General features: G+C 39.7%; 215 protein-coding genes, 1 tRNA gene and 3 pseudogenes (2 of these 219 only partly in view). 90 read left to right on the plus strand and 129 right to left on the minus strand.

What is annotated here, in order from left to right:
- Positions 1-803, minus strand: partial view of an MFS transporter gene (locus tag I3B46_RS11105; protein ID WP_014658358.1) — the 5' portion only. 382 nt of this gene lie to the left of the window's left edge; the window shows 803 of its 1185 coding nt (coding positions 1-803); it begins with the start codon at positions 801-803; the stop codon falls past the left edge of the window.
- 123 nt (positions 804-926) lie between these two features.
- Here I3B46_RS11105 and I3B46_RS11110 point away from each other — a divergent pair, with 123 nt between their 5' ends.
- On the plus strand, positions 927-1826 hold the full coding sequence (locus I3B46_RS11110) for a LysR family transcriptional regulator (protein ID WP_169342271.1): 900 nt from the start codon (positions 927-929) through the stop codon (positions 1824-1826).
- Here the strand turns inward: I3B46_RS11110 and I3B46_RS11115 are convergent, their stop codons facing one another.
- Positions 1827-2615 (minus strand): helix-turn-helix domain-containing protein, encoded by a 789-nt coding sequence (locus I3B46_RS11115; RefSeq protein WP_230085216.1) that lies wholly within the window; start codon positions 2613-2615, stop codon positions 1827-1829.
- Between the two features lie 195 nt (positions 2616-2810).
- On the opposite strand from I3B46_RS11115, the gene I3B46_RS11120 reads away from it, so the two are divergent.
- The 6 genes from I3B46_RS11120 (at position 2811) to I3B46_RS11145 (ending at position 7996) form a co-directional block, all read left to right on the plus strand.
- Positions 2811-3353 (plus strand): GNAT family N-acetyltransferase, encoded by a 543-nt coding sequence (locus I3B46_RS11120; protein ID WP_004919796.1) that lies wholly within the window; start codon positions 2811-2813, stop codon positions 3351-3353.
- A gap of 218 nt (positions 3354-3571) precedes the next feature.
- Entirely contained in the window at positions 3572-4999 is a 1428-nt protein-coding gene (locus I3B46_RS11125) for a Na+/H+ antiporter NhaC family protein (RefSeq protein ID WP_004919795.1), read from the plus strand.
- Between the two features lie 17 nt (positions 5000-5016).
- Positions 5017-6009, plus strand: coding sequence for a D-cysteine desulfhydrase (locus tag I3B46_RS11130; RefSeq protein ID WP_004919792.1), 993 nt, complete (start codon positions 5017-5019; stop codon positions 6007-6009).
- A 304-nt stretch (positions 6010-6313) separates the two neighbouring features.
- Positions 6314-6751, plus strand: a complete 438-nt coding sequence (locus I3B46_RS11135; protein ID WP_004919790.1) for a GNAT family N-acetyltransferase — start codon at positions 6314-6316, stop codon at positions 6749-6751.
- A gap of 28 nt (positions 6752-6779) precedes the next feature.
- Entirely contained in the window at positions 6780-7292 is a 513-nt protein-coding gene (locus I3B46_RS11140; protein ID WP_004919788.1) for a GNAT family N-acetyltransferase, read from the plus strand.
- A gap of 152 nt (positions 7293-7444) precedes the next feature.
- On the plus strand, positions 7445-7996 hold the full coding sequence (locus I3B46_RS11145; RefSeq protein ID WP_053110205.1) for a hypothetical protein: 552 nt from the start codon (positions 7445-7447) through the stop codon (positions 7994-7996).
- A gap of 118 nt (positions 7997-8114) precedes the next feature.
- Here I3B46_RS11145 and yqfB read toward each other — a convergent pair whose 3' ends face one another.
- Genes yqfB through frmR form a run of 4 tightly spaced genes read right to left on the minus strand, consistent with a single transcriptional unit; the run spans position 8115 to position 10784 of the window.
- Complete coding sequence (yqfB, locus tag I3B46_RS11150; protein WP_036940233.1) at positions 8115-8435, minus strand: N(4)-acetylcytidine aminohydrolase; 321 nt, start codon at positions 8433-8435, stop codon at positions 8115-8117.
- 59 nt (positions 8436-8494) lie between these two features.
- Entirely contained in the window at positions 8495-9325 is an 831-nt protein-coding gene (gene fghA / locus I3B46_RS11155; RefSeq protein ID WP_104873480.1) for an S-formylglutathione hydrolase, read from the minus strand.
- Positions 9326-9383: 58 nt separating this feature from the next.
- Positions 9384-10496: an S-(hydroxymethyl)glutathione dehydrogenase/class III alcohol dehydrogenase gene (locus tag I3B46_RS11160; protein WP_004919779.1), complete on the minus strand. Its 1113-nt coding sequence runs from the start codon at positions 10494-10496 to the stop codon at positions 9384-9386.
- 15 nt (positions 10497-10511) lie between these two features.
- Positions 10512-10784, minus strand: coding sequence for a formaldehyde-responsive transcriptional repressor FrmR (gene frmR, locus I3B46_RS11165; protein ID WP_004919776.1), 273 nt, complete (start codon positions 10782-10784; stop codon positions 10512-10514).
- Between the two features lie 173 nt (positions 10785-10957).
- On the opposite strand from frmR, the gene I3B46_RS11170 reads away from it, so the two are divergent.
- Complete coding sequence (locus tag I3B46_RS11170; RefSeq protein WP_104873479.1) at positions 10958-11731, plus strand: GNAT family N-acetyltransferase; 774 nt, start codon at positions 10958-10960, stop codon at positions 11729-11731.
- 247 nt (positions 11732-11978) lie between these two features.
- Here I3B46_RS11170 and I3B46_RS11175 read toward each other — a convergent pair whose 3' ends face one another.
- The gene (locus I3B46_RS11175) at positions 11979-12896 is read right to left on the minus strand and encodes an acyl-CoA thioester hydrolase/BAAT C-terminal domain-containing protein (protein ID WP_014658348.1); all 918 of its coding nucleotides are present in this window, start codon (positions 12894-12896) and stop codon (positions 11979-11981) included.
- Between the two features lie 742 nt (positions 12897-13638).
- On the opposite strand from I3B46_RS11175, the gene I3B46_RS11180 reads away from it, so the two are divergent.
- From I3B46_RS11180 to I3B46_RS11195, 4 genes are all read left to right on the plus strand, one after another.
- On the plus strand, positions 13639-14802 hold the full coding sequence (locus I3B46_RS11180) for an MFS transporter (RefSeq protein WP_104873478.1): 1164 nt from the start codon (positions 13639-13641) through the stop codon (positions 14800-14802).
- 266 nt (positions 14803-15068) lie between these two features.
- Positions 15069-15257: an FAD-binding oxidoreductase gene (locus tag I3B46_RS22415; RefSeq protein WP_014658347.1), complete on the plus strand. Its 189-nt coding sequence runs from the start codon at positions 15069-15071 to the stop codon at positions 15255-15257.
- Between the two features lie 3 nt (positions 15258-15260).
- Positions 15261-16034 (plus strand): GNAT family N-acetyltransferase, encoded by a 774-nt coding sequence (locus tag I3B46_RS22420; protein ID WP_060561007.1) that lies wholly within the window; start codon positions 15261-15263, stop codon positions 16032-16034.
- A 328-nt stretch (positions 16035-16362) separates the two neighbouring features.
- Positions 16363-16923, plus strand: a complete 561-nt coding sequence (locus I3B46_RS11195; RefSeq protein WP_053110207.1) for an adenylate kinase — start codon at positions 16363-16365, stop codon at positions 16921-16923.
- A gap of 68 nt (positions 16924-16991) precedes the next feature.
- Here the strand turns inward: I3B46_RS11195 and ddlA are convergent, their stop codons facing one another.
- The gene (gene ddlA, locus I3B46_RS11200; RefSeq protein WP_004919748.1) at positions 16992-18095 is read right to left on the minus strand and encodes a D-alanine--D-alanine ligase; all 1104 of its coding nucleotides are present in this window, start codon (positions 18093-18095) and stop codon (positions 16992-16994) included.
- Positions 18096-18233: 138 nt separating this feature from the next.
- Entirely contained in the window at positions 18234-19118 is an 885-nt protein-coding gene (locus tag I3B46_RS11205) for a LysR substrate-binding domain-containing protein (RefSeq protein WP_014658345.1), read from the minus strand.
- 149 nt (positions 19119-19267) lie between these two features.
- Here I3B46_RS11205 and I3B46_RS11210 point away from each other — a divergent pair, with 149 nt between their 5' ends.
- Positions 19268-19882 (plus strand): LysE family translocator, encoded by a 615-nt coding sequence (locus I3B46_RS11210; RefSeq protein WP_061064046.1) that lies wholly within the window; start codon positions 19268-19270, stop codon positions 19880-19882.
- A 3-nt stretch (positions 19883-19885) separates the two neighbouring features.
- Here I3B46_RS11210 and I3B46_RS11215 read toward each other — a convergent pair whose 3' ends face one another.
- From I3B46_RS11215 to leuE, 3 genes are all read right to left on the minus strand, one after another.
- Positions 19886-20356, minus strand: coding sequence for an NUDIX hydrolase (locus I3B46_RS11215; protein ID WP_014658343.1), 471 nt, complete (start codon positions 20354-20356; stop codon positions 19886-19888).
- Position 20357: 1 nt separating this feature from the next.
- Positions 20358-20750 carry a cytidine deaminase family protein gene (locus I3B46_RS11220; RefSeq protein ID WP_014658342.1) on the minus strand — a complete coding sequence of 131 codons (393 nt, stop codon included), beginning with the start codon at positions 20748-20750 and terminating at the stop codon, positions 20358-20360.
- A gap of 268 nt (positions 20751-21018) precedes the next feature.
- Positions 21019-21660 carry a leucine efflux protein LeuE gene (gene leuE, locus I3B46_RS11225; RefSeq protein ID WP_036940216.1) on the minus strand — a complete coding sequence of 214 codons (642 nt, stop codon included), beginning with the start codon at positions 21658-21660 and terminating at the stop codon, positions 21019-21021.
- Positions 21661-22072: 412 nt separating this feature from the next.
- Between leuE and I3B46_RS11230 the strand changes: the two genes are divergently transcribed.
- From I3B46_RS11230 to I3B46_RS11245, 4 genes are all read left to right on the plus strand, one after another.
- The gene (locus I3B46_RS11230) at positions 22073-22912 is read left to right on the plus strand and encodes an AraC family transcriptional regulator (RefSeq protein WP_004919737.1); all 840 of its coding nucleotides are present in this window, start codon (positions 22073-22075) and stop codon (positions 22910-22912) included.
- A 225-nt stretch (positions 22913-23137) separates the two neighbouring features.
- The gene (locus I3B46_RS11235; RefSeq protein ID WP_004919733.1) at positions 23138-23839 is read left to right on the plus strand and encodes an AzlC family ABC transporter permease; all 702 of its coding nucleotides are present in this window, start codon (positions 23138-23140) and stop codon (positions 23837-23839) included.
- On the plus strand, positions 23836-24150 hold the full coding sequence (locus I3B46_RS11240; protein WP_004919731.1) for an AzlD domain-containing protein: 315 nt from the start codon (positions 23836-23838) through the stop codon (positions 24148-24150). Before I3B46_RS11235 ends, I3B46_RS11240 begins: the two co-directional genes overlap by 4 nt.
- Positions 24151-24338: 188 nt before the next feature.
- Entirely contained in the window at positions 24339-24809 is a 471-nt protein-coding gene (locus tag I3B46_RS11245; RefSeq protein ID WP_014658339.1) for a DUF1456 family protein, read from the plus strand.
- 13 nt (positions 24810-24822) lie between these two features.
- Here I3B46_RS11245 and I3B46_RS11250 read toward each other — a convergent pair whose 3' ends face one another.
- The 7 genes from I3B46_RS11250 to I3B46_RS11280 form a co-directional block, all read right to left on the minus strand.
- On the minus strand, positions 24823-25725 hold the full coding sequence (locus tag I3B46_RS11250; RefSeq protein ID WP_104873477.1) for a LysR family transcriptional regulator: 903 nt from the start codon (positions 25723-25725) through the stop codon (positions 24823-24825).
- A 42-nt stretch (positions 25726-25767) separates the two neighbouring features.
- The gene (locus I3B46_RS11255) at positions 25768-26460 is read right to left on the minus strand and encodes a phosphohydrolase (RefSeq protein WP_036940207.1); all 693 of its coding nucleotides are present in this window, start codon (positions 26458-26460) and stop codon (positions 25768-25770) included.
- Positions 26461-26503: 43 nt separating this feature from the next.
- Positions 26504-27463: an acetyl-CoA carboxylase carboxyl transferase subunit alpha gene (gene accA / locus I3B46_RS11260; RefSeq protein ID WP_036940204.1), complete on the minus strand. Its 960-nt coding sequence runs from the start codon at positions 27461-27463 to the stop codon at positions 26504-26506.
- 130 nt (positions 27464-27593) lie between these two features.
- Complete coding sequence (locus tag I3B46_RS11265) at positions 27594-28010, minus strand: helix-turn-helix domain-containing protein (protein ID WP_004919718.1); 417 nt, start codon at positions 28008-28010, stop codon at positions 27594-27596.
- Between the two features lie 87 nt (positions 28011-28097).
- The gene (locus I3B46_RS11270; RefSeq protein WP_004919716.1) at positions 28098-29564 is read right to left on the minus strand and encodes an AMP nucleosidase; all 1467 of its coding nucleotides are present in this window, start codon (positions 29562-29564) and stop codon (positions 28098-28100) included.
- Positions 29565-29627: 63 nt separating this feature from the next.
- On the minus strand, positions 29628-29936 hold the full coding sequence (locus tag I3B46_RS11275; RefSeq protein WP_036940200.1) for a hypothetical protein: 309 nt from the start codon (positions 29934-29936) through the stop codon (positions 29628-29630).
- 183 nt (positions 29937-30119) lie between these two features.
- Complete coding sequence (locus tag I3B46_RS11280) at positions 30120-31028, minus strand: AEC family transporter (protein ID WP_196992983.1); 909 nt, start codon at positions 31026-31028, stop codon at positions 30120-30122.
- A gap of 286 nt (positions 31029-31314) precedes the next feature.
- On the opposite strand from I3B46_RS11280, the gene I3B46_RS11285 reads away from it, so the two are divergent.
- Complete coding sequence (locus tag I3B46_RS11285) at positions 31315-31854, plus strand: NADAR family protein (RefSeq protein WP_004919711.1); 540 nt, start codon at positions 31315-31317, stop codon at positions 31852-31854.
- A gap of 149 nt (positions 31855-32003) precedes the next feature.
- On the opposite strand, the gene I3B46_RS11290 is transcribed toward I3B46_RS11285, so the two are convergent.
- The 3 genes from I3B46_RS11290 to I3B46_RS11300 form a co-directional block, all read right to left on the minus strand.
- A complete protein-coding gene (locus tag I3B46_RS11290; protein WP_014658333.1) occupies positions 32004-32585 on the minus strand; it encodes a helix-turn-helix transcriptional regulator in 582 nt (193 codons plus the stop codon).
- 146 nt (positions 32586-32731) lie between these two features.
- The gene (locus I3B46_RS11295) at positions 32732-32968 is read right to left on the minus strand and encodes a hypothetical protein (RefSeq protein WP_004919708.1); all 237 of its coding nucleotides are present in this window, start codon (positions 32966-32968) and stop codon (positions 32732-32734) included.
- Between the two features lie 304 nt (positions 32969-33272).
- Positions 33273-33731, minus strand: coding sequence for a GNAT family N-acetyltransferase (locus I3B46_RS11300; RefSeq protein ID WP_004919706.1), 459 nt, complete (start codon positions 33729-33731; stop codon positions 33273-33275).
- Between the two features lie 106 nt (positions 33732-33837).
- Between I3B46_RS11300 and pdxR the strand changes: the two genes are divergently transcribed.
- Together pdxR and I3B46_RS11310 are read left to right on the plus strand one after the other, a co-directional pair.
- Entirely contained in the window at positions 33838-35319 is a 1482-nt protein-coding gene (pdxR, locus tag I3B46_RS11305) for a MocR-like pyridoxine biosynthesis transcription factor PdxR (RefSeq protein ID WP_163762043.1), read from the plus strand.
- A 148-nt stretch (positions 35320-35467) separates the two neighbouring features.
- Positions 35468-36049 (plus strand): YebB family permuted papain-like enzyme, encoded by a 582-nt coding sequence (locus I3B46_RS11310; protein ID WP_004919702.1) that lies wholly within the window; start codon positions 35468-35470, stop codon positions 36047-36049.
- Positions 36050-36326: 277 nt separating this feature from the next.
- Here the strand turns inward: I3B46_RS11310 and I3B46_RS11315 are convergent.
- The 7 genes and pseudogenes from I3B46_RS11315 to I3B46_RS11345 form a co-directional block, all read right to left on the minus strand.
- Positions 36327-36833, minus strand: a pseudogene (locus tag I3B46_RS11315) (phage late control D family protein); the annotation flags it as partial.
- 297 nt (positions 36834-37130) lie between these two features.
- On the minus strand, positions 37131-38699 hold the full coding sequence (gene ahpF / locus I3B46_RS11320; RefSeq protein ID WP_104873473.1) for an alkyl hydroperoxide reductase subunit F: 1569 nt from the start codon (positions 38697-38699) through the stop codon (positions 37131-37133).
- A gap of 87 nt (positions 38700-38786) precedes the next feature.
- Positions 38787-39350, minus strand: a complete 564-nt coding sequence (ahpC, locus tag I3B46_RS11325) for an alkyl hydroperoxide reductase subunit C (RefSeq protein WP_004919611.1) — start codon at positions 39348-39350, stop codon at positions 38787-38789.
- Positions 39351-39533: 183 nt separating this feature from the next.
- Positions 39534-40658, minus strand: a complete 1125-nt coding sequence (locus I3B46_RS11330; RefSeq protein ID WP_169342274.1) for an ABC transporter permease — start codon at positions 40656-40658, stop codon at positions 39534-39536.
- A 6-nt stretch (positions 40659-40664) separates the two neighbouring features.
- A complete protein-coding gene (gene rbbA, locus I3B46_RS11335; RefSeq protein WP_014658323.1) occupies positions 40665-43421 on the minus strand; it encodes a ribosome-associated ATPase/putative transporter RbbA in 2757 nt (918 codons plus the stop codon).
- Entirely contained in the window at positions 43418-44488 is a 1071-nt protein-coding gene (locus I3B46_RS11340) for an HlyD family secretion protein (protein ID WP_004919603.1), read from the minus strand. Before I3B46_RS11340 ends, rbbA begins: the two co-directional genes overlap by 4 nt.
- 385 nt (positions 44489-44873) lie before the next feature.
- On the minus strand, positions 44874-45350 hold the full coding sequence (locus I3B46_RS11345; protein ID WP_036940170.1) for a GNAT family N-acetyltransferase: 477 nt from the start codon (positions 45348-45350) through the stop codon (positions 44874-44876).
- 392 nt (positions 45351-45742) lie between these two features.
- Here I3B46_RS11345 and I3B46_RS11350 point away from each other — a divergent pair, with 392 nt between their 5' ends.
- On the plus strand, positions 45743-47488 hold the full coding sequence (locus tag I3B46_RS11350; protein ID WP_104873471.1) for an ABC-F family ATP-binding cassette domain-containing protein: 1746 nt from the start codon (positions 45743-45745) through the stop codon (positions 47486-47488).
- A gap of 217 nt (positions 47489-47705) precedes the next feature.
- On the opposite strand, the gene I3B46_RS11355 is transcribed toward I3B46_RS11350, so the two are convergent.
- The 5 genes from I3B46_RS11355 to I3B46_RS11375 all read right to left on the minus strand — a co-directional run bounded on the left by I3B46_RS11355 (position 47706) and on the right by I3B46_RS11375 (position 53286).
- Entirely contained in the window at positions 47706-47915 is a 210-nt protein-coding gene (locus I3B46_RS11355) for a hypothetical protein (RefSeq protein ID WP_004919597.1), read from the minus strand.
- A complete protein-coding gene (locus I3B46_RS11360) occupies positions 47908-48459 on the minus strand; it encodes a PadR family transcriptional regulator (RefSeq protein WP_004919595.1) in 552 nt (183 codons plus the stop codon). Before I3B46_RS11360 ends, I3B46_RS11355 begins: the two co-directional genes overlap by 8 nt.
- A gap of 242 nt (positions 48460-48701) precedes the next feature.
- Entirely contained in the window at positions 48702-49850 is a 1149-nt protein-coding gene (gene tyrP, locus I3B46_RS11365) for a tyrosine transporter TyrP (protein ID WP_306463368.1), read from the minus strand.
- 82 nt (positions 49851-49932) lie between these two features.
- Positions 49933-51873: a pyridoxal phosphate-dependent decarboxylase family protein gene (locus tag I3B46_RS11370; protein WP_014658320.1), complete on the minus strand. Its 1941-nt coding sequence runs from the start codon at positions 51871-51873 to the stop codon at positions 49933-49935.
- 402 nt (positions 51874-52275) lie between these two features.
- The gene (locus I3B46_RS11375; protein WP_104873469.1) at positions 52276-53286 is read right to left on the minus strand and encodes an NAD(P)H-quinone oxidoreductase; all 1011 of its coding nucleotides are present in this window, start codon (positions 53284-53286) and stop codon (positions 52276-52278) included.
- 346 nt (positions 53287-53632) lie between these two features.
- Between I3B46_RS11375 and I3B46_RS11380 the strand changes: the two genes are divergently transcribed.
- The gene (locus I3B46_RS11380) at positions 53633-54391 is read left to right on the plus strand and encodes an FNR family transcription factor (RefSeq protein WP_004919586.1); all 759 of its coding nucleotides are present in this window, start codon (positions 53633-53635) and stop codon (positions 54389-54391) included.
- Between the two features lie 122 nt (positions 54392-54513).
- A complete protein-coding gene (uspE, locus tag I3B46_RS11385) occupies positions 54514-55458 on the plus strand; it encodes a universal stress protein UspE (protein ID WP_014658318.1) in 945 nt (314 codons plus the stop codon).
- A 571-nt stretch (positions 55459-56029) separates the two neighbouring features.
- Here the strand turns inward: uspE and pntB are convergent.
- Entirely contained in the window at positions 56030-57418 is a 1389-nt protein-coding gene (gene pntB, locus I3B46_RS11390) for a Re/Si-specific NAD(P)(+) transhydrogenase subunit beta (protein WP_014658317.1), read from the minus strand.
- Between the two features lie 13 nt (positions 57419-57431).
- On the minus strand, positions 57432-58964 hold the full coding sequence (pntA, locus tag I3B46_RS11395; protein ID WP_004919579.1) for a Re/Si-specific NAD(P)(+) transhydrogenase subunit alpha: 1533 nt from the start codon (positions 58962-58964) through the stop codon (positions 57432-57434).
- A 384-nt stretch (positions 58965-59348) separates the two neighbouring features.
- On the opposite strand from pntA, the gene ydgH reads away from it, so the two are divergent.
- The 6 genes from ydgH (at position 59349) to I3B46_RS11425 (ending at position 67558) form a co-directional block, all read left to right on the plus strand.
- Positions 59349-60299: a DUF1471 family protein YdgH gene (gene ydgH, locus I3B46_RS11400; protein WP_004919577.1), complete on the plus strand. Its 951-nt coding sequence runs from the start codon at positions 59349-59351 to the stop codon at positions 60297-60299.
- Positions 60300-60576: 277 nt separating this feature from the next.
- Positions 60577-61965: an amino acid permease gene (locus tag I3B46_RS11405; RefSeq protein ID WP_088499315.1), complete on the plus strand. Its 1389-nt coding sequence runs from the start codon at positions 60577-60579 to the stop codon at positions 61963-61965.
- Between the two features lie 911 nt (positions 61966-62876).
- Complete coding sequence (locus tag I3B46_RS11410; protein WP_004919568.1) at positions 62877-63404, plus strand: fimbrial protein; 528 nt, start codon at positions 62877-62879, stop codon at positions 63402-63404.
- Positions 63405-63412: 8 nt separating this feature from the next.
- Positions 63413-64126 carry a fimbrial biogenesis chaperone gene (locus I3B46_RS11415; protein ID WP_081368619.1) on the plus strand — a complete coding sequence of 238 codons (714 nt, stop codon included), beginning with the start codon at positions 63413-63415 and terminating at the stop codon, positions 64124-64126.
- Positions 64107-66593, plus strand: coding sequence for a fimbria/pilus outer membrane usher protein (locus I3B46_RS11420; protein WP_104873468.1), 2487 nt, complete (start codon positions 64107-64109; stop codon positions 66591-66593). Before I3B46_RS11415 ends, I3B46_RS11420 begins: the two co-directional genes overlap by 20 nt.
- Positions 66590-67558, plus strand: a complete 969-nt coding sequence (locus I3B46_RS11425) for a fimbrial protein (protein ID WP_158660883.1) — start codon at positions 66590-66592, stop codon at positions 67556-67558. The genes I3B46_RS11420 and I3B46_RS11425 overlap by 4 nt, the downstream gene beginning before the upstream one ends.
- A 72-nt stretch (positions 67559-67630) precedes the next feature.
- Here I3B46_RS11425 and hrpA read toward each other — a convergent pair whose 3' ends face one another.
- Complete coding sequence (hrpA, locus tag I3B46_RS11430; RefSeq protein WP_169342267.1) at positions 67631-71524, minus strand: ATP-dependent RNA helicase HrpA; 3894 nt, start codon at positions 71522-71524, stop codon at positions 67631-67633.
- Positions 71525-71741: 217 nt separating this feature from the next.
- On the opposite strand from hrpA, the gene I3B46_RS11435 reads away from it, so the two are divergent.
- A complete protein-coding gene (locus I3B46_RS11435; protein ID WP_004919558.1) occupies positions 71742-72341 on the plus strand; it encodes an FMN-dependent NADH-azoreductase in 600 nt (199 codons plus the stop codon).
- Positions 72342-72389: 48 nt separating this feature from the next.
- On the opposite strand, the gene I3B46_RS11440 is transcribed toward I3B46_RS11435, so the two are convergent.
- The 3 genes from I3B46_RS11440 to I3B46_RS11450 are packed head-to-tail and all read right to left on the minus strand — an operon-like array spanning position 72390 to position 75528.
- Complete coding sequence (locus tag I3B46_RS11440) at positions 72390-72716, minus strand: YdbL family protein (RefSeq protein WP_004919556.1); 327 nt, start codon at positions 72714-72716, stop codon at positions 72390-72392.
- The gene (locus I3B46_RS11445) at positions 72713-72886 is read right to left on the minus strand and encodes a YnbE family lipoprotein (protein WP_004919554.1); all 174 of its coding nucleotides are present in this window, start codon (positions 72884-72886) and stop codon (positions 72713-72715) included. The genes I3B46_RS11440 and I3B46_RS11445 overlap by 4 nt, the downstream gene beginning before the upstream one ends.
- A 50-nt stretch (positions 72887-72936) precedes the next feature.
- Positions 72937-75528 carry a YdbH family protein gene (locus tag I3B46_RS11450; protein WP_163762044.1) on the minus strand — a complete coding sequence of 864 codons (2592 nt, stop codon included), beginning with the start codon at positions 75526-75528 and terminating at the stop codon, positions 72937-72939.
- A 232-nt stretch (positions 75529-75760) separates the two neighbouring features.
- Here I3B46_RS11450 and I3B46_RS11455 point away from each other — a divergent pair, with 232 nt between their 5' ends.
- Positions 75761-76759: a 2-hydroxyacid dehydrogenase gene (locus tag I3B46_RS11455; protein WP_004919549.1), complete on the plus strand. Its 999-nt coding sequence runs from the start codon at positions 75761-75763 to the stop codon at positions 76757-76759.
- 16 nt (positions 76760-76775) lie between these two features.
- The gene (locus I3B46_RS11460) at positions 76776-77213 is read left to right on the plus strand and encodes an META domain-containing protein (protein WP_014658307.1); all 438 of its coding nucleotides are present in this window, start codon (positions 76776-76778) and stop codon (positions 77211-77213) included.
- A 101-nt stretch (positions 77214-77314) separates the two neighbouring features.
- Here I3B46_RS11460 and grxB read toward each other — a convergent pair whose 3' ends face one another.
- Positions 77315-77953, minus strand: a complete 639-nt coding sequence (gene grxB, locus I3B46_RS11465) for a glutaredoxin 2 (RefSeq protein WP_036940140.1) — start codon at positions 77951-77953, stop codon at positions 77315-77317.
- A gap of 1292 nt (positions 77954-79245) precedes the next feature.
- On the opposite strand from grxB, the gene I3B46_RS11470 reads away from it, so the two are divergent.
- The gene (locus I3B46_RS11470) at positions 79246-79560 is read left to right on the plus strand and encodes a helix-turn-helix domain-containing protein (RefSeq protein ID WP_004919544.1); all 315 of its coding nucleotides are present in this window, start codon (positions 79246-79248) and stop codon (positions 79558-79560) included.
- A gap of 139 nt (positions 79561-79699) precedes the next feature.
- Here the strand turns inward: I3B46_RS11470 and I3B46_RS11475 are convergent, their stop codons facing one another.
- The 6 genes from I3B46_RS11475 to I3B46_RS11500 all read right to left on the minus strand — a co-directional run bounded on the left by I3B46_RS11475 (position 79700) and on the right by I3B46_RS11500 (position 86900).
- Positions 79700-80317 (minus strand): fimbrial protein, encoded by a 618-nt coding sequence (locus I3B46_RS11475; protein WP_004919541.1) that lies wholly within the window; start codon positions 80315-80317, stop codon positions 79700-79702.
- A gap of 12 nt (positions 80318-80329) precedes the next feature.
- A complete protein-coding gene (locus tag I3B46_RS11480) occupies positions 80330-81337 on the minus strand; it encodes a fimbrial protein (protein ID WP_004919539.1) in 1008 nt (335 codons plus the stop codon).
- Positions 81328-83817, minus strand: a complete 2490-nt coding sequence (locus I3B46_RS11485; protein WP_040133104.1) for a fimbria/pilus outer membrane usher protein — start codon at positions 83815-83817, stop codon at positions 81328-81330. Before I3B46_RS11485 ends, I3B46_RS11480 begins: the two co-directional genes overlap by 10 nt.
- A 9-nt stretch (positions 83818-83826) precedes the next feature.
- Positions 83827-84528, minus strand: a complete 702-nt coding sequence (locus I3B46_RS11490; protein WP_072502244.1) for a fimbrial biogenesis chaperone — start codon at positions 84526-84528, stop codon at positions 83827-83829.
- Positions 84529-84598: 70 nt separating this feature from the next.
- Positions 84599-85183, minus strand: coding sequence for a fimbrial protein (locus I3B46_RS11495; RefSeq protein WP_004919533.1), 585 nt, complete (start codon positions 85181-85183; stop codon positions 84599-84601).
- A 1549-nt stretch (positions 85184-86732) separates the two neighbouring features.
- Positions 86733-86900, minus strand: a complete 168-nt coding sequence (locus I3B46_RS11500) for a hypothetical protein (RefSeq protein WP_004919531.1) — start codon at positions 86898-86900, stop codon at positions 86733-86735.
- Between the two features lie 290 nt (positions 86901-87190).
- Here I3B46_RS11500 and I3B46_RS11505 point away from each other — a divergent pair, with 290 nt between their 5' ends.
- Together I3B46_RS11505 and I3B46_RS11510 are read left to right on the plus strand one after the other, a co-directional pair.
- Positions 87191-88138, plus strand: a complete 948-nt coding sequence (locus tag I3B46_RS11505; RefSeq protein ID WP_004919529.1) for an FUSC family protein — start codon at positions 87191-87193, stop codon at positions 88136-88138.
- A gap of 53 nt (positions 88139-88191) precedes the next feature.
- Positions 88192-89025, plus strand: a complete 834-nt coding sequence (locus tag I3B46_RS11510; protein WP_163762045.1) for an aldo/keto reductase — start codon at positions 88192-88194, stop codon at positions 89023-89025.
- A gap of 85 nt (positions 89026-89110) precedes the next feature.
- Here the strand turns inward: I3B46_RS11510 and I3B46_RS11515 are convergent, their stop codons facing one another.
- The 4 genes from I3B46_RS11515 to I3B46_RS11530 are packed head-to-tail and all read right to left on the minus strand — an operon-like array spanning position 89111 to position 91658.
- Positions 89111-89563, minus strand: coding sequence for a YcgN family cysteine cluster protein (locus I3B46_RS11515; RefSeq protein ID WP_088499444.1), 453 nt, complete (start codon positions 89561-89563; stop codon positions 89111-89113).
- A gap of 19 nt (positions 89564-89582) precedes the next feature.
- On the minus strand, positions 89583-90239 hold the full coding sequence (locus I3B46_RS11520; protein ID WP_163762046.1) for a fumarylacetoacetate hydrolase family protein: 657 nt from the start codon (positions 90237-90239) through the stop codon (positions 89583-89585).
- Positions 90240-90259: 20 nt separating this feature from the next.
- Positions 90260-91342 (minus strand): lytic murein transglycosylase, encoded by a 1083-nt coding sequence (locus I3B46_RS11525; RefSeq protein WP_442959176.1) that lies wholly within the window; start codon positions 91340-91342, stop codon positions 90260-90262.
- A 43-nt stretch (positions 91343-91385) separates the two neighbouring features.
- Positions 91386-91658: a YcgL domain-containing protein gene (locus tag I3B46_RS11530; protein WP_004919520.1), complete on the minus strand. Its 273-nt coding sequence runs from the start codon at positions 91656-91658 to the stop codon at positions 91386-91388.
- Between the two features lie 129 nt (positions 91659-91787).
- On the opposite strand from I3B46_RS11530, the gene minC reads away from it, so the two are divergent.
- Genes minC through minE form a run of 3 tightly spaced genes read left to right on the plus strand, consistent with a single transcriptional unit; the run spans position 91788 to position 93628 of the window.
- Positions 91788-92507, plus strand: coding sequence for a septum site-determining protein MinC (gene minC / locus I3B46_RS11535; RefSeq protein WP_004919519.1), 720 nt, complete (start codon positions 91788-91790; stop codon positions 92505-92507).
- 23 nt (positions 92508-92530) lie between these two features.
- Entirely contained in the window at positions 92531-93346 is an 816-nt protein-coding gene (gene minD, locus I3B46_RS11540; protein WP_004919516.1) for a septum site-determining protein MinD, read from the plus strand.
- A gap of 3 nt (positions 93347-93349) precedes the next feature.
- Positions 93350-93628, plus strand: coding sequence for a cell division topological specificity factor MinE (minE, locus tag I3B46_RS11545; RefSeq protein ID WP_004919515.1), 279 nt, complete (start codon positions 93350-93352; stop codon positions 93626-93628).
- 325 nt (positions 93629-93953) lie between these two features.
- On the opposite strand, the gene rnd is transcribed toward minE, so the two are convergent.
- From rnd to I3B46_RS11570, 5 genes are all read right to left on the minus strand, one after another.
- Positions 93954-95078 carry a ribonuclease D gene (gene rnd / locus I3B46_RS11550; protein ID WP_004919510.1) on the minus strand — a complete coding sequence of 375 codons (1125 nt, stop codon included), beginning with the start codon at positions 95076-95078 and terminating at the stop codon, positions 93954-93956.
- An 86-nt stretch (positions 95079-95164) separates the two neighbouring features.
- Positions 95165-96853: a long-chain-fatty-acid--CoA ligase FadD gene (gene fadD / locus I3B46_RS11555; RefSeq protein WP_163762047.1), complete on the minus strand. Its 1689-nt coding sequence runs from the start codon at positions 96851-96853 to the stop codon at positions 95165-95167.
- Positions 96854-97180: 327 nt separating this feature from the next.
- Positions 97181-97789 (minus strand): Slp family lipoprotein, encoded by a 609-nt coding sequence (locus I3B46_RS11560; RefSeq protein ID WP_060560585.1) that lies wholly within the window; start codon positions 97787-97789, stop codon positions 97181-97183.
- Positions 97790-98075: 286 nt separating this feature from the next.
- Positions 98076-98774, minus strand: coding sequence for a tRNA (adenosine(37)-N6)-threonylcarbamoyltransferase complex dimerization subunit type 1 TsaB (tsaB, locus tag I3B46_RS11565; protein ID WP_104873463.1), 699 nt, complete (start codon positions 98772-98774; stop codon positions 98076-98078).
- 122 nt (positions 98775-98896) lie between these two features.
- A complete protein-coding gene (locus I3B46_RS11570; RefSeq protein WP_036940136.1) occupies positions 98897-100822 on the minus strand; it encodes an ATP-dependent DNA helicase in 1926 nt (641 codons plus the stop codon).
- Positions 100823-100984: 162 nt separating this feature from the next.
- Here I3B46_RS11570 and I3B46_RS11575 point away from each other — a divergent pair, with 162 nt between their 5' ends.
- Positions 100985-101332: a RidA family protein gene (locus I3B46_RS11575; protein ID WP_014658300.1), complete on the plus strand. Its 348-nt coding sequence runs from the start codon at positions 100985-100987 to the stop codon at positions 101330-101332.
- Positions 101333-101397: 65 nt separating this feature from the next.
- Here I3B46_RS11575 and mdtI read toward each other — a convergent pair whose 3' ends face one another.
- Positions 101398-101730: a multidrug/spermidine efflux SMR transporter subunit MdtI gene (gene mdtI / locus I3B46_RS11580; RefSeq protein WP_004919498.1), complete on the minus strand. Its 333-nt coding sequence runs from the start codon at positions 101728-101730 to the stop codon at positions 101398-101400.
- A 2-nt stretch (positions 101731-101732) separates the two neighbouring features.
- Complete coding sequence (gene mdtJ / locus I3B46_RS11585; protein WP_036940133.1) at positions 101733-102161, minus strand: multidrug/spermidine efflux SMR transporter subunit MdtJ; 429 nt, start codon at positions 102159-102161, stop codon at positions 101733-101735.
- A 633-nt stretch (positions 102162-102794) separates the two neighbouring features.
- Here mdtJ and pdxK point away from each other — a divergent pair.
- Positions 102795-103643, plus strand: coding sequence for a pyridoxine/pyridoxal/pyridoxamine kinase (gene pdxK, locus I3B46_RS11590; protein ID WP_004919494.1), 849 nt, complete (start codon positions 102795-102797; stop codon positions 103641-103643).
- Between the two features lie 79 nt (positions 103644-103722).
- Here pdxK and zwf read toward each other — a convergent pair whose 3' ends face one another.
- On the minus strand, positions 103723-105198 hold the full coding sequence (zwf, locus tag I3B46_RS11595) for a glucose-6-phosphate dehydrogenase (protein ID WP_004919491.1): 1476 nt from the start codon (positions 105196-105198) through the stop codon (positions 103723-103725).
- Between the two features lie 407 nt (positions 105199-105605).
- Here zwf and I3B46_RS11600 point away from each other — a divergent pair, with 407 nt between their 5' ends.
- Both I3B46_RS11600 and pyk read left to right on the plus strand, forming a co-directional pair.
- Complete coding sequence (locus I3B46_RS11600) at positions 105606-106451, plus strand: MurR/RpiR family transcriptional regulator (RefSeq protein ID WP_004919490.1); 846 nt, start codon at positions 105606-105608, stop codon at positions 106449-106451.
- Between the two features lie 263 nt (positions 106452-106714).
- On the plus strand, positions 106715-108157 hold the full coding sequence (gene pyk / locus I3B46_RS11605; RefSeq protein WP_004919488.1) for a pyruvate kinase: 1443 nt from the start codon (positions 106715-106717) through the stop codon (positions 108155-108157).
- A gap of 64 nt (positions 108158-108221) precedes the next feature.
- Here the strand turns inward: pyk and I3B46_RS11610 are convergent, their stop codons facing one another.
- From I3B46_RS11610 to znuA, 9 genes are all read right to left on the minus strand, one after another.
- Positions 108222-108452: a DUF7832 domain-containing protein gene (locus I3B46_RS11610; RefSeq protein WP_036943896.1), complete on the minus strand. Its 231-nt coding sequence runs from the start codon at positions 108450-108452 to the stop codon at positions 108222-108224.
- Positions 108453-108550: 98 nt separating this feature from the next.
- A complete protein-coding gene (locus I3B46_RS11615) occupies positions 108551-109570 on the minus strand; it encodes a fimbrial protein (RefSeq protein WP_014658298.1) in 1020 nt (339 codons plus the stop codon).
- 8 nt (positions 109571-109578) lie between these two features.
- On the minus strand, positions 109579-112068 hold the full coding sequence (locus tag I3B46_RS11620; RefSeq protein ID WP_040133097.1) for a fimbria/pilus outer membrane usher protein: 2490 nt from the start codon (positions 112066-112068) through the stop codon (positions 109579-109581).
- A gap of 11 nt (positions 112069-112079) precedes the next feature.
- On the minus strand, positions 112080-112742 hold the full coding sequence (locus I3B46_RS11625) for a fimbrial biogenesis chaperone (RefSeq protein ID WP_004919478.1): 663 nt from the start codon (positions 112740-112742) through the stop codon (positions 112080-112082).
- Between the two features lie 184 nt (positions 112743-112926).
- On the minus strand, positions 112927-113457 hold the full coding sequence (locus tag I3B46_RS11630) for a fimbrial protein (RefSeq protein WP_014658296.1): 531 nt from the start codon (positions 113455-113457) through the stop codon (positions 112927-112929).
- A 189-nt stretch (positions 113458-113646) separates the two neighbouring features.
- Positions 113647-114510, minus strand: coding sequence for a LysR family transcriptional regulator (locus I3B46_RS11635; RefSeq protein WP_040133096.1), 864 nt, complete (start codon positions 114508-114510; stop codon positions 113647-113649).
- Between the two features lie 1305 nt (positions 114511-115815).
- Positions 115816-116790 (minus strand): lauroyl-Kdo(2)-lipid IV(A) myristoyltransferase, encoded by a 975-nt coding sequence (lpxM, locus tag I3B46_RS11640; RefSeq protein ID WP_004919471.1) that lies wholly within the window; start codon positions 116788-116790, stop codon positions 115816-115818.
- Positions 116791-116898: 108 nt separating this feature from the next.
- Complete coding sequence (mepM, locus tag I3B46_RS11645; protein ID WP_154598745.1) at positions 116899-118221, minus strand: murein DD-endopeptidase MepM; 1323 nt, start codon at positions 118219-118221, stop codon at positions 116899-116901.
- Between the two features lie 27 nt (positions 118222-118248).
- Positions 118249-119208 carry a zinc ABC transporter substrate-binding protein ZnuA gene (znuA, locus tag I3B46_RS11650; RefSeq protein WP_004919466.1) on the minus strand — a complete coding sequence of 320 codons (960 nt, stop codon included), beginning with the start codon at positions 119206-119208 and terminating at the stop codon, positions 118249-118251.
- Between the two features lie 76 nt (positions 119209-119284).
- Here znuA and znuC point away from each other — a divergent pair, with 76 nt between their 5' ends.
- From znuC to I3B46_RS11665, 3 genes are all read left to right on the plus strand, one after another.
- Complete coding sequence (gene znuC, locus I3B46_RS11655; RefSeq protein WP_004919464.1) at positions 119285-120052, plus strand: zinc ABC transporter ATP-binding protein ZnuC; 768 nt, start codon at positions 119285-119287, stop codon at positions 120050-120052.
- Positions 120045-120830 (plus strand): zinc ABC transporter permease subunit ZnuB, encoded by a 786-nt coding sequence (gene znuB / locus I3B46_RS11660; protein WP_014658292.1) that lies wholly within the window; start codon positions 120045-120047, stop codon positions 120828-120830. Before znuC ends, znuB begins: the two co-directional genes overlap by 8 nt.
- A gap of 167 nt (positions 120831-120997) precedes the next feature.
- Positions 120998-121471, plus strand: a complete 474-nt coding sequence (locus tag I3B46_RS11665; RefSeq protein WP_004919459.1) for a hypothetical protein — start codon at positions 120998-121000, stop codon at positions 121469-121471.
- Positions 121472-121543: 72 nt separating this feature from the next.
- Here the strand turns inward: I3B46_RS11665 and ruvB are convergent, their stop codons facing one another.
- The 6 genes from ruvB to aspS form a co-directional block, all read right to left on the minus strand.
- On the minus strand, positions 121544-122554 hold the full coding sequence (ruvB, locus tag I3B46_RS11670) for a Holliday junction branch migration DNA helicase RuvB (RefSeq protein WP_004919456.1): 1011 nt from the start codon (positions 122552-122554) through the stop codon (positions 121544-121546).
- Between the two features lie 16 nt (positions 122555-122570).
- Positions 122571-123188: a Holliday junction branch migration protein RuvA gene (gene ruvA, locus I3B46_RS11675; RefSeq protein ID WP_004919453.1), complete on the minus strand. Its 618-nt coding sequence runs from the start codon at positions 123186-123188 to the stop codon at positions 122571-122573.
- Between the two features lie 72 nt (positions 123189-123260).
- Positions 123261-123782, minus strand: a complete 522-nt coding sequence (ruvC, locus tag I3B46_RS11680; RefSeq protein ID WP_004919450.1) for a crossover junction endodeoxyribonuclease RuvC — start codon at positions 123780-123782, stop codon at positions 123261-123263.
- 331 nt (positions 123783-124113) lie between these two features.
- A complete protein-coding gene (locus I3B46_RS11685; RefSeq protein WP_004919448.1) occupies positions 124114-124857 on the minus strand; it encodes a YebC/PmpR family DNA-binding transcriptional regulator in 744 nt (247 codons plus the stop codon).
- Between the two features lie 30 nt (positions 124858-124887).
- On the minus strand, positions 124888-125319 hold the full coding sequence (gene nudB, locus I3B46_RS11690; RefSeq protein ID WP_169342169.1) for a dihydroneopterin triphosphate diphosphatase: 432 nt from the start codon (positions 125317-125319) through the stop codon (positions 124888-124890).
- A 10-nt stretch (positions 125320-125329) separates the two neighbouring features.
- On the minus strand, positions 125330-127102 hold the full coding sequence (aspS, locus tag I3B46_RS11695) for an aspartate--tRNA ligase (protein WP_053110887.1): 1773 nt from the start codon (positions 127100-127102) through the stop codon (positions 125330-125332).
- A 573-nt stretch (positions 127103-127675) separates the two neighbouring features.
- Here aspS and I3B46_RS11700 point away from each other — a divergent pair.
- The 6 genes from I3B46_RS11700 (at position 127676) to I3B46_RS11725 (ending at position 131979) form a co-directional block, all read left to right on the plus strand.
- Positions 127676-127996, plus strand: a complete 321-nt coding sequence (locus I3B46_RS11700; protein WP_036940116.1) for a DUF4377 domain-containing protein — start codon at positions 127676-127678, stop codon at positions 127994-127996.
- A gap of 152 nt (positions 127997-128148) precedes the next feature.
- Positions 128149-128553, plus strand: a complete 405-nt coding sequence (locus I3B46_RS11705) for an NUDIX hydrolase (protein ID WP_004919442.1) — start codon at positions 128149-128151, stop codon at positions 128551-128553.
- Positions 128554-128708: 155 nt separating this feature from the next.
- Positions 128709-129107, plus strand: a complete 399-nt coding sequence (locus I3B46_RS11710) for an MAPEG family protein (RefSeq protein WP_004919441.1) — start codon at positions 128709-128711, stop codon at positions 129105-129107.
- Positions 129108-129239: 132 nt separating this feature from the next.
- Positions 129240-129995 (plus strand): carboxy-S-adenosyl-L-methionine synthase CmoA, encoded by a 756-nt coding sequence (gene cmoA, locus I3B46_RS11715; RefSeq protein ID WP_004919440.1) that lies wholly within the window; start codon positions 129240-129242, stop codon positions 129993-129995.
- Positions 129992-130963, plus strand: a complete 972-nt coding sequence (gene cmoB / locus I3B46_RS11720) for a tRNA 5-methoxyuridine(34)/uridine 5-oxyacetic acid(34) synthase CmoB (protein WP_004919439.1) — start codon at positions 129992-129994, stop codon at positions 130961-130963. Before cmoA ends, cmoB begins: the two co-directional genes overlap by 4 nt.
- Positions 130964-131172: 209 nt before the next feature.
- Positions 131173-131979, plus strand: coding sequence for a hypothetical protein (locus I3B46_RS11725; RefSeq protein WP_104873459.1), 807 nt, complete (start codon positions 131173-131175; stop codon positions 131977-131979).
- A 376-nt stretch (positions 131980-132355) separates the two neighbouring features.
- On the opposite strand, the gene cutC is transcribed toward I3B46_RS11725, so the two are convergent.
- Together cutC and I3B46_RS11735 are read right to left on the minus strand one after the other, a co-directional pair.
- Positions 132356-133117, minus strand: a complete 762-nt coding sequence (gene cutC / locus I3B46_RS11730) for a copper homeostasis protein CutC (protein ID WP_014658287.1) — start codon at positions 133115-133117, stop codon at positions 132356-132358.
- 178 nt (positions 133118-133295) lie between these two features.
- The gene (locus I3B46_RS11735) at positions 133296-133850 is read right to left on the minus strand and encodes a VOC family protein (protein WP_004919436.1); all 555 of its coding nucleotides are present in this window, start codon (positions 133848-133850) and stop codon (positions 133296-133298) included.
- A gap of 244 nt (positions 133851-134094) precedes the next feature.
- On the opposite strand from I3B46_RS11735, the gene argS reads away from it, so the two are divergent.
- On the plus strand, positions 134095-135825 hold the full coding sequence (gene argS / locus I3B46_RS11740) for an arginine--tRNA ligase (protein ID WP_014658286.1): 1731 nt from the start codon (positions 134095-134097) through the stop codon (positions 135823-135825).
- Between the two features lie 820 nt (positions 135826-136645).
- On the opposite strand, the gene murJ is transcribed toward argS, so the two are convergent.
- Positions 136646-138181, minus strand: coding sequence for a murein biosynthesis integral membrane protein MurJ (gene murJ, locus I3B46_RS11745; protein WP_004919431.1), 1536 nt, complete (start codon positions 138179-138181; stop codon positions 136646-136648).
- Positions 138182-138341: 160 nt separating this feature from the next.
- Positions 138342-138929, minus strand: coding sequence for a ribosomal protein S5-alanine N-acetyltransferase (gene rimJ / locus I3B46_RS11750; RefSeq protein ID WP_004919428.1), 588 nt, complete (start codon positions 138927-138929; stop codon positions 138342-138344).
- A 177-nt stretch (positions 138930-139106) separates the two neighbouring features.
- Between rimJ and mdtH the strand changes: the two genes are divergently transcribed.
- Together mdtH and I3B46_RS11760 are read left to right on the plus strand one after the other, a co-directional pair.
- A complete protein-coding gene (gene mdtH / locus I3B46_RS11755) occupies positions 139107-140309 on the plus strand; it encodes a multidrug efflux MFS transporter MdtH (RefSeq protein ID WP_004919425.1) in 1203 nt (400 codons plus the stop codon).
- A 124-nt stretch (positions 140310-140433) separates the two neighbouring features.
- Positions 140434-140994, plus strand: coding sequence for a lipoprotein (locus I3B46_RS11760; RefSeq protein ID WP_004919424.1), 561 nt, complete (start codon positions 140434-140436; stop codon positions 140992-140994).
- Between the two features lie 219 nt (positions 140995-141213).
- Here I3B46_RS11760 and I3B46_RS11765 read toward each other — a convergent pair whose 3' ends face one another.
- Positions 141214-141759 (minus strand): TorD/DmsD family molecular chaperone, encoded by a 546-nt coding sequence (locus I3B46_RS11765; protein ID WP_104873457.1) that lies wholly within the window; start codon positions 141757-141759, stop codon positions 141214-141216.
- A 148-nt stretch (positions 141760-141907) separates the two neighbouring features.
- The gene (ghrA, locus tag I3B46_RS11770) at positions 141908-142849 is read right to left on the minus strand and encodes a glyoxylate/hydroxypyruvate reductase GhrA (RefSeq protein ID WP_014658283.1); all 942 of its coding nucleotides are present in this window, start codon (positions 142847-142849) and stop codon (positions 141908-141910) included.
- 318 nt (positions 142850-143167) lie between these two features.
- Between ghrA and I3B46_RS11775 the strand changes: the two genes are divergently transcribed.
- Positions 143168-143255 (plus strand) — tRNA-Ser (locus tag I3B46_RS11775).
- Positions 143256-143283: 28 nt separating this feature from the next.
- On the opposite strand, the gene I3B46_RS11780 is transcribed toward I3B46_RS11775, so the two are convergent.
- From I3B46_RS11780 to I3B46_RS11800, 5 genes are all read right to left on the minus strand, one after another.
- Entirely contained in the window at positions 143284-144786 is a 1503-nt protein-coding gene (locus I3B46_RS11780) for an alanine/glycine:cation symporter family protein (protein ID WP_004919417.1), read from the minus strand.
- 82 nt (positions 144787-144868) lie between these two features.
- On the minus strand, positions 144869-146353 hold the full coding sequence (locus I3B46_RS11785) for an aldehyde dehydrogenase (RefSeq protein WP_053110884.1): 1485 nt from the start codon (positions 146351-146353) through the stop codon (positions 144869-144871).
- An 11-nt stretch (positions 146354-146364) separates the two neighbouring features.
- Positions 146365-147228 carry a 4-hydroxy-tetrahydrodipicolinate synthase gene (dapA, locus tag I3B46_RS11790; protein ID WP_004919411.1) on the minus strand — a complete coding sequence of 288 codons (864 nt, stop codon included), beginning with the start codon at positions 147226-147228 and terminating at the stop codon, positions 146365-146367.
- An 18-nt stretch (positions 147229-147246) separates the two neighbouring features.
- The gene (locus I3B46_RS11795) at positions 147247-148494 is read right to left on the minus strand and encodes an NAD(P)/FAD-dependent oxidoreductase (RefSeq protein WP_004919408.1); all 1248 of its coding nucleotides are present in this window, start codon (positions 148492-148494) and stop codon (positions 147247-147249) included.
- Between the two features lie 9 nt (positions 148495-148503).
- Positions 148504-149454: a 4-hydroxyproline epimerase gene (locus I3B46_RS11800; protein ID WP_088499327.1), complete on the minus strand. Its 951-nt coding sequence runs from the start codon at positions 149452-149454 to the stop codon at positions 148504-148506.
- 151 nt (positions 149455-149605) lie between these two features.
- On the opposite strand from I3B46_RS11800, the gene I3B46_RS11805 reads away from it, so the two are divergent.
- From I3B46_RS11805 to dauA, 6 genes are all read left to right on the plus strand, one after another.
- The gene (locus I3B46_RS11805; RefSeq protein ID WP_014658279.1) at positions 149606-150421 is read left to right on the plus strand and encodes a helix-turn-helix domain-containing protein; all 816 of its coding nucleotides are present in this window, start codon (positions 149606-149608) and stop codon (positions 150419-150421) included.
- A gap of 463 nt (positions 150422-150884) precedes the next feature.
- Positions 150885-151520 (plus strand): CDP-alcohol phosphatidyltransferase family protein, encoded by a 636-nt coding sequence (locus I3B46_RS11810; protein ID WP_104873456.1) that lies wholly within the window; start codon positions 150885-150887, stop codon positions 151518-151520.
- On the plus strand, positions 151517-153283 hold the full coding sequence (locus I3B46_RS11815) for a bifunctional alpha/beta hydrolase/class I SAM-dependent methyltransferase (RefSeq protein ID WP_053110883.1): 1767 nt from the start codon (positions 151517-151519) through the stop codon (positions 153281-153283). Before I3B46_RS11810 ends, I3B46_RS11815 begins: the two co-directional genes overlap by 4 nt.
- A 186-nt stretch (positions 153284-153469) precedes the next feature.
- Positions 153470-154810: a phosphatase PAP2/dual specificity phosphatase family protein gene (locus tag I3B46_RS11820; protein ID WP_036940096.1), complete on the plus strand. Its 1341-nt coding sequence runs from the start codon at positions 153470-153472 to the stop codon at positions 154808-154810.
- Positions 154807-155211, plus strand: a complete 405-nt coding sequence (locus I3B46_RS22425; protein WP_004919398.1) for a hypothetical protein — start codon at positions 154807-154809, stop codon at positions 155209-155211. Before I3B46_RS11820 ends, I3B46_RS22425 begins: the two co-directional genes overlap by 4 nt.
- Before the next feature lie 240 nt (positions 155212-155451).
- Positions 155452-157140, plus strand: a complete 1689-nt coding sequence (gene dauA, locus I3B46_RS11830) for a C4-dicarboxylic acid transporter DauA (protein ID WP_004919397.1) — start codon at positions 155452-155454, stop codon at positions 157138-157140.
- Between the two features lie 221 nt (positions 157141-157361).
- Here the strand turns inward: dauA and I3B46_RS11835 are convergent, their stop codons facing one another.
- From I3B46_RS11835 to hemA, 6 genes are read right to left on the minus strand one after another with little or no spacing between them, the layout of a single operon-like run.
- Positions 157362-158264, minus strand: coding sequence for a TIGR01212 family radical SAM protein (locus I3B46_RS11835; protein ID WP_040133088.1), 903 nt, complete (start codon positions 158262-158264; stop codon positions 157362-157364).
- A 12-nt stretch (positions 158265-158276) separates the two neighbouring features.
- Complete coding sequence (gene kdsA / locus I3B46_RS11840; RefSeq protein WP_014658273.1) at positions 158277-159131, minus strand: 3-deoxy-8-phosphooctulonate synthase; 855 nt, start codon at positions 159129-159131, stop codon at positions 158277-158279.
- A gap of 44 nt (positions 159132-159175) precedes the next feature.
- On the minus strand, positions 159176-159985 hold the full coding sequence (sirB1, locus tag I3B46_RS11845) for an invasion regulator SirB1 (protein ID WP_004919394.1): 810 nt from the start codon (positions 159983-159985) through the stop codon (positions 159176-159178).
- Complete coding sequence (prmC, locus tag I3B46_RS11850) at positions 159985-160830, minus strand: peptide chain release factor N(5)-glutamine methyltransferase (protein ID WP_036940091.1); 846 nt, start codon at positions 160828-160830, stop codon at positions 159985-159987. Before prmC ends, sirB1 begins: the two co-directional genes overlap by 1 nt.
- Positions 160830-161912, minus strand: a complete 1083-nt coding sequence (gene prfA / locus I3B46_RS11855; protein ID WP_004919392.1) for a peptide chain release factor 1 — start codon at positions 161910-161912, stop codon at positions 160830-160832. Before prfA ends, prmC begins: the two co-directional genes overlap by 1 nt.
- A 31-nt stretch (positions 161913-161943) precedes the next feature.
- Positions 161944-163206: a glutamyl-tRNA reductase gene (gene hemA / locus I3B46_RS11860; RefSeq protein ID WP_004919391.1), complete on the minus strand. Its 1263-nt coding sequence runs from the start codon at positions 163204-163206 to the stop codon at positions 161944-161946.
- A gap of 529 nt (positions 163207-163735) precedes the next feature.
- On the opposite strand from hemA, the gene lolB reads away from it, so the two are divergent.
- From lolB to prs, 3 genes are all read left to right on the plus strand, one after another.
- Complete coding sequence (gene lolB / locus I3B46_RS11865; RefSeq protein WP_042116548.1) at positions 163736-164401, plus strand: lipoprotein insertase outer membrane protein LolB; 666 nt, start codon at positions 163736-163738, stop codon at positions 164399-164401.
- Positions 164398-165273: a 4-(cytidine 5'-diphospho)-2-C-methyl-D-erythritol kinase gene (ispE, locus tag I3B46_RS11870; RefSeq protein ID WP_004919385.1), complete on the plus strand. Its 876-nt coding sequence runs from the start codon at positions 164398-164400 to the stop codon at positions 165271-165273. Before lolB ends, ispE begins: the two co-directional genes overlap by 4 nt.
- Positions 165274-165337: 64 nt before the next feature.
- Complete coding sequence (gene prs, locus I3B46_RS11875) at positions 165338-166285, plus strand: ribose-phosphate diphosphokinase (RefSeq protein ID WP_006661866.1); 948 nt, start codon at positions 165338-165340, stop codon at positions 166283-166285.
- Positions 166286-166609: 324 nt separating this feature from the next.
- Here prs and ychH read toward each other — a convergent pair whose 3' ends face one another.
- Positions 166610-166882: a stress-induced protein YchH gene (gene ychH / locus I3B46_RS11880; RefSeq protein WP_004919381.1), complete on the minus strand. Its 273-nt coding sequence runs from the start codon at positions 166880-166882 to the stop codon at positions 166610-166612.
- Between the two features lie 298 nt (positions 166883-167180).
- Here ychH and pth point away from each other — a divergent pair, with 298 nt between their 5' ends.
- Positions 167181-167771 (plus strand): aminoacyl-tRNA hydrolase, encoded by a 591-nt coding sequence (gene pth, locus I3B46_RS11885; protein ID WP_004919378.1) that lies wholly within the window; start codon positions 167181-167183, stop codon positions 167769-167771.
- Between the two features lie 122 nt (positions 167772-167893).
- The gene (gene ychF, locus I3B46_RS11890; protein WP_004919376.1) at positions 167894-168985 is read left to right on the plus strand and encodes a redox-regulated ATPase YchF; all 1092 of its coding nucleotides are present in this window, start codon (positions 167894-167896) and stop codon (positions 168983-168985) included.
- A 254-nt stretch (positions 168986-169239) separates the two neighbouring features.
- Here the strand turns inward: ychF and I3B46_RS11895 are convergent, their stop codons facing one another.
- The 5 genes and pseudogenes from I3B46_RS11895 to I3B46_RS11915 form a co-directional block, all read right to left on the minus strand.
- Positions 169240-170016: a hypothetical protein gene (locus I3B46_RS11895; protein ID WP_104873433.1), complete on the minus strand. Its 777-nt coding sequence runs from the start codon at positions 170014-170016 to the stop codon at positions 169240-169242.
- Complete coding sequence (locus tag I3B46_RS11900; protein WP_061064090.1) at positions 169997-170230, minus strand: hypothetical protein; 234 nt, start codon at positions 170228-170230, stop codon at positions 169997-169999. Before I3B46_RS11900 ends, I3B46_RS11895 begins: the two co-directional genes overlap by 20 nt.
- A gap of 257 nt (positions 170231-170487) precedes the next feature.
- A pseudogene (locus I3B46_RS11905) lies at positions 170488-171407 on the minus strand (IS256 family transposase); the annotation flags it as partial.
- Positions 171408-171493: 86 nt separating this feature from the next.
- Entirely contained in the window at positions 171494-172495 is a 1002-nt protein-coding gene (locus I3B46_RS11910; RefSeq protein ID WP_061064091.1) for a hypothetical protein, read from the minus strand.
- Between the two features lie 105 nt (positions 172496-172600).
- A complete protein-coding gene (locus I3B46_RS11915; RefSeq protein ID WP_231405849.1) occupies positions 172601-173116 on the minus strand; it encodes a hypothetical protein in 516 nt (171 codons plus the stop codon).
- A gap of 358 nt (positions 173117-173474) precedes the next feature.
- Here I3B46_RS11915 and I3B46_RS22430 point away from each other — a divergent pair, with 358 nt between their 5' ends.
- Positions 173475-173672 carry a hypothetical protein gene (locus I3B46_RS22430; protein WP_061064093.1) on the plus strand — a complete coding sequence of 66 codons (198 nt, stop codon included), beginning with the start codon at positions 173475-173477 and terminating at the stop codon, positions 173670-173672.
- Entirely contained in the window at positions 173663-173956 is a 294-nt protein-coding gene (locus I3B46_RS11925) for a hypothetical protein (RefSeq protein WP_061064094.1), read from the plus strand. The genes I3B46_RS22430 and I3B46_RS11925 overlap by 10 nt, the downstream gene beginning before the upstream one ends.
- A gap of 766 nt (positions 173957-174722) precedes the next feature.
- Here the strand turns inward: I3B46_RS11925 and I3B46_RS22680 are convergent.
- The 7 genes and pseudogenes from I3B46_RS22680 to I3B46_RS11955 form a co-directional block, all read right to left on the minus strand.
- Positions 174723-174884 (minus strand): annotated as a pseudogene (locus I3B46_RS22680) (integrase core domain-containing protein); the annotation flags it as partial.
- Between the two features lie 271 nt (positions 174885-175155).
- The gene (locus I3B46_RS11930; RefSeq protein WP_196992984.1) at positions 175156-176418 is read right to left on the minus strand and encodes an ATP-grasp domain-containing protein; all 1263 of its coding nucleotides are present in this window, start codon (positions 176416-176418) and stop codon (positions 175156-175158) included.
- Entirely contained in the window at positions 176351-177310 is a 960-nt protein-coding gene (locus I3B46_RS11935) for a TauD/TfdA dioxygenase family protein (RefSeq protein WP_040133085.1), read from the minus strand. The genes I3B46_RS11930 and I3B46_RS11935 overlap by 68 nt, the downstream gene beginning before the upstream one ends.
- Positions 177279-178361, minus strand: a complete 1083-nt coding sequence (locus tag I3B46_RS11940) for a hypothetical protein (RefSeq protein WP_163762048.1) — start codon at positions 178359-178361, stop codon at positions 177279-177281. Before I3B46_RS11940 ends, I3B46_RS11935 begins: the two co-directional genes overlap by 32 nt.
- Positions 178362-178371: 10 nt before the next feature.
- Positions 178372-179490, minus strand: a complete 1119-nt coding sequence (locus I3B46_RS11945; RefSeq protein WP_104873429.1) for a pyridoxal phosphate-dependent aminotransferase — start codon at positions 179488-179490, stop codon at positions 178372-178374.
- Positions 179491-179589: 99 nt separating this feature from the next.
- Positions 179590-180318 carry an iron-containing redox enzyme family protein gene (locus tag I3B46_RS11950; RefSeq protein WP_196992985.1) on the minus strand — a complete coding sequence of 243 codons (729 nt, stop codon included), beginning with the start codon at positions 180316-180318 and terminating at the stop codon, positions 179590-179592.
- Between the two features lie 42 nt (positions 180319-180360).
- Positions 180361-181308, minus strand: a complete 948-nt coding sequence (locus I3B46_RS11955) for an EamA family transporter (protein WP_104873428.1) — start codon at positions 181306-181308, stop codon at positions 180361-180363.
- 761 nt (positions 181309-182069) lie between these two features.
- Here I3B46_RS11955 and I3B46_RS22685 point away from each other — a divergent pair.
- Entirely contained in the window at positions 182070-182255 is a 186-nt protein-coding gene (locus tag I3B46_RS22685; protein ID WP_404935919.1) for a hypothetical protein, read from the plus strand.
- A 528-nt stretch (positions 182256-182783) separates the two neighbouring features.
- On the opposite strand, the gene I3B46_RS11960 is transcribed toward I3B46_RS22685, so the two are convergent.
- Positions 182784-183671 (minus strand): LysR family transcriptional regulator, encoded by an 888-nt coding sequence (locus I3B46_RS11960; RefSeq protein WP_004919341.1) that lies wholly within the window; start codon positions 183669-183671, stop codon positions 182784-182786.
- A gap of 125 nt (positions 183672-183796) precedes the next feature.
- On the opposite strand from I3B46_RS11960, the gene I3B46_RS11965 reads away from it, so the two are divergent.
- Positions 183797-185446 carry an alpha-keto acid decarboxylase family protein gene (locus tag I3B46_RS11965; RefSeq protein WP_163762049.1) on the plus strand — a complete coding sequence of 550 codons (1650 nt, stop codon included), beginning with the start codon at positions 183797-183799 and terminating at the stop codon, positions 185444-185446.
- 68 nt (positions 185447-185514) lie between these two features.
- Here I3B46_RS11965 and dbpA read toward each other — a convergent pair whose 3' ends face one another.
- Positions 185515-186888, minus strand: coding sequence for an ATP-dependent RNA helicase DbpA (dbpA, locus tag I3B46_RS11970; protein WP_014658258.1), 1374 nt, complete (start codon positions 186886-186888; stop codon positions 185515-185517).
- A gap of 1247 nt (positions 186889-188135) precedes the next feature.
- On the opposite strand from dbpA, the gene I3B46_RS11975 reads away from it, so the two are divergent.
- The 4 genes from I3B46_RS11975 to I3B46_RS11990 all read left to right on the plus strand — a co-directional run bounded on the left by I3B46_RS11975 (position 188136) and on the right by I3B46_RS11990 (position 191450).
- The gene (locus I3B46_RS11975) at positions 188136-188693 is read left to right on the plus strand and encodes a hypothetical protein (RefSeq protein ID WP_004919334.1); all 558 of its coding nucleotides are present in this window, start codon (positions 188136-188138) and stop codon (positions 188691-188693) included.
- 269 nt (positions 188694-188962) lie between these two features.
- On the plus strand, positions 188963-189379 hold the full coding sequence (locus tag I3B46_RS11980) for a structural protein (protein WP_060561293.1): 417 nt from the start codon (positions 188963-188965) through the stop codon (positions 189377-189379).
- A gap of 511 nt (positions 189380-189890) precedes the next feature.
- Entirely contained in the window at positions 189891-190454 is a 564-nt protein-coding gene (locus I3B46_RS11985; RefSeq protein WP_050979655.1) for a lytic polysaccharide monooxygenase, read from the plus strand.
- 384 nt (positions 190455-190838) lie between these two features.
- The gene (locus tag I3B46_RS11990) at positions 190839-191450 is read left to right on the plus strand and encodes a LysE family translocator (protein WP_053110870.1); all 612 of its coding nucleotides are present in this window, start codon (positions 190839-190841) and stop codon (positions 191448-191450) included.
- Here the strand turns inward: I3B46_RS11990 and I3B46_RS11995 are convergent.
- Together I3B46_RS11995 and I3B46_RS12000 are read right to left on the minus strand one after the other, a co-directional pair.
- Entirely contained in the window at positions 191447-192013 is a 567-nt protein-coding gene (locus tag I3B46_RS11995) for a HutD/Ves family protein (protein WP_004919326.1), read from the minus strand. The two genes, I3B46_RS11990 and I3B46_RS11995, sit on opposite strands and share 4 nt — an antisense overlap.
- 90 nt (positions 192014-192103) lie before the next feature.
- Positions 192104-193528, minus strand: a complete 1425-nt coding sequence (locus I3B46_RS12000) for an aminotransferase-like domain-containing protein (RefSeq protein ID WP_004919324.1) — start codon at positions 193526-193528, stop codon at positions 192104-192106.
- 252 nt (positions 193529-193780) lie between these two features.
- Here I3B46_RS12000 and I3B46_RS12005 point away from each other — a divergent pair, with 252 nt between their 5' ends.
- The 6 genes from I3B46_RS12005 (at position 193781) to zinT (ending at position 198464) form a co-directional block, all read left to right on the plus strand.
- Positions 193781-195118: a cytochrome ubiquinol oxidase subunit I gene (locus tag I3B46_RS12005; RefSeq protein ID WP_004919322.1), complete on the plus strand. Its 1338-nt coding sequence runs from the start codon at positions 193781-193783 to the stop codon at positions 195116-195118.
- Entirely contained in the window at positions 195108-196118 is a 1011-nt protein-coding gene (gene cydB / locus I3B46_RS12010; RefSeq protein ID WP_004919319.1) for a cytochrome d ubiquinol oxidase subunit II, read from the plus strand. Before I3B46_RS12005 ends, cydB begins: the two co-directional genes overlap by 11 nt.
- Positions 196075-196254, plus strand: coding sequence for a DUF2474 domain-containing protein (locus I3B46_RS12015; RefSeq protein WP_072197222.1), 180 nt, complete (start codon positions 196075-196077; stop codon positions 196252-196254). Before cydB ends, I3B46_RS12015 begins: the two co-directional genes overlap by 44 nt.
- Positions 196255-196420: 166 nt before the next feature.
- Positions 196421-197260: a siderophore-interacting protein gene (locus I3B46_RS12020; RefSeq protein ID WP_004919311.1), complete on the plus strand. Its 840-nt coding sequence runs from the start codon at positions 196421-196423 to the stop codon at positions 197258-197260.
- Positions 197261-197466: 206 nt separating this feature from the next.
- Positions 197467-197646 carry a hypothetical protein gene (locus I3B46_RS12025; protein ID WP_004919309.1) on the plus strand — a complete coding sequence of 60 codons (180 nt, stop codon included), beginning with the start codon at positions 197467-197469 and terminating at the stop codon, positions 197644-197646.
- 173 nt (positions 197647-197819) lie between these two features.
- Positions 197820-198464, plus strand: a complete 645-nt coding sequence (gene zinT, locus I3B46_RS12030; protein ID WP_004919308.1) for a metal-binding protein ZinT — start codon at positions 197820-197822, stop codon at positions 198462-198464.
- A gap of 62 nt (positions 198465-198526) precedes the next feature.
- Here zinT and phoH read toward each other — a convergent pair whose 3' ends face one another.
- Positions 198527-199312 carry a phosphate starvation-inducible protein PhoH gene (gene phoH / locus I3B46_RS12035; RefSeq protein ID WP_036940049.1) on the minus strand — a complete coding sequence of 262 codons (786 nt, stop codon included), beginning with the start codon at positions 199310-199312 and terminating at the stop codon, positions 198527-198529.
- Positions 199313-199820: 508 nt separating this feature from the next.
- Here phoH and I3B46_RS12040 point away from each other — a divergent pair.
- Entirely contained in the window at positions 199821-200366 is a 546-nt protein-coding gene (locus I3B46_RS12040; protein WP_004919304.1) for a toxin-antitoxin system YwqK family antitoxin, read from the plus strand.
- 88 nt (positions 200367-200454) lie between these two features.
- Here the strand turns inward: I3B46_RS12040 and I3B46_RS12045 are convergent, their stop codons facing one another.
- The 3 genes from I3B46_RS12045 to I3B46_RS12055 form a co-directional block, all read right to left on the minus strand.
- On the minus strand, positions 200455-201513 hold the full coding sequence (locus I3B46_RS12045; RefSeq protein WP_104873427.1) for an endonuclease: 1059 nt from the start codon (positions 201511-201513) through the stop codon (positions 200455-200457).
- 298 nt (positions 201514-201811) lie between these two features.
- Positions 201812-202276, minus strand: a complete 465-nt coding sequence (locus I3B46_RS12050) for a threonine/serine exporter (protein ID WP_004919301.1) — start codon at positions 202274-202276, stop codon at positions 201812-201814.
- Positions 202273-203082 carry a threonine/serine ThrE exporter family protein gene (locus I3B46_RS12055; protein WP_052038362.1) on the minus strand — a complete coding sequence of 270 codons (810 nt, stop codon included), beginning with the start codon at positions 203080-203082 and terminating at the stop codon, positions 202273-202275. Before I3B46_RS12055 ends, I3B46_RS12050 begins: the two co-directional genes overlap by 4 nt.
- Positions 203083-203269: 187 nt before the next feature.
- Between I3B46_RS12055 and I3B46_RS12060 the strand changes: the two genes are divergently transcribed.
- Positions 203270-203902 carry a TetR/AcrR family transcriptional regulator gene (locus I3B46_RS12060; protein WP_036940046.1) on the plus strand — a complete coding sequence of 211 codons (633 nt, stop codon included), beginning with the start codon at positions 203270-203272 and terminating at the stop codon, positions 203900-203902.
- Positions 203903-203914: 12 nt separating this feature from the next.
- On the opposite strand, the gene I3B46_RS12065 is transcribed toward I3B46_RS12060, so the two are convergent.
- Positions 203915-204319 (minus strand): hypothetical protein, encoded by a 405-nt coding sequence (locus I3B46_RS12065; protein ID WP_014658252.1) that lies wholly within the window; start codon positions 204317-204319, stop codon positions 203915-203917.
- Positions 204320-204559: 240 nt separating this feature from the next.
- Between I3B46_RS12065 and I3B46_RS12070 the strand changes: the two genes are divergently transcribed.
- Positions 204560-204853 (plus strand): DUF5339 family protein, encoded by a 294-nt coding sequence (locus I3B46_RS12070; RefSeq protein ID WP_104873426.1) that lies wholly within the window; start codon positions 204560-204562, stop codon positions 204851-204853.
- 161 nt (positions 204854-205014) lie between these two features.
- Here the strand turns inward: I3B46_RS12070 and I3B46_RS12075 are convergent, their stop codons facing one another.
- The 10 genes from I3B46_RS12075 to I3B46_RS12120 all read right to left on the minus strand — a co-directional run bounded on the left by I3B46_RS12075 (position 205015) and on the right by I3B46_RS12120 (position 213669).
- Entirely contained in the window at positions 205015-205452 is a 438-nt protein-coding gene (locus I3B46_RS12075; RefSeq protein ID WP_004919296.1) for a universal stress protein, read from the minus strand.
- 187 nt (positions 205453-205639) lie between these two features.
- On the minus strand, positions 205640-205978 hold the full coding sequence (locus tag I3B46_RS12080) for a hypothetical protein (protein WP_004919295.1): 339 nt from the start codon (positions 205976-205978) through the stop codon (positions 205640-205642).
- Positions 205979-206165: 187 nt separating this feature from the next.
- Entirely contained in the window at positions 206166-206594 is a 429-nt protein-coding gene (locus I3B46_RS12085) for a universal stress protein (protein ID WP_004919294.1), read from the minus strand.
- Positions 206595-206709: 115 nt separating this feature from the next.
- Positions 206710-207147 (minus strand): glyoxalase/bleomycin resistance/dioxygenase family protein, encoded by a 438-nt coding sequence (locus tag I3B46_RS12090; RefSeq protein ID WP_060561299.1) that lies wholly within the window; start codon positions 207145-207147, stop codon positions 206710-206712.
- A gap of 60 nt (positions 207148-207207) precedes the next feature.
- Positions 207208-208122: a Gfo/Idh/MocA family protein gene (locus I3B46_RS12095; RefSeq protein WP_053110867.1), complete on the minus strand. Its 915-nt coding sequence runs from the start codon at positions 208120-208122 to the stop codon at positions 207208-207210.
- A 375-nt stretch (positions 208123-208497) separates the two neighbouring features.
- Positions 208498-209280 (minus strand): YaeF family permuted papain-like enzyme, encoded by a 783-nt coding sequence (locus I3B46_RS12100; RefSeq protein ID WP_014658248.1) that lies wholly within the window; start codon positions 209278-209280, stop codon positions 208498-208500.
- 258 nt (positions 209281-209538) lie between these two features.
- On the minus strand, positions 209539-209763 hold the full coding sequence (gene sra / locus I3B46_RS12105; RefSeq protein WP_004919289.1) for a stationary-phase-induced ribosome-associated protein: 225 nt from the start codon (positions 209761-209763) through the stop codon (positions 209539-209541).
- A gap of 339 nt (positions 209764-210102) precedes the next feature.
- On the minus strand, positions 210103-211122 hold the full coding sequence (locus I3B46_RS12110) for an ABC transporter permease (protein ID WP_004919287.1): 1020 nt from the start codon (positions 211120-211122) through the stop codon (positions 210103-210105).
- 9 nt (positions 211123-211131) lie between these two features.
- A complete protein-coding gene (locus I3B46_RS12115; protein WP_004919284.1) occupies positions 211132-212688 on the minus strand; it encodes a sugar ABC transporter ATP-binding protein in 1557 nt (518 codons plus the stop codon).
- Between the two features lie 57 nt (positions 212689-212745).
- The gene (locus I3B46_RS12120) at positions 212746-213669 is read right to left on the minus strand and encodes a substrate-binding domain-containing protein (protein ID WP_014658246.1); all 924 of its coding nucleotides are present in this window, start codon (positions 213667-213669) and stop codon (positions 212746-212748) included.
- A gap of 514 nt (positions 213670-214183) precedes the next feature.
- Between I3B46_RS12120 and I3B46_RS22435 the strand changes: the two genes are divergently transcribed.
- The 3 genes from I3B46_RS22435 (at position 214184) to I3B46_RS12135 (ending at position 218267) form a co-directional block, all read left to right on the plus strand.
- A complete protein-coding gene (locus tag I3B46_RS22435) occupies positions 214184-214411 on the plus strand; it encodes a hypothetical protein (RefSeq protein ID WP_163762050.1) in 228 nt (75 codons plus the stop codon).
- Positions 214408-217485, plus strand: coding sequence for a M66 family metalloprotease (locus tag I3B46_RS12130; RefSeq protein WP_163762051.1), 3078 nt, complete (start codon positions 214408-214410; stop codon positions 217483-217485). Before I3B46_RS22435 ends, I3B46_RS12130 begins: the two co-directional genes overlap by 4 nt.
- Positions 217486-217640: 155 nt before the next feature.
- The gene (locus I3B46_RS12135; protein WP_104873424.1) at positions 217641-218267 is read left to right on the plus strand and encodes a glutathione S-transferase family protein; all 627 of its coding nucleotides are present in this window, start codon (positions 217641-217643) and stop codon (positions 218265-218267) included.
- Positions 218268-218327: 60 nt separating this feature from the next.
- Here the strand turns inward: I3B46_RS12135 and I3B46_RS12140 are convergent, their stop codons facing one another.
- Positions 218328-218660, minus strand: a complete 333-nt coding sequence (locus tag I3B46_RS12140; RefSeq protein WP_004919278.1) for an MliC family protein — start codon at positions 218658-218660, stop codon at positions 218328-218330.
- Between the two features lie 238 nt (positions 218661-218898).
- Between I3B46_RS12140 and I3B46_RS12145 the strand changes: the two genes are divergently transcribed.
- The 3 genes from I3B46_RS12145 (at position 218899) to ttcA (ending at position 222639) form a co-directional block, all read left to right on the plus strand.
- Positions 218899-219594, plus strand: a complete 696-nt coding sequence (locus tag I3B46_RS12145; RefSeq protein WP_104873423.1) for an aspartate/glutamate racemase family protein — start codon at positions 218899-218901, stop codon at positions 219592-219594.
- A 443-nt stretch (positions 219595-220037) separates the two neighbouring features.
- Entirely contained in the window at positions 220038-220286 is a 249-nt protein-coding gene (locus I3B46_RS12150; protein ID WP_004919272.1) for a helix-turn-helix domain-containing protein, read from the plus strand.
- 1438 nt (positions 220287-221724) lie between these two features.
- Positions 221725-222639 carry a tRNA 2-thiocytidine(32) synthetase TtcA gene (gene ttcA, locus I3B46_RS12155; protein WP_060561302.1) on the plus strand — a complete coding sequence of 305 codons (915 nt, stop codon included), beginning with the start codon at positions 221725-221727 and terminating at the stop codon, positions 222637-222639.
- 344 nt (positions 222640-222983) lie between these two features.
- On the opposite strand, the gene zntB is transcribed toward ttcA, so the two are convergent.
- Together zntB and I3B46_RS12165 are read right to left on the minus strand one after the other, a co-directional pair.
- A complete protein-coding gene (gene zntB, locus I3B46_RS12160; RefSeq protein WP_004919264.1) occupies positions 222984-223967 on the minus strand; it encodes a zinc transporter ZntB in 984 nt (327 codons plus the stop codon).
- Between the two features lie 710 nt (positions 223968-224677).
- The gene (locus I3B46_RS12165; RefSeq protein ID WP_004919261.1) at positions 224678-226300 is read right to left on the minus strand and encodes a peptide ABC transporter substrate-binding protein; all 1623 of its coding nucleotides are present in this window, start codon (positions 226298-226300) and stop codon (positions 224678-224680) included.
- A 445-nt stretch (positions 226301-226745) separates the two neighbouring features.
- On the opposite strand from I3B46_RS12165, the gene tpx reads away from it, so the two are divergent.
- Positions 226746-227249, plus strand: coding sequence for a thiol peroxidase (gene tpx, locus I3B46_RS12170; protein ID WP_014658239.1), 504 nt, complete (start codon positions 226746-226748; stop codon positions 227247-227249).
- A 46-nt stretch (positions 227250-227295) separates the two neighbouring features.
- Here tpx and I3B46_RS12175 read toward each other — a convergent pair whose 3' ends face one another.
- The 3 genes from I3B46_RS12175 to I3B46_RS12185 all read right to left on the minus strand — a co-directional run.
- Positions 227296-227670: a hypothetical protein gene (locus tag I3B46_RS12175; protein WP_014658238.1), complete on the minus strand. Its 375-nt coding sequence runs from the start codon at positions 227668-227670 to the stop codon at positions 227296-227298.
- A gap of 177 nt (positions 227671-227847) precedes the next feature.
- Complete coding sequence (gene tyrR / locus I3B46_RS12180; RefSeq protein ID WP_014658237.1) at positions 227848-229407, minus strand: transcriptional regulator TyrR; 1560 nt, start codon at positions 229405-229407, stop codon at positions 227848-227850.
- Positions 229408-229643: 236 nt separating this feature from the next.
- Positions 229644-230686, minus strand: partial view of a YcjF family protein gene (locus I3B46_RS12185; protein ID WP_004919253.1) — the 3' portion only. 13 nt of this gene lie beyond the right edge of the window; 1043 of the gene's 1056 nt are visible here — the last part of the coding sequence; the start codon falls outside the window, past its right edge; it ends in the stop codon at positions 229644-229646.

Consider the following 230686-nt stretch of genomic DNA (forward strand, 5'->3'; position numbering starts at 1 on the left):
GTTCCATATAAAGTGCGATCCGCAAATCGCCCACCAAGATAGTTACCGATAGAAAAACCGACACCGATAATCACCAGCATTAGTGTGATCATTGAGTCAGAAGCATCAATAAATTGCATTAACATCGGTGCGACATAAGTATACAAGGTAAACATCGCACTAGCTCCTAACACCGTACTTAACATGCCTAACATCACTTGGGGTTTTCGTAAAATACGCAATTCAGCCCGAACGTTGACAACTTGACCCTTTAAATGGCGAGGTAACGCCAAGACTAAACTAATGAGTGTGATAACGCCTAACCCTGAAATGACCAAAAAAGCCTGTCGCCACCCTATGACTTGGGTCAGTTTTGTCATCAAAGGTACTCCACCTATATTGGCGATCGTTAACCCCATAAACATCGCAGCGATTGCACTAGCTTGCTTACCAGGAGGAACAACACTCGCGGCAACCATTGCCCCTAACCCGAAAAATGCACCATGATTTAAGCTAGTCACCAATCGAGAAAGTGACAGCGTCACTAAATCAGGTGACATCGCAGATAATAAATTACCTATGGTAAATATAGACATAAGTAAGATCAGTGCGTATTTAGGGCGATATTTAACTAATACCAATGTCATTATAGGAGCACCAATCATGACACCTAACGCGTAAATAATCACAATTGATCCGACAGAAGGAATAGCCACATCCAAATTGCTGGCAATATAAGGCAACATCCCCATCGGGGAAAATTCAGTTACGCCGATAGCGAATGCACCTATCGATAATGCAAAAAGTGCGACATTGATTCTCATAAATAGACCTTGCTAATAAATACTTATTTTTTATTGAGTACACTAAAGTGGCGTGATCTTTTCATATTGATGTGTCATGAAAAAGCCGTTAAGGTGAGAAAAACTTTTGCCGGAATTGCAAAAATGAAAATGACCTTTGAAGAGTTGCAAGTATTTATTAGCGTGGTTGACTGCGGCTCTATTACCGCAGCGGCAGAACAGTTGAATATGACAATATCAACAGTTAGTCGTACCCTTCTTAGGCTTGAAGAAAAAATACAAACAACCCTGATTTATCGCACAACACGTAAAATTAAACTCAGTGATGAAGGGGGAGCATTTTTGCAAAAGGCGCGAGAGATAGTCCAGCTTGCTCAAGAAGCCGAAGAGATGTTATCAGCACGTCAAACCATTCCATCTGGGAAGTTGCGTATTGATGCGTCGACGCCTTTTTTAACCCGTGTAATAGCACCTTTGCTCCCATTATTTAGTGAGCAGTACCCACAAATTGAGTTAGAAATTACTAATTTTGAAGGGTTTACTAACCTATTAGAGAAAAAAACAGATGTCGCCTTTCGGATCGGCTCTCTAAAAGATTCATCATTAAATGCAACATTAATTGGTTATAGTCAAAAACGGCTACTTGCTAGCCCTGCTTATCTCAAAAAATATGGTGTTCCCAGCTGCGTTGATGATTTAATTCACCATCGTTTGCTAGGTTTTACTGCTCCGGAAACATTAAATATTTGGCCGATAAAAATGGCAGATGGCACACCACTTAAAATAACGCCAGATATTGCCGCAGCCAGCGGTGAAGTGTTATTCCACTTAGCGGTTCAAGGCTGTGGGATCTTACTTTCTTCTGATTTCGTTAGCTATGAGGCACTCGCAAATGGCCAATTAGTGCAGGTTCTAACTGAACAGACCGATGAGGTAAAACAACCTATTCATGCTGTTTACTATCGCAACCAAGCGGTTTCACCTAGGTTACGCTGTTTTATTGATTTTGTGAAAAAGCATGGCACGCAGATTGAGACAAGCTGATTAGTCAGTAACATCACGACGATGACCTTTTTTAAAATTAGATAAGGTTAGCCCTGTATGCCGTTTAAAATATCGACAGAGATAAGAGGTGTCCTCAAAGTTGAGTTGCGCCGCCACTTCTTTGATTGATTTATCTCCACCACCTAACAACGCTTTGATTTCGAGCACAACTTGCCTATCAATCAACGCCTTTGGGGTATCATTAAAAAAATCGCTGGTGATTTGAGACAAATAAAATGGTGTGACGGCTAATTTCCGTGCATAAAATTGGACGTCTCGATGCTCTTTACAATACTGTGTGATCATATCCCAAAAACGCCAGCACAACTGTTCTTTACGGCTTTGTTGTGCTTTTTGTTTAAGGGGTGTTGGTGGCATTTTATTGGCTATCAATAGAAAGAAATTTTGCACATGATGGCATAACATGGTCGTTACGTATTCGCCCTGTTGTTGAATAATAAAATCGAATAACGCTTGCCATTGCTGTAACGCAGCCAAATCAGCTTGCTCCACAGATAGCACCGGTGACGCATTAAAAAATGCAAACAGTGGATTTGGTAACTGAAAAGCGACATCAACTGCAAAATCCTTTTCAAGTAAAAAATAATCAAACAGAGAAGCCCCTGAACACTGTTGCACCATGACAAACGTATCGTCATACAACACAATGATGTCATTTGCTTTTACGACATATTTTTTAAAATTAATATTAAAAACGGCTCTTCCTCTTTTACAAATCAATACGGCGACATAGGTTGGTACAAGTGGCGTTAACTGTGATCTTACCAACGTTGTCTCCCCCTTGCTTATAACATGAGGTACACAATATCGGTGATTAAATGAGTTCAGCATGCAGGCCCTCTGTGAGCGTCAATATGGATAATGTGTTGGCAAAAGTACCTAAAGTAACGAGGTTTTGCGCTTATTTCTATCACAAAAATACCTAAAATAGGCAGTATCTAGAAAACAATAAGGAAAATCTCGATGAAACTTTATACTGAAAGGCTAATTTTGCGCCCTTGGCAAGAAAGCGATGCTAACGACTTGTATGAATACGCGAAAGATGAACGTGTTGGACCTATCGCGGGTTGGCCCCCTCATAAAAGTGTTGAAGAAAGCCGCTCCATCATCAAAACGATGTTTATGCGTGACGAAGTTTATGCTGTCGCTTTAAAAGAAGATAACCGTGCTATTGGTTTAATTGGTCTATCCATGCAGGCTGATAGCCAATTACCTATCGGAAAAAACGATGCTGAAATCAGTTATTGGATAGGAGTGCCATTCTGGGGGCGAGGCTTAATCCCTGAAGCGGTTCGCGAGATCATTCGCCACGGATTTGCCGATTTAAAATTAGAGAACTTATGGAGTGGTTATTTTCAAGGCAATCTGCAATCTAAAGCCGTTCAAGAAAAATGCGGATTAACCCATTACGGCACCCTTGAACCCAAATACATGGAATTAATAGGTGAAACGAAAATTGAAGAAATAAGTCGGATCACTTATCAAGAATGGAAAAACCGCACATAATTTCTTTGTTCATAAACAACAGTAAAAGAGCTATTGCCTAATGGCTCTTTTGCCTATAACTATCATTTTTATACACTTCCGGTCGATTCATGCCGACTTTTTTGTTACAAAACGCTGCGAATAAACAGTTATCTATTCATTAATCTTACCTATCAGTGCTATGATTTTTCGATAATTATAATTTTAAAATAAAAAATTCATTGCAAATAGGTAACCACATGCAAGATTATGGTATTTGGACAGTTATTACTCCCATCGTCACTATTCTGTTGGCGATCCTCACCCGCCAAGTCATGCTTTCGCTCATGCTAGGGATCTTGGTCGGCTTTACCGTTATTCATGACCACAATATATTGCTTGGGATCAAAGGAACTGTCGATGGCGTTATTGATACCTTCGCATCACCGGGAAATACACGCACGATAGTCTTTATGGTGATGATTGGTGGAATTATGCGCTTAGTTGTAGTCACGGGAGGCGTTCGCGCATTAGTCCAACTACTTTCCAATCGGACACAGCTAGTCAAAAACCGAGTCACCACTCAACTTTTGGCTATTTTGATCACCTCATTAATTTTCATAGAAAGCTCCATTAATCAGCTAGTCGCAGGCGCTTCGACTAAAAACCTCGCACGCAAATACGCCGTCGCACCGGAAAAAATGTCTTATATCATCCAAACCGCTTGTGTTTCTGTTTGCTCTTCCGCGGTTATCAACGGTTGGGGGGCAGTGATTATGGGATTAATTGGCGTCCAGATCTCACAAGGGCTTATCACTGGTGAACCTTTTGATATTTTGATTAAATCAATCGGTTATAATTTGATGGCTTGGTTGTCGCTTGCCACTATTTTATTCTACGTATTCACGAATATATCTTGGGGCCCAATGAAAAAGGCTGAGATGCGATATCAGGCTAATCATACCGTGGAAGCCGATTCTCAGCAGCATGACGCAGATGACGAAACGGATATTATTGATCATCCCAATGCTCACTCCGTTTTGAACTTTTTCATTCCTATCCTTTCAACTGTATTAATGGTTCCCGTTGCCTTGTATATCACTGGTGATGGTGATTTTAGTAAAGGAAGTGGCTCAACGTCCGTTTATTGGGGAGTCATGTTTGGTACAGCTGTCTCTTTTTGCTGGTTTATTGGGCGTCGATTGCTCAATATTGAGCATTTCTTTCAAGAATTATTCATTGGCTATGCCAATATGCTAAAAATCAGCTCAATTATGATCTTAGCCTTTTTAATGGGGAATGTTTCAGCGGAGCTAAATACAGGGACTTATATTGCCAGCGTCACACAAGGGGTGATGGCTCCCGGCTTCTCTATTGGCTTTGTTTTTATCATTAGCGCCATTATGTCGTTGGCAACAGGAACTTCATGGGGCACCTTTGCCATTATGATCCCTATTGGCGTGCAGCTAGGGATATCCGTCGGTATGCCTATTGAATATATGATAGGTGCCGCCATTTCTGGATCAATCTTTGGTGATATGACCTCACCCATTTCCGCTGATGCGATCGTCGCGTCAATGGCGACAGATTGTGATCATATTGAGCATATTCGAACACAAATGCCCTATGCATTAGTCACTGCAAGTATGGTACTCGCTATTTATCTATACTTAGGTTTTTCACATTAGTTTCCGAGGAAGTTGACATGTCACTACAACAAAAACTAGCCCAATTTACCAAGTTGAGTTTGAACAAAAGCTCGACTCCCCTTGAACGACTTGAAAACTTATCTCGTGTATATGGTCGTGAGATCTTTATTAAACGTGATGACATTTCGCCTCTCGCGATGGGAGGAAACAAACTACGAAAATTAGAGTTTCTTATTGCTGACGCATTAGAGAAAAAGGCAAAAGTGATTGTTACCGCAGGTGCAATTCAATCTAATCATGTGCGCCAAACGGCGGCAGTTGCGGCTATGTATGGGCTAAGATGTATTGCTTTACTGGAGAACCCTATACAAAGTGACGACCCTAATTTTTTGCATAACGGCAATAAATTGCTGACCAATCTATTTGGGGCTGAATCTGTCATGTGTGAGGCTTTAACCGACCCTCAAGCTCAAATGGAAGAACTCATTCAAACATTAGCATTAGAAGATGCTTATATTGTTCCTGTCGGTGGCTCTAATGCCCTTGGCGCTCTTGGCTATGTTCAATGTGCCATCGAAATTGCTCAACAAAAGCCTTTAGAAGTGGAGTTTGATAAAGTCATTGTGGCTTCGGGCAGCGCGGGCACCCATGCAGGTCTGGCTATCGGCCTACAAGAGCTGTTACCTCACTCTCAAGTTATAGGCGTGACAGTGTCACGCTTTAAGCAAGATCAGGCACCAAAAGTTGAAAAAATACAGCGGGAATTAGCTGAACTACTCGCTATTTTAAAAACGCCAGAAATAGCGCTCTGGGATGGATTCTTTGAACCTATGTATGGCATGCCAAATCAAGCAGGCCTAAACGCTATCACCCTACTGGCTCGCAGTGAGGGAATTTTGTTAGATCCTGTTTATACAGGCAAAGCAATGGCTGGTTTAATCGATTATTTAGAAAACTCAAATGAAAAAACGCCGGTTCTGTTTGTGCATACAGGGGGCGCACCAGCCCTATTTGCTTATCCCGAAATCAACAAAATAGTTAATCAATAATTAAAAACGGCTCATGCTATTGTGAGCCGTCTTCTCATTTACCGCGATTGACTTAGGCTGATAATCCCCTTCATATCCCCTATGCAAAACAACGTTCCCAACATCAATTGATCTATAAATCAGCGGTATTCACCTAGATTTACGCTTCTTAAACAAATAAGAAGCGCCATGGTTAAACACCGTCAATCAGCCAACCTGTTCATCTCCTCACTCTTTTTTCGCGCCAAAAATGCGCTATACGGACGTTTCTGTAGGCATTGAATAATGAGTTGTATAGACTAATTATTCGATATGGGAGGCAAAGATGAATCTTCAATTACGTACAATAACCAAAGAAAATTACGAAGCAATATCATTACTTGAGGTGTTTGAAGAACAAGAAGATTTTGTTGCTTCAAATACATGGTCTCTGCTTGAAGCAGCATATAATAAGGAGTATGTCACTAGAGGCATTTATCTGGGTGATACCCCCGTAGGCTTTTTTATGTGGGTACCGAAATCAGATAACACCGTTGCTATTTGGCGCTTTATGATTGATAAGTCACATCAAAATCATGGTATTGGCCGTCAAGCAATGGCGTTAGCCCTAGCAGAAATTAAGCAAGATAATTCATTGCAAGCCATTGAAATTTGCTATAACCCTAAAAATAGCGTCGCAAAATCATTTTACTCATCATTTGGTTTTCAAGAGATTGGGTTAGATGAAGATGATGAAGAAATGCTTGCTATGATGTACTTATAATATTAACAATCTGAAAAATAATATATTTATGAAAATCATACTCCGAAAAGCGACAGAACAAGACGCACAATTACTCTATAAGATAGGCATGGAAAGCTACCTCTATCACTTTGCAAAGCGATGGAAAAATGCAGATGAGCTAGCCAGCTATGTTTATCATGAATACTCTCCCTTTAAAATTATAAGTGACATGCAGCAATCGAATATTGAGTGGTTTGTGATTGAGAATTCCCAACCTATCGGGTTAGTCAAATTAACTTACCATTCCACTATCCCTGATGAAACAATTCAGGGAACCCAACTCAATAAGCTCTACTTTTTACCTAGCCAAACGGGGCAAGGCAATGGCTCCCTCGTATTTAAGCAGATTGAAGCTCTGACTAAGCAGCATGGTGATACCCTATTATGGTTAGATGTTCTCGCTGATAACCACTCGGCGCTCAGTTTTTATCAAGCAAATGGCATGCATAAACTCAAAGAGGTTATATTTACCCGCCATACTCAACAAAGCCTTGAGTTTATTATGGGGAAAGTAATCTAGTTTGCTTAGTGGACGATAATGAAAACCACATTTTCACTCAAGTAAAAGGGAGCTTATTGCGACGATGGGTCATTCGGAACTTGCCTACATGATTTCTGTTTTTTATATAATAAAATTTGCGCGACAAATCATAGAGAAAGGAGTAGCTTGTCATGACGCCAGAACAATTTCATGAGCAAATTTGGAAGGCATTAAAGCCCATCAATAAAGAAGAATTTCACGCCGTTGCCTCAGTTCCACCAACGGCAGAAGCTGTCTCTTTTATTGAGACATCAACGGGGATTAAAATTCCTGAAGAATTCGCCACATTCTCAATGAAAACCAATGGGCTATGCATTATGGCCAAAGAGTCTGTATGGCCTGAAGCAAAATTATTTGATGTGGCTCCTGCATGGACATTCCATTGTGGTGTAGTGATCCTTGGTATAGATACCGATGATCTCCCTGAATGGGCAAGTATTTTAGAAGCTTATAAACAGCTTGTTGAGCGTTTTGAAATCACAGATGTTCTCCCTTTACTCACAATCTATGGTGACGGTAATCATGTATGGGGTGTTCGCAAAGATGGTGCCTTTGTCGAAGTCTATGATGATGAAATCACTGTACTCGATAAAGAGTTTACTGACGTTTATTCTGAAGAAATCGAAGCCTTGATGCAGCGACTCAATGATATGAAAAAACGCGTCGCCGCACGCCAAAAATAATTTTTAACCACGGTATGAGGGGCTTTTTCCTTAAATAGCCTCTCCTCAATACCATTTAATTGCCCTCCAAACATGTGCTTAAAAATAAAGCTATCTCAATCTTTTCGTTCAATTAATCCTATTCCACTAAACGGTAATGGATAACAAACAGTGATTGCTCTGTTGGATAAATTTCACGAATAAGGCTTTTTAAATTATCCAGCGTCATCGCCTCCTGTGTTGCGTGATACTCCGAAATATCATCGTAATCGATCGGTTCAACAGAGAGGATTTCTATATCCGTATAGTACTTCCCCGTTTCAAGAGCAAACACCTTAACAACTGAGTGCGGTACGTAATGGCTTTCATGTTGATCACGAATAGTAATGACTTTTTTACCTGAGATAACCAAAGGTAGCAGCCGCTCATAAAACGTGATTGTGTCTGGCACTGTATTCACATCAAATCCCTGTATAAAAAATAGGGGTTGGTGATGACAATTTCATCACCAACCGATAATTACGACTTAAGATAACGTGCATGAAATGCAATATGATCACCAATAAAGCTAGCAATAAAATAATAGCTGTGGTCATAGCCTTCACGTAAATTCAATGTGAAATTATGGCGTTTACGATTGCACACTTCATCAAATAATTCAGGTTGTAATTGTTCTTGGTAAAAAGGATCTGCCGTTCCCACATCAACCAACATCGGTGGTGTCGATTGCGCCTCATTCAATAAATTGATGGTATCATAGCGAGACCAAAGCGATTTATCCTCACCTAGATAAGCAGAAAATGCCTTTTGCCCCCATGGTACTTGTGTGGGAGCAACGATTGGCGCAAAAGCCGATAAACTACAGTAACGGTCTGAGTTACGTAGGCCAATCATCAATGCACCATGTCCCCCCATAGAATGCCCACAAATGGCACGTTTACCATTGGCGGGTAAGTTCGCTTCGACCAATGCGGGCAGTTCGGAGACAATATAGTCATACATTTTATAATGGCTAACCCAGGGTTCTCTTATTGCATTTAAATAGAACCCTGCACCTTGCCCTAAATCATATGCCTCATCATCAGCAACCTGTTCACCTCGAGGGCTGGTATCAGGTGCGATCAAAATAACACCATGCTCTGCTGCAAACTGCTGTGCGCCAGCTTTTGTAATAAAGTTTTGTTCATTACAAGTTAAACCCGATAACCAGTAAATAACCGGGTATTGTTTGTTCGCTGCCTCAGAAGGTAAAAAAGCCGCAAACCTCATATCGCAATTCAATACGGTAGAATGGTGCTGATAGACATCTTGCCAGCCGCCAAAACAGGCGTGACGTTCAATCCTTTCCATACAATCTCCTTATCAATTTGAATGTAAGATAAGCCCGACATCTCGGGCTTGCGGACAATTAATCGTAATGGATCACTGTACGAATGGATTTACCTTCATGCATTAAGTCAAAGGCTTCATTAATCTTTTCCAGAGGCAGTGTATGAGTCACGAAAGGCGCTAACTCAATATCCCCTTTCATGGCATCTTCGACCATTCCTGGAAGTTGGCTGCGACCTTTTACACCGCCAAATGCCGTTCCTCGCCATGAACGCCCTGTTACCAGTTGGAACGGACGCGTCGAGATTTCTTGTCCTGCACCTGCAACACCAATGATAATGGATTGACCCCAACCACGATGCGCACTCTCTAGCGCAGCTCTCATCACATTAACATTACCAATACATTCAAAGGTATGATCAACACCCCATTCTGTCATTTCAATAAGGACTTGCTGAATCGGCTTATCAAAATCGTTAGGGTTCAAACAATCTGTCGCACCAAATTGGCGCGCTAACTCAAATTTTGCAGGATTAGTATCAATTGCAATAATACGCCCTGCTTTTGCTTGCCTTGCTCCTTGGATAACGGCAAGGCCAATACCCCCTAGGCCAAACACTGCAACAGAATCGCCTTCTTGAACTTTAGCTGTATTATGTACCGCGCCGATCCCCGTTGTGACTCCGCAACCCAATAGACATACCTCTTGGTGATTGGCTTCTGGATTAATTTTCGCTAATGACACCTCTGCAACCACGGTATATTCACTGAAAGTAGAGCATCCCATATAATGGTAGAGCGGTTGGCCATTATAAGAAAAGCGGGTTGTACCATCTGGCATAACACCTTTACCTTGTGTTGCGCGAACGGATACACACAAGTTTGTTTTACCTGATTGACAAAATACACATTCGCCACACTCTGCCGTATATAAAGGGATCACGTGATCACCTGGTTTTACACTTGTGACACCTTCCCCGACCTCAACCACGACACCTGCCCCTTCATGGCCTAACACAACAGGAAATAAGCCTTCAGGATCATCCCCTGATAAGGTAAATGCGTCAGTATGACAAACACCGGTATGACTAATTTTTACTAATACTTCTCCCGCCTTAGGTGGCATCACATCAATTTCAACAATTTTCAGTGGTTCCCCAGGCCCAAATGCGACCGCTGCACGTGATTTCATATTGATTCCTTATTTTTAACGCAGGTATGTTCGAATAAGAGAAATAGCGTCATCAACTGACTCTTTTTGGCTCTGCGTAGTTGCAGACTCCTGTAATCCTTCTCGTAGATGGCTCTCTAAAACCCCCGCCATCAACCCATTGACCGCTCCTCTAATTGCCGCAATTTGCTGCAACACAGCACTGCACTCCACTTCATCTTCTAGAGCCGATTCCAGTGCCAGCAGTTGTCCTTTTAATTTCCTGACCCGAGTCAGAACCGCTTTTTTTTCTTTTGGTGAATGTGGCATCGTTAGTCATCCATCATATACATAGGGGGAGTATAGTATTTTTCAGATCCACTGTACAGAATAGCAAAATTATAGGTCTAAAAATGCGCTATTGGTGAGGCACGCTATTAAGGAAAATCCGCTTCTTGTAGACTGGCTTTTAGGATAATAAGACTGATAAATGAGATAATTGAATGAAAAATAATGAGCTGTGTTTTTATCAACAAGAGCGTCATTTCTGGTCAGGAATTTGCAAAAATACCGTAAGCATCAGTGATACAGCTATCGCATATTTCTCTGAACTTCCTATTCCCGCCTTTAGTTTTATCTACTTACACTCCGGCGCATCAATCGCTGATTTTAAAGCAGGCAGTGCACTGTTTTTTGAACAAAAAAAACCTTATGTCCTTGTCGTACATGAAAAAGTGTTGCCACAGCTCGCGCCAATTATGACTAAGAACCAGTATGAAAGTGATGGGGAAACAACGGCAATGGTACTAACCTCATCAAAGATGGTGGATCATACTGACTGTTTACTGCCTGAAGGCTATAGGATTGCCTTAAGTAATGAACAGCTGACTGAATGGGCACAGCCATTAATTACCGCGTTTGCAGCCCCTGACAGTGAGGATGATCCAACAGTCATCAACGAATATATCCGTTATCACCAAAGAGCCTTACAGCGAAAGGGGCAACTTCTACACTATGTATTATTTCATGGCAATACCCCTGTCAGTGCGTTAACTCTAACCTTAAACGGTAGCATGGCTCGCCTAGACGATATCGGTACAGATACACAATATCAGCGTCAAGGGTTGGCAACCTTATTGATTAAACATGCTTTAAAAACCTGCACGCAAAATGGGGTCGAACGTTGTTTTCTTGAGGCATCAAGCGATGGGTTATCTATCTACAAAAAATTAGGGTTTACCCCCCTTTTTCGTTACCACAGCTTTATTGTTGAATAGTGGATTGATGGCTACTCATTCCTACATCAACCATTTTTAATCATTATTTAAAACAAGGTTTCTATGTTTTTTATCTGTAAAAAGAGCAACTGCCATGGTTTCAATGCCACTAAAAAATAAAAATAGTGAAAACTGTATTAGATTGGCGGTGTTTATTTTGCAAACGCCTAACAGACTATCTTGATTAGCGTATTGATAATGAACCTCCTCCCCGGAAGGTTTTTTGGAGGAGGCGTTAAAACAGTAGTTAGTTTATGGTTTGATACCACTCGTTAATATCTTTCACAATCAATTCTGTTTGTGACTTTCCTTCTTGATCGAGGAAAAAGTGATCTAACCCCTGATATGTTTTAAACGATACCTGTGGATTATTAATTTTCCCCATCATTCGCACAACACTATGGGGATCTACATTGATATCATCCATTGTTTGAATCACTAAGTGAGGTGTTTTTATCGATTGAAGCAGTTTTTGGTTATTCACTGTTAGCATTTCACGCCACCACTTTTCCCCATGTTCACTCGGAAATTGGTTATCATCTAATTTATTTTGTATTACAGATTTAGCGAATTGTTTAAAACCTTCAATAGATTGCGCGACTTCTTCATTAGGCAATGTTTTTTCAATATTATAAATAACATCGTTAATAAAAAACTGACCGCCACCATTCAATGAGATGGAGGCTTGGATCATATCCGTGTTAGAAACAATTAAATTTGTCACTACCGCCCCTTCACTTCCTCCAAGCAAAATAATATGTTGATAATGGTTTTTTAAATGCCCAATTAAAAATAAATAATTCTCTGCTCTTTCTAATGGAGAATCATTTTTCATATAATCAACAGGACAATTTTCGACTAATGCTCCATCCTCATTTTTTCCAACTTGGCTATCTAATCCCGTTTTTTCAACCAGTAAAATATCATTATTAGGAAATGCCGCGCCAAAATTTTTTATCATCTTAGTGTTATTAATAACACTTTTGCAATCAGAGCCTTGGATCAACACTAATACGTTTTTTGCTGTTTTATCGCTTTGCTTTATTATGTAGTAATGTATCTCTTTCCCTTGTTTATCCTGAATTTTTTGTAACTCAGGACCCTTTTCTGCATGAGCCGTGAGTGTAAAAGCCACTAATAATAAAATAACAGAGCCTATTTTCATTTTTTACCGTATTTATAATCATAAAATATAACGACATGATTATAGACATCAGAGTGCGCTAAACATGGACTAAAAATGCTGTCTTCTGAATAAAGTTCAACTAAATAAAATTAGGTAAAAGCATAATGAAATTTAATATTTCATTATGCTGAGAAAACGCTAATGTATAAAGGTATGCTGAATATTGCATACTCGTTATCATATATTATTATTTTATTTTGTTGACTAAATTCTGTTGTCAGCACTTGGGACTTTTGCATTCTGATATTCTATTGTGAAACAATTTTCGTGGCACGGCTGCAAGTGGTCGTGACCTATTTTTTCTAAAAACACGCCTTAACGCTGAATGATCAACTTGTATTGTATCTAACAGTAATCGAACACATTAATTGATTAATCTTGTTTAACTAGGCGCTATTAATACCTAATATACTTCCCTAAGTCATAAATTTAATACATATAACCACAATGCCATACTGATTATCTCTATCTCATTCGAGATACCGTGCTATTTTTCAAAATCAATATAGCTAAGTATAGATAATATTTTTTTGGTTTCGCATGAGAACCCTATCATATTGATCCTTTAACCTTTATTATTATATAGACTGACAAATGGGCCATCGCACTGATAAGAAGAAATGGACAGAAAAGGGAAATACGCCACCCGATATTAGATGATCCACTTTTAGATACTCTTCATCATAGATAATTTAATAACTAAACTAAATATATTGATAAAATGACTCTATCTCCTGAATTATTAGAAACAACACCGACTACGCCACCAGCCAAAAAAGAGCAAGTGGCAACACGGATTATCTTTTTTATTGCAGGTTTTGCGACCGCTTCATGGGCAGCAATTGTCCCTTTTGTCAAAGCCAATACGGGCGCAAATGACGCCACACTTGGATTATTACTTCTCTGCTTTGGTGTCGGTGCGCTGGTCGCGATGCCTTTAACCGGGGCTATTGCTGCAAAATTTGGCTGTCGTAAACTAATGGTGGCCTCGACCATCGCCTTTTGCTTGCTACTCCCTTTACTCCCTGCAATATCACATATCGGTATATTGATTGTTGGCTTATTGCTTTTTGGTGTCGGTATTGGGCTAACAGATTGTGCCATGAACATACAAGCAGTGATTGTAGACAAAGCTTCTGAGAAGCCCATCATATCGGGTTTTCATGGTTACTATAGTGTAGGTGGAATTGTAGGGGCTGGTGCTATGAGTGCCATTTTATTAATGGGTACACCACCAATTGCTGCTGCAATTATTATTTCATTGGTTTCGTTACTGTTGCTGTCTATCAGCTTCAAAGGTTTTTTAAGTTATGCCAATGCACCAACCGGCCCTCTTATCGCGATACCCAAAGGTATTGTTCTGGTCATTGGTATTATTTGCTTTGCTATTTTCCTCGCGGAAGGTACGGTACTAGATTGGAGTGCCGTATTTTTAATCGAGCACCACGGTCTAGAAGAATCCCTTGGTGGATTGGGCTTTGCAGCCTTCGCCACAACAATGACAATTGGCCGTTTAACTGGAGATAAAATAGTAATGCGTGTCGGCTCTGCGCGGGTGGTGTTCTGGGGCGCTCTTTTAGCCTGTATAGGCTTTATGATCGCGGTATTATCACCTTACTTATCCATCGCAATTATAGGTTATGCGCTGGTTGGTGCTGGCTGTTCTAATATTGTACCTGTGATGTTTTCATCGATAGGTAAGCAAAATACGATGCCTGAAGCGTTAGCTGTTCCTGCTGTATCCACACTGGGTTATCTTGGTATTTTAGCAGGCCCCGCCGCCATTGGTTTTGTTGCCTTTCAGTTTACATTAGCGACCGCTCTACTCACGATCGCCGCATTATTAGTCATTATTGCGTTTGTCTCTAAATTGGTGAGAGTCTAAAGCTGACAATTAAATAAGATTTTCACCTTAAAACGCCCTGACTAACCCAATAATTAAACATGCACCTTAATCTCTATTAAGGTGCTTATACAAAATCATTCTATCCGATGATTTCAATCTAATTATGTTGTACCGAGGATTACATCGATGAGCGCCCCGAGCATAGTGCAGTGAATATCGCACAAAATGCGCTATCCGTTATTCAAAATTCATTTATAGGTACAAATAGATTACGCTTAGAAAATGCTTTCATAGGAATGCGACCTATGCCACAGGATGAGATGCCAATTGTCGGTAAAGTTGCTGATTTCAGTGGTTTATATATTATTAGTATGCACGCTGCTATCACACTTGCACCATTAATTTGCCATTTGGCACAAGATGAAATAATACATGGCATAGAGCAGACAGCACTTAGCCCCTATCGATTAACACGCTTTGCGTCAGGTAACTGAAACATGAATATTCCGCTCTACTACTTAAGGCATTATCAGTCCATCGAAAAAACATTTTGGACATCGATTTGTGAGCACAGTATCCAGATCGAACAACATACTATATGTTACCTTACCCCTCTAAACTCGCCTGTATTTAACTTTATTTATCTTCAACCTGAATCATCGATTCAAGCATTTAAGCAGGCTCATCACCTTTTTGTTGCACAAAAGAAAAATCATACACTGGTTGTTCCTGAAGAAATGCAGCAAGATATTGTCAATGAGGCACTCGCCTTAGGCTACAAACGTGACAGCGTCACAACAGCAATGGCATTATCACTTGATAAACAACTCCCTGTAGAACTGCCTGAAAATCAAGTGGATATTGTGTTTGCGAACCATGACCTTTCATTGTGGGCTAAGCCTTTAGTCTCTGCGTTTTATATTTCGGATGAACACGATAAGGTTGTCAATGAATATGTCCGCTATCATGAAGATGCTTTATTGCAAGGTGCGCCACAATTTCATCTTGTCCTCTTAGTCGCTGGAGAGCCAGCAACATCGATGACCGTCACTATTGAAGGTAGCCTTGCACGTTTTGATGATATTGGTACGGAGCCAACACACCAAGGGAAAGGCTACGCGACACAATTAATCGCTTATGCGTTAGCATTTTGTCATCAACAAGGTGTTGAACACTGCTTCCTTGATGCCTCAGAAGCCGGTTTCGACCTATACAAAAAGTTCGGATTTGAACCTTTATTCCGTTATATTAACTATGTCTGGTGCAAGTAATTTATTAGGCTGGCAATTAGCCCCTACGGCAGCAAAAGTACTAGTAACATCACGCATAGTTTGATCTCTTATCGCAATAAACAAGGTGTGGGTGTCGTTATCACCATGCACCTTGTGAGTCTCTTACGTTAAAACCAATGCCGCTTTTCTTGAACCATAAGTTGGTACTGCTTATGTTTTGCCTGAATAGTGACATCAAGACATTGAGCATTTTTTGTTTGATCAAATAGAATAATTCACTGATAAGCTTCGTTTTCCAGAACGCTTTTGTGCAACTTTACCCTTCAGTAAACCTGAACGGCATATCTACCATAAAATGATTTAACTCATGAAAATTAATGTTATTGGCTGTAGTGGCAGTGGTAAAAGCACCTTTGCCCGGCAATTAGCGTCACTTTACGCTGTTCCATATATAGAAATGGATGCTCTTCATTGGCAAAAAAATTGGCAACCCGCAACCGATGAGCAATTGTATAAGAAATTATCGCAAGCCCTGCAAAATGCACCAAACGGCTGGGTACTTGATGGTAACTATACCCGGACACAACCCATTAAATGGAAAGAGGTTGAGCTGGTGATTTGGCTTGATTACTCATTCTTACGGACGCTTTATCAATCGGTGCGTCGAGTGTTCTCACGGATCAGAAGCAAACAAGAGCTTTGGCCGGATACAGGGAATTATGAGTCGTGGAAAAATGTCTTTTTTAGTCGTGATTCCATCCTAATATGGATGATAACGACCTATCACAAAAGTAAATGGCCTAGGATAGCCAGTATGGCGGATAAACAGTATCAACATATACGTTTTATTCGATTAACGACGCCAAAAGAAACCCAGTTATTCTTAACGCACCTGCAAAAAAATGTTGCGCAGCATCACCGAGATTAAGGCATAAACTAACCGATGTTTTATTAGCGTGACATCGCACGCTAATAAAATACCGCGATATTAGTCAATTAATTAACATCACACGCTGTTTTTAAAGCAATGGTTTGTTGATATTTTTCAATGCCTAGTTCAATAAGGCGGCTGATCAACGCTTGATATGTCATTCCGCCCTGTTGCCACAATTTAGGGTACATACTGATATTCGTAAACCCTGGTAGTGTATTAATTTCATTGATAATAACGTGATTATCTTCGGTCAAGAAAACATCAACGCGAGACATACCACTGCAATTGAGTGCACGATAAGCCTGTAATGCAATTTCCCGTATTTTATCACTCACTTCAACATCTAAATCCGCTGGTGCTACCACAGACGCACCATTTTCATCGATATATTTGGTGTGATAAGCGTAGAAACTATCATGTAGAACAATTTCGCCACATGGACTTGCCAATGGCTGTTCGTTCCCTAATACCGCACATTCTATCTCACGGCCTTTCACTGCACTTTCGATCAAGACTTTCATATCGAACAAGAAAGCGAAATCCAATGCTGCCTTAAACTCAGACTCATTAGTCACTTTACTGATCCCAACAGAAGAGCCTTGGTTAGCCGGTTTAATAAATAATGGGAGGCCTAATTGTTTAACAACCGCTTCATAGTTGGCTTCAGTGCGATCCGACGCTGTCAGCGTAATAAAAGGTGCAACATGTAGCCCCGCATCGCGTAGTAATCGCTTAGTGATATCTTTATCCATACAGGCTGAAGAGCCTAAAACACCTGGGCCAACAAAAGGTAAATTAGCCATACGCAATAACCCTTGCAAAGAGCCGTCTTCACCCAAATTACCGTGCACAATGGGGAAAATAACATCAATTTGAGGGAGTGGCTGAGCATCTTCAAGGGAAATAAATTGCTGGGTTGTTTTACCAGGGATAATAGCGATACTGCGTTTTGGCGTACTTAGTGCAATACGAGCGGGATCATTTGCATGGATTAAAAAATCAGCTTCATCATATTCATGCCAATGCCCCTGTTTGTTAATGCCGATTAAGCATACATCAAATCTATCGCGATCAAGACCATTAATGATGTTCTTCGCTGACTGCAATGACACTTCATGCTCTGTTGATTTACCACCAAAAATGACACCTACCCGTAATTTACTCATTACTCACTCCACTTAATAAACCGACAAACCCAAGTCTGGAAATATAACACGCTATAAAATAGTTATGTGACAAAATCTTTATTTATTACATGGTTTTGCTGAAAGAATAAACAATTCGAGCGTAAAGTAAAATCTGTGCTACTCCTTTTGGGTTAGTGTATAGCTTTCTTGAAGGCAATCTTTTAGCCACTCAATAAATAGGTGCAAAGCACTTCCGACAACAGGTGGCTTGGGCGCCAACAAATAATAAGCTGAACCATCTTCGATAAAACCATAAGGCGCGGTTAATTGACCTGATTGCAACTCATCTTCAACCATTAAAAATGAAGCAATCGCAACCCCTTGACCAGAAATGGCCGCCTGAATGCAAAGGTAAAAATGTTCATATGAAACCTGTCGATTACCTTGCTGACTATTGCCCATCTGCTGTTGCCATTGCTCCCAAACAGAGGGACGAGAAGCTGGATACAGTAACGCAATGTCGCTGGAGCCATCGTGCCAATGTAAATCGGGCCGCTGCACTAACCCCATCCTTTCACGACACACTTCTTCAGCATAAATATGGCTATTCCACTTAAAATCATTACGCCTAAAAGCAAGATCAACACCTGCTTTAGTGAAATCAATAGGCCCTCCTGCCGCAATCAAATGCACCGTAATATGAGGAAATTGCTGATAAAATTGCGTTAATCGAGGAATAAGCCATTTCATAGCGATAGTGGGTTCACAAGAAATACTCACCACATTACTATCAACGACACTGCCAAGCTCTGCTAATGTCTTATCCAATTGAGCAAAGATTTCACTCGTTGTTTGATATAGCTTTTTGCCTGCCAACGTTAAAAAAACCGCTCGGTTACGCCGCTCAAATAATGCAATACCAATCTGTTCTTCAAGCAAACGTATTTGGCGACTGATAGCACTATGCGTGACATGGAGTTCATCCGCCGCTTTAACAAAGCTGCCATGACGCGCGGCGGCATCAAAGAAACGTAATGAGGATAATGGTGGTAATTTCATCATATAGGTAACAAAAACTGACAGATTTACGTCAGCATAAATCGCTTTTTAACTAAATACAATCTATTGATAATACAGTTAATTAATAAACAAGATGATTTATATCAGCAATTTTTAATATCAGTTTTTATTACCTATTAAGGACAGTTAACATGAATGAACTTATTGCTATGGCAGCCATGACTATTTTAGCGGTAATTAGTCCAGGTCCCGACTTTGCCATGGTGACACGTAGTAGTTATGCTTATGGCACAAAAATTGGGTTGCTTGCAGCATTAGGTATAGCCTTTGGGGTGCAGGTTCATGTTTTTTATACTGTATTCGGTGTAACACTGCTTATCATGAACTCACCGACGCTTTTTACTATTGTGAAATTATTTGGTGTGGGATATTTAATTTATATTGGATTTAGCTCATTTACCAATAAACAAAAAATCAATACAGAAACCGGTGAAACACCTAAACCTACAAGATTTGCTGCCTTTAAAATGGGCTTTTTAACTAATGCATTAAATCCCAAAACCATGCTATTTGTCGTTTCTGTATATACGCAAGTGCTCCAAAATTCTCACTCATTAATGCTTAATTTGAGTTATGGGTTTTTTATCTCTTTTGTTCATTGGCTATGGTTCAGTTTGATCGCGTTATTCTTCGCAGCGCCCGTCATACGCAACCAAGTTCTCAATTACCAATTCGTGGTGGATAAAATAATTGGTCTGTTATTAATGGTGCTCGGTGTTTCATTGTTGTTTTTAAATATAAAATAAATTTTATTTCAACAAGTTAGTTTCATTTACCATGCTTGCCAATTGCAGTAGATCATGTGGGATATTGAGATTGGCTAGCTCTTCAAAAGGCACCCAACAAAATGCAGGATCAGGCGTTTTATCTGGCGATACAAGCTCACATAAATACACCATATCAATATGCCAATGATCCCCTTTTTCTTTATCAGTTATAAACTCTTTTAAGATGGCTAAAGGCATGGGCAAAGCAGTGACTTTTTCACAACCCGTTACCTTGGTTGCTGTTGGATAGGCGCAATCAATCACGCGGCAATCTAACCCTGTTTCTTCCCGTACTTCACGCATTACCGCATCTTGAGGCTCTTCATTATCTTCTAAATGCCCTCCCGGTGGGAGCCAACACCCTAATTTGCGATGCTTATGTAATAAAAACTCCCCTTTTTGATTACGCAACAATGCCGTTGCCGTGAAATGTTTATCCTCTTGCGTCATCATTCTATTGTTCTCTATTTTGTGTGGCTTTCCAATCATAAGGCATCAATTGCTCTAAGGTGACTTGAGTTTCATTATCGACCCCAACGAGCGTCTGCTTATTTTTATTGGATAATTGACTAACTAATTCTCGACAACGCCCACAAGGCGGTACAACATTTCCAGCGGAATCAACGGCAACCATCGACTTAATGACCGACTTTCCTGCTTTGAGTAATTCAGCAACAGCGCCATGCTCTGCACAAAAACCCAGAGAGCACGCCGTATCAATGCTAATACCTGTATAAATTTCACCATCTTCCGCTTCTAGCGCGGCAGCAACATAACCACATTCAATATAATCATTGATAATAGATGGCTTTGCATAACGGCTGGCAATTTTGACTAAATGCTTCATCAGGTATACATCCTTTTCTCACAGAATAATTTTAATTTTATTATGTCGTTTATCTATGTTGGAAGCCAAACGTGCTCTTTCACCGTTCCATTAGCCAGACTATTTCTGAACACATTTGTACCGCAATAATTCCACTCCAAATCACATGATACTGAAATTCAGAGCACAATTTTGGACGACGGGTTGTATTAGAGACTTGAGAATTGTTTCGAGATTACAGTGATAAAAAAGCCGGCTCATGGCCGGCATCATCATATACCCCTAAAAACTAGGCGGCTAACGCTAATTTAGCCCCAAACATTAAGAAGATAGCACCAATGCAGCTATTAGATAATTTAGACAGTTTTTTGTTATGTTTTACCATGTTAGTAACAGCAACAGCACCAAAAATCAGCATTGATAGATAAATCATACTGCATGCTTCAAGAATGCTGCCTAAAATAAAAAACGGTATGCCTGCATTAGGATAAGCAGGATCAATAAACTGAATAAAAAATGACACATAAAAAATGATCATTTTAGGATTAAGCAAACTTAAAAACACCGCTTTTTGGTATGTTCCTTTCGCTGCTAATACTATTGCATCCACATCCCCAACCGGCTCTTTTTTATGAAAGACGCTATACAGCGTTTTTATTCCTAAATAAACTAAATAGGTAGCGCCAACATACTTAATTACACTAAAAAAGATAGGTGATGTTTTAACCAGTGAAGCAACCCCTAAAAACGATAAAAAAATCAGTATCGCGTCACCCGTAAATACGCCTAGCGCGGCTTTATAACCATTTTTAATGCCATACTTTGCACTACTCGTTAACACAAACAAAGAATTTGGGCCTGGCACCAATGTAATAAAAATTACACCGATTAAATACGTCCATAAATTTGTGATACCAAGATTTTCAAGCATAAGGAACCCGCTAACTTAATAAAAGTTATAACAAAAAATAAACATATTCAGTTAATATTGACTATGATACACGGGGTTATCTTACTATAAAAGATATCACTACGCGCAAATAAAAATATGGGCAAATATGCCATGCATAGACCAAAAACTAGGTTGAATAATCTAAAAATATTGAATTTCATGAACCAATAATTCACAAAATAAACTAAAAATAGAATCGTATTGACACTAACATTTGTCTTGGGTTTTTATTCCGTAATATTAAGAATCATTGAAATAATAACCCAAAATAGGTCATTGGGTAGTGATAGTGAAAATAATTAAGATTAAGGGTATAAATAGCATACGTTTAATGCAATATAACTGTGTGTTTATATTCCGTTTTTATCATGGGTAAAGAGTAGGTATTGGGATGGAAAGTGCCAATTATTTTCATTTGCGAGAACTGGGTGGCTTAGAAATGATAGAAGCCCAGTACCATCAACAAAAATTTTCCCGCCATAGCCATGAAGGCTTTTGTATTGGTGTGATTGAAGATGGTGCTCAGCAATTTTTTCGTACTGGTGAAAACCATTATGCACCTAAAGGCGACATTATTGTGGTGAATGCGGATGAAATCCATACAGGCTCTTCTGCTGTAGCTGGCGGCTGGGCCTATAAAGCTATTTATCCTACCCCTGAAATGTTTCAACGCTTAACCTTAGATTTAAAAACGGATAACTACGGAGTGATCCCTTGGTTCCCTAACGCAGTGATCCAAGATCCCGGTTTAGCAGCTCAGTTAAATTTACTATTTAATTTATTATTACAACCCAATAACACCTTATTCAAAGAGACCTTATTACTCTCATCAATGAGCTGGCTTATTTTGAAATACAACAAAAGCCGAGTACAACCCAATGATATTCCCCCTGCAAAACAACGTATGCAGGATATTTGTGACCTAATCATGAGCACCGCAGAGCAGGATCATTCCCTAAGTGAGTTAGCAGCAATTGCTGGGGTAAGTCAGTGGCATTTTCTACGTCAGTTTAAATTACATACAGGCACAACCCCCCATACATTTTTGATCCAAGCAAGATTATACAAAGCTAAAAAATTGCTATTACAAGGGGAGAAACCTGCTGATGTTTCAAACCAGTGTGGTTTTTCTGATCAGAGCCATTTCACACGGCATTTTAAGAAATCCATTGGGGTCACACCTAGCCAATATACGCGGCATATTACCAGTGGCGGCATTCATTTATGCTAGCCCTTATTTCCGTTATCGGCTGAATAACCGCTTTTATTATTGCTTAAAAGATAGCTGGGGATATTGCGTGCAAATTGTCCACATTGTGTAAATTAAAGGCTAGTTATTTACTTTTATGCCATGGCATTGGTGATAATACACTCATATCAAGAGCAATTTTATTCTATCAGCCATCTCAACTCGACAGTATGATAAAAATAACGAAGCAAAAAAGGTATTAAATCAATGTATTCACAACAACGTAGCCAATGGCAACGTGCTTTTACTCATGGGGCTCTGCACATGACTCCATTGAATTTAGCAGTGATCCCATGGGGTGTTTTAGCAGGTTCAATGGCTGTTGAAGCCGGACTTTCATTTTGGCAAAGTATTTCTATGTCAGCGATGATATTTGCTGGCGCAGCACAACTTGTTACTTTAGGTTTACTTAATTCTGGGGCGGGTTATATCACTATTATTATATCTGTCTTCTTTATTACTTCACAGCATTTGCTATACGGCCTAACAATGCGGCCTCATGTTAAGGATTTTACTGCCACTCAACGTTTAAGCATTGGCTTTTTATTAACAGACGAACTATTTGCTATTAGTGCTGCTAAACGGCAGCCACTCAGTTTTCCTTATTTATTTGGTGCTGGATTCAGTTTTTATATTGTTTGGTTAATCACCAGCCTTCTTGGCATTATGATGGCCAATTTCATTACTGACCTAAGCCGCTTACATTTAGACTTTTCTGTGGTTGCGACACTATTAGCGATTGTTGTTCCACTGACAAAGAAAATAAGCACAATTTGTGGCGTGATATTTTCATTAGTTGTGGCCGTTACCCTCTCACTATATTCAATAAGTAGTGCGATTGTCATCGCGGGTGTTGGGGGGATGTGTGTTTCAGTTATGGTTTCTCGATTACTTAAGGAAGAAAAATGATTTGGGTATTGATCCTGACACTGACGGTTATTGTTTTCTCTTTACGCTACGTTTTTCTGATCCCACAGCTTCCTGTTAGGTTGCCACTGTTTATTAAACAGGCTCTCGGTTATTCAGCGCCTTGCTTATTAACCGCAATTTGTGCTCCGGTGATCCTGTTAGATAATCATGCGTTGCGGGATTTCCCTGATAACCCCTATTTATGGGGAGCTTTATTTTGCGTCGTTGCCGCGGCGTTACTGAAAAATATGCTATTAACTGTTGGGTTAACCTTAGTCTTTTTTTATAGTCTCATCTATTTTATCGGCTAATTCAACGTCAGACACAATATGCGTAAGGTAGTCTAAAATCGTCTATTTTACGCATTCTTATATTGATAAAAACAAAATTACTCTCTAGTATGCCTTTCTTAAAACGCCTCAATATTTTTGAATCTCAACATTGATAACTATCATTAGTGATTGATTTAGAAAACTTAATTTATGGAAAATCAATAGCCATGCTTAATAATTATGTTTTACGTCGTATTCGCTACATACTAGACCTTAGTGATAACCAGATGGTGGAAATTATGCAGCTCTCTGGTTTAACGGTGACCAAAGCAGAAATAGTAAGTTGGCTAAAGAAAGATGATTCCCCCGAATATAGGGAGTGTAATGATAAAACCTTGGTTCACTTCCTTAACGGTTTAGTCTATTTTCGTCGAGGTAAAAGCGATAACCACCCTGCTCCGACAGTTGAAACACATATCAACAATAATATTATCCTTAAAAAACTCCGTATCGCTTTTGCATTAAAAGATACCGATATGATAGAAATCTACCAAAAAGCCGATTTTCGAGTATCTAAACCCGAAATTAACGCCCTATTTCGTCACCCCGAACATAAAAACTACCGTGAATGTGGTGACCAATTACTGCGCTATTTTCTAAAAGGACTCACCCTGAAATTACGCCATACTTCAGCATGATTGAGTCTGGCAATTACACCTTCTTATTGGCAAATAATGGGATTAAATATTGCAAAAAAGCATCAATCTTCGGTGATAATGAACGTCGACTCGCATAAACTGCACGTAATTCAATCGGAGCGGGTCGCTCATCAAACTCAATAACTTCAAGTAAACCTTGCTCAATATCTGGTTGGCAAGATTCCATCGCTAAAATGGCATAGCCAATCCCTTTTAATGCAGCAACTTTAGCTAAAATACCGCTATTAACTCGGTATCGACTATTAATATTGAGTTTTTGAGGGCGTTTTTGTTGATCGATAAATATCCATGGCTGACCGGCTATTGCACTTAAACTTGAAATACAAGGCATATTAGCTAGCTCCGTGAGGTTTTTCGGCTTGCCCGTTTGTTCAATAAGATGAGGAGCCGCCACAACAACGCTCGGCCAAGCTTTTATTAATTTCGAATGATAGCTGCTATCGCCTAACTCACCCCGATGGAACGTTAATAATAAATCGATATCATCATTAATCACATCTAAAGGCATAAGCTGAGTATCACAATGAAGCGTTAATTGTGGATGCAACAGAGCAAAATCGGTGATTATGTCGGCTAATAGTAGGCTTCCCGTCTCACTAGGAATAGTGAGCCGTAATGTTCCTGTTAATCTCTCACGATGGCTTATTTGGCTCAATATATCATCAAGCTCTGCATAGAGATTTTGACTATGCTTCCATAATATTTCACCTTGCTCTGTCAGCCTCATATTCCGCGTTGTTCTCTCAATTAACCGACAATTGAGCTGAGTTTCTAATTGCTTAATACTCCGGCTAACATTCGATGTTGGCATAGACAGTTGTTGTGCGGCACGAGCAAAATTGCCCTGAGACGCCACAGAAACAAAAACTCTTAATAAATTCAGATCAACCGACATTTATCGCCTATCCCTATTGAATACATCAAGCCACTACCTTAATTAGAGCCAAAACTGTTCGATGATATGATCATCAAACTGGACACTATTCCCCTTTAATTCAGCACTTAATTTCGCCATAAACTGTACTAAATAATTCGCATTTTGAGTGGCGAGCAATCTTCCCATTGAAGTTTGCATAGTACTCGGTAATTTAAGTAATTTTTGCTGAAAGTGATCTAAAGCCCATTGAGTATCATCCAGTGGCCTATTTTGTGCAAAAGGATCATTTGCATCAAATAATGCCCTATTCAATTGGCCACTAACGGCAAAAACACGCGCTAAGCCAATTGCGCCAAGTGCTTCTAACCTATCCGCATCTTGAACAATTTTCGCTTCAATCGTTTTTGGTTCGAGCTGAGCACTAAAACTATGGGTGATAATACAGTGAGCAATCGGTTCATAGTAATGTTCAGGTAGGCTTGGAAAATGAGACTGAAAAACACTCACCGCTTTATCAGCACTTAAAGAAGATGCTTGGTGTCTTTGGGGGTGATTTTTCGGCAATGAGACAAAATCGTGAAAATAACAGGCAGCCAATACAACCAAAGGATTAACTTGTTCTATTGGCTCCATAATTTTTTGTGCCGTACGCCAAACTCGCCTAAGATGAAAAATATCATGGGCATTATCATCATTAACCCAGTTTTTTAGCAGGTAATTATCAAACTCATTCGCCCATTGCTCTATATTCATTTCTATCACCAAACGACTTCAGATAAAAATGACTATATCATGCTTAACAGTAACCAAACGCCATAATTTTCTGATATCTTTCGGCCAATAATAGATCAACATCCCGTTTTTTGAGGGCCTCTAAATCAATAAGCAACTGCCGTTTTAAATTTTCACTCGCTAATACATAATCGCGATGTGCGCCACCGAGCGGTTCAGGGATAATAGTGTCAATAATACCTAGCTCCTTGAGCCTTTTGGCTGTCATTCCCATTGTTTCCGCAGCAACTTGCGCTTTTTGTGCATCTTTCCAAAGGATTGAAGCACAACCTTCCGGAGATATTGCCGCATATGTGCTGTACTCCAACATATTAATACGGTCGCCAACCCCTATTGCCAGTGCACCACCAGAGCAACCTTCCCCTGTTATCACGCAAATGATAGGTGTTTTTAGGCAAGACATCTCCATAATATTTCGTGCTATCGCTTCAGCTTGCCCTCTCTCTTCTGCACCAATACCGGGATATGCCCCCGCAGAATCAATGAATATCACTACAGGTAAATGAAAACGCTCAGCCATCTTCATTAACCTTAATGCCTTACGGTAACCTTCCGGGGAAGGCATACCGAAATTTCTCATCACTTTTTCTTTTGTGGTACGCCCTTTCTGTTGACCTATAACCATAACAGGTTGCCCGTCAAGGCGTGCTAGACCACCAACAAGCGCCTTATCATCCGCAAATGCCCTATCTCCAGCCAACTCCTGAAATTCCGTAAAAATCAGCGAAATATAATCTAGGGTATAGGGCCTCAATGGATGCCTTGCAAGTTGAACTATTTCCCAAGCACCAAGCTGAGAAAAAATTTTCTTTGTCAGTGTTAAACATTTTTTCTCCAGCAACTTGATCTCTTCATCGAAATCAATATCAGGCTGTTGGCTATTTTGTTTAAAAGCCACTAAGGCGTCGATTCTTTCATTAAGTTCGACGATAGGTTTTTCAAATGCTAAGAAGTGAGTAGACATAGGACCCTTTAAATCAGTGTAGCAATACCTAAAGTGTAGTTAAGATCTAAAAGGCTTTCTATGAAGGAAAATGGGATAAATTGTTATCAAAAGTGGGATAATCACGCGGTTATACCCACTAGATTATGCCTTATTGGCTGAATTTTCGGCTATTTCGTAGGCCTATCGACATTATTTTTTGAAATTTAGGGCAGGCTAAATGATTTTCTTCAGGGCAATTGACGATATGCAAAATACCTTTTTTTAACGCCGACAAATCATCAATGACTTTTTGAATTTCCTCTGCTTTTGTTATTAAATAGCCACGATCAATCGTTGGTCCATTTCTTTGATTCAACATGGTGCTTATTTCATCAAGTGAAAATTTTGCTTCTCTCCCTAAAGCAATAAGTGATAAGCGAGTCATCACATCTTTACCATGATAAACACGCTTCAAACCTTTACGACCAATCGGGGTAATTAACCCCTTTTCTTCGTAATAGCGCAACGTCGATGGCGGTAAGCCCGATAGCTCACTCACCTCAGAAATATCTAGTTCATCAACCATGGCGTTAATAACTCGCTTAATTCACCCATACCTCATTTTTTCATTTGCCACTGCAAATGTCATTGATTCGGTATCTATACTTTTTTATTACCTAAAAGGAGGCTCATCAAAGGTTCTTAATTTTCTTGAATGCAGTTTATCGCCTTCTTGTCGCAAAAGATCAATCGCTCGAATACCAATCTGCAAATGTTCTGAAATTGCCCCTTCATAAAAGCTATTTGCTTGCCCTGGTAATTTGATTTCACCATGTAATGGTTTATCAGAAACGCATAATAGCGTCCCATATGGCACCCTAAAACGATAACCTTGAGCCGCAATAGTCGCACTTTCCATATCTACAGCAACAGCACGGCTTAAGCTGAAACGGCGGGCCGTTGCAAAAAAGCGTAATTCCCAGTTACGATCATCCGTTGTTACCACCGTACCTGTTCTTAGCCGTTGCTTAACTAATTCACCTGGCATATTACTGACTTGTTTCGTTGCATCGTACAGTGCCCTTTGTACCTCTGCGATACTTGGGATGGGAATATCAGGGGGTAAAACATCATCTAAAATATGATCATCACGTAAGTAGGCATGAGCTAATACATAGTCACCAATTTTTTGACTTTCACGTAAGCCGCCGCAATGGCCTATCATTAACCATGCGTGTGGCCGTAATACCGCCAAGTGATCACAAATATTTTTTGCATTCGATGGACCAACACCAATATTAACTAATGTTATTCCTACACCCTCTTTCGCGATCAGATGATACGCTGGCATTTGGAATTTTTTCCATGTGAGATCAGACGTGGCAATTTGTGGGTCAGCGTTTTCAGCCGTTAAATAATTGTGCCCTACACAGGATAATGCAACATAACGACTATTCGGATCCCTAACTTGCTCGCAAGCCCAGCTTACAAACTCATCGACATAACGATTGTAATTTGTAAACAAAATATAAGGTTGCACATGTTCTGGCGGCGTTCCCGTATAATGTTTCAGTCTCGCTAAGGAAAAATCGACACGCAAAGCATCAAAGTGAGAAAGGGGCATCTCCTCTGCGGATTGAAATAAACCGTCGGTAATATCATCACTAATATCTGCAAGATCTGTAATAGGAAAATGAGCCGCTAGACTGCTACTCATACTTCTATCTAAAGCTAAATCAGAACCATCAATCACAAACGGGTATGGCACTTCAGTTTGTGAGGGGTAAACAGAAAAAGTGACATCATAATCTTGCTGTAAAATGCTCAGTTGCTCGGTTAAATATTGACGAAATAGATCCGGCTGGGTCACCGTAATACGATACTGTCCGGGCTTAACAAAACGTGCATATGCCCTCGTTTTTACGCAATGATCAATTTGACCATGCCACTCAACACATAGTTCAGGATAGGCAAATAATCCCTTTTTGCGGGCATCCGCATCAGGTAATTGCCCATCAGTCACATAAGCTGCAATGGCACTTCTTAAAGAATCAATGGCATTTGTGTACAGCAATGAAAGTTTATCTAATACCTCATCAATAGATAGATTTTCATTATTTTGACATTTTTCTAAAGACACACATGACCCCTTATCATCAAATGATGTTATTACCTTATCAAGCAGCAGTGTATGTCTTTAATATTATTCAAACAAGCCTTTATACATTTGCGTTGGGGATAAAAAATTCGTCTTTTCAGGTTGTAAACGCCTTACAACCTTGGTTTCAAAAAGCCATTGAAATTCAGCTTTGCTGAGGCTTAATGGCTGCCCAGTATTACTTTCAACGACAAATAGCGTATTATTTTTAATACCTTTAATTTTTATCCCCATCAACTCAGATTCTTTGGTTGTGAGCTTCTCGGGTGAACTAAAAATAGCCTCTATCGCGCGTGAACTGGGAATGGAGAGTGTTTGGTTTATTTGGGGTTGTTGATTAATACAAAATGGCATTAGCGTTCTCAATAAACAGAATTTTGAATGTAGATATAGCCATTAGACATATTTTATCTAAAACTGTCATAATGCGTTATTCCTACAACCATTTTATCCCCAAAATTAACCCCATATTTTAACAAAGCGATTCTCTTCAAACCCATTATCTCACTTAAGCTAAATAACGATAGCAGCAATGAGTTAATGTATTATCTGGGTAAGAATGAATGGTAATGTCACGACAGCAATTACGGTCTGCAAAGTGATGATGCCTGCCATAAGCTGACTATCACCATTTAGTTGACGAGTTAAAATATAAGCCGTCGGCGCCGTCGGTATTGCAAAGAAAATCACAAATAACGCGGTTTCAAACTCCGGTAATGAGAATAATTTTGCTGTTAAAAGCGCTAATACTGGCATCGCTAATAAACGTAACAGCGTAGAGGTCATTAGCGGCTTAAATTCTTTCCTGAGCGTCGATGTTTGCAATGCCGCGCCAATACAAATTAACCCTAATGGTAAACTCGCTGCCGCAAGTAGCTTTAATAGTTGTCCTGAACCAAAAGGTAATCCTATTTGAGATAAGTTCAGCAAAATACCAATAATACAAGAGAGGATTAACGGGTTTTTAATGATCGGTAAAAATAACTGTTTGATAGAAACTTTAGAGCCAGTGGTTAATGCTAAGACCGCAATAACATTACAACTTGGCACCAGTATCGCCATAATGACGGCAGCAATCGCTATGCCATCAGTACCAAATAAATCGGCTATAATTGCAAGCCCTAAATAAGTATTAAAGCGGGTAATACCTTGAATATGAGCACCAAACCGTGGTATTGGCATTTTAAAAAGTAATTTAAAAATTAGAACTAATACACTGCTAATAATAAGCACAAAAAATATCGCACCCGCGAGATAAGGCAGTTTAGGGCTATCAAGTGGGGCACTCGCTAAACTGTTAATCAATAAAGCAGGAAACAAAATAAAATAGTTCAGTTTTTCAGCGCTAGGCCAAAAATCAACCGAAAACAGCGATGAACGACGTAATATAAAACCCATTGCTATCAGTGCAAATAAAGGCCATAAAACTAACAATATTTGTTCCATATTTTTATACTTTACTTTCGTTAATAACCTTACCCAATAAGAGGGCTTACTGTATCGTTAACAAAATGTAATAGTTAGGTAAAAATGGCTCTATTCACGCGTGAAAATGCGACTTTTTATATCATTTATAAAAAATGTCTGATGCCTCACGTTTTATTTAATTTTCAACACTTGCCAGTTACTTTTTAATCAATCTATTTAAGCTATAACTACAGGTCTTTCTTATGGTATTTCGAAGAATTTATCGATACGCTACCCCAATAGAAATTTATTAGAACAATTTATTATGGATATCCAAACCCTTTGCAAACAATACCGAACAGGTAAAAAATTGAAATACCTCTTTTTCTGGGGTCATCAATCAAAACAAAAACAAGTTACCAAGAGTTGCCTGAGCCAATGGTATCCAGCTACTTTTATGGTTGAAGGCAATCGCTTTGCCAGTGCTGAACATTTTATGATGGCAGAAAAAGCACGATTATTTGATGACAATGAAAGTTTCGAGAAAATTATCCATGCCCCAAATCCTGGCGCTGCAAAAGCATTCGGTAGAGAGGTACGAGGCTTTCAACAGAGCATATGGGATGAGCATAGATTTAATATTGTTGTCGCAGCAAATCTTGCTAAGTTTTCACAAAATGAAGAGTTAAAAACATTTTTATTAAATACCAATGAAAGAATATTAGTGGAGGCAAGCCCTGTTGATAAAATATGGGGGATCGGCCTTGCTGAAGATAGTGAAAATATCGAGAACCCTCTCACTTGGAAAGGGCTCAATTTATTAGGTTTTGCGCTTATGGAAGTACGTAAACAACTAGCAACTTAAAACATTCCTTACTCACTCTAACATTGAACCAAGAAAATTGGCTTCCCTGCTACCACAAGCATTGAGTATTCGAGTTGTAGCTGGCGGCTTAGATATCATGAGCATTAAAGTTACCCCCTTATGTCAATAAGGGAGTATTTTAAGATTGGTTATTTAACATTCGTTTTATCGGCGTATGCTGCTCTTTTTTGCCTATTATCGACGATTTTTTTCGTTATCGCTTCAACTTCAAGCAAATCATCACATACACTTGATCGTAATGCCAAGTTCCATTTACTTAATGCCTTCGCATTCGTCACTAATTCAGGATGGTGATTTAACCTGCCATTAATTTGTAACCAATTAGCAACCTCAGCCCAATCCCATAAAGGGGATTGGCCTTTAATACGCTGTATTGGGTTTGGAAAATCCCCTGCACCCCGCTTACCATCTTTCAGCATTGCAACCGCTTGCCTTGATAGATGTGTTAAATCAGCAATATCACTCAAGCCGACGAGCACTGAATCAACCGATTCTACTCTTGCCCCTAACCCAGATGTTTCAACATGATGGATAGCTGACTCAATTGCATCATCTAATGATTTAGCCTCTCTATCAAATTCTAGATAGACCGATTTACCATAAAAACAGATTAGCGCATCACCGCAACCACTTTCATACAGCGCATCTTCGAGTCCTGGGGTATCAGCATTAACACCTGAAAGCACCAACGTGAAATTGTATAGTGACACTGTCTTCTCCTTGATACTCGCCATACATTAATGGATTCGTTAATAGATACCTTTAACTGAGACCATTTTATTATCTATACCGTTCTAGGTGACCTTTCTCATCCCCTAGATTATTCGCTTGAAACAGGCGGCAATGCCGCCTTAAATTAATTTCCAGACCGATAACAACTATCAACTTTCCGTTTGATCTGTTTAGCATGATCCTCAGGACGGCTTGGTGTGGACCACACGCTCATTTGATGGTTTTGATGTGCATCATTCGCGTCACCACAGCGTAAACGGCAAAAGGCATGCGAACTATGACCCGCTGATACCAAAACCCAGCCTTTAGAGACAGCATATTCAATCGCTGATTGAATGTGTTTGTTTGGATGTCTCTTCATTTCCCTCCTGTATCCGTACTGTAGTTACTTCGTTGACGGGTGTCAACAAGGTGTTTTCCTTTGAATATCACATGTAGTGATTGTTTACTGTTATTTTTCAATAACAGTCGGATATAACTTAACAAAAAGCTACTTTGAACTTTGTCTGAAATTAAAACAATGAGCATAGCAAAGGAGATAAAAGCCCCACCGCTCGCAAAAACAGTGGGGATGGCAGAAATCGCCAAGAGATCACAAGTAGGATAAAAAATCTTCGGATGATGAGTGGGTATGTAACCTATCTCATGAATAAATCACTAAAAGATTACAACGGCATTCTATATTCAATCACACCTGGTTTTTCAGCAACCCAATCATATAAGCGCTGCCCTCGTAAATTGGTTTCCTGCGTATGCCAATACAGACGTCCACAAGCTTGTTTTTTTGCTTGTTCATGCACGAATTCAATCAGATGTTTTCCTACCTGACGCCCCCTTACGTCTGGCGAAACAAATAAATCTTCCAAATAGCAGAAATTATTTTCCGCCCATGTGGAGCGATGGTAGAGGTAATTGACAAAACCAACCACTTTTTCACCTTCAAGTGCAACGGCGCAATACATAGGCTCATTTTCATCGAAAAAACGCTCCCATGTTTTTAATGTGATTTCTTCGCTTAAATCCACTTTATAAAATTCTTGATACTGCAACCAATAAACTAGCCATTGCGGATAATGCTCGGGTGACACAAACTCAACAGTAACAGGTAACATATTGTTATTCATGATATATCCTTTAACGATTCGACATATAAAACAATGGCGTTATATTACATATCAATCTGGTACTAAATAAGATACACTTTTGCTATTTATTTAGGATCCACTTCTAATGAAACGTAAACCGCAAGCTCTCTTCCCTCATTTACTCTTAGAAGCAGGTTGTATTAAAGAAAATGTTTATCACACCATCAGAAATGCCATTCTTGATGGGCGATTATCTGCGGGGATCAAACTGCCCTCGAGTCGTGCTTTTGCTGAAATGATGTCGATATCTCGCAATTCAGTCATTGCAGGTTTTGAACGATTAATCGACGAGGGTTATTTAGTTACTCGTCAAGGCTCTGGCACCTATGTTTCTACAACCATACCTGATGAGCTGGTTAAATTAACATCCAAGACAGATCCTCTCGATAAACAGCAATATTCTGCACCTAATCTCAATCCCGTGATGAGTCATTTAACGACATTATGGAAAACGTCTCGGCCTAATACGAATAAAAAACAGATGTTCAATATCGGCATTGGTTGCGTTGATCAGTTTCCCCATGATTTATGGGGAAGATTACTAGGAAGGATTTGGAGAAGATCAAAACAAGAAATTCCTCACTACAATCATCCGGCAGGTTATCCGCCACTAAAAAGAATATTAGTCGATTATGTGCACTCAACGCGTGGGGTTAATTGCAGCGAAGAGCAAATTATTATTGTAAATGGTACTCAGCAGGCAATTAATTTAACCGCAAGCGTATTATTACAACAAGGTAGCTCAGTCTGGTTAGATGATTCTGGATATGATAGTGCGCGAGCTATTTTAACTGCTCGTGGAGCCAATATTTGCCCAATTCCTTCTGAGAGTGATGGAATGAATATTACGATGGCCGCACAAACTTACCCTGACGCTTGCTTAGTTTACACCGCCCCTTCCCATCAATTTCCTCTTGGTACGACTTTGAGTTTAACAAAACGATTAGCGCTATTAGAGTGGGCAAACAAGAATCAAGCATGGATTTTTGAAGATGACTACAACAGTGAATTTCGCTATTTATCTAAACCTATTCAAGCACTTCAAGGGCTTGATGCGCATCAACGTGTTATTTATGCCGGCACCTTTTCTAAAATGATGTATCCGGGTTTTCGTTTAGGATTTTTAATTGTGCCAAAAATTCTGATCGAGCCTTTTACTATGATGAAATATTACAGTGATAGCCATTCAGGTTACTTAGAACAAGCCGCTTTAGCACAGTTTATTCAAGAGGGGCATTATGCACGCCATGTGCGTAAAGTTCGAAAAGTTTGCTATTCACGCCAAAATGCATTAATTAGTGCAATTAACACCTATTTGCCCCATGTATTTAACGTTGAGCAAACAGATTCAGGGATCCATGCTGTTTGTTGGTTAAAGCCGGGAATTAGTTTGCCGTTTATACTCTCTACCTGCCATCAGTTAGGTTTTGGTGTACAGCCACTGTCTCGTTATTGTATGAATAGTCATGAAAACAACGCTATTTTATTCGGTTATGCTGCACATACTGAAACTGAGATTACGCGTAGTATTATCGCATTGAGCCATGCCCTACAAACAATAAAATAAATTGAGTTGCATAACCTATAATCAATATAACCTAAACGAAAACGTATTATTTAATTTAATACGCGATTTTAATCCGTATTCTCATTGCTGTTACTCTTTATCAGGGATTACTATCAAACAGAGTTAAAATTATTGAGAGGTATGAATAATGACAAATAATACTCCCCCTAAAAACCTCGAGGTCGGCGATATTATCTTTACAAGTATTGGCACTACGTTATTTCGCCAAATAGCGTCAGCCTCTTTATGTTGGAGCAATCATGTTGGCTTGATAATTGGTCATAACGGGCAAGATTATTTAGTAGCAGAAAGCCGAGTACCGCTATCAACTGTCACGACTTTGACTCGCTTTATTCAACGTTCGGCTGGGCAAAGATATGGTGTTCGCCGACTTACTCACCACCTAACGGATGAACAAAAAGCAGCTTTAGTTGCAGAAGTTCCTTCAAGACTTAATAAATTTTATCATACTGGCTTTGATTATCACTCTTCCCGCCAGTTCTGCTCGAAATTTGTATTTGATATTTACCAGTCAGCACTTTCAATTAACGTAGGTGAAATTGAAACTTTTAAAGATTTATTAAGTAAAAACCCCGAAGCCAAACTTAACTTTTGGAAATTGTGGTTTATCGGTCATATTCCTTGGGAGCGTGCGACAGTGACCCCCGCCAGTTTATGGAGTCATCCGCAATTAGAGTTAATTTACCGCAGTCACGAGGATATTCATTAGTTCGGATTGCGATAATTCTTTGGCTTGTTGGGATGTTGCTTTGAGAATAAGCTATTTTGCATGATAATTTCGTACAAAAGACACTCGCAATCGAGTGTCTTTTGATACAAATTTGATAAAAGGCCCCATCTTTTCGAGTTAAGCTTTAAAATACTCAATTCCAATAATAATGAAAGTAACAGCGAAAAATCAAATTTAACAAATAAATCTAGATGTTTCCTTGCTAAATCAGAAGATATCATTTTCATTTAAAATTTGGATAGCTTAGTAAAATAAACTATCCAATTATTTCTATTCCTTTTAGCGATATTTCCAGTTCTAAATGGGCAATAAACCCGTTCCCATCAATGGTGTGTGTCACTCGGCTAATCACCCCACTGGTGACAATCAATGGTCGGTTTAAAGCCAGTTACCGTGACGGGTATTTCAGGGTAAAGGTTGGCTCGCCCCTCAGCCAACGTAATATTAAATTCTGCCGCACCCTCGATGTAATCGCCCTCTTTTTTGGGTTTTTGCTTGCGTTTAAGATTGGTTTTCTTTTGTTGAGCGTAGTTCAAATCTAACCAGTAAGCTTGTACGCAGGTGTACGCTTGCCGGTCAGCCAATCAAAAATAATGCCTATCCCCACTTTCCCACATGATTGTTATCACCTGTAAGAGCTTGCCGCTTTGCGTGCCCCCTAATTAGACAGGATAAATAACAGACTGCCGTTTTTAATGGTGGTTATCACGCCGAGCATTTCAGCCATGCACGTTAAAAAGCTAATATCGCTTTCGTTGGTTTGTATACATAAAGTAATTAAGATCACCGCACCGATCGCAATAACATAACCAAGGCCATCAAACATAATAATTCCATTTATCATTAACGAATATCAGTGCATAGTCTCAACCTTAAATTTACCTTAAGTACATGGAATGAATCTCACTCGCATACATTCCTTTATCTTTGCTGACTGATTTAGTTTAAATATCACTCACTAAGGCGGTTAAAATAATCTCGGCACGACTTAATCATATGCACAAAAAAAGGCACTCGCCCCCGAGTGCCTTTGGGTACAACCTACTGAATTAACAATTATTCAGTAGGTTGTACTGGTGCGGATTAGGTAGTCAAATGCGCTAAGTGCGGCTTTTGCACCTTCACCGGCTGAAATAATGATCTGTTTATAAGGTACAGTAGTACAGTCACCCGCAGCGAACACACCTTTCACATTTGTTTCGCCACGTGCATCCACCTCAATTTCGCCTATACGGTTACGTGCAACGGTATCACCTAACCAATTGGTATTTGGCAACAGGCCAATTTGTACAAATGCGCCTGCAACTTCTAATAAATGTACACTATCATCAGTACGGTCTTTATATTCAAGACCCGTCATCTTGCTACCATCGCCCTTCACTTCCAATGTTTGAGCATTAACGATAATGTCAACATTTTTCAGGCTACGTGCTTTATCTTGTAGTACTGAATCCGCCTTCAATTCAGGCGCGAATTCCAATACTGTCACATGTTCAACAATACCCGCTAAGTCAATAGCCGCTTCAATACCTGAGTTACCTCCACCAATCACAGCAACGCGTTTGCCTTTAAACAACGGACCATCACAGTGTGGGCAGAATGTAACGCCTTTCGTGCGATACTCTTGCTCCCCAGGTACTCCCATGTTACGCCAACGGGCACCTGTCGCAATAATGATACTCCGTGACTTCATTACTCCGCCGGAAGCTGTTTCGATTTGGTGGTAACCACCTTCTTCTGTTGCTGGAATTAACTTAGTCACTGACTGACCATCAATCACATCAACATTGTAGTCATCAACGTGGTTCTTCAGTGCTCCCGCAAATATCGCCCCTTCTGTTTTGAGTACAGAAATGTAGTTTTCGATATCAACGGTATCCATAACTTGGCCACCAAAACGCTCACCGATCACACCAGTGCGAATACCTTTACGTGCAGTATAAACCGCTGCGGATGCCCCAGCAGGTCCACTACCGATGATGAGTACTTCAAATGGTTCACGTTCCGTTAATGCTTTAGCGGCACGCGCGTCAGCATTCGTGTCAACCTTATTAATGATCTCACTTAATGTCATGCGCCCTTGGCCGAACTCTTTTCCATTTAAGAAAACAGCGGGAACCCCCATCACATTACGTTCTTCAATTTCATTTTGAAACAGCGCACCATCAATCGCTGTATGTGTGACATTTGGATTTAATACTGCCATTAAATTCAGTGCTTGCACAACATCTGGGCAGTTATGGCACGATAATGAATAATAGGTTTCAAAATGGAATTCCCCTTCAAGGGCCTTCACTTGATCTAATAACTCTTGTGCTTCTTTAGATGGGTGACCACCAATTTGCAACAATGCAAGCACAAGCGATGTAAATTCATGGCCTAGTGGTGAACCTGCAAAACGCAATCCACTATCAACACCAGGGTTAGTAATTAAAAATGATGGTACTCTTTGAGTATTATCTTGTACTTCACGAACAGTAATCTTGTCTGAAAGCGCAGCAATTTGGTTTAGAAGCTGTTTTATTTCATTTGATTTATTACTGCTATCTAAATTAGCGACTAACTCAACAGGTTTAGTCAATTTTTCTAAATACGCTTTCAATTGCGCTTGCATATTGTTATCGAGCATATGATCCCCTTGGTCATAAAATCGGGTGCATAGCACCCGATAACATCAGTATGTTTTTACTTTCTACTTTCGAAATAAAGTTTTCGATTAGATTTTGCCAACCAAATCTAAAGATGGAGACAGAGTTGCTTCACCTTCTTTCCATTTAGCAGGGCATACTTCGCCTGGGTGGCTAGCAACATACTGTGCAGCTTTAACTTTACGTAGCAGATCAGAAGCATCACGGCCAATGCCTTCTGCTGTGATTTCGATAGCTTGGATGATACCTTGTGGGTCAACAACGAAAGTACCACGGTCAGCCAAACCTTCTGCTTCACGCATATTTTCGAAATTACGAGTCAGTTCACCTGTTGGGTCACCGATCATGGTGTATTTGATTTTACCGATAGTTTCTGAACTTTCGTGCCATGCTTTGTGAGTAAAGTGGGTATCAGTTGAAACTGAATAGATTTCAACGCCCATTTTTTGGAATTCTTCGTAATGGTCAGCGACGTCACCAAGTTCAGTTGGGCAAACGAAAGTAAAGTCTGCTGGATAGAAGAAGAATACACTCCATTTTCCAGCCACATCTTTTTCGGTGACTTCGATAAACTTACCGTCTTTAAAAGCTTGATTTTTAAATGGTTTGATTTGAGTATTAATTAAAGACATTTTACGTTCTCCTGTTTGGTTGATTATTAAGTTACTGGTTTACAGCCTTTTTTTCCAATCAGTTAATACTATCGATTTGATAGGTACAGCCTTGCAATAATTTTTGAATTGATAGGCACTACATTACAACGCTTACTGAACAATTCAGCAAGCGTTTTTTGACATAATTGCAACAGCAAGGTGTTATGCCATGGTTGCAATGGTTTTACGAAACCGCATTAATGCGAATGAAAAGAAGACGATACCGATAATTAATAAGACAATAAACTGAGGCCAAACGATCTGGAATCCTGCTCCTCGATATAGAATCGCTTGTGCAAGGCTCACAAAATGTGTTGTCGGCATCGTCAGCATAATGTCTTGAACTAACTGAGGCATACTTTCACGTGCGGTCATACCTCCTGAAAGCATATTTAACGGTAATAGAACAAGGATCATCAATAGCCCAAACTGAGGCATTGAACGAGCTAGCGTACCCATAAAGATACCAATTGATGTGGTCGCAAATAAGCTTAATGCCACACCACACATAAATAGCAGTATAGACCCCTCGATCGGCACTTGTAGCAAGGTTTTAACCACCAGCAGAAGCGATACTGCCGAGGCAACCAAAACCACTAATCCCATTGACCAAATCTTAGATAGCATGATTTCAAATGGAGTTAGTGGCATCACCATTAAATGCTCAACCGTACCGTGTTCTCGTTCGCGAATTAGCGCAGCGCCCGTTAACACTATCGAAAGCATAGTAATGTTATTAATGATTGCCATTACCGACCCAAACCATGATTGCGTTAAGTTGGGGTTAAAACGCATACGAACTTCAAGATCTACAGGTAAACTCGCATCACTACGGTACTTAGCAAGAAACTCATTCACTTCACCTAAAGTGATATTTTGAATGTAGCTATTACCTAAAAACGCTTGGCTCATACGTGTTGCATCAATATTCACTTGGATTTCTGGATGGCGACCGGCCAGTACATCCTTCTGAAAATTAGGTGGAATATCTAAAGCAAAAGTATAAGTACCTCGGTCAAGAAGGCCATCAATCTGTTCGGGAGTTACATCCGCCGGCGTCTTAAAATAAGGTGCATAAAAACTATTGATAATACGGTTCGATAACTGTGATTTATCCTGATCAGCAACCGCAATCGGTGCGTGATGCAAAGAGCCTGGCGTCACTGTTGCCGATGAATAAATCGACACCGTAAAAGCAAAAACAATAAGCGCCATCATCGCCTTATCACGCCCTAAACTACGCAGCTCTTTGACACCTAAATGAAATATGTTTTGTAACTTACGTATCATCAGTTAGGACTCCTGTTTTTTCAGGAAAATAACACTGAGGCCTATCACGATAGGGATAGTAATCAATAGCGGAATAAATGACGCTTGCAAATCAAACAAGTTCAGTCCTTTAGAGAAAGTACCGCGTGTTATTGTCAAAAAGTGCGATGTTGGATAAACCATACCAACCCAACGACCAATCCCTTCAAGTGAAGAGACAGGGTCAATCATGCCTGAAAATTGAGTAGCCGGGATCAGTGTAATAATTGCGGTACCAAAAATAGCGGCGATTTGACTCTTCATAAAGCAAGAGATCAGCAAGCCCATTCCTGTTGCGATAGTAATATAGAGAAAAGCTGCAAGTGTTAAGGTCAGAAAACTCCCTTTAAAGCTAACGCCAAAAACAAATACACTCAACGCGCAGAGCATCACAAAGTTAAACATGCCTAATAAAATATAAGGAAGCTGTTTACCTAATAAAAACTCCAATTTGGTGATCGGGGTTACATAAAGGTTAATCATTGATCCTAGCTCTTTTTCGCGAACCACACTGAGTGCACTTAACATCGCTGGGATCATCATCAGCAACAGAGGAATCACTGCGGGAACAATCGCAGGTAAACTTTTTACATCGGGGTTATAGCGATAACGGGTTTGAATGTCGATGACAGGCATTCCCGCCACACCAACAGGTTGCTTAGCAGCCATGGTGCTTAACCAAGCGAGATGCATCGCTTGTACATAACCACGAACAGTTTCAGCACGATTAGGCATTGCGCCATCAACCCATACGCCAATTTTCACCGCATGCCCTTTTGCTACATCACGCGCAAAATTAGGGGGAATTTCAATGGCGACAGATACTTTACCGCTACGCAGCGCGGTTTCCAGTTCATCATAATCCTTAATGGGAGGCTGCTCGATAAAATAGCGAGAGCCTGCCAAATTTAGGGTATAACCTTGGCTTAAACCTGTCTGGTCACGGTCAAGTACTGCAAAACGTAAATTTTCCACATCCATACTGATCCCATAGCCCATGATAAACATGAGGATCACCGTACCCAGTAGTGCGAGTGTCGAACGTACTGGGTCGCGCCGTAACTCCATCCCTTCCCGAATACTATAACTAAATAATCGACGGAAACTGAAACGGCTTTTCAGCGCTTCATCCGTCTGTTTTTTAAGCTCAGGGTCAACATGAAATTCAGGGGCTGTATCCTTGGTCGCTCCGGCTTCTCCCACAGCATCTTGTAGATAGGCGATAAAAGTAGCTTCCAGCGTGTCTAATCCGCGCTTTTTGATCAGATTATCAGGAGTATCACAATCAAGTACCTTCCCTGCATGCATCAAGGAAATACGGTCACAGCGCTCCGCTTCATTCATAAAGTGGGTAGAAATAAAAATAGTGACACCGTCACGCCTTGAAAGGTCAACCATTAAATTCCAGAACATGTCTCGCGCCACAGGGTCTACCCCTGATGTAGGCTCATCAAGGATCAACATTTCGGGGCGATGAATAACGGCAACGGCTAGCGATAAGCGTTGACGAATACCTAACGGTAAATCATCGGGCATCGTATCTCGCACATCATCTAAATCAAAACGCTGGCACATCTCATCAATGCGCTGCTTAATTTGATCTTCCGCGATATGAAATAGCTTAGCGTGCAAAACTAAGTTTTGTTCGACACTCAATTCGCTATAGAGGGAAAATGCTTGTGACATATAACCAACGCGTTTGCGCGTTTCAATATCTTTTGGGTCAATTTCTTGCCCAAATAACCATGCTTGCCCTTCGCTCGCTTGCAATAGCCCAGTCAACATCTTCATCGTTGTGGACTTACCGCATCCGTTAGATCCCAAAAAGCCAAATATTTCACCTTTCGGTATTTTAAAATTAACATGGTCGACCGCCACAAATTGACCAAAACGCATGGTTAGATCTTGCGCTTCAATCGCTATCACATCATCGTCTGAGGTATCACGAGGCGGGATAACCACTTTTTTATGACCGCTACGCTTCTCTTCTGGCAGTAACGCAATAAATGCAGCTTCAAGATCATCGCACTGTGTTTGTGCTTTCAGTTCAGAGGCATGTCCTGTTGCCATGACCTTGCCATCATCCATCGCAACCAGCCAATCAAAACGCTCCGCTTCTTCCATATAAGCAGTGGCCACCAACACACTCATATTGGTTTGTCGTTCGCGAATACGTTCGATCAAATCCCAAAATTGTGCCCGTGACAATGGGTCAACCCCTGTGGTTGGTTCATCAAGGATCAGTAAATCAGGGTCATGAATTAGCGCACAACAAAGCCCCAGTTTCTGTTTCATCCCCCCTGAAAGCTTCCCTGCGGGCCTATCTTTGAATGGAGCCAACCCCGTGCTTTCGAGTAAATCGTCGATACGATACTGGCGCTCTTCTTTGGATTGCCCAAATAGACGCCCAAAGAAATCGACGTTTTCATAGACTGAAAGCGTGTGGTATAAGTTTTTCCCTAATCCTTGGGGCATATAAGCAATTTTAGGGCAGACTTCTCGGCGATGTTCTTTATCTGCCATATCACCGCCAAGAACGATAACTTTCCCTTGCTGGATCTCTCTTGCACCGGCAATCAATGAAATTAGGCTTGATTTCCCCACACCATCAGGGCCAATTAAACCAACCATTTTCCTTGCTGGAATTGATAAAGTAATGTCATCCAACGCACAATTATCACCGTAATGTTGGCTGACATGGCTTAAATCTACTATCACATCATCCATCAAATTATGGGTCATTGTGGTAATCTCACCTCAAGGTCAGTTGGCCATTGGGCATTAGGATCTAAACGAACATAAGCTTTGCCAGGTAAACCAGTTTTGACATATTCGAGGTTCTTTTCCAGTAGCTCTGGTGAAATTCGTGCGCGAACACGGAACATTAATTTCAAACGTTCGTTTTGCGTTTCAACGGTTTTTGGTGTGAATTGTGCAACACTGGCAACGAAAGTCGCTTTCGCAGGTATCACAATATTAGGGGCTGCATCTAAGACAATATGCACATCACTGCCTAATGCCACTTTTCCAGCATCTTCTGTAGGTAAAAAGAAGGTCATATAAACATCGCTGAGGTCAACCATATTTAATACTCGACCACCGGCCCCTAATACTTCACCAGGTTCAGCAACACGGTATTGAATACGACCGTTACGCGGCGCTTTAAGCACACTATCATCTAAATCAGCAATAATACGTCTTTCAGTTGCAGTCGCTGCATCAACGCGCGTTTTTGCTTGAACAACGCCCGCTTTTGCAGAATCAATTGCCGCAAGAGAGGCTGCAACCTGAGCTTTAGCCGCTTGCAGCGCGGCTTTTGCGCCTTGTACCTGTGCGGTGTCATCATCAACCTGTTGTTGAGAAACCGCTTTGGTTCTTACTAATGCACGAGAACGGTTAAGTCGTTTCTGTGCCGCATCAAGTTCTGCTTCACGTTGACGAACAACCGCTTGTGCGGCTAACTTTTCACTTTCACGTTGCACTAAACCTGATTCTGCTGTTGATACATTACTAATTGCTTGACGTAATTGAGCTTGTACTTCGTGAAGCTGTTCTTGCAGTGCTCTGGTATCCATTTTGGCAAGAACCTGACCTTCCTTGACAAAATCACCTTCTCTCACCGTAATAGTATCGATCCGCCCTGCCGTTTTGGTTGCAATATCAATTTCGGTTGCTTCTATACGACCATTACTTTGAGCGAAACCTGCGGGTAAACTGCTAGAATTCATACTCCAATAATAAAAACCACCTGCTGCAATAATTAAAATAATAGCGACATAAAAAATGATCTTTCGTTTATTTATTTTCATACCATCCCTTCTCTTTTCTTTATGTGAAAGAAAATAGCTAATTTTTAATTCAATTGTTTAGTATTGCCCATCTTATTTAGTCACACTAAAAAATAATAAAACCAAGAAAATAAAAACTGACTAACGCACATTTTCAACTTAACATCTCAATACAATATTCCTTTTTAGATTAAGTTACTTGCCTGTTCTCTATCCCTTTAATTTAATTCTATTTTATCCCTTTTAACCTTAAGTAAAATAGCACATATATCACAAAATACCATATTCAAAAGTTAAAAAGAGTTTATTGGCACTTATTGCTTAAGATTTATTAAAAAACAAAAAAATAATGCTAACAAAAAAGTTTGTTAGCATTATTTTGTTATAAAATTAACTTATTAGGTATTTAACTTATAAATTCAGCAATTGTTTGTTCATCCATACGGTAACGAACCCATTCATCTTGGGGTTTAGCACCAATACTTTTATAAAAATCAATTGCAGGTTGATTCCAGTCTAAAACACTCCATTCCAAACGCTGGCATTTCCTTTCACTGGCAATCATTGCAATATGCTTTAATAATTTTTTACCCGCACCCGCTCCTCGATAATCAGGGGAAACATATAAATCTTCCAAGTAGATCCCATTATTACCTAACCAAGTCGAGTAACTAGAAAAAAAGACCGCATAACCAGCAGGTTTACCGTCCACATAGCAAATTAAAGCCTCTGTATTTGAATTTTCACCAAATAATGAGTTTTCTATATCGGTGACAGATGCTTTAACTTCATGACGTGCTTTTTCATATTCCGCTAATTCGATGATCATATCTAAAATCAAAGCGGCATCTTTAATTGTGGCTGGTTTTATTTCTACATTCATTTTGGCGTTTCCTATATGTTTACATCTTGATTTTACTCCAAAATTATTACTCACCACAGCCACTAGCAGTTTTATTCATGACACTTTTAATGCCATTAGAATCATTTATAACAATACCTAAACACAATACATCATTGCGATTGATAGAAAGTTGCTAGGTTTGTTATGATAGCGATATTGTTCAACACTAGAAAAAAGGAGGCTTATTATGATGTTGTGTGATCTTATTGACTATTCACACTTCTTTGGTAATCGCCAAAGCTCAGGCTTTCACAGTTATATACTGCGATAACCCTGCCTGAGCGAAGCTCCCAAAAGATACCTTCCTCAGCTTACTGGGTTGTCGTCCTGACTATACCCTGGCATTGTCATGCCTAAAAATTGAGTAAGCTATGAGCACTTTATTATCTGTAAAATCATTAAATTATGATACTTCTACAACCTCTTTATTGAGTGATATTACCTTCACGCTACAAAGTGGCGGTCGTATTGGTCTGATTGGACATAACGGAAGTGGCAAAAGTACATTATTGAAGCTTTTGACTGGTCAGTTATCACCTAACAGTGGCAGTATTACTTATGCAAATCAGTGTGTAACCGCTTATATTGAACAGCACCTACCCGAAGAGGTAGCGCATTTGAGTTTAATTGATGCAGTTATGCAGCAACTCCCTGCTCAAGAGCGTCTTTCTGAGCGTTGGCGAGCGGAAGTTTTACTGACTGATTTAGGGTTCACTGAGAAACAATGGGCACAAAAAGCCAATCAAATTAGTGGCGGGCAGCATACCCGATTACTTTTAGGTAGAGCATTAATTCAACAACCCGATCTGATGCTATTGGATGAGCCAAGTAACCATCTTGACCTTCCCACATTGATTTGGTTAGGTAACTTTTTGCAAAACTGGAAAGGCAGCTTCGTTTTAGTTTCTCACGATCAAAATCTGCTTGATAAAGTGACTAACTGCACATGGATATTGCGAGATAAAACGCTACATTTCTTCCGGCTCCCATGCTCATCTGCACGTCATGCACTGAGCCAAAAAGATGTCGCTGATGAAAAACGCCATCAAGCGGAGCAAAAGGAGATTGATCGCATTGCGGTAAGTGCCAAACGTTTAGCTATATGGGGTCAAGTTTATGATAACGAAGACCTTTCTCGTAAAGCAAAACAGATGGAAAAACATATCGATAGACTCAAGGAGGCGCAAACTGAGCTGACTGAAGGCTATCAATGGAAATTAGCGCTAAATGGCAAATCGATCCCCGCAGATAGAGTCCTTGAATTAGATCATGCCAACATTAAGACTCCCGATGAGAAATTGCTTTTCACAACAGGTTTTCATCAAGTCAAAAGTGGTGATCGTATTGCCATTATTGGTGCCAATGGCTGCGGTAAATCCACTTTATTACGTTTATTGTGGCAACGTTTTAAAGCAGATGAACGATACAGTGAGCAATTAAAGTTTCATCCATCGATTAATGCGGGTTATTACGACCAGCAACTTGAGCAACTCAATGATAATGACAGTTTATCTGATGCTTTACGGCCTTTTGCTAATTTAGTCGATGAACAACGCAAAATGGCATTGATTGGTGCAGGTTTTCCTTATACTCGCCACCAACAAAAAGTGGCAACACTCAGTGGCGGCGAACGAGCACGGTTGTTATTTATTGGCTTGAGCTTGGCGCAATATGAGCTAGTGATGCTAGATGAACCCACCAACCACCTTGATCTTGAAGGTAAAGAAGCACTGAGTGAGCAAATATCACAATTTGCAGGCGCTTTGCTGGTGGTTAGCCATGATAAATGGTTAATTGAAACGAGTTGCCAGCGTTTTTGGTATATCAATAATAATCGATTAGAGGAGTATCTTGACGTCGAGGAGGTTTACCAACAAATCGAGCAACAATCGCATATTCAAAATAACAGCGTAATTAACGAAAAAGTAGCTTCACCCCATATAGACGAAGCCGCTTCTCAATCGACTGTTTATGAAGATGAATTGTTGGAAAAGTTATTGTTACTTGAAGATAAATTACACGCAGATAGGCAACGTAAATTAGCTCATCAAAAACCACTGCTTCAACAACAGTGGATCGATGAAATAGAAAAAATACAGGCGCTACTCAACCTGTAATTAAATCAATCCCCTAATAGCCAAGGTTATTAGGGGATTACATGATAATTATGTAATCCATAAACAGCGTTTTACTATGACCGTTCATTAAGAACAGAAAAATGTTTTGGTAAAATAGGTCTATTTTTTATTTTCATGGCCTTTTTCCACTAAAATAGCGAATTAAAGTGCAAAAAGTTTTACCATGAATAATAAATCAGCAAAATAACCTATTTTATTATTTAGTACGCTGGCGTTTAGCTCGTTTAAAATAAGATGTCGGTACTTTTGGGCAAACAACCTCTTTAAATTTTTTATCTAATGCAGCCTCTGGTTTTACCTCGGCCGATTCCGTACTTTCGTTAGATGGTATATTAGGTGATGTCTTTACGTTATCTTTCATATATGAAGACTCTTTTGCCTGAATAATATCATTGGTTTTAGCCATGTTCGTGCCCTTCTACTGTCAATACCGAGTTGACTTGTTCAATACGTTCAACAGCACTGTTGATAATTTCAACAACTCGCATTGATTGTTCCTTAGTCAATTCCTGCAAAACAATGTTGTGTCGCAGCAATGATTTAAATCTATCAACAGCAAGCTCTATTTCTTTGGCAAATTGGTTGCCAGCCGTAAGCTCTTGTGCATAACTGAGTTTTAGCTGAACTTCCGCTAAAATATCAGCTTTCAATAATAGAAAACATTTTCCTTCAGGTGTCAGCGAATAACACTTACGCCCTTTTCCTTGTTCCTTATACGCGGTGATCAGCCCCAACTCTTCTAGTAATGTTAATGTTGGATAAATCACACCAGGGCTTGGGCAGTAAAAACCCGCCGTTTCCTGCCCTATCTTTTTTATCAATTCATAACCATAGTTTGACCCATCAGCCAAGAGATGCAGAATGTAGACACGCAACTGTTTTGGGTTAAACATACGGCTTAAGCTTTTACCATCACAAAGGCACGGTTCCGCTTGTTGTTCATTATTCATTAATACTCTCAGAACCCCTTTAGGTCTTAAAAACCGATATATCTAATATAATAGTGGATTTTTTGAAGATTACCAGTTTAGATATATCTGTTTTTTGCATAAAATGCTAATGATAATTATTCTTATTGAGGTACTAATAAAATGCCATCGATAAAAAAGCATTAGCAATGATCGACGTGAAATAAAAAAAGCCAATCCGTTGAGTCCGTGATTGGCTTTATTGATTTGAATGAAAAGGTCAATTACCCTACGTTTGGCAGTATTTTGAAGGCAATTGCCAATTGAACACCGATCACCACAATACCACACAAGAACACGATAAATAGTGCAGGTGTGCCACCGGTAACTTGATATTTACGCTTATTACACAATCTTGATTTAAATGCCATCGCGCTAGGTAACAATAGTGCAAGAATAGATAATGCAATCGCCGCAAAACCTAATGCCATGACAAATCCTTTCGGATAAAACAGCGCAAAGACTAATGGTGGCAAGAAAGTTAATAATCCTGTTTGCAGGCGGCCCTCCATATTATCTTGGCGCTTAAATAAATCCGCTAAGAAATCAAATAGCCCTAAAGCAACACCGAGAAACGAGGTGGCGAGCGCTAAACTCATAAACATCTGAGCAATAAACTGGGTTCTTTCCGACATCACAACATTGCGGATAGCATCCAGTAAGCCATTTAATCCTGAATTTTCTGCAAGAATGCCGACAAAGGTTGTAGGGTTAATGCTACCTAACGTAGCAATCTGCCATAAAATATAGGCAACTAATGGGATAGCACTACCGATAATAAATATTATCCGTAATTTTTTCACATCACCGCCCATATATTTCACAACACTTGGCACACTGCCATGGAAACCAAATGAGGTAAAAAACACAGGAATAGCCGAGAGGATCAAGACTTTCTCTGTTGGTGCAGACAATAAATTTTGCTGCTCAACATGTGGCATCATTAATACTAAGATAATGACTAGAAAAACAATTTTTGCTGCGAATAAAATACGGTTAATAAAATCAACGGATGATGTTCCAAAGCACACAACACCACCACCAATCACCGTAAAAATAACAATCCCCATCCAATCAGCCATCTCAATAGCAAAACTGCTTTTTAAGTTGGAGGTAATAATTTCCCCTGCACCACTAACATAAGCCGCCGTTAGTGCGTACATCAGGAACATCATACTAAAACCGGTAATAAATTTACCGCCTGAGCCTAAGTAGCGCTGAGCAACAGAGCCGATACCCGTTTCTGAGGACTCATGTTGATAGACTTCGACAAGTAATAATGCGGTGTAACACATCAATGCCCAAAGCACGAACAACATTGCTAAACTTATCGTGGAGCCATTACCTGCTGCCGCTATCGGCATTGCAAGCATACCAGCACCAATCGTAGTGCCAGCAACAATAAAAATACTGCCAAGTGTGCGATTTTTCATATTGAGATCCTAGCCAAGAAGTTTATAGCGTTATTTTTTGTTTTGAATGATTTAATTTATTTTCTTCATCTATAAGCTGTTGCAACTTGCCTTCAAAGATATTTTTCAACTCTTGCCAAAAATCGGTGAAATGCTGCTTATCCCGTAAGCAATGTGTCATGATCGCGGCTCTTAATACATATAATGACTGAGTCTTATCCCACTCTTGATCACTAAAGCCAGCCTCACGACAGAAATTTCGTGGATTATCACCGTACTCTTCCGAGGTTAAGGATGTTGAGGAAGTTAAAAAGTCATTCGTATAAGAGCGGCCTGCGGCATATGAGCACAACTCATAAAGGCGCTTATTCAGTTGATTCTGCTTTTCTAATGATTGATTACCGACTTCCTTAAACATGAAGTTGACCATGTGGAAATCAGGCGATGGCAGCGCAATAATTTCGAATTTTCTATCTTCGATTTCAAATGCCTCACAGGTATTGATACTTTCAATGATCCAATTCGCTGTGGTTATTCCTGCTGCTATCACTTTTCCGTAACCGAGAATATTTAGCGGAACTAACCGATGGGCCGCCCAGACCGCCGCCGCCGTGGCTCCAGCTTTTGACCCTTCCATGATTGAAGAGCCTAATAATACGTTTTGTTGCTTTTCTGCTTTACGCCCTTTTTCTGCAACTTCTTCAAACACATAAGCGGCATGATAAGAAATGAGATCAACAATACGTTTATCCTTCATGCAGATTGCTCCTGCCGCATAAGGAATAAAGCCCACTTTATGAGGATCAACCGTAATAGAGTCCGCTTCTTGTAATGCCTTGAAGCTTTGATAAACCTCTGGCTTTGGCCAAACAACATCGGAGGGGAAAATACCTTCCTGATGGTAACGTTTAATCAAAACATCATAATCAAGGAATTGATTATTCTCATCACGGAACATGGCACAGGCATAGCCTGCATAAGCGGCATCGATATGAATATAAAACGAGACACCAAAACGCGCTTCGCACTCTCTGCGCAATTCAATCAGTTTTGCGACATTATCAATCGCGCCCGTTTCCGTTGTTCCTACAACAGCTACTACGGCTAAAATAGGCTCACCTTGTTCAATCAATGAAAACACAATTTGTCTCATTTGCTCAGTATCAGTGCGATAACTGGCATCGACGGGGAGCTGTACGATATTTTGTTGTCCTAACCCCAAAATATCCATCGCTTTCATCCAAGAGTAATGTTTAGATTGCGGGACTAATAGCTTACCTAATTTCCCTTGTTCTACCCCTTCACCACGACAAGTCATTTCTCTGACTTCTTCAAATAATCCTTGTTTCTTTAAATCATCGATAAGATCTAAAACAGCAGAGGTCGGCATATTCAGCAACGCTTTCTCACTATCCTCTTTTAGTAATTGTCGAGCCTGAGGATGCTTAGCTATTGCCAAAGGTAACGTTTTAATATTTCGAGCAACCCACAACCCCTCATAATTAGCGACAGTGCCGCCTGAAGTAATATGCCCCCATGACTGATTAGTGTCATAACCAAACATTGCACACAGGTCTAACCCTGCTTCTAGCTCGAGTACTGTTGTGGTGGGGGAAGACTCTTGGGCACAGTTATTTGGGTTGTACATCATTGCCATAACGTACGCGAGATTCGATATCATTAAGGTATCCGCGTTCATGTGGCCCATATAACGAGGAGAAAACCATGGGATTGATGTTGTTTTTAACTTAGAAGAGAGTTGATTTAAAATACCTTCTGTTCGATATAAAGTATCCCTATATTCCGGTGCATAACGATCGACCGTTGTCACATATTCAGGGTCTTCTGGGTGGTAGCCTGAACGCCAATGCATATGTTCCGTTACCGCATATTCCATCATCTCTCTGAAAAATACTGCATTTTCAGATTTCGGTCCTAGAAATAAAGCATCTACATTCATTTTTGAGTTATTAAAATTTGTCATTATCACTACACCTTTAAATCATGCCCATGCTTTTAATGGCATATTTGATTTAAGTAACTACTATCATTGGAAAGTGATATAACGGATGCATATCTTTAAAAGACAACAATATATTAATGATCTTGTTATCTTTATTATCTTTGGGTTATTTATTGATAGGCAAGCCGTTAATGTGCCAACTTAGCTATAGGTATAATCCATAATTGTTAAAATATTAATAAACTCGTATTTATTTCAATCGGATTTGTGCGCAGGAACAAAATTTCGAAAATTAGTCTGCTGTAAAGAGATATTTACGCTAAAACCACTTGAAAATGTAAACAATTTGTTATAAATGAGCAAGCCAATGGGTCATGAAAAAATTAAATCTTCATGACTCAATAAATCTCAATAGGAAAATAATTATTTGTTAATTAACACTATTTTTCCGTAAAGATCGCCAGATTCCATATGGCGATGAGCATCAGCCACTTGGTCTAACGGATAGGTTTTGTTAATAAAAGGTTTTAATTCACCTTTTTGCAACATCCCCCAAACGTGCTGCTTTAACTCTGCGGCGATGCTGGATTTTTCGGCAACGGTACGTGAACGCATGGTTGACCCTGTGTGAATCAAACGTTTAATCATTAAAGGCATTAAATTGAGGCTCTTAGGGTTACCTTTCATCATTCCTATTTGAATGATCCGCCCGAATTTTGCAGCGACTTGATAATTTTTATCCACATAATCACCACCAACAATATCAACAACCATATCAACCCCTTGAGAACGCGTGTAATAAAGAGTGTGTTGAACAAAATCATCGTTTCGGTAATTAATTATACAGTCCGCCCCTAATGATTTTGCGACTTCTACCTTTTCTGCTGAGCCGACTGTTGTGATCACCGTGGCACCAAATGCTTTTGCTAACATGATAGCAACGGATCCAATACCGGATGTTCCACCATGAATGAGCACTGTTTCACCCTTTTTCAATTTACCAATCTGAAAAACATTCGCCCAAACAGTAAAAAAGTTTTCAGGTATAGCCGCTCCCTCAACAAATGATAAGTGACCTAATGGTAATGCAATATCTTGATGTACCAGACAATATTCGGCGTAACCACCTCCAGCAACTAACGCACAAATATTATCTCCAATCTGCCATTGTTGAACATCGTCTGCTTTTGCAACAATGGTTCCTGCGACTTCAAGCCCTAAAATAGGTGAGGCATCTGGAGGTGGCGGATAAGCCCCCATACGTTGAAGAACATCAGGGCGATTAACACCAGCAGCCTCAACTTTAACCAATAAATAACCCTCTGATAGTACGGGCAATGGTTGTTCAATTATTTGCAGTTTTTCTGCTCCACCGTGCTCCGCGATATTTATTACTTTCATCGTATTGGGAATATTTAATGGATTATTTACCATTTGATGCTCCTCTGAAGTTTTCATTTTTAAGTCGAATATTGCATTATTGTTTAAATATTATAACTAATGTTAATTTTTAAATTTATCAAAATATATCTTTTAAATAGATATTTAATAGATAACCCCTTTTATCTATTAAAGAATTTTTTACTTAACTTAATGGTTATTTAAGTTAAATAAGGAATATCATGATGTTATAATGAACTATGTAATTTGATTAACTACTTTGTTTTTATACGCTTTTCTATTTGAGATACTTCTGTTTTATATTTCTACTTATCAGTTGCATTATCTTATGTTAAAATTGACTCATATCAATAATTTTAACTTGTATTGAGCATTTAATATGATCCCAGAAAAAAGAGTTGTTCGTCGCATCCAGTCTGGTGGTTGTGCTATTCATTGTCAGGACTGCAGTATTAGCCAACTGTGCATTCCCTTCACACTGAATGAACATGAACTGGATCAACTTGATAATATCATTGAACGTAAAAAACCGATTCAAAAGGGTCAGGCGCTGTTTAAAGCCGGCGATGAATTACGTTCTTTGTATGCCATTCGCTCAGGAACAATCAAAAGTTACACCATCACTGAAGAAGGTGACGAGCAAATTACAGGCTTCCATCTTGCTGGTGACCTGGTTGGTTTTGATGCAATTATACATACACAGCACCCAAGTTTTGCACAAGCTCTTGAAACATCAATGGTTTGTGAAATCCCATTCGAAACTCTCGATGATTTGTCAGGTAAGATGCCTAATCTACGCCAACAAATCATGCGTTTGATGAGCGGCGAAATAAAAGGCGATCAAGAAATGATCCTTTTATTGTCTAAGAAAAATGCGGAAGAACGTTTAGCTGCATTTATTCTTAACCTGTCTCATCGCTTTGCAGAGCGCGGCTTCTCTCCAAGAGAATTCCGCTTAACGATGACTCGTGGTGATATTGGTAACTATTTAGGCCTTACCGTTGAAACGATTAGTCGACTTTTAGGACGTTTCCAAAAAAGCGGCATGTTAAGTGTTAAAGGCAAATATATCACTATTGAAGATATGGAAAAACTGACTGATATTGCAGGTAAAGTCTCCACTGTCTCTTGTTCATAATTCTCGGTGGGTCACTATTTTGTGACCCATCATTATTATTTTTCATCAAATCTTGCCTATTTTTCCTCAATACCTTAGTTTATCTTTAGTAGGGAATGTCCAGCCGTTATGAGGATTTTAATATGGCAAACTATAGAAATCTCCTAGTTGCAATTGACCCAAATCAGGATGATCAACCAGCATTACGACGTGCTGTCTACATAGTGCAACGTAATGGTGGACGGATTAAAGCATTCTTACCTATCTATGATCTCTCTTATGATATGACCACGTTGCTATCACCTGAAGAGCGTGATGCAATGCGTAAGGGTGTCATTAATCAAAAGGCTGCTTGGATTAAACAACAAGCGCATTTCTATCTGGAAGCAGGTATTGAGATAGAAATTAAAGTGATTTGGCATAATAAACCTTACGAAGCCATCATTCAGGAAGTGATTAGTGGTGAACACGACCTGCTTCTGAAAATGGCTCATCAAACAGATAACTTTGAGTCGATTATTTTTACGCCGCTGGACTGGCACCTTTTAAGAAAATGCCCTTCTCCTGTATGGATGGTTAAAGATAAAGTCTGGCCAGATCATGGTTCGGTTGTTGTGGCCGTCAATTTATCAAATGAAGAATCCTATCATGATGACCTCAATATTAAGTTGGTTGAGAAAACGAAGGATTTAGCAACACGTATTGTGAAAGATCAGGAAATTCATTTGGTCAGCGCATACCCTATTGCGCCAATGAATATTGCAATAGAACTACCTGATTTCGACCCAAGCCTTTATAACAATGCACTACGTGGGCAACATCTCATTGCCATGAAGGAATTACGCCAGAAATTTTCGATTGATGAAAAATACACTCACGTCCGTGAAGGGTTACCTGAGAAAATCATCCCTGAAATCTGTGAGGAGTTACATGCCGGCGTCGTTGTCCTAGGTATATTAGGCAGAACTGGGATTTCCGCAGCTTTTCTTGGGAATACAGCAGAACATGTTATCGACAAATTGAAATGTGACCTATTAGCGATTAAGCCTGATGGTTTCGTTTGCCCAATCACAGTTGATGATGATTAATTTTATCGCTCAACCTTAAGTAGATTTATTTTAAAGTGGCAAAAGCGCTGTAGGTAACTCAGCGCTTTTGCGATAAATGAATACACATTCAGTGCTTCAATGCGCAAAAATTAGTATCCCCACTATTTTTGCCAGCAGTATTACTCATAAAATTTGTATATTGGGTAATATAAAAACTATCTAATTGAAAATATCTCTAATTTACCTTCAGCAGAGATATTAACGGCTCCCCCCTCGTCGACTCACTGTAATACGTTATTTAATTCCCAATGCTAACCCATTATCAATGTCCAATCCTGAAACAAATCCATTGGTAATCGTGAGGAAGCCTTATTTACACAGTTGAGAGCCATAATATTGGCCTCCTCGTTATGATTAAAGTGAATAAAATAGCATCATGTGGACGATAAAATGACGGCTATTTTCTATTCTCCGGTTTTAAAATTAAAATGAAACTAATGCACAACATAATGAGATAGACTGAATTTTTAATAAGATAGTTTCTTATACAACCCATTTTTACCCATAAAAAAGCCCTGTAGTTGCCTACAGAGCTTTTGAGGTTAGTATATTAAAGTGCTTTTAAAATCGCATCAACGCTGGCTTTTGCATCACCAAATAACATCTGCGTGTTTTCTTTGAAAAACAATGGATTTTGTACACCTGCATAGCCGGTATTCATTGAACGCTTAAATACAATCACATTGTTTGCTTTCCAAACCTCCAACACTGGCATGCCGGCAATTGGACTATTTGGATCCTCTTGTGCCGCAGGGTTAACAGTATCGTTCGCACCAATAACCAATACTGTATCGGTATCAGAGAAATCATCATTAATTTCATCCATTTCCAGTACTATGTCATAAGGTACTTTTGCTTCAGCTAATAAGACGTTCATGTGCCCAGGTAAGCGCCCTGCTACAGGGTGGATACCGAAACGCACATTGATGCCTCTCTCACGCAACTTAGCCGTAATATCGTGAACAGGATATTGTGCTTGAGCAACCGCCAATCCATAACCTGGAGTAATAATGACAGAGGTTGAATTTTTCAATAATTCTGCCACTTCTTCCGCCGTTGTTTCACGGTATTCGCCCATCTCCTCTTCATTACCCGTTGAGGAGCCATCTGTACCAAAGCCTCCAGCAATAACACTGATAAAGGAGCGGTTCATAGCTTTACACATAATATAAGAGAGGATAGCACCCGACGAACCGACCAGTGCTCCTGTCACGATGAGCAAGTCATTACTCAACATAAAACCTGCCGCAGCGGCTGCCCAACCTGAATATGAGTTCAGCATTGACACAACAACTGGCATATCTGCACCACCAATCGAAGCAACTAAGTGCCAGCCAAATGCCAAAGCAATAACCGTCATGATCAGCATGGCAAAGACTTGTAAACCAACACTATTTGTTTTAACAAAGATCAGCAATAACACAAATGAGACAACAAGCGCCGCTAAGTTTAGTTTGTGGCGATTAGGTAGCATCATCGGTTTCGATGAGATCTTACCGGACAATTTCCCATAAGCCACCACAGATCCTGTGAAGGTGACCGCACCAATAAATATGCCTAAGAACACTTCCGTCAGATGGATATTTTCCATCACCGCGTCTGCATGACCTTCACTGGCAATAAAACTATTAAAACCAACCAAAACAGCCGCTAGACCAACAAAGCTATGTAAAATAGCGACCAATTCTGGCATTTCGGTCATTTCAACTTTTTTGGCCAGACGAATACCAATCACTGCACCAATGACCATCGCAACAATCATCCAGCCAATATTGGCACTATCTGGGCCAAAGATGGTAGCCAGTAAAGCAATCGCCATACCTGCAATACCATAAGTATTACCACGCTGAGAGCTTTCATGGCGTGATAACCCTGCTAGGCTGAATATAAATAGGATAGCAGCAACAATATAAGCTGCCGTTACAATTCCACTCGACAACATACGTTACCCCTTATCCTTTACGAAACATTTTTAACATACGCTGGGTAACAGTAAACCCACCGAATATATTGATACTTGCAATCAATATGGCAATGAAAGATAAGAAACTAACCCATCCTCCCGAGCCTATTTGCAATACTGCACCGACAACAATAATGCCTGAAATTGCATTGGTGACAGACATCAATGGTGTATGCAACGCATGTGTTACGTTCCACACAACGTAATAACCGACAACGCAAGCGAGAGCAAATACCGTAAAGTGTGATAAGAACTCTTTTGGCGCTGAGTTTGCAAACCAACCGAATAGAATGATCGCTAATGCCATTAAGCCATACTTAACTACAGGCGACATTTTCTTCTTCTCAGGCGCTTTTTCTTTTTCCGCCACTTGAGGCTTCGCCTGCGGCTGAGCAGATACTTGAATGGGGGGAGCAGGCCACGTGATTTCACCTTGTTTAATAACGGTAACACCGCGGATCACAACGTCATCAAAATCAATATTGATTTCGCCATTCTTCTCTTTGCACAGTAACTTCATCAAGTTAACAAGGTTTGTGCCATACAATTGCGATGATTGAGTCGGTAGACGGCTTGGTAAATCGGTATAACCAATAATTTTGACACCATTATCAGTCACAACCAATTTATCCGCTTGGGTTAACTCACAGTTCCCCCCTGTTTGCGCCGCTAAGTCAACAATCACACTACCGGGTTTCATTGACTCAACCATCTCTTTGGTAATTAATTTAGGTGCTGGACGCCCAGGAATAAGTGCGGTAGTGACGATAATGTCGACTTCTTTAGCTTGTGCAGCAAATAAAGCCATTTCCGCCTTAATAAACGCTTCGGACATGACTTTCGCATAGCCATCGCCGCTGCCTGCTTCCTCTTTGAAATCTAACTCAAGGAATTCGGCCCCCATACTTTGCACTTGCTCTTTAACTTCTGGACGCGTATCAAATGCACGTACAACCGCTCCCAAGCTACCAGCAGCACCGATTGCCGCCAGCCCAGCAACCCCAGCACCAATGACCATCACTTTCGCTGGCGGTACCTTACCGGCTGCTGTAATTTGACCAGTAAAAAAACGACCAAATTCATGAGCAGCTTCGACAATTGCACGATAACCTGCGATATTTGCCATTGAACTTAAGGCATCTAATGATTGCGCACGGGAAATCCGCGGCACTGCATCCATAGCGAATACATTGATGTTTCTTGCTTTTAAGGCATCCATCAATTCAGCATTTTGCGCTGGCCAGATAAAACTCACCAGCGTTGCACCTTCTTTCAGTAATCCAATTTCATCGTCTAGTGGTGCATTGACTTTAAAAACAATATCGGCTGAATAAGCGGTGTCACGATCAACAATCTCAGCCCCCGACTGCTCATAAGCCGCATCCTCAAAACTCGCTAAATGTCCTGCTTCACTTTCGATACAGACACTGAAACCTAACTTAATCAGTTGAGTCACCGTCGAGGGTGTAGCAGCAACACGAGCTTCATTGGCAAGTCGTTCTCTAGGTATACCAATACGCATAATGTTCCCTTTTCAAAGCCAAAGTAATTTTGTATTTGTTAAATTTGCTAAAAATTAACCATCTTAGATAGAAAAGTCCTATTTTTAGCCGAAAACAGTTCTATGGAGTTCTAATAACCTACTGAAAATAACCTTCTTGATCCATAATTGATCTCGATTCTTAAACAGTAAATGGAATTCGCAGTGAAAATCTTAGTTTTAGGTCAATAAAATACTGGATAGCTAAAAAAATCTGGTAATTATGACTAGTCAATGAATATTTATTTCTTATAAAAAATAAAATTATGAGACAACTTGATTGGTTACGTGTAATAATCATAGCCATGTGATACAACTAAAGTTCAGCACTTTTAAAATAAATTGCGCAAGTCGGAAGGATTTTGTATGAAGCTGAAAACTACGGCCATCGCAGCCGCGGTGTTATCATTAACCAGTATTACTGCTGTACAGGCAGCTGTTGAACTGACGCCCAAACAGGCTGAAGAGTTAAAACCTTATGAGCGCATAACAGTGACTGGGCGCTTTAATGCTATTTATGAAGCATCCGATGCCGTCTCACGCCGGGCTGATAAATTAGGCGCTTACGCTTTCTATATCCAGAGCCTTGATGATGTGGGTGATAGCGGTAACATGCGCGTTGTTGCAGATCTTTACCAAAAAGATGCAAAATCTGTGGAAGAAAGCAAACGTCGCGTATTTGGTGGCGTTGAAGAGATGTCAAAAGCAGACGCAACACAGTATGAACCATTTGATGCTGTTACCGTCAGTGGTTTCTACCCTTCTCAGCCTGATCTTTATGAAGCTATTGCGAAGAAAGCAAAAGAAAAAGGCGCAGCATCATTCTATGTTGTTCGTAACATCGCTGTAAATGATGGTGGAAATACCCTAGCTACCGCTTATGTCTATAAAAAAGATGCGCCTAAGCGCCAAGTTCAGCTAGAGGAAGCTGTCGTACCAGCAGATTCAGAAGCGGGTCAAGCATTATTAGCGGAAGGTGGTGAAGCCGCCAAAAAAGTACGTATTCCTGGCGTTGCTTCATCTGAAGAACCAACTACTGCCGTTGGTCGTTTCTTTGAAACATCAAGCAGTGCACCAGGCAAAACCAGCGTAACATTGCCAAGTGGCTATGTTATCGAAGAAGTTAATAAAACCGCTGCTGCACAAATGGTTCCATTTGATTCGATCACTTTCTCGGGTTATTACACCAATACACCAGAAGTGCGTTATCAAATTGCCAAACGTGCTGAAGCTAAAGGTGCCAAATACTTCCATATCACACGTGAGTGGCAGTCAAATGGCGGTAGCGTAACCATCAGCGCTGACCTCTTTAAGTAATAAGTATACTAACTAACCAAGCCAGCTCCATTTTCGAGCTGGCTTTTTTATTTCTGAAAAAAACGTTTGACTGCTGATTTTCCCACTGAATAAAAATCTTATCAAACTGAATAGTTTTCCATTGCATAACCGTCGTTTCATTCGTAGAATCCCCCTCACTTTATCAGTACGACAGATAAACAATCTATAATTTAAAATTGTTCCAGCTTAAATACATTATAAAATTGTAGATTTAACGTTATTTTAACTTTTGATTGTAGAATAACCAGGACATACATTGAAACATACACTCAGTCTTACAGCACTCACCGCATTAGTTCTCAGCTCAATGGTGGGTGCAGGTGTCTTTAGCCTTCCACAAAATATGGCTGAAGTTGCCAGCCCTTTGGCACTTATCATTGGCTGGTCAATTACAGGCATTGGCATTTTATTTTTAGCTTTCTCTCTACTGCTACTTTCTCGTATACGCCCAGATCTTGATGGGGGCATTTTTACTTATGCAAAAGAAGGTTTCGGTGAACTGATTGGTTTTTGTTCCGCATGGGGTTATTGGCTATGTGCGGTTATCGCTAATGTCTCTTACTTAGTTATCGTTTTTGCGGCCATCAGCTTTTTTACTGATACACCCGATAGGATTATTTTTGGCGATGGTAACACTTGGCAAGCCTTAGTTGGTGAATCCATCTTATTATGGATTGTGCACTATTTAGTGTTGCGTGGTGTTCAAACGGCGGCGGGAATTAATAAGCTAGCCACTATGGCAAAATTAATCCCATTAGGGCTATTTATTATCCTAGCATTTGTCGCTTTCAAACTTGGTGTGTTCGATGCAGATTTTAGTGGGATTTCCCTCGGAGTGCCTGTTTGGCAGCAAGTTAAAGACACTATGTTGATCACGTTGTGGGTGTTTATTGGTATCGAAGGAGCTGTCGTTGTCTCTGCTCGCGCCAAAAACCGCCGTGATGTTGGCTTAGCCACTGTTTTCGCCGTTAGTTCTGCATTAATCATCTATATCCTAGTGACACTTCTCTCGTTAGGCCTTATGCCAAGGGCTGAGCTTGCTGAAATAAAAAATCCATCAATGGCCAATTTAATGGTAGGTTTAATTGGTTCAAGTGGTGAGATCATTATCGCAGCGGGGCTTATTATCTCTGTGTGTGGAGCATACCTGAGTTGGACAATTATGGCTGCCGAAGTGCCTTATATCGCAGCGCAATATCAATCATTCCCTAAAATATTCAATAAACTGAATAAGAATGATGCTCCATCCTCCTCCCTGTGGTTAACAAATGGTGCCGTACAGCTTTCTCTAGTCTTAATTTGGCTAAGTGGGAGTAATTACAATACGCTCCTAACAATCGCTTCTGAGATGATTTTGGTTCCTTACTTTTTAGTGGGTGCTTTTCTCATAAAAGTCGCTTTTGAACGCCATAATAAGCTGCTACTGATGGTTGGAATGGTGGCCAGCCTCTATGGTCTTTGGCTGCTTTATGCTTCTGGACTGATCAACCTTATGCTGTCTGTCGTTTTATATGCGCCTGGTATACTTGTTTTTTGGTATGCGCGAACTCAGCAATCCCAACAAGCTCCACTTAATATGGCTGAAAAGATTATCGCTCTGGCTATTATCGCGGGGGCAGTGCCCGCAACCTACTATCTATTCTAGCTTCAACTACAATCACTACACTGAAAAGGCTCTAGTATTCAGTGTAGTGATCTCATCGATACTTCTTCCTTCATTAGTTCTAGCAGCGCTTTTTTAAATCATTTGTAAGTGAATCATATATTATCTAATGATTGCATTCAGGAGGTAACATGCACTTAATATTACGTAATGAACATTCATATACCATAACCAAAAATGAGAGAATTCAATCATCACAAGACATTGGTTTTAGCGCTAAAGTTAAAAAAATCAATAAGCTTCATTTTTCGAATAGTGCCTGTGCCAGAAAAATTAGATGTCGCCAGAAGTTAAATGAGAAAGGCTCAAAGGAGTTACACCCATTCTCTTTAAACGCCGTAAAAACCAATGGCTCGCCCTATTTGCATAGCGTAACAAGTAAAACACTGTAGTGTTTTGCTCATTTCCCATACAGACAGTTTGTGTTTTTACTCTCTCTGCTAAAACTAGCAAAGGGAGTAAATAGAGACTCTGATTTACCATTTCCCCCCTATTCACCCTACCTTGGATTGATTTCCCATTTAATTCTTAGTTAGCCTAGTCACGTTATTTTTTGTATTGGCACTGTTGTTTCATTAGGTACTCTTCAAACAACTAGCATGTTGTAACTAAAGTAGTATGTTTTGATGCTATAATCGTTAAAAATTTAACGGTTATACCCTACTCTTAATTTTTAAGAACAATAAACGGAGTATCATGCTGAAAATCATTTTCATAATGCAAATGTTAAAAACAAAATTTTAGGATGAAAAAGAAAGTCGATATCAAATCATTTGGTTTTGTGCACGCCAATTTACCCCTTTTTAACATAAAAAATAGACTTATTATATTGCGCTCAATCAGCAACATATACTGATAGAAATCACACAGCAAATAATTTACAAGGTCATACAATGAACAGTTTATTAAAATATATATTACTTATTTTATTTTTTAATCATTCTATTTCTTTTTCAGCAGATGGTGAAATAAAGTTCGTTGGCAGTATAATTCCAACGGCGTGCTCTGTTGATACTAATTCTGTACATAAAGTGGTAAATATGGGGAAGGTTTCTGTAGCCGCTTTTACTAATAAAAATAGTGCTGCCGCAGCAACACCATTTAGAATAACATTATCTAATTGCCCTACCGATTATAAGAAAATTCAATTTAAGTTTGATGGTAAAAGTGATAGTGCTAACCCTTCTTTATTAGGATTATCACCAAATGCAACCTCACCTGCTGCAACAGGTATTGCAATAGGCCTTTATGAAGAAAATAGTGTTCGCCGTATACCACTAAATGGGGGAAGCCAGTTTAAAGAAATAACCCCAAGTAAAACGGTAGAAATGAATTTTGTGGCTAAATATATTGCAACCAGTGATCAAATCATTCCCGGCTCAGCAGATGCATTAGCGCATTTCAGCATTATTTATCAATAAAAGAGGAGATGAGAGAGAGGTTTTCTTCTCTCTCATTAATTATCATGAAAATAACAGTCACCTTTTTATTATTGCTTCCTTTTCTCTCTTATGCCGGAATTATTATTAATGGCACACGGTTTGTTTATCCTGAAAACGATAGGGAAATATCATTATCTATTGAGAACCCTGAGGAGCAAACGACTTACCTTATTCAATCATGGGTTGAAAAAGATAATCAACGGTCTAATGATTTTATTATTACACCACCACTATTTAAGCTAAAACCTGCCTCATTAAATAAATTAAGAGTGATAAAAGTGGCGCCATTAAACCAAACTGATCAAGAAACTCTCTACTGGTTACATATCAAGTCTCTTCCTGCCATTCATGAAAATACAGAAAATAATTTACATATTGTTGTGAAATCCAGTTTCAAGCTATTTTATCGGCCTGAATCTTTAAATAGCAGTGCCGAATCTGCATTTAAAGAGGTCACATTTAGCTATAATAACCAAAAAGTAACGGCAACAAATCCTACTGGGCACTATATTACGCTGCGAGAACTATACCTTAATGGTAAAGAGATTGCAGAGCCTGGCATGATAGCCCCCTTTGGGCAATTATCTTGGAAAATAGTATTGCCTCAATTGAATTCTGTTTCTTGGAGCGCATTAAATGATTATGGCGGTAAAACACAATTAATTTCTCAACAACTCTTTAATGATGATGAAAAAAAATAATATCACTTTATTAATGCTGTTTTTAATCACGACTCCACTTTTGGCATATGCTGAATATTTTAATCTTGAGGCACTTGATAACATTGAAAATATTAATGACATTGAAAATATTATATTAAATCTAGATAATCAACCCGAAGGGATTTATGCCGTTGATGTTATTGTCAACAATGTTAGACTATTTACTGAAAATGTAAGTTTTCAATATATAGATCAACAGTTAGTACCAATATTCAGTCGAAATCAATTATTAAAAATTGGCCTGCATGAAAAAACATTAAATACAATGGCGTTTGATAAAAATGACAACCTAGCTAGCCACCTTTCAACAATTATCGAGGGTTATTCTCATCATTTTGACTTTAATCACTTAACGTTGGATATCAATATCCCTCATCATTACTTAAATAGTGACACTAATGAGAATAACCTTCAATCACAATGGGATGATGGCGTAACGTCAGCTTATATTGATTATAACCTATCCGGAAGTTATAACTCGAATAAGTACATTAATGACAATAATAGCTTTAACCTGGCATTGCAAAATGGTATTAACTATCTAGGATGGCGCCTAAGAAATAATTTAGTCTATTCAAACTCACACCAACAATGGGAGAGTTATAATACAACTTTATCCTACCCGATTAGGTCCTTAAAAAGTCAATTTATCTTAGGCGAGTATTACCTTGCCTCCTCATTTTTTATACCATACTCTTTTAAAGGGATCTCACTCTCTAATGATGAATTAATGTTTCCGGATTATGATGCATATTATTCCCCCATATTACAAGGCATTAATCATAGTCCGGCTCAGGTGACTGTAAGGCAAAATAATATTATCATTTATAATGATTATTTACCTGCAGGGCCATTTACACTAAATCAATTAAAACCATTAGCCCATAAAGGCGTCTTAGAAATGACGATCACTGAGTCTAGTGGTCGAGTTCGTCAATACCAATACCCTTTTTCTTCTTCGCCACTGATGATCAAAAAAGGCCAATTTCGCTATGCCTTAAACAGTGGAATGGTCTCTAACCGCTCACGCTCTGCACCACCTTATTTTTTTCATAGCGAAATAAAATATGGTATTAACAATAATATCACTGCGTATACTGGTTCTATTTTCTCATCACCTTTTAAATCACTGATATTAGGCAGTTCATTTTCAGCCAATGAAATTGGCGATTTGACTATTGATTGGACACAATCCTACAGTCAGAAAAATAAATCAAATAGTTATCAGTTTGAATATTCAAAGTTAATCACGCCCACCGCAACTGAGTTTACATTTAATGTTCAATGGACCGATAACCCTAAGTTACGGCAGTTCACTGATGTATTGGATAAAATAAACTTATCTAACACCGCCTACCCTCAACAGATCATTAAGCTACATTTATCACAAGGGTTAGGTTATTTTGGAAATATATCATTATCAGCATCGCAACAGAGGTTTAGAGAGCAAAGAGGATATCAGTGGGCCTATAATCTCAATTATTCAGGCAATATAAACGAATACCATTTTAGCCTTAACTGCCAGTCAAATTATTCTATCATTGAGCAAAAACCAGAGTATATCTTTTCTGCTTCCATAATTATTCCGGTGAACGCTTGGTTGCCTAATACGCATTTTAGTTACCAATCACAATATGCGCCAAATAACTATCAAAGCCAGCAAGCAACATTAACGGGAGCCATCCTAGAAGATAATTTTATTTCTTATACTCTACAGCATAACTCTCTAAATAACCGCTGTTGTATGAGGCCGAAAAATGAATCAGACACACGATTTTATACTCAGTATCATCATAATAAATTTATTTTAAATGCGGGTTATGGCTACAAACAAGAGCATCAATTGCACTATGGATTTCGAAGTTCAGTGGTGGCTCATCCGTATGGCATCACGCTAACACCGAGTCGTGGGGAAACTTCCGCTTTATTGGTTGTACCTGATACACAAGACGTCCGTTTGGATGCTCAACTCAATACCAATACCGATAGCAAAGGCCATGCGATTATCAATCAGCTACAACCTTATCGGCGTAATAACTTTGTTATTGATACACAGACCTTACCTGTAGATACTGAAATTGAAACGAGTTTTCAATCTATTTTACCAACGAAAGGGGCATTGGTACTGGTTCACTTCCCCGTCAAACGGGGCAAACGCTCTTTCTTTACTATTCAGCTTGCGGATGGGAAATTGGCCCCTTTTGGTGCGCTTGCCAGCCTCGTAACAGAAAAAGGAGAACTAACAAGCAATGATATTAATGTAGGGATTATTAACGATATGGGCCAAGTCTATTTAAGTGGGCTTGAGCCATCAGGCACAATAAAATTGAAATGGGGAGCAAAACAATCGCAGCAATGTGAATTTCAATACCAACTATTAGAAACAGATCTGAATCAAGGGTTTTACCATGTTCCGGTGATTTGTCAGCGCAAGGAAGCTTTATGATGACTTTAATTTCTCGTTTATGGCCTTGCTGTATATTCGTTACACATAACGCTTATGCTTCTCAATGCCAATATGTGCCAAATTTCACGCCACATCATACTGTGTTATCCCTCGGTACGGTAACTGTACCTCATCGATTAGCGGTAGGGTCGGTGATCCAAGAGGTGACCTTAAACGGTCTTAGTGACAATCCAATCATGGTAGATTGTCGCTCACCCGTTCAAGCAAAATGGGAAAATGGCCAGTTCCCATTACTATCAAATGGTTATAACTCAATTTATCAAACAAATATTGACGGCATTGGCCTTCGCTTTATCCCACAGGGAGCGGCATTTAGCCGAGATAAGTTACCTTTTGTTAATGACTCACCCAATGCTTGCCACATTACCTCTCATCGTTATAGCTATTGTGGTAATGCATTAAATGGGATCCGAGTACAATTGGTGAAAACAAAAAACATCACAGGTTCAGGGATACTTAGCTCTCATCGGCTGATTGAAGCATCAATTGGCCATTTACCTGTTCAAAGTTATCGTTTCCTAAATACAAAGATTGTTACGCCTAGCTGTGAACTGCTCGAAAAACATAAACGAGTAAAAATGAAGAAAGTCAAACAGAGCCAGTTTAGGGGGATTGGTAGCCATTCCGCCCCCGTCTCTTTTTATCTTACGCTAAATTGTAGTGGAGAAACCCCTGTGGGCATTATCCTTAGTGGGCGAGCCAGTCACAGTGCAGATCATTCTGTGATTGCACTAGATAAAAGACCTGATAGCGCCCAAGGGATTGGTTTACAACTGCGTTTTCAAGGTGAGCCAATCCCTCTAAATAAAGTCTTTAATTTGGGAACTAGCTTTGACCGCTCCCCCTATGCCATTTATTTCGAAGCTCAATATGTGCAAATCCACCCCTCTGTTAGTGCGGGGAAAGCCAATGCAACTGCGACATTACAAATTGTTTATCCATAACCGATAACGATAAAAAAACCCCATCTTTAGCATCATGATGGGGTTTTGAAGGTTATCATCTAACTCTGTGTTTTATACAAGTGACTGACTTAAATTTTCCATTGATTGAATAATCCGTTTATCCGAAATCGGATACGGCGTACCAAGCTGCTGTGCAAATAGGCTTATACGCAACTCTTCGATCATCCAACGGATCTCTTGTACTTCCGGTAATTGTTGTTGTACTGGTGTCAGTTTCGCCTTCCATTGCTGCCACATTTGTGTCACATGCTCCACTTTACTCATTTGGGCACGGTCTCTATTAGGATCAATCGCCAGTTTTTCTAATCGGCGCTCAATACCATTCAAATAACGGAACACGTCAGGAAGCCGTTTCCAACCATGTTCAGTGACAAAGCCTTTAAAGACTAAGTTAGACATCTGCCCTTTTATATCCGAAAGTGCCATTGCCATCGCAAAGTCAACGCGTCCTTTTAAGCGTTTATTGATTGCAAATACCGCAGTGAGTATTTGCTCAACTTGTTTCGCGATTTGTACAACTGCATCATTGAGTTCAGCCCGCACAAACTCTTGTAACTTGCCAAACCCATCTTCCGTCCACACAGGGCCACCATAAGTCGCAATGAGTTGATCAACACCACAGGCGATACAATCATCGATTAACTCTAAAACTTTTCCATACGGATTAAAATATAATCCCAGTTTAGATTTGTTCGGGAGTTTTTCATGTAAGTATTTAATTGGCGATGGAATATTCAGTAACAGTAACCTACGTACACCACCCCACATCGCTTGTTGTTGTTCAAATTCGGTTTCGAAAACGCGGATCCCAACACTGTTTCTTTCATCCACTAAGGCCGGATAAGCCTTAACAGAATACCCTCCTCGTTTCTGTTCGTAACGTTGAGGTAACTCACCAAAGCTCCAGATATGTAAGCCGCTTTGTTCAATGCCATCATCAACCACTTCGGAAAGGGTTTCTTGTACCTTTTCTTTGAGCCGATTTTTCAATTCATCCAGATCTTGACCTTCAGCGATGGTTTTATTTTTTTCACCCACTACGCGGAATGTCATTTTCAAATGGCTAGGTAGTTGGTCTAATTGCCAAGCATCACGTTCAACAGTCACCCCTGTCATGCGACGTAATTCACGCTCAAGCTTATCAAGTAGGCTACCATCTGGTGTCGGTACTCTTTCAAGAAATGCCGCGGCATAATTAGGTGCAGGCACAAAATTCCGACGTACAGGCTTAGGTAATGATTTAATCAACGCAATAATCAGTTCTTGACGTAACCCCGGAACTTGCCAATCAAAACCAACATTGTGTACTTGGTTTAAAATGGCTAATGGGATATGCACTGTCACCCCATCTGCCTCCGTTCCTGGCTCAAATTGATAACTTAAGCGGAATTTCAGCTCACCTTGATGCCAAAAGTTTGGATAATCTAGCAATGAAACGTGCGCCGCATCCTCTTTGATCAACATATTTTTTTCAAAGTTCAGGAGATCGGGCTGCTGTTTTGAAGCAACCTTCCACCACTTATCAAAATGGCGAGTAGAGATCACATCATTAGGGATACGCTGGTCATAAAACGCAAACAAGGTTTCATCATCAACCAAAATATCACGACGACGAGACTTGTGTTCTAAATCTTCAACTTCCGCCAATAGCTTACGATTTTCCCTGAAAAATGCGTGACGAGTAACCCAATCCCCTTCGACCAGTGCATGACGAATGAAAAGCTCGCGACACAATAAGGGGTCGATTTTCCCGTAATTCACTTGGCGCGCGGCGACGATCGGTAATCCATACAAAGTGACCTTTTCAGAGGCCATCACAGCACCTTGCGATTTAGACCAATGAGGTTCGCTGTAATGATGCTTAACAAGGTGCTCCGCTAACGGCTCTATCCATTCAGGCTCAATAGTTGCAGCCACCCGCCCCCATAATTTTGACGTTTCTACTAACTCGGCGACCATTGCCCATTTTGGGGGCTTTTTAAATAAACCTGAGCCGGGGAAGATAGTGAATCTTGCATTCCTAGCGCCTGTAAATTCTGGTTTTTCCACATCTTTTTGACCGATATGAGATAGCAGCCCAGCAAGTAATGATGTATGAATACACCGGTAATCTGCCGCTGCACTATTAATTGGAAAACCTTGCTCTTTAACAACTTGCCTCAATTGAGTATAGAGATCTTGCCACTCTCGAATGCGTAAATAGTTCAAAAAATCTTGGCGGCACATTTTTCTAAATTGCGCATTTGATAAAGCGGTTTGCTGCTCTTTTAAGTAATCCCACAGATTAAGGAATGCTAAGAAATCAGATTGTTTATCGTGGAAGCGGCGATGCTTTTCATCTGCCGCTTGTTGTTTATCTAATGGGCGCTCCCTTGGGTCTTGAATCGATAATGCCGCCACAATCACCATGGTTTCCCTGACTGCCCCTAGCTTTCTCGCTTCTATCACCATTCGAGCGAGACGTGGGTCAACCGGTAGTTGCGCCAATTGACGACCAATATCCGTCAATATATAACCGCGTTCACTCTGTTGATGCGCCTGAATAGCCCCAAGCTCTTCTAATAACTTCACGCCATCTTGAATATTACGTTTATCCGGAGCTTCGACAAATGGAAATGCGCTAATATCTCCTAAGCCAATTGAGGTCATTTGTAAAATAACAGACGCCAAATTGGTTCTTAGTATTTCAGGATCGGTAAACTCTGGGCGACTTAAAAAGTCCTCTTCAGAATATAAACGAATACAAATACCATCAGAAACACGACCACAGCGACCTTTACGCTGATTTGCTGAAGCTTGGGAGATCGGTTCAACAGGTAAGCGCTGCACTTTGGTTCTAACACTGTAACGGCTTATTCGCGCATAACCAGTATCAATGACATATTTGATGCCAGGCACGGTCAAAGACGTTTCAGCAACGTTAGTGGCTAAAATAATTCGCCGCCCACCATGTGGGTGGAATATGCGATTTTGTTCACTATTCGATAGCCTAGCAAATAGCGGTAAGATTTCGGTATGGCGCAATTGTAATTTTGACAAGGCATCTGCGGTATCGCGGATTTCTCGTTCACCGCTCATAAAGATCAAAATATCCCCTGAGCTTTCCTGCCCAAGCTCATTTACAGCATCAATGATGCCATCGATTTGATCGCGGTCGCTGTCATTATCATCCCCCATAATCGGGCTATAACGCACTTCAACGGGATAAGTTCTCCCCGACACTTCAATAATGGGTGCCTGATTAAAATGGCGAGAGAAACGTTCAGGATCGATAGTTGCTGACGTAATAATGACTTTTAGATCAGGACGTTTAGGTAATAATTGGCGCAGGTAACCTAAGATAAAATCGATATTTAGGCTACGTTCGTGAGCCTCATCGATAATGATCGTATCATATTGCAGCAGTAACCTATCATTTTGCAGTTCTGCTAACAAAATGCCATCTGTCATTAATTTGACTTGTGTACTATCACTCACTTGATCACTAAAGCGAACTTTATAACCAACAATAGTTCCGACTTCGCTTTCAAGCTCTTGAGCTAGACGGGTTGCTACCGCACGAGCGGCTAGTCGCCTTGGTTGTGTATGACCGATTAACCCTTTAACACCTCGCCCTAATTCCAGACATATTTTGGGGATCTGAGTCGTTTTACCGGACCCTGTTTCACCCGCGATGATCACCACTTGATGCTGTTTTATCGCATCATAAATAGCTTGTTTTTTCTGACTAACAGGAAGATTTTCTGGATAGACGATTTTAGGTGGATTAAGCAGCTTGTTCGAAATTTTTTGTTTCGCTGTTTCAACATCCGCTTTTATCGCATTCAGTACTGCAACTCGTGATTTTTCATCACGAATTTTAACTATTCCTTGAAGACGCTTTTTCAGTAACCGTTGGTCACGTAATGAAGTTTGTCCAATATCAGCTTCTAAGGCTGTAAGCATGGATTCCACTTTTTAAATCCTTATTATTTAACTATTTTATGCCATTTTGTTGAATATAGGCTGTCATTACCATCATGATAAAAACGCCATCAATATCACAGAATAAATGGCAACATCAATTTTTTTGATATAACTCTTCTAAAATTCTTTCTTTCATTGATGATTAAAATCTGTATTATTAATTACGATATAAATCAATGAGTTTTAAGGTAAAACGATGAAAAAAGTATTGTTGTTGAAATCAAGTATTCTGGCAGACTATTCACACAGTAACAAAATGGCAGATTACTTTATTGAACAATGGCAAGAAAAAAACCCGAGCGATAGCATAACCATCCGTGATCTTGTCAGCAACCCAATTCCAGCGATTGATGCGGAAATTTTAGCAGCTTTCGCACCAGGTGACAGTAAAACTGAACAGCAGAAAGCGCATTTAGCATTATCTAACCAATTGATCGATGAAATCAAACAACATGATGTGATTGTCATTACTGCGCCAATGTACAATTTGAATATCCCTTCCCATCTTAAAAATTACTTTGATTTTATTGCAAGAGCGGGAGAGACCTTTAAATATACTGAACAAGGCTCAGTCGGTTTATTAGAAAATAAACGTGCATTTGTGTTAACCAGCCGAGGTGGCATCTATAAAGATACGGCTTCTGACATTATTGTTCCATTTTTAAAACTGTTCTTAAACTTTATCGGTATCACCGATATCGAATTTATTTTTGCTGAGGGTACTGCATTAGGTACTGAATCGGCTGAAAAAGCACAGCAAGATGCTCGTCAATGCATCGATACGGTTATCGCTTAACCGCAATTGACCTCACAATGATGTGCGTATGAACAAATCATGCGCATATTATTTTTTCTTCAACCATTGACCATTAATACCGCGTACATACTCCCCACTCGCGGCTCTTTCAACGAGTTTCTGCCCCGCTATTTTACCCACATCCCTAGTTTTTAGATTGTTTTTCTTCGCAATTTCACTGTATTTGATTTCACGCTCACGGTTAATTTCAGTGACAAGCTCATCAACTTCCGCATTACCGTGGGTAACTACCGCTAAATAACCTGATAATGTTTCACCAACTAACCCTTGATTTTTTGCCTCATCAACGGTTAGTGCAGCAGCCGAAAAAACAAATAAACCGGATATCATCAACGCTTGGAAAATGGTCTTCATTGTGCTTCCACCTTACCAAAAAGATCACTATTTTCTTTAAGTAAGTCTTCAACTTGCTTATCAGCTTTAATGAGTATTTCGTGCTCAATTTTAACATTCATGTTGATATTAATGGGTTTATCAGGTGTCGCTACCTCAACCCGCAAACAACCTGTCAGCATCATTGCCATCAATGTAAATACACTCGTCGCAATTATTTTCACTGTTAATCCTTATTCCTTTAGATATTTTTTTCCAGCCACTCTTCTAAGTTACTGCCAAAACGTAGGCTACGCCATAATTGGAAGATATTCTCTTCATGTGTGTAATTTAAGTGGACTTCTCTTTTTTTAGATTCTTGAGGATTAAAACCTTGGATAATGGTTTTCATTGTCAACAAGCCTAAATTGGTGATATTCACATCGGTACGGCTGCGAGAAATTTCCAAGTATTGCAACCAACCTATCGCTGCTCCTGCAGACATATTATCAGCCTTAATTGACTCAACAAACTGAGTATCAAGACGCAAGGCCAACGGGCCACTATTTTCTAACCAACCATTTTTAACGATCCACTCTGGATTATTAAGGTAAAAAGGTAATTCCCCATCAACGCGACCAGAGGCCGCAAACTGAGTTACTTTGAGTATGGTAAATAATCGGCTTAATTCAATTTGATGTAGTCTGATTGTGGCTGGCTGTTTTTGTGGCCAACGGAGTAAATCAAGCTCTACCTTCCCCCCTAATAAATTAAAACCAACTTGGCTCAATTTTAATGGCATTGCATCTGTTGGCGGGTAAGTACCTGATAAATCGGCTCGAATATCGGTTAGTTCAAACAAATTATTTAATTGCTTGATACGTAATTGTACAGCCGATTTTTCACCTAACGTCCATGTGCTATTTTGTAATTTCCAAGGTAAAACGAAATCTAAGCCACTCACTTCACCATCTTTAAGCCACATTCCCGTATTTTCTACACGCCAGTGCCCTCCCGCGATAAAACCGGTTTCTGGATCAATCGAAAAAGCGGCTTGTGAAAAAAGTTTTCCTTCACGCAAGGTGATCCCTAAATCATTTGGGATCAATGTTTGGAATGCGCTCACTGATTGTTCTGGCCAACGCGCTTGCCCCCGAAAACGTTCGCCATCCCATCGACTAAAAATAACAATTGGCCCTACGTCTTTAGTACTTAAATCAGCTTTTAACTGAAAATCAGCCGGTGATTTACCTTTTAGAGCCGCATTAACAGTCGTTTTAGGCAAATAGCTTGCAGCTCCAAATTGCATTCGGTTACTGGTAAGTTGGAGTTCACCTTGGAAGTTCTCTTTAGCCGGATCACGTTGCCAAAATAAAGGTTTTGTTAAAATAAGGCGTGTTGCCGTCATCGAAAGCAAACCATATTTTATTTGGTCAAACCCAGTGTTTAACGTATTTAGGGTAATTAACGAATCTTGCCAACTACCTTGCCCTTTGATATCCCAATGCGCCGCTAAAGCCGGTAATTGTGCATTTCCCCAATAATTCCAAAACCACTTACCTTTATCAAATATAAACTTATTCGCCTGACCATCTAAATGAATGGCGAAATCCCCCCAATACTGCTCTTTCACTTTTAAAATAGCTTGGAGGCGCCCGGTGATCCCTTCCGCACTCAATGAAGTACCTGCTAAAGGTAAGCGCGCTTCTTGTAATAGTAGCGTCGGTGAAACACGCCCATAAGCTCGTAAGAGTGAGCCGGGAAGAAATGAAATTGCGGGCGAAATTAATTGACCCGATATTTTTAACGGCAAGTTGATATCTAAAACCATATCATCATATTTCAATTGCCCATTTAGCTGAAAATGAATATCTGCATCGAGTAAATTAATTTTATTAGCTGGTAAATTTAATACTAAATTCGCTTTACCTTTTTGAGCCTCGGTCATCATATTAGTACGCCCACTAATCACCATGTCACTCAGGCCCGACTGCCAATTCTCTATTTGTAACGAAATACCGCCATGTAATGGAACCTCACTCTCTTCCCACTGCCAACGCCCATCCTCAATACGGATCATGTTGGCTGACACTTGCCAAGGCAAATGAAAAATTTCTTGACCACTTTGCTTATCAAATAAAGACAATGTGCCTTGATCATCCAGCCACCGCAATTTCGCATACAGGGATTTGCTTGGCTGAGTTAATAAAAATTCAGCAAAGAGTATGCCTGATGTCGGAAGTGATTCTGTCGTCAGTGGTAAGCTTAACTCGCCATCGAGTTCAAGGCGCTGCTCTTGTTCTGGTAATTGAACGGAAAAATGTTCAATATTGAGTTGATGGTTAGCAGTGATATTGGTTGAAAAAGATAATTTATCACCACGATAATCTAAAGCTAATGGCGTCCCTTCATTTCGATACAGCCAAATACTGCCTTGATACTCTTCCCAAGGCGATACCTTGGCATTTTCAATGACCAATGAAAATGAAGGTAAGTTATCAATCAATTCAATCACCGATAGTGGTGTACTTTCGCTATCTTTTTCATCTGAAGACAACTGACTTAAACATTGATTATCTTCAGTTAACTCATTAATTGCTAAATGTAATGGAAAAAGCGAAAAACGGCTCTTTTTAGCATCAAACCACAAGCAGTCGCCTGCCTTCAATTGTATGCTATCAACAATTAATTGATCATGACGATATACAGGCTGGCTAAATGACAGCGTCACGTTTTCGGGTAAATAAGATTTTGCAACAATAGGAAGCCAACGGGTTACTGTGGCCCATAAAATAGATAAGAGCACAACGCATCCTACAACGCTTAAGAGTAATATTTTAAGTGCCCTTTTCATCAAACAGCTTCCTTGTTTTATCTATATCGATTGTGAATATTGGTGCTAATCAAGATCGTTATATCTTTAAACGACTACAATCACCAATTAAAGCGCAATAAAGGCGCGCTTTCAGTATTTTTTTGATGATTTACTGTAATAATTATCTTATTCTGACCTTAATGCTTGGTAGCCACTTTTTTAGCTACCCCTTATTTTGGGTTCCTAACGAATAGTACACGGAGTTTCTTAGATGAAAATCGTTTCTTACAGTACTAAACAGTATGATCGTAAACATATGGATCAAGTCAATCAAGGATCCGAGTTTGATTTTAATATCGAATACTTTGATTTTCCATTAACAGTACAAACAGCAAAAAATGCTGTCGGCGCTGATGCCGTATGTATCTTTGTTAATGATGATGCTAGCCGTGAAGTATTAGAAGAGCTTGCGGCGCTTAATATCCGCATTTTAGCATTACGTTGCGCAGGTTTTAATAATGTTGATTTAGTCGCAGCACAAGAGCTTGGGATCCAAGTTGTGCGTGTGCCCGCCTATTCACCTGAAGCAGTTGCCGAACATGCCGTGGGGATGATGTTATGCCTTAATCGTCGTATCCACCGAGCCTATCAACGTACCCGAGATGCTAATTTTTCTTTAGAAGGGTTAACGGGCTTTAATATGCATAACCGCACTGTCGGTATTATCGGCACGGGTAAAATTGGCCAAGCCGCGCTGAGGATCTTAAAAGGGTTTGGTATGCGTTTACTCGCCCATGACCCTTACCCAAATCAAGTGGTCCTCGATTTAGGTGCAGAATATGTGGATTTAGATACTTTATACAAAAATTCTGACATTATCTCTTTACACTGCCCTCTCACGCCCGAAAATCACCATTTATTAGATGAAAACGCATTTAATAAAATGAAAAATGGCGTAATGATCATCAATACAAGCCGTGGCGCTCTCATCGATTCTGTTGCAGCCATTAGTGCACTTAAAGCACAGAAAATTGGCTCTCTTGGTATGGATGTTTATGAAAATGAACGCGAATTGTTCTTTGAAGACAAATCGAATGACGTTATCCAAGATGATATTTTCCGTCGCCTTTCATCATGCCATAATGTGCTATTTACGGGTCACCAGGCTTTCTTAACGGAAGAAGCATTAACCAGTATCAGCGAAACAACTTTAGGGAACATCCGCCAACTTAATAATGGCGAAGATTGTCCTAACATTGTCAAAGCCTAATAGAGGCAAAATGATAATGAAACGGATAATCCCTTTAACACTATTGGGTTTTTTATTAGCAGCCTGCCAAACCCAAAATGTGAGTGCTGATAACAGCGATAATGTGACTGAGCAACAGTTAATCCATCATAATTTTGTACTAACAGAGGTTGATGGGCACCCCATCGTTGGTAAAGTCGGCGTTCCTAGTTTGTCCTTTGGCGAAAAAATGTTTGTCTCTGCCACTATGTGCAATGATTTTCATGGAATGGGTCGGATCAATAATGCAACGCTTGTTGTTAAGCATCTATCCAAAACAGAATTAGAGTGCGTTGATGAAGACTTATCAAAATGGGATCCATTAATTAAACGTATGCTAACCGAAGGTGCTGATATATCCTATAATGATAAAAAGCTTACTTTGTCACAAGGTAGATATAAACTGGTTTATGTTTTGAAAGATTACGTTAATTAATTTTTCTTTATTTTCAAGTGACGACTAATTAAAAATCCCATTATTTGTCATGAATAATGGGATTTTTGCTTGATAATAACACGGTTTCAAAATAGCTAGCTTTACCTTGCTTGTGAAAACAGCAGGGTTACCCCCGTTATTTGAGCGATATTTTTCATATAATTCAGTATAGTGGTGCTAAACGGTAAGTCATTCACTATTGATAAACTGCGCAATAAAGGGAAGATAATAATATCATCCATAATATTGTTGCTATTACGCGTTTCTAACCATGCATCTAAAGCATCCATATGTGGTTCAAGCTCCACAATTAATGTATGCGTTTCTTTTAATAACGTATTCAGATCACCAAAAGCACGCTCTTCCCTTTCAATATAAGCGGCTCTCGCCTCTGGGGTCCTTAGCTCAGGAAAATCGGCTTGTGTAAAACGTGGAACAACCAATTTATATACTGTAGTTGAAACGGTGTTATACCATTTATCAATCTCTGGAGAAACAGCATGTTGAGCGATTGCTGGCTCTACTAGCTGATCGACATAATGAACTATATCTAGACTCTCTGGTAAATAGTCACCATCATCTTTTTGCAAAATAGGCAACATTTTGCGGCCAATCATTTTGGTTGGCGTCGCTTTATCATCTTCCATCAAAAATATCTGCTCTACAGCGATTTTTTTAAATCCGAATATCATTCTTGCTCTAACACAAAACGGACAATGATCATAAAGATAGAGTTTCATTATAAGATCCTCTTCATTTAAGTGGTGACAATCATATTGATTATTATGTTAGTATAGCGAAAGGCATGAATGTAACAAAATTGTAAAATTCATTAACTTTAAGTAACCCACCACTAAATCTGTTCTAACCGATGAGTTATGCAAGATATTTATCAGCGAACCTCTTCATTTCGCCCTTTTGTGAACATTCAATTTTGTTACAATTTGCAGTAATTCAGGCCAATATCACCGACTTCTACCACTGTATTATACCATATATACAGCATAAAAAACTGGTCTAATCAGATCAATTAGTCTATAACTTCAAAAAACACCTGAACAATGGCGTTAGTTGTTAGTATGCGCTACCAGAAATGTATGTTTACACATTACATCATTTTTAATATTTAAGTTCAGTTATACTAAAACTATAAACACATATTTACCAATAGAGTTTTATCAATTAATTATGGCGAAACTGCTTTCTGTTAGCTTTTTTACATTAATAGTTATTTTTACTATGTCATTAGGGATCTATGATGAGCTTATCTATATCTTGCATTTTTTTGTTATTAAAATGTAATTTATATTACTCTCCTTCTGATTAGAATAAAGAAATAAGTAATTGATTATAAATAGATTTAATAATTACAATCCTTTCTAGCACTCCCCTCTCAAGACCGTAATTACAGTTAATTGATTAATTTCATTATATACTTATTGACTTTTTTCATTCTACTTTATTATTATTTTAATAATGTATTATAAGCATACGTATATTTACCACGTGAATTTTTATTCAATAATCCTCCGTAAAACAGCAATAAACATTAAATTTCCTTAATATTAATTAATGTTAATATTTTTATATACCAATGAAACCCTCAATAAAAATACTTACCGTGAAAATTAATAGCTTTTTAGATACATATCACTAACATCTAAGGTTATATATTAGAGAACGACATATCCATAATCGAGTATCGATAAAAGAAAAAATGAATAAGGTTTATTTAAATATAATCAAGCCTTAAAATAATCAAATACAAAAACTAAAAAACAAAAAGTAAAACAATTAATTTATATCAAATGTTTATATAGTAATATTTCTGTTATAATTATTATTCTCATTTTAATTAACACATGAGAACACTTACTAATATAAATTGTAAGGTCTTTTCAATATATGGCTTAGCTAAATTAAATAACCGATATATTGAAATTAATTGTTTTTTTAAGATTTTATATATTGTATAATTTTATAATGCATTAGCATTATACTCTACAATCCCTTTATCAATCGAGGGTGTCACATGGACATTCATTATTTTATTGGAATTAAGATAAAAACACGGCGAAAAGAATTAGGCCTTTCGGGGGCTGATTTAGCCAAAAAATTAAATATCAGCCAACAGCAAGTCTCTCGCTATGAGAATGGAATCAATAAAATACCTCTAAATCACTTAGTTAGCATAGCGATTGCGTTGAAATGCCCTATAGACTGGTTCTTTCAAGGATGTATTACTGAAGAGGATTACTCTATGCAAGATGAAACAATTAATATTAAGAGTCAAGAGCTAAAATATACAGCAGAGAGTGTTATTATTCACTCTAAAAACTCGCTCTAATATTTCAATCTATATTATTACATTTATGATACATCTGTAATTAGACAATTATATTTCAAACCTAATCACCTAAACAAAAAAAATAACATAGCGATTAAATCGCTATGTTATTTTTATTTAACCTATATGTTTTTATATGTTAATTATACTGGATTTCATATGTCGCATAACTTGCCATCAACCCAGTTGTCACATCACTCGCCTTCTCTGCTGTGTAACCAATATAATATTGGAAAATTGCATCCTTATTATCCGATATTTTCGGCGTGACTTTAAGTTGCTGAGGATCTGCTGGAATAATTTTATTATCAGCATCTAGAATCGTGTTATTATTGATGGATAATGCAAAGTTAATATTTTTTGCACCATCAACTAACATATTTTTCAGAAGCCCCGCAGTTTCAAAGTTTGTTTTCGGCACCAAGTAACCATCCGCCCAAGTTACACTGATTTTATTGAGATCGGCATCAACAACTTCACCATTATGCTCAACAGATTGACATTGTGATAACTTGATAGTAAACATTTTTGATTTTAAATAGGCACCACCTTCACTATTATGAATTTCCATAAGTGAAATTGGAGCAAGATAGATATTCGCATCACTTCCTTGGTCATTCACGGAAACTACACACGAAACATCAACAACTTTACCCGCAAAAGATACCTTGCCTTCATCATAGTTAGTTTCAAAAGTTGGTAATGCATTTGCATAACCTACCGCTGAAAAAAGCATCAGTATTATCCAGTTTTTCATTGGGCTCCCCTATTAATCATAGGTTATGTTGAATTGCATCACAGCCTGCACATCACCAGCAGTCACTTTGTCTCCATACTGGTAATAGCGAGCAATATAGTTCGTATTAATATATTTATCGAGTGCAGTTGTTAACTCCCCAACCTTATAACTCTTACCCCAAGTTAATTTTACTCCCTTGTCGGTAAGAACTTGCACACCAATACCTTGTGCCGGGGACGATTTTGCAGTGTTATCCAGAACCCCATCTTGAGGGTTGGTATTCGGTGCATTTCTTCCATAGAAACTCATGTTTACAGAAACCGAATCGGGAGAAATACTCACTCCACCATTACACATTAAATTAATAGGGAACTTTTTCTCACCCGCAGTAGTTCCTCGACCTTTAAAATCGGTGCGCTTAACCGTATCTAGATGAACATCTTGGTTTTTACCTGTCATAATTTTACAAGATGGCGATACAATGGTAATGGCATCAGCCGATAAATAAGTAATAATCGCTGGTTCAACTGAATTAGGTTTGTAACCATAACGAGTATACTCACCTTGGGTAATTCGCCCTGAGCCTGTATTTTCTGCTGTCTTAATGATTTGTAACTTAAATGTTGAGCCAGCTAAATACACATTGATCTTTTGTCTATTACTCCCACTAACTTTAAACGTATCTGGGTAGGTCATTGCTACAGCCCCCATACGTTGGAAACGCAATCCTATCCCTGGGATATTCGTGTTATAGACTTTATTTGGCCCCTCAGTCAGCCCCTTTGCTGTTATAATGGCATCTAAAACAGTGCCACCATAACACTGTGCCCAATAACTGCCAGTTTCCTTCATCGGCCATGTTTTTTCTTGTATCACACTACCTACAGGAAGATCTGGGGAGACAACCACTCGGCCAAATTGCATGTCGATATTCTCGGCTGGAACCCAACTATTTCGGGTGCATGTAGCATACGCGGGGATACTCGATAGCACTGCTGCCAGTGCTATTCCATTACGTAAAATTGTGTTTATCGACATACACTATCCTTACTGGTTCCTGCTTCCAGAGAAAATACACATTGCCCATTATCCCATTTCACAATAGCTTCTTTGGCATCTTCGTTACTAATAAATACCGTGCCACCTTGTCCGACAACACCAATTGACTCACCTTCAGCGTTAGTCACTTCCGCGCCAAATGGCATTGGCTTTTTATCGAGACGCACAACGTTAAAAGTCCGATTACGTTCAACTTTAGTGCCAAATTTCACCTTAACAATACTGCCTTCATAAGGAACGACTTGGCTTGATGTGTTTTCGAACACGATATCTTCAGCACTGCCTTTAGGGTCAATTTCAATATTATTAATACGATAAGGTCGTACATATGGTGCTAGTGCATAACCACCTCGATTGACGCGTACACCTGGAGCACTGATAATTGAAGCGCCTTCTGCACCTTCGGCTTCAATCAACGCCATTGTCGTTGCAGTATTTGGTGTGAGTACAACGCCCCCTGAATGCACAACAACAGAGCCATTCGCACCAACGCCAAATTGGCGATAACCTTGCCCTTGACTATAATTAGCATTGGTATTGACATAAGGAGTACGATAACCCGTATTTACTGCAACACTGTGTTCACCACCTCTAGCCGTTGAGGTATTTAGCCCATAAGTCCAGTTATTCTCATCATCTAGTGCCCCATTAACACCGAGCTGAGTTGAGCCAAATTTCTCATTATTAAATACGGTGTTTGAGGTTAATGTGGTACTTCTGCTGTCACCAAAATAGAGTGGAATATTTAGGTTTAGGCTAATACGGTCGTCTTTCTTTCCATGTGAGTTATTATTATCCGAGTAGACTCGCATAAAATTAATGGAATAAGAGAGGCGCTGATATTGGTTGTTATAACTAAACTGATACTGTTTCTCAGTGCCAGAACGTTCCCAATAACTTGATATACGACCTGTAAAATACAGCCCACCAAATCCATCCGGTAAGTTTTGGTTTACTGTATAGCTAAAACCATTTTTTTCACGCCAACGGTTATTTGAAAGACCACGTTTATCATAATCGATCGCATACAGCGCATCGTTAACATTAAAATAGTCTTTCGTTGAATAACGATACGCAGCCAATGAAATATTGGTATCAGTTTGCGATATCAGTCGGTTAAAAGTGATACGATAACTTTGGCCATTATCGGTTCGATGTTTTAACGCAGTTCGAGATTGCGTCACGTCCAGTGCTAACGCACCAATCCCCGTATTAATACCAGTACCAACTAAATAAGCTTGGTAGTCATCAAATGCCGTAACACCACCATAAAGTGAAAACGTATTATTTAAGCCGTGTTGGATCGTACCTTGCATAATATAAGGGCGATGATGCAAACCATCGGTATCAGACTTACCAGCAGCGACTTGATAACGTGTAAAGCCCGGACGTAACAGTTGTGCTAACGATGAATATGGCACACTGAAAGTACTTTCACTGCCATCTGCTTCCTTAACGGTGACGTTTAGGTCATTACCGTAACCGGATGGATAGACATCATTTAAAATAAACGGCCCTGGTGGTACTGAAGTTTGATATATGATCGAGCCATTTTGGCGTACAGTGACTAATGCGTTACTTTGGGCAACACCACGAATTTCAGGTGCATATGATGTCATTCCATCAGGATACATGCTGTCATCTGTCGCAATTTTTGCACCACGCAAGCTAATACTGTCAAACAGATCGCCATCAGTATAAAACTGACCTGCGGTCATTTTTGACTTCATACTTGCAATAGGTCGTTGTAAATAAGTTTGGTTGCTGTTCCAACTGGTGCTTCCTGAACGTTGCCAACTTAAGTTACCGATATGTTTTAACAACCAGCCATCGAATGATAACCCTGCATTTAATCCTAAATACGCACTGGCATCATTCTGCCCCTGAGCTCCGCTCGTATGATTATCATAATAGTTAGCCATATAGGCTACATTAAGTGCTGGTATTCCTTTTTCCCAGAATTGTGGCGCAACATACCCGCGTGATAAACGTTGTTCATAAATTTGGGGTACTGAAATATCTAGACGTAAATTAGATGAGTGAAATTTATCATTCACTTCACTCAAATTATTCCACTCTTTAAGAGGTAAGCAGGTGGATTCTTGTGAATTTAGTTGTGGGTTTAATTTTTCTGCATCAACACCAAAATTGCTCAACATAGCTGGCGTATAGCACACACCTAAATTCCCATCTTTTTGTTGAACAATATTTAAATCATAGCGTCCTTTCCAATTATCATTGGTATACACATCAACAGAATATTTACCTTCACTAATTGGAGCAGTATTGAAGCGTTCTAAATCAACATTATCTTTGCTGCCTACTATGAATCCACTGTTAAACTCGTAGGTTGTGCCTTCCGCCCCCCACGCGTAAAATGTTGGCATCATACATACAGTGACAAAGCAGGTCACAGAGAGTGTATTACTATATTTATTTATTAACTCTCGCTGTTTCATTTTTCTGTCCTATTTAACAGTTGTTTTAACTGCTATGTCCGCCCCATAATCATTGATATTGTTCAAAACAATGTTTTCACCTGCTTTAATTGTTTTTTTCAATACCACTGAGCTCTGGCTTTTTGGTGCCACCATAACCGCTTTATCAGTTAACCCATTTTTTCCATCTGTAGAAATTTTTGTAATGGTAATAAAAAATGGTGTTGGGTTATTTATAGTCAGATTATTTCCATTAGCACTCACAATTAGTTTTTCAGGTGCTAATTCACGGCTACCTAAACCTACAGGACGATAAATAAATTTAAAACGAGAACGAATTGCCAGTTGTAAAAAGTTTTGATCTTCTTTTCCTGCAGTTCGGACTGTCGGTGGAATATCTAAAATATTCAGCCACCATAAACTTTCCTTATCTTGTGGTAGTCCATTTTTATCCATTAATTTAATACGGAGAGTTTGACCACCCTTAGCATCAATACGAGATATTGGAGGCGTAATTTGAAATGGTGTTTTTATTGTATCTGGTGTTTCAGATGCATCACCGGTATCTAACCATGCTTGTGCGACAGCTGGTCTATCCGCGGTATTATTTAACTGCACTGTAATTTCTTTTTCATTTCCAGGATAAATAAATCGTGTGCCGTTAACAATAATGTTGTTCGCTAATGAAGATGCACTGAAAACGAAGCAGAAGAATAAAACAATTGCTTTCATTTGAACCTCTAAATAAAAGCGGCAGTTAACCTACCGCTTAGATAAATATTACTTTTAAATTAATTTAATATTATTCGTAAGTAATTTCGTAAGTTGCATAGCTTTCTACGATACCGCTGCTAACAGTATCTGGCGTAGAAGTTGCGTAACCTACGTAATAAGTGAAACGTGAACCGTCAGCAATATCAACTGTTTTTGCTTTAGGTTGAGTAGCACTAGTTGGGTTGATTTTGGTTTTTAAATCAGGATCAGCATTAGTTGCTAATACTAATTGAATATTTTCAGCACCCGTTGAATCAGTGTTAGCTAAATAACCTTCGTTTGCACCAGAAGCACCTACTAATACGTTACCACCAGTCCAGTTAACATTTAATGTAGTGTCATCAGCTGTACCTTGACAATTAGTCACGTCAATAACAAATGATTTTGGTTTCAGGTAAGTATTTGCACCTGCATCTTTAACTTCTTTTACTGAAACAGGAGCCAAATAAACTTTAGCGTCACTACCTTGGCCGTCAACAGAAATAGTACAAGAAACATCTGTCACTTTACCGTAAAAATTAACTTGGCCACCACCAGCGTTTTCAGTTGCAGCGTAAGCAGAAGATGCACCAATAATTGCAGTAGCAATTGCAGTCAGTAATACTTTTTTCATTGTCATTTCCTAATATGAGGGTTTTTATTATTACACTAAACAGAACTTATTAAGCACCTAGTCTTTTAATAAATAATTAGCGTAGGGTGTTGACCATATGTTTAATATGGTTACACATTTATTTCCGTGTATTTAAGCTACTGCTAATAATTTAATTAAAAATATAGTTCTATCTTAATCAGTCCATTTTTAGAATTAATAATCATAACGTGGTCTATATGATTTCGGAGAGAGGATACATAAAAACTTAAATTACATTAAATCGTTTTTATCATGAGATACAATAAAATTTAATAGTCTTAGCCTATCAAACAACTGCTATTGATCGAAAAACCTTATTGAATATACACGATGTATTACTCGTTTTACGCTAATTTATCAAATTGATTGTTTGTTTTTTATTTTTATGTTTTTAACAAATTCTAAAAAATGATCTTATAGTGATATTTTATAAAAGAGATAAATGCAAAAACTATTCTAAATAAGATTATCCTTATTGTGACTACTTATTCTAAATTTATATACTCAAAATAAATATTAGTCTAAATATGATATTTGGGTTTTAAATAATATAAATTAATTTTATGTTTATTCATTGATGGAATTAATTCTCATTTGAGAATATATTTATGATATAACGGTAATGCATCATAATTGGATTATTTACTCATGTAAGGAGTAAAACAATATGATTATATGGATAAAGGTGTATTTTTAGATTAAAAGCAAAACTTAAGCGATAAATCAGAAAGTAATAGGCTTTATTTTGATCTAGTAAGTAGAATAATTACTTGTGATTTGACTATATTTCAAAAGTTCTTTTTATTTCGCTATTTTATTCCTTGCCTAGCACCCAAAATGCGCTAATGAAGAAATAACAAAGGTTACTTATTGTTAGTAAATGTTATCAATTAATTTGATGTATGCACATTTTTTCTTCATATTTTTTGATCTATTCAAATTTTTTTAAATGTGTAACCATTTGATAACTAATGTTAAAAAATAATTTACCCTCCCCTCTATTGAGACTTAACTCAGATATCAAAACCATCCTTAAGAATAGTCCTAAAACTCACCTGAAGAGTATAAATAGCTTTTTATTTCACCAGCGCTGAACAAAAAAGATGCTCAGTTAAGGTTAGTTAGATCACTTTGCGCAATAATCTATCTAAAGATAACAAGATTAATGGAACGAATAAGCCTGTTTAATGCAACTTATTTAGACCATAACATAAAGCACACATCGTATATTGAATATCTGTTATCGTAAGAAGTGAGAGTTAGATCTCTTTCAACTACACACACCGATCAAACTTTAATCGACATTGTTGTTAAGTTACTACTTTCATATTGTTAGCGACCAATCAATTAAAACTACCGTTAACCTCTTTAACAGCACCTTACAAAATTGCTGACTTAAACTGCTACATTCCATTAATGTGAATGCAATTAACCTACTATTAGCCATAAAGTTAATTGCATTCAACGGCTTTATTGACTGAGATATACCATGCAAGCCCATTTTGTAGAGAATAAAATCATTACTCCGCTAGGCGGGTTTACCTTCAATATTCTTATTGTCTGGGTTATCGGGGGCTGCAAATGCGAGCTCTTTTAACCAGTCTGAGAGAATGGGCTTAGTTTTCTTAGCGTCAAGCTCTGCTCTTTCTTGCTTAGTGAGTCTAATAACCACAACTTCTGTTTTCATTTGATGCATTTTGGTCTCCTCCCTTTAGAGGCTTTACCATGCCATACTCAAGAAAAAGATAGGTCTTAATTACTTAATTTTACAAAAATAGAAGATAGCAATACAAACGACTACCAGAGTGGCATATTGATGTTGCTATACGCTGGTTATGTCATTTTCCGAGTGATAGGTTGGCGGGGCAATCAATGATGCTCAAATAGAGATGATGGAAAATTATAATAATTCTCAGTAAGTTATTCGTTGAGTTATCAACTTATACACTGTATGAATATGATTAATTTATAAGGTGAGATCGTCTAATGCCAATTTCTTTGCCCCAAACCCGAAGTGCCTTTTTACTTTCTCTATGGGTTATCGCTCCATGGTTTATTGCTATCCTCTATAAGCAACCCATGTTAGGGACTTTGATCTCTTTTGGTGCATATTTATTAGTTGTATCATTTCCTAAACTCCCCACGAAAAAACCTATTTATGTTTTACTGCAAGGAGCCTGCATTTTATCTGCTCTTGCGGTAATCGGTGTTAATGTCACCCTTGGTAGCCTTTTATTCTTTATTTGCTCTGGACTTGGCGCTTTTTTTCAAGGCTATGCCGAATTGCGGTCAACCTATCTACGTTTACCAATCGCCCTTGGCGTTTTAGCTTATTTCCTATCAATTGGTCAGGTCCCCGCTCAGGGTAGCTTATTTTATGGCATCGCATTTACACTCGGTACATTTTGGGGCGTCATTATTGCTTATATTCTGTTGCCCCGTCATGACCTTCCCGCACCAACAACTCAAATTGATATGCGCACTCCCGCAGTACAGCGCTTCTCTGTGGCAATAGTTCTCGTTGCGCTCATCGGGAGTGCTCTTGCAACCCTGCTCCCTAGCTCTCATCCCTGTTGGTTACCTGCTGCTGGTTTAAGAGTGATGAAATCTGAACGGACAGCAACTTGGCAAAGGCTAAAACAACGTGGTGCAGGCACTCTGCTCGGTGCTGCTGTAGGGGGGCTTTTACTTGGTTTATCAAATAACCCACTCTTACACGTTTCCTTAGTGGGCCTATTGTTATTCGCCATGTTAATGATCGGTGCGAAACGTTATGGCTATTGGACATTTTGTTTAACCGCTATCGCATTAACATTTAACTTAACGGCCACTGCTGGGCCTATTGTATTAGCGATTGACCGAGTGTTACTGACGGTTTGCGCTTTGGTCATTGCCATCATGATGTTATTGCTACTGCCCAAATCGACAAAATAAGTTCTTACGCGGTGATATATTGGGTACAGTTTTGACATCTATCAGGAGACACTATGATCCCATCATATGAATTACTCGATGGATTCCAAATCCCTCAAATTGGTTTTGGAACATATTCATTAAAAGGTTTACATGGGGTTCGGGTTATTGAAAGTGCGCTATCACATGGCTATCGTTTATTAGATACTGCATTTAATTATGAGAATGAAGGTATTGTCGGCAAAGCCATTAAAAATAGCTCGGTTCCTAGAGATCAAATAACCGTCACATCGAAATTACCTGGCCGACACCAACAATACAATAATGCCATGCACACTATCCAAGAATCAGTGGCTCGATTAGGTTTAGATTATGTTGACCTTTATTTGATCCACTGGCCAAATCCGAAAAGAGGAACATTTGTTGAGGCTTGGCAAGCATTAATCGATTCACAACGTTCAGGTTTAATCAGAAGTATTGGGGTGTGTAATTTTCTCCCTGAACACCTAGAAACATTAGAAAAAGAGACGGGCATACTTCCCGTGGTCAATCAAATTGAACTGCATCCTAATTTTAATCAAGCCAAACAGCGTCAATATGACCAATCTAAAGGGATCATTACGCAATCATGGAGCCCATTAGGTCGTGCCGGTGATGTGTTATCTAATCCAACCTTACTCAATTTAGCGAGTCGCTATAATAAATCGGTATCGCAAATTATCATACGTTGGCATTTACAGTTAGGTGCATTACCAATACCGAAATCGGTGCATTCGTCACGCCAAATTGAAAATATTGATGTTTATGATTTCGAATTATCGCCGGAAGATATGCAAGCAATAAATAACTTATCTTCTGCTAATGGTCGATTACGCAATCAAGATCCTGCTGTTTATGAAGAATTTTAATACGTCACTGTTTTAAAATACGACAGCCCTATAAAATAGGGCTGTCGCGTTATTCAAACATATTGGCTAAATCAAGCTTATCTGATTAAGATGATGTTCTATCTACTGGCCGATTCATGATATGGTCTTCCCAATCCACCACATCTTTTTCTCTAACCGCGATATGGCGAACAGAGATCCGCTCACTGTGCATTGCCGCTTTTGACCCCGTTTTAAGAGGATGCCATGCAGGTAAGGTTTTACCTTCTAGCAATAAACGATAAGCACAAGTGTGTGGCAACCATTCAAACGTTTCTAAATTGTAGCGATTGAGCTTGATACAATCTGCCTCATAACTGAAACGATCTTCATAATGCTTACACTGGCAGGTCTTGATATTTAATTGATTACAAGCCACGTTAGTAAAATAAATTTCATCCGTGTCTTCATCCATCAGCTTATGTAAACAACACTGACCACAACCGTCACACAGTGATTCCCATTCATCGTCAGTCATTTCATCTAACGTTTTTACCTGCCAGAAAGGCTGAGACATAATACTTATCAATCCTATATCATTAGATCACTCGAGTCGTTAACGAGTGGTCATTAATTGAGAGCTTTAACATATCACCCGATGTCAACGGCCCGACACCCTCTGGTGTTCCCGTTAAAATAATATCCCCCGCACGCAAAGTAAAAAAGCGAGACATATAGCTAATCAGAGATAATATTGGCGTGATCATATCACGAGTAGAGCCTGACTGGCGAATTTCCCCATTGATCTCCAGTGAAAGCTGGGCACTTTGCGGATCACCAAAGTTATTAACCGGAATAAAGCCTGAAATAGGACATGAGCCATCAAACGCTTTACTTTTTTCCCATGGCTGCCCTGCTTTTTTAAATTTTGCCTGCAAATCACGCAATGTTAAATCTAATGCCACAGCAAAACCCGCGATTGAGCGAGAAACTCTATCTTCATCAGCATTTTTTAAGGGCATACCAATCAAAACCGCTAATTCTATCTCATGGTGTACAGAGCCAAGATCTTTTGGAATAACAATCGGTTGGTTAGCGTCACATAATGCCGTTTCAGGTTTGATAAAAATCACAGGCTCTTCGGGGTGTGCTGAGCCCATTTCTTTTATATGTTTCGCATAGTTACTGCCAACACAAACCACTTTGTTTGCAGGGAAATCCAGTAAGGCACCTTGCCAGTCACGATGTTGGTACATAGTTGTAACTCCTATTATCGTTATTGTATTTTTTGAGCAACGCCATCAGCCATGAGGCAAACGCTCAAAGCAAAGTAATATGAACGATTCCAATGCATGATCGTGCGGAAGTTTTCAGTTACTAAGTATGCACGCCCTAACGGATCATCAGGGATAACAACCCACCTTTTTAAATTGGGTGATAACTGCGCAGATGCAGGGAGTTTAACGCCAAGTTGCTCCCACTGTGCAACCGTTTTGCCCTGCTCTGCTTTCACGCCTTCCAGTTGCTTATCAAAGTCGGTAGGTAGGCTCACTTGATAGCCCCAAGGTAGTGCAGACTGCCAGCCTTCCGTAGACAGGTAATTGGCAATTGAGGCAAACACATCCGCCTTATTGTTCCAAATATCCATTTTGCCATCGCCATCACCATCCGCCGCATAAGATAAATAAGACGTCGGCATAAATTGGCTTTGGCCCATGGCGCCTGCCCAAGAGCCTTTTAACTGCTGCTCTTCCGGTATATAGCCTTTATCCATAATTTCCAGTGCAGCCAGCAACTGTTTACTGAATAATGCTTCACGGCGGCCTTCAAATGAAAGCGTAGCTAATGCTGAGATAACATCTTCTTTACCTTGGGAGCGACCAAAGCCACTTTCTAGCCCCCACAATGCAACAATATATTGGGGCGGTACGCCATAACGATGGCTAATCGCATTTAAGAGTGACTCATTTTCCCAATATTTTTCCGCGCCTGCATTAATGCGTGATGCAGGTAGCACATTCTTGAGATAACTTTCTAAAGTCACTGTTGCTCTTTTTTCCGGTTGCCCTTTATCGGCCTTAACAACGCGTTCAATAAAATGAATATGGGCGAAACCACGTTCAATAGTGGCAGGTTGAATACCTTGAGCTAATGCATGCTCTTTTAACAACTCCACATAAGCAGGGAATTGCGATGGTTCACGCTCTTCGAGTGGAAAAGCTTTATTTAGCGCGATCACCTCTTTTGCAATCATGGCATCTTGCTCAGCCTGTGGTGTAACCAAAATAGGTTGTTTTGCTGAGCAGCTAGCTAAAAATAGGCCGCTAATTAAAGTAAATAATAACGTTGGTTTTATCACATCACCTCCCCAAGTAAATTAACATCTAAGTATTATCCTAATTTTATTCGCTGTAAGACTCTCGATATTCAGCGAGTAGGTTTTCAACTGGAGGTGGAAATTGCAGATAATACCCAACTTCAATTAAATCAGCTTTGACTTTCTCAATGTCTGCATTTGCCAGCTTGTCGCGGTTTGCAAGGGAAAGGGTCATCGCAAATTGAGGAGTACCAAATTGTTTCATGAGTTCTTCAGGTACACGAGAAAAATCATCCTTCTTCTCAATATAAAGATATGTTTGTTCACGGTTAGGACTACGATATATTGCACAAATCATTATATTTAACTCTTTTTCTTAGTTCATTGGCTTGCTTGAAGAATGTAGTAACTATAACATGCTATTGTTTTACAGAATATCGTCACCCGAAGTTTGTTTCGGATATTTTAATTTGCTGAGCCCGGATAGATGTCACAGTCGCCAATAGAACTCAAAGGCAGTAGTTTTACTCTTTCTGTTCTTCACTTACACAGTGAAGAACCCAAACTCATCAAAAAAGCGCTACAAGATAAGGTTAGTCAAGCTCCTGACTTCCTTAAAAATGCGCCAGTGGTTATCAACATTGCTGATTTAACCACAAATGCTGATTTATACAGTATTCACAAAGCAATTATATCGGTTGGCTTAAGGGTTGTCGGAATAAGCGGATGTACCGATCCTTTGCTACGTAAGAAAGTCAATGATGCAGGCTTACCGGTTCTCAATGAGGGGAAAAGCCAAAAAGCCGTTGATACTCAACCTAAGGCTGTTCATACACCGGTTGAGGTAGCCACTCCCGCCGAACCTGAGTTTAATTACCGGAAAACACGAATTATTAATGCCCCTGTTCGTTCAGGCCAACGAATTTATGCACCAAATAGTGATCTCATCGTAACAAGTAATGTGAGTGCAGGTGCAGAATTGTTGGCAGATGGTAATATTCATATATATGGCATAATGAGAGGCCGAGCACTTGCAGGTGCTTCTGGCGATACGGAAAGCCAAATTTTTTGTGTCCACTTGCAAGCAGAGTTAGTGTCTATTGCAGGTGAATATTGGCTGAGTGATCAGATCCCGTCTGAATTTCTCGGCAAAGCAGCGAAACTTTGTCTCGTTGACAACAGATTAAATATTGAAAACTTAATTTAGACCTTATTTACAAGGAATTATTCATGGCACGCATAATTGTTGTTACATCTGGTAAAGGTGGCGTCGGTAAAACCACTTCAAGCGCGGCCATAGCTACAGGCCTAGCTCAAAGAGGGAAAAAAACGGTTGTGATCGATTTTGATATCGGTCTACGTAACCTCGACCTGATCATGGGATGTGAACGCCGAGTAGTGTATGACTTCGTTAACGTCATTCAAGGTGATGCCACATTAAATCAGGCACTGATTAAAGATAAACGCACCGAGAATCTTTATATTCTGCCAGCATCACAAACTCGTGACAAAGACGCACTGACACGTGAAGGCGTTGAAAAAATACTCGACGAATTAAGTAATGACTTGTCTTTTGATTTTATCGTATGTGACTCCCCAGCCGGTATTGAAAGTGGTGCATTAATGGCACTTTACTTTGCAGATGAAGCGATCATCACCACGAACCCTGAGGTTTCTTCTGTTCGTGACTCTGACCGCATCTTGGGTATTCTCGCCTCTAAATCACGCCGCGCCGAAAAAGGGCTCGATCCTATCAAAGAGCACTTATTATTAACCCGCTATAACCCGGGTCGTGTGACGCGTGGTGATATGTTAAGCATGGAAGATGTGCTGGAAATACTTTGTATTCCATTAATTGGTGTGATCCCTGAAGACCAATCTGTTCTACGTTCATCAAACCAAGGTGAACCGGTCATCTTAGACGCAGAATCTGATGCAGGTCAGGCATACAGTGACTGTGTTGACCGTATTTTAGGTGAAGAGCGCCCTATCCGATTCATTGAAGAAGAGAAAAAAGGTTTCTTGAAACGCCTATTTGGGGGGTAAATAATGGCTTTATTGGATTTCTTTCTGTCGAGAAAAAAGTCGACAGCAAATATCGCAAAAGAGCGATTGCAAATCATCGTTGCAGAACGTCGCCGCGGTGATAGTGAACCTCCTTATCTTGCTGATATGAAAAGAGATATTTTGCAGGTTATTTGTAAATACGTGCAAGTTGACCCTGAGATGCTTTCTGTACAATTCGAACAAAAAGGTGATGATATCTCAGTACTTGAACTCAACGTTACGTTACCGGAAGGTGATGAAATCAAGGCTCCTGAAAAATAATCATAGCAAATAGCCGTTGTTTTTAAGTTGTAAATAGCGGCTTGCTTTTTTATTTGTTCAACCAATTGAATTTAAATAATCATCAATGGAATGAATATTTGTTCTATGTGGTTTGGGTGTCTATTGCCAAAAGAAATACAAAATCCCCCAACTCTCCGATACGCCTCTGCCGATAGTTAACTTTCTGTCGAAACCGTAGCAGTGCAGTAAATAAATCGATTGATTAATGAGTGGGTGAGCTATTCAACGCTTAAGTGCCGTCACTATTCACTAGGCAAAAGGTTAACATTTCACTCCTAGCAAACCTAGGAGTGAAAATAGGCCATTAACGCGCTTGTTGAAGGAGCTTTGTAATTGGCTCAGCAAGCATTCTTCCTCGCCAACCATCAAGTAATTCAGGCTGATTAGGGATAGATTTGATCCCCCAATGTACCGAGAGCAACTGGTTTATTTGTCGCCTTGAAGCAAGCAATTCCGCATTGAATTTCTCATGCTCTGCAATTTCTTTAACAACACTCTTTATCTCTTTAAATAACGTTTTATATTGAGGTTGCTCATTCAAATTCGCCACTGTGGGGGGATATTCACTCTCATCCATTTGTTTGGCTTTTTCAACAATACTGAGTAACCGCCTTCCATGACAGCGGATCTCTTGCCCCGTCAGCCCTAATGCGTCTAATTCACCTAATGAACCGGGTAAATAACGCGCCACTTTCCAAAGATGCTCCTCTTTAACCACAAAGTTAATCGCCATATCACGCGCTTTTGCTTGATTTAGCCGCCATTCCGCCAGCATTTGCAAGCAAGCCAATTGCTCATTCTTTAACTGACAAACATTGGTGATATTACGGTAAGCTAATGCAGGATCAGTCACATTTTGTCTGCGTTCAACCGTTCTTTGGCACTCTTCTAGCGCAGCAGAAAGGTAGCCTGACTCTTCCACTTTCTGCATCAGGATCTTGGCTAACGGCAGCAAATAAAGCACGTCTGCCGTCGCATATTGGCACTGTTTTTCACTTAATGGGCGCGCTAGCCAGTCGGTTCGAGATTCACTCTTATCAAGCTCTATGCCTAAGTATTCAGAAACTAAAGAAGCGAAACCACAGGAGATTGGATAACCCAAAAAGGCTGCAATAACCTGTGTGTCGACCATCGGTTCAGGCACACACTCAAAATCATGCAAAAACACTTCAAGATCCTCACTACCGGCATGTAAAAACTTAGTGAGGCTCTTATTTGTCAGTAAGGCTTTAAACGGTGAAAAGTCGCTAATAGATAACGGGTCAATCAGTGAAACTTGTTTTCCATCATAAAGCTGTAGCAAACCTAATTGTGGATAGTAAGTTCGAGTACGGACAAATTCGGTATCCAATGCCAACCAATCGGCTTCACTCGCCTGCTGGCATACCTGTGCAAGTTCGCTATCAGTTGTAACTAAACGATAATTCAAAACAAATTTCTCTTTTTATATTCTCATCACAGTAACGCCGGTAAAAACCGGCGTTACTCATAGGGGTGCAAACCGATATGACAACGTTACGCTGTTGATTTATCTTTTTGCTGTTTCTCTTCATCACGTAGTTCCCTACGCAATATTTTACCAACGTTCGATTTTGGTAGCTCGGTTCGGAACTCAAATAACTTAGGTACTTTATAGGCGGTTAATGAGCGGCGACAAAATGTTTTCAGATCATTTGACGTTAGATTAGGATTACTACTAACAACAAAGACTTTAACTGCCTCCCCTGTACTCGTACTCGGCACACCAATCGCGGCACACTCTACGACATCAGGATGAGATGAAATCACATCTTCCACTTCGTTTGGATAGACATTGAAGCCCGAAACGATGATCATGTCTTTTTTACGATCGACAATGCGGATATAACCTTCACTGTCTATTTCAGCAATATCCCCCGTCGCTAACCAGCCATCATGTAAAATTTCCGCGGTTGAATCAGGGCGGTTCCAATACCCTTTCATCACCTGTGGACCTTTCACCCACATTTCCCCTGGTTCCCCAAGTGCAACCTCATTTCCATCATCATCAACCAGCTTGATTTCTGTTGATGGAACCGGTAACCCGATACTACCACTATAAGCCGTCAGATTATACGGGTTTCCAGTGACAAGTGGCGAACATTCCGTCAATCCATACCCTTCTAATAAATGCTTCCCAGTCAGTTTTTGCCATTTTTCAGCAACCACTTTTTGAACAGGCATCCCGCCACCAACCGTCAACCTGAGTTTGGAGAAATCCAGTTGTTGAAACTCTGCGTTATGTAGCCATGCATTGAATAAGGTATTAACACCCGTAATCGAGGTGATCGGATAACGTGCTAACTCTTTAACGGTACCTGCCACATCACGAGGGTTAGTAATCAATAAGTTCACCCCCCCGACATTAATAAACAGGAAGCAATTTACCATGAGAGCAAAGACGTGATAGAGCGGTAGTGCCGTAACAACAAATTCTGAACCTATTTTTAATACCGGACCATAAGCCGCTCGAGCTTGCTCGATATTCGCTAACATATTACGGTGCGTTAGCATTGCCCCTTTCGCTACCCCTGTCGTCCCTCCGGTATACTGAAGGAACGCAAGGTCATCGCCATTGATCTTTGGCTTGATATATTGCATGCGATAACCGTAATGCATCGCACGTCGGAAAGAGATAGCATCTGGTAAATGGTATTTAGGCACCAGCCGTTTAACATACTTGACGACAAAATCCACTAATGTCGCTTTCGGACGAGAGAGTTGATCCCCCATCCGAGTTAAAATAACGTGCTTAACCTTGGTATTAAACACCACTTTTTCAAGGGTATGAGCAAAGTTAGACACAATGACAATGGCCGTTGCACCACTATCATTTAACTGGTGCTCTAGCTCCCTTGGGGTATAAAGTGGGTTAACATTGACGACAACCATCCCCGCGCGCAAAACGCCAAATAGAGCTATCGGGTATTGCAGCAAGTTAGGCATCATCAACGCGACGCGGTCGCCTTTTTTTAACCCTAACCCATTTTGTAGGTAAGCGGCAAAAGCACGACTTCTCTCTTCTAACTTGCGATAAGTCATCACCGCACCCATGTTGATGAATGCAGGTTGGTCAGCATATTGCGAAACCGAATTTTCAAGTAACTCTGCTAAAGAAGCAAAGCGATCAGGATCGATCTCTTCCGGCACATCGCTTGGGTAATTTTTCAGCCAGATTTTTTCCAAAGTATGACTCCTGAATTTTAGTATAGTAATATAACTCAAACACTCTTTTAACAAATTATTAACTCAGCGTACCAGTTTGAAAAATACCCTGTGCTAAGGTTGAGAGGTCTATCACTAAATAAATTTCATTCCTTCGAAACAAAAATAGGCGGACTATTCCGCCTATTTCGTTTTAGTATGTTATTCCAGAACGATATCTGGTGTAGATATCATAATAATACACTTTTTTGAATCATTTTTGGAAAAATTAACATATTTCCCACGTATAAACCTAATAAATAAACTGACTAAGCTCATTGCCGAATAAATAGCCTTTCACTTCTCATTTTATTCGGTTAAATAGGTTTGTACTGGAGCAACACCCCCCGGATAGCCATAACCATAGCCATATCCGTAACCCCAAGGATGGTTATAGTAATAAGGGTTTCCGTAATACCCATAACCCCACGGGCCTGGTGGCGGCAAAATTACACTTTGCGCTAAATTCCAACGCTGGTAACCCGTTACGTCTAACGTGACATACTTATAGGGGATATCACCAATTTTACCAGGCTGCTCTCCGGTAATTTTACCCACCACTGTGATGTAACGACCATTATAGTCAGCAGGGTCAAGGAACCCATTAACAAAGGCATAAATACGACCAGTTGATGCCGTATTTAATTCTGGTGCTGCATCATATTTATTCAGTGGGATCACGGCAATTTCTAATCGCGTTTTATTAGGCTGATTAAAAACAGAGATTACTTTCCCACCAAAACGCCCTTCCTGCCCAATATACATTTCAGGCGCATTTTGTACTGACGATAAGTTAACCGCTGGATTAGGTGACGAGCCTTGAATTGAGGCTGGGATCGACACACACCCCGTTAACGTTAATATGCCGACAAATAAAACCACTTTAAATGTCGAACGGCTGTTAATTTTTATACCCATATACCACCTCCATTTAGCTTTAATTATAAATTCAGACGGCAAGGATTAACATTAATATCAACTAACATAACACGATATGTTCAATACTTTGAGAGATAAATACACGAATAATTCAATTATAGACTGATAAAATAAGGCTTGATGTGTCTCGATGCTAATTTCAATCATCGAATTAAAAAAAACATCCATTTAAGACAGTAAATATTGGTAGGAAAAAAGCGTAAAACAGAACTTGGCTATGCCTAACTTAACAATAAAATAAGCATAGCCAATCTAAAAAATATACCTATTCACGACCCGGCAGTTTTTTCCACGTCACTTCGTTACGTAAATATGTTGGTTCAACGTTTTCGACGGCTTGTACCTGACCCGCACGCCATAAACGTTCAGCAATCGGTAACATATCTTGTGCCGCTGGCAATGTGATCCCACTTTCAATCAACGAAAGCGCACTGTCTTTTAATTGCGGATAAGCTTGCCAACCTGTTCCTGCTAGGCTCCATTGCCCTGCCAACTGAGCGATTGAATCTCTAAATAGCTCCGGCGCCATAACAGCTTCGGTATCCTCACCGAGCCATATGCCCTCTGCCGTACGATGATATTGAGCGCAATATACCTCTGTCATGCGCGCATCAATCGCCGTCAAAACCTGCTCATGTCCTTGCGTTCGATATGCCCCTTCTGCCAGTGTCATCAATGATGAAACACCGATCATCGGTAAATTGGCGCCGAGTGCTAACCCTTGGGCGATACCGACCCCGATGCGAACGCCCGTAAAACTCCCCGGTCCACGACCAAACGCTAACGCATCCAATTGGTTTAAAGTGACCCCCGCTTGAGATAATACCTCGTCCACCATTGGCAACACTTTTTGTGTATGCTCTCGAGGCGAAACGGCAAAACGCGAAATAATTTCTCCATCGCATAACAATGCGACTGAACATGCTTCTGTTGCTGTATCAACAGCAAGAATACGGCTCGACATGCCACAACTCCGGCAAATGATTAGATTTGATGCCACTGTACCTGTACAGTGACCTGAAAATGACGTTTATAGTAGCATAAACTCAAAATGAAATAGCAGAAAAAACCGCTTATGACCTTGGTTTAATTGCTATTATTATGTTCTATTCGTTTTTTCTCAAGAAACTCAATTGCTTTAGATAAACTGCGAGTTCTTGGTGACGGCGGTAAACTATTCAAAAAAACCTTACCATATGGACGTGTTACTAAACGGTTATCGCAAATCACAATAACGCCGTAATCACTGGTATCACGGATCAAACGCCCAACACCTTGCTTTAAGGTGATCACCGCATCAGGAATTTGAACATCCGCAAATGGGTCACCGCCTCTTAATTGGCAATCCTCAATACGCGCCCGTAATAATGGGTCATCAGGGGCTGTAAACGGTAATTTGTCGATAATCACACATGTCAGTTCATCCCCTCTGACATCTACCCCTTCCCAAAAGCTACTCGTTGCAACAAGCACTGCATTTCCCGCCGCAATAAATTGGGCAAGTAACTTATTTTTACTGCTTTCGCCTTGCATAAGCACAGGTAACACGAGTGTTGTTCTCAGCTCTTCGGCTAATTCACGCATCATCATATGTGATGTACACAAGAAAAAGCAGCGCCCTTGGTTTTTTATAATCAGTGGTCGCAACATATTCGCAAGTTTTTGTGCCACCCCTTTTTGGTTTGTTTCCGGTAAAAAACGTGGCACACAGAGTAAAGTTTGGCTTTGATAATCAAAAGGGCTCGCCAATAGCAAGGTTTTCGCTGACGTTAAACCCAATCTATCGGTAAAGTAATTGAGTTGTTCATTAACGGATAACGTTGCCGATGTGAATACCCAACTTGCTGGCGTACTGGAGATCATTTCACTGAATTTTTCCGCAACCGTCAGTGGTGTTATCGCTAATAAAAAATGCCGGCCATAGCTTTCAAACCAATAGCTATAACCTGGAATTGTGACATCTTTTAGCCGATTCAAACGATTACGGTAGAGAGTCACCCGTTCAAAAACGGAATCTAATGTTTGCGAACGCCCTAATGATGTCTTGATCACTTCATAACATAACTCGAGAGAATCATCGAGTAATGTCAACGCGCGCTGCACCACAGGGCTTTTCAATAGATCACGCAAGTTACCACGAAAGCTGCTCTCACCTAAATTTAAGCGAAAATCCAATGTGCTTTGGGTTAGCCTATCTGCACTTTTTTGTAGCTGAACCAGATCTTTTAGCTCTGTGCGATAGGCCATAACCATATCACGTGCGAGATCAAGAAGCTGGCGGCTACTGAGTTGTTGACCGAAATATTGGCTAGCAATATCGGGGATTTGATGTGCTTCATCAAAAATCATCACATCAGCTTGTGGCATTAACTCCCCAAACCCCGTATCTTTAACAACACGATCAGCCATAAAGAGATGATGGTTAACAACGATAATGTCAGCATCTAATGCTTTGCGGCGCGCTTTTAATACAAAGCATTCTTGATAACGAGGGCAATCACTGCCGAGACAGTTGTCATTAGTGCTGGTGACTAATGGCCAAACTGCATGATCTTCCGCGATATCGTGACAAGTGCTGATATCCCCAGACTCCGATTCAATGGACCAGTTGCGTAAGCGGACAACGGCAGACAATATTTCTGGCTCAAGGCTCCCCCCGCCTAATGACTGCTGATCTAAACGCTCTAAGCAAAGATAATTTGAGCGGCCTTTTAATAACGCTGTCCGCCCATTAAATTTCATCGCGTCTATAATCGTGGGTAAGTCACGGTGATAAAGCTGATCTTGTAACGCTTTCGATCCAGTCGAAACAATCACTTTTTTACCCGAACGTAAGGCGGGCACCAAATAAGCGTATGTTTTGCCTGTTCCTGTTCCCGCTTCAGCCACTAGCACATGCTGTTTTTCAATTGCCTCCGTGACAGCATGTGACATTTTGACTTGGGCTGCTCGTGGTTGAAAACCTGGGATTGTTCTCGCCAAAAAGCCATTAGAAGAAAAATCGTCGTGCACCGCAAACCTATTTATTGTTCTCTTTGAAGGCGTCTACTTTATCATGTCTTGATGTTGCCTGCTGAGCTAAATCATCCAATCGTCATAGAAAGGATTTTTCATCAATAAAGCAAGCTGTTATCCTTAAAAAGACTCACTAATGAAATGAACTAAGGAATAATGATGACGATTGAAAGAATTGACCCTGACAAACGTTGGTCTGAAGCGGTTATTCACAACAATGTTGTCTACTACACCAGTGTACCGGATAACTTAGATGCTGATATTATTGCTCAAACAGCGAATACCCTTTCAGCGATTGATATTCTTTTACAACGCGTGGGTTCTGACAAAAGTAAAATCCTTGATGCAACGATTTTCCTTGCTGACAAAGCCGATTTTGCGGGAATGAATCAAGCATGGGATGCTTGGGTTGTTGAAGGCAGCGCACCGGTTCGTTGTACTGTACAAGCGGCGCTGATGAAACCGGAATATAAAGTCGAAATCAAAATTGTTGCCGCTATTGAATAACGACACCTAGCAAACGATTTATCATAAAAAAATAGAGCGCCAATCATCAATTGGCGCTCTATTTTTTAAGACATTTTAATAAGCACCATCCCCAACAATAACAGGACGATACCTCCCCAACCTTTATAATTTAGCCGCTGATTGAAAAGGATCCACCCCGCGGCTACCGTCGCAATAATACCAAAAGCGCCCCACAACGCATAAGCAATCGACAATTCGATACCTTTGACTGCTTGAGCCAACGAGCTAAATGCGCCTAATACTGCCACTAAAGATAAAATGCCTAACCAGTAACGTTTAAAGCCGTTCGACATTTTTAAGAGGATGTTTGCAAGAATTTCCAGTACCACAGCAAGAACTAAAAATGCGCCGTGCCACCATTCAAATTGGACGTCCATAATCAGGCCTCCGTTTTAGCACGTTCTTGTGCCAAACCACCTGATTTAACCGCAGAGACCGCACGCCCCGCCGCTTCTTTCACTTTTTGAGCAGACTGAGTGACGGTCGATTTTTTAGTACCCGATTTAATTAACCCAATTCCTGCGATTAACAATACTAAGCCACCAATTTTCATAGGGGAAAGCGACTCGCCAAACCACAACACACTAAACGTCGTGATAAATAGAATACCGATCCCTTCCCATAAGGCGTATGCAACCCCAAGAGCAACTTTTTTCACAGCAACAGCTAGCAAAATGTAAGAAGATGCAATCATGACATACATTACTGCCATCCCAGTAAAATCACCACTCACGCTGGCGTGTTTCATCGATAATGTACCGATCACTTCGGCAATGATAGCTAATGCTAAAAATATCCAATATATCATTATATAATCTCTCTATGGATAATCGCACGACTGCTTATTTTTCATACAGAAATAGCAAACTTTTCGGCTAAGAAAAATTTTGTGCAATTATAAAAAACAAATAAATATCAAAGTGATGCTGATTTTATTCAGCAAAATGAATAATAGAGAGAGACGCTATAATGCACCGCACCAGTGGTGTTCACTGGAAAGGATCGCTGAAAGGAAAAGCCGATGGGTAGTTCTTCTTTGGGACTTACTGATTTTAATGCTATTCACGCTAAGCATGATATCTCATTCATTTCATCGGATGGACATCCATCCAAGTTACTCCGAACCCTCATATAATTGTTGATTACAGGTTATTTTTATCATGCCAAAAATATTAAGTCAATGAATATAAAAAGCTTTTTTAAATGAATATTTATTGCATAATTATGCAGGAAATAATCAACTAACCTTGACCTATTCTCAAGTTAAACGAATAATCAACCACAAACTTCTCACTAGATAACCATACTTTTTATTGAAAAAAATAAATTTTTCATTGTTTTCTTTTATTACGTAGTCCTATCCATTGTTTATGATTGACTTCAACGGCAAACAGGCATCTTATATTAGCTAACTGCTTAATTTTGGCCGAAAGAGAGATAAATGGACACCTTTAACCTCACCTCTAACAGTTTTCAAAACGATGCAAATGCCACGCCGCTGCCTTATGATGTCATCTCCATCCAGTCGCAAGTTATTTACGGCAGTGTCGGTAACAGTATTGCGGTTCCGGCACTGATGAAGCAAGGGCTAAGGGTCGCTGCTGTACCGACAGTGATTTTAAGCAATACCCCCCATTATGTGACATGTCACGGCGGCGAATTACCGGGTGAATGGTTTCGAGGCTATCTGTCTGGATTAGTTGAGCGCGATTGCCTTGGCAGTGTACGTGCGATCCTAACGGGATATTTAGGCTCTAGAGATAAAGCCCATGATCTTGCACAATGGTTATCAAGTGTACGTCAGTCATACCCTTCTATACCTGTCATTGTCGATCCTGTTATGGGGGATGAAGATAGCGGTTTTTATATTCCCCCAGAAATTGCCGATGTGTATCGCGATGAAGTATTGCCGCTTGCAACAGGTATCATCCCCAATAAATTTGAACTCGCGACACTAAGTGGTCAACAGATAAAGACCCTTGATGATGCAACTCAAGCTGCTCGTTCATTACTAAAAGGCCATACACAATGGGTGATCATTACCAGTGCATTCCAACCCGATGATGAAAGTATTGAGGTCGTGTGTGTCACCAAACAGGATGTCGCGGTTATTCGCCATAAACGTTACCCTGTCACGCCAAAAGGCACCGGCGATCTATTTGGTGCAGAGTTAACAGCTCAATTACTCGCGGGGCTGTCTGTTCCCGATGCGGCTAAAATGGCTTGTTTACGGATAGAGCAAGGTATTATTCATATGGCGGCGACAGGAAGAAGTGAGTTAGTGCTGTAAGATGCTCTCGCACCATGGATAAAAATAAGGCCAGCTTCCTTCTAGAGCAAGCTGGCCTACGAGATAAATCAACTATAGCTTATTCAAATTCGTTCCAAGAACGCCCATCACGAGTGATCATCGCAACCGATGCGATAGGCCCCCAAGTACCCGCTTGGTATGGTTTAGGGGCTTCATTATCCATAGCCCACGCATCCATAATGGAATCAACAAACTTCCAAGCCTCTTCAACCTCATCACGGCGTACGAACAGCGCTTGAATACCGCGCATTGCTTCAAGCAATAAGCGCTCATAAGCATCCGCAAGGTGTGTTTGATTAAAGGTTTCTGAAAAACTCAAGTCCAGCTTAGTGGTTTGCAAGCGATGTTTGTGATCAAGGCCCGGTGCCTTATTCATGATCTCAATATCAATCCCTTCATCCGGTTGCAGACGAATAGTGAGCTTGTTTTGCGGTAATTCCTGATAACTTTCAGAGAAAATATTCAGTGCTGGCTTTTTAAAATAAACAACAACTTCAGAGCACTTAGCAGGTAAACGCTTACCTGTGCGTAAATAAAAAGGTACTCCCGCCCAGCGCCAATCATCGATGTCAACGCGTAGCGCAACAAAGGTTTCTGTCATACTTTGTTTATTAGCGCCTTCTTCTTCAAGATAACCGGGGACCTTATTACCTTGAACAAAGCCCGCAGTATACTGCCCGCGAACCGCTTTTTCTCTGACATTAGTGTGGTCAATTCGACGTAATGAACGTAACACTTTCACTTTTTCATCACGGATCCGGTCAGTGGTGAGATCAGCAGGTGGCGACATCGCGATCATGGTGAGAATTTGTAATAGGTGGTTTTGCACCATATCGCGCATTTGACCTGCCTGATCAAAATACCCCCAGCGCCCTTCTATACCCACTTCTTCTGCAACGGTGATCTGCACATGGTCAATGGTGCGATTATCCCAGTTGTTGATAAATAATGAGTTAGCAAAACGTAGAGCCAGCAGGTTAAGTACCGTTTCTTTACCGAGGTAATGGTCGATACGATAGACCTGACTTTCATCAAAATATTTCGCTACTTCATTGTTGATTTCTTGAGAAGACGCTAAATCTGTACCTAACGGTTTTTCCATCACAACACGGTTAGGCTGTTTATTTAAACCTGCATGTCCAAGTCCATGGCAAACTGCCCCAAAAGTGCTCGGCGGCATAGCAAAATAGTGGATAGCGGGATGGCAGTCTTGCTTCAACATTTGTGCCAAGCTATCGAAATTTTCGGTTTGATTAACATCCAAATTGCAGAAATCTAAACGCGCACTGAGCCTCTCCCAAAGTACTGGGTCGAGATCTTCTTTTAAAAATTCGCTGAACGCCTTTTCAACAAACTCAACATAATCGCTCTGGCTCCACTGCGCACGCCCTACACCGATGATACGGGTGTCTGGGTGAATGTAGCCTGCTTTCTCCAACTGATAAAGGGATGGAAGCAACTTACGACGAGCGAGGTCTCCTTTGGTGCCGAAAATAATCAAGTCACAGGCTTGAGCAGCATTATTTACCGCCATATTGGTTCTCCTCAATTTGCGGAATTTATTGTAATTTTGTTACAAAATTAGCCAGATGTTCCGCTAATGTACCCTTTTGAGGGTATTCAGTAAATATTGATGATACAGATCACAGTTTTTATGCTGAAAAAAGCAGCAAACCTAAACCATGTCATGTTAACTGAATGGTGACAGCATTTGTAATAAAATGACAAAACAGCTAACGAACTTACTGATATGAAAATTAGATACAGCTCATAGTTTTGTAAAAAATTACATCACAAACGCCTCTCATTCAGATAGGTTAGCCATTACCCATAGTATATTCCTTTTATATACACACTGCCTTCAAAACGATATTAATAAAATACAGCGTATCTTTATGGCAGAAAAATTTCTCCTTTTGATGAAATAGGCACTTTCGTTATATGAATATTTTAGAACAAATGAAGAACAGCCTCGATTTTTTAAGTAAATCAGAAAAGAAAGTTGCCGAAGTGATTTTAGGTATGCCACAGCGAGCTATTCATCTTAGCATTGCGAGCCTTGCTCAACTTGCTGATGTGAGTGAACCCACCGTTAACCGGTTTTGCCGTAAAATGGATACCAAAGGGTTTCCTGACTTTAAACTTCGATTGGCGCAAAACCTCGCTAACGGCACCCCTTACGTGAACCGAAATGTTGAAGAGAATGACACGGTTAACACCTATACCCATAAAATTTTCGAATCAGCAATGGCGGGTTTAGATAATGTCAAACATACTTTAGACATTGCGGCCGTTAATCGTGCGGTTGACCTTCTCACTCAAGCAAGAAAAATCAGCTTTTTTGGCTTTGGCGCATCGGCGGCTGTAGCACATGATGCGATGAATAAATTTTTCCGTTTTAATATTCCCGTCATTTATTTCGATGATATTGTCATGCAACGAATGAGTTGTATAAATAGTACTGAGGGGGATGTTATCGTTTTAATCTCGCATACAGGAAGAACGAAAGCCTTAGTTGATATGGCTCGCCTAGCCCGTGATAACGATGCCACTGTGATTGCCATCACCTCAGAAAACTCTCCATTGTCTCAAGTCGCTACCCTTTCAATTATTATTGATGTACCAGAGGATACCGACGTCTATATGCCAATGGTCTCAAGACTTGCTCAACTCACAGTGATCGATGTCCTCACAACGGGTTTTACCTTAAGAAGAGGTGAAAAATTTAGAGATAACTTGAAACGGGTCAAAGAAGCATTACGTGATTCGCGGTTTGATAGTGTGTAAACGTTAAAAAGTATTCTTTTCTTGCTGTGGGCTTTAATAGTTTTACAGACCTGATAGCATAAACGAATTAGCAGTATATAATAGCTGTGCTCGTGTCAGCATGACGACTTGTCGTAAAAAGGTCTCGAAAATACGCTAAATGATTCAAGTTGTATGTCGACATAATATGATAGGGGCTTACGCCACGAGCACTACATACCGCTTGAAGTATGAAAAGATTTCACTCAATAAATCAACACCATTACAGGTCAACGGAGTAATACATGACTAGACGGCTTAGAAGAACTAAAATTGTTACTACCCTAGGTCCAGCTACCGATCGTGATAATAACCTTGAAAAGATTATTAACGCCGGCGCCAACGTTGTACGCCTAAACTTCTCTCACGGAACTCCAGAAGACCATATTCTTCGTGCTAACAAAGTGCGTGAAATCGCAGCTCGTTTAGGTCGCCATGTTGCGATCCTTGGCGATTTACAAGGCCCTAAAATACGTGTTTCTACGTTTAAAGATGGCAAAGTATTCTTGAATGTTGGTGATAAATTTATCCTTGATGCCACTCTCGGCAAAGGTGAAGGTGACCAACAAAAAGTGGGTATTGATTATAAAGGTTTACCTGCTGATGTTGTACCTGGTGACATTTTATTGCTTGATGATGGTCGTGTACAACTGAAAGTCCGTGAAGTCCAAGGCTTACAAGTTTTCACTGAAGTAACCGTTGGCGGTCAACTCTCCAATAATAAAGGCATCAACAAACTTGGTGGTGGTTTATCGGCTGAAGCACTAACCGATAAAGACAAAGAAGATATCATCACCGCCGCTAAAATCGGTGTCGATTACCTTGCCGTTTCCTTCCCTCGTTCAGGCGAAGATTTAAATTATGCGCGCCGTTTGGCTCGTGATGCAGGCTGTGAATGCCAAATCGTCGCGAAAGTAGAGCGCGCTGAAGCTGTGGCAACCGATGAAATTATGGATGAAGTTATCCTTGCATCGGATGTTGTCATGGTTGCTCGCGGTGATTTAGGCGTTGAAATCGGTGACCCAGAATTAGTTGCGGTACAAAAGAAACTGATCCGCCGTTCACGTCAGCTCAACCGAGTAGTGATCACCGCAACTCAAATGATGGAGTCAATGATCACAAATCCAATGCCGACTCGTGCTGAAGTGATGGATGTCGCTAACGCCGTTCTAGATGGTACAGACGCCGTTATGCTATCAGCAGAAACCGCTGCGGGGCAATACCCAGCTGAAACTGTTGCTGCCATGGCACAAGTCTGTTTAGGGGCTGAAAAAATGCCTGGACTGAATGTCTCCAAGCACCGCTTAGATGCCGAGTTTGATTCACCTGAAGAAGCTATCGCGATGTCAACGATGTACGCTGCTAACCACCTGAAAGGGGTCAAAGCCATTATCGCGATGACTGAATCAGGCCGTACTGCTCGTATGATGTCACGTATCAGTTCTGGCTTACCTATTTTCGCTATGTCGCGCCATGAAAAAACACTCAATCAGTCTTCACTGTACCGTGGTGTTACACCTGTTTTCTGTAGCACTCACACCGATGGTATTGCGGCTGCGAATGAAGCTATCACACGCCTACGTGATAATGGTTATTTAATGACTGGAGATCTCGTTCTCGTTACTCAAGGTGACTTGATGGGCACAATTGGTAGTACGAATACTTGCCGTATTTTGGAAGTCGAATAAATCAATATTGGTGTAAAGGGAGCATTTGCTCCCTTTTTCAATCGATATAGATAATGCTGTATGCTTATTTAGAGTGAGTCATTTTCCAATTATTAAATACAGCAGCAATCACCGAAGCTATTTTGTCATAGTTTTCCCAAGAATTTTCAACATGGTATACTGATGGCAATGCTTGTGCTAAAACACGATGATAGTCATCAAAATAGCTCCCATTCTCTGTTGAATAATAAAATTCAGTAAATGCCAATCCATTCGGTCCAATGCCACCAAGTTCTCCTACGTTCGTCTTTGGCATCACTAAAATAAAAATAAGCACAACATTGTAATAAATATTGTGCTCATCATAATTTATATTGAATAGTTACCGTTTAATCTGTCCGATTTTTCTGGGAATCAATGATATTGCAAATTAAACTGTAACGTTCCATTAGCTTGGCCAGCTTGTGTATCATTCGAAGTTTGAATATACGCTGCTTGTAATGGAATACTATAATTTTCCGACGATACATTTTTTTCTTCGATCGTCATCATTTGATTTATTTTAATGGGGTCATTTTTATACTTAACTTGTATACCATACCCTTTCGCAGTATTGACGTCTGTTGGATTATTTAATGCGATTGTTCCGGGTGTCATACTATTATTGACAGGTGTTCCAGTAAAGGTGATTTTTATGGGTGACACGGGGTCACAACTAAGGTTGATTTGAAAATCTTTCACGCTATTTGGGCTAACACTCCCTACCCCTGAAAAACTCGATTTATCAATCTTATTAAAAGGCACAAGAATATTTTTATTCAGCACTTCACAACCTGTCGAAATAATATTAACCGGCCCTATACTAACCTTAGGCTCCATATTACCGTAGCTATCCGATGTTTGAAATCCATTATTATAAATAATTAACATCGCCGCTCGGCTAGCAGGTAGTACTTGCGTTTTTACGTTATCTTTGAGCTTATAAAAAACAAGTTTTAAAGAAACGGTATACACACCTGAACTCTGGGTAGTGCTACAGATCATCCTATTCGCATTATTTCCATCAATGGTATTAATTCCATCAACATAAGCACTACCTGTGCAAGGTGTTGACACTGTCCCATGTAGCGCATAGCCCACACCAGAATTATTAATTTCTTTAATGTATCTGTTATTATAATATTGTTTACTGCCATACGTTTCAGGTAAATAAATTCCCACTTGAACTTCGTCTGTTATGTTACTCCAACTCCAAGCGGTATAGCTTCCTAAATCAATAGTTCCGACTTCTGATCCAATTGGTGCTGTTCTTGAAACATAAATAGGTTCATTCACTGTATGAGATAATTCATTAAATAATGCTCTAAATTCGGCTAAAGCGGATTGTGAAAATAGAAGCGTCGAAATACCCCCAATTAAAAATAATTTATTCATGTCTGCTCCTATTGGCAAATTCGCTCAATAAATTGAATTTTGTCGTTACTTAAATCAAGCTGAAGTGGCAGTTCACACTGCTGATCCGCATGACTTCCCCATTTGACAACAATACGACTCTGTTCAGGTACACCACTTAAATAGACTTCACCATCATTAGCGACAATACCTGTTGTAACTTCTTCTTTATCAACTAAAACAGACACTTGTGCTCCAAATGGAATGAGTTGATCATGGTGAGTTAATTTAAGCATGACTCTCGCACCACGTTTACCTTTAAAGTCGGCTAATACGATAGCACCACGAGTTGGTACAACTGTTGTCGTGCTTAACCCAACATCGTTATTTCCTGTTAATGTTGAAGGGTCAACGCTGATCTTATTCCTTTCATAACGTGTAGCACTCGGTACAACAGCATATCCCCAAGAGTTAGTATAAAGCGACTGCGCATTATTGACTTTCAGGTCATTAATATCATTGGCTTTGACTAAAACCGCAGAGTCATAAATCGCTCGAGCTGGGGTGATACCACCAGAGTGTAATAGTAACGCGCCAGTTGCCCCGATATTAGCGGACTGATAACGTGGGTCATAACTATAGCCCCCGTTATACTCTCCTGATGAAACAATATAATTACCACTCACCGAACCGCTATTTTCATGTCGGCTATGGTTATAGTTTTGCGTGATATCAAATTGCAAATTGTTATCTTCTAAACGTGTACCACTCACACTGACCGAACTAATCGAATCACCATTCTGGCTAGTATTGTAACGATAATTGACCCAGTTATTTTTTTGTCCAAGCGTAAATGGAACACTAAAATTGATAGATAACATTTCGTTTTTACTATTAGTATGTTCCTGCTTAGTATAAGAGTAAGAAATACCATAGTTTATTTGTCGATAATTAGAGTTAAAGCCTACGGTTAAATTTTTATCGACGCCGCTTCTATCCCAATAATATTGTTGATAACCATTAATGGATAAATAACCAATATCTTTTAATGATTGAGAAATAGAAGCTTGGAACTGCTGTTTCTTTCTTCCGCTCTCATAAGGGTCATTATTTGATGCAGAAAAATCGTAATATTCTTTTGTCGAATAGCGATAAGATGCAAGAGAAAATGACGTACCTGTTCCTGGCATATATTTCGAATATTGCACTCGATAGGACTGACCTTGCGCATTCGTTTTATCAAGTAGTTCTGTTTTAGATTGAGTCACATCGGCTGAAATTGCCCCAATACTCCCCAAGTTGATCCCTGTCCCTGCGGTATAAGCTTGGTAGTCCTTTGATAAAATAAAACCACCATAAACCGACAAGTTATAAGGCAAACCATAAATAGCAGAGGCTTGCGCAAAATTAGGTTTCCGAAGCGCGTTATCAACATTGTATTTACCAATATCAATGCTGTATTTTAATGATCCCGCTCGCTGCATCATAGGAACGGCAGAAAAAGGTTGAATAAACGAACGGATCGTTCCATTTGCTTCTTCTATTTGTACATCCAAATCACCACTATATGACGTAGGATAAAGGTCATTTATTTCAAACTCGCCGGGTGGTACTGTCGTTTGATAAATCACGCTACCATTTTGGCGGATCGTCACAACAGCATTCGTTTGAGCAATGCCTTTAACTACCGGCGCAAACCCACGTTGACTTTGCGGTAACATACTTTCATCGGAGGCTAGCTTTACGCCTCGATAAGGGTTACTTTCCATAACTCCGTTATCCGATGCTGTTTCACCAATCGTTAAGTGACTTTTTAATGGACGAATATCCCTTTCCACATAAGTTTGTAGATTATTCCAATCCGTTTTCCCTGAAGTCCGGCTATAAGTACTGTGGTTTCTCAATCGCCACACATCAAAATTAATACCGCTGCGTAAGCCAATAAATGTGTTATTGGTATCGTCACGATCTTTATACCAATTTTGGCTGTGTCGGATATTATAATTTACGAAGGCGGCATTAATACCATCATCCCACTCTTTAGGATCAACGTAACCGCGGCTATAATTATCTAACCCTATTTGAGGAATACTGATATTAAGGCGACCATTCCCAAAATCATATTTATAGAACGCTCCGGGTATAGTCGCGGCGATATCAGTGATTGCTTGATCATCTTTTGCATCGCTAAAGGCTTGGCTCGCGGTATTTTTAACCCCCCAGCTTAATAGCATCTTCTTTGCTATTTCAGGAACAAGCTTTTTATTTTGCTTATCAAAGATAAAGCGTAAATTTTGTTCATCAACAAATTTGTTATTAATATAAATAGCGACATGATAAGTTCCGGGTAGCTGCCCTCCCGAATATGACAGATAATCTAAATTATTTACATCCGCAACGTGGCTTTCAATCCCTGTATTGATTGCATTAATGTCAAAAACATCATCTGCTTTAGTATTGTTAGAATATAATATAATACTGACTGCAATAAAAACTTTTGAGTGGTATAAACTTTTATTTTTAAAACATGAGGCAGACATTTTTTATACTCTTATTTAGATGTTTTATCAATAATCGCGCCATAGTCATTAATAAATTTAACAACAACTTTTTGATTATTATTTATGCTGTGTTTAACAATGTATTCTTTTGTATGAGGGTAAACGAGATCACCACCTTGGATGTTTTTCCCGTCCACCAATATATCCCTAACTGATAAATGATAGGGAGTATCGTTATTAATAATAATACCGTCAGGTTTTTTGATAATTTCAACTTTATTAAAGTCAAATGGAACAATATCTTTTGATCTTAAAAATAGTTTAAACTGAGAATTAATAACAATCTGTAATTGATTTTCAATTTTAACGTCTTTAGGTGGTATTGATTTTACATTAAGCAAATATAATTTTTCTTGGTTTGAACCAATAGGTTCACCTACATAAGAAATACGTGCAGCAGCATTACTATCTGGCTCGATGCGAAATAATGGTGGCGTTGCAATAAATGGTGTTTTTCCTTCACCTTCAAATGGACTTACCCAAGTTTGAATAAGGAATGGCTTTTCTTTATCACTATTAAAAATAGGGATATCAATTTCACGTTTATTTTCTTGATAGATAAAACGAGTTCCTCCCACACTGACACCCGCCGCAGAAGCAAAATGAGAAATAGAAAATAAAAGAAAAACTGCTGAAAAAATTATTTTTTTCATAATTCGGCCATTTTATTTATTAAAAATGAGAGGGTAACAGCGTTACCCTCTATACACACTATATTCAAATTGCCTCATGATTGACGTGCACCATCCCCTCCAAGAGGCATTAAATAACGATGCTTCTCAGAATATGTAGGTCTGTCTTTTAGATGCAACTCAAATTATTTAGGGTATATATTTATTATTGATATTGAATGCTATAAACAGCCGTACCATCTGCCTTACCAGCAGTTGCAGCACCTGTTGCTTTATAGCGAGCTACGTAATTCAATTCTACTGAATCACCTGCTGCATTTTTAAATTCAACTAATTTTGAATCTTCAAATAGTTTAATTTGTGTTGTCGCATCCTTTTCAAATAAAGCAATACCTACTTTGGTTGCGTGACCCCCAGCTTGTGCTATTTGTAAAATATCGCGGTCATCGTTATCACGAGAGCCACCAAATCTTACTGCCACTTTAGCATTTTCAGGGCAATCGATGAGTTTAATAGTAAAATCTTTTAAACCAGCAATTTGCCCTGCTGCTGCTAAACTTTTCACTGACACTTTACCAAGGTCAACCGTTAAGTTTTGAGAGCTACTATCTACTGCACAAGCTGAATCAGTTATTTCACCAGTAAAGTCAATTGTTCCTGAAGCAAAAACAGCTGGAGCGGTTGTTACAGCTAAAGCCACCCCTAAAGCAGTTAGGGATTTTTTTAGAATACTCATATCGATTCCTATAATTAGATATTCTGATGTTAATTGCCACAGCACTAATAAATATTTACTCAGTGCATGAGTGCAAGCGAAATATAGCATCACAATTTAATTTAGTTAATATCTTGTTACATTGAATTTTTTGTTATTATATCGAAACACTTAATGTTTATTTTTGATTACTCATTTAATGATTAACGTTTATTTAATCTCAGTTAACTCTAAATGGTTTATAAATTCACCTAAAACATCTTGCACCAATGAATTTTTATTCACATACATATAAAAATCATAGTAAATATTTTTATTGGCAATTTTTAGCTGTTTTAGTGAATGATTATTCAACTGGTTTTTTATTAGATTTTTAGGCAACCATGTATAGCCCGTTCCATTTTCGACAAGTTTAATAACTGTTTCTAGTGATGCAGCGCTGATAGTTTGTGCACTTTTAACGGTATCTTCCAATGAAGGATCAAGAACAACTTTTGTATATTTAGATAGATAATCCAATAAGTTAGATTCTTCAATACTCTGTAATATATGGTCAGGTGAAGTCACAATAACAGATTCAACCGTTTCTAAAAAAATAGGATTTAAAGTCTCAACATGCTGATCTGTAATCAAAATATCATAATCTTTTAAAGCAAACACATCTGATTTAGATATGTTTTGTTTGATTATATCAATGTCATAATCTTTATGCCTTTTAATAAAATTAGCCACTTTATCTAAAAGATTATCTGTGTGATAAAGCGTGTCTATCACGAGTTTAATCTTTATATTGCATTTACTATTCAGTAATTTAGCTTTTGTTTCCAATAATATCGCTTTATTCGTTAACTCCCGAGATAACGCTAATAACATTTCACCTTTCGGTGTTAAAACAGCGCGTCTTTTTTCTAATGAAAAGATTTCAATTTCTAGTGTTTGTTCAAGTTTGCTGATTGTATAACTAATAGCGGATTGAGTCCGATGTAATACTTCAGCGGCTTGTGCAAATCCCCCGCAATCTACAACAGCTTGCAAGGTAATCCATTGGTCCAATGTCGTTCTAGTTTTTTCCATAGCGTCTCCAAATAGAGTTTTGGACTCAATTTTTATTATTTAATAAAAATATAGCAACATATTTCATCACCGTTAATAGGTATATGCACTTACAGATCATTTTGTCATCATTAGTTAAATATTATTTAAGTCTGTATGTTTTTTAGTACAAATTTCATCTTAGTTAAAAAGAATCTCTTTTTTGAGCTTTATTAATTTAAACTTACTCTTATTTCTTCCATCATTTAATCATCAGTAAAAATAAAATATACAATAAATTTATTGCCATTTATTGTATATTTAAAACATAAAAACTATTCGTTAATATAGCGTTTTGCCTTAGCGTTAAATCATTAAAAAAATCCCAGCGTAATTTAAATTAATTAATTATTTTATTAATAAATATTTGGTACGATGTTTAACTTTAAATTAAATTATGATTTAACATTTAATGTTCTCGTCAAATGCTTGCAAATTTATGGCTTATTAAACACCTATTGAGAGTAAAGAAAATCAGGATATTAATCTAATAATTTTTTGTTATTGATTAGCAAATGTGGGGTTCTAGGGGGGAATGGCAGACAATATGACCTTTTTAATTAATACTTATTTCATCAAAATTTTATCAAACTAGTGCTCTATTAGATTAATCTTATTACTGTTCCAATAAGTTAACGGTTAACTATAGTGAGCTTATGAAAAAGAGAAAAAACTTATATCTCCATTATCATTCATCAATACACACGACTCTTTAGTTACAAAGAAAAATAACGCAAATGTATGAGCATCTCAATGCAACCTTCCACCTCTGATTGCCTATTTTTACTCTGACAAATACGCTCTATCAACTAAACTCACATTATCTGCATTACAACAATTTATATCATTTCATAAAAATAACCTTTTACGTGTATTTCATTTACCATATAATTGATATTAACTATTGATAAGGATTTTTGACCTTTCCGCTCGATAAAAGGCTTCGTTTTATGCAGTTAAGCAGTTATAACCTTACAAAAAATAAGTTATAAATAAACCCCAGAAATATATAATTCACTTATTTATCATGGTGTTATAAAACATTTGATATAAGGCAAATCGATAAAATAGCGATCATAAATAAAGTATAAAAGAGAAAAATAAATATCTTTTTTTCTATTCACTTCTCAATTAACTAAATTATTATCATAATTAGCCAATCAATAAAAGATTGGTAATTCTTAGGTAAGGCATTCCCCAAATATAAAAAAAGCACCTCTAACATAACAATTCAGTCGAGGTGCTATTCATAGAAAATATAATTATTTAAGTGAATTGAACGTAAAACTATCGATATAGATCATCACGTTGATAGGGTTCAATTTCATCCCCCTTCCGTGTTTTCAATAACTTAAGTATCCAAGTATATTGTTCAGGATTTGGACCGACGAGATATTCCAGCTCTTCATTCATCCTTCTTGCAATATATTCATCATCCTGCCCATCAATATCATCCATAGGCTCACGGATATAAATATGCAGTTGATGAGTACGATGATCATACACCGGAAACAGAGGCACAATTTTCGCTTTACATACCTTCATTAGGCGGCCCACAGCAGGCAATGTTGCTTTATAAGTCGCAAAAAAATCGACAAATTCACTATGCTCTTCGCCGTGATCTTGGTCGGGAAGATAAAACCCCCAATATCCCTGCCGTACAGAAGCAATGAAAGGTTTAATTCCTGCTTCTCGAGAGTGTAAGCGACCACCAAAGTGGTAACGTGCTTTATTCCATAAATAATCTGCTACTGGGTTTTTTTGGTGGTGAAACATCGCCGCCATTTTATAGCCTTTTGCAGCAAGTAACATGGCTGGAGCATCTACAGCCCACCCATGTGGCACCATAAAAATAACATTACTGCCTTGTTGCTTTAAGTTATCAATAATCTCTTGGTTATGCCAATGTGTTCTTGCTAACGTTTTATCAGCGCCACGAATACATAACTCTGCAAGCATCACAAACGATTGAGGTGCAGTTTCAAACATTCTATCCACTAATTGATCCCTTTCCTGCTCGGTAAGCTCAGGGAAGCAATATAATAGATTTATCTTTGCGCGGCGCCTTGCGCTTTTTGCCAATTTTCCTACCCATTTCCCCACTTTTGCCAGCATGGGGTCACGAATTTTAACAGGAATATAGGCTAAAGCGGCAAAAACGCCAGCCCCAGCCCAAACTCCCCAGTATTTAGGATGTAAATAGGATTTATGAAAGGTTGGCACATAGCCTAATTTACTGTCGGTATCTTTATCTTTATTCATAATGTACCTAAAAGAACTGTTCGCGCTCTTTTATAGCTTAAAATGATAATAAGTGAAAGCGTTACAAAGAAAGCTGGCAGATACACTGTACCTGCCAGTAATGAAGAGTTAATTGAGTTTTAACTGTGGTTTAGTTTCTTTAACCATGGCTAAGTACTCTTTACGTTCTTTACCAGTTAAACCACCTGAACTCGGTAATTTCGCTGTCAATGGGTTAACCGCTTGTTGGTTGACCCACATTTCAAAATGCAGATGTGGTCCTGTTGAGCGCCCTGTATTACCAGAAAGTGCAATACGATCACCCCGTTTAACTTTTTGCCCTGGCTTCACCAGTAATTGGCGTAAATGCATGTAGCGCGTGGTGTACTGACGCCCATGACGAATCGCGATAAAGTTCCCCGCGGCTCCGCTATATTTCGACACAATCACTTCACCATCACCTACTGCAAGCACTGGGGTACCCACTGGCATTGCAAAATCCACCCCTTTATGCGGTGCTACACGCCCTGTTACTGGGTTAACTCGACGTGGGTTAAACTGTGATGATACTCGGAACTGCTTGGCTGTTGGGAAACGCAGGAAACCTCTTTCTAAACCATTACCTTCGCTATCGTAATATTTACCATCTTCAGCACGGAAAGCATAATAGTCCTTCCCACCACTACGTAGACGAACACCGATCAACTGGCTTTGTTCACTACGTCCATTAAGCATTTCACGGCTCATTAACACGGTGAACTTATCGCCTTTTTTCAGTTTACGGAAATCAATTTGCCATTGAAGTGCTTTTATCACTTCACGGCCTTCACTGCGTGTTAAACCTGCTTGGCTGGCACTTTGCGCAAAACTGCCGTTTACCACCCCCGCCAGGACGCTATTTGTCCATTCACCTGAACGGATCTCTTTCTTTTCTTCAAATTTATTTGTGCTACCAACACGGGTGTACACACGGGTCTCACGACGAGAAACTTCCCATGTTAAAGTGTCGAGCTCCCCCTGATCGGTCAGGCTCCAGTTTAGCGTTTGACCAATTTTTAGATTACGTAACGCTTTATGTTGATTAGCTAACGTCGCCACATCACCTGATTCAATACCGAATTGAGTCAGTATGCTAGTGAGGTTGTCGCCGCTTGCAACAACATATTCATGGGGGATTGGCGCACCATCCGTTTCACCGTCAGTGCTATCAGCGACGCCTTCATCAGGAAGTTGTTCGCTACTATCTTGAATAATATCATCAGTTGCATCAGTCAAAGGTACAAATGCAAGAGGAATAACGGTATCGACTGAACCTTCAGTATCTGTGTTAGTTGATGGTAAATGCGCTGGCCGCCAAATCGCGACGGCCAATGTTGCTACTGTTAATGTTCCTAACATTATTTTGTGAGACTTGGACAGGCTACCGTAAACCTGCGCAAGCCCTTTAGCCATTTGCTGCACTAAACAATTCCTTCTTGTTTAATTCAGGCAGCTCGCGTATTGCTTAGACAGTTGCGTTAAAAACTGCATATAGCTATCTGGTCCTATTTCCAGCCCGCTACCTAGCGGGTCGAGAGTTCCCATTTTGACTCCCGTATTTTTTGCTACGCTCTCTATGACGGCTGGCCTGAATTGGGGTTCAGCAAAAACACATTGTGCTTTATGCTCAACCAATTGAGTTCGTATTTTATGTAATTTCTGTGCACCAGGCTGAATTTCCGGGTTTATCGTAAAATGCCCCAAAGGAGCCAACCGATAGTGTTTTTCAAAGTAGCCGTAGGCATCGTGAAAAACAAAATAGCCCTTGTTTTTGGCTGGTTCTAAAATATTAACAATTTTCTTATCGTTTTGCGTCATTTTTTCATTGAATTTACGAAGGTTTACGTCCAGCTTATCTTTTTGGTCAGGATAAAGCACTACTAAACGATCGTGAATGTCTAACGCAGCCTGTTTTGCAATCTCGGGCGACAGCCAAATATGCATATTATACTCACCGTGGTGGTGATGTTCGTGATCCTCATCATGATTAGCTTCATCACCCTGTTCATGGTCATGCGCCTCTTCCTCATCCCCTTTCATCAGCAAGGGAATAATATTTGCTTGTTCTGCCAGCGCCAGACGTTTATCCTGTGGTAACGTCTTGAGTGGCTTATCTAAAAACATCTCCATATCGGGGCCTACCCAAACAAAAAGATCTGCCTGTTTAATTTTCCTCAAATCAGAAGGTTTAAGCGCATAATCATGGGGTGATGCACCATCTGGCAGCAAGACCTGAGTATCAGTCACACCATCAGCGATACCCGCGGCAATAAAGGCAAGTGGGCGAATAGAGGTCACAACATCCGCCTTTGCCGCAGTGACCAACGTTGTGCTAAGGACAGATGCCGCAACGGCGCCTAAAATAAATTGTCGGGCATTGAATTGAGATTTATGTATCATAGACGTCTTTTTCCGTGATTTTAATTTTGAAATGTTATAATATAACACAACATGAATTCTGCAAGATGTTTTTCACATGCAACCATTACTGAATTTAAATAAAATTTCCGTTTCTTTTGGCGAGAAACAGGTGCTCAAAGACGTCAGCTTTACCTTAAATAAAGGCGATATTGTCACTTTGTTAGGCCCTAATGGCGCGGGCAAATCGACAATTGTTCGGGTCGTGCTAGGACTGTTAGCGCCGACTACAGGTATCATTGAGCGAGCCGCTTCACTGTCTATTGGCTATGTTCCACAAAAATTACATTTAGACGCCACCTTACCATTAACCGTAAAGCGTTTTTTAATGCTAAAACCTGCTGTTCGTTCAGACCAACTGTTACCTGCTCTTGAACGTGTTAAAGCCGCCCATTTATTGACACAGCCAATGCAGAAACTATCTGGTGGCGAAACACAGCGTGTGTTATTAGCACGTGCTTTATTGAATAAGCCCGACCTTTTGGTTCTGGATGAACCCGCTCAAGGGGTTGATGTGAATGGGCAAGTCGCACTTTATGACTTAATTAACCAATTACGCACAGAGCTTGGTTGTGCCGTACTTATGGTGTCTCACGACCTGCATTTAGTCATGGCGAAAACGGATAAAGTATTATGTATTAATGGGCATATTTGCTGTTCAGGGACACCCGATGTTGTATCGAACCACCCTGAGTTTGTTGCGATGTTTGGCTATCGTGGCGCATCACAACTCGGCGTTTATCGCCACCATCATAACCATCAACATGATTTAGAAGGTAACGTTGTGGCTCCTCATATTCATAATAAGGAGTGCCGTCATGATTGAGTTACTGTTACCCGGTTGGATTGCGGGGATGTTATTGGCGATTGCTGCCGGCCCGTTAGGATCCTTTGTGGTATGGCGCCGCATGTCTTATTTTGGAGATACCCTTGCACACGCTTCTTTATTAGGTGTGGCATTTGGCCTATTGCTGAATATCAACCCATTCTATGCCGTAATTGCTGTCACTTTGCTGCTGTCTTTGATTTTAGTGTGGTTAGAACGACGCCCTCAGCTGGCTGTTGACACCTTATTAGGCATTATGGCTCACAGCGCCTTATCCCTCGGCCTCGTCGTTGTCAGCTTAATGGCCAATGTGCGTGTTGACCTAATGGCATACTTATTCGGGGATCTCCTTTCGGTTAATTACGAGGATATTATCACTATCTTTATTGGTGTGATTGTAGTCTGCGGCTTACTTTGCTGGCGCTGGCGGGCGCTGCTTTCCATGACGGTTAACCAAGAGCTCGCTTTTGTTGATGGTGTCAATATTCAACGCCTACGTCTGCTACTGATGTTAGTCACTGCATTGACCATTGGGATCGCAATGAAATTTGTCGGTGCGCTAATTATTACATCTTTATTAATTATCCCTGCCGCCACAGCACGCCGTTTCGCTAAAACACCAGAGCAAATGGCACTGATCGCGATTTTAATTGGTATGTTATCGGTGACAGGAGGTCTCACATTCTCCGCGTTTTACGATACGCCAGCCGGCCCTTCAGTGGTCTTAACCGCTGCAATCTTGTTTGCCTTTAGCTTATTAGTCAAAACGAAAAATTAATACCGACTGAGGCTTTTCTCTTACCGCTCAATAGGTGATACCCCATTGAGCGGTTTTATTTTATATCAACTTCACACTTTTGCTATTTTCAGTCTTAACCATCTCGTTAATTAAAATAAAAAATAAATACTTAATACTCTAATAATATTAAGTATCAAGGTATCGAAATGAATAAAACATTACTTGGGATGGTTATAATTGGGGTATCTGCAACACCAGTGATGGCCGCAGAATTTACCTGCCAACTGGAGAATAAAAAGTATGTTAGCGTGATAGTCGACCCGGGGAAAACACCACAATATCGATACGGAACTTTGGCTAAGCCAGAGATAACCTTACCGCTTAATGAAAAAGGAGCGAGAAATATTTTTGTTGGGCAAGGACATTTTATTGCTGGTGAATCTCTATATATTCGTTTTCAAAATGGCCCATACAGCTATTTGTTGTATCAAGGCGAGGGGCGCGGCTGGGCATTTAAGGGATTAGCTGTTTATAAAAATAACAAGTTAATCAATAAGAAAGAGTGCCAAAATTGGAATTCATTTGATTTATACGACATTTTAAATTATCAGATTCGTACAGATCCAGCATTAGAATTATATGATTCCCCTTACTCATTTGATCCTAATTCAAATGAGTAAATGATCGTGTAGCATCATATTCCCCCTTTATTTTTCCTATCCGTAAAGGGGGAAATTTCTGACATTAAGCACTTAAACTTCTTTCGGAGTTAAACCAAAGTGTAGATAAGCGTGAGCTGTTGCCATCCGACCACGAGGAGTGCGCTGGATAAAACCTTGTTGGATCAAAAATGGCTCTAAAACATCTTCGATGGTTTCCCGCTCTTCACCAATAGCCGCTGCAAGGTTATCAACCCCCACAGGTCCACCCATAAATTTATCAATAATGGCGACTAACAGTTTCCGGTCAAGGTAATCAAAACCCGCGGCATCGACGTTCAACATATCGAGTGCTTGGCTAGCAATTAGCTCATTGATGCTGCCATCACCTTTGACTTGTGCGAAATCACGTACACGGCGTAATAAACGGTTAGTAATACGCGGTGTACCTCGCGAGCGCATGGCGACTTGTCTAGCCCCTTCTTCACTAATTTCTACACCCATAAACTGAGCGCTACGTTTCACAATGTATTGCAAATCATCGACATTATAGAATTCAAGGCGCTGCACAATACCAAAACGATCACGTAATGGTGAAGTTAAAGAGCCAGCCCGTGTTGTTGCCCCAATTAAAGTAAAAGGCGGTAAATCAATTTTGATCGAGCGCGCTGCTGGCCCTTCCCCTATCATAATATCAAGTTGATAATCTTCCATTGCGGGATACAAGATCTCCTCAACAACGGGAGATAAGCGGTGGATTTCATCAATAAATAACACATCATGCGGCTCTAAGTTGGTGAGCATCGCCGCTAAATCTCCCGCTTTCTCGAGTACTGGGCCGGAGGTCGTCCGTAAATTTACCCCCATTTCATTCGCGACTATCCCTGCAAGCGTGGTTTTACCTAAACCTGGAGGGCCAAAAATTAATAGATGATCAAGTGCATCACCTCGTAACTTAGCCGCCTGAATAAAGATTTCCATCTGCTCTTTAACTTGTGGCTGCCCGATATACTCATTGAGTAATTTAGGGCGGATCGCGCGATCAATCGCTTCTTCCTCATCATGGATCACTTCAGCAGAAATTAGGCGATCAGCTTCAATCATCGTTATTTTCTCTCAATCAAAGTGCTGCACGTAATGCATCACGGATCAATGACTCACAATCACTGTCTGGCTTAGCCACTTTGCTGACCATACGACTGGCTTCTTGTGGTTTATAACCTAAAGCGACCAGTGCGGTTGCCGCCTCCGCTTCAATATCAGCGCGGCTTGATACTTTGACATTGACATCCGGCAGCTTAATATCACTGTGTTGGTTAAACAGATCACCATTGAGGCCTTTAAAGCGGTCTTTCATTTCAACGACCAAACGTTCAGCCGTTTTTTTACCAATTCCCGGTAGTTTAACCAATGATGAAATCGCTTCTTGTTCGATAGCAGAAACAAACTGTTGAGCCGACATCCCTGATAATATCGCTAAAGCCAGTTTAGGCCCAACACCATTCACTTTAATCAGCTCTTTGAATAGTGCACGCTCTTGTTTGTCATTAAAACCATACAATAATTGCGCATCTTCACGCACCACAAAATGGGTAAATACAATGGCTTCTTGACCGATTTCGGGTAATTCATAAAAGCAGGTCATTGGCATATGGACTTCATAGCCAACACCTTGCAATTCTAACAAAACAATGGGGGGTTGTTTTTCTAATACAATACCGCGTAAACGACCTATCACCTTGAAGCCCTCAGTTTATTTTATTGATAGCGCTGTTTATACCATAAAAAAGGCTGGACGTATATCCAGTCACTATCTTAATCGCCCACGCGTTAACACTAAGCGAGGATCGCCAACACGAAGCAAATTCTGATTAAAATGACAATGCGTTATGGCAATCGCTAAGGCATCCGCTGCATCTGATTGAGGATTAGCAGAAAGTTTAAGTATCGATTTAACCATATGCTGTACTTGGCTTTTTTCCGCGGCCCCTGTACCGACAACGGTTTGCTTCACTTGCCGCGCAGCATATTCAAACACAGGAATATTTTGATTAACACCTGCTACAATCGCTACACCACGAGCTTGGCCCAATTTCAAGGCTGAGTCGGCGTTTTTTGCCATAAACACTTGTTCAATTGCTAATACATCGGGTTGGTATTGAGTGATAATTTCCGAGACTCCCGCATAAATACGTTGCAGACGGCTTGGTAAATCATCAACCTGAGTACGAATACAACCACTTCCTAAATAAAAAAGTTGCCTGCCTTGTTGGCGGATAACACCATAGCCCGTTACACGTGAACCGGGGTCTATACCTAAAATAATCGCCATATCAAAGCCTATTAATATCCATTATTACTTTTAATATCATCTTATCTGTATCTTTCCGCGGCGACAATACTCATGCCGTGCCTTAATAATCGTATTGATAAGCGACTATGACTAGCGAGTCTCTCTAAGCTGAGATAAAAAAGCACAGAAATAGCCTATTTCCCAATATCATTAGGCCCAAAAAAACAGACAGGAAAGACAAAATGCACAAAAGCGCTAGATGGCAAACCAGTAAGCCACGCAGAGTAGATAAAGGAGCAGCTATTATTAGAGATGCGTTAGAGAAAACAGGCTGAATTCAGCCCGCTTTCTCTACGCGAGTGATAGCTGATTACAGTTGTGCTGCTACTTCGTCAGAGATATCACCGTTATGATAAACTTCCTGCACGTCGTCAGAATCTTCCAACATATCGATTAGGCGCAGTAATTTAGGTGCTGTTTCAACATCCAGCTCTGCTTTAGTTGATGGGATCATCGAAACTTCGGCCGCTTCGCTAGTAAAGCCAGCTGCATCCAGAGCATCTTTCACTTCACCAAAAGTTTCTGGTGTGGTGTAAACGTCGATAGCGCCATCGTCATAAGTTTCAACATCTTCAGCGCCCGCTTCTAATGCAGCTTCCATCAAGGCATCTTCATCAACGCCCGGTGCATAAGTGATAACGCCACGCTTAGTAAATAAGTAGGAAACTGAACCATCTGTTCCGAGGTTACCGCCAGTTTTGGTGAAAGCATGACGCACTTCAGAAACGGTACGATTACGGTTATCACTCAAACATTCAACCATCACCGCTGTGCCGCCTGGGCCATAGCCTTCATAAATGATAGTTTCCATATTATCGTTTTCATCATTCCCAACACCACGCGCAATTGCGCGGTTTAAAGTATCACGGGTCATGTTGTTCGATAATGCTTTATCCACAGCAGCACGCAAACGCGGGTTAGTAGCAGGATCACCGCCCCCTAAACGCGCCGCTGTCACCAGCTCACGGATAATTTTAGTAAAAATCTTACCGCGCTTAGCATCTTGTGCCGCTTTACGGTGTTTGGTGTTGGCCCATTTACTATGACCTGCCATGAAATATCTCCAAAAACGTCAATAAAATAATTAAATAGCAAATTCTAAAATAGCTTGACGGTTACTCCAAGATTTCGTTAATTCCGCCGCTTTCTGCGGTGGAACCCAACAAAACTCAGTATGCTCCGTCAAAAGTGGTACTTGTTCAACACGCAGTACCATTTTAAACCAGTGCTCTTTGCAATGTGTTACACCGGGAGCATAACGATGCCTGAAATGCGCAAAAATTTCAAAAGTGACTTCACGCGCCAAGTCATACAGTTGCCCCTCTTGGGGGAGGAAGCCCGTTTCTTCACGGACTTCCCGCATTGCGGTTTCAAACGCACCTTCATGATCTTCTAAGCTACCCGTTACGGATTGCCAAAAATCGGGATCATCTTTGCGCCGTAGCATAAGCACATTACCGCTGCTTTCAGCGGTAATGATCACTAACACCGACTCTGGGCGTTTAAAACTATTCATGTCGAATAAATTAGTCTTCAGCGTTTTTTGCATCAACTGAAATAGCTAATTCTGTTAGTGCATCTGGATTCGCTTGGCTTGGTGCACTAGTTAGTAAACACGCCGCAGCCGTTGTTTTAGGGAATGCAATAACATCACGAATATTATCAGTTCCCGTTAATAGCATGACTAAACGGTCGAGACCAAACGCCAAACCGGCATGTGGCGGTGTACCGTATTTTAATGCATCTAGCAAGAAGCCAAATTTCTCACGTTGTTCGTGTTCATTAATACCTAGAATATTAAACACGGTTTGTTGCATTTCGCTACGATGGATACGCACAGAGCCACCACCGACTTCATAGCCATTGATGACCATATCATAGGCATTAGCAACAGCTTCTTCTGGGTTTTTGGCCAGATCTTCCGGTGAATAGTCACGTGGTGAAGTGAATGGGTGGTGCATTGCACTTAGGCCACCTTCGCCATCCTCTTCAAACATTGGGAAATCAATCACCCAAAGTGGCTTCCAGCTATTTAAGTCTGTCAGTTCAAAATCACGACCTACTTTCAGTCGCAATGCCCCCATTGAATCGGTCACAACATTTTTTGCTCCTGCACCAAACAGCAGAATGTCACCGTCAGCGGCCTCTGTTCTTTCAAGAAGTTGGTTAATAACGTCTTCATTTAAGAACTTAGCGACAGGGCTTTGAATACCTTCTAAACCTTTTGCACGTTCGTTTACTTTCATCCATGCTAGCCCTTTAGCACCATAGATGCTAACAAATTGACCATACTCATCAATCTGTTTACGAGTCATGACAGCACCGTTAGGCACTTTCAATGCCACAACACGGCCTTTTGGATCGTTCGCTGGCCCTGAAAAAACGGCAAACTCGACATTTTTAACGATATCAGCTACATCCACTAATTCCATTGGGTTACGTAGGTCAGGTTTATCTGAACCGTAGCGACGCATTGCCTCTGCGAAGGTCATTATTGGGAAGTCACCGAGATCAACACCTTTAACGTCCAACCATAATTGGCGGATCATGCGTTCCATGATTTCACGTACTTGTTCTGCCGTCATAAATGACGTTTCGACGTCGATCTGGGTAAATTCAGGCTGACGGTCTGCACGCAAGTCTTCATCACGGAAACATTTAACGATTTGATAATAGCGGTCAAAGCCAGACATCATCAGCAATTGTTTAAACAATTGTGGTGACTGTGGCAACGCATAAAATTTACCTTTATGCACACGGCTTGGCACTAAGTAGTCACGAGCACCTTCTGGTGTTGCCTTGGTCAGCATTGGCGTTTCGACATCGATAAAGCCTTCTTTGTCCATAAAGTTACGGACGAAACTGGTAATTTTTGCACGAGTGCGTAAGCGCTCTGACATTTCAGGGCGACGTAGGTCAAGATAGCGGTATTTTAAGCGGCGCTCTTCCGTATTAGATTGGTTGCTATCTAACGGCAGTGGCTCTGATTTATTAAAAACGTTGAGATCTTCAGCAAAGATTTCAATTTCCCCCGTCGCCATGTCTTTATTTTTTTGGTTATCTGGGCGAGCGCGGACAGTTCCTGTAATTTGTATACAGAATTCATTACGCAATTCCGAAGCTTTTTCAAAGAGGTCTTTGCGCTCAGGGTCGAAAAATACTTGCACGACACCTTCTCGGTCACGCATATCGATAAAAATCAAACCACCCAAATCACGACGGCGGTTTACCCATCCACAAAGAGTGACCTTTTGGCCTTCATGAGCAATGTTTAACTGCCCACAATAGTTAGTACGCATACAATATCCTTTTTTACTCAGCTTGTTGTGCATTTTACTTGCTGCGGAAATTTGGCATTTTGCTGAACATTCAGAATGTCAAAAAGGCAGACATTATACAGGAAATTCTGTTGCACAAACAGTTACGTATTAGCGGACACAGCTAATATTTTTGTTTTTAATCATCTTTTAATCGATTAAAAGTTAATCGAAACACGTAACGATGACTGTACATGGCTATAAACAGAATTTATGACTGTTGGTGATTTTAAGTGACTCCGCGAGTTATGTACATATTGCAAGGCGGGTTTATTTAATTGCGTTATTCTGTTTCATGACCGCAACATAGACAATGGTGTTTGCGTTATCCATTATCCTTACGCGCTCGAAACAAAATGATGCTTAATTTTCAAACAAAATAGATAATAAGGTTATTCTAGCTCATCACTGCACGACGATGAATGTGATAACAAACAAAAACCTATTTAACTGCATACGAGCAAAATAATTGTTCAATTTGAATTGATTTAAGAATAATTACCTGCTGTTATTTATTATAATCATACTTATTTGAACTGCATATAAGGCCATCCGATGAAAAAAAGTCTCTTCGTTTCTTCTCTATTTCTACTGCTTGTAGGCTGCCAAACCGTGAAACCTGCTGATAACACAAAAACTTTTTATATTGATTCAACATTGGCTGATTGCGTTGGTGTTGCCCCCATGAAATGTATGAAAGTCAAACAAGACCCAAATGCCGAGTGGGAATTTTTTTATGGCAATATCCAAGGGTTTGAATATGAACCTGGCTACCAATACACTTTGAAAGTCAAACAATTTGACGTTGCTAATCCGCCTGCTGATGCCCCAAATGTCAGATATGAGTTAGTTGAAATTATTAATAAAGCCAAATAATTCATATAAAATTTTATATTACCCATTAGTGGACCATGATTCTGTCTACTAATGGGGAACCATACAAAACCCATTGTTTTCATTATATTTGAGTAATATTATTAACATCACATCATAGTGGCCCCAACACTTAAAACAAAGAGTTAAAGGCAATGGACAATAAAATTATCGATAAGTTAGGCTTAATTACACTTGTTGACCGCAAAGTAGCAATGGTTCGTTCTCATAATAAGACACTCTTCTATATTCCGGGCGGAAAGCGCGAACCTAACGAAAGTGATGAACAAGCCTTATGTCGAGAAATTGAAGAAGAGTTAACCTTAACCTTACATAAAGATTCTCTTCAATTTTATGATGAATTTATTGGCGCTGCTGATGGTAAACAAGATGGAACTCAGGTACGTATTCGTTGCTATTTTGCGCATTATAATGGTACCCCTCGCCCTGCCGCAGAAATTGCGGAGCTTGCTTGGTTTGATAGCCATGACCTAGCAAAATGTTCAGCCACTGCCGCGATCATTATGGCGAAATTACAACAAGATGGCCTAATTAATTAAGTTAATCACCAACAGATTACGTTGTTGTGGAGCCTTAATTTAAAGGTAGACTAATTAGACATTATACTATTAGTAAATTTTACTAATATCTATTAATATAGTGAATAGTTTTAATCAATCAGTGAATCAATTTGGTTAAGCAATGGAGTGAATAAATGGTCAGCTCTCTGTATGCTGTACTGGGCGCTTTGTTACTACTTAAACTATCGTTGAATGTTGTGAAGCTCAGAAATCAATATCGAGTATCTTATGGTGATGGGGGTTTCTATGAGCTACAAACAGCGATTCGCGCTCATGGTAACGCTATAGAGTACATCCCCATTGCTTTGATATTATTGCTTTTTATGGAGATGAACGGCGCGCAGGTTTGGATGATCCACTTATGTGGCTTAGTTTTAATCGCAGGGCGTATACTCCACTCTTATGGCCTGAAAAATCATGATATCTCTTATCGTCGCTCAGGCATGGCGGCAACCTATATTGCCATGACATTGATGGTTATCGCCAATATCTATTACCTACCTTGGATCCAAATTTTTTCCTTCAATCTTTAATTTTTATTATCAGCGCGGCACTTTATTTAAGTGTCGTAAAACTTTTATTGCTGTTTTGACTGATTGATTTTCAGGTTACGCGCCTTTTCTGCTACAATCCGCAACTACTTTTGTTTTACATACACAGATCTTATGTCAAGTCAGGAATCCAACAATAAAGACAGCCTCTTTAGCGCTCCGATTGCCAACTTAGGTGATTGGCAATTCGATGAAAAAGTTGCCGAAGTCTTTCCCGATATGATCCAGCGCTCGGTGCCGGGTTATTCAAACATTATCACGATGATTGGGATGCTAGCTGGGCGCTTTGTCACCGAAAACAGCCGTGTCTATGATCTTGGTTGCTCATTGGGAGCAGCAACGCTGTCAATTCGCCGCAATATTACCGCGCAACATTGCCAAATCATTGCTGTCGATAATTCACCTGCAATGGTTGAACGTTGCCGTCGTCATATTGACGCTTACAAAGCCGCAACGCCCGTCGAGGTTATCGAAGGTGATATTCGCGATATCCCTATTGAAAATGCATCGATGGTGGTACTCAATTTTACGTTGCAGTTCCTTAATCCTAATGACCGCCAACAGCTATTAACTAAAATTTATCAAGGCCTCAAACCCGGCGGTATCCTTGTGCTGTCAGAAAAATTCAATTTTGAAGACAAAGAGATTGGTGAGTTGTTATTCAATATGCATCATGATTTTAAACGTGCAAATGGTTATAGCGAATTAGAAATCAGCCAGAAACGCAGCATGTTAGAAAATGTTATGCTGACCGACTCTGTTGAAACACATAAGTTACGGTTAAAACAAGCCGGCTTTACGCATTGTGAAGTATGGTTCCAATGCTTTAACTTTGGCTCCTTATTAGCACTTAAAGAGGCACAGTTATGATTGATTTCGGGCGCTTTTATCAGCAAATTGCAACAGGCCCTTTAAGTCATTGGCTTGAAACATTACCCGCTCAACTTAGCGAGTGGAAAAACTCGCAATTACACGGTGGATTCAAATCATGGGAAAAAATGTTAGAAAATTTACCCATCATGACCCCCACCCAACTCGATTTAAAAAATAGCGTAACTGCGATACGTGACCCTGAATTATCCGCAGGGGAAACTCGCCGTCTTAATAGTATTCTTGAGCAATTAAAACCCTGGCGTAAAGGCCCTTTCTCTCTATACGGTATCAATATCGATACGGAATGGCGCTCTGATTGGAAATGGGATCGGGTTTTACCTCACATCTCCCCTTTAAAGGATAAAATGATCCTTGATGTGGGTTGTGGTAGTGGTTACCACATGTGGCGCATGTTAGGCGAAGGCGCCTCATTTGTCGTCGGGATTGATCCTACACAACTGTTTCTTTGCCAATTTGAAGCGGTTAGGAAATTACTGGGCGATGACCAACGCGCTCATTTATTACCATTAGGCATCGAACAGCTCCCCGCACTTAATGCCTTTGATAGCGTATTTTCAATGGGAGTGCTCTATCATCGTCGTTCTCCTCTTGACCACTTATGGCAGCTAAAAAATCAATTAGTCAGTGAAGGCGAGCTAATTTTAGAAAGCTTGGTTGTTGAAGGGGATGAGTTCCAGTGCTTAGTACCCGGTGACCGTTATGCACAAATGCGTAACGTTTACTTTATTCCATCGGCTAAAATGCTTAAAGTTTGGTTAGAAAAATGTGGCTTTGTTGATGTGCGGATCGTTGACCAAGCCGTCACCACAGTTGAAGAGCAGCGCCGTACTGAGTGGATGAAAACGGATTCATTAGCAGAATTTCTAGACCCTAATGACTCAACAAAAACCATCGAAGGTTACCCTGCTCCATTACGCGCTATCCTCGTTGCACGTAAACCCTAAAATCATCGAATAAGGGTGACTTGTTTCACTCTTATTCTTTTCTCAATTTATTCTCCGTATTTTTAAATCTGTAGTTGCCCAAATAGTAATAATACATTTATCAAACCCTGCAAACATTTTATCTCTCAATATTTATTGATATAATATACTTATACAAAAATTAAATAGCGGTTAGCCTTTATTAATGACAGACTCATTTGGATACGATCATGAAACTGCCCCATTTTTTTATTTTTCCTCTCTCTTTTCTCTTATTCGCTTGCTCCCCCCCAGAAAATAAAATTCATACTGCAATAAAAAAAGAGATTGCCACACATTATCCTGATCCTGACTCAATACAATATAAAGATATTGTTGTTCATAGGAATGCCGATGAAGCCATCGTTTGTGGTGAGTTTAATGCAAAGAATAATCAAAATGAATTTATGGGGTTTAGGCCATTTATTAGTGAAGTCTATATCGGTGACGATATCGTAATTAACTCTGTTCGTGTTGGCAATCGCATTCGTAAAGACAGCTTTCCTGCCTTAGTTTGTGAGCACGGCAGTTATGAGGGTGGTATTAAAGCGCAGAACCTTCAAAATAAAGCGTTTATAGATAATATGAATGGGTTAGCTCAAATCGAAAACTATATTAACGATTCATCAGTCGGTAATCGAGTGAGAGCTCATCTCATTAATAGAGCAAAAGAGATTTACGACAATGAATTAAGCCCTGAAACACTCAAGGTCGTTGACTCAACAGAAGGACGTTTGGTTACTGTTGTTGCCTATAAAAAAGGTGATGATGTCTATTTTGCTTCCATACTGAATCAAAAGATCTATGAGTTAGAGCCTATAAAAAATTCCGTCGTAAAATATATCCATGGGGCTGAAAAAGATAAGAACCTCGTTGTATTAGGAAATTATACGACTGAGGATAACGGTGGAAAACCCTCAAAGCTGCTACCATTGGCAATTGAGATCCTAGAAAATGGTGTTTCTTATGCAAACGCTGTTTTTCCAGCCAAATCCTAGTTTAAGGTAATTTTATTGGGCACGTTATTATCTTATTTTCTATAACGGCCCAATCAATTTACGTGTATTTATGGATAAAGAAGATTATCTTATACGCGGTTTCTTATGCCTTATTACCTCGAGAAAAACAGCATATAACTGTTCTCTTTAAAGCGCGAAACTATTCCCCTTTTTAATATCTTATCGATATTGCCTTATCATTTAATTCTTATTTAGCATGATCTCTAAAATGACTTTGAATACTGTTTTATGGGTAAAAGGCTATATTGAACGATTTATTACTTACTATCTCTTTTCTGTATTGATTACATGACCTAAAATAAAAAGAGAGATAAAACTCTCCCTTTTTATTAATTATTATTGAATAGTTTCGTTTTTATGCCGAAATCTTTTCAGTGATCGAAATAAAATCTTTCATCGCTTCAACGGTTGGCCCATCAACGCAGTAATGAGTAAATTCATCATTTTCACTGTTTGATGCCATCGTCACCCCTGCTTTACGATAACTCATACTTGACGGAACTGATTTCCCCGCCGAACTGTGCAATTCTACCAGCCCTATTTCCATAAACTTACTTAAATTAGCCAGCCTAACCCCTGCACCAGCCATAATCACTGGGCCGTTAATTTCAATACTTTTTTCGTTTAACTCTTTAAGTAACGGTAATCCCAACTCTGCATTCTGCTGCTGCCCCGATGTAAGAATACGAGCAACCCCTAAACTTTTTAGTTGTTCAAAGGCTAATAAGGGATTCACGCACATATCAAATGCGCGGTGAAACGTGATATTCATTCCCGTTGCTATTTCCATCAATATCGCCATGCGGTCGATATCGATACGCCCTTCGGTATCGAGGATTCCGATAACTGCCCCTGGGAAGCCCATCTCTTTCACCATCCGCAGATCTTCACAGATTACTTCAAATTCATTCGTGTTATAGCAAAAATCGCCTCCGCGCGGACGAATAATAGGATGAACGGGGATATGAAGTTTTTCGCTTGCTAATTTTAGATAGCCATAACTTGGTGTCAGGCCGCCATCTGCTGCACCGGAGCATAATTCAATACGATCAGCGCCGTATTCTTGTGCAACTTGTGCACATTCGATACCGAAACAGCAAATTTCCAATTTTGCCATGACCACCTCCAAAACGTAGGATTAAAGTGTTGCTTTAACATCTAATTAATAACTTAAAGGAACTTGTTAATCGTTAACATTCGATTAATGATGCCACTAATTTTTGAACGTTACCGGATTAACATCACACCATTAACAGTTTTTTACGAATTGTTCGTAATAACGTTAATTACATCACTTATTTTTCGCTTTCAATAATCTGTTTCAGCGCGTAAGGGTGATATTTCAAAGTAATTATCCCATTTGTCACTGCTAATGTCGGATTAGGCAATCTTTCTAACTGCCCTTTCGGTTGACTCATTTTCAAGCTGTAGCCTTCTGGAAGCGGATGTGGCAGTAATGCCAATGCACTCTGCTCTAGCTGTTCTGGGGCGACATTAATGACCATCTCAACGTGCTCCCATGTCTCTTGTGGGTACATTTTTCCTTTTGGAAAAGGCAATTCGACCACATAAACCTGTTGAGATGCGATTATTAATGGTTTGTTCAACTCGAATAAACAGATCGGACGCCCGTTAATTTCATTTTCAGACAGTAACTGACCGCATTGGTGAAGGCCTTTCCGCCAGCGCTCTGCTGTTTCATTATGATGACAACGGACAGAAACATGGTCTATCAGGTGATCGTTTAAGGATAAAGCTAATACTTTAGCCATTTGCGTTAATTTTTGCTCAAACTCAGGCAACGTGTTCCATAGATCTTGCAGTTCAGGCACATTGGCAAATTCAGTCATTCAACACACTCTTTTCTAAACACCGTTTATCTCTTCGCATTCGCGATATACTCTCAATTTTTCGTCTGTTGTGTTATCAACGCTATTGAAATATGACAGCTATACCGTGAATAAAACTGCCAGACTGTAGCACGACTCCCTTAAAATATGGTATAAAACCTGCCGAATTTTCTCTTCTTTCTTTTAGTTCTACGCATGTGATGGCACAATGCGATAACTATGGTTCGTTATTTAAGGTAATCCGGTGAATATTCAGGCTATTCTTTCAGATAAAATCAGTGCTGCAATGCAGGCAGCGGGAGCTCCAGAAGGCAGTGATGCCCTTGTGCGTCAATCAGCGAAAGCGCAGTTTGGTGACTATCAAGCCAACGGTGTAATGGGCGCTGCTAAAAAAATGGGCATCAATCCCCGACAACTGGCCGAGCAGATTGTCAGCCATTTAGATCTTGAAGGTATTGCAAGCAAGGTAGAAATCGCAGGGCCGGGTTTTATCAATATTTTCCTTGAGCCAAGCTGGCTCACCACACAAGTGGAACAAGCATTAACCTGTGATCGCCTTGGCCTATCCCCTGTTAAATCAGAAACTATCGTCATCGACTATTCCGCGCCAAACGTGGCCAAGCAGATGCACGTAGGCCATTTGCGTTCGACAATTATCGGTGATGCTGCCGCACGTACTTTAGAGTTTTTAGGGCATAAAGTGATCCGTGCTAACCATGTTGGTGACTGGGGTACGCAATTTGGTATGCTGATCGCTTACCTCGAAAAAATGCAAAATGAAAATGCAAGTGACATGGCATTGGCAGATCTCGAGGAGTTTTACCGCGAAGCAAAACAACACTATGACAGTGATGAAGTATTCGCTGAGCGTGCAAGAGGTTACGTGGTTAAATTGCAATCAGGTGATGAGTACTGCCGTAAAATGTGGCGTAAACTGGTTGATATCACCATGCAGCAAAACCAAGAAACCTATCGTCGCTTGAACGTGACGTTAACTGAAGATGACGTCATGGGCGAAAGTTTATATAACGATATGCTGCCTGGGATTGTCGCTGACTTGAAAGCCAAAGGGCTCGCGGTAGAAAGCGAAGGTGCTACTGTCGTTTATCTTGACGAATTTAAAACTAAAGAAGGCGAGCCTATGGGCGTTATTGTCCAGAAAAAAGATGGCGGCTTCTTATATACGACAACAGATATCGCTTGTGCAAAATATCGTCATGAAGTACTGCATGCTGACCGTGCACTTTACTATATTGATTCACGTCAGCACCAACACTTGATGCAGGCATGGACAATCGTACGTAAAGCCGGTTATATCCCAGAATCAATGTCTCTCGAACATCACATGTTTGGCATGATGCTCGGTAAAGATGGCAAGCCTTTTAAAACTCGCTCAGGCGGTACTGTTCGCCTCTCTGACTTATTAGATGAAGCGATTGAACGTGCGCAAGTACTCATCCGCAGCAAAAACCCCGATATGCCAGAAGATGAGTTAAACAACGTTGCAAATGTTGTCGGTATTGGTTCAGTAAAATATGCAGACTTATCAAAAAGCCGTACAACGGATTATATTTTTGATTGGGATAACATGTTAGCTTTCGAAGGTAATACCGCACCGTATATGCAATATGCTTATACGCGTGTCGCCTCAATCTTCAAAAAAGCAAACGTGACACAAGCGGATCTCACACTGCCTATCGTGTTACAAGACCCACGTGAAATTGCACTTGCTACGCGTTTGATGCAATTTGAAGAAACCATCTTGATGGTCGCACGTGATGGTACGCCACATGTTATGTGCGCTTACCTTTATGATTTAGCCGGCCTGTTCTCAAGCTTCTATGAACACTGTCCTATTTTAAGTGCCGAAGATGAAGCTCAGCGCCAAAGCCGCTTAAAATTAGCGCTATTGACCCAGAAGACATTAAAAGCTGGGTTGGATACTTTAGGGATCGATACCGTCGAACGTATGTAAGCTGATATCTAAGTGTCATATTGATAATAAACCCTATGCTGTGCATAGGGTTTATTGTTTCTGTCGACTCAATTTCAGGAAATTTTTTTCGTGCTCTTTAGACCGCTTTATTTCAATATGAGCGTTAGAGCTGAGAGACGAAATAGCATGCCCCTCCAATACCGTAATAAAAAGCGGCCTCATTATATGAATCAGCGATATTATTTATTAGACGAAAGCCCCTCTCTTTAAAATTTTCACGAAGCTTCTTACCAGCTGTTATGACGTTTTTTACAGCAAATGTTAGTAATTATTTTTCTCTGGTTAAATGTATCATTATAGTCAGGCAAAGATGCCGATACTGTTTTGACACATTTAACCTTAAATTCATCTCTTGAAAATGAAATTATCATATAGAAGTATTAAACCAATCAATACCAGCGCTATCCCCGATATATAGTTAAGTGCAATGGTCATTTTTTTATTACGTTGAGACATACGAGCCAATAATCCCCCTGTTAATCCTGCTGTTATATCGATCGGCAAAGCCGTGGCAAGGTGGCATGTATCGCTACCCCACGGGGAAAAGCCAAGACTCGACGTACATGATCTTCCAATGAATGGATTATTACAGGACTATTTGACTAATAATCCAGCTCAAATGGCCCTGTCATTACTGACAAAATTTTAACAACCTGTTAAATACTGCGGGTGGCATAAGGCGCTACTTAAGCGCTTTGTGTATGCCTAATACTATTGCCAAGCAAATGGGTAGTGAGAAAATTGCTACAATAAGAATTTCTGAACGCCCCAATGGGGCGTTTCAGTTATTTATTGTGGCTTAAATACTCTGCTTTTTAAAATCTCTTGGGCGGAAACCTAAAGCGAATAGCGCGGCGAAATAGCTCCCAGCACCAATAATCACCACAAAAATTAAGCGCAATAAACGCATGGCCATATTGCCTTCTTGCCATTCTGGCATAAAGTGCAATACACCAAACAGAACCGCTGACATCACGATAAGGGCAATGACGAGTTTAAAAATAAAACCTCGCCAACCGGCAAGTGGTTTGAAAATTTCTTGCTTGCGTAATTGCCAATAAAGGACACCTGCGTTAAAACACGCTGCTAAACCAATCGACAGTGCTAATCCGGCATGCTTCATTGGCCCAATAAATGCTAAGTTCATTAACTGAGTTAGAATTAATGTGACAATAGCGATTTTAACTGGTGTTTTAATGTCCTGACGTGAATAGAACCCTGGCGCCAAAATTTTCACTAGGATCATCCCTGTCAGCCCTACACAATAGGCCATTAATGCGTATTGCGTCATCAATGAGTCATGAGCTGTAAACTTATCATACTGGAACAGCGATACGGTAAGCGCTTCCGAAAGGATCGCTAAACCAATCGCGCAAGGCAAGGCGAGCAATAAACAGAGGCGTAAGCCCCAATCCATTAAATGACGATATTCTTGATGGTTACCACTAGTAAAACTTTTCGATAGCGAAGGTAACAAAATGGTTCCTAATGCAACACCCAGCACCCCTGATGGCAACTCCATCAACCTATCCGCATAATACATCCAAGACACTGAGCCAGATTGCAGAAATGATGCGAAAATAGTATTGATAATCAACGAAATTTGGCTAACAGATACCCCAATAATGGCAGGTCCCATCATTTTCATTACTCGCCAAACACCACTATCGCGAAAAGAGATCCGTGGCAGAACTAACATGCCAATCTTTTTCAAATGCGGGAGTTGATACACCAGTTGCAAAATTCCCCCCACAATCACGGCCCAAGCTAATGACATTACGGGAGGATCAAAGTAAGGCGCCGCAAATGCTGCAAAGAAAATCATACTCACATTCAACAACGTTGGCGCAAACGCAGGAACCGAAAAACGATTCCATGTATTTAAAATTGCACCAGCTAACGACGCGAGTGAGATTAAAAAGATATAAGGAAAGGTGACCCGCAGTAGGTCTGTGGTTAATGCAAACTTATCGGCATCGGCAGCAAAGCCCGGCGCCGTCACATAGATAATCCAAGGGGCGGCAATCATACCGATCACGGTGACAATCGCTAGTGCGAGGGTAAGCATCCCCGAAATATACGCCACAAAAGTACGAGTTGCTTCATCGCCTTGTTGGTTTTTATATTCCGCCAGTATTGGCACGAATGCTTGTGAGAACGCCCCTTCTGCAAAAATACGGCGTAATAAATTAGGTAATTTGAAGGCGACAAAAAAGGCGTCCGCGGCTGCCCCTGCACCAAATACCCGAGCGATAATTGCGTCACGGATAAATCCAAGTACCCGAGACATCATGGTCATTGAGCTTATCGCTGCTAATGATTTTAATAAATTCATGATAGGTAGACTAAAAGAAAACAATTATGCCAGTTTATCAGCGTGGAGCATGACTGACTATGATTGGATGATAAAATCAGAGGTTACTTGCCCGAGTCCGAGAGCAGCAAGCTGATAATTTTGATACGCTGCACTCGAATTATTAGGCGTATACCGTTAATTAGGGTTTCACCGGTTTCCAATTTGCATCGGTTAACGCCGTAAGTACATGGTCACGCCACTGGCCGTCAATCTGCAAATATTGTTTGGCATACCCTTCTCGCTCAAAACCGAGACGAGCCAAAAGGTTACCGCTACGCAAATTGTGTGGCATGTAATTAGCCATAATGCGGTGCATCCCTTGATGTTTTTGCATATAACGGATAGCTTGTGAAAGGGCTTCATACATCAACCCTTGCCCCTGCCACTTTTCACCTAATGAGTAGCCTAGATAGCACGCATGAAAAGCACCACGCAATACATTACTGAAATTCGCCACACCCATCACTTCATTTTCTTGACTGTCTAAGAGTAAAAAATGATAGGCGTTTCCCTGACGATGCAGCTCGGTCATTAAATGTAAGCGACTATTCCAGCTTGATGGATTGAAATGTGAACTGTCTCGGGTTGGCTCCCAAGGTTTCAAAAATTCTCTGTTTTCGCTGTAGTAATCTGCTAATCGATAGCCGTCACGCTCATATGCTAACCGTACAACCATCCTTTCTGTCACAAGACGCACTTTTGGTTCATTTGTCCGATAACCAAACATCGTTAACCCTTTTAAAAATTAAATCGCCAGAGATGGCATAAGGATAAAAACACATTATCAATAACCATTAGGTATAACGATAAAAAAATATCATCTTCCCCTTTCTATTCTACTGATATTATTGATGAGAAACATTAAGAATCCTTCCCTCTTTATTATTTTTTACGATGGTGTGTCATGGCGCAGGTGTCACAGGCAAGAAGTCTAGGTAAATATTTTTTACTCCTAGACAACATGCTGGTTGTTCTCGGTTTTTTTGTCGTGTTTCCATTGATCTCTATTCGCTTTGTTGACCAGCTAGGTTGGGCCGCCGTCATTGTTGGCTTTGCTTTAGGTCTGAGACAATTTGTTCAGCAAGGACTTGGGATCTTTGGTGGTGCTATTGCAGACCGCTTTGGCGCTAAGCCAATGATAGTCATAGGGATGCTATTGCGAGCCTGTGGCTTTGTGCTCATGGCAATTGCCAATGACCCTTGGGTGTTGTGGCTCTCCTGTGTCTTGTCAGCATTAGGTGGAACACTATTTGATCCTCCAAGAACCGCATTAGTTATTAAGCTAACAAGGCCTTATGAGCGTGGACGCTTTTATTCTCTGCTGCTCATGCAAGACAGCGCGGGCGCCGTTATTGGTGCACTGATTGGTAGTTGGTTACTGCAATACGATTTCCATTATGTCTGTTGGGCTGGCGCGGCCGTCTTTGTACTTGCCGCTATTTGTAATGCTTGGCTACTCCCGGCCTACCGTATTTCAACGGTAAGAACACCAATCAAAGAAGGTATGAGCCGAGTACTCAAAGATACCCGTTTTGTGACCTATGTGGTCACGTTAGCTGGTTATTTTATGCTCTCTGTACAGGTTATGCTGATGTTCCCTATTGTTGTGAATGAAATCGCAGGCACGCCAACCGCAGTGAAATGGATGTATGCCATTGAAGCCGTTATTTCATTAACGTTACTTTATCCCATCGCCCGTTGGAGTGAAAAATATTTTCGCCTTGAGCAGCGTTTAATGGCTGGATTGTTTTTAATGAGTTTAAGCATGTTTCCTATCGGTATGACGAGCTCTTTACCTGTTTTATTTGGATTAATATGCTTATTTTATTTAGGCACTGTAACCGCCGATCCTGCACGAGAAACATTAAGTGCTTCACTGGCAGATCCACGTGCACGCGGTAGTTATATGGGGTTTAGCCGCTTAGGATTAGCTTTAGGAGGTGCTGTTGGCTACACTGGTGGAGGTTGGATGTACGATATTGGTCACCAATGGGATCTGCCACAATTACCGTGGTTTTTATTAGGTGTAATTGGTTTCATCACTCTTTGGGCACTGCATAAACAATTTAACCGTAAGAAAATTGAATCTGCCATGTTAAGTGGTTAATAACGGAGATATTTAGACTCTACACGCCCATAAATTTAAACTTTAACTAACAAAAATGTGGGTAAAAGGCCAATTAACCATAATTATAGGATAAGATAGTCAAGTTACTGTAAAAGGAGTGTTTATGAAACAATTTATATTGGCGGCTCTGATTGGCTGTTTGACTTTACTCACTGGCTGTAGCCAACTTACTGAATTTTCGATTAGCGAAAATACAGTTAATCAGTATCTTGCAAATAAAGTTAAATATAACAATAAAGTTGGTATTTCTGGCGTCGCGGATGCAGACATCCAATTAACCAACTTGAAATCAGAAATTGGTCGCAGTGAGCCGGGGAAAATCGCCTTAACGGGGGATGCCGCAGTCAACTTAGATACTTTATTAGGTAAAGCCGAGGCCAAAATAGCGCTTACCCTAACGGCTCGCCCTTATTTTGACGCTCAAGCAGGCGCCATTTACTTAAAAGAGCTGAACATCAGCCAATACACTGTCACTCCTGAGAGTATGGATACCGCTATTGCTGCCGTGATCCCATACCTCAACAGTTCATTAGAAACCTTTTTTGAGACACAACCGGTTTATGTGTTGAATCCAGAAAATAGTGCAGCTGAGGCAACGGCTAAAAAATTAGCAAAAGGGCTTGAAATCAAACCAGGCAAGCTCGTTATTCCTTTAGTTGACTAACATCCATAAAAATTTTCGATTGAAAACAGCACAAAAGGCAACGTTTTTAGACGTTGCCTTTTCTTTATCTACCTATATACCCGTTTATCAAAATGCTACGCGTTATACTTAATACCAATACAAAAACCTCTTAAGTGGCTTACCTCGTTTTTCTGATAGCCAATTTACATTGACAAGGTTCGCTTAGAGGCGGATTTTATTACACCAAAAGTGACGCTGTCACTCTGACTCTAATTCATCACGTAATGCAATCACTGCATCACGCGCAATTTGCGCCAGCGTACGATAAAATGCCGTTGTCGCATGAGCTTCCATTTTGCCTAGAAATGCACCATACCAACTCAATATAAAGCTATCAAATAGCTCAATTTGCGCCGCTGTTTCATCTTCTGCCGCTTGATCCTCAAGCCAAGATGCCGCCAATAAGAGCGCACCAAAGGCATCGGTTCTCGCGTTTGTCAGAGTCATCCCCCTCTCAACAAGAAATTCACGGATTTCCGCTTCCGCGATTTCATCATCATAATCATGGGCAAACACCGAAACCGCAGGTGTTTCTCCACCAAATAACGTTTGATAGTCGGCGGTAATCGCTGCCATATCAACCGATTTTGCCATGCGCGCCCAATACTCATCTTGCTCCAATGGCCAAGATGCCTTTAATTTATCTTGGGCTATCATATCCAGTAATGGCTTTACCACACTATCATCGGGGGAGCGCTGAAAGAGTGTTCCCAAAATACGGCAGACGATCGAAAATTCGTTCATGTCAGGTTCCTGTTTTCGCATTATACGGTGGCTTATCACCAGCATACTCTAAGTCATTTGAGGCGCAGCAAGGATAAGAAATGATGGCATGAAGAATATAAAGCAGTGCCATCAACCAAGCTGCAACCTGAAATAAAATAAGTATACCTTAATAACCGCGTTGCATATCAACAATCCCGACAGGTGTTTGCCCATTTTCAATGCGTTGAATATTGCTGCTGATCATGTCCATCGCTTCTTGCGGTAGTGTAATCGCGGCAATATGGGGTGTAATCGCAACGCGCGGGTGTGTCCAAAAAGGATGCATTTGTGGTAAAGGTTCACTGGCAAATACGTCCAAAGAGGCACCTGCAACTTGCCCCGACTCTAATGCTGCCAATAAGTCTTGTTCAATAAGATGCGAGCCACGAGCAAGGTTAATAATAAAGGCATTTTTTTGTAACTGACTAAATAAGCTTTGATTCAAAATTCCGACTGTTTGGGGGGTACTTGGCAATAAATTAATAATCACCCGTGTACCTTGCAGAAACGCCCCTAACTGTTCTTGTCCATAATAGCTCTTTACGTTGTTGAGCTGTTTTGCGCTTCGGCTCCACGTTCTCACATGAAAACCAAATTCCACGAGCCTTTTAGCCACCGCTTGCCCCAATGCGCCAGCCCCCATTACCCCGACGACAAACTCATCATGGCGATAGGCTGGCAACGGTTTCCATTGACGTTGCGATTGAAATTGGCGGTATTCATCCATTCGACGAAAGTAATAGAGGACTTTCGCCATCGCATACTCTTCCATTTGTAATGCCATGCCCGTGTCTTCTAAGCGCATTAAAGGCACGCCAGCAGGTAATGTTCCTGGGTTCTCATGCTCTTGCTTCAAAATGGCGTCAACACCCGCCCCCAACGCAAATATACCTTTCAGATCTTTTCGCCCTGCTAGACATTCATAAGGAGGGAGCCAAACCATAGCATAATCGGCACTTTGTTTATCGCCCCTAACCCATTGACGAATATTGGCTTGTGGAAGTCTAGCTTTCATGCCGTCGATCCACTCATTAGCATCAAAAAATGGATGATAAAATAGAATATTCATGACAACTCCTCTTATGTTTACAACAGAGTGTGCCGAAAATGTCTCATTTTCAAGCGAATACAACGGTTGATGAATGTTATGATGAGCATTTTGTTAAGCCGCTAACGAATTTTATAATTAATACTTGAAGTTTAAGTCGATCACAGATTCACCATTCAAGATTAGATAATAACCAAATTGTTTTATATTTAACTAAACAAGCAGTAAAACTGTAAAAAGCGCAAATAGGGAGTTGACGCAAGCCCGGCTTTTCCCTATAGTAGCGCCCCGTTGCAACACAAGTTATATCGTTTGTTAGCAACCTACATTTAAAAATACGGTGAGGTGTCCGAGAGGCTGAAGGAGCACGCCTGGAAAGTGTGTATACGGCAACGTATCGAGGGTTCGAATCCCTCCCTCACCGCCATTTTTAATCAAATCAATGCCCTCTTATGTTATTCCTGCTCTTCGGTTAATTTTCCAATCTGTTTATGTTGTGGTGATTGTGTTTGCGATTGATATTCACGACTGATCTCTTCCCATAATTGTGCATTTTCAACGCCCGCGACTTTCGGGTCGAAAACCGGATCGATTCCCAATTTTTCTTGGCGTTCATAGTCACGTAGTGCGCGAAGTGCTGGTTTAGATAAAAAGACTATCGCGATTAAGTTAAGATAACTCATACTACCAAACCCAATATCACCAAGGCTCCACATCATGCTAACGGACTGCACACTCCCCATAAACAGAATAAGCAAAAAGACCATTTTTAGGACCAACTTGAGAATGGGGTATTTGAGTTGGCGGTCTAGATAAACAATGGTTGTCTCTGCGATATAGTAATATGCCATCAAGGTGGTAAATGCGAATAAAAACACGGCAATTGAGACAAAACCAGAGCCCGTTGATTCAAATACTGTTGAGACGGCCATTTGTGTCCACGCAGTTCCTGCAGCCACTCCCGGGACATGTTCAATCAGCGCCGTTGCTCCTCCATCGGGGAAAACATTGTACATATTGGTAACTAGGATCATGAGCCCTGAAGCCGTGCACACCACAAGAGTATCAATATAGATTGAGAACGCTTGAATCAACCCCTGCTTCGCCGGATGACTCACTTCAGCCGCCGCCGAACTAAACGTGGCCTCCCCCGCACCCGCGACATTAGAAAATACAGCGCGTCGAACACCCCACGAAACCGCGGTACCGACGATGCCACCAAAAACGGCATCCATCCCTAAAGCGCTCCGAAAGATTAGGCTAAACATGGCAGGTACTTTGTCATAATGGCTACCTAAAATTATCACCATCATGACAATATAAGCGACCGCCATCAGAGGAACGATTTTATCGGCAGCACTGGCAATACGCTTAACACCGCCGAAAATCAACCACGCCATCAATAAGGTAATAATCACACCTGTAACGATAGGCGGAATGTTGAAAGACGTTTGGAAAGAGTCAGCAATGGTATTCGCTTGGATCCCCGGCACTAACACACCGTAAGATAGACAGATCACAGCAGCGACAATAATCGCAAATGGCTTTAGTTTTAACCCTTTTTCGATATAGTAAGGCGAGCCACCTCGGTATTGCCCATCGGAGCGTTGCTTATAGATCTGAGCGAGTGTCGATTCAATAAATGCACTAGCACCACCTAAAAGCCCCATCACTACCATCCAAAATATCGCCCCTGGCCCGCCCGCCGCAATGGCAGTAGCCACACCAGCAATATTACCTACACCTACCCGCCCTGATAGCGCAAGACAAAAAGCTTGGAATGAAGATATGCCCTCTTTTGATGATTTATTTTCTTTGAGCAAACAGACCATTTTAATCAAATAGCGAAACTGAACACCGCGTGTAGCTAATGTAAAATAGAGCCCGACACCGAGCGATAAAATCACTAATGCGTTGCCCCAAATGTATCCAACGAGTGTGTTAACGATGGCTTCCATATGAGTACTCCTTCGTTATTGTCATTATGTATTTGTAGGGATAAAAAAACCTGAACTTAACGCTGTTCAGGTTGTGAATAAATTAATGATTAATCATCCAAATGACTTTTGTTTGAGTATATTGTTCGAAAGCTTCTAATCCGTTATCTTTGCCGCCAAAGCCTGACTGCTTAAAGCCACCAAAAGGCGTCGTGATATTACCTTCACTAAATCCATTCACCGACACTGTGCCTGCATTAATTTGCCGAGCAACTTTCATCACTCGATGGATATTTTGACTATAGAATGAGGCCGCTAACCCATAGTGAGTATTATTAGCGAGGGCAATCGCTTCTTCTTCTGTTGCAAACGTTGACACGGCAAGTAAGGGTCCAAAAACCTCATTTTGGAATAATGACATCTCTGGAGTGACGTTATCGAATATTGTCGGCTCAATGTACCAACCACTGCCCATTTCACTGTGGATTTTTCCACCTGCAACAATATTTGCGCCCTGTTTCACAGAAAGATCAATAAATGACTTCACTTTCTCAAAGTGAGCTTTTTCAACCATTGGCCCAATGGAGACAGTTTCATCCATGGGATCACCAACTTTCCACTCAGCTAATGCTGCAACGAGTTTATCTAATAGCTTTTGACGGATACTTTCATGAACAATTAGGCGAGAGCCGCAACTGCAATTTTCACTCATATTCCAGAAAGCGGCTGATAGAATATGAGGCACAGCAGCATCAAGATCGGCATCTTCAAAGACCACTTGCGGGCTTTTCCCACCACACTCCAACACGATCTCTTTTAAGTTACTTTCAGCAGAGTATTTAAGGAATAACCGCCCCACCTCAGTCGAACCGGTAAAAGAGACAATATCGATATCCCTATGTCGACCTATCGCCTCACCCACTTTTTCCCCTAATCCGCAAATTAAGCTCAGAGCACCTTTTGGCACCCCAGCTTCATAAGCCAATTCAACCATTCGGTAAGCACTCAATGAGGTCAGCTCCGCGGGCTTTACAATCACTGAGTTCCCCGCAGCTAACGCTGGAGCAACTTTCCATGCAAACATTTGTGCGGGGAAATTCCACGGTAAAACAGCCCCCACAACACCAATGGGTTCATGAACAATCAACCCCAACGCCTGATGACCTGTCGGCGCAACTTTTCCAAACATTTTGTCCAGTGCTTCGGCATACCAATAAAAAGTTTCAATGGTCGCTGGCATATCTGTATTTAAGCATTCTGTGATTGGCTTACCCGCATCAACACAATCTAATGCAGCAAGCTCTTCCTGATGTAACTCAATCAACTGTGCCCAACGCAGCATGACTTGTTTGCGCTCTTGCGGCGACAAACCTTGCCAACAGCCATCACTAAAGGTTTTTCTTGCCACTGAAACTGCGGCATCGACATCTTGAGCATCACCATCGGCAATAAATCCAATAATGCTGTCATCAATAGGCGTTCTGGTTTCTAATTTTTCATTGCTCCCTTGGTAGTTTTCTATCAAGTTACCCGCCCACAATAAACCTGAACGAGCTCGCTCAAATACTGCTTCTTTGGTCATTTTCATGGCGTTTTTCCTTATTTTATCAAGGCGAGAAATTCACGTTGTTGTTGCGGTGAAATATTGGAAAGTGGCATTCTAACTGGCCCAACATCGACAGTACCCTTGATACAACCCGCTTTGGCTTTTTGGTTATAATCCCCAGATTCCATCGAATAAATTGCAGGATAAATTTCTGACATGATCCGTTTCGCCGTAGACCAATCCCCTTGCTGTGCGGCCTGATAAATTGCCACTTGCTCTGCTGGGAATACATTTCCAGCCCCCGCAATCCAACTTTTCGCGCCCCAAAAAAAGAAATCGACAGGCTGATCATCACAACCACAAATCACCTCAAAATTGTCGAATTGAGTTTGTAATAAACGTAGCGCTCGGCTGAAATCACCACTACTTTCTTTAATCGCAACAATATTTTTCACCTTAGATAGGTGTATGACAGTGTCGTATTCGATTTCGATCCCAATACGCGCAGGGAAGTTATACATAATGATGGGTAATGGTGTTGCTGAAGCAACCTGCTCATAATGCGCAATTACCCCTTGCTGATCCGGTAAACTGTATGGTGGCGGTGCTAACATCAAGCCTTCATAACCTAATGAAACCGCTTGCTCTGCACGCTTAATCGCCCCTTCTGTCGATAGGTCATTAATCCCTGCAATCAAGGTAACTCGCCCTTTGGCGACTTTACTCACGGTAGTCAGCACCACTTCACGCTCTTTCTCGTTTAATGCGTAATACTCCCCAGTCGTGCCACACACAACAAGTCCTGATACACCTTGTTCAATTAAGGTTTCAGTTAATTGTGCTAGCCCACTAACATTTAATGAAAAATCACTGTGAAATGGCGTCACAATTGGAACAATAATGCCGTGAAAATTCATGTGAAATCTCCTTAACTTTTATATAAATCGTTCAATGGAATAAGGTGAACAATCGATCGGTGTCGGCTGTTCTTTGAATAAGCTATGTACAATTTTTGCCGTGATGGCCGCTTGAGTTAGACCTAAGTGTTGATGGCCAAAGGCAAAAATATAAGGTCCTTTTTTATCAATCACTGGCAACGAATCTGAGAGAGTCGGTCTAAATCCCATCCATTCAGTTGCTTGCTCGCTATTTAGCGGTGTGTTAAGCATGGGATCAGCTAGAGGAATAAAGTGTCGAGCACGTTGCATATTGGCTGGACGTTTCAATCCCGCATATTCAACCGTACCCGCAAGGCGCAATCCACCTTTCATGGGCGTCATGATAAAGCGCCTATCGATACTTGAAACAGGAACGCTTAACCTACTTGCCTCTTTAGGCAACATAAGGTGATAGCCACGCTCTGTTTCAAGTGGAACACGTATGCGGCAAACCATCTTGACCAATGATTTAGAAAATGCGCCTCCTGAAATCACTACTCGCTGCGCCGCCAATTGTCCTTGTGAGGTTGTCAGGCGCACTGTATTACCTGAAGTGGTATGAATGCCCGTAACTTCACACTGAGAAAGTAACTCCCCCCCCAATCTCAAAAAGTGATTTGTTAATTGAGTATGTAGTGCATTGAGATCTACGACATGCCCCGTATCTGGGTAATAAAGCCCACCTAATTGATTACCAGCCAAAGCAGGCTCTCGTGCCAATAGTTGTGCCTGAGTTAATAGTTGATTTTTCACTCCTATGGAGTTGAGGTACTCACCTTGCTTTTGCAGTTTTTCATAGGAAGCTTCCCTCTCTGCCACCAGCAGTGAACCTTGAATTTTTACAAGATCAGCCAGTTGCCAGTCATCGCTGAACGCTTGCCACGCAGCCAGTGATGCACCATTAATTGTGGATAACGCATGATGAATACGTTGAAAGGGTTTATGTCGCATATTTCCCAACAAACGTAGTAACCAAGGCGTCAATGGCAATAAATAACGCCAATCGAGACGCAGTGCCCCTAGAGGATCAAACAACATCGCAGGAATCGATTTTAAAATTGATGGGTCAGCTACAGGGAAAACTTGCTCCGTCGCGATATGTCCAGCATTCCCCATTGATGCTCCAGCGCCGACCTGCTCTTTCTCGACCAGCAAAACATCTGTTCCATCCGCTTGTAATGTCAGCGCGATACTTAAGCCAATAATGCCGCCACCGATAACAATCACTGAACGTTTCTTATCCATATCAACCTCTCACGACACCGTGATCCCCCAACGAAATGGATCGGTTTCATCGATAAGCAAGGTATTACGCCCACTGATATAGGCCGTACCTCGAATGGTTGGGATAATGCCATTCCCATCAGCCCAGAGATAACTGGCTTCAAATTGGCTACCGATGACACTCGCTTGACGCCAAATTGCCCCTTCGTTTAACTTGCCATCAGCGGCTAAACACGCGAGTTTGGCACTCGTGCCTGTTCCACAAGGTGAACGGTCATAAGCCCCTCCGGGGCATAACACAAAACTTTGGCTATCGGCCTGTGAAGACGCAGCAAAAAGTTCAATGTGGTCAATTTCTTGGTCATCTTTGCCATAAATATGTTGTTCAACTAAGGCCGCTTTTATTTTTAAGCACGTTTCAGTCAACGCCTTAGTATTGCGGTGATGGATCTCTACCGGTGATTGCTCAACCAGAAAGAACCAATTTCCTCCCCAAGCAATATCCCCCGTCACCATTCCCACGTCAGGAACCTTCACCGCGACCGATTTGCGGTAGCGATAAGAGTAAACATTTTGGATACTGACACTGCCGTCTGGGTGCAATGTCGCCTGAACATCACCCACTGGCGTTTCAATGGTATGTTCGCCAACCGTAATTTTTCCTAGGTAAGCTAACGAAGCAATAAGGCCAATCGTGCCATGCCCACACATGCCTAAATATCCTTCGTTATTAAAAAAGATGACGCCCGCAGTGGCTTGTGGATTTTGAGGTTTGCAAAGTAGCGCACCGACTAAAATGTCACTGCCTCGTGGCTCTAATATGGTGGTGGTACGCCATAGGTCATGCTCGTGCCTTAAACGCTGTAAACGAGATGCCATAGAGCCATTACCAAGATCAGGAAAACCATCAATAACTAATCGAGTTGGTTCACCCGCCGTATGTGAATCAATTACCTCAATTTGTGTATAGCGCTTGTGCATATTGCATCCTCTGCTCACTTTAATTGTTAACAGAATGCTTGATTTTTGTTAAAGGATCTTGATATCTTTCGTGCTCACTGATGCGCAATTCGGCACAATATAAAAATATTTCAGAGAACTAATCATATTTGTTGAACTTGTTGGAGGCCGCATGATTAATTTAAATAAGCTGCTATTAATTAGTCAGGAAAATATGCTGTTTCCCGTTGATAATATTGAAATACTTTTAAATCACCTCGGGCTGGTCATGCCATTAATTAACACATTACCGAATGTCACTTTTTTTGTTAAAGATCGTAATGCCAAATATCTTCTTGCTAATGAGAACCTAGCCAAACGCTGTAAAATGGCTACGACTAACGATGTCATTGGGAAGCGAGCCGAAGATATTTTTCATCATGAGTTAGGTCGCAGTTATAGCTCTCAGGATTATCTGGTGATGCAAAAAAAGATCAGCGTCATTAACAAATTAGAATTGCATTTATATAAAGCAGGCATATTAGGTTGGTGCGTCACAACCAAAGTTCCTATCTTCAATACGCATAACCAAGTGATTGGTGTGGCTGGGATTTCGGTAGATTTGCAAGATGTAAAGTCGGTCAGTCAAAAATTAAACAAGCAGTTGGGTCAGGTGGAACAATTTATTAGCGAACACTTTGATATGCCAATAAAAATAACCACTCTTGCAGATATATCGGGCTTGTCTTTATCCCAACTAAATCGCCAATTTAAAGCCATATTCCACATAACTCCCCAACAATATATTCAAAAAAAACGTCTTGAACATGCGATTGAATTACTCGAAGAAGATTATTCGATTACTGAAATATCCATAAAATGTGCTTATGCTGATCACAGTGCATTTTGTCGGAAATTTAAAGAAATGACGACAATGACCCCAAGCCAATTTAAACGGATGAGGTTGAATATTGCCAATAGATATCACGTTGAAGAACAACTTGTTTAAATAATCTCATCCCAATAGAAGCTGTGTTATTACAGAAAACATCTTATTTTAAGATGTTTTTTTACTTTCGATATTCAACACTCATGATATCCAGCTCGGCGATACTATTATTTCTGCAATGGATGATTTTTATACGCCACTTGAGCATTTTTTTTACGCCGAATGACGTTATTGATTCACTTTTTGATTAAAATTTTCTATTACTTTATAAAATCGACTTAATTAATTTATTACAATTACGAAACATAAAAGTAAATGAACAATAAATAAACACTTAATTTTACGATAATGAATTATTCATTTACAATCAATATATTATAGAAAGGTAATATCCACGAACACAGGTTATCATCACAAGAGAGAAATCTAACTTAGGATAGCTCTTATTGCAGCTAAAAAATAATCGCGTATTCATATACGCTATATTTGCACCATTATGGTTGTAATTTGCAAGGATGAATAAATGACAATTTATGATCTGAAACCTAAATTTCAGAACCTGCTACGGCCTATCGTACAAAAGCTTTATGACACAGGCGTGACAGCAAATCAGGTAACATTGGCTGCAATGCTATTATCTATTTTGATCGGAGTACTGCTATTTATTTTTCCTAACCCACACCTGTTTATTTTATTACCCTTTGTTTTATTTACTCGCATGGCGCTGAACGCCATTGACGGTATGCTCGCACGTGAACATCACCAAAAAAGTCATCTCGGTGCAATATTAAATGAAACGGGGGATGTTATCTCCGATATGGCCTTGTATATCCCTTTTGTTTTGTTGTTCCCTCATGATTTTGGATGGATTTTACTGATCCTTTTCTTGTCATTATTAACAGAGTTTATTGGGGTTATCGCACAAGCTATTGGCGCTTCACGTCGCTATGATGGCCCTATCGGTAAGAGTGACCGTGCATTTATTTTCGGTACTTTTGGGCTATTAGTCGCACTCTTTCCCCAAATCACTTCTTCTAACTGGTTTACTGCTATTTTTATTGTCCTTTCATTGTTGCTGTTTTACACCTGCTACAACCGTATCCGTAAGGCCTTAAGTGAGCTTAATACACAAACGGATCATCATAAGGAACCATTATGAACGCTCAGACAGACTATTTAACTCAACGTCCTGTCATTGAATCTCAGTTTATCACCAGTGACCGTACCCCGCTGTTTTATCGTTACTGGCCAACAGAACAATCAACAGATAAAGCCATTATTCTATTTCACCGCGGCCACGAACACTCAGGACGCGTTGCTCATCTTGTCGATGAGTTAGACTTGCCTGACTACGCCATGTTCGCATGGGATGCCCGAGGCCATGGCAGAAATGATGGCCCTCGTGGTTATAGCCCATCCCTTGGCACCTCTATTCATGATGTGGATGAATTTGTACGTTATGTGTCATCCCAGTACCAAATACCATTAGCAAATATTATCGTCATTGGTCAAAGCGTTGGTGCCGTGTTAGTCTCTGCTTGGGTACATGACTATGCCCCTCCTATTAGAGGGATGGTATTAGCATCCCCAGCTTTTAAAGTTAAGTTGTATGTACCATTTGCGCGCACAGGACTTGCTTTGATGCAAAAAATGCGGGGGCTGTTTTATGTTAACTCATATGTGAAAGCTAAATTCCTAACTCACGACCAAAGCCGCATAGCCTCATTCAACCGTGACCCATTAATTACGCGCCCTATTGCAGTTAATATCCTGCTCGAACTGTACAAAACTGCTGATAGAATAGTGGCTGATGCAGGTGCGATTACCCTCCCAACACAACTGTTTATTTCTGGTAGTGATCATGTGGTACACCATAAACCACAGCATCAATTTTATGAGCGCCTTAATACTCCCATTAAAGAGAAACATATTTTACCTGGCTTCTATCACGATACACTGGGTGAAAAAGAGCGCCATATCCCTATTGCCAAAATCCGTGAATTCATTGGCAAACTATTCTCAGTTCCTCGCTATCAACATGATTACCAATATGAAGATACTTGGAGCGTGAGTGCAGACGCTTATCGCGAGCTAACGCAACCTCTGCCTGCATGGTGCCCTAAAAACCTTGGTTATAAGCTACTTAGCCGTTCTATGAGTACACTAGGCAAGGCTTCAGAAGGTGTTCGCATTGGTTATGACAAAGGTTTTGACTCTGGGTCGACCCTTGACTACATTTACCGTGATAAAGCACAAGGTAAAGGGTTATTTGGCCGAATCATTGATAGGCAATACCTCAATAGCATCGGCTGGCAAGGGATCCGCCAACGTAAAACCAACATCGAAAATATCATTCGACAAGCTATTCGTGAGCTAACTGAACAACACCAGCCAGTGCGTATTGTCGATATAGCCGCCGGACAAGGTCGTTACGTCTTCGACGCTATTAATGACTATGGCAAAGTGGAGTCCGTCTTACTGCGAGACTATAGCCCTGTCAATGTTGAGCAAGGTCGTTCACATATTAAAGAGCGCTATCTTGAAGATAAAGTGCGTTTTGAAGAAGGCAATGCCTTTGATACGAATGACTTAGCTTCCATAACGCCAGCCCCTACACTTGGTATCGTAAGTGGTTTATACGAACTTTTCCCAAGTAATGACCTGATTCGAGCTTCACTGAGTGGTTTATCTCAGGCGATCCCTTCTGGTGGCCTACTTATCTACACCTGCCAACCTTGGCACCCTCAGGTTGAAATGATCGCTCGCGTCTTACCAAGTCACCAAGGTGGACAAGCATGGGTGATGCGTTGCCGGAGCCAAGGTGAAATGGACGCACTTGTCGACGAAGCTGGATTCGAAAAACTTAATCAGTTAATTGATAACTGGGGCATATTCAGTGTTTCTATTGCTCGACGCCGTTAAGCGTATTTGAGCATAAACGAACCTGATATTTTGCTTGATAAGGTGGTGACAACCATCACTACCTTATCCCCTTTAATATTCAATAAAGCTGATATACTAATAGCTTGCAACAACTCACTGAGTGAACGCGATACTCTTTTTAATTCCCATCTCAATATCAATTAAACTAGCTAAACGGATAGATGAATGACAACCACACATAAGCCCTTGCCTTCCTCGCCGCGGCGAAAAATTTGGTTATACGGTTTCTTTTGGTTAGTCTTTTTAGCCCCTTTTTTCTTTCTTACCTATGGGCAAGTTAACACTTATACGTCTACGCTAGCCAATGTTCCCTCTTATGTTTATTCATGGGAAACACATATTCCTTTTTTACCTTGGACGATTATCCCTTATTGGAGTATTGACCTGTTTTATGGCCTATCCCTTTTTATTTGCACCTCTTTAAGAGAGCAAACAATCCAAGGGCTACGCTTAATCGCTGCCTCATTAGCCGCCTGTGTTGGCTTTTTATTATTCCCCTTAAAATTTAGCTTCCCTCGGCCTGACACAAGCGGTATCACCGGTTGGATGTTCGATAGCCTTGAATTATTTGACCTCCCTTATAACCAAGCCCCCTCATTACATATTATTTTACTGTGGCTATTGTGGTTACGTTTCCGAGCTCATATGCCGACTAAATGGCATTGGTTGCTACATAGCTGGTCGCTACTGATCCTCATTTCTGTCCTCACGACGTGGCAACACCATTTTATTGATGTTATCAGTGGCTTTGCCGTTGGTGTCCTTATTAGTTATCTATTGCCTATTGAAAGCCAATGGCACTGGCACTACACCGGCAGCCGTCGTAGCTTTAAAATGAGCACGAATTATGGCTTAGGGGCGTTTGCCTGTTTGTTACTCGCAATAACGCTTCAAGGTATCGCATGGCTACTCCTATGGCCTGCTATTGCGTTATTTATCGTCGCGATTGGCTACTTAGGTCTAGGCGCTTCTGTATTCCAAAAAACTCCGATGGGTAGCATGTCACCTTCGGCGCTCCTCTTGCTACTCCCGTATCGATTAATTGCCGTAGGAACTTATCATTACTATGCCAAGGCGTGTCGACAACCTAGCAAAATTAACGATAAACTTATTTTGGGTGGACGCCCGCTTTATCCTTTGCAAGCTCAAGCCGTTTTCGATATGACTTGCGAGTGGCCTCGCAATTCCTATAGCCACGATTTAAATTATCGTAGCCAACCTCAAATCGATTTGTTACCACTAAGTGCAAAGGATATTGAAAGCGCCGTGCACACAATGGATGAGCTTGCAGAAAGCGGCACAATTTATGTTCACTGCAAATTAGGCTATTCGCGCAGTGCGACCGTCGCCGCTGCATGGTTAGTTCATAGTCAACAATCTAAAACGATTGATGATGCGATTGCGCTAATCACTCAAGCCAGACCAAAAGTGATCCTAAACTCAGCAACTCTTGAACAATTACATTATTGGTATCAACACTATTATTTAAAGCGAGCATCATCATGAATCATTTATCTGATAAACAATGTGGCGATGTCATGGTTATTTTTACAACAAGTTGGCGTTATTTTTGTTGTGCATCACTACTCGCTTTTATTTGTCAATTTATCTTATTTATTTACTCATTAATTGATAATCTCACCTTCTTTATTAGCACACTCCTTTTTATTGTGAGCCACTATTTTATTTTCCGGTTATGGTTTGACAGCCATCTTTTTAAAATATTATACCAGCGACAAGAGCCCTATCATTTTGACCTTGCTCTACATTACCTTTTCCCTAAAAAACAACCCGTTGCTACTATGGAGCAGCGCTGGGCTGGCACAAAGAGATTATTCAATTACACACTATTATTGACTATTTTACTCTGGTTGTGGGTTTTAATTTCATTATTAACGGGAAATTAATAATGAAATTTAATTTATTATACACACTATCTTAAATATAACTTGCGCTATAACAAAAACTTCAACAATTCATTTTTAGATATATTCATACAGAATATTCGCAGGTTTTTTTACTTTTGTACCCGTAAACGTTATGATAATTGCGAGTTCATTGACACATAGCAGATTTTTTTGTGTAAGTTCCGCGTATCCTTTGGTTCTGTTTTCCGTTATTTAACCCTGTTATTTTGGTGGGGTACAATGAGTACAAAAAAAATTAATAGCTTGCGCCTATTTAGCGCATTAATAGATTCGTGTTGGAAAGAGAAATATACATTTGCTCGCTTTATTAAAGATTTAATTGCCGGGGTTACCGTTGGGATTATCGCCATTCCATTAGCAATGGCACTGGCAATAGCAAGTGGAGTTCCACCACAATATGGCCTTTATACTGCTGCTATCGCGGGTATTGTTATCGCAATCACTGGCGGCTCACGTTACAGTGTTTCAGGGCCAACGGCCGCTTTCGTCGTCATTCTCTATCCCGTCTCACAGCAATTCGGGTTAAGTGGGCTACTCGTTGCAACCTTAATGTCTGGTATTATTTTGCTTGCAATGGGGTTCGCTCGTTTTGGTAAGTTTATTGAATACATTCCTGTCTCTGTCACGCTAGGCTTTACTTCTGGTATCGCAATTACCATTGCGACCATGCAAATTAAAGATTTTTTTGGCTTACAAATGGCATATGTTCCTGAAAACTATGTCGATAAAGTTATCGCCTTAGTCAACGCTTTGCCGACACTCCAATTCAGCGATACTTTGATTGGTTTAGTGACACTCTTCGTTTTAATTTTATGGCCTAAGCTAGGACTAAAGTTACCGGGTCACTTACCTGCTCTCGTTGCAGGTACACTGGTCATGTGGGTGCTCTCTCTGTTTGATAAAAATGTTGCTACCATCGGCTCACAATTTAGCTATTTATTGCCCGATGGCTCAGAAGGTAACGGTATCCCCCCTATCTTGCCTCAGTTTATTTTACCATGGCAGCTTCCCGGCAGCCCCCCTATTAGCTGGTCGATGATCACCGCATTGATGCCCGCGGCTTTCTCAATGGCTGTCCTTGGCGCGATCGAGTCGCTGCTATGTGCGGTTGTTCTTGATAATATGACAGGCAAGAAACACCACTCTAACAGTGAACTTATCGGGCAAGGCTTTGGTAATATCGCAGCGCCATTCTTTGGTGGTATTACAGCTACCGCCGCCATTGCACGTTCGGCAGCTAACGTTCGTGCAGGTGCAACCTCGCCGATTTCCTCAGTGATCCACTCATTGTTAGTCTTGCTGACGTTATTGGTCCTCGCCCCAATGCTTTCCTATCTGCCCTTAGCGGCGATGTCATCATTGCTGTTGATGGTTGCATGGAATATGAGCGCCGCACGTAAAGTGATAGACCTGATCCGCCGCGCGCCTAAAGATGACATCATTGTTTTGCTTTTGTGTATGTCTCTTACTGTGCTTTTCGATATGGTCATTGCCATCACTGTAGGGATTGTTCTCGCCTCACTGCTGTTTATGCGCCGTATTGCTAATATGACTCGGATCAGTGAATTAGCAGAAACCGATGAAGCCAAAAGCCGTTTAGTGGTTCGTATCAACGGCCCACTGTTTTTTGCCGCAGCAGAGCGTATCTTTGATGAATTAAGGGTCAAAAGTGAAGGTTATAAAACCATCATCATGCAGTGGGATGCGGTGCCTGTACTTGATGCTGGCGGGTTAGAAGCATTCCAGAAATTTATCGACATAGTCAAAAAAGACACGCATATCGTTATTTGTGACATTCCATTCCAGCCGCTTAAAACCTTGGCGCGCGCTGGTGTAACGCCTATTGAGGGAGTGTTAAGTTTCCATAATTCGATTGATAAAGCTCTCGAGGAACTTGATTCCAAATAACCATAAATGAGCCACAACCAAAAAGCGCGGGAGTGGCTAATTTATAATGCTAATCTAGGAACAAACGCTAAATAATCTCTGACGGGGTATGCTGAGTTACGTTGTTTGTGACTGCTACCCTGTCACATGCCTAACCATCTCTCCTCTACCACCAACAGATCTCTATTTTCAATGGTTAGTATTAACAATATAAGAAACCATACTCGGCTTATTAATAACCATTAAAGTGCGGAGCCTTGTCCACCATGTGTGAGTAGATATTGGTATAGACTATTCATGCCTAACCAGCGGTTTTCACACCACTCTGGGGCTAATAATGTTGGTCGGCGCGCACTGGCACAAATACGGTGATAAACCACATCGGTAGGTGTATAGCGGATCAGTTCTCCAGCCACTTGGGTATAGTCAGTTAAGGTCATCGGCGCTAATCGCCCTGCTCGCCAACTTTTCGCCATAATACTCCCCTCAACAATATGCAAAGGGTGTAATTTGATCCCATCCGTACCACACTCCAGCACTTTTTCTAATGTCTGCATATTCATTAAAGTGCTTTCACCCGGTAAGCCACAAATAAGATGCGTGCAAACCTTAAGTCCGAGTTGCCTTGCTTTCGTTACGGTTTTTTGATATTCGGCAAAACCATGCCCTCGGTTAATGCGATGAAGTGTTTTATCATGTGCGCTTTGTAAGCCCAATTCCAACCATATTTCATACCCATGCTCTCGATAGCCACTTAATAAAGAGAGCACGTCTTGTGGCACACAATCCGGACGCGTGCCAACACATAATCCAATAATATTCGCCTGCTTAAGAGCTTCCTCATACAACTGCTGTAGTAAACACACTTCAGCATAAGTGCTAGTATAGGCTTGGAAATAGGCTAGATAGCGGCTGGCTCGCGTGATTTTGGCTTTTTGATGACGAATTTGCTCACTAATCGATTGAGTCGATTGCGTTTCATCAGAGAAAGAGGAGACATTACAAAAGGTGCAACCACCTCGCCCAAGAGTACCATCGCGGTTCGGACAGCTAAAACCACCATGTAATGTTATTTTGTGAATTTTCTCGCCATAACGGCGCTGAAGATCAGCGCCGAACATGGAGACAACTTGGTTCAGTTGCATTGCAAACCGAGATTAACGACTCGTATCTAACTCAGGGAAGCTTTTTACTAACTCATCAATCGCTTTGATTTGCTGTAAGAAAGGCTCTAATTTAGCAAGTGGTAGTGCTGACGGGCCATCACAACGAGCACTGTCAGGATCTGGATGCGCTTCAAGGAATAGCCCTGCTAACCCAACTGCCATGCCTGCTCTGGCCAATTCAGCCACTTGAGCACGACGACCACCAGAAGCAGCGCCAAATGGGTCACGACATTGCAGCGAATGGGTAACATCAAAAATAACTGGACAACCATTTGAAGCTTGCATCATGACATTAAAACCAAGCATATCAACAACTAGGTTATCATAACCAAAATTAGCGCCACGATCACATAAGATGACTTTATCATTACCACCTTCAATGAACTTTTCTACGATATTGCCAATTTGGCCCGGGCTAATAAACTGTGGTTTTTTAATATTGATCACGGCATCAGTTTTCGCCATTGCTGCAACCAGATCAGTCTGACGAGCTAAAAATGCAGGTAATTGGATAACATCCACCACTTCAGCAACAGGTTGAGCTTGAGATGGCTCATGCACATCAGTAATGATTTTCACGCCAAAGGTTTCTTTCAACTCTTGAAAGATTTTCATCCCTTCATCAAGGCCTGGGCCACGATATGAATGAATTGATGAACGGTTAGCTTTATCAAAAGACGCTTTAAATACGTAAGGAATGCCTAGCTTTTGCGTCACTGTGACATAGTGCTCACACACCTGCATTGCCATATCACGAGATTCAAGGACATTCATTCCACCAAAAAGAACAAAAGGGAGATTGTTTGCGACTTTGATATCACCAATGCTGACCATTTTCTGTTGCATGCTCTTACCTTTCATATCGAGACAGTTTGCTGTCTGTGCATAAATTAATGTAACACTACTGGATGATTATCTAATGAATATATCTGAATTTTAATCATTTCAGAAATAGGATCTTCTGGGCAGTGTTCAATAAAATAGTTTAAATCATTCAACGCCACATGGTTACAATCTAAATGTGCAAGAATTAATCCACGGTCGCGAATTTCATAAGGGTCTTCAGGATCTAACGTTAATAGCGTCTCACAGACCTTTAACGCTAACTCCATTTTTTTCTCTTCCATTAAAGAGGCTTTCAGCGTGTCAAATAACTTACGAATGATCACACTGTTTTCCGCAACATCAAGTTGATCCTCACCCAACTCAGAGTAGGGATCCACGGTTCCTTTAAGCCACAAATTGAGCGTATGCCATGTCAAGGTTTCCCCATTGACTGGGTTAATAAACCATTGTGAACCATCCTCTTTCTGAGCCAGTAATAACAGCTGAGTTGGAAACACGGCAGGTTCGATATCAATCTCTAATTTCTCAGCAATATAAAGGAAAATGGAACCTAAAGAGACCGGTGTTCCACGCTTCGTTGCTAAGACTTTATCTAGCCAAAGCATGTCGGATAATGCATAGATGCCGTCAGCACCACCAAATTGCCATTGATGATAAAAAAGCGTTATTAGTTGATTAATTTTACTTTCATTATCCGCTTGTAAATCAATAACCGCTTTGGCTGCTTCAACCAAGCTATCCAATCGAGCCTGTACTTGCATAAGAGGAAAATCGATACGAATACTTTGGGAAACTATCATAATACCTTCACTCAAAGGTATTTTGTTAAATTCAATATTTGCTATGGTTTTCATCACATTTCCACTGATTTATTCCACTGCCCAAGCGAAATTCTATCTCGGCCACCATAATCTAGACAGGTTTCAATATTGCTATATCCATACTGTTTGAATAACTCACGAACTGCGGCACCTTGTTGCCATCCATGCTCAACAAGTAACCAACCTTGTGGGTTAAGGTATGATCTCGATGTAGACACAATATGGTCTAAATCTGACAGTCCGTGATTATCTGCCACTAAAGCGGTTAAAGGTTCGAATCTAACATCGCCTTGCTGCAAATGGTCATCATTTCCATCAATATAAGGTGGATTACTCACAATCATATCAAAATGTTGGCAAGACAGTGAGGTAAACCAATCACTTTGTAGAAACTGTACATTGTTAAGCGCCAGACGTTGCTGATTACGCTGTGCTAAAGAAACAGCATCCAGATTAAAATCAACACCGATAATCACGCTGTCTGGACGTTCAGAGGCGATCGCCAAAGCAATAGCGCCTGTCCCTGTGCCAAGATCAAGTATTTGGCAGCGCTGAGCCGGAAGCCGTGCTAGGGCCTGTTCAACTAGACATTCAGTATCAGGACGGGGAATCAAAGTGGCTGGCGAGACAAATAAAGGCAATGACCAAAATTCACGCTCACCAATAATATAGGCGATGGGTTCACCTTGCTCACGACGACATAATAGTGATTCAAGTGCTTCATACTCAGGCTGTGTTAACTCTGTTTCTGCAAATGCAAAAATAAAGGTACGACTCCGCCCTGTAATGTGTTGAAGCAGGATTTCCGCATCTCGTTTAGCACTATCACTCATCGGCAGCCTTGCGACTGCTTGGTCAACCCACTCGCCGTATTGCATTAATCTTGCTCAGACAATGCAGACAGTTGATCTGCTTGATATTCGTTGATAATCGGCTGAATTAACGCATCCAGCTTCCCTTCCATCACTTCATCTAAACGATACAACGTCAAATTGATACGGTGATCGGTCACCCTACCTTGAGGGAAGTTATAGGTACGAATACGGTCAGAACGGTCACCAGAACCTAATAAGTTACGTCGTTCCGAGGCTTCAGCGGCTTGACGCTTATCCATTTCTGCTTGACGGATACGAGCACCTAATACAGACATCGCTTTTGCTTTGTTCTTATGCTGTGAACGTTCATCCTGACATTCAACCACAATACCCGTTGGAATATGGGTAATACGGATTGCGGAGTCAGTTGTGTTAACGTGCTGTCCACCCGCTCCCGAAGAGCGGAATGTATCAATACGTAAATCTGCTGGGTTGATTTCAGGTAATTCCGCTTCCGGTAATTCAGGAAGGATAGCGACGGTACAAGCCGATGTATGAATACGTCCTTGTGATTCCGTTTCTGGCACACGTTGTACACGATGACCACCAGATTCGAATTTCAAGCGACCATAAACGCTTTCACCGGAAATTTTTGCAATCACTTCTTTGAAGCCACCATGCTCACCATCACTAGTGCTCATTAACTCAACACGCCAACGGTTAGCCTCGGCATAACGGCTATACATACGGAATAGATCACCCGCAAAAATAGCCGCTTCGTCTCCACCAGCCCCTGCACGAATTTCAAGGAAACAGTTGTATTCATCATCAGGATCTTTTGGCAGCAACAACAGTTGTAATTGCTGTTCAAGCTCTTCATTGCGCGCTTTCGCTTCTTTTAGCTCTTCTTGAGCCATCTCTTTCATTTCAGGATCATCTAACATCATCTCTGCTGTTTCGATATCTTCCTGAACAGTCCGCCATGCCGTAAAGCATTTGGCGACATCTGTCAGTTGAGCATACTCTTTTGATAAGGCACGAAAGCGTCCCTGATCAGCAATCACACCTGCATCGGCGAGGTGTGCTTGAATTTCTTCATAGCGTTCCTGTAATGCTTCCAGTTTTGCGACAATAGAAGGCTTCATTCGTTATATCAGACCCATGATTAAAATGTGGTTATTGATGGTTCAGCCCTAAGCTGTCCCTAAGTAGATTCAGGCGTTCCAAGTCACCATCTCCAGCGGCTTGCTGTAAAGATTTTGTTGGTGCATGGATCAGGCGGTTGGTCAATTGTTGGGTAAGTTGTGTAATAACTTGTTCAGGGTCTGCACCCTGACTAATTGCCGCGAGTGCTTTTTCTGTCATCCCCGCGCGGATTGCCTCAGCCTGCGCTCTGTAATCGCGAATTGTAGACACTGCGGCTTGCGAGCGCAACCAATCCATGAAATGGCTGCTTTCTTGTTCCACGATAAATTCTGCTTCAACCGCTGCGGCTTTGCGCTGAGCAAGGTTTTGCTGAATTATCGACTCAAGATCATCCACCGTATACAGGTAAACATCTCTGAGTTTTTCAATATCAGGCTCGATATCACGAGGAACCGCAATATCAATTAACAACATGGGTTTGCTGCGACGCACTTTCATCGCACGCTCTACCATGCCTTTGCCTATAATCGGTAACGGACTTGCTGTTGAACTGATCACAATATCGGCTTGAGCCAAACGTGTATCAATATCAGACAGCGTGATCACTTCCGCATTAACCTCATTAGCTAATAACTCCGCTCTTTCACGAGAACGGTTAGCGATCATCATCTTCTGCACACCATGCTCGCGTAAATGGCGTGCCACCAATTCAATTGTTTCCCCTGCTCCCACTAACAAAATATTCAAATGTTTGAGTGACTCAAAAATTTGCCTTGCTAATGTACAAGCGGCGAATGCAACGGAAACCGCATTCGCTCCGATCTCTGTTTCGGTACGAATGCGTTTAGCGACAGAAAATGATTTTTGAAATAAACGCTCTAATTCGCTCGACAAAGAATGGTTGTCTTGAGAAAGGGCGAACGCTTTTTTAACCTGCCCAAGGATTTGCGGTTCACCTAAAACTAAAGAATCCAACCCACTTGCAACCCGCATAAGGTGACTGACTGCTCGGTCACCTTCATGCCAGTACAGACTCGGTTTTAAATCTTTATCTGTAATATTGTGAAACTTGCATAACCACTGGATAAGCTGTTCTTGAGCTTGTTCTTGTGATTCAAGGCTCAAATACAACTCAGTTCTATTACAGGTCGACAGCACAACGCCACCGCTCACCTGAGGTTGCTTAAGCAACTCCTCAAGAGCATGGTCGATTTTTTCTGGTCCAAAAGCCACCCGTTCACGAAGGGCTACTGGCGCCGTTTTATGATTAATGCCTAGGGCTAATAGGGTCATTGTGCTTAACTACATTGCTCACATTGCTAATTATTTATCCAGTAGTATAACCACACTACTGTTATTTGTTTATCGACTATTGTAGATGATCTCCGCCCCGCTTTCTATGCCCCGCTAATAATGAAAACCATAAAGATGATCACTACCAAACTTTTTCCATAGAAAACTGCTGACGATTTAGCCGAATTCAACACTATTAGTATTGCTATTCTACACCGCTTTATATCGGAGATGTACCCTTTTTTATTATACTTATTAAGAAATTATCAATATCAATGAGATATGCTGCGATTGTCATCTGTCAACTGATGAATCAAACTATCGATACTCATTGACCAATTGTATAAATAGGCAAAACTTCTTCAATCCGATTGATCATTTAGCTGTTTTAACGCAATATTTTGCCCACTGTCGCACCATATTATCCAGTGAGTCATTTTTCTAAATTGCAATAACACGTTACACTTCAGTGGGTATCAGCTTTGATAAAACCTATTTACTTTTTACTCGATGATTTTTGAGAGTCGCTATGCAACTGTTCACTACTTGGTCTTGTTTCGCTCCTTCCACCGCAAAGCGTTTTTGGCGTTTATTGCCGCTTTCTTGCTTATTGCTGACGGCTTGTGTGACCACTCAACAAACAACAACGTCTGGTACAGGTTCCGCGTCTGATCCACAATGGAAAACCCATTTACAAGAAGTCAACGCACTTCGCAATTATCAAACTCGCGGTTCTTTTGCCTATGAATTTGATGGTAGTAAAACCTATGCTAAATTCTTCTGGCAGCAGTATACACCTGAAAAATATCGTTTATTGTTGACAAACCCACTCGGCAGCCGCGAGTTAGAGCTCACCGTTGAACCTGATTTAGCGCGTTTAACCACAAAAGATGGGCAAACGCATATGAGTGATGTTCCTTCCGAGCTGATTTATCAACTTACTGGCATGGAGATCCCGCTTGAGGACCTGACCGCTTGGTTAACTGGCTCACCTGGGCGCGCAACACAATTTACGCTGGATAAAAACCACCTCCTAAAATCTGTAACATTACAGCAAACCAATGGTGAAAAGTGGCAGCTTAACTATCTTTCTTACAATATGAATACCACTCCAATGTTACCAAGCAACCTTGAATTACGTCAGGGTTCGCGCCTAATTAAGCTAAAAATGGATAGCTGGACTTTACAAAAATGACGTTAACATGGCCTTCCCCTGCTAAATTGAACCTTTTTCTCTATATCACAGGCCGTCGAGCAGACGGCTATCACGAATTACAAACACTGTTTCAATTTCTTGATTACGGTGACGACATTACCATCACCACGCGGGCAGACGATCACATCAATCTACTCACGCCAATGGAGGGAGTAGAACCAGAACAAAACTTAATCGTCAAAGCCGCAAAATTATTACAACACTACTGCCGTGATACTTTAGGCTATTCAGAACCTCTCGGGGCAGATATCAAAATCAATAAAATATTGCCAATGGGCGGCGGTATCGGTGGAGGCTCTTCCAATGCGGCCACCACACTTATTGCATTAAATACTCACTGGGGAACAGCAGTGAGTGATGACGTGTTAGCGGAGCTAGGTAAAAGCCTTGGAGCAGACGTTCCCGTTTTTGTGCGAGGCCATGCCGCTTTTGCGGAAGGAATAGGTGAAATTTTGACTCCAGCCTCGCCTAAAGAGAAATGGTATCTGGTTGCACATCCAGGAATTGAAATCTCAACTCCGATGATCTTCACAGATCCGCAATTAAATCGAAATTCTCCAAAACGCTCACTAGCCGCATTATTACTGGCTCCGTACGCAAATGATTGCGAACCAATTGCAAGAAAACGTTTTCGTGAGGTTGAACAGCTCGTTTCTTGGCTGTTAGAATATGCCCCGTCTCGCCTTACAGGGACAGGTGCTTGTGTTTTTTCTGAATTTGAAACACAAGCTGATGCCCTTAAGGTGTTAAATAAAGCCCCATCGTGGGTGCATGGTTTCGTCGCTCAAGGGGTGAACGAATCGCCGTTGCACAAATTCCGCGCTGGGATAACCCGTGTATTGCACCAATAATAACGATTTAGCATCGGTTATTGGTCAACAATATCTCTCTGGACGCAAGCCTGAGGTTTTTCTCGTGCCCGATATGAAGCTTTTTGCTGGTAACGCTACACCGGAACTAGCACAACGTGTTGCTAACCGCCTTTACACTAATCTTGGAGACGCGGCTGTTGGTCGTTTTAGCGACGGCGAAGTCAGTGTTCAAATTAATGAAAATGTTCGCGGTGGTGATATCTTTATCATCCAGTCAACCTGTGCACCAACCAATGATAACCTGATGGAACTGGTTGTTATGGTCGATGCGCTGCGCCGTGCATCTGCTGGTCGTATTACCGCTGTTATCCCTTACTTCGGTTATGCTAGACAGGATCGTCGCGTACGTTCTGCCCGTGTACCAATCACCGCTAAAGTTGTTGCCGATTTTCTGTCCAGTGTAGGTGTTGACCGTGTTCTCACCGTTGACCTACACGCTGAGCAGATCCAGGGCTTCTTTGATGTTCCTGTTGATAACGTATTCGGTAGCCCTATTCTTCTGGAAGATATGTTGCAGAAAGATTTGGAAAACCCAATCGTTGTATCTCCAGACATCGGCGGCGTCGTCCGTGCTAGAGCAATTGCGAAACTGTTAAATGACACTGATATGGCAATCATCGATAAACGTCGTCCTCGTGCGAACGTTTCCCAAGTGATGCACATCATTGGTGATGTTTCTGGTCGTGACTGCATTTTAGTCGACGATATGATAGATACTGGTGGCACGCTGTGTAAAGCGGCTGAAGCTCTGAAAGAGCGTGGTGCAAAACGCGTATTTGCATACGCAACTCACCCGATTTTCTCAGGTAATGCCGTAGACAACATCAAAAATTCAGTCATTGATGAAGTCATTGTTTGTGACACAATCCCTCTTTCACCTGAAATTAAAGCATTGAACAAAGTTCGCACGCTGACACTTTCAGGCATGCTGGCCGAAGCAATTCGCCGTATTAGCAATGAAGAGTCAATTTCTGCGATGTTCGAGCACTAAGAATTAATTAACGAGGTAGCAATACCTCGTTTTTCTATATTGCTTTGAAAATCAAAGAAATGTCATAATTTAAGTAGCGCCCCTACGGTTGAATATCAACCGTAGGGGCTTTATTTATCCATTCATTTTTACTCACCATAGCCTATAGGCAACCTCGTTGGCTTAATTTTTCATATTGCCATGGTGATAAAATACGCACGAAAGAAGAGAGAGTTAGAGGTGAATAAAAAAACAAAAGAGTGATTATCTAAAATATGAAATCACCCTTCGTTGCTAAATAAGATCAACTAATATTGTTAGTACCACATAAATTAAAAACAAATATTATGGATAACGATGGTTATCTTTATTTGAATGTGGATAATGTTTTATTAGCCAGTAACGGTCAGCAATTTTTTCTCTACCGCCAATTCTCGCTCCAGTTAACCAGATCATCGCACCAACAAAGATGCCAAACAAGGAGCCCATTGTGATCATGTCCGGTAAATTGAGACTAAATATATGGGAAGATAGGTTCAGTGCAATACTTCCTATCATAACGATTAGCCCTAACGCCATCAAAATATTACCAACCAAAACTGCTGTTTTACGTTTCATATCTACCTCCTATCTCAGTAGACTGATAAGCAAAGCATAATTGAAATATTCGAAAAAATTATATTGTTATATGATTATTATAGTGTAATAAGTAAAATTGTTTGCGATGGCTATCACATGGTGAGACTTTTCCCATAATTTCTGTACAAAAGATGCTTTTTTTAAAAATATTTTTCCCGAATAGTTTCATACGAAACTAAATAACCCCCTCATTGCCCTATTTCAATTTTGTACATCCCCCTATCACAAGGTAAACTAGATATAATTTTTTGACTTAACTGACAGTGAATAATTAGCCGTGAGCAAAATAAAACTAATTGTTGGCCTCGCCAACCCAGGTGCTGAATACGCCCAAACTCGTCATAATGCTGGAGCATGGTATGTTGACTTACTTGCCGAACGCCATAACCAATCTTTAAAAGAAGAAGCAAAATTTTTCGGTTATACCGCCCGTATCAACCTTAATGGCAACGATGTTCGGTTACTTGTTCCAACCACCTTTATGAATTTGAGTGGTAAATCGGTTCTGGCTGTTGCTAACTTCTATCGCATTAACCCTGATGAAATTTTAGTCGCGCATGATGAATTAGATTTACCCCCCGGTGTTGCAAAAATGAAATTAGGCGGTAGTAATGGTGGGCATAACGGTCTTAAGGATATTCAAAACAAGTTTAGTAATAACCCAAACTTTTATCGTTTACGCATAGGTATTGGTCATCCAGGCGATAAAAACAAAGTTGTTGGTTTTGTTTTAGGCAAACCACCTGCATCTGAGCAAAAACTTATCGATGAAGCGATTGATGAGTCCTTAAGGTGCACAGATATCTTACTTAGTGATGGGATGGATAAAGCGATAAATCGCCTACATAGTTTTAAAGCAACAGCGTAAAATCAGTGTACGTAAAGAGTTCATTTCATCAAAAACAACTTTTTGTGTATAATCAGCGCCAATTTTCTAACATTCAGGAGCAGCGCTCGCCTGCCCCTTGCTATTTTTAAGGTGAGAAACATATGGGTTTTAAATGCGGTATCGTTGGTCTGCCTAACGTGGGTAAATCTACACTGTTTAATGCGTTGACCAAAGCCGGCATCGAAGCAGCCAACTTCCCTTTTTGTACAATTGAGCCGAATACGGGCGTTGTGCCAATGCCAGACCCACGTCTTGACCAATTGGCTGAGATTGTAAAGCCACAACGTATTCTACCAACTACGATGGAATTCGTTGATATCGCGGGTTTAGTCAAAGGCGCCTCAAAAGGAGAAGGTTTAGGTAACCAGTTCCTGACTAATATCCGTGAAACGGAAGCTATCGGCCACGTAGTGCGTTGCTTTGAAAACGACAATATCATCCATGTGGCAGGTCAAGTTAACCCTGCTGAGGACATTGAGGTTATCAATACCGAATTAGCGCTCGCTGACCTTGATACCTGTGAACGCGCAATACATCGCATACAAAAGCGTGCAAAAGGTGGCGATAAAGATGCTAAAGCAGAATTAGAAGTATTAGAGAAGTGCTTACCCCATCTTGAAAACGCAGGCATGCTGCGTACTTTAGATCTTAGCGCAGAAGAAAAAGCACTGATCCGTTATTTAAGTTTCTTAACACTCAAACCAACAATGTATATTGCGAATGTTAATGAAGATGGCTTTGAAAATAATCCTTATTTAGATACGGTAAATAAAATTGCTGAATCAGAAGGTTCTGTCGTCGTTCCTGTTTGTGCCGCTATCGAATCAGATATCGCTGAATTGGAAGATGAGGAGCGTGATGAGTTTATGGCAGATCTTGGTATTGAAGAGCCTGGTTTAAACCGCGTGATCCGTGCAGGTTATCAGTTATTGAACCTACAAACTTATTTTACTGCTGGCGTGAAAGAAGTTCGCGCATGGACGATCCCTGTCGGTGCAACAGCCCCACAAGCCGCCGGTAAGATCCATACTGACTTTGAGAAAGGCTTTATTCGAGCTCAAACTATCGCATTTGATGATTTTATTAAATACCGCGGTGAGCAAGGCGCTAAAGAAGCCGGTAGAATGCGTGCAGAAGGTAAAGATTACATTGTTCAAGATGGCGATGTGCTGAACTTCTTGTTTAATGTGTAAGCCTGCGCTTTAGCCTTATATTATTTCACAAAGTATCAAATCATAATAAAACAGCATAAAATTCATGACATTAACTGGGTTTTATGCTGTTAATCCAAAAAGTCAGTGTTAATTCCTTTTTTATTCGCCAATTCCGCGTTAAAGCAACCGGTTATACATAATTTTCTAGCAAAACACATTTTAAACAACGCATCCGTAGCGTTTAATAAAACACTTTAAAATTTAGAATAAGATAAAACAGAAGCATCCTATTTTTATTTAGAGGACATAGATTCGGATATCTCGATCAGTTTTTTGTATTCAGGAAAAAGCCAATTGGTTTTTTCTTGTTCCCCATTAGGATAAATAAAGGTAGCCATTGAATCTTTATTTTTCTTTTTTGGTCCAATACTGTAAGTTTTTATGGCTGATTTGTAATCAAAATTAATATTGATATTCTTAGCGCTCTTCACTTTATAGGTCATCGTTTCATATTTTGCAATTAACCAAAATGACTTCTCATGACCACCAATAAAATCTTCTGTAATCAACGGAAATAAGGTTAATATCTCATAAAAATCCCCTGACTTTTTTTCATAGCCACCATCAAATGTGGCTGGCGTATTATTATCAAGCACAAAAGTGGCTTCCATACCAAAGTTTTTTGATATTAACGGATCAATTTTTGATGGGTCCTTGAGTTTGACTTCAAATTTAATATTACTGAGTTTCCAATCACATTTTCCTCCCCCAGATTTCGGAATATTCGCCTCTACTTGATTCGAGGCATTCGTCGCTAATGGATATTTTTCTCGATGAAACCCGGGGATAGTATACGTCTCCCTATTGGAGTTTCGGCGCTCTTTACGGCAAACCTCAGAACGATATACCGCATATATCGGGGATGACTCTAATTCTTGAGGGAGCGTTGCTATAAAATGAAGGCTTTCCCCATTGATTGGGGGCGAAAATGACTGATTTTGCGCACACCCATGCAAAAAGAATACACTTAATAACGCAGTGAAAGCGGCTTTATGACACAGAAATTTCATAAGTATCTTCCTTAAAACGTTCAAGTGACTGCTTTAATAAATCATCTTGAGCAAATTTTTGTAATTTATCTTCAAATGCCATAAAAGTGGTATTACGTTTTGCATTCAGTAAATAAACATTTTTATGGTGTATTAACTGGCTAAAATCGGTGAGCACATTCCGCAAACTTGCTGTACCCCGCCAGACCACAATGATGTGAAAATTATTTTCCACAAAAAAATTTTCGTATCATAGTCACCTTTTTCATAATGCTAAACTTGAATCACACCTAAGAAAATAGTAGGTCGATCCCCCTAAACGGTACATCCGTGACAATCGCGGGATATACGAATGCCTCATTAATCACAGGTGCTTTCGATAAATCAAAGCACTGTTGATAAAAAAATGAATTCACTCATATCCGTCGACGGTAGAAGATCCTGTAAATAATTCTGTGTATTTGCCTTTCATTAAAGGTGACCGTCTAGGCGTTAGCCAAACGTAATAATAAAACGGCTCATTGCCTGTTTCCAGTTTTGAATTGGCATGCTCCATTTTTTAGAAGCTGATTTAATCGCTAAGTAAATGACTTTACGCACTGAATCATCGCTGAGGAATACCTTACGTTTCTTAATCGCATGACGAATAACGTTATTTAGTGACTCGATGGCATTCGTGGTGTAAATGGCTTTGCGGATATCATCAGGGTAAACAAAAAATGTATTTACGTTTTCCCAACGCACATACCCACTTTTTCTAATTTGCAGGTATTTTTCGTCCCATATTAAAGCGAATTTTTCCAATGCTATCAATGTTGAAGCCTCTGTTGCGGCACGATAGATGGTTTTCAGCCCCGCAGTCACAGCCTTGTAGTTTTTCCAAGAAACGTAGCGCACCATATGAATGATGCACAGCTGGATTTGCGTTTGAGAATAAACGCTATTTATCGCATTAGGAAAGCCTTTTAAACCGTCAACGCTGGCAATCAAAATGTTTTGAACACCGTGATTTTTAAGCTCAGTGAGCACCGACAACCAAAATTTAGCGCCTTCATTTCCAGCCTTCCACATTCCCAAAAGTTCTTTATGTCCTTCAGTATTGATGGCTCATGCAATAAAAACAGACTTATTGATAGCACCGCTATCGTGACGCTCTTTGACAACAATATAATCAAGATAGACAATGGGATACAGCGATTCGAGTGGCCAACTTTGCGACTCTTGCACTTGCTCTTTAACAGCATCGGTGACTTTTGAAATCAGAGTCGGTGAGACATCAGCATCGTACATTTCCTTGAATGTAGCGACGATTTCACGGGGGTCATTCCTTTTGCATAGAGGGATAAAACTTGGCTGTCCATCTGAGTGATGCGAGTTTGATTTTTCGTAATCAACTGAGGCTCAAAACTGCCTTTTAGTTTTTTCTCGTCCATGCAATCAATAATAAAATTTGGGCACCCATTTTAAGCGTGAAGCAAACATGGTTATATATTTATATCTACTTAGCTAAATATTTTAATGCAAACTGACCTCGTTCTGCTACTGCTACTGTTGTATCGGATGCCAGCAATTCTGCTAACTTAAGCGCATCATCCCCAATATTTTCTAACTGCTTAATTAGCATTTCTCCAGCAATACGACGAACCATGGGAGAACGATCAATTGCCGCCATTTTTAAATACTCAATAAATGAGATTGTTGTGTTTACTATCCTTTCATTTAAAACAGGAATACGTTTCCGTATACCATACCTTTTGTCTATCCATTTAAGTTTACTTCCTTCAGCCCAAACAAATTTGCTTTCTAATAAGCAACGATATGCTTTAGCTCGCAAGGCAGGCTGTATTGATAGCTCAGCAATTTCAGTCAGAAAGTTGTCTAATACATCAACACGACCAGCCTGTGCAAATATAGTCGCAACAGGTCCAGAAGCAGATAGGATAAGTCGCTTTTTAAGGGACTCTGCGACTCTATTCATTGCAATAATATTCAATAGAATTTGTTTTTCTTCATCCCCTATTCTTTCCCATGAATTCCAATAGGGAAGCATTATAAATAAGACATCAACGATAATCTCTGGGTCTGATTGTTCTGCGATTAATGGTAATACATCACGTGCAGCAATTCTGACTTCAGGCACCCAGTCATTCAGTTTTCGAAATACCAACGCAAGTAGAAAACTGTTTGGCGCACCACCAGTAAGCACCTTTAGTGCTCGCTCACGCTTGAAGCCATCAGCATTACATAAATCTAGCCATCTAAGAGAACCCATTAATTGGCTATTAACTTTAGTAATTTGGGCATTATTTTGTTGGAGCGATGAGTCGATCTCCCAGCGAATTAGACGTTCCCACTCATCAAGTTTTTTTAGTGATAACTTCGAGGTTGCACTAATGAATGGCGAAATATCAGGTCTAATTCTGTGGTAAAAATGCTCAACATTTAATGATTTTTTTACAGATGCAATAACATCTTGTTGAAGGCTATCTTGCTGTAACATAAACCCTCTCTTTGATAATATTCACTTCCATGCTAGGTAAATACACGCTAAAAGCATCTAGTCACTACTAGTCAAAACTGCATTTAGCATAAATGTAAGTCAAAATTAAAGGTTAAAAGAAGAGAACTGATAATCAACAATGTATGCGCCAATAGGCCCAGTTTCTATTGTAACCCATACCATTCCTGTATTTGTCTGAGTTTTCGATTTAGGGTTACCAATACAAAGTAATTTCCACTGCTCTGTATAAGTTTCTTTGATCCATATACCATATTTACATTGGCTAAATCGGCTAATGCTAGGGCCTGGCGATGTGATTTCATATTCAGTTTGGTAGCGAATTGTTTTGTTTGTTAATAAATAGGCCAACACATCAAACACAGGAACGATTAATACAAGGGCCATAAATCCAGACTGAAGAAAGTTTTTAAATGCATGCTTTAGTGGGCGACGTAGAATGCTCCAAACTCCACTAATTACACTTACAATAACAGTAAATGTAATAGAAATAATCCATTTTGGAAACCATTCAAATAACACCATTCTCGAGCCTAATATTAGCGACCAATACATGAGCGCTATCCATATGACACAAGGAACAACAATCCAGTAAACAGACATTGTTTTGTTCTTATTGCCCTTACTGTATGATTTGAATTGGTATTCCATATAAATCTTAATTATTTCCCTAAATTAATTACAATCCGGCTGATTATAATTATTTATTTTCTTGTATGGCAACAAGATTATAACCAAAATCGCACGTACGAAAGCTTAAATCACCTCCCTTCGGAGACCTATCGTAAATAGTTAGAAAACTCTAAATTGAAGTGTCTTAATTAATGGGGAGTGGACAAGTATGAATGTTAGTGAATATGAAAGCTTGATGAACACTGTCGCTTGGACTTCATCACCGAATGCATTAGAAGGAAAATGGTTTGCCACGACATATGACAATGCTGTTATTTGAGGTAGCAAAATGGAGCATGGTGGTGATACATTTAAAGTTGTACAAATAAATGTACCAGATGAGATTGCTAAAAAATGGCATTTTGCCCCTCATTTAGATAGCATTGATCCAGCTAGATTTGCCACATTAGATGGTCTTAATAATTCTAATGTAAAAATAACTTGGAGTAAAAATGTCACAGTGAAAGGAAACCAAAGATGCATTTAGTAAAAATAAAATGGGTACAAAAAAAAGATGGGGGTCGGTCAATGCCACCAAGCGTAGGTCGATATTATGCTGTATCAAGATTCCCCGAAGATATTAATTGGCAAAACAATGCTTGGAGTGTAATTTTTGATATACATTCCACAAAATTAGAAAATGATGAATTTATAAGTGAAGGTGGCGTTGATTTCTTAATGGACAACGCCCCGAAAGAACGCATGGAAAAACATAGCACCTTTGATATATATGAAGGCCCCAAAAAAGTAGCCACTGTTTTTTTAAAATAATATATGCTTACGTTACCTGACTTACAGTTATCATACTTTAGCTAACCTGAGCTCGGGATAAGAAAAAAGTAATGAACTAAAAGCGGATTCCGTGCTCAGATCTTTCGACCAAAAAATCACTGTTCACTAAGGAACCCGACAACAACTTATAGTGGAAATAGCAAAAAATGATAAAAAATCTAAATGATTTTATTTTCAGTACACTTTGTTCTGTAAAAAATAAATACGAATTTGAAGGAATACATTCAGTATCAGTTGAGGCTAAAATAATTGGTTCTGATTCTATTTTTTAGCTTAGTTTATTAATTCTACCAAAATACATATTAGATGATAAATATGATGAAATAGTATTAGAAGTGAGATCTAGAGATCACTCTAACTATAATTTAGATATATCTAATTCAAAAGACATTATTTATCAAAAAATTGAAAATGTTAGTGACGCCTCAGAAATAAGCAACTTTATTGGTAATAGTTATAATCTAATTCTTTTTATCTTAAGTAAAATTTCAAGAGTTAATTTACCTTTGCCTTTACTTAAAAAATAATAATCATATATATAAGCAGAGGCAATTCTGCTTCACCAATCTAATATATAAAATGTGAATGTTAATATCACAGCGACATTAACAGAGCCCCACTCTATGTGACCAATGCGCAAGGCAATCCTATTTGGCCAGGCAAATAGAACGCTTTGGTTTTGTTAGCAATAGCCCATTGAGTTTCTACCCCGACCCTGAGCGTGAGGTGAGGTGTCCACTCCCCATTAATTAAGACACCCTAAACTAGAGTTTTCTAACTGTTTACGATAAGCCTCCGGTGGAAGGTTATTTAAACTTTCATGGGTTCGGCTCAAGTTATAATATTACTGCCAATACCACACTAATTCTCTAACTTAGCTCAACGATTCAAATAAATAAGCGTTCAAAGAGTCCGCTACGTTGGTGAAAACTGTGCTACTGGAAATCAACTACTTTTAGGGGAGATTACCGGACAACTGGATAGATTATTATACATAGTCAGAACAAAGCGGTTTAAGGAAGATATTTTGTATGTTCAGTAATAGCGAATACCGAGGGGTCATTATCATTGATAAAAAGCACGACAAGTAGCGCACTTACAAAAACTTGAAGTGAAGTGCCCTACCATATAATGTATTCTAAATTATACATTGGAATAGTTAGCAATTATTTCATTTTTTATATACAAGTCACAGGAACCCAATCTTGAAGCTTTTCAAAATCGCTACGTAGTTGTTCTCTATTATCATTCGTGAACATCAGGATACCTGCGGTATCAATAAGCGAACGCGAATTAACAACATCACCAACTTTAACATGCCAGTCTATATGCCAATGACTCATTAACTGAGGCTCATTTAGCGCGATAACAGTACCATGCCCTACGGGCAATAATGCTGAAACAACATTATTTTTCATATTAGGGCTAATTTTATTTAATTCATCAGACTCAGCTGCTTGTAAAAGCGTAGCGTCAATAAGGTTAATATTACTATTTTTGGTATGGAATGGGACCCCTATTCCACCAGGGACTCGAGCAGCAATTTCGAGAAAAACTATATCTTGAGAGTTATCTTTGATAAATAACTCATGGTGAGTAGAACCGTTTTTAAGGTCTAATTCGGTGATCAATGTTTGATTAAATTCAAATAGTCGTTGGTATTGTTCTATGCTTGTAACAGGATAAACCGACAGTGGTTTTCCCATGACAAAATCAAAATTGCTGCATCCTAATTCTAATATTCCACAAAATACAACTTTGCCATTTCGTATAAAGGAATCACATTGGTACATTTTTCCACTAATAAACTCATCAATCTCATAAGAGAATGTATGCTCATCAGTGCTTATCATTTCTTTAACGTCCTGTAAATCAACTTCCGAATTGATTATTTTTATATTAAAGCTACCAGCTCCAGTGGTTGGTTTGACGATCATTTTTTCACCAAGAAATTCTTTTAGCTCATGATAATAATCGCGAAGATTGTTATTTAATAATTCTATATCCAGCTTTTTATGTTTAGGTATTGCGTTGGGTAAAACTGCACTAATACATTGTTTCATAATTAACTTATCACGAAATTTTAATACGATATCTGTTTGTTCACCATCGATATCAAATGCTAAGCGGAGTTTTGCTGCTGTTAATACATTATCTTCTTGCTGACAATAAATAGCGATATCTTTAGATGAGTCAACTAGAGCAATCTCTTGTTTTACGATTTCAGAGACTTGGTCAAAATTTAATTCAGGCCGTAAGCTTTCTGTCGTATTTCCATTGACATGATAAACCTTTGCCAATTTTGTGGACAAAAAAGGATAAACTTCTTCATTGTGTGTAATAACTAAAACCAAACGGGTTTGCTGAGATAAATTAAGTAGTACAGCCTCTGAAGCAAATTGTAGGTAAGATTGAGAAAGGAGTATGACTGTTTTTTTCATAACAAGGCCCTCTATTAGAGTAATTGACGTTAATACGGTATAACAGACGACTATTTTTAATATTATGGCTAGGCTTAATGGCATATCCACGATGAAGCGTCAGTAAATTATCCCAAATAATGATATCGTTAGAAAAATAACGGTGTTGATAGAATTGAGAATTTTCAATAATGAAATCTTCCAGCTCATTCAATAGTGGTAGCGATACTTCTTGGGATACTCCGTCAAAACAAATGGCAGTACCAGAAACAGCAAAAAGAGATTGCTGTCCAGTATATGGATGAACTTGAACTAAATTGTGTACTACTGGAGAAAGAGTAATCTGTTGAGCATTAGTTAATCGTTGAGTTGGCTGTGATGGGTCAAACATAGCTCTTCGATTACCAAAAGTATGATGTACCTGAATCGCCTCTAAAGATGTTCCACAGATATTCTCAAGCTTTGTAAGGAGAGCTGAGTTCTTACGAAGAATACTAAGTGCATCAACCATATCTATAAATTGAGTATAACCACCATAATCAGGCTCTCTTAAGGACATCAGTGCTGTTGCAATACCAATTTGGGGTTTATACGACATATCCGTATGCCAGTATGCTCCGCCATCTAAAATTCCTTCATTTTCACCTGTCGGCGTAATATAATTTGATATACGAATGATATCTTTATATCCACTGACGGAGAAATTCTGTAAAATATGTTGTTCAGGAGTTCCTATCGACAACATTAGCTGATAATAATCTTCTAGAGATAACTTTTTATTGCGTAATATAATCACCTTTCCAGAATGAAGTAGAGAATTTAAATTATACTTTTTTATATCATCAATTGTTTTGTCAAACCCATTGACTTCATAGATGAAATTATCCAATAGCATTTTGACTTTCATATTCATACTCGACCTTATTCATGGTATTAACCGATTTTGCTCCGGCTAAAGTACCTGCAACATATAACCCAGCAACAGCTGTGCGCCCTAACTCATTTGAGATATAGCCTTGATCATTCAATTGTAGTTGACTAAAATTATGAGAAGGTAAAGTACATGTAACTCCAATTGCTGAAATACACAAAGTATCTTCCGAAGGAATGGAAAGAATTTTTGTATTTTCGCCATTTATATCAGAAGAAAGAGCGGAGTATGAAATATTAGCAATATGTATTTGATTTTTCGATTTTTCAATTTTCACATTTAAATATTTCCCATCAGAATATAATGAAGAGTAAATAAAGAATGACAGGTAATCTGTATTTTCAAAGTCATGACTTTTCCAAATTTTTTCAATCGTAATTTGGCTTGGCGCACGAAGAGCAAATCTATTTTTGGTTTCTTGAGGAAATATACCTAGATATTCTCGTGCCAAAATTGTCGTATTTAACCCATGAGAAACCGCAATATTTGCAAGTTGAAAAGCCGTATTCCCACTACCTAAAATCACAGCACGTTTATAATTATTAATAAATGAACCATTTTGGTTAAATAATTTATAGGCTGAAAAACAGTTTATATGTGGTAATAAGGAAAAAATATCTGGAGTTGCTTTCGATTTAAGACCCGTTGCTAGAACCAATCCATCTGAATAATAAATTTTTTTACCAAACTGAGAATCCACATGACAACTAAATTTAGTTTTTATTTTAGTAAACCAATTCACTTTTCCTATAATAATTTTAATTGGAAGGCCATCAAAAATGCGCTTAATATACTGAATATATTCATTTGCAGTTGGCGGCAGATCGTTGAGAGCCATACTGTCTGCTAGAGACAATGTAGTTTCATGTAAAGTTAATTCATTGCAATAAGACTGAAGCCTTTTATCTCCCATCATTTCCATACAACCACCAATTTGTTCAGTGATGATTGTGACATTTTTACCTAAAGAACAAAGGCGTGATGCTTCTATTGCAGCGGAAGGACCGCCACCAATAACAATAAATGAGCTCATATGCGAATCCTTACAAATGAGAAAACATTAAACGCTGACATGCCGAATCGATAGTTGAGTCACTTAAGGCAAATGAGAATCTCAACCAATGAGTGTCTTTATTATGAAAAAAATCATTAAGTGGTAATGGTGTAATCCCAAAATTTAAGGTAAAAAAAATAGCTTGTTCGATAAGTGGCTGATAAGCAAGTTTAGGATGTGATGCCATAATAAAATGTCCACCATTAGCGGTAATCAAATTAAATCCTGCTTGAGATAGCGCTTCGCCCAATCTTGTTGCTCGTTTGTGATATGTTTGAGATACGCTATCTAGTTTAGAAAAGGGAACCATTTGAATCAAAGCTAAAGACGCCTTTTGCAATAATTCGGGTTGGCAATTAGACATATGTTGATGAGCTATAAGAGCTCGTTTTAATAGTCTTTTTTCTCCAACAAGCCATCCCACTCTAGCTCCTGTAGCTGCAAAACTTTTTGATACAGAACCTGCAATTAATATATTACGTTGAGACATGCTTGCGTAAGGGGTTAATTCATTGGTAAAATTGAAATGGCGGTAAACATCATCAATTAATATCGCGCAACCAGTTACTTCTTGAATTAACCATAATTGCTGCCAATCATCAGCAGTAAAAACTGTTCCTGAAGGATTATGTGGTGTATTAATTAAAACAATACTTTTTGCATTAATAACCCGCTTCAATGTACTCCAATCTATAATTAGTTGTTCCGCATATTTTTGCATTAAGATAGGAACAAAGTTGAGATGAGCTAGTTTAGCTAATCCTGGGTAATAAGAATAAAACGGCTCCATCACCACGAGGTCACGGTAACCGTTTTCACTCCATGCATATAATGCACATAATAATGCTTCAGTACAACCGGAGGTAATAATTGCATCGTCAAATGCATTTGAAAAAAAGGAGCTAAGTAATTTTTGAATGAGTGGAGAATATCCTGCTGAAGGTTGATATTGCCACGTATTCATAGATAAGTCACTTATAGTTTTATTCCATAAATCATCATAAATATTATCAGGAATTCCTTGTGAAAGGTTTAAAGCATTATTTTTCTTAGCGATTAAAGACATGTGCTCAAAAATACCTACCAATGAATCATTGTTCTTAATCATTAGCTCACCTATTCATTATTAATGAATAACATACGGATGAATTTAAAGTTCAGCATCCCACATGTTTATTATTATAAAAAGGTTATAATTTCTATTAGGTTAGGCTGTTTTTTGTGAGATTAAATTAACATGACTAACCGCCAATCTATTGAGACCTTTCCAAAAATTATTAAGCAATTCTAATATTTGTCGTGCACCTTCAATTATTTCAAATTTAGAAGCATCATCTTTTGCAGCGGCCAGCGTGGCTTCTTGAATCCAATCAACGTGATTACATTCAATTAAAATATGCAAATAGAAATAATTATAATCTTCATGTTTCCAACCTTTATATAAGCGAAATCCCTCATAAAGATTAACTATCATAGGAAAACCAAACTCTTCAATAACATAGTGCGCACCTAATGCATAATTCGGTGATTCAACCAAAAAAAGACGATTTAAATTTTCAATTAACTCTTTAGTTTCTTGATTGTAATTTGCAGTTTTATATTCATCTAGAGTGATACCAATTCCAGCTAATACATTTTCAAACATGATATAATGAGCATCTCCCTTACCATCACCTAGTTCAGAAACTACTGTACGACAAATTTTCAATCGAATGAGTTCATCGCTTACTCGAGGAGCTAATCCTGAAAGAATTTGTGGAAAAGTACGAATATAATAATAGTATTGCTGAAATATAGTTTTAGCTGTATCAAGAGGTAGCGCCTCTTTTTGAAATGTTTTATAGAATTCATTTTCATTTATCCCTGAGTTATTTATCATCTCTCGGATTTCTTCTATTAAATTTTTGTCATTTATGTTTTCTTGTAATGTGGTCATGTTAATTCCTCATTTTAGATTAGTGTTTTCAGGATCTAGGCATTACTTAATTACTTGTGATTTTTCATTCATTAATATGTTACTAATAATTAATGATAAGCTTACTAACCCTATTAAAATAGGTACCCAAAAATTATTCCAAGGAGACACAAAATATTCAGCAGTAAGTGCAACCACTGGTACTAACGGTGTTAAAATAGATACGCGTTCAGCTCCCAACTTAAGAATCGCATGTTGTAAACAAAATATAGGAATGACAACAAATATGATTGAAAGAAATACTAGTTTTAATAAGGAGTATAAATCAGTTGTGACTATAATGAATAGTTGCTCATGTGCTAAAGAACTTGTTACTATTAGTAAAATAATAAAGCGTGTTGTTAGTATATTTAAGGTGGTTGCACCAGCAATTTTTCTAAATTTAGCTGAAAGGAAAACATAAATGCCACCAGTACTTCCTGCTATAGAGGCTAGAATAATTCCCTCTAATAAAATCGAGGAGTTAATATAATGGTTATTACTGTTAAAATATAATCTGGCAAAAATCAACATGAAAATAGAAATGGCAATTAGTAATGGCCCTAATATCTTGAACCAATTATTGCCCCCCTTACATAAGCTCAATAGCATAACGATAATGGGAATCCATCCTTGATAAATAGCAGATTCAACAGATGCTTCGATACGCTGTAATGCCATAAACATCAATAACCAACTTGTCAAAGTCAGAATATTAAACCAAAATACAATAAGTTTATTTTTTATAATGAAATTAAATGTTTGTTGTTTTGTTATAATGGCAAGTAAAAGGAATATAATTTGTGCTACCAATAATGTGAAAAAGGTTAGCGACACTCCACTAATTTGTGTAAAACTCATTGATACCCACACAGCAGAAATAAAAGTAAATAAACAGTAAATTATAATACACAGCCAACCTGAACTTTTTACAATAAAAGATATCAAGTTAATATGTAGAGTTTTATTCATTCAGTATTCCAACATTGTGATTTTAGTTAATAATCATATTATTTAATAAATAACTAGAATGAGTGAAAGAGTCTAGCTATAACAGACAGAGTGCATAGATACACTATGCGATTCGTCTATTTAGTATGGCTAAAATTCATTTATCTCAAGCTATCTTTTTATATTAAAAGTTTTTTCACATTCAGATTTAAATTCACAAATTTACCCTAAATAACTTATTGAACTAGTTATATCTAATTTTATCAATACTATGTTGGTAATAACATATCACTAACTTGAGATTAAGTTTTTTTGTAGTGATTGTTCATCTTTGCGGCATTCTGTAATCTCCCAGCTAGATCTGAGCTAAAACCTGCATTGATGCATACCTAAGTTTATTTTTGTTATAACACTCATCTACATTATCCTTTAATTTACACTAGTAAATATTTACCATAACGTTTTTAATCAGATTAAAACCTTATGATGTTATAAATAGCACACTTAAAATAGAATTACATGTATTTAATTATCATAAAAAGACAGTCCAAATGATATTTTGGTTATGAACTATAATAGTGCAATTTCCTTAAAGGTTGTATTAGACTCTAATTATTAAAGCTGTATATTAATTAATAATATATATTTTTAATTATTGAATGTGCTTTTTTATGCGAAATCAAGAACATTATTTTTATTATTAGGATATTAATTGTGTTAGAAAAAAAACAAAGCTAAAACGCTTTCACGACGCAATTTGTGACGGACAAGGTCGAGATAAAATAAAAGCCGTTCTTCTTGCTTCCGAAGGATGGAGTACTGACCTGATCGCTCAGGTATTAAGATTTCACCAGACTACCATTTATCAGCATATCAGCGAGTACCTTAATCAAGGCAAATTCAACTCTGAGAATGGTGGCTCCAACAGCTTATTTGTCTGTGAAAAAATAAATATTTTAATCGACTAATTAGTTCAAATTTTATTTCTTCATACACTCAAAATAGTGGCTTATATTTTTACTAGTTGGTCTTTTCATTTTAGCATTCCAGATATAAATATATGGCTATACCGCCAGTATTTTTCTTGTTAAAAACTGCGGGTGCATCGCTAAGCCGCTGGCGGACCTGAATTATAGAATTAACCACGATGCACTCACTCTCCTGCGAACCCCAGAACGAGATCAAGCCTTGATGAAGCTATAATTTAAATTATGTATTTACCTGCTTTTGATATGTTAATCCCAACAACAAACTAGGCAAATCACAGAGTCTTACCCCACAATAAACTCACGCCCCCTAAGACTAAACTCATATACCAATAAAATCTTGCATAATTATATGTAATAGTATGTTGCTTTTTAAATCAGATAAAAAATTGGTGGATAAACTCTATCCAACATCTAAAAAATAAGTCTTCTTGTTCCTTATCCTTAAGAGAAAGTGGCTATACAATCATTTTTCTTTCTATAAAAAACATTTTTGCCATCAATGCCTCATTATTGGATGTTTAACATTTCTTTTGCCAGCGCATTCCAAGCTTTTGCCCTGCGGCTTTGATGACTATTTTTCAATGTTGCTAAAGCGACTTCATAAGAGAGTACAGGCTCTATTACAGGAATAATTGACAAACCATCTGCACGTGTTTTATTCCACATACTATCTGGTAATAATGTTACACCAACCCCTGCCCTTACCATCGCTGTTACAAGATCTAAATGGCTACTGCGCCCAGCAATAACCGGTTTTTTTCCATAGATCCCACAAGCGCTCATGACTAACTCATTTATGCGAAAGTCCTCAGAGAAGAAAATAAACGGCTCATCAATAAGCTCTGCAAACTTCACCGAGTTACGCATAGCTAGCGGATGCTGTTCACTCACTAACAGCATCAATCGATCTGACGAAAAAACGTGTAAGTCAAACAATTCATTGTCGAAAGGCAGCATCACTGCCGCGGTCTCCACCTCGCCGTTTAACATCGCCTCCATCATCTTATGCGTGCCTAGCTCCAAAATTTTTAATTCCACCTGTGGGTAACGTCGACTAAATGCCATGATGATATCCGCAAAATAAGTTGACGCGATGACAGGTGGTAATCCTACATTCAAAATACCGGACAGAGGCCCTTCTTTCTCTTTTAACGCCTTATTCATGCTATTAAATTGTTTGAGTATTTGTTTTGCATGACTCAATAAAATTTCGCCTTCATCCGTCAGTCTCACTCCATCGTTTTCTCTCACTAATAATGTATAACCAAGCTCTTGCTCTAACTTTTGAATGCTACGGCTAATCGCAGGTTGGGTCACAAATAAACGTTCTGCTGCTCGGCTAAACCCATTTAGCTGTACCACTTCAACAAAATAACGCAATGAACGTATATCCATGTCTGCTCCTATGAGTTTTTGTTATAGATGGAATAATTATAAATAATTTCCACTAAAGAAAGATCTACGTTAGAACTAATAAAAAGCAGAATTATCGGCTAACGTGATCATTAGGAGATAATATAATGAATAAAACCGTCATCGAACATGTTTTAGCACGCTTAAATGAGATCGGCATCAATGATATTTTTGGCGTCGCAGGTGATTACGCATTCCCCATAGAAGATGCGGTCTGTGAAAGTAACAATATGCGTTGGATTGGTAATTGTAATGAACTCAATGCCTCATATGCAGCTGATGGATATGCTCGTATTAAAGGTGCCGCTGCACTTTCAACCACATTTGGTGTAGGAGAATTAAGCGCACTCAACGGCATTGCAGACTCCTATGCAGAACATCTTCCTATCTTTCATTTAGTTGGTATGCCTGCCAGTGGTGTACAAAAAAACCATAAACTCGTTCACCATACGCTCGGCAATGGTGATTTCGATGTTTTTTATCAAATGAGTCAACACCTAAGCTGCGCTCACGCAATTTTAACCCCTGAAAACTGTATTGCCGAAACCGAACGCTTAATTATAACGGCCCTACGTGAACGCCGTCCTGTTTATATTGGTTTACCCGCAGATTATGCGGTCATGCCAGTCGTTACAGATAAAAATACTGATACCCCTGTTATTCATAAAAGTAATAATGAGTCATTATCAGCCGCCGTTACGGCTATTTTAGAAAAGCTAAATTCAAGCCAAAAAGCCTGCATAATTCCTGGTATTTTAAGTGCTCGATTAGGCTATGCTAATGAAGTGCAAGCAATTATTGATAAGACTGGGTTACCTTACGCCACCATGTTTATGGATAAAAGCATTGTCAGTGAATCCAATCCAACTTATATGGGGATCTATAACGGCAAATTAATGAATACACAAGTAGGTGAATTTGTCGAAAGTTGTGATTGCGTGCTGGGAATTGGAGCTGTCCTTACCGATTTTAACTCTGGTAGCTTTACCGCTACTATTCTCCCTGAGCATCGAATTAATATCCTTGCCGACCATGTGAAAGTGGGCTCTGCTATCTATCCTCAAGTCTATATGCAAGATGTACTGGTTAAGCTCAAAGAGCTTGCTCCTTCATTGCATCACCAAGGGATAAAAGCTCAAGGTCTCGGTACGCCAGTTCAGGGGGAAAATGGGCAAATTACTGCAAACTATCTTTATCCGCGACTTGAGCAGATGTTCAAAAAAGACGATATTATTATCGCGGAAACAGGTACAGCATCGATGGGATTAGGTTTTGCTCTGCTTCCACAAAATGCACAATTCCATAACCAAACACTCTGGGGCTCTATTGGTTGGGCAACACCTGCGGCTTTTGGTGCTGCAATAGCTGAACCTAATCGCCGTATTATCTTAATTACTGGTGAAGGTTCTCATCAGTTAACCGCCCAAGAGATTAGCCAATTCGCTCGCTTTGGCTTAAAACCCATTATTTTTGTCCTTAATAATGATGGTTATCTTATTGAACGCTTACTCTGTAAAGATCCTGAAGCCTACTATAATGACTTACCGCAATGGCACTATGCCCAATTACCTGCTGCACTTGGTTGCCAAGATTGGTATTGCCAAAAGGTCACCCGTTGCGATGAGTTAGATGCCGCAATTAATATGGCTGAATCGCAAAATCGTGCGGCATATATTGAGGTTGTGATGGATAGATATGCATCTTCTGAGCTGGCAGAAAAACTCGGTCAATCCATTGAATCTCTGTATTCATTTTAAGTAATGATTACCTACCATTAGCCATGTCATACAAACCACACGGCTAATGGTTGCCTATATTGCTAGTTTTATTTTAACAATCTTACTTTAACGGATTTACCTTTAATTTTTCCTTGCTGCAATTGTTTCCAAGCATGGCGTGCAGCAGACTGTTTGATTGCGACATATGCATGCATTGGATGAATAGTAATTTTACCAATATCATCCCCTGCCAAGCCAATATCTCCTGTTAACGCCCCAAGAATATCGCCAGGTCGCATCTTCGCTTTTTTACCACCATCAATACACAGTGTTACCATTGAAGCTTCAAGTGGTGTGATAGTTAAGCCGGTTGGTACTGACTTCCAGTTAAGCTTTATATTTAACATTTCTTCTAACACATTAGCGCGTTGAGCTTCTTCAGGAGCACAAAGGCTAATCGCTAACCCACTTTCACCTGCACGCGCTGTACGACCAATGCGATGAACATGCACCTCTGGATCCCATGACAATTCATAGTTAATTACCATTTCCAATGATTTGATATCCAACCCACGAGCCGCCACATCGGTTGCAACTAATACACGACTACTGCCATTAGCAAAACGAACAAGCGTTTGATCTCGCTCACGTTGTTCCATATCACCATGCAATACTAAAACACTTTGATGGCACTCATTTAGTGCATCATACACCGCTTGGCAATCTTTTTTTGTGTTACAAAATACCACACAAGATGCGGGTTGCTGTTGGCTTAACAGTTTTTGTAATAAATCTATTTTTTCATGACGAGCGACTTCATAAAACCGTTGTTCAATAGCAGGTAATTCATCAACTGAATTGATTTCAATCGTTATTGCATTACGTTGGATACGCTGGCTCATTGCTGTAATTGTTTCTGGCCACGTAGCTGAAAATAATAGTGTTTGACGGCTAATGGGCGCATAGCTGATCACTTCATCAATATCATCAGCAAATCCCATATCCAGCATGCGATCTGCTTCATCTAATACCAATGTTTGTAATGTATCCAGTTTTACGGTTTCTTTGTTCAAGTGGTCAAGAAGTCGCCCCGGCGTGGCAACAATGATATGAGCCGCGTGGATTAAGGAATCTCGTTGCACACTAAATGGCACACCACCACAAAGTGTTAAGATCTTAATATTTGCCATATAACGTGCTAAGCGGCGCAGTTCGCTCGCGACTTGATCTGCTAATTCTCGAGTCGGGCACAATACCAGTGATTGTGTACTGAACTGTTTCGCATCGATGTGTTGTAACAGACCCAGTCCAAAAGCAGCGGTTTTACCACTTCCCGTTTTTGCCTGAGCACGGACGTCTTTGCCTGCAAGGATCGCTGGTAACGCAGCCTCCTGAATTGGCGTCATTGTTACGTAACCTAGCTCAGTAAGGTTAGCAAGTTGTTCTTCAGGTAGCGTGTTAAGTTCAGCAAATGAGGTCACAATGAAAATTCCGAATAAAATGTAAAAAAGCTAATGGCTGGTCATGATACTATCCCTTCTCTGACGTGTCGTGAGGAATTTACATCAATCACTGCCAGCCAAGTTCGCAACATGGACATAATCTATCCATCAAGAAGAAGGTCGCACTGGTTTCATTCGTAGTTCTATTTTGCGACTAAGCGCCTATCTTAAGTTTTACGGAGAGTAAGCCGAATCGTCGACTATCATTTTTATGTTTGCTGTTAAATGATACGCTATGATTTTAGTCATTGTTAACACTAAAATGACCTAGTATAAATTTCAGGAAATATTCATTGAAGCATATTATGAGTAATATTGTGGCTATCTACCTTTATCGCTATAAATCGAAGTAGTCATTTCGATATTAAAATAATGGTGCTTTATGTTTGAGATTATTAATGGTACATGGCGATATTTTTATATCATACAATTGATTTGATTTGTTCTCTTTGACGTAATCAAAAAGCACCTATTGGTAAGCAAGCTTTCAATTGAAAAACCCACAATAATGACTAAGCATGATAAATACAGCAATTCCCCTAAGGTTTGAGGCTCCCCAAATACTCAATACGGTATCTGAATCTTGTTCAGGAGAAACAAGTCTCTCATTTGCTAGCATTAATAGTGATAAAAATTATTACCCTCTATTTATAAAATAATGATAAAACACACCTTCCCATTAATCTTCAATTAAAAGAAGGATCACCAAAATTAATACCAAATAATTATAATTTTTTAAAAAAACTATATAGTGACGTTAGCAAAGTCATTCGCCATGGTTTTGACACCATCTGCCATCATTCCCATATTTAAAAGCATAATATCTCGAAATCGCACGCTACCTCGCTCTATAAACATCAAGCTAAGAAACGATACAGCCATATTTTATCAGATAAAACAACAAGTAGAACACTCAACTAAATTAGTTATTTTTCAAAAAATTACAAGACTATCCGCAAATATCGCTGACAGTGAAAATAAATCCTTCAAGTAAAAATACTTAGCTATAAGTATTTTGATCTAAATACTCAAAAAAAACAATAATTTGAATATTTATCTCAACTAGAAACAATATAACAACACAAAAATCCGTTATCGATCACATTATCAATACAATATATCAAATAGTATTATTGCCATTAGATAGTGTGTGGTTTTATAGCATAAACCACTAATCTATTTAATAGCACCACAACATCACTTTATTTAAAACTAAGGGTATTAAAATGACTACAACATTCTCCGAAATAAACGATATTGCAATTGGAGCAGTAAAGACAAACAATAGTAATGTGAGTTCTTGGCAGGTTTCAAAAAAGAAAGGAATGATGAGAGGTATTTCTGCGACTGTCTCAGGCCAAGGCGCTGTTGTTCGATTACAAGGTGACATGGATTTTAGTATTATTAGCCTTGAATCGTCGGCTAAGTATCAACAGCTGCTTAATGAATATAAATTTGGCGCAGGTCTTACTGCTTTCTTTGCGTGGGTTTCAGCTAACTTTAGTGTCGAAACTCATAGACAAGAAATACACGCAACCTTAGATGAGCTATCAACTACTCAACAAATTAACGGAAAGGTTCATATTGATATGAATGTAACTGGCATATATCCTAATGTGGAAGTTACTGCAATGGCCTATGTTAATATTCTTAAGGTAACCAATAGTGAAGGAAATGAATTTAGCCTTGCTAGCGCAGCAACCCCTAATATTGACACAGGTGCAGCTGATCATGATGGTAATTCACTGCCAACATCAGATAATAATTCGGTAATTTATTTATAGTAATAAAAATCAATTTTACTTATTTGATTTAATCGTAAATATGATTTTATCTATAATTTAATTTATCTCATTTTCTCTTTGTATTACTCAATGAGCAGTATTCTTCTGCTCATTGAGTCTTATGACTTAATTTTAATAATCTGCGCCAACACTTTTTTAATATAATTAAAATCATTACATAAATATAAATCCTATTACTTAGGACTGATAGATTAATTAAAAATGTTCGTATCATTTTTATTTAAACATTAGAATTGGAGAATTTATCCATGATTAAAATCTCTCGAGGCATCAGAAACAATAACCCCGGTAACATTGAATACAATGAAGCCAATCATTGGAAGGGGCAACTACCACACGATAAATCTATTGAAAAACGATTTTGTCGATTTGAATCTTCAGAATATGGTATCAGAGCACTATTCGCGTTACTGCGTACCTATCAACGTAGATACTCATTGCAAACCGTATCTCAATTAATTAGTCGATGGGCACCTAGCAATGAAAATCAAACAAGCGATTATATTAATGATATTGCTAAAGCGCTAAATGTATCCCCCAATACATTTATTAATCTTGAAAACAAATCAATTTTAATAAAACTCGCTAAATCGATTATTAAGCATGAAAATGGAACACAACCTTATGATGATGAAACATTTGAAAGAGCGTGGAACTTGCTATGATGGTATCGGCACTGTTGGTTAACTTATCAATAAGCTGACGAAATAAGACTATATGGCATATTTAAAGCCACTTTCTCATCAGTATGTTTTATGAAAATTTCACCATTCTGTATAATTTAGGAGGCCATAGACAAAAACAATACATATATTGACTGAGCAAACTGTATGTGAGAGTTATTTGCCCTCATAATGCATTTTAATACTTTTATTTATCTTTGATAAATATTAACTACTCTTTTCCTAAAAAGAGGGGATGGTAATAGAGAAAAAACAATAGCCAACATTTTAGTATCTACTAGTGATAATTTATGTTTTTAGTTGGGCTATTTTCAATATTTTTCATTAGCTTTTGATAAACACATAATAAAAAGTATACGCATCTAGATAACCGAATTAGTTTAATAAAATAACAACAGAGAGTTCATTCTTTATAGGTTATACATCATTTAAATATGGTTGTTAATTTTTACATGAGGATACTTCTATGAGAACAACATTTATTGCTATATCAATGCTTTTCCTTTCAATGTCAGCATTAGCTGATAATAACGTACTTCGCCATGGTTATATCGATAATCCACCAAGCCGCGCTTTTCTTTGTTCATCCATGGGTGGCAATTTAAATAAAATGTGTGGTGCCGTTCAATATGAGCCTCAATCGGTTGAAGGCCCTAAAGGTTTCCCAGAAAGGGGGCCAAAGGATGGTCAAATCGCAAGTGGAGGTAATGCCAATTTTTCTCAGTTAAATGAACAGTCGAACAGTCGTTGGCATAAAGTGAATGTATCTAGTGGTAAAAATGTATTTTCTTGGACATTAACTGCATCACACAGAACGACATCATGGCAATTTTTTATCACTAAACAAAATTGGGATCCAAATAAACCATTAACACGTAATGATTTTGATTTAAAACCGTTTTGTGAACAACAAGATAGAGGAAATGTACCCAAAAATAACGTAAGAATAGAGTGTAATATTCCAAAACGTACAGGATACCAAATTATTCTTGGTGTCTGGACGATTGCGGATACAGCCAACGCTTTTTATCAAGTAATCGATGCTAATATGAAATAGTTTGGCTAAAAATAGCTTACCCTAATTGATGAAATAACCTATTAATAAAAAATAAGTACTTTTTATATTTTAACCTATCATACATTTAATAGTTAATGACTTAGTTCATTGAATATTAAGTGTATTTTTTTGCCTTGTGATTTAGCCAGTAATTTAACCCTCTTGCATCTTCCTTAATAAAGTTTGAGCAAGCCAACTTACCCGTATCTATTTGATTGGCATTATTTTCCTATGGTTTAACGATTTTTGATATTCAATGCTAAATTTAAAATCCATTATTACCCATAAAATGACCAAATATTACAATGAAATCATTATAATTTCCCTCAAGCTAACTTGCTAAACTCAACAACAATAATCAAATGATATCTATGAGGCATACAGATGGAGCTACAATCAATTATTCTGTTTAGTGCGACGGTGATCCCTCTTATTTGTACACCGGGTCCTGATATTCTTTTTATCTCTTCGCAAGGGCTATCGGGAGGCGTATCTGCCGTATGGAAAGCTAATATTGGCATTATCTCGGGCTATATTATGCATGCTATCCTAGCCGCTTTAGGTCTCGCTGCGATAGTGGCTGCGTCACCACGCTTATTTAATACTATTAAATGGGTCGGTGTCGCTTATGTCGCATATTTAGCCATAAAAATGATCTTATCTGCCATGAAACCAAGCCAGATAACGCTAAAATCAGCGCCATCTAAAGGTGTCATTCTGAAAGGTTTTCTAACTAGCTTTCTTAACCCCAAAGGACTCTTAGTCTACTTTGCCATTTTACCTAATTTTATTCACTCTTCGGACAGTGTTGCTATTCAGTCTATTATTTTATCAACGTCCTTTATTGCCTCATGTATCGTGATTTATGGCATGATTGGTATGGTATTTGCCACCGTACATAAAAAAGGAAATTACAGCGATAAGCGTCGCCGTCTAACGGAAGGCGTTGCTGGAGGCATGTTGTCACTCGCGGCGATTGGCTTAGCCAATAGCTAACAGGCCGTAATATCAACCCAAATTAATTTGCTACCTGCCACACGAGGCGTAATATGCCCTTCCCCAATGTCAGGTAGCCACCAGCCCCCTTGATTAACGGCCATAATTTTACAATTCGCCCCAGAGACATCCCATTCCCCAGCTAAGACATACACTATCCCTGCCTGCCCTATTGGCAAACGTTGTTCTTGTGCAATCACATGGCTTTTAACTCGCCAACGCTCAGGGTTAACCGATACGTTAAGTAAACGGACTGGGGAGCCTCTTAATTCAAGTTCAATCAATTGTTCCCCCTCAGAATGAAAAGCGTCACCAATTTTTGCCATAGAATGCTTAGTCTTTTGTTGATCTCGAATAGACAGCTGACCATTATCCAAAGAAATACAAAATTGTTCACTTTCAGCGTGCTGTTTTAAAACACTCGATTGATTGATTTGTGTAATGCTTACTCGAAGCGAAAAGTCAGATGCGACAGGCCAACAAAAAACTTCAGCGCTGTTCCCACACTTATCTTGCCATTCTTCAATGGGTAACTCTGCCGCATCAAAACATTTAATTTTCATACATTCCCCCGAGCAATCAATTATCCGTTATGATAATTAAGAGTGGCAAACTTAGTGACTTAGGGCAATGTTTCGACACTTAAAATGTGACTAACCACGTTTCTCGGTAATCAATGAATAACATAAACGCCCTAATGTTTTCATCGCCTGTTCTAACTGTTCATTCCAAGTAAATGAAGTATTAAGTCTAAACGCATGGTTAAACTGATCGCTGGTTGAAAACATACTGCCAGGCGCAATGCTTATCCCTTCCTTAAGGGCTAATTGGTAGAGACGTACCGCATTAAAAGGTGGTTCGAATTCTAACCATAAAAAATAGCCCCCTTTTGGCGTATTCACTTTAACGGAAGGCGGCATATATTGTGCGATTGCGCCTAACATTTGGTGTTGCCGCTGCTCCATTGTCTGACGTAGTTTCCGCAAGTGATTGTCATATCCCCCCTGAGTAAGGTACTCCGCGATCGCCAGCTGTGTTGGAACGCTGGCAGAAACAGTACTCATCATCTGTAAATGCTGAATTTTTGTCGCGTGTTGCCCTGCCGCCACCCAACCGACCCGATACCCCGGTGCTAAACATTTCGAAAATGACGAACAATGGAAAAAGTTACCCTTAGTATCTAAAGCTTTGGCAGGGATCGGCTGTTGATTACCAAAGTACAATTCGCCATACACATCATCTTCAATCAAAACAATTTGATTTTTATTCAAGATCTCCACCAGCCGTTTTTTATTTGCTGGCGGCATCGTCCCCCCAAGTGGGTTCTGGTAATGCGTCATTAACCAACAGGCTTTTATGGGGTATTTTGCGGCAATATCTTCCAATGCGTCCAAATCAATCCCAAATAACGGATCTGTTTTAATGGCGATCGCTTTTAATTTTAGGCGTTCAATAGCCTGTAATGAACCATAAAAGGCAGGTGATTCGATAACCACCCAATCTCCCGGTTGGGTTACCGATTGTAGGCTTAATACTAGTGATTCCATCGCACCAGCCGTGATCACAATTTCATCGGGGGCAACATGGATCCCTTGGCTGGCATAGCGCTGAGCGATATTACGGCGTAATTGCTCGTTACCCGGCGGTAAATTCGCTGTCGTATTAAACCTCGCTAAACGCCGAGCCACTGACGCGAGAGTTTTCCCTAATTTCGGTTCATCAAGCAGTGCCGGTTCAGGGAATGCTGAGCCAAATGGAATAATGTCAGGATCTTTACAAGCTTGCAAAACACCAAAAATAGAGGCGTTGATCTCAACATTTTCATTAAGATGCAGGCCTTTTCCTCCCTTTGCTGCCGCAAAATTCGTATTTCGACGAGCAACATAGTACCCTGATTGTGGCCTTGCAGCGATCCAACCTTGGCTTTCGAGCAATTGGTAAGCCTGTACAACTGTCATTAAACTCAAACCTGATTGTTTTACACTTTCCCTAAGTGACGGTAATCTATCGCCAACTTGCCAGATATTATCTTCAATCTGTTGGCGTATTTGTGCAGCCAGTTGTTCGTATCGCGTCATATCCGCCTCAACTGTTATAGTTAATAACTCAAAAATTGTTACTATTATAGTTTATCGTCTCATGTTCTACTTATCCATACATTCACCTGACTTTTTTTTAACTATAAGCACAAAACTTTTTCGTTAGGTTTGTGGTTTTTTTCACAAGCCTGTCGTTTCAATGATTATTTTTGCTACGGAACAGCACCAACATTGCTAACGGAAAAAACGAAACTGTGATGTGCGCATTATCAATTCCAATCAGGGGTCAATATGTTTGGACTAACTGCGCTGGAACTGGCTCGTATACAATTTGCGTTTACAGTCTCGTTCCATATTATTTTCCCAGCGATCACCATCGGGCTGGCGAGTTTCCTCGCGGTACTCGAAGGCTTGTGGCTGAAAACTCGGGATAGTGATTATATAAAATTGTTCCATTTTTGGTCGAAAGTCTTTGCGGTCAATTTCGGTATGGGGGTTGTTTCTGGCTTGGTGATGGCTTACCAGTTCGGAACTAACTGGAGCTTTTTTTCCGACTTTGCCGGTGGTATCACAGGGCCATTGCTAACTTATGAAGTCCTCACTGCTTTTTTCCTAGAGGCGGGCTTCCTTGGTGTCATGCTATTCGGTATGAACCGTGTTGGTGAAAAATTGCACTTCTTTGCAACCTGCATGGTTGCTCTCGGTACTATCATCTCAACGTTTTGGATCCTTGCATCAAACAGCTTTATGCAAACACCGCAAGGGTTTGAAATTATCGATAACCGCATCGTTCCCGTTGATTGGTTAGCCGTTATTTTCAATCCTTCATTCCCTTATCGGTTATTGCATATGACCACAGCGGCATTCCTTGCAGCCGCATTTTTCATTGGTGCTTCAGCAGCTTGGCACTTGCTTAAAGGCAATAAATCTTCTGCCATGAAGAAAATGTTTTCCATGTCATTATGGCTGATTTTAATTTTAGCGCCTCTGCAAGCCCTTATTGGCGATGCTCATGGGTTAAATACCCTAAAACATCAACCCGTCAAAGTCGCGGCTATGGAAGGTCATTGGGAGAATAAACCAGGTGAAGCCACCCCATTGATCCTTTTCGGTATTCCTAATATGGAAAAAGAGAAAACCGAATACGCACTCGAAATTCCCTATCTTGCGAGCATCATTTTGACCCATAGTCTTGATAAGCAAGTTCCTGCGTTGAAAGATTATCCACCCGAAGATAGACCAAATGTCTTCATGGTGTTCTGGTCATTCCGTGTCATGGTAGGGCTAGGTTTGTTAATGATTGCGGCTGGTGTTTGGGGGTTATGGCTGCGTTATCGCAAAAACCTTTATGAATCGAAAGTTTTCTTGCGTTTTATGTTCGTCATGGCGCCATCAGGGCTAATCGCTATCTTAGCTGGTTGGTTTACCACTGAAATAGGTCGTCAGCCTTGGGTCGTCTATGGGCTACAAAGAACTGCGGACGCTGTCAGTGCGCATGGTGAAATGCATATGAGTATTAGTCTACTGGCTTTCTTTGCTGTTTACGGCAGTGTGTTCGGTATCGGCTATATGTACATGATGAAATTAATTCGTAAAGGGATTCAGGAGGATACAGCTCATGGGCATTGATTTACCACTCATTTGGTTTGTCATCATTGTCTTTAGTATTTTGATGTATATCGTGATGGATGGCTTCGATTTAGGAATCGGTATCTTGTACCCAGCCCTTAAAGATAGCCAAGATCGCGACTTGATGATGAACAGTGTCGCCCCGGTTTGGGATGGCAACGAAACTTGGCTAGTATTAGGCGGTGCGGGGCTATTTGGCGCTTTCCCGCTCGCTTATGCCATTGTGCTTGATGCCTTATCGATTCCTCTAACTTTTATGTTATTAGCCTTGATTTTCCGAGGCGTGGCATTTGAGTTCCGCTTTAGAGCGGATGAGTCGCATCGTAAACATTGGGATCACGCCTTTATTTGGGGTTCGATTTTCGCCACTTTTGTTCAAGGCGTCGTTGTGGGTGCCTTTATTCAAGGCTTCCATGTTGAAAACCGTGTGTATATGGGCGGCTATTTCGATTGGTTCTCACCGTTCCCACTATTTTGTGGTTTTGGTTTAGTGGTTGCTTATGCACTACTGGCCTGCGGTTGGCTGATCATGAAAACTGAAGGTCATTTGCGCCAAACCATGTACCGTTTATTGCGACCATTAACACTCGTGATGTTGGCTGTGATTGTTATCATCAGTGCATGGACACCTGTTCTCAATGAGGCGATTTATAGCCGTTGGTTTAGCTTACCAAATCTCTTTTTCTTCCTGCCAGTTCCATTATTAGTCGTGTGGTGTGTTTGGGTCATGCTAAAAAGCGCCAAACGACAAAAATGGGATAGCATTCCTTTCTTAGCTGCGTTGCTATTAATTTTCCTTGGTTTTACGGGGTTAGGGATCAGTATTTGGCCAAATCTCATTCCACCCGCCATCAGTTTCCGTGATGCGGCTGGGCCAATGGAAAGTTTAGGTTTTATGCTTGTTGGCGCTCTATTTATTATCCCTATTATTTTGGTTTATACCTATTGGAGTTACTATGTCTTCAGAGGAAAAATTACCCCAGACCAAGGTTACCACTGATCAGGCTATTTCATCACCTTGGTGGAAAAAGATAGGTTGGATGGCGATTATTTGGTTAGGAAGTGTACTGGCGCTATTTGCATTCTCTTCCGTATTTAAGTTGTTAATGACTGCCGCGGGGATGAAAGTCAAGTAATCCCCCTCACACAAATGCCACACTCGTTTCTGACGAATGTGGCATTTTTTTGGATATAAAAATGTTTGGTTTCCGGTTATTTATATTCAATAAAACCATGATATGATAATGATAACAATTACCAAATAATAATTTTATCATTATCATAACTAAAAGGAGACCGCCTGTGGCTAGTGACAAACCCGTCGAAAAGAATATTTACCGCCCGGCGCCACCGCAACTTGTTCAGGTCAAATCCATTACAGATATCAGCCCTTCTATTCGCAGCATTACCTTTACGGGAGAAAGACTGGGTGACTATCCAACACAATGTGAAGGTGGTCATATCAAAATTTTTCTCGCCCCTGATTTAAAAAGCGAGCCTGCATTACCAATACTCAGTGAACAAGGGCGCCGCTGGCCAGAAGATAAGCCACGCCCCTTTGTGCGTACATATACCGTTCGAGCAATCCGCCCAGAGGTTAAAGAAATAGACGTTGAATTTGCCATGCATGATGGCGCTTCAGGACCAGCATATTTATTCGCTCGCGATGCGGAACAAGGTCACTGGATGGGGATCACCAATCCAGGAGGGCCTGATCCATTATTACCTCATACGCAACACTATTTCATGGCAGGAGACTCAAGCTCATTACCAGCGATTGCAGCATTACTCGAAAAAATGCCTGCAAATGCGACAGGTAAAGTCGTTTTACGTTTAGATCACCAAGGCGATATTCGCGAATTAACTAAACCTGCTGGTATCGAGGTAATATGGATTTGTGGTGATATTAGTAAAAATAATGAGCTAATTAATACGTTCAAATCTTGGGATATCCCGACCGAAGATACGTCATTTTGGATTGCCGGAGAAGACCAAATTATTCGCGATTTACGCCGTTTTATTCGCCGCGAAAAAGGGGTTAGTCGTGAAAGTATTTATGCGATACCTTATTGGCGTTATGGTTACGATGAAGAAGGTTATCATCAAGAAAGACATCATGTGATGGATAATCCTGATGATTAATATTTAATCTCTACTGATGAAAAGTGATGGCACTCACCATCACTTTATTATTGTGTAAATATTCCACATAAACAATCCATTGAATAAAAACTTCAAAGTATGCTATCTGGCTATTTATCCATAAATTAAATATATTAATTAGCCAGCTGGTTTTTAAAAATTGATATTTTGAATTATGTTAGTCCTTTTCATTTTAGGAGGTTTGTATGCGTTTAGGGTTATTAGTTATTATTGCTGTCCTCGTGTCTGGATGCGCCACTTCCCCCAATTCTGCTCACAAGGATAGTCAACCGAAAAATGATCCATATGAAGACAGCGTATTAAATACAATCAAGAAAAACCAAGAGATTTATAAAGAGCAGCAGATTAGAAAACCCAACTATTAAAGCCCTCTCTTCGAGTACTTTTCCCTAAAAACAGCCATTAACGTGGCCTGTTTTTAGTTTCCAATAGCTCAATCTTACCCACATCCCCCTATTCTCCCCAAAAATATTTTTGCATTCATTAAATGTTATGTTATAACATAACCTTAATTTATTATGGACTATAGGAACCTTCAATGAATAAGCAACCCCTTATTGCCGCTGCATTAAGTCTCAGTGCACTTTTTGTTAGCTTTAATACACAAGCTCATAGTCATGCTCACCCGCAATCCGAAAAAGCGATACAAGCAAGTAAAGGTATTTTTAATGATGTTGATGTAAAAGATAGAAAGCTCAGTGATTGGGATGGCATCTGGGAGTCAATTTACCCATTATTAATAACTGGCAAACTCGATCCCGTATTGGAGCATAAAGCAAAAAACAATAAAGACAAAACCGTCGATGAGTATCGCGCTTATTATAAAAAAGGTTATCAAACGGACGTTGAGAATATCAGTATTGAGAATAACATTATTGAATTTACCCAGAATGGTCAAATCAGCCGTTGTGAATACCACTATTCCGGTTTTAAAATCCTCCATTATACTTCTGGTAAAAAAGGGGTTCGTTATTTATTCGAATGCCAAGACAAACACTCAAAAGCACCGAAATATATCCAATTTAGTGACCATATTATTGAACCGCAGGCCTCAGGGCATTTTCACCTCTATATGGGGAATGAATCCCACGAAAAACTATTACAACAAATGGATAATTGGCCAACTTATTACCCCTATTCGCTTAATGATGAACAAATTGTCCATGAAATGCTGCATCATTAATCATCATTAGATTTGCAAATAGCCCCAGTTTTATTGGCTAACAACTGGGGCTATCACATCACTTAATGGCTATAAGCTAATAATGCTCGATGACAAAGCGTTGAACGCACACAATCATCTACCGTGAAATTAACCATTGAGACCATTTCATCACTGCTAAAACGTTGTAAGGCATCTGCCAAACCAGATATAACGCCATCAGGTAAATCACATTGCGTCACATCACCATTCACTATAACAGTGACATTTTCCCCTAACCGCGTTAAAAACATTTTCATCTGACTAACAGTAACGTTTTGAGCTTCATCCAGAATGACAATCGCATTTTCAAATGTGCGACCACGCATGTAAGCAAAAGGTGAAATTTCAACTTTGGCAATTTCAGGCCGTAAACAGTATTGCAAAAAGGAGTTACCAAGCCTTTTCACTAACACGTCATAAACGGGTCGGAAATATGGCGCAAATTTTTCAGCCATATCACCCGGAAGAAAACCGAGATCTTCTTCTGCCTGCAAAACAGGCCTTGTCACGATGATTTTGTTGATATCTTTATTGATTAACGCATCTGCTGCCAGTGCAGTACTAATATAGGTTTTGCCACAACCCGCCTCACCGTTCGCAAAAATTAATTGCTTGTGTTTAATCGAATTAATATAGAGCTTTTGCGCATCATTGCGTGGAGTAATCGGCGATGTATCACGCCGCTCTTTCGCCATACCAATAGGTTCAATCCCCGTAAAATCAGCAAAAGAGGCCACACTTGCCATTTCGTAACGACCTGAGCGCTCTTTACGTAATGACCGTTTCATTTCACGACGCGTCTTTGTTGCAGCTTTCTGTCTACTCATAGTATTAACCCTTCCAGGTATCGTTAAAGTCAATTCAAATGACGGACTATTCAGAACAGAGAGGAGCTCCCTTCAAGCTCATGTTGGTTGAACATGCAATAAAAAAACCGGTTACTAATCTCACCATGACAATTTCATGATGGAGTAGTAACCGGCCTTGTAAAAGCATTAACAAAGACTTAGTTCCCATTAGTTCCTCCCTGCTGGATCACACCCGTAAACTAATGAATTTATATGACACTATTATGACGAACCGTAAAAATATTACACACCCGACTTTTTATCATGTTGCATTTATTCCTTATAAACAGACTATACCCCCGTCTATATTTTGTTTGCAACAATAAATTAACATTTATTCTCTGCAATTATTCCGTATTTATCATAGCTTAAGAAGATTCTGACTGATATTTAACTAAATATGACTATATTTTATTGATAGGTATAGGAAAAATATTATTTTCCAGTGCCTAACTGAAATTTTCATATTTACCTCAATAGGGACATCATGATAAAAAAACACTTATTAAAACCAACTTTACTTTTCTCCTTTGCTCTACTTATCTCTGGTTGTCAACTACTCACACCAACATCTTCAAAATCTGATCTAGATGCACTTCGTGAACTAAAAGGTATTGAATTTCCTTCAACTAAAACGCCAGAAGGCACACCTGAAGGCGCTTATGAATTTCATTACGATAATGGCCAATTGGAAACCAGAAGTTGGGTTAAAAAGGGGTGTTTAGATCGTTACATTGAGTCATTCTATGAGAATGGTAACGTTAAAATGTATACGCCAGTTAAAAACTGTAAAGTGAATGGATTAGTACGGATTTACCATGAAAATGGTCGTAAGGATATCGAAATGACCGCTACTGACGGAAAACTTACAGGTCCATTTAAAGTTTATCACGACACCCCAAGCAACAACGTTTATGCTTCCGGTGTTTTCAAAGATGGTGAACCACAAGGTTTTATCTCTGAATTTGATGAAAATGGGCAGTTCGTTCAAAAATCCGCCGTTATTAATGGCAAAATTGTCAGCGAAAAATAATATAAAAAAACCCAAAAGTGATGAACAGCACCCCAAACGTTGTAGTACAACTTTGGGGTGTTTTTTTACTTTACCTTAAAAACACCTTTTAAGGCTTACAGTTACCTGCCAATTCATAGCCTGCGGCTTGTGCGGCTAACTCATCGCTGAACATCACTGCATTTTTATCGGATGTTGTTTTAAAACCAGAGTAATGTGCTAAATGGTATTTATGTGAGTTACGATTACCTTTTACTTGAGTACTGGTTTCAGATGCTTGAGGTTTTGGTGTCTCTTTTGTAGGTGCAGGCGATAACTTATCAACTTGCTTAATCCCTTGAGCACTATTTTTATGCCCAAGCTCCCATTTCATTTCCCCCGTGACAAAGGGGTTATGGTGCCCCATGATTGCAGCAATGCGTTCGTCACGTTGTTTTTCCCACTGACTCGGCGGATATTGTCTATCCCATGCCATCAATAGTTGTTGCTGTTGACGTGACATCGACAAGTTATAACGGTCATGCATGTAAAAATAGACACGAGCCACTTGCCCCTTCACTTCATCTCTAGGTTCAAAAACGCGTTGCTTAAAATCAACTCGGCTACGACATTGACCATAAGGATATTGCGCATTAGAGGGAAGTTGAGCATAGCTAAAATTACTACGGTCACCATTTACTTCACCAATTGATGGTGCAAGGTTATGCATATCGGCTTCCATCTTACGAAAGATAGGATCTGTTGAAACACAGTTTTTACGTCCACCGTTCTGCCAACATTGTCTCTGATGACCAAATACCCATGCCGGAACAATATGTTCCCACTCAATACGCGTTGCCCTATTTTGCTGTTTACGGACTTGGTAACCACACGAGTTTAAATCGACTACCCCACCACTTTTACCGGCCCACTCCCATTTACAACCACAGTAAAGTGTTCCCTCACCTTGATTGTTTTGATCCAGATATACTTTAGTTTTACTTAATAATTTCGCTTCATCAAACTGTCCTGGCGCAGCGATAAGCGGGAAAGTAAATATTAATAAAAAGAATGACAGTACCCATTTTGGGTACAATGAAGCGAATATTTTATTCAAAATAACACCACTGATGTTTTGATAATAAACAATTAACTTAAATGCGTTAGTGCATCCTGTAATATACTGCATATTTTCTTATGCCAGTACCACACAACCGAATATAAGCTTTTTTGCAGCTAATGAATATTAGAAACAACCGACTTACCACGATAAAATTGCACAACTACTCCATATTAGAGCAATTCAGTTATGTTAATAATTCTAATTAATAACAGGAATTGTTTATTAATCAATCTAACAACTTATAGTAAAAGCTATTGAAAGAGATATCAGATTAATTTTGAATAAAGGCTAGGTTGCCATAGTAAATAAAGTCAATCAAACGCCTTCTTGAATATCACATTTACCGAAGGAGCTTCTTGTTTTTTTATACACTTGGGCGTTTACGATATAACCACAAACCAGGAAGGGATAGACCAATTGATAAGGCCCCAACAATAAATGACGCTCGTAAAAAGTTGGTCACAAGGGTTTCAAATAACTCAGGGGTATAACCTAAATGAGAAATTTTGACGACGGAGATCATTGCGGTATAAGCACTGATCCCCGGAAACATCGGTATTACTGCTGCAACCGTAAAAACTTTAGGATGTGCTAACCATGTTCGAGACCATTGAATACCAATCGCGCCAATAAGAATAGCGGCAATAAAACTTGCCCATTCAATATTTAAGCCAAGTGTCATCATAGTCATACGTGAGCCATGACCAATAGCCCCTAACAACGCACAATATTTCAATGCTTTGATCGGCACATTAAATACCATCGCAAAGCCAACAGCAGGAATAGCCGCTAGTAACATATCCTCTAAAAGTGCCAGTAAAAAACTCATGCCCACTCCCTTAGTCCCCAAATTGCCATTGCAATCACAACACCAATACATGTCGCCAGCGTCAGTAAGCTCGCCATCATCCACCGCGCTAACCCTGTATTAACATGGCCTTTAAACATATCGGCCACCGCATTAATTAATGGAAAACCCGGCACGAGTAGCAATACACTTGCTGCCATCGAAATACTTGCTGTCGGAGCAAAAAATGGCAATTTTAATAATAATCCGGAAACAGACGTTGCCACAAAAGCAGTAATACAAAAGTTAATCAAAGGATTCATTTGCCGAGAAGTCAGCACCTGACGAATATACATTGCACAACCACTCGCAATCAATGTCACTAAGGAGCCATCCCATCCTCCCCCATTTAATTTACTAAAACAGGCACAAGATAGAGCAACCATCAGCACCATTATCCAACGTGGATAACGTAATGGTTTTATTGAGGACAATTTCTTCTCAAGTTGTTTGCGATCCAAAAGGTGATGCTCAACTAAAATGACAGCATGCTGTACCTCTGTCACCACATGCATATTAATACCACGGTCAATAATACGACGCGTCGACGTTAAGCAGTGACCTTCAATTATGGTTGTCAGTACTAATGAATTCGAGGAAATAGCACTATCAACTTGATCTGCCCCGAGTGCAATCCCTAAGCGGCAGGTAAGCTGCTCCACCAGCATACTCTCCGCACCATGTTGTAATAATAAGAGGCCACACTGTATACATAATCGAGTGATCTCCCTTTGTGCTTCGGTAATCGCATGAATACCTTGCAACTCATCGATAGCCTCCCCTTTCATTTTTCCTCCAATCCACTGCGATGATTTAGATAACGATTTAAACGTGATAACCTTTAGCAACATCATAAAGTGAAATAATAGCCTGAATTATGATCTCTTTCAGGTTAAAGCATGATTAGTCATCACGAACTTTGCCTTTTCATGATAAGAATAGTTAGATAAATCATAATGCTAGGATGAGTATTGCATGAGTAGCCCATTTTTCGCTAAAACCCCTAAGGGGCAGCGTCGTAATAAAGCATTAATTAGTGCGGCTTCTGAAATTTTTATTCAATATGGATTTGAAGGAACAACACTTGATATGATCATTGAGCGTGCAGGAGGCTCTCGTTCCACGCTGTATAAAAACTTCGGTGATAAAGAAGGATTATTCGCTGCGGTCGTTGCATCAATGATTGACGATATTTTCGCCGATGATGAAAGTCATAATCCCCCTTCTCTCCATAGCATTGAATCTGTATTGTCTTTTTACGGCGCACGGTTTTTACTGAATGTGATTAAACCACAGTCTATTGGTTTATATCGTTTGATCCTTGGTGAATATAACCGCTTTCCTGAAATTAGCCATGCTTTCTTTGAACAAGGGCCAGTACGTAGTTATCGGCTATTAACTGAGAAACTCCTTGAATTACCTGAAGTGAAAGTTAACGAACAAACGCTATTAAGTATTTCATCTCGATTTTTAGAAATGTTAAAAGCAGATGTTTTTATTAAAACCTTCTGTGTCACTGATTTTAAACCTAGCGATGAATTTATCACGCAACAAATTGCGCTCTCAGTGGACATCATCGCCAGTTATATTCGTAAAATTAGCCAATAGCGGTCATCGTCATTAAGAAATCAATGCCGTAGCATATTTTTTCGCTGCGGCGATGTTATGTTCAATAAACACTTCAGGCCCATAAAATGCAGAAAGTAACGGCGCCATTTGTTCCATATCTTCTTTATCACTCCCATCTGGTTGTAACGTCACCACCATTGCACGGCAGTGTTCAACCATCGGCTCTTTAGCATGTTTTAACCAACGGCGAACATATTTCATGGCATTCATATGTTCCTCAGACGGTTTTTCTTTGCTCTGTTTGACCGGCGGATAAACTAATACAAATTGCGCCCTTCTTGCCAATAACATATCCATTTCTTCTAACCATAAACGCGTTTCATCTAAGGTTTTTGGAAATGAATGGATGACACAAACTGGCCACTCAGCCGTATCAATAATCGTCTTATTTTGCATACCTAGCTCCCCCACAAAAAAGTGTACTTAACTGTACACTTTAAATTGCAACAGAGTCAAGAATGATTCTCATTTATCTTTTTGCAAATTATGCTATTCACGCGGTGCTGTTATTACAGATAATTCCTAATATGCAGCAAAATTACCTACAGTAGAAAATATTGATTAAGAGAGGTGATGTCTTTTTGAATATGGAATGCTATTCTCGTTTTATTGTTACATCAAAAAAGCGAATAAATTATGAAAAAAAGATTTTCAGTTGCTTTCGGGGTTGCTGCACTATTAGCTGCATTTGGTGCGAATGCAGGAAAAAATTGCGATACTTATTTCCAAGAAATGAATGTGCTGGTTAAACAAGCTGAAGAGCAGTACAAAAATGACCCTAATGTTAAAGAAAGGATCACTGAGATGAAACATCAATTGGATGAAGCGAAAAAAGCACTCGCTGATTATCCAGAAGATGCTCAAGAACAAGCATGTGAACAAGGCATTCAAGCTATTAAAGCAGCTAAAGAGGCAGTGGAAGGTAAATAATTTTTATCTCTATTATATTGATTTAATAGGGATGAATAAGCACCATCTGCTTTTTCGATGCGAATTTTAGCCTTGCTTTGGGCTAAGATGGTAATAGATTTGCGTTAAAGATTAGAGCGTTAATAAGGCCAGTATAATACTGGCCTTATTGTATTGGCGGGTTATCTGACTACCAGTACAGATATTTTCGCATAAGAAACAATGCCTGATGCGTTTGACCCTAGTAAGTGCGTTGTGATACTCGGGTTACGTGAACCAATCACAATCAGATCCGCACCTATTTCTTCTGCCTCAGCTAACACTTTATCTCTCGGTGAACCAAAAGCGACTTTGTAAGAAATATCTTCTTGTGGGTAATCGATCTTAGCAATAATCTCTTTTAACTGCTCTTCTGAACGTTCAACGGCTTTTTTAGCAAATGAAGATAAAAGATCATAATGATAGCTATAGCTCATTGAGAACCTTGAAACATCAGGAACTGAGTGGAAAAGATGTATTTTTGCCCCCGACATTTTTGCTAAATAAATTGCGTGTTTTAATGCTTTATCCGTCAGAATATCTTCAGAAATGTCTACGGGAACCAAAATTTTATTGTACATGCGATACCCCTATTAATTAGTCATCATTCTATTATCCACCTGTGATCCCTTAGTGCGATGTGATAACTAGGATACACTTTGTGAATGTTTATCTTTTTTGTTCACCAAAAGTATAGTCTTAATAAAAACAAACTGCCGTGAGCTACCAGACGATTTGTTAAAGCAAGTTCACAATTTTATCAATATGCTAACTATCTTCTAAGTGCCATTTATGTAAGATGCGGTGCAAAAAAGGTGTGACAATTAAGCCAATACTAATAATGAATACGCTCTGTAAAAACAGCCCATATATTGCGATAAAAAAACGCCCACCTTGCGTGATTGGTGCAGGCTCTATTGCTTGCCCACTTAGCATGGATAATGCATTAAGCATTGACTCCATCAAAGAATGACCTTCAATAAAATAAAAGCCAATAATACCGGGTAACAGCCCAAGGAAAAAAACCAATAGCGACAAAAAATAAAAACGTAATACCCTGAATAAGAAATGTTCAATGCGGATAACTTCTTGCGAAAACTTTTCCATAAATAAGCTCACCATTCCCAATAAAAATAGGGCCTATTCGGCTGAACTGTTACACTCAATACCTGATACCCAACAAGATAAAAGAAAAAGGTTTAATCACTCATCGCTTTATGACGATCATGTAAAATAAAAAATAATGGGTTCAATAAAACCTATGCTAAATATCAGCATAGGTTTATTTAAAAAATTAACGAACTACCAATACAGAGGTTTCTGCGTAACGAACAATGCCCGCTGCGGTAGAGCCTAGGAGGTGTGTAGAAATATTCGGACGGCGTGAACCGATAACAATAATATCGGCGTTAATGTCTTTTGCAGTATTAATCACTTCATCACGAGGTGAGCCAAACGTTATGGTATAATTGACATCAGATAGTGGTAAATCAATCGTATCCATCAACATTTTCATGTCTTCTTCTGCTTTAACGGTTGCACGGTCTTTTATTTCCATATAACCAAGTGCATACGCATTAATAATAGCAGAAGAGATTGGTAGCACATGGATCAAATGAATTTTCGCACCAGACTGTTTAGCTAAATTAACTGCATGGCGAACAGCTTTACTTGTCAGTTCATCCTCAGTTAAATCTATAGGAACCAGAATCGTTTTATACATAACCCCTCCTGATAGAAAAAAGAATTTAAGTTAACAACAAAATTATAATCAAATACGCAAGAATGTCTCTTAAACAACAAGATAAATGAGATCTCTCGCTACAAATTATTAACTATTATTCTCTTAACCATGGTGTAACGGTTAAACCAACCAACATTCCTTCGGGGCTAAGTAAGCGTGTAACCATTTGTCCCCAAGGTTCCATTCGCTCATTAACTAAAATGGAATAACCTTCATTAATAAAACATTGAGTGGCTTTTGATAAATTAGCGACTTCAAATTCTATCCAGCTTTGAGGAACAAGGTGCGTTTCCGGCCAATGATCGACACCAAAACAAGATTGTGCAGCTTGAGATAATGGCCATAACGCAAAATGTTTAACGCCACTAAGCTGTTCTTCTTCGCTGGTGAAATAATCCTGATTACCTTCCATTGCCTTTAAAGGTAAACCTAAAGTTTTAACATAGAAAGCATAACTTACATTAGGCTCACGTGTTATCGGACCAAAACCTGCAACAAATAAAATTTCTGAAGCTTGATGCGAACTTAACATATTAATCCTATATAAGACTGGTATGGAATGGTTTATGAGCTGAGAAACAATGAACAGTATTTACGCAATGCTTAACATTTTCTCTACCATTTGTTGAGCATAAATCGCCTGCTCACCACTGACGTCAGGCTCGCTACCATGGCTCACCGCATCAATAAAATGGCGAATAGCCCCATCGAATCCACGTTGAACCAATATCGACTCCCAACTAGAAGGTTGTTTTTGTTTTATCCCCTCGTGACTTTCACTCATCCAATGATTCATGTTTGTCACTTGGTAGACCCCACCATCACAAATTGCTGCAACTTGCTCGCGTTGACTACCCGCTCGGCGATGCATTGATGTCGTCACTAAACATTCATTCACTTTCAGATGATGCTCTGCATAGCATAACGCTTGCTCCTCAGTTGCAATAATATTGCCTCCCAATAATTTTGCTTCACTTCCCACGAGCCAGATAGCGGTATCTACAACGTGTAAATAATCATCTAGCATAGTAAAACGGACATTTTGAGGGCCTAGACTGTCACTACGATGTTTTTCCATACGTAATGAAGCAACTTGACTGAGGTGTTGTTTGAGTTCTTGATAAAAAGGTGAAAAGCGCCGATTAAACCCAACCATAAGCGAACGTTTCTGTTTATGTGCAAAGTCCACTAATTGCTCTGATTGGGAAAGTGTCTCAGCAAGCGGTTTATCAACATACACATGTACGCCGTATGATAACAAACTGTAAATAACTGAAAAATGGCTGGCGGTACTACTGTGTACAAAAACCGCATCACACTGCTGGGCCAGCTGTTTTATATCTGAATACAGTGGAATACGATAGTTATCACAGACGATTTTTGCTTTCCTTTGATTTGGTGAAAATGCCCCTATCAGTTGCCAATTATCTGTTTTACTCAGTATCGGTAAATAGGCTTTTTGCGCAATAGAGCCTAACCCTACGATACCAATGCGTAATGTTCTCATCAAAGATTGACCTTTGTGCTGACGGTGTAGGAAGGATACTGACAAGTATAACGAACAACTTATTTCGAGTACTAACTTGTTTTATAAAAATTTATTCAAATTATCCTTAAAAGAGCCAAAAATAACGCATTGAATTTTAATTATTTTTTATAAAAACGAATTTATAGGGGGTAAAATTCGCATAATAAGACATAAAAAAGGGTTGATTTATCAAATGAGAATGGTTATCTTTTACCTAACGAATACTTGAGTAAATTACTCAAGCTTTCGTAAACGACATTGCTCACATTGCTTCCAGTTTTAGCAGGCCAACTTCTCTGAGTTGGCCTTTTTTTTCATTAACACGTCGCCACAAACCCACTTTATTGACGATATTTATCTCAGGTGAAGCGCACTCGATAAACTCCAAGATTTCAAGTGCCCTACATAGCTTAAACGATGGGTCGGAACAAAGGTCGGCACATCCCCTGTTCGCATATGAAGGATATCCGCTGGCGTTATCCACGCTGAATTCCCTTCAAATAACGGAAGTCCTGCATATTTATAGGCATCAAGGACAAACTGCGAACAAAAGAAGCCGTTAGCTTGGTCTACATCGCTACCTAACTGTACCGTCGCTAACGTTCTCAAACAAAAATTACGGATCGTTTGACCAATAAAAGGTAATTCACAAACGCGCTTTGTCACCATCCAAGGCGCTATCATCACTATCCCTTTAAAGTTATATTTGCCCCCTTCATTTTGCATAGAAAATTCACGTAATTTATGGGCGTGAATAGAGGTTAACCCCTCTTGCCGCAACACCACCATATTATTTGAGTCCGAGATAGCTTGATCGAGCGTAATGATCCTCACGCCACTGCCGACAGATTCCGCTACTTCACCAGCCCCCAAATATATTGAGGCATGGCTCACCCCGCTAATACTAAAAAGACGGATACCCCATGAATTAATTCCCGTTGCGGAAGACAATAAAATATCGCCAGGTAACATATCAGCAGCGGAGAGCGCCTCTACAGATTCTTTAATCGGTATCGTATTGGCTTGTTGAATGCTAAATTTTAATCGGTTACTTTCTTCATCCGTTCTAAAGCCTGTCGAACATCCTGCCACTGAAATAACACAAAAACAAAAAATTAAATATTTAAAATAAGCCAACGGGAATACCTACCCTATTTCTATTTATACGCCAATTCAATGTAACCAAGTTCCATGACTTTTTCATCGGAAACGTCTCAATATTTTGTTTATTTGTAATTTTAGATAGTGACAATAATCACATATTGACCATTCTAATATGAAGATGAGGTAGCGGTCGTACTGGTTGCAAGAAAAAGAGTAAGAAATGAGGTAGGAATATCATTTGGTGTTTTTAACCCTCTAGCAATGCCAGAGGGTCAACATTCACTCAATTAATTAGCTAATAACATATTCAGGATAGAATACCGTTGTTGAGTGGTAGGTTTTTTTCTCTGTCGCTTTATTATTTAATGCCGCAACTACAGGTTGATTTTGTAATTCAGCGGGCAGCTGTTCCGTCACATTTTCTTTTGCTACGACAGAAACTCGAATATTTTTCTTAGAACGACTTAACTTATAAGGCATTCCTAATAAGCGACGTGCTGCATTATTACTTACCATTATATCGACTCCTTAACTACAACATTTAAATTCAGCAATAAGCTGAATATCAAAAACATAGCCAGTGTTGACTGCATGGGTTATTTTAAATTTTACTCAAAATTCAAAAATAACCCTAATAGTATAGCATCGATAAAATATAAGTGAATGAAATTAAACTAATTAGTTTCACAAGGGAACTATCTGAGGTGGAATTTTTATAAGATATCAATATTATTAGCACTAAAATTTAAAAAGTATCAACCTGTATTTTCTTAGCGTTAAATCCTTATTTTCTTATGATAAACGCCTTCTTATTAAAATAAAAAGGCGTTTATCTTTTATAAATAGTGAAAATATTTAACTGGCACCACGTCTATTTTTGGCGTAAGTATCAAAAGCAACAGCTAAAATAATGATCAGTCCAGTAATAATTTGCTGATAATACGCTGAAACATTCATTAAAACTAAACCATTAATTAATATTCCCATAATGATTGAGCCAATAATGGTTCCTCCGATACGACCATATCCCCCCATTAATGATGTACCACCAATCACAACAGAGGCGATCACGCGCAGTTCAAATGTCATCCCCGCTACCGCTTCAGCACTCCCTAAACGTGCACTCAGCACAAACCCAGCCAGCCCAGCTAAACAGCCAATCACCACATACACACTGACAAGAACACGTTTAACGTTCACCCCTGCTAACCGAGCTGCTTCTTGATTACTGCCAACTGCGTAAACAAAACGCCCCCAGCGGCTTTTATGCAGCGCTAAATAGCCTATCAATGCCACAATCGCAAAGATCCAAATAGGCACCGAGATCCCCAGTAGCTCCCCACGCCCCCACCAACGATAGCCAGCATCAAAACCTGAGATTGGTGCACCATCATTAATCACTAATGTCAGCCCACGCCAAATTGTCATGCCACCTAATGTGACGATAAATGGTGGAATATTCAGCCGCGTGATCCCAAGACCATGTAAAAACCCAATCCCTGTGCCTACCGCTAAGCAGATAGCTAATCCAACTAACCAGCTCATCCCTCCCCAAGCATTAGGATCTAAGCCGACTAAATTATCACCTTTAATCACAAACGCCGCTGTCATCGCGCAAACCGCCAGTATTGAGCCAACAGACAAATCAATACCAGCGGTTAAAATCACCAACGTCATCCCCACGGCCATAATTCCATAGATAGACACTTCGGTTAAAATATTAGTGATATTGCGTTCAGTCAGAAAATTACTGTTTTGGGTTTGAAAAAATAGCACCAACAGCACCATAAAAATCAAGACACCAAAGCGCTCAAAAAAAGCGATGAAATCTATTTTTTTACGGCCGACCGCCGTAGAAGATTGTTGTTGTAACATGTAAACCTCTCATACGACCATTTCTGCTGGTGAGTTTTGATGGCAAATAGCCATCATCATCATTAACTTCTCTTCTGTTGCATCATCACCTTTAATCTCCCCCGTTAAGCGGCCCTCGCTCAACGTGATGATCCGGTCTGAAATCGCCATGACTTCAGGTAAATCAGAAGAAATAACAATAACCGCAACGCCTTTTTTCGCCATCTCAAAAATAACCTGATGAACTTCCGATTTGGTTCCAACATCAATACCCCGAGTTGGCTCATCAACAATTAATACTTTTGGCGACATGGCCATACACCGTGCAAGAATGACTTTTTGTTGGTTACCACCAGACAATTTACGCACTTCTTGCTCACTGCTGGCCATTTTGATTTGTAGTGCTTGTTTGTAGCTTTCTATCAAGGCGTTTTCTTTATTGCTATCCACCATCCACCCCATTTTAAGTAGATGTGATAACGCTGAAAGTGATAGGTTGTAGCGAATGGATAATCCCAACGCGGCGCCTTCTTTTTTACGATCTTCTGGAACGAGTGCAATCCCCTTATCCAGTGCATTCATTGGGGTCGTTGGCTGATAAGGCTCACCATCAAGGATAAACTCACCCGTGGTATATTTATCTGCGCCGAATAAACAGCGTGCCACCTCAGTCCTTCCCGCCCCCATAAGGCCCGCAATACCCAGTATTTCGCCTTCATGAACATCAAAACTAATATCGTGAAGCGCGATACCATGAGGATCTAAAGGTGGCTTAGCTTTCGATAAATGTTTCACCGATAGGCGAATCGGTTTGTCTCGATGATATGTTTCGCTGGCCGGCCTACGTTCAAAAATCACATTCCGCCCAACCATCATACGTATGATCTCTTGTACTGAGGTCTCAGCCACATTCCCCGATCCGGTGTATCTGCCGTCTTGAAATACCGTGAATTTGTCACATATCTGAAAAACTTCATGTAAGCGATGTGTCACGTAAATGACGCTCACCCCACGGTTTTTCAATTCCCTAACAACACGATGCAGACTTTCTACTTCAGTATCGCTTAGAGCCGCTGAAGGCTCATCCATCACAATTAATTTAGCATTGAGCGTCAGTGCACGTGCAATTTCAATCATTTGCTGCTGGGCAACACTTAACCGTGCCACTTGGGTCGTTGGCAAAATTGCCAATTGAAGATAATCAAGGATCGCTTTGGCTTCCTGATTAAGGACTTTTTCATTAACCATCCAACGCATTTTTAGCGCTTCACGCCCTAAAAACATGTTTTCCGCTACCGTCATATTCGGTAGCAAATTAAATTCTTGATAGATAGTAATAATCCCTTTTTGTTGGCGAACAATCGGGGTATCTGTTATGGAAAGCAATTCACCGTTAAACCAAATATCACCACTGGTTTGCGGTTGAGCGCCTGCAAGTGCCTTTAAGAACGTGGATTTACCCGCACCATTTTCCCCCAATAACGCATGCACTTCTCCTGGCATCACTGTCATTTGGGCTTGACTTAGCGCCCAGATCCCTGAAAAGCTTTTGGCAAGATTTGTAATTTTAAGTAGTGGCTCTGACATAAAAACTCCTTTTCAGGAAAACAGGGCTCACCGAGCCCTGAATAGCACTGTAAATGACTATTTCAATTCACCAATACGTTCCGCTTGATCAAGGTTATCTTTGCTAATAATTGTGGGAGGGTAATCCGCGCCTGTGATCGCTTTTTTGTCACGAATATTATCGACCAATTGCCCCATCGCCATTTTTACTGCGTAGCCTGCGCGCTGATCAGCCGTTACAGCCATCCAACCTTCCTTAATACGACTAAGTGCTTCAGGACTTGCATCAAAACCTGTCACTAAAATGTCGCCCGGTTTATAACCTTGTGCGCTCAGCGCCTCAATCGCACCAAGGGCCATATCATCGTTAGCAGATAAGATCACATCCGGTTTTTTCGCGAGTGAAGGCAATAAACTTTCGGTGATGCGCATCCCTTCCGCTCGCATCCAGTTACCATTTTGGTCAGCGACTAAGCGGTATTTACTCCCCCCTTCTTTTAAGCTATCGCGGATCCCTTTCGTACGTTCAATATTTGATGAGGAGCCAGGTTGTCCTGTAATTAAGATCAGATCGGCGCCATTTGGAAACTGCTTTTTGACATATTCCGCAATGGCGTAACCGCCTTTGTAATTATTAGCCCCAAAATGCGGCACCGGTTGTTGTGCATTAATGGTTCTATCAAGAGTCACCACCGGTAAGCCAGCGCTTTGAATTTCAACCACCGCATCGGCAATGGCATTGACATCATTAGGTGACACAATAAAGCCCTGTGCACCTCGTGTGATCGCATTTTCAATATCAGCAACCTGCTTAGGTGAGCTACCTTGCCCATCTAAGACTTGAATATTGACTCCTAACTCTTTAGCGGTTTTCACCGCCGATTTCTGCATATGCACTTCAAACGGGCTAGCCAATGTTGGCGGACTAAAGACAATTTGCTCATTTTCAGCCATCACACTCGGTGTTAAACCCAATACAGCAACCAGCGCGGTTAATTTCATGATATTTTTCATTTTGCCCTTCCCACTGATTATGAATACATGTTGTGTTTTGATGTCACCAATATTTAACATGGCGATAACATAGATATACATTAATGAAACATATATTCCAATTTTTATTATATGAAAATTTTGTTTTTGTTGTGTTGATAACGAAATTAAGTGGAAAGTCAGAAAATTATGTTACAAAGATCACAGATTTCTCTCATTCTATCCCCTGATTAAGGGGACTTCGGCGCCTTTTTTACCCCTTGAGATCTTGGTGATTTCTTTCGTAAAGAAATGAAATATTCATTCTATTTTATTAACCGATGGGATTATCTCTAAGCGAATTGCTATTAATGAATAAATCAAGAAATTCAAGTGTTCAGAATGAAAAATTGACTGATTATTTGGCTAAATTAAGATTAACTATAAAATAATTTGCTTATCATTTTTATTTTTTTCTTTATTATCTAATACTGCTAATAAAATGAAGATATTAGCAATAAACTAATCAATTAAAAGGATTTATATGCTAGCTTTGACAATTTGCATTTGCCAAAATCGTCATGAAGTGATGATACCGACAACACAATTAAATAAAGAAAATGATACTCATTCATCTCATTTATTAGGTCTTAATGACCTTAATAATAACCCAAATACACTGTTTGATTTTTGGCAATCGTTGATAGATAACCTTGTTATCTCACGGTTATTTGATACACAGATTAATAATCATGCGCTGATTAAAAAATGACCGATGAACAAGGGGTGTATAATAAGTTATTGTCTGAATACAAAGAAAAACTAGGGAAAGTTTTTTACTATAATACAAATAATTATCCAAGTGATATCCAAGGGGATCTTAAGGGGAATGTATTTTATGCTCAACATAGCATTATCCCAGCCATTAATCGAATTGATGATGATATACAACCTCATCTCGTTTCAGGCCGTAAAACATTGGTGATATTTAAGCCTCATGAAAAAATCAAAGAAAATGAGCAATTAAATATTAAGGTCTATAATGAGGATAATGAAAAGATATATTCAACCTACCTACTTCCACCATCAAAACTGCCTAAAATTGCAGGCACTGAGCAACGGTTTACCCGCTTAACACCTGACGATTTTACTATTCCTAAATCGTTTGATTTTACTATCAATGCATCAAAAAAGATTAAAGAATTGACTGAGAGCACAAACTACCTCAATCAACTTATGACCGAAAATGACATTATTAGAGTCGATATTGATGCTGAAAATTTATCTATTAACTTAGATAGTTTAAAAAAACGCCCGAATAAAAAACTCATATTGAATTTAGCGGATAATATCGATGCAAATATTAAATATAGAAATAATTCAATACCTCTCTCTGCACAGCAATCTTTTGTTATGATAAGCGATGAAACAGGTCGTTGGTTTACTCGTGACGAATCTAGATTGTCTTTTCACTATCAACAAGCGTTAAATATTGATAAATACAAAACCCCCGAAACCTTTGATGTGGAATTTACGACAAATGATGATATTAATCATATCTCTAAGAACCCCAAATTATTCCAAGATATTATTAAAAAAAATGACACTATTAAAATAGCAACCAGAGATTACCATTGGGCGAAAGATTTTATTATCCCCAATAGTAAACAATATGCCAATAAAAAAATACTTTTCACTTCTCAAGCTTATTTTAATAGTGATATTACCTATGGCGATAATGAAGTTAGAATTACTACGGGTGAAACTAAGCTTTTTATTAGTGATGATGAAGGTGTATGGTCAATTTACTCTTCGGATACCCAAAGTACGGTTAACTATGCCTTGCCTCAATCATTTGATATCAAGATAAATAAAAACAAGGAATTGCAAAAAATATCAAAAGATATTTGCTATTTTAACGAAGTTATCAATAACAATGATAACATCCATATCGCAACGCGTAATGCTAATTGGGCCCGTCATTTTACATTAGAAACTCATCCCAATTTTAAAAATAAAAAAATTTATTTTTCATCAGAGGCTGACTATGACAGTCATGTTTTCTATGGTGACCAAAAAATAACGATAAAAAAAGGTGATAGCCAATTATTTGTTTGTGATGAATTTGGTTTTTGGCGTACATATGAAGGTGAGCCTTTAATTAATGATGACAGTGATGAAATCAGGTATATCGAAAATGGCTGGTCTGTTGCTATTCCTGCTGAATACATTAAGCCCAAAATAAGGTTGGAATTCGATTATCATGGAAAACAAGGTACGCTATCTGATATTTATGTCGGAGCCCCAACAGAACTTCTGCTCCATACTATCGATATCGGCATGTTGACTCCCTATAGAGGAGAATTAGCATTTCAAAAAAATGCTGAATTACAACGCCAATATTTCCAACAAATCCCTATTAATCGTTTAATCGTCTCTCACTACGCTCCGATCCACTTAAAAGAGATTGTTCTTCCTTCAGGAAAACATTTAACTCATCGTTCAGATGATGATGGAGATGGGCATAATGGGGATATGCGAGAGCAAATTTCTAAAGATCTTATTTCAGATGGCATTAATTTAGCCAATTACGGCGTTCATTCATCGGCGACAAAAGAAAATAACTACTTACCTACCGCACAAATTACGATACATAATTCCCGTGGTATATATAAAAATGGTTTACAAGAGCACGGTTGGTCAGGAGGAGCGGGAAAAGCCACATTATACAATACCGTAGATAATGAATTTAGTCATGAACTGGGTCATAATTATAAGATTGGTCATTACTTTAAGGGATTTAAAGGCGGTGTTCATGCAACCCCCGATAAACCTAATTCAACATGGGGATGGGATGCCGACAACAACTTTTTTATTCCTAACTTTGAAAAAAAGAAAACAAATAAGTACACGGTTTTAGATGCGCGTGATCCTAATGCAGAAAAAGCAGAACCCTATATGCAACATGCAATGCTAAAAGATGCTATGTCTGGTGGTGAGCTATACGATAAAGCGTACAATGCGTACACATTACATACCCCAACAACGGCTCAAGCTATTCAACATTTTTTCGAGAACTCTGCAATATTTAGCAAAACATCGTCAACAGGTTATCAAAAGTGGGATCCCAATACACAAACAATGCAAGAGTACCTGCCTCCTCATACAAAAAATATTTCTTTTGTAGATGTACCAATAGTAGATAATCAAGATGTTACGGAGACAACTTTATCAGCGCTACTTAATAAAAATGACCATATAAAGATAGAGAGTTATAATTCTCACTACCCACCCAATATTTATCTACCTCAAGCGGATCACAGCAATAAAAATAAAGTGATTGAGATAGATTGCACTTCTCAATGGAGTATTAAACTACATGTTAATGGTAATAAGCAGATAATCAGCCACAATACAAAAGTGTATTATGTTTCAAATGGAGATTCATGGGAGCCGTCCTCTGAATTAACCTTCATTCAAAAACCCGTAAAGCAAGGCGTTCCGGTTGTCACTTTAGTCGGTTTTTATGACCCACAAAATCAATTAAAAAGCTATATCTACCCTGCGTTAGAAGGCTCTTATGGGATGGTATACAACAACGATACTATCGATACGACTAAACCATATCTTGCAGTGACGCTACGTAATGGTGAGGTAAAACAATATCAACTTGATCAACACCGATTTATTAGCCAGTTAATGAATAAGTTCCACATTAATATTGAACGTCGCTTAGAGCCAGTAAAAGCAGAGTTATATGTTAAAGGGCAACGAGTCTCATCACAGCATATTGAACTAACTGATCAACCTCTTCCTACCACCATCAATGGTATTATTCAAAGTTAACTCTTGTGTACGCCTACTACAATACGTATAGGCGTCGTTTCATCGTCGCCATTAGCAATAATGGCGCTTTTAGCTGATATCACCACATTTAAATTGCGCTTCCTATAGAGCTATGTTATTCCCATTATTTCTTATTGATGCTTTTCGAGGCCGTTATGCTAAAGATCCTAGGTCGTACCACATCAATCAATGTTCGCAAAGTCCTGTGGGCTGCACAAGAAGCTCAACTTCCCTTCATTCATGAGCCACAATGGGGAGATGAGTTAAGCCTAAAATCTGCTGATTATCTTAAGCTTAATCCTAATGGGCTCGTCCCCGTATTAACCCACGAAAATGGTATTTTGTGGGAAAGTAATACAATTTGCCGCTATATTGCCACCAAGGCACAACGCTTTGATCTGCTGCCTGAAAGCCCAGAAGAAAAAGCAGACGTTGAAAAATGGATGGATTGGCAAGCAACTGAACTAAACAGCGCATGGCGTGCTGCTTTTATGGCACTTGTTCGGAAAAGTGATAGTTTTATCCAGTACCCTGAATTGATAGCTAAAAGTACTGATGAGTGGAACAGTAAAATGCTGCTGCTTGAAGCAGAGCTTGAAAAAAATGGTAATTTTATTAATGGAAAACAATTTACGGTAGCCGATATTACTCTAGCACTCTCTATACATCGCTGGTTGCTTACACCGATTATTAGGCCAAACACCCCTGCTATTTCACAATATTATCAGCAAGTATTAACGCGTCCTGCCGCTAAATTATATTTAGACCCCAATATCCCTTAATTTCAATAACCGATAATTAGTAAAGTAGAGTGTGCTAAATAAATTAGCACACTCCATTAATTATTTGACTAATTTACAAGTACGGCCTTTATCATCAGTAATGCGATTGTTAACAACATCATCTTCAGAAATTGTGGCTAAATTAAACTCATTCTTCCCATGAGACCACAACTGCATGTTTTCGCCAACATAACGAGCACCATTTGCTGCTGGAGCGCTTTTTAACACGATAAGTTCATCGCTATAAAGCATCACAGCGGTATTTTCATCAGGGAATGAAACCCTAATTTTCTGATCTTCACACTTATAAGTGTCCGTTTTTGCCGCAAAAGCAGATGACGCTGTTAATGCAGAAACAAGTGCTATAGCCGAAACTGAAATAACTTTACGCATTTTTTCTCCTTAAATCGCTTTGAGAGGTTCTTACCTCTCGGCGATATCATGACAAATCTCATTTTTTGATACATAAGATTCATCCGTAATTATTCTTTTTTCGTCATTTCATTTTATTTTTTTAATTTATCTAAGAGTTTCTACTTGTTATTTTAATAGCTTAAATAATCTATTGCCCTAAAAAAATAGTTGTTATAGAAGTATTCTTAGTTATAAAAAATATAATGGAGAAACGGATATGAAAACAATTGGTTTAATCGGGGGAATGAGTTGGGAATCAACTTTGCTTTACTACCAGCAGATTAATGAAGGCATCAAGCAACAGCTTGGCGGTCTTCATTCAGCAAAAATCGCTTTATATAGTGTCGATTTCGCTGAAATAGAACATATGCAATCGGCAGGGCAATGGGAGCTTGCGGGTCAATACCTTGCGCAGGCAGGAAAAAACGTAGAGCAAGCAGGTGCTGACTTTGTTGTACTTTGTACTAATACAATGCACAAAGTTGCCGAGCAAATTGAGAATAACATTAATATTCCTTTACTGCATATTGCTGATGCGACTGGCGAACGCATTATCAATTCAGGCATTAGAAAAATCGGTTTATTAGGTACGGCTTTTACGATGGAGCAACCTTTTTATAAAGATCGTCTTCATGAAAAATACAATTTATCTGTGCTCACACCTAACGACCAAGATAGAAAAATTGTTCATGACATCATTTATCAAGAGCTGTGCCTAGGAAAAATCACTAACGGATCTAAAAAGCAATATCAACGAATTATGGCATCACTGGTTGAAAATGGCGCGGAAGGGATCATTTTGGGTTGCACAGAGATCACGCTATTGGTAGATCAAAATGATACATCGGTACCTATTTTTGATACAACGGCTTTACATGCTCAAAAAGCTGTTGATTTTGCTTTAAGCGAATAATAAATATTTATTTCCTTGAAAATAGCACCTTACTATTATTAGCTCAAAATAGAGTAAGGTGATCTTATGAGGTTAAATACTTTATTGATAATAGACCTTCTATTTTTGAAACAGATAAAGTGGGATAGATTTATCGTTTTTACTTTTAATTGTATTTACCTCATTTTTCGTCATTTCTTACCATGAACTAAGTGGATTTACTTAACTTTTCTTATGTTAAGAAAAATTATTTATCCAGTGATATTAGTTTTAATATCTATAACTGTACAAATCTGACATTTTTTAGATTCATTTATCGCCAAATTCACTATTAGATAAATATAAAATTTCCATATGATTATTTTGACTTTATGAAATACACTTTTTTAGCAGAATAATACTATTGAATTAATCATATTATTTCTGATAATAGCCTTACATTTTACGCTATGGATAATTGACTCATGAAGCAACCAAACTTTAGAGGAATCGCTTTAGGCAACTATATTAGAAAACTACGTACATCCCGAGGTATCTCTACAGAAGCCATGGCTGCTGCATTAAAAATATCAGAACGAAACTATATTCAATATGAAGAAGGAAGCGTCTCTATTTATGTGGAACACCTAATGATTGTTTCTAGTATACTGGATGTGGATATTAAACATTTGCTTGAAGTTTTTGAAAAACCAGGAAAACCAACTTGGATATAGATATTGACTGTCCTTCCTTCCCCCCTGAATATACAGCAGGGCTAAACGCCCTACTGTTTCCAATGTTATTTAATTTTTTGTTATTCTTAGTATTATTCTAATGATCATTTTATGATAAAGACTAGCTAGTAAATTTAATAATTAATAGTTTTAAATGAATAATAAAATTTAACAATATGAGTTAAATAAGTTAACAAGCATGCGCTTTACAAAAAAAACAGTAATAATCGCTCAATATTAATGTGTTATTGCTACTTTTATTAGCAACTATGCCACCGTATTTTTTAATATCTAATTGATAAAGCAATGCATTATCAAAATATCAACGAGATATACTGTGAATTTCTAGCTGTTTTTTAATGCGTTAATAATTTTCACTGCCCTAAAATTTATTCTAATCCAATCGCAACATCAAAGCTAAACCACTTTATGGTGGCAGCCAATATTTTTGATTTCTTACCGACACACGATGTCAAAAACCCTATGCTTGACTGATAAACGCCATAACAGCACCAGCCAATGAAAAATCTACTTTTTATTCACTAATCACCATTGAATACACTTTTGATGACATTTAATCTTTATTTATTTAATATATAACTTAAGTTGATTTTTTATCTGGGGTATTGGGTGAGTAAATTACATAAATACTGCACAAGTCGGTATTCATTAGCCATTGTATTTTTCCTGATTTGGATGTTGATCCTTCCTAGTATGACGCTTGCCTCGATACTTGTGTTTAAATATCGAGTGCTAGATGTAAATCATGCCTATTCACTTATGTTAGTCGTTTTATTTGTCAGGATTTTTTTATCCATTATTGTGATTCTATTTCTATCTTGCATGACATGGATAAAACCATCGATATGGCGGGTTATCGCTTTATCTGTTGTGTTAATGCAATTTGTTTTATGGCTAGATTCATACATACCTTGGCTAACTAATCTCCGGCACTAATGCCGCCATTATCGCATGCCAACCGATATAATTTATTGATATATAAGTACCTCTATCACTATGGAACCCACGCTTTTTAGAGGTTGTAATGCGCGTTGCTACGATACCTAAAGATTCTAGGATTTAACAGATTTGAGTTTGAGCTTTTGACTATAACTTCCTATTTTTCATTGTGTTATGAACACCACAATAATTGAGTTATCTTCCATTACTAAAGCTCCTCATTTATTAAAATGGATCAATTTTGACTTACCTGTATCGAAAGACCTCGTCCATCTGCTATTATGGCTGGCTTAGCAATTTCCTTACCGAGGATTGCCTTAAGTTTTTTGTTAGTGAGTTTATTGCCCGCATCCATAAAGCGCCTTATTTCTTATACAAAAGATACAGCAAGATGATAGGCCATGAGGACAATTAAAAACAAAAAACTTAAAAATCATTGAATTAAACAATAATCAGCAACGATACAGAACAGTAGAAAATGAACGCACAGAAAGAACAATATAACTTTAACAAGCTACAAAAAAAATTGCGCCGTGATGTAGGGCAAGCCATTGCCGACTTCAACATGATTGAAGATGGCGATCGGATTATGGTCTGCCTATCTGGTGGTAAAGACAGTTATACCCTACTTTCTATTTTGCAAAGCCTGCAAAAAAGTGCACCGATCTCTTTCTCGTTGGTTGCTGTTAACTTAGATCAAAAACAACCCGGTTTCCCCGAGCATATTCTCCCCGAATACCTTGAAAACCTCGGAATCGAGTACAAGATTGTTGAAGAGAATACCTATGGGATTGTAAAAGAGAAAATCCCAGAAGGGAAAACAACATGCTCACTATGCTCCCGTTTACGTAGAGGCATTTTATATCGTACCGCAACAGAATTAGGCGCAACTAAAATCGCACTAGGCCACCATCGCGACGATATCTTACAAACTCTTTTTCTAAATATGTTTTACGGTGGAAAACTAAAAGGTATGCCACCTAAATTAATGAGCGATGACGGTAAACATATTGTGATCCGCCCTTTAGCTTATTGCCGAGAAAAAGATATTGAGCGTTACGCCCAAGCAAAAGAATTTCCAATTATTCCGTGTAATCTTTGTGGCTCACAACCTAATTTACAGCGTCAAGTAATTAAAGATCTGCTACGTGATTGGGATAAACGCTACCCAGGTCGTATTGAAACGATGTTCAGAGCCACTCAAAATGTCGTTCCCTCTCACTTATGTGATACTGAGTTGTTTGATTTTAAAAATGTCGCTCATGGCGATACCGTCATCAATGGTGGCGATTTAGCATTTGATCGAGAAGAAATCCCCACACAACACCAAGTTGATGATGACGATAGACCTGAATTTACTGCGGAACGCCTGAATGTTATTGAGGTGAAATAACGCCATTGCCACCATCACTTTGTATGAAGGTGGCAAGATACTTATTTGTATCATGTTGCGCACCTGAATGTCGCTACCCCAACAAATATCCGTTTTGCATTCTCTACAATGTGAATGGATTGAAGGTAAATTTAGAATAAAAAAAAAGCCGATGCAATATACATCGGCATTACAGTGGTCAATTATTCTGTACAAGAACTCAATATGAGAAAAACTACAATTATGGAGCACAACGTTCATCGCTCAACGTTGCATTCACCTGCGGAATTAATAGTGCCCCAAATCAACGTACCTTTTATTGATTTATCTCAAACAAGGGTGGGTTAACACAGATAACTTTCTTTTTAAAGCCAACGGCTTTTTCTCAACCACCAAAAAACAGTACCAATTAATACCGCCAATAAGAGACAAAATACGCTGAATGCAAACCTAAATTCACTGCCAGGAATACCTGCTAAATTGACCCCAAATAACCCTGTTAAAAAAGTTGTTGGTAAAAAAATCATCGCAAGTAGTGACATCGTATAAATACGACGGTTCATCATTTCGGTCATCATATTGGTGATTTCATCAGACATAATTGCTGTACGCGAAACAAAACCATCCAAATCCTCAATACAACGCCCTAAACGATCGGAAATTTCCTGCAACCGCCGCCTATCGGTATCATCAATCCATAATAGCTTTTCTGTCGCCAAACGCGCCAACATATCCCGCTGTGGTGCCATATAGCGACGTATCACAATAATTTGTTTGCGTAATAACGCGAGTTCACCGCGCTCAGGGATTTCACCATTCAAAATGGTATCTTCCATCCCAATTAAACGTTCATGTAAAGTATCGGTAAAGTCGCTGATTTCATCAGTAATCGCATCCGCAACTTCCACCAGCCAATCTCCGGTACTTTGCGCACCAACCCCTTCTTGTAAGTCAATAATAACTGAATCGAGCGAATTTACTTTTCTATGGCGACTTGAAATAATCAATCGACTGTTAATAAAAACACGGAAAGCGACTAGCTGTTCAGGGCGCTGGCCTGCATTAGTGTTCAACGTTTGCAATGTTAATAAAATGCCATCGCCAACTCTCAAAATTCGCCAACGACCTGCATGGCCACAAAGCGCGGCTTTAACTTGTTCGCTAAACAGCTCTGAGTTTTGGATCCATTGCTCACTTTCACGATTTTTATAATCATAATGTAGCCAAAAAGGAGATTGTTGAGTGGCACTCGCGTTAACATCAAGGGGAATAAATCCACCCTCTCCATTTAATTGGAATGCATGTACAGGGTTTGAACTCTGAAATAATGAGCCATAAATCAACGCCATGCCGTTATCTCCTTCCTTTTAAGCCAGTTATCGTTATAGCATAGAGGGAATGTGCCGGAAATATCAAGGTGAAAAATAGCGTTGACCCAATTCACGGTTTTATCGTATCGATAATATAAGAAATATCTTAGATTAGATTGAATATATAGGTAACATAAAATATAGGTTGAATAACGCCTATTTTTGCTTATTAGCTTATCTCAAATAAGCCCTACCAAAGCTTGAAATATCAGTATGGTACTGTTAAATCACATTTAGAATATTTATTATTCTCCATATTTTCACCATACCTGCTTATTATCTATTCATCATGGTAGTCATAACAAAATTCGCAAGTCCCCACTATCCAGCCTAACGCCTATATTAATATGACACATCAAAGCGAGTATATTCTCTTCGCTTATTCGACGTAACATATAAAATTTTGTTTAATTAACAGACAGCTATCAGATAATACGTAAGAATAATGCGTTAAAATGAAAGTATAGTCAGTAGAAAAGAACGATTTGTTTTGCAACCGCCATTTTTGCTAAATACCAACATTACTTTGCCACAAAAGAACAATAAATTAACATCGGACTACATTAGTATTCACTTTGTAGTGTTTATTCCTTTTTTGGTCCTCCTTCTGTCTCTCCAGCGGAAGGAGCTTTTTCTTTTTTACACCCAAAAAAACAGCCCATATAAAAATATATAGGCTGCGTATGGCGTTAGTGTTCAATAATATAAAAACTATGGCTGTATGCCACATCTTCAGGGTTTTCTATTGGATACCCTTTTAACCATGGCTTAATCAAACGCCCATTCGTATACTGATATATTGGGGCAATCGGTGCTTCTTGAGCGATTATTTCTTCCGCTTGATTATAATAACGGTTACGCAACTCTTCGTTTGTCTCAATACTCGCCGAAGCCATCACCTCATCATATCTTTTGCTATTAAATTTGGGGATATTGCCACTGTGTTGAGCGGTTAATAACGATAAGAAGGTAGAGGGTTCATTAAAATCACCTATCCAAGATGCCCTAATGACGTCAAAGTTCCCCGTATTGCGGCTATCAATATAGGTTTTCCATTCTTGGTTGACTAGCTTAACTTCAGCCCCCAATTTTTTCTTCCACATTGAAGCCACAGCAATGGCAATTTTTTGGTGATTTTCCGAACTATTATACAGAAGAACCAATCTTAACGGGTTATTAGGCCCATAGCCTGCTGAATGCAATAGCGCTTTTGCCTTTTCATCTAACTCTTTTTGGGAAGCATTATCATACATCCCTTTTTGCGGTTTGAATCCGGCTGTCACGTCTGGCGTAAAACGATTTGCTGGCTTTTCCCCTGTACCTAATACTTTTTTAGCAATCAAATTACGATCAATCGTCATTGATAAGGCTTTACGCACACGAGCATCGTTAGTTGGCGCTCTTTGTGTATTAAATGCATAGTAATAAGTGCCTAATTGGTCAGGTGTGAAAACCTCATTAGGAATATCTGCCAGTAATTTTTGATAACGTTGTTTAGGGAAAGATTCTGTAATATCCAAATCCCCCGCTAAATAGCGATTTGTTGCATTTGACTCTTGGTTGATAGGAACAAAAGTCACTTTTGTGATCACAGTATTTGCATGATCCCAGTAGAATGGATTTGGTGTTAACACAATTTTTTCATTAACCATTCTATCCGATAATATAAATGCACCATTACCCACTAAATTACCAACTTTAATCCAATCCGCCCCATATTTTTCGACCGTCTTAGCATGAACAGGGAATAAGCTAAAGTTAGCCGTTAAGGATGGGAAATAAGGAATTGGCTTATCAAGCGTAATTTTAAGGGTTCGTTTGTCAATGGCTTCTACCCCCAGTTGGTCGGCAGGTAATTTCCCATCAATAATTTGTTGTGCATTATTAATACCAGCAAGGGCACCAAACCACGCAAACGGTGAGGTATTTTCAGGCATAACTAACCGACGCCAGCTATATACAAAATCGTCGGCTGTCACAGGGTCACCATTTGACCAACGCGCATCAGGACGTAGCTTAAACATCCACGTTTTATTATCCGTCGTGCTCCAACTTTGCGCAACGCCGGGGATAGGTTTCCCATGACTATCTTGATTAACCAACCCTTCGAATAAATCACGCATAACCTGAGCTTCAGTCAGCCCAACAGACTTTATCGGATCTAAGGATGCCGGTTCATCTTTTAGATGACGGGTCACCTCTTGCTTTTCTGCCAGTACTGTACCAGCAGGAATAACAGCCGAAACAGCAGGAGCAGCGGTAAACATCGCTGTAAAAATAATAGCTAAAGATGAAAGTGAGCGTTTATGCATTTTGGGATTCTGTCGTATTAGCAAATAAGGTTAACTGACAATTTCGTGCTACGAGACCGAAAAATCAGCTAAGCAAATATAAAAGATATTCTACATATTATGACTAATAAAATATCTTAGCTAGAGGTTGATGGCTTCACAAAACGACCAAGAACCCTTTAGGCATCATATTCTTTCATTGTTTAAAAATCTATATACTCTACTCTAATCTGTTTCCGATGACAGACTCTTTTCTCACCACTTTAACCCTTTCTAGGTATTGTGCTTTCCCCATGGAAAATCACTTGATTTAAAATAATGAGATAAGCACTTAATTAGCAATCAAAGCAAATTGGTTGTGTTATGTTGCTATTGAATTCATCTAGTGCTAGCTTGGTCGCTAGCAAGCTCATCAATAATAATATTCGTAGTTTCACAAACTTGCTCATATATGGGAGAAAATAATATGTCACAGTCCGTCAAGTTAAAAGGTAATGAAGTCACCGTTGATGGTGTATTTTTACAACCTGGCCATCAAGCAAAAGCATTTACCTTAGTGACTAAAGACCTTTCTGAAGCAACATTGGAAAGTTACAAAGGTAAACGTAAAGTTCTGAACATTTTCCCAAGTGTTGATACTGGTGTTTGCGCTGCATCTGTACGCAAATTTAACCAACTCGCCAATGACCTCAACAATACTGTTGTCCTGTGTATTTCTGCTGACTTGCCTTTTGCACAAGCACGTTTTTGTGGCGCAGAAGGTTTAGACAACGTTGTCACTCTTTCTACTTTCCGTCACCCTGAGTTTGCCAAAAACTATGGCGTTGCGATGACGAGTGGCCCACTAAAAGGGTTAACAGCACGTTCTGTTGTCGTATTAGACGAGAATGATAAAGTGATTTATAGCCAGTTAGTTCCAGAGATCACTGAAGAACCTGATTACGACAAAGCACTTGCTGCATTGAAGTAATCCTCAATAGCAGCCAGCCTAAAAACTGGCTGCTTATTCCCATCAACTATTCCACATAGAGCCAATTCAGTGGCTTGCCCTGTTTAGCATTCACTAAACTCGCAAACAGTTTATTTTCGCTCATCATATTGACTAACGAGTGAGAACAACAACTGAGGATTTTCATTGCCTGCTCTTTATTTGCGGGGCATGAGGATGTGAGGATATCAATAATAAGATCACGGGGTTTATTGCCATTTTTAACAAGGGCTTCCCATGTGAAACGATGGCGTTTTTCTAAATAGCGGGCTGCCGCTCTATTCATCAAATATAACTCAGCAGCCGAGGCCGCTGACTCAAACATATCATTTTTATAATGACGTTGATTGAGATACTCACGTAGTTTTGTATTCACAATAAAGTTAAGAGCGAATTGATCCATAGCAACTCCTTGCAGGCACACGGGCGGCCTTGCGATATCGGTTATCATCAATCAAAATACAGCTTTAACGTTTTTCAAATGAATATCCAGTTATTCTCAGTATAGTTTGCTTTTTGTGCTAAAAAATACCCGCAGTGATGAAATCATCGCCAACGATCACATTTTCATCAAAAAAAGTTATTCTTGCTCTTTTTTCTGGCTCAATCCATATTCGCGTAACTTATTCGCAATCGCGGTATGGGAAACGTCAAGGCGTTTTGCCAACTTCCGTGTACTTGGATAATCACGATATAAACGTGCGAGTACCGATGCCTCATAACGTTTTGTTATTTCATCTAACGAACCATTTAAAGAGTCAACAGCCACCGTTGGTAAATTATCTATTTCTGGCAAATCAATATCATGTGAATTGAGGACATCCCCTTCTAATTGAGTTAAGCCTTGATAAATGGCATTTCGTAACTGCCTTACATTACCAGGCCAATAATAGCGGCTTAGATAATCAACTAAGGAAGGTGCTAATCGAGGTTTAGGGATATTTAACTCTTTAGAAAAATTCGCGACAAAAACTTCGGTTAGCGGCAAGATATCTTCTTGTCTTTCACGTAAAGGAGGAATAGTTAAGCTCAAAACATTTAAGCGATAATATAAATCTTCCCTAAATTTTTTCTGTGCAACGAGCTCTGGCAGGTTCTTTTGTGTGGCACAAATGACCCGCACATCCACTTTCACTTCTCGCTCTTCACCGACGCGCCTAAATGTTCCATCATTCAGAAAACGCAATAGTTTTATCTGCATTTGCGGTGACATTTCCGCAATTTCATCCAATAATACCGTGCCACCGTTTGCCTGTTCAAAGAACCCTTTTTTCCCATCTAAGGCATTCGGATATGCCCCTGCTGCATAACCAAACAATTCACTTTCGACCACATCATCAGGCATTGAAGCACAATTCAGCCCTAAAAATGGCGCACTACCGCGTGCACTATGCAAATGACACGCTTTGGCTAGCATATCTTTACCTGTTCCCGTTTCCCCAACTAACAATAAAGGCTCATCTAACATTGCGATACGTTTAGCACGTTCGACAACATGTGACATGGCGGGGCTACTGGCAACGATAAGGTCAAAACCATCCACATCTGCACCCACAATTTGCTTGCGCTGTTTTTCTAATATCGCTATTGATTTTAGTAATAAAACAGCACCAGTACAGTGTGACTTGCCATTTTCATCCGCTAAGATGATTGGCGTGACTTGCATTAAATAGTCATTTCCTTTTACGGTTACTCTTTCCGTATAAGGCTCAGGCTCTTCTCGCTCAAACCAACGTTGTAAACCATGGTTACTAACCAGTTGCGAGAAAGTCTTTTGTTTTATCTTGGTTTCATCCACGCCAAAAATTTGTAATGACATTGGGTTAACCAATTCAATGTTTAGTTTATTATCGATGGATAAAACTGGTTCAGGGAATGAGTTTAATAGCGCCCACACCGCCTTATGCTCCCGCTCAGACGGCATGAAAAAGATACGACGTACATCAATTACGCCATTAATACGACGAATTTCTGCCATTAACGTGCTAAACACCTGAAAATCAACAGGCGTAAAATTGAGGTATATCCGTCTCTGCGCCGATATTTCAATGCCTTTAAGATCAATATTCTGTAGGACCAATAAATCAAGCAATTCACGAGTTAGACCGATACGGTCTTGGCAAGTCACTTCGAGGCGCATGGATAAAAACCTTTAGCAGAAACAATATAGATCTAATATTTTAGCTTGATTTACGGTAAGAATACAGCACATGTGTCACATATTGTTGACACTAATAATTTACAACGTGGGAAAATGGCAAAATTGCTATTACGACAATAAGTAATAATCAGGGATGGTTGTAGAGATAACCACTTTCTGTTTTTAGGCTGGCAAGTGTACTTTACTGTCAATCACACCTGCCAGCGATGAGACTTTTATTTAGCGTCTTTTTTGCTCGGAACCGCATTTTTTATTTGGCTCAGCAGTTGCCCTCGGAAATCAGCTAAACGCGGTTTATCATCAATCCACGGTAATGGGCGACACAACTCCATCGCTTTAATCCCTAATCTGGCGGTTAATAGCCCTGCACCAATGCCTTGTGCGGCACGAGTAGATAAACGAGCCGTAATATCTTGCGATAACCAGTCCATACCCACTTCACGGATCAGCTCTGACGCTCCGGCAAAAGCAATGTTAATTAATACCATTCGAAAGAGTCGAATGCGGCTGTAATACCCTAATTCAATGCCGTAAATTGCAGCAATTCTATTAATTAAGCGAATATTTCTCCATGCAATAAATGCCATATCAACAATGGCAAGTGGGCTGACCGCAATCATCAGAGCAGACTCGGCCGACGAGCGGCTGATCTCTTTACGTGCTTGTTCATCAAGAATCGGCTGAACTAATTTGCTATACAACTCAACCACTTCACGGTCATTGTGTGTTTCCTGTATCGTAGCCTGCCAACGTTGCACTGCGGGATGCTGCTCCGAAAGTGCCGACTGTTTTGCCAGTTTTTCACAAAAAACTTTCCCTTGCCCCATGCCATGGCTGTGTAGCAATTCCCTTGCAATATCACGCTCTTGAGCCCGCTCTTTTAAGCGATATAGACGCCGCCATTCTGTGGCAATTGATCCGACACCTGCAACGACAATTAGTCCTCCTGCGGCTGCTGTACCCAATGCAGTCCAATCTTGCGTGACCCATGACGTGTGGATCCAGATACCTAACTGAGCCATCACACTCACAGCAAAAATCCCAACTGCCGTTCCGACTAGCCTACGCCAGAAACTCCTTTTAGGCTTAAGCGCTTCGTTAATTAAACTTTCAACCTCACCTTCTTGCTCATCTTGCTCGGCCTCAATTTCTACGGGCGTAAATTTATGTTGCTCTTGCGGATCAAAGTGGCGTGCTTTTCTGAGTTTTTCAGCCTCTGCTGCTATATCTTCTTCGGAAAAATCAACTCGTTGTTTGA

Origin of the sequence: Providencia sp. 2.29, assembly GCF_015832305.1 — a bacterium.
Taxonomy (GTDB): domain Bacteria; phylum Pseudomonadota; class Gammaproteobacteria; order Enterobacterales; family Enterobacteriaceae; genus Providencia; species Providencia stuartii.

What these genes read in the sequence shown, in the direction of transcription:
- ahpC (WP_004919611.1), bottom strand. Translation starts at nt 39,350, where the DNA reads ATGTCTTTAATTAATACTCAAATCAAACCATTTAAAAATCAAGCTTTT.
- dauA (WP_004919397.1), top strand. Translation starts at nt 155,452, where the DNA reads ATGAGTACAAAAAAAATTAATAGCTTGCGCCTATTTAGCGCATTAATA.
- cmoA (WP_004919440.1), top strand. Translation starts at nt 129,240, where the DNA reads ATGTCAAGTCAGGAATCCAACAATAAAGACAGCCTCTTTAGCGCTCCG.
- I3B46_RS11355 (WP_004919597.1), bottom strand. Translation starts at nt 47,915, where the DNA reads ATGGCTAAAACCAATGATATTATTCAGGCAAAAGAGTCTTCATATATG.
- grxB (WP_036940140.1), bottom strand. Translation starts at nt 77,953, where the DNA reads ATGAAACTCTATCTTTATGATCATTGTCCGTTTTGTGTTAGAGCAAGA.
- I3B46_RS11460 (WP_014658307.1), top strand. Translation starts at nt 76,776, where the DNA reads ATGAAACGGATAATCCCTTTAACACTATTGGGTTTTTTATTAGCAGCC.
- I3B46_RS11240 (WP_004919731.1), top strand. Translation starts at nt 23,836, where the DNA reads ATGATTTGGGTATTGATCCTGACACTGACGGTTATTGTTTTCTCTTTA.
- lolB (WP_042116548.1), top strand. Translation starts at nt 163,736, where the DNA reads ATGCAACTGTTCACTACTTGGTCTTGTTTCGCTCCTTCCACCGCAAAG.
- I3B46_RS12135 (WP_104873424.1), top strand. Translation starts at nt 217,641, where the DNA reads ATGCTAAAGATCCTAGGTCGTACCACATCAATCAATGTTCGCAAAGTC.
- I3B46_RS11350 (WP_104873471.1), top strand. Translation starts at nt 45,743, where the DNA reads ATGAGCACTTTATTATCTGTAAAATCATTAAATTATGATACTTCTACA.
- I3B46_RS22435 (WP_163762050.1), top strand. Translation starts at nt 214,184, where the DNA reads ATGCTAGCTTTGACAATTTGCATTTGCCAAAATCGTCATGAAGTGATG.
- I3B46_RS11175 (WP_014658348.1), bottom strand. Translation starts at nt 12,896, where the DNA reads ATGAAAATAGGCTCTGTTATTTTATTATTAGTGGCTTTTACACTCACG.
- minD (WP_004919516.1), top strand. Translation starts at nt 92,531, where the DNA reads ATGGCACGCATAATTGTTGTTACATCTGGTAAAGGTGGCGTCGGTAAA.
- I3B46_RS11235 (WP_004919733.1), top strand. Translation starts at nt 23,138, where the DNA reads ATGTATTCACAACAACGTAGCCAATGGCAACGTGCTTTTACTCATGGG.
- zinT (WP_004919308.1), top strand. Translation starts at nt 197,820, where the DNA reads ATGAATAAGCAACCCCTTATTGCCGCTGCATTAAGTCTCAGTGCACTT.
- kdsA (WP_014658273.1), bottom strand. Translation starts at nt 159,131, where the DNA reads ATGCAACAGAAAATGGTCAGCATTGGTGATATCAAAGTCGCAAACAAT.
- tyrP (WP_306463368.1), bottom strand. Translation starts at nt 49,850, where the DNA reads ATGCTTGCAATGCCGATAGCGGCAGCAGGTAATGGCTCCACGATAAGT.
- I3B46_RS11960 (WP_004919341.1), bottom strand. Translation starts at nt 183,671, where the DNA reads ATGGATATACGTTCATTGCGTTATTTTGTTGAAGTGGTACAGCTAAAT.
- tpx (WP_014658239.1), top strand. Translation starts at nt 226,746, where the DNA reads ATGTCACAGTCCGTCAAGTTAAAAGGTAATGAAGTCACCGTTGATGGT.
- pdxR (WP_163762043.1), top strand. Translation starts at nt 33,838, where the DNA reads ATGAAACGTAAACCGCAAGCTCTCTTCCCTCATTTACTCTTAGAAGCA.
- cmoB (WP_004919439.1), top strand. Translation starts at nt 129,992, where the DNA reads ATGATTGATTTCGGGCGCTTTTATCAGCAAATTGCAACAGGCCCTTTA.
- I3B46_RS12080 (WP_004919295.1), bottom strand. Translation starts at nt 205,978, where the DNA reads ATGGAAAAGTTTTCGCAAGAAGTTATCCGCATTGAACATTTCTTATTC.
- ddlA (WP_004919748.1), bottom strand. Translation starts at nt 18,095, where the DNA reads ATGAGTAAATTACGGGTAGGTGTCATTTTTGGTGGTAAATCAACAGAG.
- I3B46_RS11665 (WP_004919459.1), top strand. Translation starts at nt 120,998, where the DNA reads ATGAATAAAACATTACTTGGGATGGTTATAATTGGGGTATCTGCAACA.
- I3B46_RS12005 (WP_004919322.1), top strand. Translation starts at nt 193,781, where the DNA reads ATGTTTGGACTAACTGCGCTGGAACTGGCTCGTATACAATTTGCGTTT.
- pyk (WP_004919488.1), top strand. Translation starts at nt 106,715, where the DNA reads ATGACTAGACGGCTTAGAAGAACTAAAATTGTTACTACCCTAGGTCCA.
- I3B46_RS11765 (WP_104873457.1), bottom strand. Translation starts at nt 141,759, where the DNA reads ATGAACGAATTTTCGATCGTCTGCCGTATTTTGGGAACACTCTTTCAG.
- I3B46_RS12090 (WP_060561299.1), bottom strand. Translation starts at nt 207,147, where the DNA reads ATGTTAAGTTCGCATCAAGCTTCAGAAATTTTATTTGTTGCAGGTTTT.
- I3B46_RS11420 (WP_104873468.1), top strand. Translation starts at nt 64,107, where the DNA reads ATGATGATGAAAAAAAATAATATCACTTTATTAATGCTGTTTTTAATC.
- I3B46_RS12175 (WP_014658238.1), bottom strand. Translation starts at nt 227,670, where the DNA reads ATGGATCAATTCGCTCTTAACTTTATTGTGAATACAAAACTACGTGAG.
- I3B46_RS11925 (WP_061064094.1), top strand. Translation starts at nt 173,663, where the DNA reads ATGCATTTAGTAAAAATAAAATGGGTACAAAAAAAAGATGGGGGTCGG.
- I3B46_RS11710 (WP_004919441.1), top strand. Translation starts at nt 128,709, where the DNA reads ATGGTCAGCTCTCTGTATGCTGTACTGGGCGCTTTGTTACTACTTAAA.
- I3B46_RS11145 (WP_053110205.1), top strand. Translation starts at nt 7,445, where the DNA reads ATGACGCCAGAACAATTTCATGAGCAAATTTGGAAGGCATTAAAGCCC.
- I3B46_RS12145 (WP_104873423.1), top strand. Translation starts at nt 218,899, where the DNA reads ATGAAAACAATTGGTTTAATCGGGGGAATGAGTTGGGAATCAACTTTG.
- sra (WP_004919289.1), bottom strand. Translation starts at nt 209,763, where the DNA reads ATGGTAAGTAATAATGCAGCACGTCGCTTATTAGGAATGCCTTATAAG.
- I3B46_RS11980 (WP_060561293.1), top strand. Translation starts at nt 188,963, where the DNA reads ATGATTAAAATCTCTCGAGGCATCAGAAACAATAACCCCGGTAACATT.
- I3B46_RS11170 (WP_104873479.1), top strand. Translation starts at nt 10,958, where the DNA reads ATGAAAAATAATGAGCTGTGTTTTTATCAACAAGAGCGTCATTTCTGG.
- I3B46_RS12075 (WP_004919296.1), bottom strand. Translation starts at nt 205,452, where the DNA reads ATGTACAATAAAATTTTGGTTCCCGTAGACATTTCTGAAGATATTCTG.
- I3B46_RS12140 (WP_004919278.1), bottom strand. Translation starts at nt 218,660, where the DNA reads ATGCGTAAAGTTATTTCAGTTTCGGCTATAGCACTTGTTTCTGCATTA.
- znuA (WP_004919466.1), bottom strand. Translation starts at nt 119,208, where the DNA reads ATGATACATAAATCTCAATTCAATGCCCGACAATTTATTTTAGGCGCC.
- minE (WP_004919515.1), top strand. Translation starts at nt 93,350, where the DNA reads ATGGCTTTATTGGATTTCTTTCTGTCGAGAAAAAAGTCGACAGCAAAT.
- I3B46_RS11340 (WP_004919603.1), bottom strand. Translation starts at nt 44,488, where the DNA reads ATGAAAATAAATAAACGAAAGATCATTTTTTATGTCGCTATTATTTTA.
- I3B46_RS11195 (WP_053110207.1), top strand. Translation starts at nt 16,363, where the DNA reads ATGAAAATTAATGTTATTGGCTGTAGTGGCAGTGGTAAAAGCACCTTT.
- zwf (WP_004919491.1), bottom strand. Translation starts at nt 105,198, where the DNA reads ATGGCGGTAAATAATGCTGCTCAAGCCTGTGACTTGATTATTTTCGGC.
- prmC (WP_036940091.1), bottom strand. Translation starts at nt 160,830, where the DNA reads ATGCAATACGGCGAGTGGGTTGACCAAGCAGTCGCAAGGCTGCCGATG.
- I3B46_RS11935 (WP_040133085.1), bottom strand. Translation starts at nt 177,310, where the DNA reads ATGAATATGAAAGTCAAAATGCTATTGGATAATTTCATCTATGAAGTC.
- I3B46_RS11160 (WP_004919779.1), bottom strand. Translation starts at nt 10,496, where the DNA reads ATGAAATCACGTGCAGCGGTCGCATTTGGGCCTGGGGAACCACTGAAA.
- I3B46_RS11455 (WP_004919549.1), top strand. Translation starts at nt 75,761, where the DNA reads ATGAAAATCGTTTCTTACAGTACTAAACAGTATGATCGTAAACATATG.
- I3B46_RS11295 (WP_004919708.1), bottom strand. Translation starts at nt 32,968, where the DNA reads ATGAAGAGACATCCAAACAAACACATTCAATCAGCGATTGAATATGCT.
- I3B46_RS11360 (WP_004919595.1), bottom strand. Translation starts at nt 48,459, where the DNA reads ATGAATAATGAACAACAAGCGGAACCGTGCCTTTGTGATGGTAAAAGC.
- I3B46_RS11380 (WP_004919586.1), top strand. Translation starts at nt 53,633, where the DNA reads ATGATCCCAGAAAAAAGAGTTGTTCGTCGCATCCAGTCTGGTGGTTGT.
- I3B46_RS11625 (WP_004919478.1), bottom strand. Translation starts at nt 112,742, where the DNA reads ATGAAAAAAATAATTTTTTCAGCAGTTTTTCTTTTATTTTCTATTTCT.
- I3B46_RS11415 (WP_081368619.1), top strand. Translation starts at nt 63,413, where the DNA reads ATGAGAGAGAGGTTTTCTTCTCTCTCATTAATTATCATGAAAATAACA.
- I3B46_RS11940 (WP_163762048.1), bottom strand. Translation starts at nt 178,361, where the DNA reads ATGAGCTCATTTATTGTTATTGGTGGCGGTCCTTCCGCTGCAATAGAA.
- I3B46_RS11560 (WP_060560585.1), bottom strand. Translation starts at nt 97,789, where the DNA reads ATGGGTATAAAAATTAACAGCCGTTCGACATTTAAAGTGGTTTTATTT.
- ahpF (WP_104873473.1), bottom strand. Translation starts at nt 38,699, where the DNA reads ATGCTCGATAACAATATGCAAGCGCAATTGAAAGCGTATTTAGAAAAA.
- I3B46_RS11440 (WP_004919556.1), bottom strand. Translation starts at nt 72,716, where the DNA reads ATGAAGACCATTTTCCAAGCGTTGATGATATCCGGTTTATTTGTTTTT.
- I3B46_RS11725 (WP_104873459.1), top strand. Translation starts at nt 131,173, where the DNA reads ATGAAACTGCCCCATTTTTTTATTTTTCCTCTCTCTTTTCTCTTATTC.
- I3B46_RS12085 (WP_004919294.1), bottom strand. Translation starts at nt 206,594, where the DNA reads ATGTATAAAACGATTCTGGTTCCTATAGATTTAACTGAGGATGAACTG.
- I3B46_RS11805 (WP_014658279.1), top strand. Translation starts at nt 149,606, where the DNA reads ATGATTAATTTAAATAAGCTGCTATTAATTAGTCAGGAAAATATGCTG.
- I3B46_RS11120 (WP_004919796.1), top strand. Translation starts at nt 2,811, where the DNA reads ATGAAACTTTATACTGAAAGGCTAATTTTGCGCCCTTGGCAAGAAAGC.
- I3B46_RS22425 (WP_004919398.1), top strand. Translation starts at nt 154,807, where the DNA reads ATGAATCATTTATCTGATAAACAATGTGGCGATGTCATGGTTATTTTT.
- I3B46_RS11125 (WP_004919795.1), top strand. Translation starts at nt 3,572, where the DNA reads ATGCAAGATTATGGTATTTGGACAGTTATTACTCCCATCGTCACTATT.
- I3B46_RS11375 (WP_104873469.1), bottom strand. Translation starts at nt 53,286, where the DNA reads ATGGTAAATAATCCATTAAATATTCCCAATACGATGAAAGTAATAAAT.
- I3B46_RS11820 (WP_036940096.1), top strand. Translation starts at nt 153,470, where the DNA reads ATGACAACCACACATAAGCCCTTGCCTTCCTCGCCGCGGCGAAAAATT.
- nudB (WP_169342169.1), bottom strand. Translation starts at nt 125,319, where the DNA reads ATGAATAGTTTTAAACGCCCAGAGTCGGTGTTAGTGATCATTACCGCT.
- I3B46_RS11800 (WP_088499327.1), bottom strand. Translation starts at nt 149,454, where the DNA reads ATGCACAAGCGCTATACACAAATTGAGGTAATTGATTCACATACGGCG.
- I3B46_RS11700 (WP_036940116.1), top strand. Translation starts at nt 127,676, where the DNA reads ATGAAAAAAAGTCTCTTCGTTTCTTCTCTATTTCTACTGCTTGTAGGC.
- I3B46_RS11630 (WP_014658296.1), bottom strand. Translation starts at nt 113,457, where the DNA reads ATGAGTATTCTAAAAAAATCCCTAACTGCTTTAGGGGTGGCTTTAGCT.
- I3B46_RS11345 (WP_036940170.1), bottom strand. Translation starts at nt 45,350, where the DNA reads ATGAATGTAGAAATAAAACCAGCCACAATTAAAGATGCCGCTTTGATT.
- mdtJ (WP_036940133.1), bottom strand. Translation starts at nt 102,161, where the DNA reads ATGATATATTGGATATTTTTAGCATTAGCTATCATTGCCGAAGTGATC.
- rimJ (WP_004919428.1), bottom strand. Translation starts at nt 138,929, where the DNA reads ATGTTTGGTTATCGGACAAATGAACCAAAAGTGCGTCTTGTGACAGAA.
- I3B46_RS11445 (WP_004919554.1), bottom strand. Translation starts at nt 72,886, where the DNA reads ATGGCAATGATGCTGACAGGTTGTTTGCGGGTTGAGGTAGCGACACCT.
- I3B46_RS11180 (WP_104873478.1), top strand. Translation starts at nt 13,639, where the DNA reads ATGACTCTATCTCCTGAATTATTAGAAACAACACCGACTACGCCACCA.
- I3B46_RS11810 (WP_104873456.1), top strand. Translation starts at nt 150,885, where the DNA reads ATGACAATTTATGATCTGAAACCTAAATTTCAGAACCTGCTACGGCCT.
- frmR (WP_004919776.1), bottom strand. Translation starts at nt 10,784, where the DNA reads ATGCCACATTCACCAAAAGAAAAAAAAGCGGTTCTGACTCGGGTCAGG.
- I3B46_RS11990 (WP_053110870.1), top strand. Translation starts at nt 190,839, where the DNA reads ATGGAGCTACAATCAATTATTCTGTTTAGTGCGACGGTGATCCCTCTT.
- I3B46_RS11310 (WP_004919702.1), top strand. Translation starts at nt 35,468, where the DNA reads ATGACAAATAATACTCCCCCTAAAAACCTCGAGGTCGGCGATATTATC.
- I3B46_RS11950 (WP_196992985.1), bottom strand. Translation starts at nt 180,318, where the DNA reads ATGACCACATTACAAGAAAACATAAATGACAAAAATTTAATAGAAGAA.
- I3B46_RS11110 (WP_169342271.1), top strand. Translation starts at nt 927, where the DNA reads ATGAAAATGACCTTTGAAGAGTTGCAAGTATTTATTAGCGTGGTTGAC.
- tsaB (WP_104873463.1), bottom strand. Translation starts at nt 98,774, where the DNA reads ATGTCGAGCCGTATTCTTGCTGTTGATACAGCAACAGAAGCATGTTCA.
- I3B46_RS11435 (WP_004919558.1), top strand. Translation starts at nt 71,742, where the DNA reads ATGAAAAAAGTATTGTTGTTGAAATCAAGTATTCTGGCAGACTATTCA.
- I3B46_RS11485 (WP_040133104.1), bottom strand. Translation starts at nt 83,817, where the DNA reads ATGAAACAGCGAGAGTTAATAAATAAATATAGTAATACACTCTCTGTG.
- I3B46_RS11795 (WP_004919408.1), bottom strand. Translation starts at nt 148,494, where the DNA reads ATGGATAAGAAACGTTCAGTGATTGTTATCGGTGGCGGCATTATTGGC.
- I3B46_RS11985 (WP_050979655.1), top strand. Translation starts at nt 189,891, where the DNA reads ATGCTTTTCCTTTCAATGTCAGCATTAGCTGATAATAACGTACTTCGC.
- hrpA (WP_169342267.1), bottom strand. Translation starts at nt 71,524, where the DNA reads ATGCTTACAGCCTTAGAAGCTGATATTGGACAAACTTCATTACGTGAC.
- zntB (WP_004919264.1), bottom strand. Translation starts at nt 223,967, where the DNA reads ATGGCGTTGATTTATGGCTCATTATTTCAGAGTTCAAACCCTGTACAT.
- I3B46_RS11505 (WP_004919529.1), top strand. Translation starts at nt 87,191, where the DNA reads ATGCCAATTTCTTTGCCCCAAACCCGAAGTGCCTTTTTACTTTCTCTA.
- I3B46_RS11470 (WP_004919544.1), top strand. Translation starts at nt 79,246, where the DNA reads ATGGACATTCATTATTTTATTGGAATTAAGATAAAAACACGGCGAAAA.
- I3B46_RS12050 (WP_004919301.1), bottom strand. Translation starts at nt 202,276, where the DNA reads ATGAGTTTTTTACTGGCACTTTTAGAGGATATGTTACTAGCGGCTATT.
- ydgH (WP_004919577.1), top strand. Translation starts at nt 59,349, where the DNA reads ATGAAGCTGAAAACTACGGCCATCGCAGCCGCGGTGTTATCATTAACC.
- I3B46_RS11210 (WP_061064046.1), top strand. Translation starts at nt 19,268, where the DNA reads ATGAATGAACTTATTGCTATGGCAGCCATGACTATTTTAGCGGTAATT.
- I3B46_RS11705 (WP_004919442.1), top strand. Translation starts at nt 128,149, where the DNA reads ATGGACAATAAAATTATCGATAAGTTAGGCTTAATTACACTTGTTGAC.
- I3B46_RS11965 (WP_163762049.1), top strand. Translation starts at nt 183,797, where the DNA reads ATGAATAAAACCGTCATCGAACATGTTTTAGCACGCTTAAATGAGATC.
- I3B46_RS22430 (WP_061064093.1), top strand. Translation starts at nt 173,475, where the DNA reads ATGGAGCATGGTGGTGATACATTTAAAGTTGTACAAATAAATGTACCA.
- I3B46_RS11140 (WP_004919788.1), top strand. Translation starts at nt 6,780, where the DNA reads ATGAAAATCATACTCCGAAAAGCGACAGAACAAGACGCACAATTACTC.
- hemA (WP_004919391.1), bottom strand. Translation starts at nt 163,206, where the DNA reads ATGACCCTATTAGCCCTAGGCATTAATCATAAAACGGCGCCAGTAGCC.
- I3B46_RS12055 (WP_052038362.1), bottom strand. Translation starts at nt 203,082, where the DNA reads ATGAAAGGGGAGGCTATCGATGAGTTGCAAGGTATTCATGCGATTACC.
- cutC (WP_014658287.1), bottom strand. Translation starts at nt 133,117, where the DNA reads ATGGCAAAATTGGAAATTTGCTGTTTCGGTATCGAATGTGCACAAGTT.
- I3B46_RS11785 (WP_053110884.1), bottom strand. Translation starts at nt 146,353, where the DNA reads ATGAAAATGACCAAAGAAGCAGTATTTGAGCGAGCTCGTTCAGGTTTA.
- I3B46_RS12095 (WP_053110867.1), bottom strand. Translation starts at nt 208,122, where the DNA reads ATGAGAACATTACGCATTGGTATCGTAGGGTTAGGCTCTATTGCGCAA.
- ychF (WP_004919376.1), top strand. Translation starts at nt 167,894, where the DNA reads ATGGGTTTTAAATGCGGTATCGTTGGTCTGCCTAACGTGGGTAAATCT.
- I3B46_RS12070 (WP_104873426.1), top strand. Translation starts at nt 204,560, where the DNA reads ATGAAAAAAAGATTTTCAGTTGCTTTCGGGGTTGCTGCACTATTAGCT.
- I3B46_RS11955 (WP_104873428.1), bottom strand. Translation starts at nt 181,308, where the DNA reads ATGAATAAAACTCTACATATTAACTTGATATCTTTTATTGTAAAAAGT.
- I3B46_RS11685 (WP_004919448.1), bottom strand. Translation starts at nt 124,857, where the DNA reads ATGGCAGGTCATAGTAAATGGGCCAACACCAAACACCGTAAAGCGGCA.
- I3B46_RS11835 (WP_040133088.1), bottom strand. Translation starts at nt 158,264, where the DNA reads ATGCAACTGAACCAAGTTGTCTCCATGTTCGGCGCTGATCTTCAGCGC.
- I3B46_RS11910 (WP_061064091.1), bottom strand. Translation starts at nt 172,495, where the DNA reads ATGTTACAGCAAGATAGCCTTCAACAAGATGTTATTGCATCTGTAAAA.
- I3B46_RS11280 (WP_196992983.1), bottom strand. Translation starts at nt 31,028, where the DNA reads ATGGAACAAATATTGTTAGTTTTATGGCCTTTATTTGCACTGATAGCA.
- I3B46_RS11600 (WP_004919490.1), top strand. Translation starts at nt 105,606, where the DNA reads ATGAATATTTTAGAACAAATGAAGAACAGCCTCGATTTTTTAAGTAAA.
- I3B46_RS11230 (WP_004919737.1), top strand. Translation starts at nt 22,073, where the DNA reads ATGGAAAGTGCCAATTATTTTCATTTGCGAGAACTGGGTGGCTTAGAA.
- I3B46_RS11915 (WP_231405849.1), bottom strand. Translation starts at nt 173,116, where the DNA reads ATGTCTGTTTACTGGATTGTTGTTCCTTGTGTCATATGGATAGCGCTC.
- murJ (WP_004919431.1), bottom strand. Translation starts at nt 138,181, where the DNA reads ATGAATTTATTAAAATCATTAGCAGCGATAAGCTCAATGACCATGATG.
- I3B46_RS11205 (WP_014658345.1), bottom strand. Translation starts at nt 19,118, where the DNA reads ATGATGAAATTACCACCATTATCCTCATTACGTTTCTTTGATGCCGCC.
- I3B46_RS12045 (WP_104873427.1), bottom strand. Translation starts at nt 201,513, where the DNA reads ATGCAGTATATTACAGGATGCACTAACGCATTTAAGTTAATTGTTTAT.
- I3B46_RS11575 (WP_014658300.1), top strand. Translation starts at nt 100,985, where the DNA reads ATGACGATTGAAAGAATTGACCCTGACAAACGTTGGTCTGAAGCGGTT.
- fghA (WP_104873480.1), bottom strand. Translation starts at nt 9,325, where the DNA reads ATGGAAAGGATTGAACGTCACGCCTGTTTTGGCGGCTGGCAAGATGTC.
- ruvC (WP_004919450.1), bottom strand. Translation starts at nt 123,782, where the DNA reads ATGGCGATTATTTTAGGTATAGACCCCGGTTCACGTGTAACGGGCTAT.
- I3B46_RS11285 (WP_004919711.1), top strand. Translation starts at nt 31,315, where the DNA reads ATGGATATCCAAACCCTTTGCAAACAATACCGAACAGGTAAAAAATTG.
- uspE (WP_014658318.1), top strand. Translation starts at nt 54,514, where the DNA reads ATGGCAAACTATAGAAATCTCCTAGTTGCAATTGACCCAAATCAGGAT.
- aspS (WP_053110887.1), bottom strand. Translation starts at nt 127,102, where the DNA reads ATGCGTACTAACTATTGTGGGCAGTTAAACATTGCTCATGAAGGCCAA.
- I3B46_RS11735 (WP_004919436.1), bottom strand. Translation starts at nt 133,850, where the DNA reads ATGACTGAATTTGCCAATGTGCCTGAACTGCAAGATCTATGGAACACG.
- I3B46_RS11250 (WP_104873477.1), bottom strand. Translation starts at nt 25,725, where the DNA reads ATGTCGGTTGATCTGAATTTATTAAGAGTTTTTGTTTCTGTGGCGTCT.
- dapA (WP_004919411.1), bottom strand. Translation starts at nt 147,228, where the DNA reads ATGAATTTTCACGGCATTATTGTTCCAATTGTGACGCCATTTCACAGT.
- ispE (WP_004919385.1), top strand. Translation starts at nt 164,398, where the DNA reads ATGACGTTAACATGGCCTTCCCCTGCTAAATTGAACCTTTTTCTCTAT.
- pntA (WP_004919579.1), bottom strand. Translation starts at nt 58,964, where the DNA reads ATGCGTATTGGTATACCTAGAGAACGACTTGCCAATGAAGCTCGTGTT.
- phoH (WP_036940049.1), bottom strand. Translation starts at nt 199,312, where the DNA reads ATGAGTAGACAGAAAGCTGCAACAAAGACGCGTCGTGAAATGAAACGG.
- I3B46_RS11475 (WP_004919541.1), bottom strand. Translation starts at nt 80,317, where the DNA reads ATGAAAAACTGGATAATACTGATGCTTTTTTCAGCGGTAGGTTATGCA.
- I3B46_RS11975 (WP_004919334.1), top strand. Translation starts at nt 188,136, where the DNA reads ATGACTACAACATTCTCCGAAATAAACGATATTGCAATTGGAGCAGTA.
- I3B46_RS11610 (WP_036943896.1), bottom strand. Translation starts at nt 108,452, where the DNA reads ATGCCAAAGACGAACGTAGGAGAACTTGGTGGCATTGGACCGAATGGA.
- lpxM (WP_004919471.1), bottom strand. Translation starts at nt 116,790, where the DNA reads ATGAATAAAGATAAAGATACCGACAGTAAATTAGGCTATGTGCCAACC.
- I3B46_RS11300 (WP_004919706.1), bottom strand. Translation starts at nt 33,731, where the DNA reads ATGAATAACAATATGTTACCTGTTACTGTTGAGTTTGTGTCACCCGAG.
- ruvB (WP_004919456.1), bottom strand. Translation starts at nt 122,554, where the DNA reads ATGATTGAAGCTGATCGCCTAATTTCTGCTGAAGTGATCCATGATGAG.
- ghrA (WP_014658283.1), bottom strand. Translation starts at nt 142,849, where the DNA reads ATGAATATTCTATTTTATCATCCATTTTTTGATGCTAATGAGTGGATC.
- mepM (WP_154598745.1), bottom strand. Translation starts at nt 118,221, where the DNA reads ATGGCTAAAGGGCTTGCGCAGGTTTACGGTAGCCTGTCCAAGTCTCAC.
- I3B46_RS12165 (WP_004919261.1), bottom strand. Translation starts at nt 226,300, where the DNA reads ATGCATAAACGCTCACTTTCATCTTTAGCTATTATTTTTACAGCGATG.
- I3B46_RS11245 (WP_014658339.1), top strand. Translation starts at nt 24,339, where the DNA reads ATGCTTAATAATTATGTTTTACGTCGTATTCGCTACATACTAGACCTT.
- I3B46_RS11520 (WP_163762046.1), bottom strand. Translation starts at nt 90,239, where the DNA reads ATGTACCAACATCGTGACTGGCAAGGTGCCTTACTGGATTTCCCTGCA.
- I3B46_RS12130 (WP_163762051.1), top strand. Translation starts at nt 214,408, where the DNA reads ATGACCGATGAACAAGGGGTGTATAATAAGTTATTGTCTGAATACAAA.
- znuC (WP_004919464.1), top strand. Translation starts at nt 119,285, where the DNA reads ATGCAACCATTACTGAATTTAAATAAAATTTCCGTTTCTTTTGGCGAG.
- I3B46_RS11930 (WP_196992984.1), bottom strand. Translation starts at nt 176,418, where the DNA reads ATGAAAAAAACAGTCATACTCCTTTCTCAATCTTACCTACAATTTGCT.
- rbbA (WP_014658323.1), bottom strand. Translation starts at nt 43,421, where the DNA reads ATGACCCATAATTTGATGGATGATGTGATAGTAGATTTAAGCCATGTC.
- ychH (WP_004919381.1), bottom strand. Translation starts at nt 166,882, where the DNA reads ATGAAACGTAAAACAGCAGTTTTGGTTGGTAATATTTTGATGGCGTTA.
- I3B46_RS11815 (WP_053110883.1), top strand. Translation starts at nt 151,517, where the DNA reads ATGAACGCTCAGACAGACTATTTAACTCAACGTCCTGTCATTGAATCT.
- I3B46_RS11275 (WP_036940200.1), bottom strand. Translation starts at nt 29,936, where the DNA reads ATGCCATTTTGTATTAATCAACAACCCCAAATAAACCAAACACTCTCC.
- I3B46_RS11410 (WP_004919568.1), top strand. Translation starts at nt 62,877, where the DNA reads ATGAACAGTTTATTAAAATATATATTACTTATTTTATTTTTTAATCAT.
- minC (WP_004919519.1), top strand. Translation starts at nt 91,788, where the DNA reads ATGTCACAGTCGCCAATAGAACTCAAAGGCAGTAGTTTTACTCTTTCT.
- I3B46_RS12120 (WP_014658246.1), bottom strand. Translation starts at nt 213,669, where the DNA reads ATGAAATTAACCGCGCTGGTTGCTGTATTGGGTTTAACACCGAGTGTG.
- leuE (WP_036940216.1), bottom strand. Translation starts at nt 21,660, where the DNA reads ATGCTTGAAAATCTTGGTATCACAAATTTATGGACGTATTTAATCGGT.
- I3B46_RS11265 (WP_004919718.1), bottom strand. Translation starts at nt 28,010, where the DNA reads ATGGTTGATGAACTAGATATTTCTGAGGTGAGTGAGCTATCGGGCTTA.
- I3B46_RS11130 (WP_004919792.1), top strand. Translation starts at nt 5,017, where the DNA reads ATGTCACTACAACAAAAACTAGCCCAATTTACCAAGTTGAGTTTGAAC.
- znuB (WP_014658292.1), top strand. Translation starts at nt 120,045, where the DNA reads ATGATTGAGTTACTGTTACCCGGTTGGATTGCGGGGATGTTATTGGCG.
- sirB1 (WP_004919394.1), bottom strand. Translation starts at nt 159,985, where the DNA reads ATGAAAACCATAGCAAATATTGAATTTAACAAAATACCTTTGAGTGAA.
- mdtH (WP_004919425.1), top strand. Translation starts at nt 139,107, where the DNA reads ATGGCGCAGGTGTCACAGGCAAGAAGTCTAGGTAAATATTTTTTACTC.
- mdtI (WP_004919498.1), bottom strand. Translation starts at nt 101,730, where the DNA reads ATGGACGTCCAATTTGAATGGTGGCACGGCGCATTTTTAGTTCTTGCT.
- cydB (WP_004919319.1), top strand. Translation starts at nt 195,108, where the DNA reads ATGGGCATTGATTTACCACTCATTTGGTTTGTCATCATTGTCTTTAGT.
- I3B46_RS11215 (WP_014658343.1), bottom strand. Translation starts at nt 20,356, where the DNA reads ATGATGACGCAAGAGGATAAACATTTCACGGCAACGGCATTGTTGCGT.
- I3B46_RS11530 (WP_004919520.1), bottom strand. Translation starts at nt 91,658, where the DNA reads ATGATTTGTGCAATATATCGTAGTCCTAACCGTGAACAAACATATCTT.
- I3B46_RS11220 (WP_014658342.1), bottom strand. Translation starts at nt 20,750, where the DNA reads ATGAAGCATTTAGTCAAAATTGCCAGCCGTTATGCAAAGCCATCTATT.
- I3B46_RS11620 (WP_040133097.1), bottom strand. Translation starts at nt 112,068, where the DNA reads ATGTCTGCCTCATGTTTTAAAAATAAAAGTTTATACCACTCAAAAGTT.
- I3B46_RS12000 (WP_004919324.1), bottom strand. Translation starts at nt 193,528, where the DNA reads ATGACGCGATACGAACAACTGGCTGCACAAATACGCCAACAGATTGAA.
- I3B46_RS12115 (WP_004919284.1), bottom strand. Translation starts at nt 212,688, where the DNA reads ATGTCAGAGCCACTACTTAAAATTACAAATCTTGCCAAAAGCTTTTCA.
- I3B46_RS11615 (WP_014658298.1), bottom strand. Translation starts at nt 109,570, where the DNA reads ATGAATAAATTATTTTTAATTGGGGGTATTTCGACGCTTCTATTTTCA.
- I3B46_RS11490 (WP_072502244.1), bottom strand. Translation starts at nt 84,528, where the DNA reads ATGAAAGCAATTGTTTTATTCTTCTGCTTCGTTTTCAGTGCATCTTCA.
- I3B46_RS22420 (WP_060561007.1), top strand. Translation starts at nt 15,261, where the DNA reads ATGAATATTCCGCTCTACTACTTAAGGCATTATCAGTCCATCGAAAAA.
- I3B46_RS11945 (WP_104873429.1), bottom strand. Translation starts at nt 179,490, where the DNA reads ATGATTAAGAACAATGATTCATTGGTAGGTATTTTTGAGCACATGTCT.
- I3B46_RS11780 (WP_004919417.1), bottom strand. Translation starts at nt 144,786, where the DNA reads ATGGAAGCCATCGTTAACACACTCGTTGGATACATTTGGGGCAACGCA.
- I3B46_RS12025 (WP_004919309.1), top strand. Translation starts at nt 197,467, where the DNA reads ATGCGTTTAGGGTTATTAGTTATTATTGCTGTCCTCGTGTCTGGATGC.
- I3B46_RS12065 (WP_014658252.1), bottom strand. Translation starts at nt 204,319, where the DNA reads ATGCAAAATAAGACGATTATTGATACGGCTGAGTGGCCAGTTTGTGTC.
- I3B46_RS11425 (WP_158660883.1), top strand. Translation starts at nt 66,590, where the DNA reads ATGATGACTTTAATTTCTCGTTTATGGCCTTGCTGTATATTCGTTACA.
- I3B46_RS11255 (WP_036940207.1), bottom strand. Translation starts at nt 26,460, where the DNA reads ATGAATATAGAGCAATGGGCGAATGAGTTTGATAATTACCTGCTAAAA.
- ttcA (WP_060561302.1), top strand. Translation starts at nt 221,725, where the DNA reads ATGAACGCACAGAAAGAACAATATAACTTTAACAAGCTACAAAAAAAA.
- I3B46_RS11760 (WP_004919424.1), top strand. Translation starts at nt 140,434, where the DNA reads ATGAAACAATTTATATTGGCGGCTCTGATTGGCTGTTTGACTTTACTC.
- I3B46_RS11495 (WP_004919533.1), bottom strand. Translation starts at nt 85,183, where the DNA reads ATGAAAAAAGTATTACTGACTGCAATTGCTACTGCAATTATTGGTGCA.
- I3B46_RS12110 (WP_004919287.1), bottom strand. Translation starts at nt 211,122, where the DNA reads ATGTTACAACAACAATCTTCTACGGCGGTCGGCCGTAAAAAAATAGAT.
- I3B46_RS11895 (WP_104873433.1), bottom strand. Translation starts at nt 170,016, where the DNA reads ATGAAATTTCTGTGTCATAAAGCCGCTTTCACTGCGTTATTAAGTGTA.
- tyrR (WP_014658237.1), bottom strand. Translation starts at nt 229,407, where the DNA reads ATGCGCCTCGAAGTGACTTGCCAAGACCGTATCGGTCTAACTCGTGAA.
- I3B46_RS11135 (WP_004919790.1), top strand. Translation starts at nt 6,314, where the DNA reads ATGAATCTTCAATTACGTACAATAACCAAAGAAAATTACGAAGCAATA.
- I3B46_RS11370 (WP_014658320.1), bottom strand. Translation starts at nt 51,873, where the DNA reads ATGACAAATTTTAATAACTCAAAAATGAATGTAGATGCTTTATTTCTA.
- I3B46_RS22415 (WP_014658347.1), top strand. Translation starts at nt 15,069, where the DNA reads ATGCCACAGGATGAGATGCCAATTGTCGGTAAAGTTGCTGATTTCAGT.
- I3B46_RS12040 (WP_004919304.1), top strand. Translation starts at nt 199,821, where the DNA reads ATGATAAAAAAACACTTATTAAAACCAACTTTACTTTTCTCCTTTGCT.
- I3B46_RS12060 (WP_036940046.1), top strand. Translation starts at nt 203,270, where the DNA reads ATGAGTAGCCCATTTTTCGCTAAAACCCCTAAGGGGCAGCGTCGTAAT.
- prfA (WP_004919392.1), bottom strand. Translation starts at nt 161,912, where the DNA reads ATGAAGCCTTCTATTGTCGCAAAACTGGAAGCATTACAGGAACGCTAT.
- accA (WP_036940204.1), bottom strand. Translation starts at nt 27,463, where the DNA reads ATGTCTACTCACTTCTTAGCATTTGAAAAACCTATCGTCGAACTTAAT.
- I3B46_RS11635 (WP_040133096.1), bottom strand. Translation starts at nt 114,510, where the DNA reads ATGGAAAAAACTAGAACGACATTGGACCAATGGATTACCTTGCAAGCT.
- I3B46_RS11510 (WP_163762045.1), top strand. Translation starts at nt 88,192, where the DNA reads ATGATCCCATCATATGAATTACTCGATGGATTCCAAATCCCTCAAATT.
- I3B46_RS12015 (WP_072197222.1), top strand. Translation starts at nt 196,075, where the DNA reads ATGTCTTCAGAGGAAAAATTACCCCAGACCAAGGTTACCACTGATCAG.
- I3B46_RS11500 (WP_004919531.1), bottom strand. Translation starts at nt 86,900, where the DNA reads ATGCATCAAATGAAAACAGAAGTTGTGGTTATTAGACTCACTAAGCAA.
- I3B46_RS11450 (WP_163762044.1), bottom strand. Translation starts at nt 75,528, where the DNA reads ATGAAAAGGGCACTTAAAATATTACTCTTAAGCGTTGTAGGATGCGTT.
- I3B46_RS11995 (WP_004919326.1), bottom strand. Translation starts at nt 192,013, where the DNA reads ATGAAAATTAAATGTTTTGATGCGGCAGAGTTACCCATTGAAGAATGG.
- I3B46_RS11480 (WP_004919539.1), bottom strand. Translation starts at nt 81,337, where the DNA reads ATGTCGATAAACACAATTTTACGTAATGGAATAGCACTGGCAGCAGTG.
- pdxK (WP_004919494.1), top strand. Translation starts at nt 102,795, where the DNA reads ATGGACACCTTTAACCTCACCTCTAACAGTTTTCAAAACGATGCAAAT.
- I3B46_RS12150 (WP_004919272.1), top strand. Translation starts at nt 220,038, where the DNA reads ATGAAGCAACCAAACTTTAGAGGAATCGCTTTAGGCAACTATATTAGA.